General features: G+C 44.9%; 183 protein-coding genes, 6 pseudogenes and 1 other annotated feature (2 of these 190 running past the window's edge). Of the genes and pseudogenes, 52 read left to right on the top strand and 137 right to left on the bottom strand.

What is annotated here, in order from left to right; translation table 11 throughout:
* Positions 1–170, bottom strand: the 5' portion of a protein-coding gene (locus CEF13_RS04095) for a hypothetical protein (RefSeq protein ID WP_102709546.1). The gene continues 145 nt to the left of window position 1, outside the view; only the first 170 of its 315 coding nucleotides appear in the window; the start codon lies at positions 168–170; the stop codon falls past the left edge of the window.
* A gap of 384 nt (positions 171–554) precedes the next feature.
* On the opposite strand from CEF13_RS04095, the gene CEF13_RS04090 reads away from it, so the two are divergent.
* The gene (locus CEF13_RS04090; RefSeq protein ID WP_102709545.1) at positions 555–902 is read left to right on the top strand and encodes a helix-turn-helix domain-containing protein; all 348 of its coding nucleotides are present in this window, start codon (positions 555–557) and stop codon (positions 900–902) included.
* 66 nt (positions 903–968) lie between these two features.
* On the opposite strand, the gene CEF13_RS04085 is transcribed toward CEF13_RS04090, so the two are convergent.
* From CEF13_RS04085 to CEF13_RS04005, 17 genes are all read right to left on the bottom strand, one after another.
* Complete coding sequence (locus CEF13_RS04085; protein WP_102709544.1) at positions 969–4,067, bottom strand: type I restriction endonuclease subunit R; 3,099 nt, start codon at positions 4,065–4,067, stop codon at positions 969–971.
* A 2-nt stretch (positions 4,068–4,069) separates the two neighbouring features.
* Positions 4,070–5,230, bottom strand: a complete 1,161-nt coding sequence (locus tag CEF13_RS04080; RefSeq protein WP_102709543.1) for an ATP-binding protein — start codon at positions 5,228–5,230, stop codon at positions 4,070–4,072.
* Between the two features lies 1 nt (position 5,231).
* Positions 5,232–6,476: a restriction endonuclease subunit S gene (locus tag CEF13_RS04075; protein ID WP_102709542.1), complete on the bottom strand. Its 1,245-nt coding sequence runs from the start codon at positions 6,474–6,476 to the stop codon at positions 5,232–5,234.
* Entirely contained in the window at positions 6,473–8,020 is a 1,548-nt protein-coding gene (locus CEF13_RS04070) for a type I restriction-modification system subunit M (RefSeq protein ID WP_102709541.1), read from the bottom strand. Before CEF13_RS04070 ends, CEF13_RS04075 begins: the two co-directional genes overlap by 4 nt.
* Positions 8,021–8,291: 271 nt before the next feature.
* On the bottom strand, positions 8,292–9,830 hold the full coding sequence (gene guaA / locus CEF13_RS04065; protein ID WP_102709540.1) for a glutamine-hydrolyzing GMP synthase: 1,539 nt from the start codon (positions 9,828–9,830) through the stop codon (positions 8,292–8,294).
* 157 nt (positions 9,831–9,987) lie between these two features.
* Positions 9,988–12,675 (bottom strand): transglutaminase-like domain-containing protein, encoded by a 2,688-nt coding sequence (locus tag CEF13_RS04060; RefSeq protein WP_102709539.1) that lies wholly within the window; start codon positions 12,673–12,675, stop codon positions 9,988–9,990.
* Positions 12,656–14,197: a DUF58 domain-containing protein gene (locus tag CEF13_RS04055; RefSeq protein WP_166742854.1), complete on the bottom strand. Its 1,542-nt coding sequence runs from the start codon at positions 14,195–14,197 to the stop codon at positions 12,656–12,658. The genes CEF13_RS04060 and CEF13_RS04055 overlap by 20 nt, the downstream gene beginning before the upstream one ends.
* Positions 14,194–15,231 carry an AAA family ATPase gene (locus CEF13_RS04050; protein WP_102709537.1) on the bottom strand — a complete coding sequence of 346 codons (1,038 nt, stop codon included), beginning with the start codon at positions 15,229–15,231 and terminating at the stop codon, positions 14,194–14,196. Before CEF13_RS04050 ends, CEF13_RS04055 begins: the two co-directional genes overlap by 4 nt.
* An 87-nt stretch (positions 15,232–15,318) precedes the next feature.
* Positions 15,319–16,551 (bottom strand): polysaccharide deacetylase family protein, encoded by a 1,233-nt coding sequence (locus CEF13_RS04045; protein ID WP_102709536.1) that lies wholly within the window; start codon positions 16,549–16,551, stop codon positions 15,319–15,321.
* A gap of 217 nt (positions 16,552–16,768) precedes the next feature.
* On the bottom strand, positions 16,769–17,623 hold the full coding sequence (locus tag CEF13_RS04040) for a MetQ/NlpA family ABC transporter substrate-binding protein (RefSeq protein ID WP_102709535.1): 855 nt from the start codon (positions 17,621–17,623) through the stop codon (positions 16,769–16,771).
* 58 nt (positions 17,624–17,681) lie between these two features.
* The gene (locus CEF13_RS04035; RefSeq protein WP_208414581.1) at positions 17,682–18,344 is read right to left on the bottom strand and encodes a methionine ABC transporter permease; all 663 of its coding nucleotides are present in this window, start codon (positions 18,342–18,344) and stop codon (positions 17,682–17,684) included.
* Positions 18,341–19,342 carry a methionine ABC transporter ATP-binding protein gene (locus CEF13_RS04030; protein WP_102709534.1) on the bottom strand — a complete coding sequence of 334 codons (1,002 nt, stop codon included), beginning with the start codon at positions 19,340–19,342 and terminating at the stop codon, positions 18,341–18,343. Before CEF13_RS04030 ends, CEF13_RS04035 begins: the two co-directional genes overlap by 4 nt.
* A 263-nt stretch (positions 19,343–19,605) precedes the next feature.
* Complete coding sequence (locus tag CEF13_RS04025; protein ID WP_102709533.1) at positions 19,606–22,644, bottom strand: efflux RND transporter permease subunit; 3,039 nt, start codon at positions 22,642–22,644, stop codon at positions 19,606–19,608.
* Positions 22,645–22,909: 265 nt separating this feature from the next.
* Positions 22,910–23,398, bottom strand: a complete 489-nt coding sequence (gene bcp / locus CEF13_RS04020) for a thioredoxin-dependent thiol peroxidase (RefSeq protein ID WP_102709532.1) — start codon at positions 23,396–23,398, stop codon at positions 22,910–22,912.
* Positions 23,399–23,455: 57 nt separating this feature from the next.
* Positions 23,456–24,247, bottom strand: coding sequence for an ABC transporter permease (locus CEF13_RS04015; RefSeq protein ID WP_102709531.1), 792 nt, complete (start codon positions 24,245–24,247; stop codon positions 23,456–23,458).
* A gap of 5 nt (positions 24,248–24,252) precedes the next feature.
* Positions 24,253–25,047: an ABC transporter permease gene (locus CEF13_RS04010; protein WP_102709530.1), complete on the bottom strand. Its 795-nt coding sequence runs from the start codon at positions 25,045–25,047 to the stop codon at positions 24,253–24,255.
* Positions 25,044–26,069 (bottom strand): ABC transporter ATP-binding protein, encoded by a 1,026-nt coding sequence (locus CEF13_RS04005; RefSeq protein ID WP_102709529.1) that lies wholly within the window; start codon positions 26,067–26,069, stop codon positions 25,044–25,046. Before CEF13_RS04005 ends, CEF13_RS04010 begins: the two co-directional genes overlap by 4 nt.
* A 271-nt stretch (positions 26,070–26,340) precedes the next feature.
* Here CEF13_RS04005 and CEF13_RS04000 point away from each other — a divergent pair, with 271 nt between their 5' ends.
* Both CEF13_RS04000 and CEF13_RS03995 read left to right on the top strand, forming a co-directional pair.
* The gene (locus CEF13_RS04000; protein WP_102709528.1) at positions 26,341–27,372 is read left to right on the top strand and encodes an LCP family protein; all 1,032 of its coding nucleotides are present in this window, start codon (positions 26,341–26,343) and stop codon (positions 27,370–27,372) included.
* Positions 27,373–27,451: 79 nt separating this feature from the next.
* Positions 27,452–28,765, top strand: a complete 1,314-nt coding sequence (locus tag CEF13_RS03995) for a glutamate-1-semialdehyde 2,1-aminomutase (RefSeq protein ID WP_102709527.1) — start codon at positions 27,452–27,454, stop codon at positions 28,763–28,765.
* Positions 28,766–28,825: 60 nt separating this feature from the next.
* On the opposite strand, the gene CEF13_RS03990 is transcribed toward CEF13_RS03995, so the two are convergent.
* From CEF13_RS03990 to CEF13_RS03960, 7 genes are all read right to left on the bottom strand, one after another.
* The gene (locus tag CEF13_RS03990; RefSeq protein WP_243864637.1) at positions 28,826–29,944 is read right to left on the bottom strand and encodes a PQQ-dependent sugar dehydrogenase; all 1,119 of its coding nucleotides are present in this window, start codon (positions 29,942–29,944) and stop codon (positions 28,826–28,828) included.
* Between the two features lie 79 nt (positions 29,945–30,023).
* Entirely contained in the window at positions 30,024–30,878 is an 855-nt protein-coding gene (locus CEF13_RS03985) for an inositol monophosphatase family protein (protein ID WP_102709526.1), read from the bottom strand.
* Between the two features lie 122 nt (positions 30,879–31,000).
* Positions 31,001–31,819: a sulfite exporter TauE/SafE family protein gene (locus CEF13_RS03980; protein WP_102709525.1), complete on the bottom strand. Its 819-nt coding sequence runs from the start codon at positions 31,817–31,819 to the stop codon at positions 31,001–31,003.
* Positions 31,820–31,923: 104 nt separating this feature from the next.
* Positions 31,924–32,943, bottom strand: coding sequence for a UV DNA damage repair endonuclease UvsE (gene uvsE / locus CEF13_RS03975; RefSeq protein ID WP_102709524.1), 1,020 nt, complete (start codon positions 32,941–32,943; stop codon positions 31,924–31,926).
* Positions 32,944–32,946: 3 nt separating this feature from the next.
* The gene (locus tag CEF13_RS03970; protein ID WP_102709523.1) at positions 32,947–33,264 is read right to left on the bottom strand and encodes a hypothetical protein; all 318 of its coding nucleotides are present in this window, start codon (positions 33,262–33,264) and stop codon (positions 32,947–32,949) included.
* A 465-nt stretch (positions 33,265–33,729) separates the two neighbouring features.
* Entirely contained in the window at positions 33,730–34,842 is a 1,113-nt protein-coding gene (locus tag CEF13_RS03965; RefSeq protein WP_102709522.1) for a D-alanine--D-alanine ligase, read from the bottom strand.
* Positions 34,843–34,866: 24 nt separating this feature from the next.
* A complete protein-coding gene (locus tag CEF13_RS03960; RefSeq protein ID WP_102709521.1) occupies positions 34,867–36,222 on the bottom strand; it encodes an amidase domain-containing protein in 1,356 nt (451 codons plus the stop codon).
* A gap of 250 nt (positions 36,223–36,472) precedes the next feature.
* Here CEF13_RS03960 and acnA point away from each other — a divergent pair, with 250 nt between their 5' ends.
* Positions 36,473–39,184, top strand: a complete 2,712-nt coding sequence (acnA, locus tag CEF13_RS03955) for an aconitate hydratase AcnA (RefSeq protein ID WP_102709520.1) — start codon at positions 36,473–36,475, stop codon at positions 39,182–39,184.
* Between the two features lie 86 nt (positions 39,185–39,270).
* Here acnA and CEF13_RS03950 read toward each other — a convergent pair whose 3' ends face one another.
* Positions 39,271–40,014 (bottom strand): IclR family transcriptional regulator, encoded by a 744-nt coding sequence (locus CEF13_RS03950; protein ID WP_102709519.1) that lies wholly within the window; start codon positions 40,012–40,014, stop codon positions 39,271–39,273.
* Positions 40,015–40,264: 250 nt separating this feature from the next.
* Here CEF13_RS03950 and CEF13_RS03945 point away from each other — a divergent pair, with 250 nt between their 5' ends.
* The gene (locus CEF13_RS03945) at positions 40,265–41,332 is read left to right on the top strand and encodes an alpha/beta hydrolase (RefSeq protein ID WP_102709518.1); all 1,068 of its coding nucleotides are present in this window, start codon (positions 40,265–40,267) and stop codon (positions 41,330–41,332) included.
* Positions 41,333–41,414: 82 nt separating this feature from the next.
* Complete coding sequence (locus tag CEF13_RS03940; RefSeq protein WP_102709517.1) at positions 41,415–42,503, top strand: Fe-Mn family superoxide dismutase; 1,089 nt, start codon at positions 41,415–41,417, stop codon at positions 42,501–42,503.
* A 91-nt stretch (positions 42,504–42,594) separates the two neighbouring features.
* On the opposite strand, the gene folE is transcribed toward CEF13_RS03940, so the two are convergent.
* The 8 genes from folE to CEF13_RS03900 form a co-directional block, all read right to left on the bottom strand.
* Positions 42,595–43,188 carry a GTP cyclohydrolase I FolE gene (gene folE, locus CEF13_RS03935; RefSeq protein WP_102709516.1) on the bottom strand — a complete coding sequence of 198 codons (594 nt, stop codon included), beginning with the start codon at positions 43,186–43,188 and terminating at the stop codon, positions 42,595–42,597.
* Between the two features lie 36 nt (positions 43,189–43,224).
* Entirely contained in the window at positions 43,225–43,446 is a 222-nt protein-coding gene (locus CEF13_RS03930) for a YneF family protein (protein WP_102709515.1), read from the bottom strand.
* Positions 43,447–43,573: 127 nt separating this feature from the next.
* Positions 43,574–44,104: a methylated-DNA--[protein]-cysteine S-methyltransferase gene (locus tag CEF13_RS29560; protein WP_341806344.1), complete on the bottom strand. Its 531-nt coding sequence runs from the start codon at positions 44,102–44,104 to the stop codon at positions 43,574–43,576.
* Positions 44,097–45,284: a tRNA epoxyqueuosine(34) reductase QueG gene (queG, locus tag CEF13_RS03920; RefSeq protein WP_102709513.1), complete on the bottom strand. Its 1,188-nt coding sequence runs from the start codon at positions 45,282–45,284 to the stop codon at positions 44,097–44,099. The genes CEF13_RS29560 and queG overlap by 8 nt, the downstream gene beginning before the upstream one ends.
* Positions 45,285–45,287: 3 nt before the next feature.
* The gene (gene rnhA, locus CEF13_RS03915; RefSeq protein ID WP_102709512.1) at positions 45,288–45,722 is read right to left on the bottom strand and encodes a ribonuclease HI; all 435 of its coding nucleotides are present in this window, start codon (positions 45,720–45,722) and stop codon (positions 45,288–45,290) included.
* A gap of 169 nt (positions 45,723–45,891) precedes the next feature.
* Positions 45,892–46,473, bottom strand: coding sequence for a signal peptidase I (gene lepB, locus CEF13_RS03910; RefSeq protein WP_102709511.1), 582 nt, complete (start codon positions 46,471–46,473; stop codon positions 45,892–45,894).
* Positions 46,470–47,027, bottom strand: coding sequence for a DUF402 domain-containing protein (locus CEF13_RS03905; protein ID WP_102709510.1), 558 nt, complete (start codon positions 47,025–47,027; stop codon positions 46,470–46,472). Before CEF13_RS03905 ends, lepB begins: the two co-directional genes overlap by 4 nt.
* 111 nt (positions 47,028–47,138) lie before the next feature.
* The gene (locus tag CEF13_RS03900; RefSeq protein WP_102709509.1) at positions 47,139–47,561 is read right to left on the bottom strand and encodes a GNAT family N-acetyltransferase; all 423 of its coding nucleotides are present in this window, start codon (positions 47,559–47,561) and stop codon (positions 47,139–47,141) included.
* A 356-nt stretch (positions 47,562–47,917) separates the two neighbouring features.
* Between CEF13_RS03900 and CEF13_RS03895 the strand changes: the two genes are divergently transcribed.
* The 3 genes and pseudogenes from CEF13_RS03895 to CEF13_RS29645 form a co-directional block, all read left to right on the top strand.
* Positions 47,918–48,529 (top strand): superoxide dismutase, encoded by a 612-nt coding sequence (locus tag CEF13_RS03895; protein WP_102709508.1) that lies wholly within the window; start codon positions 47,918–47,920, stop codon positions 48,527–48,529.
* Positions 48,530–48,773: 244 nt separating this feature from the next.
* Positions 48,774–49,930, top strand: a pseudogene (locus tag CEF13_RS03885) (IS3 family transposase).
* A gap of 235 nt (positions 49,931–50,165) precedes the next feature.
* Positions 50,166–50,303: pseudogene (locus tag CEF13_RS29645) on the top strand (transposase); the annotation flags it as partial.
* Between the two features lie 1,020 nt (positions 50,304–51,323).
* Here CEF13_RS29645 and CEF13_RS03870 read toward each other — a convergent pair.
* The 8 genes from CEF13_RS03870 to CEF13_RS03835 form a co-directional block, all read right to left on the bottom strand.
* A complete protein-coding gene (locus CEF13_RS03870; protein ID WP_102709505.1) occupies positions 51,324–52,442 on the bottom strand; it encodes a S1C family serine protease in 1,119 nt (372 codons plus the stop codon).
* A 12-nt stretch (positions 52,443–52,454) separates the two neighbouring features.
* A complete protein-coding gene (locus CEF13_RS03865; RefSeq protein ID WP_146022672.1) occupies positions 52,455–53,708 on the bottom strand; it encodes an FxLYD domain-containing protein in 1,254 nt (417 codons plus the stop codon).
* Between the two features lie 156 nt (positions 53,709–53,864).
* The gene (locus CEF13_RS03860; protein WP_102709503.1) at positions 53,865–55,535 is read right to left on the bottom strand and encodes a ribulokinase; all 1,671 of its coding nucleotides are present in this window, start codon (positions 55,533–55,535) and stop codon (positions 53,865–53,867) included.
* Between the two features lie 15 nt (positions 55,536–55,550).
* A complete protein-coding gene (gene araD / locus CEF13_RS03855; RefSeq protein WP_102709502.1) occupies positions 55,551–56,246 on the bottom strand; it encodes an L-ribulose-5-phosphate 4-epimerase in 696 nt (231 codons plus the stop codon).
* A 178-nt stretch (positions 56,247–56,424) separates the two neighbouring features.
* Entirely contained in the window at positions 56,425–57,534 is a 1,110-nt protein-coding gene (locus CEF13_RS03850; RefSeq protein WP_102709501.1) for a GntR family transcriptional regulator, read from the bottom strand.
* Between the two features lie 149 nt (positions 57,535–57,683).
* A complete protein-coding gene (gene galU, locus CEF13_RS03845) occupies positions 57,684–58,562 on the bottom strand; it encodes a UTP--glucose-1-phosphate uridylyltransferase GalU (RefSeq protein WP_102709500.1) in 879 nt (292 codons plus the stop codon).
* A gap of 103 nt (positions 58,563–58,665) precedes the next feature.
* Positions 58,666–60,054, bottom strand: a complete 1,389-nt coding sequence (locus tag CEF13_RS03840) for a sensor histidine kinase (protein ID WP_208414577.1) — start codon at positions 60,052–60,054, stop codon at positions 58,666–58,668.
* On the bottom strand, positions 60,054–60,728 hold the full coding sequence (locus CEF13_RS03835; protein WP_102709498.1) for a response regulator transcription factor: 675 nt from the start codon (positions 60,726–60,728) through the stop codon (positions 60,054–60,056). Before CEF13_RS03835 ends, CEF13_RS03840 begins: the two co-directional genes overlap by 1 nt.
* A gap of 158 nt (positions 60,729–60,886) precedes the next feature.
* On the opposite strand from CEF13_RS03835, the gene trxB reads away from it, so the two are divergent.
* From trxB to CEF13_RS03815, 4 genes are all read left to right on the top strand, one after another.
* A complete protein-coding gene (trxB, locus tag CEF13_RS03830) occupies positions 60,887–61,828 on the top strand; it encodes a thioredoxin-disulfide reductase (RefSeq protein WP_102716198.1) in 942 nt (313 codons plus the stop codon).
* Positions 61,829–62,091: 263 nt separating this feature from the next.
* Complete coding sequence (locus CEF13_RS03825) at positions 62,092–64,020, top strand: glycoside hydrolase family 13 protein (RefSeq protein WP_102709497.1); 1,929 nt, start codon at positions 62,092–62,094, stop codon at positions 64,018–64,020.
* A 650-nt stretch (positions 64,021–64,670) separates the two neighbouring features.
* Positions 64,671–65,594: a LacI family DNA-binding transcriptional regulator gene (locus tag CEF13_RS03820; RefSeq protein ID WP_166742853.1), complete on the top strand. Its 924-nt coding sequence runs from the start codon at positions 64,671–64,673 to the stop codon at positions 65,592–65,594.
* Positions 65,595–65,711: 117 nt separating this feature from the next.
* The gene (locus CEF13_RS03815; RefSeq protein ID WP_244917041.1) at positions 65,712–66,986 is read left to right on the top strand and encodes an MFS transporter; all 1,275 of its coding nucleotides are present in this window, start codon (positions 65,712–65,714) and stop codon (positions 66,984–66,986) included.
* A 74-nt stretch (positions 66,987–67,060) separates the two neighbouring features.
* On the opposite strand, the gene CEF13_RS03810 is transcribed toward CEF13_RS03815, so the two are convergent.
* From CEF13_RS03810 to CEF13_RS03795, 4 genes are all read right to left on the bottom strand, one after another.
* Positions 67,061–68,725 (bottom strand): alpha-amylase family glycosyl hydrolase, encoded by a 1,665-nt coding sequence (locus tag CEF13_RS03810; RefSeq protein ID WP_102709494.1) that lies wholly within the window; start codon positions 68,723–68,725, stop codon positions 67,061–67,063.
* Between the two features lie 4 nt (positions 68,726–68,729).
* On the bottom strand, positions 68,730–69,569 hold the full coding sequence (locus CEF13_RS03805; protein ID WP_102716197.1) for a sugar ABC transporter permease: 840 nt from the start codon (positions 69,567–69,569) through the stop codon (positions 68,730–68,732).
* A gap of 2 nt (positions 69,570–69,571) precedes the next feature.
* Entirely contained in the window at positions 69,572–70,885 is a 1,314-nt protein-coding gene (locus tag CEF13_RS03800) for a carbohydrate ABC transporter permease (protein ID WP_102709493.1), read from the bottom strand.
* A 119-nt stretch (positions 70,886–71,004) separates the two neighbouring features.
* On the bottom strand, positions 71,005–72,321 hold the full coding sequence (locus CEF13_RS03795) for a sugar ABC transporter substrate-binding protein (RefSeq protein WP_102709492.1): 1,317 nt from the start codon (positions 72,319–72,321) through the stop codon (positions 71,005–71,007).
* A 493-nt stretch (positions 72,322–72,814) separates the two neighbouring features.
* Here CEF13_RS03795 and CEF13_RS03790 point away from each other — a divergent pair, with 493 nt between their 5' ends.
* The 3 genes from CEF13_RS03790 (at position 72,815) to CEF13_RS03780 (ending at position 76,576) form a co-directional block, all read left to right on the top strand.
* Positions 72,815–73,843, top strand: coding sequence for a LacI family DNA-binding transcriptional regulator (locus CEF13_RS03790; protein ID WP_102709491.1), 1,029 nt, complete (start codon positions 72,815–72,817; stop codon positions 73,841–73,843).
* A 4-nt stretch (positions 73,844–73,847) separates the two neighbouring features.
* Positions 73,848–75,806, top strand: coding sequence for a glycoside hydrolase family 15 protein (locus CEF13_RS03785; protein WP_102709490.1), 1,959 nt, complete (start codon positions 73,848–73,850; stop codon positions 75,804–75,806).
* A gap of 329 nt (positions 75,807–76,135) precedes the next feature.
* Entirely contained in the window at positions 76,136–76,576 is a 441-nt protein-coding gene (locus CEF13_RS03780) for a Dps family protein (protein ID WP_102709489.1), read from the top strand.
* Between the two features lie 135 nt (positions 76,577–76,711).
* Here the strand turns inward: CEF13_RS03780 and CEF13_RS03775 are convergent, their stop codons facing one another.
* The 11 genes and pseudogenes from CEF13_RS03775 to CEF13_RS03735 all read right to left on the bottom strand — a co-directional run bounded on the left by CEF13_RS03775 (position 76,712) and on the right by CEF13_RS03735 (position 87,879).
* Positions 76,712–79,483, bottom strand: a complete 2,772-nt coding sequence (locus tag CEF13_RS03775; RefSeq protein ID WP_102709488.1) for an ABC transporter permease — start codon at positions 79,481–79,483, stop codon at positions 76,712–76,714.
* Positions 79,480–80,163 (bottom strand): ABC transporter ATP-binding protein, encoded by a 684-nt coding sequence (locus CEF13_RS03770; RefSeq protein WP_102709487.1) that lies wholly within the window; start codon positions 80,161–80,163, stop codon positions 79,480–79,482. Before CEF13_RS03770 ends, CEF13_RS03775 begins: the two co-directional genes overlap by 4 nt.
* A 95-nt stretch (positions 80,164–80,258) precedes the next feature.
* Complete coding sequence (locus tag CEF13_RS03765; protein ID WP_102709486.1) at positions 80,259–81,560, bottom strand: sensor histidine kinase; 1,302 nt, start codon at positions 81,558–81,560, stop codon at positions 80,259–80,261.
* Positions 81,561–81,567: 7 nt separating this feature from the next.
* Complete coding sequence (locus CEF13_RS03760) at positions 81,568–82,269, bottom strand: winged helix-turn-helix domain-containing protein (RefSeq protein ID WP_102709485.1); 702 nt, start codon at positions 82,267–82,269, stop codon at positions 81,568–81,570.
* Positions 82,270–82,367: 98 nt separating this feature from the next.
* Entirely contained in the window at positions 82,368–83,000 is a 633-nt protein-coding gene (locus tag CEF13_RS03755) for a fumarylacetoacetate hydrolase family protein (RefSeq protein WP_102709484.1), read from the bottom strand.
* 59 nt (positions 83,001–83,059) lie between these two features.
* Positions 83,060–83,293 (bottom strand): ABC transporter C-terminal domain-containing protein, encoded by a 234-nt coding sequence (locus CEF13_RS29640; RefSeq protein ID WP_424991973.1) that lies wholly within the window; start codon positions 83,291–83,293, stop codon positions 83,060–83,062.
* A 318-nt stretch (positions 83,294–83,611) separates the two neighbouring features.
* Positions 83,612–83,974 (bottom strand): annotated as a pseudogene (locus CEF13_RS29635) (ATP-binding cassette domain-containing protein); the annotation flags it as partial.
* Between the two features lie 159 nt (positions 83,975–84,133).
* Positions 84,134–85,006, bottom strand: a pseudogene (locus tag CEF13_RS29630) (ABC-F family ATP-binding cassette domain-containing protein); the annotation flags it as partial.
* 126 nt (positions 85,007–85,132) lie between these two features.
* Positions 85,133–86,518 (bottom strand): class II fumarate hydratase, encoded by a 1,386-nt coding sequence (gene fumC / locus CEF13_RS03745; RefSeq protein WP_102709482.1) that lies wholly within the window; start codon positions 86,516–86,518, stop codon positions 85,133–85,135.
* Positions 86,519–86,800: 282 nt separating this feature from the next.
* Positions 86,801–87,469 (bottom strand): bifunctional 2-keto-4-hydroxyglutarate aldolase/2-keto-3-deoxy-6-phosphogluconate aldolase, encoded by a 669-nt coding sequence (locus CEF13_RS03740; RefSeq protein ID WP_102709481.1) that lies wholly within the window; start codon positions 87,467–87,469, stop codon positions 86,801–86,803.
* A 98-nt stretch (positions 87,470–87,567) separates the two neighbouring features.
* A complete protein-coding gene (locus CEF13_RS03735; RefSeq protein WP_102709480.1) occupies positions 87,568–87,879 on the bottom strand; it encodes a Dabb family protein in 312 nt (103 codons plus the stop codon).
* Between the two features lie 314 nt (positions 87,880–88,193).
* Here CEF13_RS03735 and CEF13_RS03730 point away from each other — a divergent pair, with 314 nt between their 5' ends.
* The gene (locus CEF13_RS03730) at positions 88,194–90,257 is read left to right on the top strand and encodes an acyltransferase family protein (RefSeq protein WP_102709479.1); all 2,064 of its coding nucleotides are present in this window, start codon (positions 88,194–88,196) and stop codon (positions 90,255–90,257) included.
* A 302-nt stretch (positions 90,258–90,559) separates the two neighbouring features.
* Here the strand turns inward: CEF13_RS03730 and CEF13_RS03725 are convergent, their stop codons facing one another.
* Both CEF13_RS03725 and CEF13_RS03720 read right to left on the bottom strand, forming a co-directional pair.
* Positions 90,560–91,030: a hypothetical protein gene (locus CEF13_RS03725; protein ID WP_102709478.1), complete on the bottom strand. Its 471-nt coding sequence runs from the start codon at positions 91,028–91,030 to the stop codon at positions 90,560–90,562.
* 48 nt (positions 91,031–91,078) lie between these two features.
* Positions 91,079–91,528 carry an NUDIX hydrolase gene (locus CEF13_RS03720; protein ID WP_102709477.1) on the bottom strand — a complete coding sequence of 150 codons (450 nt, stop codon included), beginning with the start codon at positions 91,526–91,528 and terminating at the stop codon, positions 91,079–91,081.
* Between the two features lie 641 nt (positions 91,529–92,169).
* Between CEF13_RS03720 and CEF13_RS03710 the strand changes: the two genes are divergently transcribed.
* From CEF13_RS03710 to CEF13_RS03685, 6 genes are all read left to right on the top strand, one after another.
* The gene (locus CEF13_RS03710; protein ID WP_102709476.1) at positions 92,170–93,126 is read left to right on the top strand and encodes an ABC transporter permease; all 957 of its coding nucleotides are present in this window, start codon (positions 92,170–92,172) and stop codon (positions 93,124–93,126) included.
* Between the two features lie 12 nt (positions 93,127–93,138).
* The gene (locus tag CEF13_RS03705) at positions 93,139–94,068 is read left to right on the top strand and encodes a carbohydrate ABC transporter permease (RefSeq protein WP_102709475.1); all 930 of its coding nucleotides are present in this window, start codon (positions 93,139–93,141) and stop codon (positions 94,066–94,068) included.
* 86 nt (positions 94,069–94,154) lie between these two features.
* Complete coding sequence (locus CEF13_RS03700; RefSeq protein WP_102709474.1) at positions 94,155–95,651, top strand: ABC transporter substrate-binding protein; 1,497 nt, start codon at positions 94,155–94,157, stop codon at positions 95,649–95,651.
* Positions 95,652–95,792: 141 nt separating this feature from the next.
* The gene (locus CEF13_RS03695; protein WP_102709473.1) at positions 95,793–97,556 is read left to right on the top strand and encodes a sensor histidine kinase; all 1,764 of its coding nucleotides are present in this window, start codon (positions 95,793–95,795) and stop codon (positions 97,554–97,556) included.
* On the top strand, positions 97,531–98,292 hold the full coding sequence (locus CEF13_RS03690; RefSeq protein WP_102709472.1) for a response regulator transcription factor: 762 nt from the start codon (positions 97,531–97,533) through the stop codon (positions 98,290–98,292). Before CEF13_RS03695 ends, CEF13_RS03690 begins: the two co-directional genes overlap by 26 nt.
* A 29-nt stretch (positions 98,293–98,321) precedes the next feature.
* Positions 98,322–99,836 carry an ABC transporter substrate-binding protein gene (locus tag CEF13_RS03685; RefSeq protein ID WP_102709471.1) on the top strand — a complete coding sequence of 505 codons (1,515 nt, stop codon included), beginning with the start codon at positions 98,322–98,324 and terminating at the stop codon, positions 99,834–99,836.
* Between the two features lie 116 nt (positions 99,837–99,952).
* Here CEF13_RS03685 and CEF13_RS03680 read toward each other — a convergent pair whose 3' ends face one another.
* From CEF13_RS03680 to CEF13_RS03635, 11 genes and pseudogenes are all read right to left on the bottom strand, one after another.
* Entirely contained in the window at positions 99,953–100,312 is a 360-nt protein-coding gene (locus CEF13_RS03680; RefSeq protein WP_102709470.1) for an MmcQ/YjbR family DNA-binding protein, read from the bottom strand.
* Positions 100,309–101,100, bottom strand: coding sequence for a MerR family transcriptional regulator (locus CEF13_RS03675; RefSeq protein WP_102709469.1), 792 nt, complete (start codon positions 101,098–101,100; stop codon positions 100,309–100,311). The genes CEF13_RS03680 and CEF13_RS03675 overlap by 4 nt, the downstream gene beginning before the upstream one ends.
* Before the next feature lie 19 nt (positions 101,101–101,119).
* Positions 101,120–101,941 (bottom strand): VOC family protein, encoded by an 822-nt coding sequence (locus tag CEF13_RS03670; protein WP_102709468.1) that lies wholly within the window; start codon positions 101,939–101,941, stop codon positions 101,120–101,122.
* An 86-nt stretch (positions 101,942–102,027) separates the two neighbouring features.
* Positions 102,028–102,831: a class I SAM-dependent methyltransferase gene (locus tag CEF13_RS03665; RefSeq protein WP_102709467.1), complete on the bottom strand. Its 804-nt coding sequence runs from the start codon at positions 102,829–102,831 to the stop codon at positions 102,028–102,030.
* A 49-nt stretch (positions 102,832–102,880) separates the two neighbouring features.
* The gene (locus tag CEF13_RS03660) at positions 102,881–103,594 is read right to left on the bottom strand and encodes an alpha/beta fold hydrolase (protein ID WP_102709466.1); all 714 of its coding nucleotides are present in this window, start codon (positions 103,592–103,594) and stop codon (positions 102,881–102,883) included.
* Between the two features lie 137 nt (positions 103,595–103,731).
* A complete protein-coding gene (locus CEF13_RS03655; protein ID WP_102709465.1) occupies positions 103,732–106,329 on the bottom strand; it encodes an ABC transporter permease in 2,598 nt (865 codons plus the stop codon).
* Positions 106,326–107,009: an ABC transporter ATP-binding protein gene (locus CEF13_RS03650; protein ID WP_102709464.1), complete on the bottom strand. Its 684-nt coding sequence runs from the start codon at positions 107,007–107,009 to the stop codon at positions 106,326–106,328. The genes CEF13_RS03655 and CEF13_RS03650 overlap by 4 nt, the downstream gene beginning before the upstream one ends.
* A gap of 93 nt (positions 107,010–107,102) precedes the next feature.
* Positions 107,103–107,420 (bottom strand): annotated as a pseudogene (locus tag CEF13_RS29625) (ATP-binding protein); the annotation flags it as partial.
* Positions 107,421–107,582: 162 nt separating this feature from the next.
* A pseudogene (locus CEF13_RS29620) lies at positions 107,583–107,813 on the bottom strand (histidine kinase dimerization/phospho-acceptor domain-containing protein); the annotation flags it as partial.
* Positions 107,814–108,105: 292 nt separating this feature from the next.
* Positions 108,106–108,789, bottom strand: coding sequence for a response regulator transcription factor (locus tag CEF13_RS03640; protein ID WP_102709462.1), 684 nt, complete (start codon positions 108,787–108,789; stop codon positions 108,106–108,108).
* A 238-nt stretch (positions 108,790–109,027) separates the two neighbouring features.
* Positions 109,028–110,215: an aminotransferase class I/II-fold pyridoxal phosphate-dependent enzyme gene (locus tag CEF13_RS03635; RefSeq protein WP_279588895.1), complete on the bottom strand. Its 1,188-nt coding sequence runs from the start codon at positions 110,213–110,215 to the stop codon at positions 109,028–109,030.
* Between the two features lie 79 nt (positions 110,216–110,294).
* Positions 110,295–110,532, bottom strand: a binding site (T-box leader).
* 257 nt (positions 110,533–110,789) lie between these two features.
* On the opposite strand from CEF13_RS03635, the gene CEF13_RS03630 reads away from it, so the two are divergent.
* Positions 110,790–111,467: a class I SAM-dependent methyltransferase gene (locus CEF13_RS03630; protein WP_102709461.1), complete on the top strand. Its 678-nt coding sequence runs from the start codon at positions 110,790–110,792 to the stop codon at positions 111,465–111,467.
* A 176-nt stretch (positions 111,468–111,643) separates the two neighbouring features.
* Here the strand turns inward: CEF13_RS03630 and CEF13_RS03625 are convergent, their stop codons facing one another.
* Positions 111,644–112,324: an S-layer homology domain-containing protein gene (locus CEF13_RS03625; RefSeq protein ID WP_102709460.1), complete on the bottom strand. Its 681-nt coding sequence runs from the start codon at positions 112,322–112,324 to the stop codon at positions 111,644–111,646.
* A 205-nt stretch (positions 112,325–112,529) separates the two neighbouring features.
* Here CEF13_RS03625 and CEF13_RS03620 point away from each other — a divergent pair, with 205 nt between their 5' ends.
* A complete protein-coding gene (locus CEF13_RS03620) occupies positions 112,530–113,039 on the top strand; it encodes a DUF1648 domain-containing protein (protein WP_102709459.1) in 510 nt (169 codons plus the stop codon).
* Here CEF13_RS03620 and CEF13_RS03615 read toward each other — a convergent pair.
* The 8 genes from CEF13_RS03615 to CEF13_RS03580 form a co-directional block, all read right to left on the bottom strand.
* A complete protein-coding gene (locus CEF13_RS03615; protein ID WP_102709458.1) occupies positions 113,036–114,796 on the bottom strand; it encodes a sensor histidine kinase in 1,761 nt (586 codons plus the stop codon). The genes CEF13_RS03620 and CEF13_RS03615 overlap by 4 nt on opposite strands.
* Before the next feature lie 22 nt (positions 114,797–114,818).
* Positions 114,819–116,387, bottom strand: coding sequence for a response regulator (locus tag CEF13_RS03610; RefSeq protein ID WP_166742852.1), 1,569 nt, complete (start codon positions 116,385–116,387; stop codon positions 114,819–114,821).
* Between the two features lie 93 nt (positions 116,388–116,480).
* On the bottom strand, positions 116,481–118,124 hold the full coding sequence (locus tag CEF13_RS03605) for an extracellular solute-binding protein (protein ID WP_102709456.1): 1,644 nt from the start codon (positions 118,122–118,124) through the stop codon (positions 116,481–116,483).
* A gap of 77 nt (positions 118,125–118,201) precedes the next feature.
* Entirely contained in the window at positions 118,202–119,104 is a 903-nt protein-coding gene (locus CEF13_RS03600; protein ID WP_102709455.1) for a carbohydrate ABC transporter permease, read from the bottom strand.
* A gap of 37 nt (positions 119,105–119,141) precedes the next feature.
* Positions 119,142–120,005, bottom strand: a complete 864-nt coding sequence (locus tag CEF13_RS03595; RefSeq protein WP_102716195.1) for an ABC transporter permease — start codon at positions 120,003–120,005, stop codon at positions 119,142–119,144.
* A gap of 210 nt (positions 120,006–120,215) precedes the next feature.
* On the bottom strand, positions 120,216–121,100 hold the full coding sequence (locus tag CEF13_RS03590; protein WP_102709454.1) for a carbohydrate ABC transporter permease: 885 nt from the start codon (positions 121,098–121,100) through the stop codon (positions 120,216–120,218).
* 23 nt (positions 121,101–121,123) lie between these two features.
* Positions 121,124–122,008, bottom strand: a complete 885-nt coding sequence (locus CEF13_RS03585; protein ID WP_102709453.1) for a carbohydrate ABC transporter permease — start codon at positions 122,006–122,008, stop codon at positions 121,124–121,126.
* A 73-nt stretch (positions 122,009–122,081) separates the two neighbouring features.
* Positions 122,082–123,440, bottom strand: a complete 1,359-nt coding sequence (locus CEF13_RS03580) for an ABC transporter substrate-binding protein (protein WP_166742851.1) — start codon at positions 123,438–123,440, stop codon at positions 122,082–122,084.
* Between the two features lie 196 nt (positions 123,441–123,636).
* Between CEF13_RS03580 and CEF13_RS03575 the strand changes: the two genes are divergently transcribed.
* The 3 genes from CEF13_RS03575 (at position 123,637) to CEF13_RS03565 (ending at position 127,951) form a co-directional block, all read left to right on the top strand.
* A complete protein-coding gene (locus tag CEF13_RS03575; protein WP_166742850.1) occupies positions 123,637–125,454 on the top strand; it encodes a sensor histidine kinase in 1,818 nt (605 codons plus the stop codon).
* Positions 125,444–127,072 carry a response regulator transcription factor gene (locus tag CEF13_RS03570; RefSeq protein WP_102709450.1) on the top strand — a complete coding sequence of 543 codons (1,629 nt, stop codon included), beginning with the start codon at positions 125,444–125,446 and terminating at the stop codon, positions 127,070–127,072. Before CEF13_RS03575 ends, CEF13_RS03570 begins: the two co-directional genes overlap by 11 nt.
* 102 nt (positions 127,073–127,174) lie before the next feature.
* Positions 127,175–127,951: a 3'-5' exonuclease gene (locus tag CEF13_RS03565; protein WP_102716194.1), complete on the top strand. Its 777-nt coding sequence runs from the start codon at positions 127,175–127,177 to the stop codon at positions 127,949–127,951.
* Positions 127,952–128,371: 420 nt separating this feature from the next.
* Here CEF13_RS03565 and CEF13_RS03560 read toward each other — a convergent pair whose 3' ends face one another.
* Positions 128,372–129,451, bottom strand: coding sequence for a Gmad2 immunoglobulin-like domain-containing protein (locus tag CEF13_RS03560; RefSeq protein WP_102709449.1), 1,080 nt, complete (start codon positions 129,449–129,451; stop codon positions 128,372–128,374).
* Between the two features lie 204 nt (positions 129,452–129,655).
* On the opposite strand from CEF13_RS03560, the gene CEF13_RS03555 reads away from it, so the two are divergent.
* Entirely contained in the window at positions 129,656–130,534 is an 879-nt protein-coding gene (locus CEF13_RS03555) for a DMT family transporter (RefSeq protein WP_102709448.1), read from the top strand.
* A 57-nt stretch (positions 130,535–130,591) separates the two neighbouring features.
* On the opposite strand, the gene CEF13_RS03550 is transcribed toward CEF13_RS03555, so the two are convergent.
* Positions 130,592–135,505 carry a pullulanase gene (locus tag CEF13_RS03550; protein WP_102709447.1) on the bottom strand — a complete coding sequence of 1,638 codons (4,914 nt, stop codon included), beginning with the start codon at positions 135,503–135,505 and terminating at the stop codon, positions 130,592–130,594.
* Between the two features lie 353 nt (positions 135,506–135,858).
* Between CEF13_RS03550 and CEF13_RS03545 the strand changes: the two genes are divergently transcribed.
* Complete coding sequence (locus CEF13_RS03545) at positions 135,859–137,190, top strand: cytochrome ubiquinol oxidase subunit I (protein ID WP_102709446.1); 1,332 nt, start codon at positions 135,859–135,861, stop codon at positions 137,188–137,190.
* Between the two features lie 4 nt (positions 137,191–137,194).
* Positions 137,195–138,244 carry a cytochrome d ubiquinol oxidase subunit II gene (locus CEF13_RS03540; RefSeq protein ID WP_102709445.1) on the top strand — a complete coding sequence of 350 codons (1,050 nt, stop codon included), beginning with the start codon at positions 137,195–137,197 and terminating at the stop codon, positions 138,242–138,244.
* A 23-nt stretch (positions 138,245–138,267) separates the two neighbouring features.
* Here the strand turns inward: CEF13_RS03540 and CEF13_RS03535 are convergent, their stop codons facing one another.
* Positions 138,268–140,766 carry a bifunctional diguanylate cyclase/phosphodiesterase gene (locus CEF13_RS03535; RefSeq protein ID WP_102709444.1) on the bottom strand — a complete coding sequence of 833 codons (2,499 nt, stop codon included), beginning with the start codon at positions 140,764–140,766 and terminating at the stop codon, positions 138,268–138,270.
* A gap of 101 nt (positions 140,767–140,867) precedes the next feature.
* On the bottom strand, positions 140,868–142,229 hold the full coding sequence (locus tag CEF13_RS03530) for a sugar ABC transporter substrate-binding protein (RefSeq protein ID WP_243864634.1): 1,362 nt from the start codon (positions 142,227–142,229) through the stop codon (positions 140,868–140,870).
* A gap of 321 nt (positions 142,230–142,550) precedes the next feature.
* Between CEF13_RS03530 and CEF13_RS03525 the strand changes: the two genes are divergently transcribed.
* Complete coding sequence (locus CEF13_RS03525) at positions 142,551–143,957, top strand: HEAT repeat domain-containing protein (RefSeq protein ID WP_208414571.1); 1,407 nt, start codon at positions 142,551–142,553, stop codon at positions 143,955–143,957.
* Positions 143,958–144,120: 163 nt separating this feature from the next.
* On the opposite strand, the gene CEF13_RS03520 is transcribed toward CEF13_RS03525, so the two are convergent.
* A complete protein-coding gene (locus CEF13_RS03520; RefSeq protein WP_243864633.1) occupies positions 144,121–144,675 on the bottom strand; it encodes a hypothetical protein in 555 nt (184 codons plus the stop codon).
* Between the two features lie 40 nt (positions 144,676–144,715).
* Positions 144,716–145,543 carry an AraC family transcriptional regulator gene (locus tag CEF13_RS03515; protein WP_146022671.1) on the bottom strand — a complete coding sequence of 276 codons (828 nt, stop codon included), beginning with the start codon at positions 145,541–145,543 and terminating at the stop codon, positions 144,716–144,718.
* 106 nt (positions 145,544–145,649) lie between these two features.
* Between CEF13_RS03515 and CEF13_RS03510 the strand changes: the two genes are divergently transcribed.
* Entirely contained in the window at positions 145,650–146,165 is a 516-nt protein-coding gene (locus tag CEF13_RS03510; protein WP_166742849.1) for a DUF2062 domain-containing protein, read from the top strand.
* Between the two features lie 37 nt (positions 146,166–146,202).
* On the opposite strand, the gene CEF13_RS03505 is transcribed toward CEF13_RS03510, so the two are convergent.
* From CEF13_RS03505 to CEF13_RS03475, 8 genes are all read right to left on the bottom strand, one after another.
* Complete coding sequence (locus CEF13_RS03505) at positions 146,203–146,673, bottom strand: heme-degrading domain-containing protein (RefSeq protein WP_102709441.1); 471 nt, start codon at positions 146,671–146,673, stop codon at positions 146,203–146,205.
* 203 nt (positions 146,674–146,876) lie between these two features.
* Complete coding sequence (locus tag CEF13_RS03500) at positions 146,877–147,689, bottom strand: undecaprenyl-diphosphate phosphatase (protein ID WP_102709440.1); 813 nt, start codon at positions 147,687–147,689, stop codon at positions 146,877–146,879.
* 117 nt (positions 147,690–147,806) lie between these two features.
* Positions 147,807–148,808 carry an AI-2E family transporter gene (locus tag CEF13_RS03495; RefSeq protein WP_102709439.1) on the bottom strand — a complete coding sequence of 334 codons (1,002 nt, stop codon included), beginning with the start codon at positions 148,806–148,808 and terminating at the stop codon, positions 147,807–147,809.
* A 102-nt stretch (positions 148,809–148,910) separates the two neighbouring features.
* Complete coding sequence (locus tag CEF13_RS03490; protein WP_342352580.1) at positions 148,911–150,785, bottom strand: LTA synthase family protein; 1,875 nt, start codon at positions 150,783–150,785, stop codon at positions 148,911–148,913.
* A 506-nt stretch (positions 150,786–151,291) separates the two neighbouring features.
* Positions 151,292–153,052, bottom strand: coding sequence for an ABC transporter ATP-binding protein (locus tag CEF13_RS03485; protein ID WP_102709437.1), 1,761 nt, complete (start codon positions 153,050–153,052; stop codon positions 151,292–151,294).
* The gene (locus CEF13_RS03480; protein ID WP_102709436.1) at positions 153,049–154,806 is read right to left on the bottom strand and encodes an ABC transporter ATP-binding protein; all 1,758 of its coding nucleotides are present in this window, start codon (positions 154,804–154,806) and stop codon (positions 153,049–153,051) included. The genes CEF13_RS03485 and CEF13_RS03480 overlap by 4 nt, the downstream gene beginning before the upstream one ends.
* 170 nt (positions 154,807–154,976) lie before the next feature.
* Positions 154,977–155,153: a hypothetical protein gene (locus tag CEF13_RS28675; RefSeq protein ID WP_166742848.1), complete on the bottom strand. Its 177-nt coding sequence runs from the start codon at positions 155,151–155,153 to the stop codon at positions 154,977–154,979.
* 46 nt (positions 155,154–155,199) lie between these two features.
* On the bottom strand, positions 155,200–155,673 hold the full coding sequence (locus CEF13_RS03475) for a RidA family protein (protein ID WP_102709435.1): 474 nt from the start codon (positions 155,671–155,673) through the stop codon (positions 155,200–155,202).
* Between the two features lie 116 nt (positions 155,674–155,789).
* On the opposite strand from CEF13_RS03475, the gene pdxR reads away from it, so the two are divergent.
* Positions 155,790–157,220 (top strand): MocR-like pyridoxine biosynthesis transcription factor PdxR, encoded by a 1,431-nt coding sequence (pdxR, locus tag CEF13_RS03470; RefSeq protein ID WP_102709434.1) that lies wholly within the window; start codon positions 155,790–155,792, stop codon positions 157,218–157,220.
* Positions 157,221–157,290: 70 nt separating this feature from the next.
* Here pdxR and CEF13_RS03465 read toward each other — a convergent pair whose 3' ends face one another.
* Positions 157,291–158,070 carry a DeoR/GlpR family DNA-binding transcription regulator gene (locus tag CEF13_RS03465; RefSeq protein WP_102716190.1) on the bottom strand — a complete coding sequence of 260 codons (780 nt, stop codon included), beginning with the start codon at positions 158,068–158,070 and terminating at the stop codon, positions 157,291–157,293.
* Between the two features lie 214 nt (positions 158,071–158,284).
* Here CEF13_RS03465 and CEF13_RS03460 point away from each other — a divergent pair, with 214 nt between their 5' ends.
* Complete coding sequence (locus tag CEF13_RS03460; RefSeq protein WP_102709433.1) at positions 158,285–159,049, top strand: exodeoxyribonuclease III; 765 nt, start codon at positions 158,285–158,287, stop codon at positions 159,047–159,049.
* A 33-nt stretch (positions 159,050–159,082) separates the two neighbouring features.
* On the opposite strand, the gene CEF13_RS03455 is transcribed toward CEF13_RS03460, so the two are convergent.
* From CEF13_RS03455 to murI, 3 genes are all read right to left on the bottom strand, one after another.
* Positions 159,083–160,024 (bottom strand): DUF4871 domain-containing protein, encoded by a 942-nt coding sequence (locus CEF13_RS03455; RefSeq protein WP_102709432.1) that lies wholly within the window; start codon positions 160,022–160,024, stop codon positions 159,083–159,085.
* A gap of 8 nt (positions 160,025–160,032) precedes the next feature.
* Positions 160,033–160,581: an RNA polymerase sigma factor gene (locus CEF13_RS03450; protein WP_244917040.1), complete on the bottom strand. Its 549-nt coding sequence runs from the start codon at positions 160,579–160,581 to the stop codon at positions 160,033–160,035.
* 430 nt (positions 160,582–161,011) lie between these two features.
* Positions 161,012–161,809: a glutamate racemase gene (gene murI / locus CEF13_RS03445; protein ID WP_102709431.1), complete on the bottom strand. Its 798-nt coding sequence runs from the start codon at positions 161,807–161,809 to the stop codon at positions 161,012–161,014.
* 342 nt (positions 161,810–162,151) lie between these two features.
* Between murI and CEF13_RS03440 the strand changes: the two genes are divergently transcribed.
* The gene (locus CEF13_RS03440) at positions 162,152–162,544 is read left to right on the top strand and encodes an RDD family protein (protein WP_102709430.1); all 393 of its coding nucleotides are present in this window, start codon (positions 162,152–162,154) and stop codon (positions 162,542–162,544) included.
* 198 nt (positions 162,545–162,742) lie between these two features.
* Entirely contained in the window at positions 162,743–163,579 is an 837-nt protein-coding gene (locus CEF13_RS03435) for an HAD-IIB family hydrolase (RefSeq protein WP_102709429.1), read from the top strand.
* A 123-nt stretch (positions 163,580–163,702) separates the two neighbouring features.
* Here the strand turns inward: CEF13_RS03435 and CEF13_RS03430 are convergent, their stop codons facing one another.
* The 7 genes from CEF13_RS03430 to CEF13_RS03400 form a co-directional block, all read right to left on the bottom strand.
* Positions 163,703–164,779 (bottom strand): Gfo/Idh/MocA family protein, encoded by a 1,077-nt coding sequence (locus CEF13_RS03430; RefSeq protein WP_102709428.1) that lies wholly within the window; start codon positions 164,777–164,779, stop codon positions 163,703–163,705.
* A 140-nt stretch (positions 164,780–164,919) separates the two neighbouring features.
* The gene (locus tag CEF13_RS03425; RefSeq protein WP_102709427.1) at positions 164,920–165,993 is read right to left on the bottom strand and encodes a Gfo/Idh/MocA family protein; all 1,074 of its coding nucleotides are present in this window, start codon (positions 165,991–165,993) and stop codon (positions 164,920–164,922) included.
* Between the two features lie 77 nt (positions 165,994–166,070).
* Positions 166,071–167,582 carry a tripartite tricarboxylate transporter permease gene (locus CEF13_RS03420; RefSeq protein WP_102709426.1) on the bottom strand — a complete coding sequence of 504 codons (1,512 nt, stop codon included), beginning with the start codon at positions 167,580–167,582 and terminating at the stop codon, positions 166,071–166,073.
* Between the two features lie 18 nt (positions 167,583–167,600).
* Positions 167,601–168,107, bottom strand: a complete 507-nt coding sequence (locus CEF13_RS03415; RefSeq protein ID WP_102709425.1) for a tripartite tricarboxylate transporter TctB family protein — start codon at positions 168,105–168,107, stop codon at positions 167,601–167,603.
* A 27-nt stretch (positions 168,108–168,134) separates the two neighbouring features.
* The gene (locus CEF13_RS03410; protein WP_102709424.1) at positions 168,135–169,181 is read right to left on the bottom strand and encodes a tripartite tricarboxylate transporter substrate binding protein; all 1,047 of its coding nucleotides are present in this window, start codon (positions 169,179–169,181) and stop codon (positions 168,135–168,137) included.
* Positions 169,182–169,196: 15 nt separating this feature from the next.
* Entirely contained in the window at positions 169,197–170,231 is a 1,035-nt protein-coding gene (locus tag CEF13_RS03405) for a LacI family DNA-binding transcriptional regulator (protein ID WP_102709423.1), read from the bottom strand.
* A gap of 165 nt (positions 170,232–170,396) precedes the next feature.
* Positions 170,397–174,119, bottom strand: a complete 3,723-nt coding sequence (locus tag CEF13_RS03400) for an S-layer homology domain-containing protein (RefSeq protein ID WP_102709422.1) — start codon at positions 174,117–174,119, stop codon at positions 170,397–170,399.
* A 684-nt stretch (positions 174,120–174,803) separates the two neighbouring features.
* Between CEF13_RS03400 and CEF13_RS03395 the strand changes: the two genes are divergently transcribed.
* The 3 genes from CEF13_RS03395 to CEF13_RS03385 all read left to right on the top strand — a co-directional run bounded on the left by CEF13_RS03395 (position 174,804) and on the right by CEF13_RS03385 (position 179,663).
* Positions 174,804–177,152: a GGDEF domain-containing protein gene (locus CEF13_RS03395; RefSeq protein WP_102709421.1), complete on the top strand. Its 2,349-nt coding sequence runs from the start codon at positions 174,804–174,806 to the stop codon at positions 177,150–177,152.
* A 289-nt stretch (positions 177,153–177,441) separates the two neighbouring features.
* Positions 177,442–178,956 carry a sensor histidine kinase gene (locus CEF13_RS03390; protein WP_102709420.1) on the top strand — a complete coding sequence of 505 codons (1,515 nt, stop codon included), beginning with the start codon at positions 177,442–177,444 and terminating at the stop codon, positions 178,954–178,956.
* The gene (locus CEF13_RS03385) at positions 178,953–179,663 is read left to right on the top strand and encodes a response regulator transcription factor (protein WP_102709419.1); all 711 of its coding nucleotides are present in this window, start codon (positions 178,953–178,955) and stop codon (positions 179,661–179,663) included. Before CEF13_RS03390 ends, CEF13_RS03385 begins: the two co-directional genes overlap by 4 nt.
* A 70-nt stretch (positions 179,664–179,733) precedes the next feature.
* On the opposite strand, the gene CEF13_RS03380 is transcribed toward CEF13_RS03385, so the two are convergent.
* From CEF13_RS03380 to CEF13_RS03360, 5 genes are all read right to left on the bottom strand, one after another.
* Positions 179,734–180,798: an aliphatic sulfonate ABC transporter substrate-binding protein gene (locus tag CEF13_RS03380; protein WP_166742847.1), complete on the bottom strand. Its 1,065-nt coding sequence runs from the start codon at positions 180,796–180,798 to the stop codon at positions 179,734–179,736.
* Positions 180,799–180,854: 56 nt separating this feature from the next.
* Positions 180,855–181,688: an ABC transporter ATP-binding protein gene (locus CEF13_RS03375; protein ID WP_243864631.1), complete on the bottom strand. Its 834-nt coding sequence runs from the start codon at positions 181,686–181,688 to the stop codon at positions 180,855–180,857.
* The gene (locus CEF13_RS03370) at positions 181,664–182,425 is read right to left on the bottom strand and encodes an ABC transporter permease (protein WP_102709417.1); all 762 of its coding nucleotides are present in this window, start codon (positions 182,423–182,425) and stop codon (positions 181,664–181,666) included. Before CEF13_RS03370 ends, CEF13_RS03375 begins: the two co-directional genes overlap by 25 nt.
* Before the next feature lie 36 nt (positions 182,426–182,461).
* On the bottom strand, positions 182,462–183,922 hold the full coding sequence (locus CEF13_RS03365) for a sulfatase family protein (RefSeq protein ID WP_102709416.1): 1,461 nt from the start codon (positions 183,920–183,922) through the stop codon (positions 182,462–182,464).
* A 274-nt stretch (positions 183,923–184,196) separates the two neighbouring features.
* Positions 184,197–184,676 (bottom strand): GyrI-like domain-containing protein, encoded by a 480-nt coding sequence (locus CEF13_RS03360; protein WP_166742846.1) that lies wholly within the window; start codon positions 184,674–184,676, stop codon positions 184,197–184,199.
* Positions 184,677–184,917: 241 nt separating this feature from the next.
* Between CEF13_RS03360 and CEF13_RS03355 the strand changes: the two genes are divergently transcribed.
* Both CEF13_RS03355 and CEF13_RS03350 read left to right on the top strand, forming a co-directional pair.
* Positions 184,918–185,625 carry a FadR/GntR family transcriptional regulator gene (locus CEF13_RS03355; protein WP_102709414.1) on the top strand — a complete coding sequence of 236 codons (708 nt, stop codon included), beginning with the start codon at positions 184,918–184,920 and terminating at the stop codon, positions 185,623–185,625.
* A gap of 54 nt (positions 185,626–185,679) precedes the next feature.
* Positions 185,680–186,903 (top strand): MFS transporter, encoded by a 1,224-nt coding sequence (locus CEF13_RS03350; RefSeq protein WP_102709413.1) that lies wholly within the window; start codon positions 185,680–185,682, stop codon positions 186,901–186,903.
* Between the two features lie 140 nt (positions 186,904–187,043).
* Here CEF13_RS03350 and CEF13_RS03345 read toward each other — a convergent pair whose 3' ends face one another.
* Entirely contained in the window at positions 187,044–188,330 is a 1,287-nt protein-coding gene (locus CEF13_RS03345; protein ID WP_102709412.1) for an ABC transporter substrate-binding protein, read from the bottom strand.
* Between the two features lie 114 nt (positions 188,331–188,444).
* Positions 188,445–189,563, bottom strand: a complete 1,119-nt coding sequence (locus CEF13_RS03340) for an extracellular solute-binding protein (RefSeq protein WP_102709411.1) — start codon at positions 189,561–189,563, stop codon at positions 188,445–188,447.
* A 425-nt stretch (positions 189,564–189,988) separates the two neighbouring features.
* On the opposite strand from CEF13_RS03340, the gene CEF13_RS03335 reads away from it, so the two are divergent.
* Positions 189,989–190,198: a hypothetical protein gene (locus CEF13_RS03335; protein ID WP_102709410.1), complete on the top strand. Its 210-nt coding sequence runs from the start codon at positions 189,989–189,991 to the stop codon at positions 190,196–190,198.
* Positions 190,199–190,246: 48 nt separating this feature from the next.
* On the opposite strand, the gene CEF13_RS03330 is transcribed toward CEF13_RS03335, so the two are convergent.
* The 11 genes from CEF13_RS03330 to CEF13_RS03280 form a co-directional block, all read right to left on the bottom strand.
* Positions 190,247–191,506, bottom strand: a complete 1,260-nt coding sequence (locus tag CEF13_RS03330; RefSeq protein ID WP_102709409.1) for an MFS transporter — start codon at positions 191,504–191,506, stop codon at positions 190,247–190,249.
* Between the two features lie 39 nt (positions 191,507–191,545).
* Complete coding sequence (locus tag CEF13_RS03325) at positions 191,546–192,550, bottom strand: phosphotransferase (RefSeq protein WP_166742845.1); 1,005 nt, start codon at positions 192,548–192,550, stop codon at positions 191,546–191,548.
* 183 nt (positions 192,551–192,733) lie between these two features.
* On the bottom strand, positions 192,734–193,594 hold the full coding sequence (locus CEF13_RS03320; RefSeq protein ID WP_102709407.1) for a phosphotransferase: 861 nt from the start codon (positions 193,592–193,594) through the stop codon (positions 192,734–192,736).
* 191 nt (positions 193,595–193,785) lie between these two features.
* Entirely contained in the window at positions 193,786–194,229 is a 444-nt protein-coding gene (locus CEF13_RS03315; RefSeq protein WP_102709406.1) for an OsmC family protein, read from the bottom strand.
* Positions 194,230–194,349: 120 nt separating this feature from the next.
* Positions 194,350–194,781 carry a disulfide oxidoreductase gene (locus CEF13_RS03310; RefSeq protein WP_102709405.1) on the bottom strand — a complete coding sequence of 144 codons (432 nt, stop codon included), beginning with the start codon at positions 194,779–194,781 and terminating at the stop codon, positions 194,350–194,352.
* A 243-nt stretch (positions 194,782–195,024) separates the two neighbouring features.
* Positions 195,025–196,635: an extracellular solute-binding protein gene (locus CEF13_RS03305; RefSeq protein WP_341806336.1), complete on the bottom strand. Its 1,611-nt coding sequence runs from the start codon at positions 196,633–196,635 to the stop codon at positions 195,025–195,027.
* Between the two features lie 81 nt (positions 196,636–196,716).
* A complete protein-coding gene (locus CEF13_RS03300) occupies positions 196,717–197,589 on the bottom strand; it encodes a carbohydrate ABC transporter permease (RefSeq protein ID WP_102709404.1) in 873 nt (290 codons plus the stop codon).
* Between the two features lie 11 nt (positions 197,590–197,600).
* Positions 197,601–198,443, bottom strand: a complete 843-nt coding sequence (locus CEF13_RS03295; protein ID WP_102716186.1) for an ABC transporter permease — start codon at positions 198,441–198,443, stop codon at positions 197,601–197,603.
* Between the two features lie 431 nt (positions 198,444–198,874).
* Positions 198,875–200,818 (bottom strand): glucuronyl esterase domain-containing protein, encoded by a 1,944-nt coding sequence (locus tag CEF13_RS03290; protein ID WP_102709403.1) that lies wholly within the window; start codon positions 200,816–200,818, stop codon positions 198,875–198,877.
* Complete coding sequence (locus CEF13_RS03285) at positions 200,818–201,975, bottom strand: Gfo/Idh/MocA family protein (RefSeq protein ID WP_102709402.1); 1,158 nt, start codon at positions 201,973–201,975, stop codon at positions 200,818–200,820. The genes CEF13_RS03290 and CEF13_RS03285 overlap by 1 nt, the downstream gene beginning before the upstream one ends.
* A 33-nt stretch (positions 201,976–202,008) precedes the next feature.
* Complete coding sequence (locus CEF13_RS03280) at positions 202,009–203,082, bottom strand: Gfo/Idh/MocA family protein (protein WP_102709401.1); 1,074 nt, start codon at positions 203,080–203,082, stop codon at positions 202,009–202,011.
* A 146-nt stretch (positions 203,083–203,228) separates the two neighbouring features.
* Here CEF13_RS03280 and CEF13_RS03275 point away from each other — a divergent pair, with 146 nt between their 5' ends.
* Positions 203,229–204,083, top strand: a complete 855-nt coding sequence (locus CEF13_RS03275; protein WP_102709400.1) for a helix-turn-helix transcriptional regulator — start codon at positions 203,229–203,231, stop codon at positions 204,081–204,083.
* 60 nt (positions 204,084–204,143) lie between these two features.
* On the opposite strand, the gene CEF13_RS03270 is transcribed toward CEF13_RS03275, so the two are convergent.
* Positions 204,144–206,348, bottom strand: a complete 2,205-nt coding sequence (locus tag CEF13_RS03270) for a helix-turn-helix transcriptional regulator (RefSeq protein WP_243864662.1) — start codon at positions 206,346–206,348, stop codon at positions 204,144–204,146.
* 302 nt (positions 206,349–206,650) lie between these two features.
* On the opposite strand from CEF13_RS03270, the gene CEF13_RS03265 reads away from it, so the two are divergent.
* Positions 206,651–208,504: a patatin-like phospholipase family protein gene (locus tag CEF13_RS03265; protein WP_102709398.1), complete on the top strand. Its 1,854-nt coding sequence runs from the start codon at positions 206,651–206,653 to the stop codon at positions 208,502–208,504.
* A gap of 99 nt (positions 208,505–208,603) precedes the next feature.
* Here CEF13_RS03265 and CEF13_RS03260 read toward each other — a convergent pair whose 3' ends face one another.
* Together CEF13_RS03260 and CEF13_RS03255 are read right to left on the bottom strand one after the other, a co-directional pair.
* Entirely contained in the window at positions 208,604–210,298 is a 1,695-nt protein-coding gene (locus CEF13_RS03260) for a methyl-accepting chemotaxis protein (RefSeq protein WP_102709397.1), read from the bottom strand.
* Positions 210,299–210,306: 8 nt separating this feature from the next.
* Positions 210,307–210,897: an HD-GYP domain-containing protein gene (locus CEF13_RS03255; protein WP_244917039.1), complete on the bottom strand. Its 591-nt coding sequence runs from the start codon at positions 210,895–210,897 to the stop codon at positions 210,307–210,309.
* A gap of 244 nt (positions 210,898–211,141) precedes the next feature.
* Here CEF13_RS03255 and CEF13_RS03250 point away from each other — a divergent pair, with 244 nt between their 5' ends.
* Positions 211,142–212,083 carry a tyrosine-type recombinase/integrase gene (locus CEF13_RS03250; RefSeq protein ID WP_102709396.1) on the top strand — a complete coding sequence of 314 codons (942 nt, stop codon included), beginning with the start codon at positions 211,142–211,144 and terminating at the stop codon, positions 212,081–212,083.
* A 455-nt stretch (positions 212,084–212,538) separates the two neighbouring features.
* Here CEF13_RS03250 and fabF read toward each other — a convergent pair whose 3' ends face one another.
* Positions 212,539–213,777: a beta-ketoacyl-ACP synthase II gene (gene fabF / locus CEF13_RS03245; protein WP_102709395.1), complete on the bottom strand. Its 1,239-nt coding sequence runs from the start codon at positions 213,775–213,777 to the stop codon at positions 212,539–212,541.
* A 131-nt stretch (positions 213,778–213,908) separates the two neighbouring features.
* Between fabF and CEF13_RS03240 the strand changes: the two genes are divergently transcribed.
* Positions 213,909–214,754: a helix-turn-helix transcriptional regulator gene (locus tag CEF13_RS03240; RefSeq protein ID WP_102709394.1), complete on the top strand. Its 846-nt coding sequence runs from the start codon at positions 213,909–213,911 to the stop codon at positions 214,752–214,754.
* Positions 214,755–214,830: 76 nt separating this feature from the next.
* Here the strand turns inward: CEF13_RS03240 and CEF13_RS03235 are convergent, their stop codons facing one another.
* Complete coding sequence (locus CEF13_RS03235; RefSeq protein WP_102709393.1) at positions 214,831–215,337, bottom strand: DUF4188 domain-containing protein; 507 nt, start codon at positions 215,335–215,337, stop codon at positions 214,831–214,833.
* A 23-nt stretch (positions 215,338–215,360) separates the two neighbouring features.
* The gene (locus tag CEF13_RS03230; RefSeq protein WP_102709392.1) at positions 215,361–216,116 is read right to left on the bottom strand and encodes a Nif3-like dinuclear metal center hexameric protein; all 756 of its coding nucleotides are present in this window, start codon (positions 216,114–216,116) and stop codon (positions 215,361–215,363) included.
* Positions 216,117–216,350: 234 nt separating this feature from the next.
* On the opposite strand from CEF13_RS03230, the gene CEF13_RS03225 reads away from it, so the two are divergent.
* Entirely contained in the window at positions 216,351–216,923 is a 573-nt protein-coding gene (locus CEF13_RS03225) for a permease (RefSeq protein WP_102709391.1), read from the top strand.
* On the opposite strand, the gene CEF13_RS03220 is transcribed toward CEF13_RS03225, so the two are convergent.
* Entirely contained in the window at positions 216,897–217,778 is an 882-nt protein-coding gene (locus CEF13_RS03220) for an aminoglycoside 6-adenylyltransferase (protein WP_102709390.1), read from the bottom strand. The two genes, CEF13_RS03225 and CEF13_RS03220, sit on opposite strands and share 27 nt — an antisense overlap.
* Before the next feature lie 231 nt (positions 217,779–218,009).
* Here CEF13_RS03220 and CEF13_RS03215 point away from each other — a divergent pair, with 231 nt between their 5' ends.
* Positions 218,010–218,630 (top strand): TetR/AcrR family transcriptional regulator, encoded by a 621-nt coding sequence (locus CEF13_RS03215; protein WP_166742844.1) that lies wholly within the window; start codon positions 218,010–218,012, stop codon positions 218,628–218,630.
* Positions 218,631–218,663: 33 nt separating this feature from the next.
* The gene (locus CEF13_RS03210) at positions 218,664–219,923 is read left to right on the top strand and encodes an MFS transporter (RefSeq protein ID WP_102709388.1); all 1,260 of its coding nucleotides are present in this window, start codon (positions 218,664–218,666) and stop codon (positions 219,921–219,923) included.
* Positions 219,924–219,989: 66 nt separating this feature from the next.
* On the opposite strand, the gene CEF13_RS03205 is transcribed toward CEF13_RS03210, so the two are convergent.
* Positions 219,990–220,430: a hypothetical protein gene (locus CEF13_RS03205; RefSeq protein WP_102709387.1), complete on the bottom strand. Its 441-nt coding sequence runs from the start codon at positions 220,428–220,430 to the stop codon at positions 219,990–219,992.
* Between the two features lie 217 nt (positions 220,431–220,647).
* On the opposite strand from CEF13_RS03205, the gene CEF13_RS03200 reads away from it, so the two are divergent.
* Positions 220,648–221,553, top strand: coding sequence for a phosphotransferase (locus CEF13_RS03200; RefSeq protein ID WP_102709386.1), 906 nt, complete (start codon positions 220,648–220,650; stop codon positions 221,551–221,553).
* 69 nt (positions 221,554–221,622) lie between these two features.
* Here CEF13_RS03200 and CEF13_RS03195 read toward each other — a convergent pair whose 3' ends face one another.
* Genes CEF13_RS03195 through CEF13_RS03185 form a run of 3 tightly spaced genes read right to left on the bottom strand, consistent with a single transcriptional unit; the run spans position 221,623 to position 225,054 of the window.
* A complete protein-coding gene (locus CEF13_RS03195) occupies positions 221,623–223,251 on the bottom strand; it encodes a glycoside hydrolase family 5 protein (protein ID WP_243864627.1) in 1,629 nt (542 codons plus the stop codon).
* A gap of 22 nt (positions 223,252–223,273) precedes the next feature.
* Positions 223,274–223,933, bottom strand: a complete 660-nt coding sequence (locus CEF13_RS03190; RefSeq protein WP_102709385.1) for a response regulator transcription factor — start codon at positions 223,931–223,933, stop codon at positions 223,274–223,276.
* Positions 223,930–225,054, bottom strand: coding sequence for a sensor histidine kinase (locus tag CEF13_RS03185; RefSeq protein ID WP_208414567.1), 1,125 nt, complete (start codon positions 225,052–225,054; stop codon positions 223,930–223,932). The genes CEF13_RS03190 and CEF13_RS03185 overlap by 4 nt, the downstream gene beginning before the upstream one ends.
* Positions 225,055–225,195: 141 nt before the next feature.
* On the opposite strand from CEF13_RS03185, the gene CEF13_RS03180 reads away from it, so the two are divergent.
* A complete protein-coding gene (locus CEF13_RS03180; protein ID WP_102709383.1) occupies positions 225,196–225,867 on the top strand; it encodes a hypothetical protein in 672 nt (223 codons plus the stop codon).
* On the opposite strand, the gene CEF13_RS03175 is transcribed toward CEF13_RS03180, so the two are convergent.
* From CEF13_RS03175 to CEF13_RS03160, 4 genes are all read right to left on the bottom strand, one after another.
* Entirely contained in the window at positions 225,845–226,360 is a 516-nt protein-coding gene (locus CEF13_RS03175; protein WP_102709382.1) for a DinB family protein, read from the bottom strand. The two genes, CEF13_RS03180 and CEF13_RS03175, sit on opposite strands and share 23 nt — an antisense overlap.
* A gap of 377 nt (positions 226,361–226,737) precedes the next feature.
* Positions 226,738–228,861: a glycoside hydrolase family 3 N-terminal domain-containing protein gene (locus tag CEF13_RS03170; RefSeq protein WP_102709381.1), complete on the bottom strand. Its 2,124-nt coding sequence runs from the start codon at positions 228,859–228,861 to the stop codon at positions 226,738–226,740.
* A 3-nt stretch (positions 228,862–228,864) separates the two neighbouring features.
* Positions 228,865–230,250 carry a family 4 glycosyl hydrolase gene (locus tag CEF13_RS03165; RefSeq protein ID WP_102709380.1) on the bottom strand — a complete coding sequence of 462 codons (1,386 nt, stop codon included), beginning with the start codon at positions 230,248–230,250 and terminating at the stop codon, positions 228,865–228,867.
* Between the two features lie 24 nt (positions 230,251–230,274).
* Positions 230,275–230,686, bottom strand: partial view of an ROK family protein gene (locus CEF13_RS03160; RefSeq protein ID WP_102709379.1) — the 3' end only. Its footprint extends 509 nt past the window's final position; only the last 412 of its 921 coding nucleotides appear in the window; its start codon lies off the right edge, out of view — the gene reads right to left on this strand; its stop codon occupies positions 230,275–230,277.

The raw sequence follows: 230,686 nt of genomic DNA, 5'->3' as shown, positions 1-230,686 counted from the left end.
TCTTGAATGAAGAAAAGTTTATAACCTGTTACTTCATCTGTACGTTTACCATCAATCCAGTTATATTGTGTTTCTACTTGAGAGGAAACACTAATGATTGGTTTATCGTCTGAAATATACTGCTTTGCTGTATTCTCGTTGTATGCGTTTTGCGAATTTTTTGTTTTCATAAAGGTCTCCTTTTGCATGTTTAGATTAGCATTTGTACAGTATGACTAGTACATATTGCATAGATATGTTTATCTCTGGACTCGCGATTCCTTTGACTTTTTTATTCTCTGCTGTGTAGGTTACATAAAACCTGCATTCCCTTTACCTGTGTACCGTCATTTACCTTGAAGCCAAGCTCCCTAGCACATAGTAAAAACCTTTTCATTATGTGTTCATCACCTTGTAATTAAATTCAACATGGCCATGTCGTAACTTTATTGTAAAGGAGCCATATTCAGATAACGAGAACCTAAACGGCTAATTGAGGACATCATTTCCCGCGATTGTCACTATACGACTTTGTATAGTAAAATAAAGCTACATCCTACGAAAGGAGCGGAAACATGAACGACAAAAAAAGCTTGAATAAACGAAAAAAAGATATTGTAATTGGACGCGTTAAGGAATTAAGAGAATTAAAGAATCTTACACAACACGAATTTGCAGAAAGTATTGATGTTTCATCCAACACAATAAGCCGCATTGAGCGTGGAGAAATGAGCCTTTCATCTGACCTAGCTTTAAAAATTGCAGATACATACGGAATTAGCCTTGATTGGCTTTTTTATCGTGGCGATGATCAGTTAAGTCCTAAGCTTCGAGCAAATTTTGAAGAAGCCTTTAAATGTATGCAGGAAAGCACTTCAATTCCTATAAGCTTAAAAATCAACAAAAAAACGCCCTCGGATTAAAATCCAAGGGCAATGTGATAATATCAATTTCTAAAATTCAAATTTATAACCGTTATTATAGATTTATTAAATCTCTCCACCTACACCCTTGAACTTATCCACAAAGGCAGAGATTTTCTGAAAAACGCTCTGCTTTTTTGTTAAATACTGAGGATTAAGAGGACTCATTTTAGGTAGAACTTCATTAAGCTCCGTTCCATTTTCACTGGCATATTCTCTTTTTAATGAAGTTAAAATATATCTCTTTGCAGCCTCTTCATTAAGATTTTCAGCACTAATTAATTCTTCTGCTTCACGTTTTTGCTCAGTTTGAGCAAATGAGAAGAAAGCATCAATTATACTAGCTTTGTCATGAATACTATCTAGATCAGCTTGATTGATAAAATCAACCACCAAGCTTTCTTTAGCTCGGTTTCCTATACTAGAACGAATTAAGCGACGAACTTCTTCCACCAAGGATGCTTTATCTTTCGCTTTTTTGTTATGCTCAAATATTAGTTCAAGAATATAATCCAAATTGATCTCTTGGGATTTTAGAAGATCCACTTCAAAAACAACATCATCCCAATCGACAGAGGAATTACCTTTCTCCTTACCAGTCTTCTCACGGCGAATCCAATCACGAATATCATTGTAGGAAGAACGATAATCTTGAACAGTTCTTTCTTCTAACACTTGAATCTGTTGCATAACAGCTATGTCTTCATCCGTTACATAGTGTGTAGACTTAAAATCTTCTACTGCTTCGGGATCAGTCATATCTATTGTTTGTAAAGCTTTTAAACCTGAAAACTCATCATAGTTCTGTAGTATATTTTCAACACGCAAATATTCACCAAACAGCTTCACAAAATCTTTTTTATCCTTTTCAGTTTCAATTAAATCCACATCAGGAAAACGTTTCTTTAATTCTTTGACTACGTCAACGTATCCACGACGGGCTTCACCCGTTATCACATCGGTGAATCCTTCCATATACTCTTTATAACTTTTTTCTAGCACCACATTCTTAGTATTTTTATCTCCGAATAGCGTAATTGCGTCTACCGTTGCTTGTTCTAAATCTCTAAAAGTAACAATATTCCCAAAGGTTTTGGTGGAATCATAAATACGATTTGTTCTTGAGAAAGCTTGCATTAAGCCATGATATTTAAGATTTTTATCAACAAATAACGTATTTAATGTAGGTGCATCAAACCCAGTTAAGAACATGCCTACAACAATCAACAAATCAATCTCTTTATCTTTAACTCGTTTAGCAAGGTCACGATAATAATTTTGAAATTCCTTACTTTCTACGCCGTAGTTGGTCTTAAACATAGCATTATAGTCTTTGATGGCTAAACTCAAAAACTCTTTTGCACTACTATCCATAGCTGTTGGTTCAAACGTTTCATCAAGTATTTCACCTATTGCACTTTGCTCCTCATTCGCAGCGAAGGAGAAGATTGTCGCAATCTTAAGAGGTTTGCTACTCTCATGTTGTATGTTTTTTAATGATTCATAGTAAAGTTTGGCTGCGTCAACACTACTCACAGCAAACATGGCATTAAACCCTTGTCCAGTCGCATTTAAACGATGGGTCTTTATTCGAAAATTATGAACAATATACTGAGAGATTTCTTTAATCCGCTCAGGATGTAGTAATGCTTCTCTATTTTCTGCTGCCGAGAGCTTCTTCTCGTCCTGTTCTTTTTCAATAGATTTGAACTTGGGACGTACATCGTTATAATCGACTTTGAACTTTAATACTTTCTCATCTCTAATGGCATCCGTAATGACATAAGAATGTAACTCTCGGCCGAAGACAGAAGCAGTCGTATCAGAACCTAATGCATTTTGTGGGAATATAGGTGTACCCGTAAATCCGAATTGATAGAACTTCTTAAACTTCTTTTTAATATTTTTTTGCGCTTCACCAAATTGTGAACGGTGGGCTTCATCAAATATAAATACCACTTGCTTATGATAGATAGGTAAGTCCGCTTCGCTTTTCATTAGGTTGTTCAGTTTTTGAATCGTCGTCACAATAATTTTGTTATCATCTTTATCCATGTTACGCTTTAAGCCTGCGGTACTCTCTGAACCATTAACACTGTCAGGAGAAAACCGCTGATACTCTTTCATCGTCTGGAAATCTAGGTCTTTCCGATCTACAACAAAAAATACTTTATCGATAAAATCCAGTTCAGTAGCCAATCTAGCTGCTTTAAAACTCGTAAGCGTTTTCCCCGAACCTGTTGTATGCCATATATATCCGCCGCTCTCAATGGCACTCCACTTGCGGGATTGGTATGTACTCTTAATTTTCCACAATATTCTCTCTGCAGCAGCAATTTGATAAGGCCGCATGATCAACAGATTATCACTCACATCAAACACAGAATATCGCAGTAATACATTCAACAAAGTATCTTTCTGAAAAAATGTAGCTGTAAAGTCTTTTATATCTTTAATTAAGATATTGTCTGCTTTAGCCCAATTCATCGTAAAATCAAAACTATTTTTGTCTCGTTTCGTCGTATTCGCAAAATATCGGCTATCTGTCCCATTAGAAATGACGAATATCTGCACATATTTAAAGAGAGAGTTGTCAGAATTAAAACTCTCTTTGCTATAGCGATGAACCTGATTAAAGGCTTCACGAATCGCAATCCCGCGCTTTTTGAGCTCTACTTGCACTAACGGCAAGCCATTGACCAAGATAGTTACATCATAACGATTAGTATGCGTTCCTTTTTGTTCAAATTGCGAAATGACCTGCACTTTATTGTTTGCAACATTGTTTTTGTCTACTAGATAAATATTTTGAATATGCCCATCGTCAAACACAAAGTCATAAATATAATCGTCATGTATTTTACGAGTTTTATCAATGTGGTTATCGCTAGGCTTATCTAAGTACTGCTCACAAAATCTAATCCATTCCGCATCGGAAAACTGCATATGATTCAGATTTTGCAACTGTACACGAGCATTAGCGAGCAAGGCTTCAGGAGTTATGACACTTGGTAGATGTTCGTACCCTTGATTAACTAGATCTTGAATCAATTCTCGCTCTAAGTTAGCCTCTGTCTGATAGCCAACCCCTTGTTCTGCTATCTTGCTATATTTATCTAGAACTATGTAGTTGTTTGATTCTGCGATAGGGTTGAAATCATACACCTTTATTCCTCCTTCCAATAGCTATAGTTACTTATTAAATGTTCAAATAATAGTCTAACCGTTTGTTTTTCTTGAGGAGAGGGTTCTGCTACAGTTTCATCTGCCAGTGTAGAATGACTTGTAAATTGTATAATACGATTATAATATGTTTCTTTGTTATCAGGTAATAATTGTTTCCACTTTGGAAATCCAAGAAAACTCGCCGTTTTTTCATACAGATTTCTCAAAAGCATAAAATGGTATTTTTGTATCTTATTATCCTCAATAGCTTGCTCAATAGTCTTCTTCAAATGCAAATGATAGGAGAAACTATTGTTGGAATCTCCATCTTTTCCTTCTAATTCAAAAGTACCATCTTCTTGACGGTCAATAATGTAGCAGTTCTTTGAAGCAAGTTCATTATAGAGCACATTGTAAAATACAGGATTGTGTGTCGTAATAATAAACTTTAGCGTTCTAGATTCACTTTTTTTGATCAAATGAGCCAAATCTACAGCTAGCTGAATCAGATGGTTATCGTCTAGTGAAGTTACAGGATCATCTATAAATATATATTCCAGTTGATCAAATTGATCTGTCTCTCTATCCGTTGGTTCAACTATATTTAATACTTCAATAACTTGTTCGAGTAGAGAATAAAAAACAGACCATATAAAGTTACTTTCTTCTCCTTTTGAAATCTTAATATTATTTGAAGGTTCATCATTACCACGTTCATATGAAAAGGTAATTTCTGTAAATGATCCTACAGTTACGTCATTACCATCCTTATCTTTAATAACATATTCTTCATTAAAATGTGGCGTTAATTTTTCGTCAGTATAATGCTGAAAAATAGAAATAATATTTCTATCTTGTCCTTGCACTTCAAAAATCCATTTTGTAAATGAGTTGGGATGAATTTTAAGTTTTGGTTCAGCATCATTTTCTAGGTCATTATCCCAATAAAATAAATCTTCTGTAAAAGCATTGTAGTAAAAAATTTTATTACTAGCTGCTTCTGATTCCTCTAACTCCGTATCCCCATATACTTTCGGTGCCACTAACGATTTGAATTCCCTTGAAAGTCTTGTTTTTCCGTTTCCATTAAAGGCATAAATTAATTGAACTTTTTTATCATTATCTTTTAACTTTTGTGCGATTTCAATTAAACTCTTTCCCATACTATACTTCTACCTCACTTTTCGGAAATGAAAGTAGCATATTACGATAATATTCATATTGCTTTTGACGCAACTCTATTTCGCGTGATAAACCCTCCGTAATAGAAGATGTCAAGGCAGCGAATTTGTCTAAAATAGATACGATGCGCGTTTGTTCTTCGAGAGTTGGGATGGGAATTTTAAAATCCGAGATTTGTTGTAAATTTAAATTTGGCTGCGCTGATGCTTTGTTGTACTTTGCGATATATTCCTTCATTGTGTTTGTTTGCATATAATAGAATACAAACTTCACATTAACACTCTCACCTAATCGTACAATAGCAAGTGCCTGATTTGTATTGGCAGGTAAGATGCTTTTTTCGACTACTGCACATTTCCCAATTGTTGCTCCAGCAATTGCAAACAAAATATCGTTTTCTTCTAAAGTTGACCTTTTAAGTTCCTTGACATGTGTTTCTTTAGTTATAAATACAAATTTTGACGGATCTATTTTACTATTATTGAAACTTTCCAGTTTCACAAAATTAATACCACTAACTGTGAATACCTTTGGGGTAGTTCCTTTGGTTATCAATTTAGTAACATCCCCCAACGTCTTCCACTCAACCTCACCCTCTTCAAAAGTCAACAACTTATCACGATAGTATTCACATTGCTTTTTACGATCTGTAAGCTCTACTGTAAGCTCTGCTGTAAGCTCTGCTGTAAGCTCTGTGAAAGCGTCCAAAATACGAACGATTTCCGCTTGTACTTTAAGGGGTGGGATGGGTATTTCTAAAGATTTAATAATGTCTGAGTTTAGATTACTTACTGAGCCACTGTTAATCTTACTAATCCAATAGCTTTGAACTAAATCTGAAGAAAGGTAATGGTATAAATAATCGGAAATCAATTTATCCCCAAAATCACTAATTGACGCCCATCCATCGTGTATAGCCCCATCAATATTTAGAATGTAAGGTCGTCCAAAGCTCATAGAGTTGGACATTATGAAATCACCTTTTTTTAGTATTCTTGATTTCATAGCACCTTCTGGTGTAACTCTTTGTTCTGTCTTATTCACATATTTTGAATTAGGTGAAGTGTCACCTATTTTAATCCAAGGAACACCATCTTCTTTATCAGTAATAAACTTCGCTATAGGTCGAGGTGAAGCACCTCTTTGGATTTTAGCAACTTCACCAAACGTCTTCCACTCAACCTCAACCCCCTCAAGAAGTTTCTCCATATAATTCGGCTTACTCATGATTCCATCCCCTCAATAATGTCATCAATTTCGGCACGAAGTTGGTCAATCTTTGTCACTGTCGTTTTTATTTCTGTATTCAGCTCATTTATATCTATGACTTCCCTAGTATCTCTTGCTTCCACATATGAGCTAACCGATATGTTGTACTCATTCTGAACGATTGCATCATAATCGACGGATTTTGCAACGTGATCAATATCTTTCTTGCTGTCAAACATGTTCATAATTTGCTCAATATGGTCATCTGTGAGGATGTTATTATTGGTCTCTTTCTTATAGAAGTCCACACCACTTGCGTCAATAAATTGAGTCGTATTACTTGTTTTATGTTTAGATAGAACTAAGATATTAACTGCTATTGAAGTTCCGAAAAACAGGTTCGGTGCTAATGAAATTACTGTTTCTACAAAGTTATTATCGATCAAATATTTTCTGATTTTCTGCTCGGCCCCTCCTCTATAAAATATACCAGGAAAACATACGATAGCTGCCCGACCTTTACTAGAAAGATAACTAAGAGAGTGAAGTACAAAGGCGAAGTCAGCTTTCGATTTGGGAGCTAATACACCTGCTGGAGCAAATCTCTCATCATTAATAAGCGTTGGATCATCACTACCAATCCAATTCACAGAATAAGGTGGATTAGATACAATGGCATCAAAAGGCTTATCGTCACCATAATGAGGATCTAATAGTGTATTCCCTAAAGCAATATTAAACTTATCGTAGTTAATGTTGTGTAGAAACATATTCATACGCGCAAGGTTATACGTTGTATGATTAATCTCCTGCCCGTAGAAACCATCTTCGATGATATGATCATCAAACTGTTTTTTGGCTTGCAGTAGCAATGAACCTGATCCTGCTGCTGGGTCATAAATCTTATTAATGGTCGTTTGCTTGTGTATCGCCAATTGTGCAATAAGTTTGGATACATTCTGCGGTGTAAAAAATTCTCCTCCAGATTTCCCTGCGTTAGCAGCATAATTTGAGATTAAATACTCATAGGCATCACCGAACAAATCAATGTGACTATTCTCAAAATCACCAAAATTAAGACCATCAACGCCCTTGATGACAGCAGCCAAACGACTGTTTTTGTCTTTCACAGTATTTCCTAGTCTATTACTTGTAGTATCGAAATCAGCGAACAATCCTTTAATATCTAACTCAGATGGATAACCGTTCGCTGAGCTTTCAATAGCTGAGAATATAGCAGCTAAATCTGTATTCAAGCTTTCATTTGTATTAGCGGTTTTTGCGATATTAACGAACAACTGACTTGGATAGATGAAATACCCTTTTGTTTTGATCGCATCGTCTTTAATTTCTTTCGTGATAATAGCATCAGGAAGTTCAGCATACTTGATACTTTCGTCTCCAGCTTCAATATACCCAGAGAAGTTTTCACTAATAAAACGATAAAATAGTGTTCCCAGAACATATTGTTTGAAATCCCATCCATCGACCGAGCCACGGACATCATTGGCTATCTTCCATATTTGAGATTGTAATTCGGCACGTTGTGTTGCACTTGACATTCGTGTTCCTCCAATTTTCCTATTATCTGTTTTATTATGCTTTCACAAGATACCCTAATGACATGATTGATTGTACCACCACATTATACACCATACTCCGATTCTCCACATGTGTCGTAGCAAATAAAAACTCTCACCGACAATCATTCGGCGAGAGTTTTTGGCGACAATCTTGGAGACAATTCAAAAGAATTTTGGTCTCAGAAAGTCATATGAGTTTTACCTAAATGGCATAAAATCAACGTATTTCAGTGTATAGAGTGTCGCTTGATTATTCCCACTCAATTGTTGCTGGTGGCTTAGAAGTTACGTCATAGACGATACGGTTTACGTTGTCTACTTCGTTAACGATACGTACAGAGATTTTCTCTAAGATATCCCAAGGGATACGAGCCCAGTCAGCTGTCATACCGTCGATGGAAGTAACTGCGCGGATGCCGACTGTGTACGAGTACGTACGGGCATCGCCCATAACACCTACGCTCTTCATGTTCGGAAGTGCAGTGAAGTACTGCCAAATTTCACGGTCAAGACCCGCTTTCGCAATCTCATCGCGAAGAATCGCATCCGATTCACGAACGATATGAAGCTTCTCCTCGGTCACTTCGCCAAGAACACGAATAGCAAGACCCGGACCTGGGAATGGCTGACGCCATACGATCGCTTCTGGAAGGCCGCACTCCTCGCCCACTTTACGAACCTCATCCTTGAACAACGCTTTAAGAGGCTCGATAAGCTTGAACTTAATATCCTCCGGCAAGCCGCCGACATTATGATGGGATTTGATCGTTTGCGCTGTAGCTGTGCCGCTCTCTACAATATCTGTGTAAAGCGTGCCTTGCGCCAAGAACTCATAATCAGCCAGTTTGTCTGATTCCTCTTGGAATACATAAATAAACTCGTTGCCGATAATTTTACGTTTTTGCTCTGGATCGTCTACGCCCTTCAGCTTGCCAAGGAAACGCTCCTGTGCATCGATCTTAATAACCTGCATATCGAATTTACCAACAAAGGTTTCCATAACGCCTTCTGCTTCACCTTTGCGCAGCAAGCCATGGTCGATAAACATACAAGTAAGCTGAGATCCGATCGCTTTATGAAGCAAAATAGCTACAACGGAAGAATCTACGCCGCCGGAAAGCGCACATAGCACCTTTTTGTCGCCAACTTCATTGCGAATATCTTGGATAGCATCCTCGATGAATGATTCCATCGTCCAATTGCCATCGCAATCACAAACATTGTAAAGGAAGTTACGAATCATTTCATTTCCGAATTCAGAGTGACGAACCTCTGGGTGGAATTGAACACCGTAAAACTTCCGGTCTCTGTCGCTCATTGCTGCGATTGGAGCATGGTCCGTGCTTGCATCAACTTGGAAGCCTGTTGGCAAAGTCACTACGTGGTCGCCGTGGCTCATCCAAACCGTTTGAACCTTGTCCAGTCCGAAGGAGATTTGATTTCCTTCCACAAATTCAACCTCTGCTTTGCCGTACTCGCGTTTGCCTGCGCGCTCTACTTTACCATTGAGCTGATGCGACATAAGCTGCATACCGTAGCAAATACCGAAAATTGGAATGTTCAAATCATAAATCGCCGGATCTACAAGTGGTGAATTTTCTTCATAAACACTAGCCGGTCCTCCCGAGAATACGATACCTTTAGGCTGCAATTCACGGATCCGTTCTGCCGGTGTGTTATAAGGCAAAAGCTCGCTGTATACGCCCAAATCACGAATACGGCGTGCAATTAGTTGGTTGTATTGTCCTCCAAAATCAAGAACAACGATGATTTCATTCTGTTTAGTCATTACCGAGCCTCCCTCAATAGATGTAGTAATTATATATAAGGCGCTTTGAACGAGTCAAGGCGTATCCACTTTAATCGGCTGGATAAATCAAGAAACGACAAAATTCAGATGCATTTACGCACCTGAATTCGTCAAAAAATGGTTAATCAAAAGCAGGCTACTTTGATGTTTTGAGCACATTATCGTTGTTTTCCCGCTCCTGCTTTTGTATAACGTTCGATTTATTTGCTTTGTAGAGCGGCCGTTTGTCCAGCACTCGGATGACACTGCGCAGCGCCGAAGGCTTCGGGGCGCCCGCCCAATGCCCGGGCGCGGCGAACTGAGCCTCCAAGGTCCAGCTCATGAGCTGGCGCAGCGCATCCTGCTGCTCCGCTGCAAGTGCCGGCTCTGCTGCGCTCGCGTATTCGAGCGCAGTTTGCTGCGACGCGTGCTTGCCGAGCCGCCGATACAGCAGCGGCGCATGCGCCTCCGCGACAGCTATAAAGCCGGAGCGCAGCGCAGAGGCATCGCCGCGGCCGCGCGCCCTGGCTTGGCGCGGCGCCAGCTCGGCCTCGGCGGTGCCGACAAGCTTCGCGGCCGCGCCTTCATAGGCCGCGCCATAGCGGCGCAGTGCCAGCGCGAGGCGAAGCCGCTGGCGATGCGCTGCAGCAATGGCCGCGGCCGCAAGCGCCAGCGCGGCCGCGCCTGCAGCGGCAGCAGCGGCTGGCGATGCCGCCGCTGCGCCCTTGGCGGCGCTCTGCGCCGCATGCGCGAGGGCGTCTGCCCCGCGCCTAATGGCAGAGGCGGCTTGCTCAGCCGCCGCCTCAGCCCAGCCTGCGAGGCGCGCAAAGCTTGCTGCCTCGCCAGAGCCAGCAGCATCCGCTCCATCGCTCGCGGATGCGCCAGAGGCGCCGCCAGCAGAATCGGCGGCTGCTACAAGGTCGACGCCGCCGAATCCCGGCGTCGGATCAAAGGGCACCCAGCCTGCGCCCGGGAAATACACTTCTACCCATGCATGGGCATCCGAGCCGCGCACTTCATAGCTGACCTGCTGCACGCTTGCCGCCAAATCCGTTTCGCCGCTCTTGCTGGTCCCGACTTCCGTACCCGATGTGAATCCTTTCACCCATCTGGCCGGAATGCCTTGTGAACGAAGCAGTACGACCATCGCGCTTGAGAAATGCACGCAATAGCCTTCACGCTGCTCGAATAGGAAATCATCGACGAAGTCGCTGCCTTCCGGCGGTACTCTCGTATTATCGAGCGTATAGGCATAGGTTGCTTTCAAAAAGTTTTCAACCGCTTTAACCTGATCATAACGATTGGTTACACCGCCACCAGCCACCTCCGCCGCTAACGCATACACCCTGCTGGGCAGAGACGATGGCAGCTGCAAATAAGGCTCAAGCTCCTTCTGGAGTACTGCTCCGGCAGCATCTTCAGCTCCATCCGCATCCTCCGTCTGCGCATTCGACTCTACATTCAAAGCGCGTAATTGCGCTTCAGCGGTTATGGGCATTACGCTTGCGACTGTGTATTGCTCCACCTTGACGGATTCCGACTGTACGTACAGGGAGCTTGCTTCTTTATTGGAAACATAGCTAGCCAGCTTGCGACGAGGTTCAGCAGCAACCAGCTCGGTTACTTGACCATACATTCCTGAAGCAAATAAAGGCATGCCCGCTGCGGGATCTGACCAAACGACAGTCTGACGAATAACAGGTCCATGCTGCTCCATTCCAGCAGCCGCCGCCGCTTCCTCTGACTCTTCTATAGCAGAGTTATGAATGGGCAGCAGCACTGGGCTACCTCCTTCCTCACTCCAGCCTCGTCCATCATATAGCCGTTTCGATTCACCGCGCCAATACGCTTTAACCGTTGAGCTCCCCGTAAAAAGAACGCGGTTATCTTTGCGAACCGCTGCACCCAGCACGCTGTCATCGAACCCATAGCCTGTAAATGCCCCTCCAAGCTTGAAGGAAACCGGCTGTCCCATCACGTTGACTGTGCTTTTATCTTTCTCAGCCATTGAAATAAAAGCTTTTTCTAAACGTTCCGTTATAGAGGCTGTCCAGTTGGCGGGAGGCATATTGGTTTCTCTCCCGTTTGCCAGAAGCAATCCACATCCCAGTATCGTCAAAATGACAAAAACCGATACCGTCAACCAACGCAAATCCAATCCCTTCAGCTTGCCGAGCCCGCTCTCACAAATTCGCTGTACCCGCGGGACGCTGACGATAGCACCCAGCAGCAGCCCTTCCGCAACGGTTCTCATTACGCCGCTCATCACATCAAATCCGAGCCAAACATGGAGCGTAATTAAATACACGATCGTTAGGCATGCTATGCCAAGCGCAGTCTGGCGCATCCACAAAAACGCCTGCAAAGCTGGGGCTAGCGTCGCCCAGCCGATAAATAACAGCAGCGTTCGAAGCTCGCCGGACATTGCCCAGAGACCATTTTCCATTAGAAACAATACATCGTCCTTGAGCAGGATCGGCAGTCCGAGCAGCCACTGCAGGTTGCTCTGATCCGAGCCATTGTACAGCCACATCAAACTTAATACGCATAAAACAATATTAAATAATAAAGAAATCGCCATCGGCAGCTGGAATAAACCTGCCATCATAATACAAGCGATGATGAGCAGCAAAGCTCCCGGATGGTAAATGTCAGTCCACTCTCCCGCGGTTGTCCACGGCAGAAGCCACTCGGCAAGCAGCCCGAACAGCAGCGCGCTCGTCAAGAAGCGATAAGAAAAAGATTCATCCCACGTCTCGCTTGGTTGTTCGATAGTCATATTCGCGATTGCCCCAGATCGTTTCTCTGAAACGTCCTTTGTACCTTTATCGCTGTTCAAGCTCATCTGCGCCGCCTCCTTCCTCAGCGTAAGGAAGCGCGCTCATGCTAGCAGGCACATGCAGCCAGGTCACCTTTACGTCGCCTCTTTCAAGCCATTTCTGCTGCTCGCGCATAGCAAAGGACGGCACGCTGCTGCGTGTAACGATAAACAGCTCCATTCGGCAGCCCTGTTCCCCGGCAAAGCCAGCTAGCTCCCCCCAGCTCCGCCCGCCTCTCCAATCAGCAGTAAATACAAGTATCGTCCCGCCGCGCGTCAGGGAGCAGCTGCCTTTAAGCAGACTGCCCGCGAGAGATCCCTTCCCGTCAGCTCGCAGCAGCGCCATGGACCGAAGAAGTCTGGTGATGCCGATTTTTTGCTCACTCTCTTGTCGCACAGGCTCGCTGCTGTTCTCTTCTTGCAATTCCACCTCTTGCCTTTGCCCTGTCAACAGCGTCACCATACTGCCCAAAGCAGCTGCTTGCTGCACCGCAAGCGAAGCCCACCCTACACACGCATCAAACAACCGGTCATCCCATTCATAGGCTGAAGCAGCCGTGTCAACGGCGATCACCGTTTGAGCCGGCTGTTCTAAGGCATACACCTTTGTTTGCAGACCGCGTCCTTTGGCCGCGCTGCGCCAGTCCAGATGCCTCAGTGAATCGCCCTCCCTGTAAGGACGGCTATCCGGTCCCAGCCCAGCAGCTCTCACCGCAGCTGTAATCTCTTCGCGTCCAGCCTCGCCTCGATAATCAAGAGCAGCTCCCGCCAGCGGCATGCCTTGAATAGAAACGGAAGCACCGCTTCTTCGTTCACCCGGCGGCTCCAATAGATCAATTGCAGGCAGTCCCGGCAGCACCACAAACTCCGATTTGCACTCCAGCTGCTTGCGAATCGCCGTTAATCCGAGCCAATCGCCTACCGTTACGGAAACGGGGCCGAAAGGATGCCTTCCGCGTCTCAGCTTATGCATGGTATAGCGGATGGACGCCTCCTTGCGAAGCGATGGAACCAATACTTCACGGAAAAGAATGCCAATGCCCGAAAGCGAGCTCTCATTAGTCGCTTCATCCCGCACCGCCAGCCAAACAAGCGGAACGTAATAAGAGCGTTTCAACGTCAGCTGCACTTGAAGCTGGCCGCCCTCCCTCGTCTCTTGACGCGATAATACTCGAACAGCGCTTAAGCCTTTGGCAGCTAGTATAGGCGCTATTCCGCTAACAACAACTATCGCGCTTAACACTGCTGCCAGAAACCATTCCACCGAGCCTCCGCGCAGCAGGATGGCTGCCAGGCTGCAGGCCCAGCCAACGGCAATAACAGACCATGCAACCCATCTCGTTCGATAATTGCTGGCAGACTGCTTCTGCTCTCTATCTAGCGCTTCTCCTCGCTGTACGGTGTTCGAATGATGGCTGGCATATCCATCTCCATCTCCATATTTGCGCTGCATCTCTAATTCATCACCGGCATATGCTTCATTCGCCTCTTCGCCTGCGGCTGCCAGCTCTACATGCTGAAGCTTCTCATCCTGTCTAAATACATTCATTGGCGCTTCCTGCTTCCGCTTCCAAAGCCGCTTCCTGCGGCAGCTGGCAATGGACATCCGCGAATTGTTTTCCGAATGACCGCCGCTGCATCGTCGCCGCCTGCTGCAGCACCATATCGAAGCGATAGCCGATGAGGCAGAACCGCTTCCGAGGTAGTCAGCAAATCATCAGGTATGGCATAGCTGCGTCCTTCCATGTAAGCATTGGCCTGTGAGGCTCTGAGCCAATCGCGCAATGCCCGCGGGCTTAAACCGAGCAGCACCTCAGGAGCGCGTCGCGAAGCATCGGCTACCTGAACCATATATTCGAGCAAGGCTGGATGCATATGCGTTTGTCTTGCCTCGGCCTGCATTTGAAGCCATTCCTCCGTTGCAATAACAGGGCGCAGCCGCTCCGGCTCAATCCGATTGCCGCCCGCATATTGCTCCAGCATCCGCTTCTCTTCCGCCACACCTGGATAGCCGATCGTCAGCCTCATCATGAATCGGTCCAGCTGTGCTTCCGGCAAAGTGTTCGTCCCTTCGAAGCTGAGAGGATTCTGCGTTGCAATAAGCATGAAAGGAACCGGCAATCGGCGTGTCTTGCCCTCCACTGTGACGCGTCTCTCCTCCATTGCCTCGAGCAGCGCAGACTGCGTGCGGGGAGAGGTTCGATTAATTTCATCCGCTAGCACGACATTTCCCATGATCGGTCCAGGACGATAAACAAGCTCGCTTGTGCGAGCATCAAGCACAACCCCACCGACAATATCAGCAGGCAGCATATCGGACGTGAATTGAATTCGTTTGAAATCACCGCCGACTGCTCTGGCGAATGCTTGCGCCAATAATGTTTTGCCGACGCCAGGCACATCCTCCAGCAGGACATGTCCTCCAGCCAACAATGCGGTTAGCGTATTTCTAATGACCTGCTGCTTGCCTAGCAATACACTCTCTACCTTAACTAGCAATCGGTGCAGCAGCACCTGCGGTGCTTCCGGCCAATGACTATAACGTTCATCTTTAGTTTCCTCAGAAAATTGGGGAGAAATCATCCTATCTTTCGCCTCCTGAAAAATAAATCTATCTATTTTTCAGTTTCCCCAGCTTTCTCTCATTTTAGACCTGCTAGAGGCTTACTATTAATCCGATATCCAAACCTCACGCTGTTGATCGTTATATACATAATTCGTAATTGTAATACCGAGCTTTTGCAATGATATTCGCAATGGCAGCATGTCTTTCTCTGCTTTCAGCTCTGCACCGCCACCGATCCATTCCGTCAGCTTCCGTTTCGATATTTCAATAACCCCTTTAATTAATCGATATTCATCGGGCTTAAGCACCAATTCATGATTACCCCGATGCAAAATAAGAGAGGGCGCCTGCTTCTCAGCCTGTGCCCGCTTGACGCTATTGCTAAATTCCTCTGAAAATTTCGCGAGATTCGTCGCTTGTTTCTCTGTCACCTTTGGCCGAGTCCATTTCAGCTGTTTGGCAACGCCGAATTGAATCGGCTCGATTTGATCCGTTAACAAGGCAAACGTATATCCTTTGCTTTTGTAATATTTTATAATCGCAGGCAATGCCTTGACGGATTCACTATGGCCGCTCCCATCATGCAGCAGCACATTCAGCTTATTTACAAGGGTGGAGCCTTTAATGGTTTTGATTATTTCTGCCGCTGGGACACCAATCCTTCTGGAATCACCGCTATCTACATTCCAATCATGCACATGATAGCCTGCCGCCGCCATAGCATCGAAATAGCCTTGATCAAAATTCCGATACGTTCCGCCTGGCGCTCTAAATAATGTCGTTCTAACGCCGGTCGTGCGGTAAATAGCCTCGTCTGTTTTCATAACCTGATCTGCGAATTCCGCGAAATCACCATACAAGCTTTCGTATTTATGATTAAACGTATGATTGCCAATGGAATGGCCCTCCTCGATTATTCGCTTTGTCATTTCAGGCTGCTTCAGCACCTGCTCTCCGAGCACAAAAAACGTCGCTTTGACCTCCTCCTGCTTCAATATTTGAAGCACCTGCTCCGTATTTTTACTGGGGCCGTCATCGAATGTTAAGTAAATAATTTTCTCGCTCTTTGTAGGCAGCTTCGACTCAACTCTATTATTTGGCAGATCCGTCTCTATGACTGTCGGTTTATTAGTTTCCATTTGCACAGACTCATAGGTTGCAGGTTCGGCAAGCAGCAGCTTAGCTTTATAATAAGAAACAACTGTGGTTTCCGGCCCTGCTTGTTCACTATAAATCTCTCGCAGTGCTTCTCCTTTGTACAGGGCAAAGCCTCCCAGCTCAAATAAGCCAAATGATAAAACCAATACATAAATCGCTGCCTGCATCATACGCCGCATTCATTATGCCACCCTTCTCCACATCGCGAATATGAACCTACATGTGCGTTCATTCTGATAGATTATATGAGCGGCTTCTCTACTAAATGCATGGGATAAAATAAAGATGGGCTATTCACGAGGTACACAAAAAAACGCCCCTGCCGGATTGGCGGGACGTCTCTTCTTGTTTTCTGCTTATTTGGTTTGCTGGTTGGCGGTTGGCCGCGACAGTCGCTTAAAATGCAGGTACAGTCGCGCCTTTATAGTTATCTTCAATGAATTTTTTCATTTCTGGCGAACGAAGCGCTGCTGCTAGCTTCTGCATAGCTTCGGAATCCTTGTTATCCGGACGTGCCACCAAAATATTCACATATGGTGAATCGCTGCCTTCGATAAACAAAGCATCCTTTGTTGGTACAAGACCTGCCTCAAGCGCATAGTTCGTGTTGATAAGCGCAAGGTCAACTTCCCCTAATACACGTGGAAGAGTAGCAGCTTCTACTTCTTGGATTTTCAGCTTTTTCGGATTTTCTGTAATGTCCGCTACTGTACCGCTTACGCCAACGCCTTCTTTAAGCGTGAGCAAGCCGTTTGCCGCCATAAGGGCAAGCGCGCGTCCACCGTTCGATGGATCGTTCGGAATAACAACCTTAGCGCCATCTTTCAGATCTTCGATTTTTGTCACTTTTTTCGAATAAGCGCCGAAAGGCTCGATGTGAACGCCTGCGACACTTACTAGATCATAGCCTTTATCCTTGTTGAACTGCTCCAGGTACGGCATATGCTGAAAGAAGTTAGCATCAATTTGTTTTTCAAACAGCTGTGTGTTCGGTTGAACATAATCATTAAACTCAAGAATCTCCAAGTTTACGCCCTGCTCTTTCAGCATTGGCTGTATAAATTTAAGCATTTCCGCATGAGGCTTTGGCGATGCGCCAATTTTCAAGGTTACTTCCGACGGAGCTTCTGCACCCGCGCCTTGATTAACCTCAGCGCCATTCTTATTATTTCCCGCATTCTTGTCTTGACCGCATGCCGCTAGAGCGAGCATAAGCATCATCGCTACAACGATATAGCTTGTCTTCTTCATGTTTATTCCCCCATTACATTCTGTTATTTCCTTCTAAGCTGAAGGCAATGATTAAAAACTATTTTCTGCTGAAACGTCTTACCAGCACATCGCCGATCGTTTGCAGCAGTTGAACCAGCACAATAAGCAGGGCAACGGTAACTATCATAACATCTGTTTGGAATCGTTGGTAGCCATAACGAAGAGCCAAATCTCCTAATCCCCCGCCGCCAATGACGCCAGACATCGCCGTATAAGAGACAAGGGTCACTGCAGTTATGGTTATTGCAGCAACTAAGCCTGGTCTGGATTCACGCAAAAGCACACGCCTTACGATATCCCATTTGGACGCTCCCATCGCTTGTGCCGCTTCAATAACGCCGCGATCAACCTCGCGCAGCGATGTTTCCACCAGCCGGGCGAAGAAAGGAGTTGCCGCCACAATAAGCGGTGGAATCGAGCCCTCAACGCCAAGCGTTGTTCCGGTTATGAACTTCGTTACCGGCATAATCAGAATCATAAGAATGACAAACGGCACCGAACGCAATATATTGACGATTACAGATAGCACACCGTAAACGAGCGGCTGCTGAAGCAGCTGCCTGCGCGAGGTTAGAAACAGGATGACGCCGAGAATTAAGCCGAACAGGATCGTAAATATCAATGATGCGGTCATCATGTATAACGTATCCTTTGTAGCCTCCCATATCTCCGGCCAACGGACATGCTCGAAGCTCATCATACCGCTGTCACCTCCAGTCCTTCCTGACGCAGAACGGAAATAACGCGTTCAATCTCCATATCGTCTCCGATCAGTTCTACAATAAGCTGACCATACGGCGTCTGCTTCATACGCGATACCGTTCCTTGCAAAATCGCGAACTGCACCGCCGTCGGCTTCACGGCATTGTATAGAATAGGCTCATACGTCAAATTCCCGATATAGGTCATGCGCAGCAGCCGGCCTTTCCGCTCACGCAGCATTTGGCCATTCACTCCTTGATCTGAAACTTGATCGACAAAATCACGAGTGACCGGATGCTCCGGATTCAAAAAGACGTGCAGCACATCGCCCATCTCCACAATATCGCCTTGATCAATAACCGCTACGCGGTCACAGATTGATCGAATCACGTTCATCTCATGTGTAATAAGCAAAATCGTAATGCCAAGCTTCGCATTAATATCAAGCAGCAAAGCTAAGATCGCATTTGTCGTTTGCGGATCCAGCGCCGAAGTTGCCTCGTCGCAAAGCAGCACGTCCGGATTGTTCGCAAGCGCCCTTGCAATGCCTACCCTTTGCTTCTGGCCCCCTGATAGCTGCGCTGGATATTTATCAGCATGCTGTTCCAGCTGTACAAGCTGCAGCAGCTCATCCACTCTCTTGTTTATCTCTGCCTTGGAGAGCTTAGCTAGCAGAAGCGGGAAGGCAATATTTTCACGAACCGTTGACATGGACAGCAGATTGAAATGCTGGAATATCATCCCGATACGCCGGCGCTGCTGCTGCAATTGGCCTTCAGACAGACCGGTCAGCTCGACGTCGCCCACGAATACCGAGCCTGAAGTCGGCTTCTCAAGTAAATTGACACAGCGGAGCAAGGTGCTTTTTCCCGCACCAGAATGTCCGATAATGCCAAATATTTCACCTTTCCGAACTTCCAAACTAACGTCACGAATAGCTTCAACCGAAGCGGCACCCACTCGGTATGATTTTTTGATGTTTATAAGACTAATCAGTTAAATAACCCCCTATCGGACGAACAAAAACATATTGTATAAATGTGTTAGCTTTCTGTCAACGGTAATTCGTTTCCAACACCTTGAGCTAGACAATGCATTATACCATTTTGGGTGTAATTATACGAAGAAGACGGATAAGGTAAACATTCCATTTAGTCGAAAAAGGAACGTACTCGGCAGTAAAAGCCGAATACGTTCCTCTTCTTGAGCGGAAATAATGTCATATTTCCATTTAAGCGTAATACCTATACATTCTTTAATTAAGCTGCCGTATGAAGCGTCTCGGCTTTGTTCATACGCTGCTTGCGCGAGCGTTTGAAGTAGAGCAGTTCATACATGACCGGCACGACTACTAGCGTGAGCAGCGTCGAGCTCGTCAAGCCGCCGATGACGACGATCGCAAGGCCGCTTGATATAATGCTTCCGCCGCCTAGGCCGATTGCCAGCGGCATTAGCGCACAGATTGTAGCAATTGCAGTCATAAGAATGGGACGAAGACGAGTTCCACCCGCTTCAATAAGTGCATCCCGTATGCTGAGTCCATGCTCGATCTGCTGCTGTACCCGTTCGATTAAGACGATTGCATTCGTCACGACGATGCCGATCAGCATAAGAAACCCGATCATGCTGGAGACTGATAGCGGCTCTCCGACTGCCAGCGTTCCGACTAAACCACCGATTAACGCAAACGGCAAGGAGAACAATACGGCAAGCGGAGCTCTGCCTTCACGGAACGCGATAACCATTACGATATAGACCATTCCGACGGCGACAAGCATAGCCATCATCATATCCTGCATCATTTGTTGAACGTCCTCGTCGCTGCCTCCAAGAGAATAGTTAACGCCTTTGGGCAGTTCAAGCGTCTCCAACGCTTTATTCAAAGCTTGATTTACTTTACTTGCATTCTTATCTGTAATTTGTGCAGATACGGTCGCATATTCTGCACCGTTCTTGTAGAGCAGCGTGCTAGGAAGCTGTACTACTTTGACATCGGCAATATCCTTCACTTGAATGAATGTGCCGAATGGCGACAGCAGCTTCAAATTCTCAATATCGCTCGTTGATGCAATAGATGAACCGCTCAGTGCCAAATACAAATCACTGGCTGTAGAGCCGTCACCGATCCGCCCGGCATTTGTTTCTGTCAAGAAAGGCCGAAGCATGAACGAAGCCTGTGCCGCAGATAATCCATATTTATTAGCATCCTTCTGTCTGACCTCTATAGCAACGCCTCTGGTTCCATTCTGAAGATTGTTGCTTACGTTATCCGTTCCTTGCAGTTCTCGAACAGCTGTCGTAATTTTCTCCGTTGCAGTCCGAATATCATTCATGGAAGAACCAGTCACAGTAACGGCAATGCTTCCGCCGCCGCCCATATCATCCTTGATCAGGCTGAATTCACTGCCCTCAGGAATGGCAACCTTTGCTCTCATTTCTTCAATAAACACATCTAGATCCGCTTTCGAATCCAAGCCGATGAACCAATCCGCAAGATTAGGTGCCGCTCCCATGCCGCCTCCGAAGCTGCCGCCCACGGTAACGTTCGTATTAACGACATCCTTATACTCCCGAATGACAGCATCCATGCGCGCTGCTTCTTTCTCTACAGCTGCAAGCTCAGTACCTTTAGGCATTTCAAGAGTAGCAAATATATATTTATACTCCGTTTCCGGCAGCAGAATAACGCCTACCTTGCCAGCAAATATCGGCACAAGACTGCCTAGGAATAACAGGAAAGCCACAATGAGCACGATCGCTTTATGACCTAATGACCATCGCAGCACTCGCTTGTATCCACGGCTCATCGCCGATTCTTTCGGTTCTGCCAGCTTTCCATTTCTCATCAAGGCCCAAGCCATAAGCGGCACGACGGTAAGCGCCACTAGTAGAGAAGAAAGAAGCGCGAATCCAACAGTCCATGCGAATGGACGGAAGTATCCTCCGATCATCCCCTGCAGCAAGCCAAGCGGTGCGAATACAGCAACCGTTGTAATGGTGGAAGAAGTAATTGCCCTGCCCACCTCAGCAGTAGCCGATGAAATCAATTCTTTCGTAACCTTCTCGCCCCGCATCCGGCGGACGATGTTCTCGATGACCACGATACTGTCATCCACAACGCGTCCTGTTGCCACGGCAAGCCCGCCAAGGGTCATAATATTTAATGTCACATCGGTAAAATATTTCAAACAAATCATAGCGATCAGCATAGATAGCGGAATCGACACGATCGCAATGAGCGTAGCTCTAAAATTCCGAAGGAAGAACAAAATTAAGATGGATGCGAACAATGCGCCAAGTGCCCCTTCACGAGCTAACGTATTAACCGATTCCTTCACATCTGTTGCACGGTTATACATGATGAGCGACTTGATTCCGCCATCTTTCTCGGCGTCCTTGTACACCTTCAGAACTTTCTCCGAAACATCCACCGTGTTGGCTTCGCCCGTTTTCACAATGTTCAGGTTGACGCTTGCTACCCCGTTCGTCCTGTTGATTATACTTAAATCTTTGCCTTGCGTAATTTCGGCGATATCCGTTAATTTGACTTCACCGTTAGGGGACAGGCTCCATGCTTTCAACTGCTCAATGGAACGAAGATCTCCTTGAACAAATACCGGCAGCTTCGTTTGATCGATCGCAGCCTCACCAAGCGGAATGCTCAGATTATTAGCTTGCAGTCCTCCCAGTATTTGATCGTATGTAATGCCCTTCGCGGCCATTTTTGCGGCGTCAAGGCGGATATATACGCCATCGTCCCTTAACCCGACGATCTGTACGTCACTAACTCCCTCGATTGCCTGCAGATCAGGAAGCAGCGAGTTTTTGACGATATCCGTTAATTGCTCTTCCGTTACTCCTCCTTGCGCAGCAACACTGGTGTACATAATCGGTTGATTCGTCGTCGAGAAATATTTTGCCTCCGGCTTTTGCACACCATCTGGAAGCTGTACCTCTCCCAACGCTTGAGCAACTTCGGCCTGCTTTTTCTTCATATCGTCGTTATAACCAAATTCAAGCTGCAGCATAGACATACTATTCGCGGATTGAGAGGTCACACTTTTGACGCCCTCCATATTCCGCAGCAGCTTCTCCAGCGGCATCGTAACTTGATTCATAACTTCATTCGGCGCTGCTCCTGGGTATATCGCTGATACGATAATTCCTGGAAAAGCAATTTCTGGCTGCTGTTCCTGCTTGAATCCTAACGCGGAATAAACACCGCCTACTGCAATTAGAATAACCAAAAGCACAACAGCAACTGGATTACGCAATGAAAAATTTGTGAAAAATTTCATACCATTCTCTCCTCTTCTCATCTCAAACGATTGATTACATTATTTTTCCAATTCAAACCCTGCGAGATTTATTGTAATTCGTTTGAGAGCATTGCATAATGGTCTCCAGAATGTGTTGTTGACTGGACTTTGGTCGCGTTCTCTCTAAGACCTTGTGCTTGGAGACATCAAAAAAGAGGGTGTCTCCGCAGCAAACTCGCTGTAGAGGTACCCTCTTTGTCAATGTATAGTTTCATTCGTTCGTTGCACGAATTACGCAGTTATTTCATGATACCGTTGAAGCGGCTTGCAAGTTTTTCACTGCCTCAAGCACCTGCTCCGCATGGCCTTTAACCCTCACCTTGCGCCATTCCTGGACAAGCTTGCCTTCTGTGTCAATTAGAAATGTGGATCGAACAAGTCCCATATATTCTCTTCCATAAAGCTTCTTTAATTGCCATACGCCATATCGATCACATACCTTATGTTCCGTATCCGCCAGCAACAGAAATGGCAGCTCCTTCTTCTCAATAAAACGCAAATGCGATTTCACCGTGTCGGTGCTGATTCCGAGAATAACCGTATTGTTTCTCAACATTTCAGCGTTTGCGTCTCGAAAATCACAGGATTGCTGCGCACATGCCGTCGTCATATCCTTAGGATAAAAATAAATGACGACATTGCGGCCGCGATAATCGCTTAGTGAAACGTCATCTCCGCTCGAAGCGGGTAATTTGAAATCTGGTGCTGGTTCGCCTGCTTGGAATAATGTCATCAGAACTGCCTCCTCTTATATGCGGATCTATGTTGATAACGAAGGCGGCATGCTGAGCTATGAGCCAGCCCCGCGATACCTTTTCACACCATGATTCCATAGCAGTAATCCAAGTGTGAACACAACGACCCCCATCACAGGCGTAATAAGCGCCAGCTGAGACAAATCATCCGTTTTTTTCGCAAGGAAATAAGATGCTGGAATAACACCTACGAAAGCGAATGGCAGCAGCCATGTGAGCATGAAACGAATCATTTTGTTATAAATATTAACTGGGTAGCGACCGTAGTTTTGAATGTTGTACATCAGCGGTACAATGCCCGTTGGAGCATCGGAATAAAACGAAATAGCGCTCAGCGCTGTATATAAACCGGCATAAATGAGCACTGCGCTAATGACAAGCAGCAGCACCATGGCTATATCTAATAAATGGAAAGGTAAACCAAGCTGCGCCCAGCTAATCGCCATAATAATGGCTCCGACAAGCGAGCCGATGAGCGATGGCGGATCTACATTTTCGAGCAGCACTTGATACAAGCTATGAGCCGGCCTTGTAAGCACGCGATCCATCTCACCCTTCACAATATAGCGCTCACTGAAATTCCAAATACTGAAGAAGGTGCTGAAAACGCCGTACGGAATCATGAAGAAGCCGTATACGAACACAACCTCAGCCTCGGACCATCCGCCAAGTGAAGGCGTATGCTGGAATACGATCAATATAAATATAAGGTTCATCCCTTGATACAGCAGGTCAGAAAGAACCTCGATCCAGAAATCAGATCGATAAGTCAGCCTTGTCTTCGCATAGTTTTTAATGTATTCCCAGAATAACGATGCATATCTCATTCCGATTAACCCCCTTGCACGAACAGGCGCTTGCGAGCAGCACGCCATGTCAGCCATATCGGCACTAACAAACCCAAGAACCATAGGATTTGGATAACAAACACATGCAGCGCCTCGCTGGTAGGCGTCCGCCCCGTAAACACAGAGCTTGGCAAGTATGTGATCGCTTGAAACGGCAGCCACTGCATAATGGCTGATAACCAGCCTGGGAAGAAGGCAATCGGTATGACTACCCCTGAGAACAAGTCAACCATCACTCGCTTCATACGCATCATGCCTTCGTTATTTTCGACAAAAAATGCAAATAAACCCGTCAAAATATTAATTTGTGAATTAATCAGGAAGCTGAAGAACAGCATGATTAAATATATAGCCCAAGTTTTCGGATCAGTCGGCAGCGTGACTGGGAAAATGAGACAAACAATGATCATCCCCGGCACCATGAACAGCAGCATGCGGAACAAGCCTTCCCCAAAGCCCTGCATCATCTTCACAAGCAAATAAGAGTATGGCCTAATAAGCTGAACGGCTACACTGCCGTCACGAATCTCATTTGCAATTTCTCGGTCCAAATTATTGAAATAAAAGGCGCGTGCCATCCATGAAACCGCTACATAAGTAGTCATTTGGGTTACCGTAAATCCGGCCAGCGTTTCTTTATCGCCGTAGATGGCTTGCCATAGAAAGTAGTAAGCGCCAATATTTATCGCATAAATAATAATACCGCTATAATAATTAACCCGATAAGCTAGCATCATAATAAAGCGAATACGAATAAAATCGATATAAGCGCTCATCATGATACGACCGTCTCCTTCGATGTAGAAGCAGAGCCGGAGGAATAAATGCTGCGGACGATATCATCTGTATTCGTCTCGAATATTTTGATATCGCGAATCTCCGTTCCGCCTACAACGCATGCAAGCGCATCTGAGACATTTACAGCATGAGGCAGCCACATTCTAGCTGTTACATCACTTTCGGCCGTCCACGAAACATCCAGCGTGGCAGTAAGCTGCCGCAGCCTATCCAGCGTTGTATGTGAAGCGAACTGGAACTGAATTTCGCGGCCCTTGCTCCAACGGTTTTTCAGTTCATCGAGCCCGCCGTCGTATATGATTCGTCCGTCATCAAGCATAATGACACGTGAACAAAGTGCCTCGATGTCTTGCAGGTCATGAGTTGTCAACAGAATTGTTGTTCCTTGCTCCTTGTTCATTTGCATGAGGAAATCCCTTATTTCCGTCTTTACTACAATATCAAGCCCGATTGTCGGTTCATCGAGAAATAGGATGGACGGGTTATGAAGCAGAGATGCTACAAGCTCACAGCGCATTCTTTGGCCAAGACTCAGCTTGCGTACCGGACGATTGAGCAAATCGCCAAGATGCAGCCGCTCTACCAGCTCATTCAGCCGTTTGCGGAAATCGGGCTCCGATACACGGTAAACCTTGCGCAGCAGCTGGAAGGATTCAATTACGCCAATATCCCACCAGAGCTGAGAGCGCTGTCCGAACACGACGCCAATTCCGTTTACGAATTTCTCCCTGTCCTTGTACGGAATATACCCGTTAACTCTAATATCACCGGAAGTCGGGACTAAAATGCCTGTGAGCATTTTGATCGTCGTTGACTTTCCAGCGCCGTTTTCCCCAATATAGCCGCATATTTCGCCTTGCGGAATTTGAAATGAAATATCTTTGACCGCTGTCAATTCCCTGTACTCGCGTTTAAACAAATCTTTGAGTGCCCCAGATAAACCTTCACGGTTTTTTTGTACTTTAAATTGCTTGCGTAAATCTTTCACATCAATTGCTAACATCGGGTTAATAGTGCTCCTCTCGCTTCGACATTTCCTAGGAAATACCGCTCTCTTTTTACTTAAAACGATAAAACTTGCTTCTGCATGTCGTTCAGCTTTATAATTTTATGATATGTAATCATACAGCACTTCACGCAAAGCGTAAACGGTTCAGCTTCCCTTCGAAAGTGTGAATAATCATGGTGCCTTATTGATTCGTGCTTACAAGTGCTTCAAACCCTATATTGACCTAGAAGATCCAACAGAACTTGAAAGGGGCGCTTTTACCGAAATGCGCAATAAAAAGAAACTCTCAAAAAAATGGAAATGGTTCTTCATCAGTCTCTCCGTCATCGTAGGTGCGGCACTTGTGTTCGCTATCTATTGGAGTATTGGTGTATATAACGCACTTGATAAATTTAGCGATCCTAAAGAAACTAATCAACCCGGAGAAGGAGTAGATGCAACTCCGGTGCCTATACCCGAATGGGAAGGCAAGGAACGTGTAAATATTTTGCTGCTTGGCGGTGACGCTCGCGGTGTAGATGAAGGAGAGAAGCCGCGATCCGATTCCATATTGGTCGCTTCGTTCGATCCCGTAACTAAGAAGGCGCATCTGTTCTCTGTTCTGCGTGATACTTACGTCAATATTGATGGCTATGGACGCGGACGGATTAATACGGCAATTACACTTGGCGATTATCCGCTTGCTATGAAGACAGTCGGCGACCTGCTCGGCCTCAAAATTCAATATTATGTTTATACGGACTTCGAAGGCTTCAAGCATCTTATTGATACGATTGGCGGCGTCTATTTCGATGTTGAGAAGGATATGAAATACACGGATAATGCCGATGGCAACCGCTATGATATTGATCTGAAGAAAGGCTATCAGTTGCTTGACGGTGACAAAGCGCTTCAATATGTTCGTTTCCGTCATGACGCCTTGAGTGATTATACGCGTACAGAGCGTCAGCGCAACTTACTGCAGGCTGTAGCCAAGGAACTTCAATCGACATGGAACATTATTAAGATGAAAAAAATACTGGAAAGCGTTCAGCCTTATGTAAGCATGAATATTAGCGTTACTGACATGCTGAAGCTTGGCCAGCTTGGAGTCAAAAGCCATGTAGCAGGTACATCTCAAATTCCGCCTATGGAGCTTATCACGGAAGAGCGCGTTGGCGGTGCATCCGTCATCGGAGTAAGCAGTGAGAGCAAGCTTCGTTCTTATGTACAGGAGACGCTGGAGCAGGATGATACCCTTCCGACTCCTACTGACAATGCAAACGGAGAAGCCGCTCCGAGCAATAACCAAAAGTAGTATATAAATACACGCAACGGCTTATGCTTGTTGCGTGTATTTTTGCTCATAGATTACATGAAAGTTGAGGTTGATTGAAATGACTATACAAAGACCTAATTCCGAGAAGCTTTATGAAGAAGCGCTCCAGCATATTGTCGGCGGCGTTAACAGCCCTTCCCGCTCATTCAAGGCGGTTGGCGGCGGTGCTCCCGTATTCATGGAACGCGGGGAAGGAGCCTACTTCTGGGATGTCGACGGCAACCGCTACATCGACTATTTAGCCGCATACGGTCCGATTATTACAGGACATGCTCATCCTCATATTACTGAAGCCATTATTCGCGCTGCACAGAATGGTATCCTATATGGCACGCCTACTGAGCTGGAGATAAAGCTTGCTCGCATGCTCAAGGATGCTATACCGTCTCTTGATAAAGTGCGCTTCGTCAACTCCGGCACAGAAGCCGTCATGTCGACGATCCGTGTCGCGCGCGCCTATACGAAACGAACTAAAATCATTAAATTCGCAGGCTGCTACCACGGTCATTCCGATTTAGTGCTTGTAGCAGCAGGCTCAGGACCGTCCACGCTGGGTATTCCGGACAGTGCCGGCGTTCCCAGCAGCATTGCAAGCGAGGTTATAACAGTACCCTTTAACGATCTTCCGGCACTGGAAGCTGCTTTGGAGCGCTGGGGCAGCGATACAGCGGCCGTCATGGTCGAACCTATCGTAGGGAATTTCGGCATGGTTATGCCGCATGAAGGCTTCCTGGAGGGCCTCTGCAAGCTTACCCGCGAGGCTGGCGCGCTTGTTATCTATGATGAAGTAATTAGCGCTTTCCGCTTTCACTATGGCTCAGCGCAAACCTATGCTGCTTTCCCTGATCATCAAGCTATCCAGCCCGATCTAACCGCACTTGGCAAAATAATCGGCGGCGGCCTTCCTATTGGTGCATACGGCGGACGGCGAGAAATTATGGAGCAGGTTGCTCCGCTCGGTCCTGCTTATCAAGCAGGTACGATGGCCGGCAACCCAGCCTCGATCTCAGCGGGCATTGCCTGCTTGGAGCTGCTGCAGGAGCCAGGCATTTATGACAGAATGAATGCTTTAGCGACGAAGCTTGCGGCTGGCCTGTTCGCAGCATCGAAGGAATACGGCATTCCGCTAACTATTAATCAAATCCGTGGTAGCTTCTCCGCCCACTTCTGCGATCATAAGGTAACGAATTATGAGGAAGCGCAGGATACGGACGGCGAGCTGTTCGGAAGATTTTTTAAGCTGATGCTTGACCAAGGAATTAATCTCGCCCCTTCCAAATATGAGGCGTGGTTCTTCACCACAGCACATACTGAAGCCGATATTGATGCAACGATTATTGCTGCTAATTATGCATTTTCTAAGCTGAAATAAAGAGATGTGAAGCAATAGGAACCAAAAAAAGGAGCAACCCTGTGAAGGCTTGCTCCTTTCTTAATTCAGCATAAGCAGACGGTCGTCCATCTTCGAAGGTATACCGCGCCCGTCGGTGTTGTTTGTAATAATAAAAATTTTGCCTTCCTTTATTTTTACATCCCGTAAACGCCCCTCGCCTTCAAATATAGACTCCATCGTTTTAGCAGCTGGATCATATCGGTACAACGCCCCGCCTGCCAGAGTAGCAATAAGCAGACGATTGTTCGAATCAATCGTCATCCCCGAAGGTGCGATAGCTGGATCTCCAGTATGATAAATTGGCGTTATCATTCCATCGTGCTGCCCATCTCCATAAATATCCGGCCAGCCATAATTCTCGCCAGCTTCAATGATATTAATCTCATCATGCCCGCCTGGATTGCCGGAAGGACCGTGCTCGGTATTAAACATGACCCCCTCTTCATTCCATGCCAGCCCTTGTGGATTACGATGCCCATAGGAGTAGATATAGGAATTCGGAAACGGATTATCCTCTGGTACTTTGCCATTCAGCGTTATACGCAGTATTTTTCCCGCTAAACTATTTAGATCCTGTGCCAATTCTCCCTGCTGGGCATCGCCTGTTGTGACGTACAGCAGCTTATCCGGACCAAAAGCCAAGCGTCCGCCATCATGATTAGCAGCACCCGGTATTCCTTCGAGCAAAGCATTTACCTCATTCCACTGACCGCCATTCTGTTCCAATAGAACGACACGATTCCTTATCTCGCCAGCTTCTTCGTAGGAGTGGTAGGCATACGCCCTTCTTGATTGCTGAAAGTCAGGGGCTAGAAGAAAACCAAGAAAACCGCCTTCCCCTTTGGCTTGGACATTCTTATGCAGGTTAACAGGCTGCCGCGTCATGACAACTCCTGACACCTTTACAATACTGCCTTCACGCTCGCTAATATAAATATCATCCCTGTCAAAAGCAATCACCCAAGGCACACGCAGCTCCTTAGCTAAAACCGTATAAGGGAGATTCGAGTTCGTTGCGGCATGCTCAGGTGCGATTGTCGAAGAAACATTTGTTGATATGACTTTTCTGGAAGGCTCATTTCGCTCACAGGCTCCAATCACGCTTAAACCTACGGAAATCATCGTAACAATAGCAATTCGCTTCGTATTTATTTTCATTGCTTGATGCATCCTCCATTCTTGTAAAAACAGAGAAGGACAGCGCCCTCGCCGCATAGCGAAACGCTGTCCTTTATCGTTATTTATTAGCTTCTGCTTCCGTGAGCGCCGCAATAAGCTCTTCTTGAATCTTGCCGTTGGAGGCGACAATATTGCGCACGCCCAAATCGTAAGGGTTGCCAAGCGTATCCTCTACAACCCCTCCGGATTCCTGTATGAGAAGAGAGCCAGCTGCCAAATCCCAGCTGTTTAGGCCGATCTCCCAGAAGCCGCTCAACCGTCCAGAAGCCACATAGGCCATATGCAGCGCTGCGGAGCCTGCAATACGAAGATTGCGCACCTGCGGAGCAATAGCTCCAATGCCCTTCAAATTTAAAGGCAGCGCGTATATATGGTCGGCTGGAAATCCAGTAGCAACAAGACTGCCTTGCAGCGTTTCTTCCTTGGATACTTGCATTCTTTTGCCATGAACATAAGCGCCTTTGCCTTTCTCCGCGACAAAAAGCTCATCCTTCATAGGGTCATAGACAACGCCTACAATGACCTCGCCATTATGCGCCAGTGCAATCGACACGCAGAAGAAAGGAAAGCCGTGAACGAAGTTGGTCGTTCCGTCAATCGGATCAACGATCCATAAATACTCTGCATCGCGAATATTTTCAAGAGCGCGAGTCGAAGCTTCCGGACCTGGCTCCACTCCTTCTTCACCCAAGAAGGAATGCTTCGGAAAATGAGTTAATATCAAATTTTTTATTAAGCGCTCCGATCCTTTGTCTACCTCGGTTACAAGGTCATGCGATGAATATTTTATATCAAGGCTCGCGTAATTCCCAAGCTTTGTCTTTATCCATTCTCCTGCTTTCGACGCGCAATTGATGGCGACAGCAGTAAAGCTTTTCCCGCCGACGACGGAAGTGTTGTTCTGATCACTCACGATCCCTCACTCTTCCCTCTTTGTAAATTTTCAGTTCCTAAATAGTCCGCTACAGTTATTATCCATTGTTACGTAAAATCTCTAATCGGGTTTCATATATGATGATGATTAATACAACCTTATCAAAACGTCTTCAAACCTTCAATGATTAATTGCACTGCAAGCAGCAATAACGTTATTCTTAGCAGCCATAACAAGCCTTTGCCGCTCATTCTCACAGCAATCGCTGCGCCCAGCTTGCCGCCAATCCACGCGCCTGGAGCAAGTGCCAGTACGAGCAGCCAATCCGTTTCTCCGAGATAAATATGCATGCCGCTGCCGAGTATGGAGGAAAGGAAAATAACGAACATCGAGGTTGCTGTTGCAAGATGCGGTGGAAATTTGAACAATAGCACCATAAGCGGGACGAATAGCGAGCCTCCGCCGATTCCGAATAATCCGGATAGCAGTCCAACTCCAAAGCCGATGGCCAGAACCGGCACAAGCCCATAGCTGTACGTATGAACCTGTCCTTTCGCATCTGTCATCGTCCGTACAATTGGCCATGTTTTCGTAAACGGTTTCATATAATCACGAGCTACCAATATGGCTGCCATCAACAGCATAAAAACTCCAAATATAAGCTGGAAAGCACCTGCAGGCAGCAGTCCGGTTAATGCCGATCCAAGCATCGCTGCAGGTCCGCTTGTTATAAAAAGCAGCCAACCGCTGCGGAAATCAACGATTTTTCGTTTAGTATACGTCAGGGTCGAGGAAAGGGCAGTTACGACTAGCACCGTTAAGGAAATGCCTACGGCCGTTGCATGTCCAATTTCTCCGCCTGTTAATACGGGTCCAAGCAGCATAAGCATCGGAACAATAATAATGCCTCCGCCTAGTCCAACAATACTGCCAAACATCGCTGCCGCAACACCGAGCAGCACAAGTAAAAGCCAAGCCATGCGAACATCACCTTCTCCTGTTCAACCGTGTAAGCCGTCGTGGTTACATGCAATAAACCGCCAAGGATATATATACCGAGGCGGTACTGCTTGTTCATTCAGGCTTATATCTTTATTTCGATACTTCCGCCGTCTAATACTTTGACGCCTTCGCCGTTCTCTTCCATTTGTTTGAAATCTGTAATGAGTTTCATCAGGGCGACATCCTTGCTTTTAGCTTCGAGCATACAATCCAAGTAGTCGGTTGTTTGTGCTGCCTGCTGCAAAAATCGAAAAAGCGGCTCGACTTCCACAAATTCCGCATGTGCGCGTATTTCAGATACACTCTTCGGACTCGAAACATGGATTTTTGGAGGAAGCTGCTCGGCTTTCGAGAAGCCTAACCGTTCTCTCTCCTTCTGCCAGGTCCGATTGATTCGCGGCCATAAGCCTTTGTACAGCTCGTCCTCATTCGTGCCGCCAGGATTAACAGCATGATGATGTATATCAAGCACCATCGGCAAATGAAGCTGCTCTGCTACCTCCAGCGTCTCGCGAACGGTAAACGTTTTGTCATCATTTTCAAGGGTGACACGATTTTTGAATCGCGGCTCCAGCGCTCCGAACTGTTTTATAAATCGTTCGCACGCTGCTGGCTTGTCGCCATATGCTCCGCCGATATGTATATTGCATTTAGATGCTTCATCCAGCCCCATTGCTTCGAGCATTAGAACGTGATGAATCAAGTCCCGCTCAGACTTCACCAGCACCTCCGGCCTCGGTGTACTGAATACACAGAAGTGATCGGGGTGGAAGGAAACCCGAAACTTATTTTTTCGCACGTATTCTCCTATTTCCTTGAAGCCTGGTTCAAGCACGGGATACGGATTCCAGTCGTTCAGCCCCTCATGTGTTGCAAGAGGGATAAGCTTGGACGTAAATCGGTACATTTGAATATCACATGATTTGCTAAGCTTCAATATGCGCATGGTGCTGTGCAAATTATCCGCTGCAATTTGCTCCAGCTTCCTTATGCCCGCCTCACGATCATCCAGCTTGGATAAGCTAGCGAAAGTCATCGTTCTTGAAGGTGTAACATTCTCCAATTGCAAGGTCATTGCTACAAATCCAAATCTAACAATCATCAGTTAAGCATTCTCCCCAAAAAACATCTCGTAGGCCAGCGCCGTCTGTACACGCGCTTCCTCCTCCGTCAGTTTCCTCACAAGTTCCAGCTCCACTCCCGTTACTTCTTCACCTTGAAAATTAATTTCAGCGGTGGAAGCAGAGATCCGGACAATCGCAATCGCCTCATTGTTAAGCGTATAAGCAATTACTTTCTGACCGACGGGATATACGCGAAAGCCGCTCTTTACCATCTTGCCCCGTCCATACTCCAGCAATTCATAAAGCTCTTGTTCGGACTTAAACTTACACACAGAATTAAATTCAGTTGCAAAACCCATATATTTTCCCTTCTTTCAGTGAAATTTCAGTTTCTACCAAACCTTCAAAGGCTTAAAGATTTCGAACCCACCCAAACCCTCCCTTCCAAGGGAGGGCCCCGAGGGTTGCACCCTCTGGACACCCGCAATTGGAATAACGCTGGAGCTGAACCGTCGATCAAACGTTACGTCTACCTAGGAGCGCTTCATCCCTTCGGGACACGCTGGAAGTCGATAAACATCAGATAAAGTAGGATAGAGTGCTTATATGTGTTAAAACATTGATACTTCAGTTGTTGCATTAGATATATGTGTGCGTTGTTCCGTTGGTGGTGCTTGAATTGTGTTTAAGTAATTTTAGGGCGTGCTTAGTTTCAGTTTTTAATACTATTAGGTTGGTTTTTATGGATAATTGCTGTTTAACTTCAATTTTTGAAACTAATGAGCTAATTTGATCTGGAATTGCCGTTTACACACAAATCCGAATTAATTTACCGAGCCCGTGAAGTCTATCCGTTGTTTCTCGGCGTGGCGGGCCAGCGCTAGGTTGATTAAGGTATCCAGCAGCTCTTTGTATGGAATGCCGGTTTCTCTCCATAGCAGCGGGTACATGCTGAATGGGGTGAAGCCTGGCAAAGTGTTAACCTCGTTAATGAAAATTTGGTTGTCGCTCTTGCGCAAGAAAAAGTCTACGCGGGATAGTCCTGACCCGTCGATGGATTGGAATGCCCGAACGGCCATCTCACGGACGGATTCCGTTATTTCAGGCGATAAGATCGCTGGAATTTGCATGGTTGAGGTACCATCGATATATTTGGCTTTGTAATCATAGAACTCATTGGATGGAGCAATCTCCCCAGGTATGGAAGCTTTTGCATCATCATTGCCAAGTACGCTTACTTCTATTTCCCTTGCATCGACGAATTCTTCAACGATTACTTTACGGTCGAAGCGGAATGCGAAATTAATAGCAGCAACAAGCTCTTCTCTGTTTCTCGCTTTGGAAACACCGACGCTTGAGCCGAGGTTAGCCGGTTTAATGAAGCATGGATAGCCGAGCGCTACTTCACACTCCATAATGAAGAAAGAAGAGTCCTTCTCCCATTGCGTGCGGTTAAAGTAACGGAATATGCACTGAGGCAAGCCTTCTTGCGCGAATACCTTTTTCATCATAATCTTGTCCATCCCGACGGCAGAAGCGAGAACGCCTGCTCCTACGTAAGGAATGTTAGCCATCTCGAAGAGGCCCTGAATCGTGCCGTCTTCTCCAAACGTGCCATGCAGAAGCGGAAATATGACGTCGATGCCCGATTCACTGCTTGCAGCCGATCCGCCATTCATGCCTTCAAACAACGGAGCGAGCGCAAAGCCTGTCGGCTCTGCCCCGCTCGCTTCATAACGGAGCTCTTCTACAGAAGCTGGACGAGCATGAAGGATGCCACCCGATTTCCATTCACCTAGCTTTGTTATATAGAAAGGTTTAATTTCATATTTGCTGTAATCAAATTCGCCCATTACGGCAAATGCTGTTTGCAGAGAGACCTCATGCTCTCCCGATTTCCCCCCGTAAACTAAACCTACTCTAACCTTGCTTCCCATGGCATATCCTCCGGTATAAATAATTTATAAAAGATCAGTAATATGAAAAAAACGATAATTCGTTTGTTCCGTCCATGCATAAGAATCACGATAATCCCAGTAGCGATGCCTGCTGGCTACTGTATTGGCATTAACTAGCGGCATGCCAAAAGAGTCGAAGGCGGTTACGATTGTGCTGTGCTGAAAGCGATGATCGCCATTCCAATCGTAGGTGATTACATCGCCGAGCTGAAGCTCCTCTGCCGATTGCACCACCTCGGCACGCAAGCCCGAGGAGCGAGAAGCTGTTAAGTAGTTGGTCAACGCATTCGATACGGCCCAGCTATAGCTCCACCATTCACTTCCCTTATTACGTCCCTTATACCACCAGCCTGTTTCTCTCTTACCAGTATAGTTCATCGGAGCATTGCCTGCAAAGATGCACTGCGACACGTAGTTCGTACAATTCACTTCAAAAAGCTCATAAGATGGGTTCCCCTCGTTCCACCATTTATCCGCATATGCGGCAACCAAATCTCTCCTGTACCGAATACCTGCTGGACGGTGTTTGAATTGAGGTAATAGGTCATAATTTAAGTATGGTGTTGAGGGCTGCGACAAGTCACCGTATAGCTCTGAATAGTCATCGACCGTCATCCAGTTGTCAGAGGACGTGCCAAAACGCGGTCTGCGCTCAGCAATAATCGGCTCAACCCGGAGAACGTCCCAGCCTGTGTCCATCAAGCCCAGCCAAATTCGTTCTAATTCGGATCGTTCTTCCATGTAGTAACGGCCTGATTGTTCCATTCTTCTTTTAATGTGAAGCTTAATTAATACAGACACCTCGCTAGGTGATTCATTAATCCGGATCAGCTCAGCCTTTGTCACGCTTCCCGCTGGAATGGCACCTCTAAGCAAGTCGCGCTCACGAAGCCGCTCTAGACGGGTGCGCAGCCGCGCACAGTGATCCGTATCCGTTACAAAGTCGATCAGCACGGCAGCATGCTGCTCCGTTTCTGCTTGATTGTATAAGCTCACATAGCGATGAACAGCAGACTTCCAGCCCTGTGGCTTTTCTTGGTGGCGATGATTGTTGTCATAATCGGACGATCGCAGCAATGAATTAAGCTTTGACTGGTTGCGTGTGGATGATTGAGGCTGAATCGTCTTCGCGGTCGGGCTCACATCCAGACTGGCGTACACATTTTTGCTAGGCGATCCTTCTTCTGGAGAGAAAGCGCGATGCGTAATTTTTCCTGGGACGGACGTTGCCTTTTGTTTCTTCACGGCACTCGTCACCAACTTCTGCGGTTGCTGGCGCTCTACTATTTCCTTTTTTGAAGATGTTTGATTACGTTTTGGTATTGGATTGCCCGGTCCACGGTTTCCCGTACGCGGCATCGCTATCCCTCCCTAACCAAGTGGTGATGCAAACGCAACGGCTGGCGTTTATTAACTGCTTCATTATATGAAGGCATTGTTCTTTTCATGTAATATTCGTCAGCTTGGTTTTCCGTACAAGTTAATGGATGAAAGGTCATAATTGGACTTTACGTAACGGCTATTTTAAAGATATACTGTATATATAGCTTTTTTTGAAAACGGGTTTCACAGAATGAAACACGAATATTATTCAAAAAGGAGAATGACGATGTCTAAACAAAATCATTATTCTGTTCGCTCAACGCTGGACGTAGGTGACAAATCGTTTGCTTACTACAGCCTAACTGGACTAGAAAAACAAGGCTTGGGTAACATTTCGAAGCTGCCTTTTTCCATCAAAGTATTACTTGAGGCTGCTATTCGCCAATATGACGGCCGCGCTATTACGGATGAGCATGTAAAGCAGCTTGCTACTTGGGCTGACGGTCGTGTAGATAAAGAAATTCCTTTCATTCCTGCACGTATCGTTTTGCAAGATTTCACCGGCGTACCCGTTGTTGTTGACTTAGCAGCAATGCGTGACACTGTGAAAAAAGCAGGCGGCGACCCTAAGAAAATCAATCCGCTTGTACCTGTTGACCTTGTAATTGACCACTCTATTATGGTTGATGCTTTCGGTACGCCAGAAGCGCTTGAATACAATACAAAAATTGAATTTGAACGCAATGAGGAGCGCTACCGTTTCCTTCGTTGGGCTCAAACGGCATTTGATAATTTCCGCGCAGTTCCACCAGGCACAGGTATCGTTCACCAAGTTAACCTTGAGTACTTGGCATCTGTTGCTGCAACAAAAACAATCGATGGCGAAACAGTCGTTTATCCTGATTCCCTAGTCGGTACAGATTCCCATACAACGATGATCAACGGTCTTGGCGTTGTAGGTTGGGGCGTAGGCGGTATTGAGGCAGAAGCAGGTATGCTTGGACAGCCGCTTTACTTCGTTATGCCTGAAGTTATTGGTATTAAATTAACAGGCAAGTTGGCAGAAGGCTCCACAGCGACTGACCTTGCGCTAACGGTTACGCAAATTTTGCGTAAAAAAGGCGTAGTTGGTAAATTCGTTGAGTTCTTCGGCCCAGGCCTGTCCAACATCAGTCTTGCTGACCGTGCAACGGTTGCCAATATGGCTCCTGAATACGGCGCAACAGTTGGTTTCTTCCCGGTTGATAACGAAACATTGAGCTTCCTTCGCCAAACTGGCCGTTCGGAAGATCTAATCGATCTTGTTGATGCTTATTACCATGCACAAGGCATGTTCCGTACAGATGATACGCCGGATCCTGCATTTACAGATATCGTTGAGCTTGACCTTTCATCAATCGTTCCTTCACTAGCAGGACCGAAGCGTCCTCAAGACCGTGTTGAGCTGACTGCAATGAAAGAATCCTTCAATGATATTATCCGCACGCCTATCGAAAAAGGCGGCTACGGTCTAAGCGACGATAAGATTGAGCAAGTCGTAACTGTTAAGCATAATGATGGCCAAGTGAGCAAAATGGGCACAGGCGCTGTTGTTATCGCGGCAATTACAAGCTGTACAAACACTTCCAACCCAAGCGTTATGGTCGGTGCCGGCCTTGTTGCTAAGAAAGCAGTAGCACTTGGACTTAAGAAGCCAGCCTATGTCAAAACATCCTTGACTCCGGGCTCGCTCGTCGTAACGGATTATTTGATTAATGCTAACCTAATGGAGCCGCTTGAAGCACTAGGCTTCAACGTTGCCGGCTATGGCTGTGCAACATGTATCGGTAACTCCGGTCCGCTTCCAGATGAAGTAAGCAAAGCAATCACAGACAATGATATGACCGTTTCTGCTGTGCTTTCCGGTAACCGTAACTTTGAAGGCCGCGTTCACGCGCAAGTCAAAGCGAACTACCTGGCATCGCCACCGCTAGTAGTTGCTTATGCGATTGCGGGAACAACAAACATTGATTTGACTAATGATCCAATTGGCTACACAGAAGACAACAAACCTGTGTACCTCAAAGATATTTGGCCAACATCGAAAGAAATCAACGATGCGATGTCAGCAGCACTTAATCCGCAAATGTTCCGCGACAAATACGAGAACGTATTTACGCAAAACGAACGTTGGAATGCTATCTCTGTTCCAAAAGGCGAAAGCTACGAGTGGGATACGAAATCGACTTATATCCAGAATCCTCCATTCTTCGAGAACCTGGGTCCTGATCTAACTGATATCACTGATATTCATTCGGCCAATGTACTTGCTTTGCTCGGCGATTCCGTTACAACGGATCATATTTCTCCTGCTGGTAACATTACAGTTAACAGCCCAGGCGGCAAATACTTGATCGAGAACGGCGTTGAACGCCAAGACTTCAACTCCTACGGCTCCCGCCGTGGTAACCATGAAGTCATGATGCGCGGTACATTCGCGAATATTCGTATTCGTAACCAAGTAGCTCCAGGCACAGAAGGCGGCGTAACGACTTACCTTCCAACCGAAGAAGTAATGTCGATTTACGATGCTTCCATGAAATATCAAAAATCCGGCAAAAACCTAGTTGTTCTAGCTGGTAAAGAATACGGTACAGGCAGCTCCCGTGACTGGGCAGCAAAAGGTACATTCCTGCTTGGCGTCAAAGCTGTAATTGCTGAAAGCTTCGAGCGGATTCACCGCTCCAATCTGGTTGGTATGGGCGTATTGCCGCTTCAATTCCCAGAAGGCCAAGGCTGGAAAACACTCGGCATTACAGGTCGCGAAACCTTCGACATTAACGGCTTGTCCAATGATGTTAAACCTGGTGACCAAGTTACCGTTACAGCTACTCGCGAAGACGGCACTACTTTTGACTTCCCAGCAATCGTACGTCTAGACTCAACGGTTGATGTGGACTACTATCGTAATGGCGGTATCCTTCAAACAGTGCTTCGTCAAATGATCGCTAACATGTAATAAGCAGCATTGCGCTGAGCAACACAAGAAAGCAGGCCTCGGGGATTTCCCCGAGGCCTGCTTTCTTTATATTCCTATTCCAACTGCTACACAATCATAATGCCCATTCGCTTAGCCGATTCCAGCAGTACAGGAGCATATTCGTTCATCGTCTTCATCGTCATCCTGCTGGCGGGCCCAGATACGGATAATGCAGCGGCGATTTTCCCAGTTCGATCAAAAATAGGTGCGGATAATGCAGCGGCTCCCGGCTCTCGCTCCTCAAAGCTTGTTGCATAGCCCTTCGCGCAAATATCCTCCAGCTGCCCTTTATATTGATCGAGATCGATGGAATAAAGCCATTCCGGATCGCCAAATATATTCTCCTGCACCATAAGATCGGAATAGGCAATGAGCACCTTGCTGGATGCTCCCGCGTAGAGCGGCAGCCTTACACCTACGGGTGCTACACGCCTAACCGGCTGATTGCTTTGAACGGCCTGAATCCGAATCCGCTCGGAGCCATCCCTTACATATATGCTAACCGTCTCCCCGAGTTGGTCACGCAGACGCTCCATCTCAGGCAGCCATATCGTTGCTTGATCATCCGTTCGCGATAAGTTGGCTGATAGCTCCCACACCTTAAGCCCCAAGTGGTAACGGTCTGTCGAGCGATCCCGCTCAATAAAGCCCTTATCCTCCAGTGTTGCCAGCATGCGGTGTACGGTGCTCTTATGCAGGCCGACATGTTCAGCTATTTCTGTCATCGCCAAGTCTGTTTTGGAAGTAAAGCAAAGCAATATATCAAGTGCTCGATCCACTGCTCGTACCGTCGATTTCCCATCCTCCATGCAGCCGCGCCTCCTTATCTAACGGTTTCATCCAATGAAACCTATTCTCATCTAGTATAACTCATTTAAGAGGCCACCGTAAAGAAAAGTTCCTTACATTACAAATATATTACAAGACGATAACAGTATCTCGACATCAATTGACAGGCTTATAGGACCGATCTAAGATAAAAGTACTATATGAGAACATTTATAATTTTCAGAATAATAGATTCATGTATACCGTTGCATGCAGAGGGAGGATAACGACATGAGTACAACAGCAATGACACCCTTGAATCTAGAGAGCGGAATACCGCAAAGCTTAAATCCCTTCCCTTTGGGAGATGCGAAGAGTCTCCTTCAAGCACGCAAAACCAAAAGCAGAAGTAAGCATTTGCTGGTAGCGTCTATCGCCTCCCTTACTGCTATGTGCTTATTGCTTGTCATTATTTTTCACGCATATGTTGCTTGGATGCTGGCCTACCCTTATGTTGCGCCTCTATCGTCCAATCCGAAAGCTGCTATAGGCCTTGATTATGAAGATGTTATTTTTCCTAGCAAAAGCGGAAATACGACGGTTAGCGGATGGTTCATACCCGCAAACACCGATTCGGATACAGGTACTGCTGCGTCTGCTGCATCGGTTCGCACTGTCGTTTTCAGCCATGGTTATGGAGCTAACCGGGAAGAGACCTGGGTGCCGATGTATGAGCTTTCCAAAATGCTGCACGGCTTGAATTATAATATACTGCTTTTTGACTACGGCTACGCCTCGAAGGAGTACAAAGCACCAGCCACTGGCGGCCTTGAGGAGTCGCAACAGCTGCTGGCAGCAGTTGATTATGCGAAATTCCGCGGCGCAGAGGATATCGTCGTCTGGGGCTTCTCCATGGGTGCCGGCACGGCACTGCAAGCGGCCCTTCAAACCGATGAGATAGATGCGATGATATTAGATAGTCTATTCATCCCAAGCCCTGAAGCACTTTTTGATAATTTGAATCAGTTTGTGTCTTTGCCGCGCTTCTCTCTGCCGTTAATTGAAACTTTAATTCCTCTATGGACAGGATCAAGCTTTGGCTCTATTCCTGCTAGTGAGGTTATAGCTAACACGTATAAGATACCGATGTACATTATTCATGGTACGAATGATGTGAAGGCGCCATTCCAGACAGCTGAAGCTATTGCGGCAGATCAAGGCAATATGTTGTCTCGCTCATGGATTGTGGAAGGCGGCCAGCATGAAATGCTGTTCCAGGTTCATCCTAGGGAATACATCCAACGAGCGGCTTTATTTCTAAGCCAGGTCGATCAACAGCTGCAAGCAGATCGAATATAAGTTAAAAGCACGACATATCCCCCTGATACAACGAATACATCTAGCATAGATGCAATTGTTGTCAATAAAGGAGGCGATAGTCGTGCTTTTTGTTTACGGATCGCTCATGCCCGTGAGAGTCATGGAATTAATTCGTCATTGGAAAATGCAAGAGAAGGAGCATACTGCGGTTATTTTGCAGTCAGCTCCTGAGCTTGATCGCCAATATGTCCAGCTGCTGCAATCATGGGAGCCCGTCTTTTCCCATACTGCGCATTATGCTACGCAGTGGCTGGATGAATGGCTTCCCTACCCTTCTCGTCTGCCCGCACATGTAGAGCAAACCGTTGAAGGACTCGTTGATGCTGCGCTGGAGCAGTCGCGAACGTATGTAGATCAGCTTTCTCAAATCATTGAACGAACAGCCTCCAATGAGGATGCTTCCAACGTTCGAATGGTCATCACCCACTCCATCCGTGAGTCGAACTATTATGTCGGTTTAATGAGTGCTTATCGCCAAGCGGCGAACAGTCCAGGCAATCATGAATATCGTTCTCAGCTTCAACAGGTACCAATAGGTGGTCATACATTGCCTCCGCTCCCTTATCCCTATAATGCTCTTGAGCCATATATAGATGAGCAGACGATGCGGATTCACCATGATATCCACCACCAATCCTATGTAGACGGCTTAAATAAAGCCGAGACGCAGCTTCAGATCGCTCGAAATACCGGCAACTTCGACTTAGTCAAACATTGGGAGCGAGAACTCGCATTTAACGGTGCCGGACATTATTTGCATACGATATTTTGGAGCAATATGTCGCCCTATGGCGGCGGCGAACCTACTGGAAACATAGCTGTACAAATCATCAATGACTTTGGAAGCTATGATGCTTTCAAAAAGCAATTCAGCGAAGCAGCAGCAAAAGTCGAGGGCGGCGGCTGGGCCATTCTCGTATGGAGTCCGCGCAGCAGAAGACTTGAAATTCTAACCGCAGAAAAACATCAAAATTTATCACAATGGGATGTCGTTCCTTTACTCACGCTTGATGTATGGGAGCATGCCTATTATTTAAAGCATCAAAACAAGCGCCCCGAGTACATCAAAGACTGGTGGAATGTCGTTAACTGGCCCTATGTGGAAGATCGTTTCGAGGAAGCGCGCCGACTGGTTTGGGCTCCTTATTGATCATAGTCGTGCCGCAGAAATAACAAGTGATACTTTTAAAAAACAAAAAACCGCCGAGATGACATCCCGGCGGATTTATTTACGAATATACCTATTGCTTCAAAAGGGTTAGAAACTCGGAGCGAAGTGCTGGATTGCTGCGGAATTCACCGCGTACAGCCGATGTAACCGTCTTGCTGCCCGATTTCTTCACGCCGCGCGCGCACATGCACAGATGCTCGCCTTCTACGACGACCATTACGCCATGCGGCTGCAGTTCCTCATCCATAATATCGGCGATTTGCGATGTAATACGCTCTTGCACTTGCAAGCGGCGGGTAATTGCCTCCACAAGACGCGCAAACTTGCTTAGACCAGCAATTTTGCCGCTTGGAAGATAACCGATATGCACTTTCCCGAAGAAGGGTGCCGTATGATGCTCGCATTGGCTGTAGTAGACGATATCTTTGACAATGACGAGCTCTTCATGCTTCTCATCGAACGTTACCCCAAGCACATCACGGGGGTTAACCTCATAGCCAGCATAAATTTCCTCATACATGCGAGTAACGCGAGCAGGCGTTTCCAGCAGCCCCTCACGCTCTACGTCCTCACCAATCAGCTTGAGTATTTCTTTAACATGATATTCGATTTGTTCCCTATTCTTCGTTACATTCGAATTGACATAATCTTTCAATCCTGCCATTTCAGAACCCTCCTTCCAACTTCCCTTATCCTTGCCTTATCTGCGAGGCATTTTTTGATTCTTCATCATGTGCTGAGCTTTTTGCATTTGATTTTTGTTTAAGTTATAGCCCATTTGCTTAGCCATCTTCTGAATCATTTCAGGATCATTCTGCATCTTCTCAAGCTGCTTGCGCAGATAGAATACACCGATAAAGAAGCCACCGACAGCTCCTGCTAGCAATGTTATAATAGGCACTACAATGTTGACCCAGTTCATAAATCCACCTTACCCTTTCCTATCTCCTGCTAATATAATGTTCCCATGATAGCATGTTCGACCCGTGTTCGCAATGAACAGGATTCGGCTTTTTTTGCATCCATTTTGAAAATGCGATACGACGTTCTTACTTGGTTTTCTCAAGGTCAAGAAGGGCTGTCTTAATCGGCAGTCCGCCTCCGTAACCAACCAACTGACCATTTGCTCCAATGACTCGGTGGCAAGGCACAATGATCGATATCGGATTGCGATTATTAGCTCCCCCAACTGCACGCATAGCGCCAGGCTGACCGAGTACAACCGCAATATCCTTGTAGCTCCATGTCTCCCCATAAGGAATTTGCTGCAAGGCACCCCAAACCTTCTGTTGAAAAGGAGTGCCGAACAGCTGGGTAGCAAGCTCGAATTTCTGCAATTTTCCTTCAAAGTAAAGCTTCAGCTGCCTTGATGCTTCCTTCAGCTCGGGATGGGAGGAGGCAGCAACAAGTTTTATATCCGGATTGTACAAACCCATATAGCGCTTAGCCCATACCTTCAGCTTTGCTTCTATATTCGAATAGAGATCGAAATCCAGATGGCAAATGGCTTGATCCGTCACCGTCAATGTAATGGTTCCGATTGGTGAATCGATCTCTGCCGCATATAACTGTTCAGTCACTGATTTTCCCCGCTTCCATCTTTTCCTGCAATTCCGCCTTGCTGCTGTTGATTTGCTCAATCGCATTGGCAATGGCCGTCAGCGCTTCCTCATCTGTTTCCTTACACGAAGCAGTGAGCAAGGCTGCTTCTGCTTCCTCTCCGCCGATTCGTGCAAGTGACCATGCTGCAGTGCCGCGCAGTACTGGCCGCGTATCCTGTTCAAGCACACGAATCAGATCAGGAACCGCGCTTGCTTCTTTGAAGTTGCCAAGCGCGATAACCGCATTTCGTTGTATCGGCTTCTTGCCGCGCCACGCTGAAGAGGTTCGCCCATATCTAACTTGAAATTCCTTGTTGCCTATTGTCAGCAGAGGAATAAGCAATGGCTTGACCAGCTCTGTATCAGGCTGCAGCTCTGGCTGATGCGTCCAGTTCTTGCCTCGGTTAACCGGACAAACCGTCTGGCACGTATCACAGCCATACAATCGATTTCCGATTTTGCGCATGAACTCATCCGTCAACATTCCCTTCGTCTGCGTGACAAACGAAATGCAGCGGCTTGAATTAAGCTGGCCAGGGCCGACAAGCGCATCGGTTGGACATGCATCGATACATTTATTGCAGGTTCCGCAGCCATCCGTAATAGGCTCGTCCGGTGCAAAAGGCAAATTCGTGATCATTTCGCCCAGGTAAATCCAAGAACCAAGCTCCGGTGAAATGATAGAGCAGTTTTTGGCGCTCCAGCCAATGCCCGCTCTTTCTGCTACTGCACGATCTGACAGAGCCCCTGTATCCACCATGCTCTCGGAACGAAGCTCCGGTACACGCTCTCTCAGCCACGCTTCCAGCCTTGCGAGCCGATCACGCAATACACGGTGATAGTCTTCTCCCCAAGCTGACCGCGACATAATGCCTCTTCTTGCACCCGGCTCCGACTTAGGAGGGTCCTTAAGCTTGGATGGGTACGCAATGGCAATCGCAATGATGGACTGCGGATTATCGAACAGCAGTGATGGATTCGTCCGCTTCTCGATATCTGGCTCCTCAAAGCCCGATTCCCTTCCGAGTTCACGGTGCCTCAGCAAAATTTGCTTTAGCGATACGAACGGGTCAGCGGAGGCTACACCAATTTTGTCGATGCCTAGGCTGGGCGCAGCCGCCTGCATCTCTTCCTTCAATTTCGCCCAACGGTCCAGCATGGGCTATAACCGTTTAATCGCTTCACGAGCTAGCTCGTCACAACGATTGTTCCATTCATTATCGCTATGGCCCTTTACCTTCACATATTCAACCTTATGCTTATTCATAAGCTCCAAGAGCTCTTTCCATAGATCCTGATTCTCGACAGGGTCCTTCTTGCTGTTCTTCCAGCCGTTGCGCAGCCAGCCATTGATCCAGCCCTTCTGAAAGCAGTTCACAACATACGCCGAGTCGCTGTATACTTTCACATTGCATGGCTCTTTCAGCAGCTTCAAGCCTTCTATAACCGCTTTGATCTCCATCCGGTTATTCGTCGTATGCTTCTCGCCGCCGGAGATTTCCTTCTTATGCTGGCCAAAAAAAAGCACCGACCCCCAGCCGCCAGGACCCGGGTTGCCGGAGCATGCACCGTCCGTATATATCATTACGTCCTTCATCGTTCACCCTCCCAAAGGTTTCGTGTATGCGCTGCAAATCTTATCGTCATAAGCGTGTGCTTAAAGTTATTCATGTAATGAGCTAGATGGATACATCCAGTATAGCAGATTCAAAAGTGTGTTTCCGAGCGGCTGAATTGGAAATATCCGTTATCACCATTACTGCGTGCTAAAGTGCTCTTATTTCCTTAAATGGCCATAAAATAAAATCAGCTCTGCCGCGAATAAGCTCGTCCGAAACGGCATGAAATGACCTGCTGTCGAGACTTGCCCTCGCATGGCGATTGTCTCCCATGACGAAGTAATGCCCAGGCATGATCACTTCTGGTCCATAGCTCATATCTTCAATTAATGTATCTGTATAGCTTTCTTCTACCAGCTCACCGTTTCGATACAAACGTTGATCATAAACTTCAATTCGATCACCAGGCATGCCGACTATCCTTTTGACGAGAAATTTCTTATGTTTGGCAAGCGTGCCCGGCTCTCTTAGAATGACGACATCCCCAACCTTTGGCTTGCTTACTAAATACACGATTTTATTAACAAAAAGCCATTCATTCTCCGTTAACGTCGGTTCCATGGAATGGCCTTGAACTTTAGATAAATTGAATACATAGAAATGCAGCACAAGCACGACAGCCAAAGCAATTACCATCGTTTTTATCCAATCACCCAGCTCTTTGCGCCAGCTGCTCTCCGTTGATTCAATGCCAGGCTCGACATCCTTACCCCTATCGATCAAGCTCATTCGTCCACCTCGTCGAAGTGTTTCAGCCATTCCTCATAATAGTGGAGCACAGCATGGTCCTGAAAAGGAGCTTTGCCCTCATCAATCCTTCCAAGCAGCGCATCAAGTCCGTCCTGAACCTTGTCATCCACCATTTGGGAATAATGATAGGCTGCTTTATGAAGCTCGTATTCCTCTTGGTCTATGACGGACCATGCACCATCTACCGTGCGTATAACGTCCAAATCATAGTCTATATAGGTTAGCACGTCTCCTTGCAAATAAGGCGGCGATGCAAGATTGCAATAATAACGCACGCCCCCCTCTTCCATTAAGGCGACGACATTAAACCATTGGCCAGGTATAAAAAAGGAAACGGCCGGAACTCGGCTGATCCAAATTTTCCCGTCTGATTCCTGAATGGGAGTTTGGCTATTGATGAGCACTGTCATGGATTCCTCTTTATGCTCTGGAGCGAGCAGTTCGTTCGGAATGAGCCAATTTTGCTGCCAGGTGCGATGAATATGACCGTTATGCTTAAAGCTTTTGATGACACAATGCCGATATCTATCCATCCCGTTCACCTCAATAAAGCATATATTAATAAGAAAAGCATATCTCAACGCCAAAAGCAATGGCGATGCAGATATGCCCTGCGTACAACCTAACATGCAGTAAAGTTCGCGTTAACCGGCAACAATGGCTAGCTTCTGAAAAGATTTGAAGAAGTCGCTTGCAACGTACCCTAGCGATTCATACAGCGGCAGAACCGGCTCATTGTGCTCGTCCGCGGTAATTAGTATCTTTGTAACATGACGTTGCTCGAAGCGCAGGCGCAAGGCCTGAACAAGCGCTTTGCCAATCCCTTTCCGTTGATGGGAAGAAGATACAGCAATGCGATAATAATAACCTTTGTTATTATCAATCGTACCGATAATCATGCCAACAATCTCTGAATGTTCGACAGCGACTAATACTAAATCACTATCCCATGACAATTGGCGAGCAAAAGCTTCCATCGTTTTCTCGTAGCACTCTTCTGTAAGAACATCTTCAAGGAGTGCTGTAATAGGGCGGTAATCGGACAACTGGAAGGAACGAACATTCATTAAAATTACACCTTCTATACCATGTCATAGTCCTGCATTATGAATATATTACGACAAATTTTAACGAAATCCTGCTTGAATCTTTAATATTCCTTAAAAAAGTTGAATAAAACATCGATTATCTCTTGAAAGCGCTTAATATTAAGCGCTTTCAGTGTTTTAATCGCTTTTTGTGTAAAATCTATGCTTACTATTTAGTATTTTTGTATAATTTCTGGAACTCTGAGTTAACCTATTCTAGACTGTCGCAAATCGCTCGCTCCCCCGACTTTTGAAACAATAATGTTGATTTATTCGATTGGATAAGGGATAATAGAGTGGAATAAATACATATTAAACTTAGGAGGCTGTAAAAAATGGCACATCAACTACCTGCATTGCCGTACGCGCACAACGCACTTGAGCCGCATATCGATGCGACTACAATGGAAATTCACCACGGCCGTCACCATAATGCTTATGTGACTAACCTTAACGCTGCTCTGGAGTCTGCTCCAGAATTGCAAAACAAATCAATCGAGGATCTAATCTCCGACCTAGCTAGCGTTCCTGAGGCTATTCGCACTGCTGTTCGCAACAATGGCGGCGGACACGCTAACCACAGCTTGTTCTGGGAAACAATCGGACCAAACGCTGGCGGCGCACCAACCGGCGCTCTTGCAGCAGCAATTGACAGCGAGCTTGGCGGCTTTGAAGCTTTCAAAGCGGACTTCGCTAAAGCAGCAACAACTCGTTTCGGCAGCGGCTGGGCATTCCTAGCAGTTGCAAACGGAAAATTGAAAGTATACAGCTTGCCTAACCAAGACAGCCCAATCATGGAAGGCGAAACGCCAATCCTTGGTCTGGACGTTTGGGAGCATGCTTACTACCTGAACTACCAAAACAAACGCCCTGATTATATCGCAGCGTTCTGGAACGTAGTTAACTGGGATGAAGTTGGCAAACGTTACGAAGCAGCAATCAAATAATATTATTTACGTGCACAAAGAGGGTGTCCCAAAAGCCATAGGCTTTTGGGACACCCTCTTCTATTTATTTGGTCTACAAAAGTTAACGGACACAGGAGCCCTTATTGGCTGCAAAAACCACTTTTCGAGCTGCTTACGGACCTCAGAGCCCTTATTGGCTCAAAAATGGAGTTAGACTATTTAGTGGACACACCTTAAGGAACACCCTTTATAATAGACATATTAAAAAGGACGAGGTGTACTAATGGCACAAATGCGGGATAGCTATGACAAAGAGTTTAAACGCAACACGATCCAACATATGGAGTCAACAGGAAAGAGACTTATTGATGTTGCAAGAGAATTAGATATTCCTAAAAGTACCCTATCTCGCTGGATTAAGCAGTACGGGAGTGGGGCCGCCAAGGAACAGTCTCAGGTATTTGTTGACTACGAACGTCTGAAAAAACTTGAACAAGCAAACAAGGATCTTCAGGAAGAAAACGAAATCCTAAAAAAAGCGATGCACTTCTTCACAAAGGACCGGGACTGATTTATCCGTTTATTTATAAACACCGCTTGCGGTATCGAATCCAGAAGATGTGCAAGATTTTAGAAGTCTCAACAAGCGGATATTATAAATGGCTTAAGCATACGCCGAGTAAAAGCGAGCTGCTTCGGAAGAAGATTAAAAGGCGTATAAGACACTACTTCTTCTATTTTAAGCAGCGTGCAGGAAGTCGCCCGATTACAGCCGCTTTGAATGAGGATGGCATTAAAGTGTCCTCCAGAACGGTTGAACGCTATATGAAAGCTATGGGTTTAAAGTCGATTACATCCAAGAAATATAAGGCAACGACTAACTCGAAACACACAATGCCTGTACACGACAATGTACTCGACCGACAGTTTAAAGTACTTGCGCCAAACAAAGTCTGGGTAACCGATATAACGTATATTGCGACGAGTGAGGGCTGGTTATATTTGGCCAGCGTCATGGACCTGTTCTCTCGTCAAATCGTGGGATGGAGCATGGGTTCACGAATGACAAGGGAGCTGGTTCTAGACGCTCTTGATCATGCCTATAAACGTCGTAAGCCAGAGCCAGGTCTCATTCATCACTCCGATCGTGGGTCTCAATATGCCAGTGAAGATTACCAGGAACGATTACTGCAATACAAGATGATCGGCAGCATGAGTCGTAAAGGCAACTGTTACGATAATGCTTGCATTGAGTCATTTCATAGCACTTTAAAGAAAGAGCTTGTTTACCAAACGAAAGTTAGAACACGTAAACAAGCAATAATAGAACTAAATAACTACATTGAATTTGACTATAATCGTCTTCGTTTACATTCAACTTTGGGTTACAAAACAACCCATCGCTTTGAACAGATGTACTTTGCGAAAAAGTCGGCATAAATTCGAGGTAGTTCCTAAAATTTGTGTCCACTAGCTTGACGGCACATCAAAAATCCCAATTATGACCCGATCCAAGGAAAATAACGGCTCTCATGTCCGTAAACTTTGCTTTTACAGCTAATTCACTCATATAACGTACCTCATGTCCGTAACTGACCGTTCAATGATCCTATATGAGCCTATAGCCATCTCATAAATCGTCTATGAAAAAAGGATGGCGTAGAATTTTCCGCTTGCGCTGTCGGTGAGACGAATGATTGAACCCGAAAGTGTATTCGGGCAGATAAAGAATAACCGGGGGTTTCGGCGTTCCCTGCTTCGCAGCTTGCCTAAGGTAAGTCTGGAGGTCGGGTGGCTTTCGCTTGCCAATTCTGATGAAGCAAGCAACCATAGACCAAAAGAGAAAAATAGCCGTACAGGAATAGACACCCTGTACGGCTATTTTTTCATGTTTTCCAACATTTCGGTTCGAAGTGATCTATCTTTCCAGCGTACTTCATGCTTTTGGGACACCTCTTTTTTCGTAAATTCCCGCACACCGGATAGGCAATTGCCGCATACGATACAGCAGGATAAATGCCTAATTCGTTTCGTGAAGGGGACTGAATGCTTGTATGGACAATACTTACACTAACGAGCAGCAAATTCTCATAAATCCGAATCAAGCCGCACCAGTCCGGAAAGATTGCGGCTGCGGCGGATCTAGGATGTTAATGCCATCTCCTATGCCAGGGGGACCCGGACCGGGCGGGTCGGGCGGCTTCGGACCAGGCGGGCCGGGTGGCTTCGGACCAGGCGGGCCGGGCGGCTTCGGACCAGGCGGGCCGGGCGGCTTCGGACCAGGCGGGCCGGGCGGCTTCGGACCAGGCGGGCCGGGCGCCTTCGGACCAGGCGGGCCGGGCGCCTTCGGACCGGGCGGGCCGGGCGGCTTCGGACCGGGCGGGCCGGGCGCCTTCGGACCAGGCGGGCCGGGCGGCTTCGGACCAGGCGGGCCGGGCGCCTTCGGACCGGGCGGGCCGGGCGGCTTCGGACCAGGCGGGCCGGGCGGCTTCGGACCAGGCGGGCCGGGCGGCTTCGGACCGGGCGGGCCGGGCGGCTTCGGACCGGGCGGGCCGGGCGGGTCAGGTTTTTCCCCATCGTCGCGTCCACTATCTTTTCCGTCGCCTATACCCTTTCCTCCACAGCCGGGTCCTCTATCGTAGGTTAGGTATCGGTTTTCATTAATGGAGGAAATGCTTTCCATCAATACTGCTCGACTTCCCATTTTAACGGAATGATTCTATTGCTCTTCAGCTCATTTTCACACCGTAAAAGCATAAGCACGCACAATAAAGAGCGAGAAGAAAGCGTCTCCCCCGGACGTCTTTCTCTCGCTCTTTTCATTTGCCTAAACTTATTTAATAGCCTTCCCTTTGCCGCTTAGCAGCTTCAGCTGATCATTCTCATAACCAACCTGATAGGTTACTTGGTATTTGCTCAGCATGTATTCGCCGTCCTCACGCTCATCTACCGAAATTACCGCTATGACAACCGCTTTATCATCGCTGCTTGCTTTCACATGCATATTATCGATTACAACATTTCGTGTCCCTAGATAGCCTTCGCGAAAGCTTTCATAGCTTGTGCCTTCCTTCCAGTTGCCGCCAAGCAAAGAATAGGCGTAGACGTAATCGGCATTATTCAAGCTGTCATAGAAATGCCTAACCAAGTATCCGGCGAACTCTTCTATGGAGGCCTCATCTTCTAAGGCAACCGATTCATCGGTCGTTTCCAGCACGGGCAGCTCCTTCATTGGCTCCTTCGACCATGCCTCGACAATATCAATGACGTTAGCAATCGGAATGCTGAAACCAATCGAGCCTTTTTCATAGCCTGCGGAATTAATGCCAAGCACTTCGCCTGTTTTCTGATCAACTAGCGGTCCGCCGCTATTTCCCGATGTAATCGGTGCAGATATTTGATATAAATCCGAATAAAAATAAGGCTCAATTTCAAAGCTGCGGCCTAGTCCGCTAATAATGCCAGTTGTAACCGTATTTTGAAAGCCAAGCGGGCTGCCTACAGCCAATATTTCATCGCCGACCTCCGACTTTTCTTTACGTACCACCTGCAGGGGAGTCGTACCTGCCAAATCCGGCACACGAACGACCGCTACATCCGTCTCCGTACTAATGCCAATAACCTCGCCGTCAAGCTCACGCGCGTCCGCCGTTTTAATTTTCACCTTGCGGGAACCCGCTACGACATGGCCATTCGTAATTAAATCGCCTTCTAAGTTATAGAGAAAGCCGGAGCCTTGCGTGCCGTTCTCAGTCTCGATCATCACGACAAGCTTCTGCGTCTCAAAAATAATATCCTTAAGCGTCTTCGCCTTCTTCACCTCGGAAACTGCGAGAAGCGGCTTATCTGTAAGCCGGCTCGGAATTTTAGAGTGGACCACATATGCTCCGCCCAAGCCTCCGCATATTATTAGAGATGAGGCGATGATGCTGATCCATAACCGTCTGCTCATCTTATCGCTCCCTTAATCCAAATACCATGTTATATGATCAACGATAACGGTCGTGTCCTCCATATGAACATCTTTCACCGCTTCTTTAAAGCTCATATTCTCACCCGGCTCCACATAATCAGGCAGAACAGCAGCCTTTCCTTTAGCTACTTCCTTACCTCCCTTATCGAGAACCGTATATTGGATCTTAACCGAATAAATAGGCCGAGTAGCCACATTCTTCAGCTCAGCTTCTATATAAACATCGCCATTCTCATCAAGCGTTGTTTTTATATGGATAACGTCGACAGCTGCTGTCTGATTTTTCAAATCCTCAGCGGCTTCCTTCTGCATAGCTTGCTCAAGCCGCTGCTGCTCTGACTTCTCATATTGCGCTTGTGCATTATTAATACGATTCTCAAGCGATACTAACCGATCATCTTCCTTGGCAAAAGTAAGTGCTTTGACAGTGACCGCCAAAGCTTCAGTATAGTTTTTCTTCTTAAGCAGCGCTTCCGCTTCCACTAAGCTAATGTTTACAATTTTCTCAACAAGCTGCTCTCGAATTGAAACCGCATCTTCGCTGTCCAAATGGCTCGCAATGCTAAGCTTTGCCGCCAGCTCATCGACTGTAACTAGATCAGCCAGTTCATCTGTCAGCTTCATAATGCCGAGCTTGTCGTTCAAGGCAGTCAGCTTCTCCCTAACCCGCGCATAGATAGGCTCTGTATGGCCTTTAAGCTCGTCCTTCAGCTTTATAAGTGCCAGCTCTGCCTCACTAAGATTATTCTCTTCCAGCTGCTTGCTGGCAGCTTCAGCCGCCCGCTCCTGCTCCGCTGCGTGGGCGATGATTAATGCATCCTTCCGCAATGCAGTAAACTTAGGCCGATCGTTAGCAGCTTCCTTGAGGAGCGCTAGCGCCTCCGCATATTTACCTGCGAGCGCCTCGGTTTTCGCCTCATTTTGCAGCCGAATTACTTTATCATTTATGGATAATTGATATTTATAGTAAGTAAATACGGACGCCGCCATAACAAGCGCCAGCGAAATAGGTATTAACCACGACCATAATGATCCGCCCTTGCTTCGCTTACCATTGCTTCTAAACGATGGGCTGTTTACTGCTTCTGTCTCACTAGAAGCCGCAATCTCCGATACACCAGCAATCATCGGAGCGTCTGCCGCCACTAAAGCTTCCTCATCGGCAGCGAGTCGTCTACCGCATTGACTGCAATAGATCGCATCATCCATCCGCTTCTTCCCGCAGTGATGGCAATACACTTCCATTCATCCCCTAACTCTTCAAACTCTCTCTATATATGCATCTATCTATTCTATATTAAAAAGGAGCTGTCCTCCATCTTTTATTAGTGGGAAATTTTAAATCCAATCAAAAGAGGCACAGCCGCATCGGCTGCACCCCTCATCTTAAATTCACCTTTGTTAGGCCTGTTCTTCCTTGATCGCCTTAAGCCGCTTCATAACATCATTAGCTCCGCGGCCATAGTAGTCATGCAGCAGATTATATTCCGCATAAAGCTTCTCATAAACCGCTACATTTTCTGGAATCGGCTTGAACGTCTCTTCGCGAACACGTGCCATCTTCTGTGCTGCGTCAACGATGCTGTCGAAGCCGCCCTTCGCGGCGCCAGCGGCAACCGCACCAAACATCGCTGCGCCAAGGGCGGGCGTTTGTTTGGAAGCTGCTACTTTTATTTCACGATTGGTTACATCCGCATAAATTTGCATCAGCAGCGCATTTTTCTGCGGCAAGCCGCCGCAAGCATACAGCTCATTAACCTCAACGCCATTGTTATGGAATGCATCTACGATTTTGCGTGTACCGAAGGCGGTAGATTCCAGCAAAGCCCTATAAATCTCCCAAGGCTTCGTCAATAGCGTTAATCCTACTAGCGTACCTGTCAGATCCGTATCAACAAGCACAGATCGATTGCCATTCCACCAATCAAGCGCCAGTAATCCGGATTGGCCGACTTTAAGCTCCTCCGCCCGGCGTGTTAAGTAGACATGTACATTCTCGCCAGCTTGCTCGGCCTCTTGCAGAACGTAAGCTGGAACCGCTTCCTCAACATACCACTCAAAAATATCGCCAACCGCCGACTGGCCCGCCTCATAGCCGTAGTAGCCTGGGATGATGCCATCCTCAACGACGCCGCACATGCCTTCGACTTCCTTCTCTTCTGTTCCAAGCAGCATATGGCAAATTGATGTACCCATCGCCATAACAAGCTTCCCTGGCGTTACAACGCCGACACCCGGCACTGCCGCATGGGCATCCACATTGCCGACAGCAATCGCTGTGCCCGGCGCGAGACCAATACGCGCAGCCATGTCTGCTGTCAAATCGCCAGCCTTGGAACCGAGTGGAACGACCTCACCGCGCAGCTTCGTTTCCGTTAAATTCTCAAGCCGCGGATCAAGCGCTTTAAAAAATTCCTTGCTCGGGTATCCATCCTGCTTGTGCCACATCCCTTTGTAGCCCGCCGTACAGCTATTGCGCACGATGTTGCCGGTAAGCTGGCCGATAACCCAATCGGTTGCTTCTACAAATTTATCCGCCGTATCATAAATTTCAGGCGCTTCGTTTAGTATTTGAAACGCTTTCGCCATCATCCACTCGGAAGAAATTTTGCCGCCGTAGCGCGGAACCCATTTCTCGCCGCGCTCTGCAGCCAGCTCATTAATAAGGTTTGCCTCATCCTGCGCCGCATGATGCTTCCACAGCTTTACCCAGCTATGCGGGTTATCCTTATAAGCATCCTGTACGCAAAGCGGTTGTCCCGCCGCATCGATAGGCAGCATCGTACATGCCGTGAAATCGATGCCCAGACCGATAACATCAGCAGCATCAATTCCAGACTCCTTCATTACAGCAGGAACGGACAATTCCAAAACTTCTATATAATCCAGCGGATGCTGCAGCGCCCAATCATGCTCCAGCTTTATGCCGGATACGGGCAGCTTCTCGTCAATAACGTGGTGCATATAAGGCGTTACATGCTCCGCTACCTCAGCGCCATTCGAGAGATCAACAAGAACCGCGCGTCCGGATTGCGTACCGTAGTCTACGCCAATTGCATACTTTTTGCTCATTTATCCCAGTCCTCCTTATTTTTGGCCGTAGTAGGCGTTTGCTCCATGCTTGCGCAAATAATGCCGATCAAGCAAGTTCTGATCCATCGGCTGCACATTAGGATTTAACTGGAACGTATGCAGCGCCATCTTGGCACACTCCTCTAGAACAACGGCGTTATGAACGGCCGTATGTGGATCCTTGCCCCAGCAGAATGGCGCATGGCTGTTTACTAGCACAGAGGGCACTTGATTCGGATTAATGTTTTTCGTTCTAAATGTCTCAACAATTACGTTCCCCGTCTCCAGCTCGTATGCGCCTTTGATTTCCGCTTCCGTCATGGGGCGCGTACAAGGCACCTCACCGTAGAAGTAATCGCCATGCGTCGTGCCAAGCGCCGGTATTGCCCGTCCCGCTTGTGCCCAGCTTGTCGCCCATGGCGAATGCGTATGCACGATGCCGCCGATCTCCGGAAAAGCTTTATACAATAAAACATGGGTTGCCGTATCTGATGACGGACGAAGATGGCCTTCAACAACATTGCCTTCCAAATCTACAACGACCATTTGGTCCGCACGCAGCTCTTCGTAAGGCACACCGCTCGGCTTAATAACCGCATAACCAGACTCCCTGTCCATTCCGCTGACATTACCCCAAGTAAATGTGACTAGTCCATATTTGGGAAGATCCATATTTGCTTCCCAAACCGCTTGCTTCAACGTTTCCAACATAAGAATAGCTCGCTCCCTTCAAGTCGTTTCTATTCCAATGCCCGTCCACACTTATACGGACATCACCAAGATATACACTCCTATTTATTATAAGTTGTACGTACAAGTGTGTCACGTGTTTTTTGTAAAACATCTATCCTGCATGCACAGGCACGAACAAGTGACGACTAGCTGAAAGCTACATCCTAGGTGCCTGAGTAGAATCGCGTATGACGAGCAGTGGATCATAGACCTTATCCGAAACCAAGCGGCGCTGCTGTTTCTCTACCATGCCGAGCAGCATTTCAACCGCATCGGCTCCCATCTCCGTTTTCGGGTGGGCAACAGTCGTCAGCTTCACCTCGGTAGCAGTTGCCAAGTTGGCATCATCGAAGCCGATGATGGACAAGTCTTCAGGCACTGTGAGGCCAAGCTGGCGCACAATATCAAGCATCCGCACAGCGAGCTCGTCATTGTAGCAAATAATAGCTGTTGGCCGGCGCTCCTGCTCTCGCTGCAGCATAACGGATAGAGCTTCCGCTGGCTTCGATTGCTTCTCCTCCGAGGAGTAGCGAATCAAATGCTCGGGCGGCACAGTCAGTCCATGCTCGCGGTGGGCTCTAAGAAAGCCGCGCATCCGATGCACGCCTTGAAAATCGTCAGTCTTGAAAAAGCCTGCAATTTCTGTATGGCCGAGCTTGACCAGATGCTCCGCCGCGCGGTAGCCGCCAAGCTCATCGTCAACGCGCAAACAAGGCGCATCCACATCACTGTATCGCTCATTCAGCATAATATAAGGAATTTTGAGCGCTTCCAGCGCCAAAAAATAATTGAAATTCGGGTTTCCCTCGGCGCTCTTTGTCGGCTCGATAATCAGTCCGGTAAGCGGCTCGCGCAGCATGGACTCCAAGCTGTCCTTTTCCTTGTCCTTCTCATTATCCGTGCTGGCTAGCAGAAGCCGTGCCCCTACGGCCCGCAAGCTGGACTCAACCCCTCTGACAATCGTAGGGAAAATATAATCCGAAATGTGGGTCGTAATCATTCCGATCGTCATTCCTTGCGGCGAGCTGCGGCGCTCGGTAATCGATTGATCCGATACGAATGTGCCTTTTCCTTGTGCCCGATAGAGCCAACCCTCCTGCTCCAAATCTCCAAGCGCCTGGCGTACGGTTTGCCTGCTCATTTCAAATTGCTTGCCAATCTCATTCTCCGACGGCAGCTTATCATGCGGTTTAAATTGTGCCGTGACAATCCAAGACAATATTTGTTGCTTCAACTGCATATATTTGGGCGTTTGCTGTTCCTTCACTTCACACCTCAACTCCGTTAATTGTATGCCTAGTAGTATAACATAAGCAAAACTTGTACGTACATGATCTTATATCCTCTTACATTAGGCCAGCAGCTTTGTCCGCAAAAAAAAGAGCCGCACGGAGGCGGCCTTGCAAGCTATTAGATTTAAGAGTGCGTTTCCTTAAGTCTCTTCATTAAATATTTTCTTACATCATCCCCAAGGTCTGCTCGTTCCAGCGCAAAATCGATGGTCGCCTGCACAAAGCCCAGCTTATCCCCCACATCATGCCTAATTCCGTCAAAACGATAAGCAGACAAGGCGGATATCCGATTCAACTGCTGCAAGCTGTCGGTTAATTGAATCTCTCCACCCTTGCCCGGCACTGCGTGCTCAAGCAAATCGAATATAGCAGGATTCAGTACATAACGGCCGACAACCGCATAATTGGAAGGGGCTAGCCCAGGAGCCGGCTTCTCCACAATGTCCCGCACTCGCGCAATCTGCTTGCCTGCTTCTATATCGACGATTCCATATTTATGCGTCTGATCCCAAGGCACTTCCATGACAGCTACAACCGAAGATTGCTGCTGCTCGTACACATCTATCATTTGACGCAAGCACGGTGGATCAGATTTCAATATATCATCGCCAAGCAGCACTGCGAACGGCTCATTTGCAATAAAACGTCTTCCGCATAGAACTGCATGCCCGAGCCCAAGCGGCTCCCGTTGACGAACATAATAAATGTCGGCTAGCTGCGATATTTTGCGTACGACTTCCAGCATTTCCTCGTTATGACGCGCTTCCAGCTCCATCTCAAGCTCAGCAGACTTGTCGAAGTGATCCTCAATCGCTCGCTTATTCCTCCCGCTTACGATAACAATGCTTTCAATGCCAGATTGCACTGCTTCTTCTACTATATATTGAATGGCTGGCTTATCAATTATCGGAAGCATTTCTTTCGGCTGCGCTTTCGTCGCCGGCAAAAAACGCGTTCCCAATCCTCCTGCAGGAATAATTGCTTTTCTTATTCGCTTCTCCATCCGAGCTTCTCCTCCATTGGTTGCATTAGACAAATAGACTGCCTACATCATAACCTTTAGCCCCTCAATTATCCATTATATTAGGAAGGAATTGCTGCTGTGATCAGTCACAAGGCTGCTGAAGCGGCAGCTTGACCACAAAGCTTGCTCCCGTCAACTGACCAGCGCTTGAATCAAGCGCAATCGTCCCACCGTGAATATCGACGATTTTTTGAGCTATGGAAAGCCCCAGTCCGCTGCCGCCTTGACTTCTATCCCGTGAAGCATCGCCTTTATAGAACCGTTCAAACACCCGCTCCTGATCCTCCACGCTGATGCCGATGCCTGTATCGGATATTCGAACGACCGCATAATCGTCCTGCTCTGCTAAAGAGAAAGATATTTTCCCTTCTTCGGGCGTAAACTTCATACTATTTGCAAGCAAATTGAACCATACCTGGCTAAGCTGATCTTGATCAGCCAAAATAACCGTCTCCTCCATAAGAAGCTCAACCGTCAGCCTTTTGGCAAGCCAATGCGGTTCGCAAGCAAGCACGACATCTCGCAGCTGACGGTCCAATCGATAAGGCTTCGGATGAAAAGGATGCTGCTGCGAATCGAGAGAGGCCAGATTAAGTAAATTCTCGCTTAAACGCGATAGCCTTGTGCTCTCCTGCTTAATGATGCTGATATAGCGGTCACGCTCCGCTTCTGTGACCTCTTCACTCCGCAGCGCCTCTGCAAATCCACCAATGGAGGTAAGCGGCGATTGAATTTCATGAGAAACATTGGAAACGAAATCCTGGCGCATCATTTCAAGCTGAGACAAGCTCAGCGCCATCTGGTTCATACTCGCTGCAAGCTCATCCAATTCACCGCCGCGCTTTACCGGCAGACGAACGCTGAAATCCCCCTGCGCTATTCGGCTTGCGGCATTTGTCATTCTTTTGAGCGGCCTGACCAAATAGCGGGCCGCAATTAGAATGAGAATGCTTCCGACAACGAGCAGCGTAACAAGCAGCGTCACGGCCGTCCAAATAAAGTTGCTATTCTGTGGAAAACCATTCGGCTTCACGAATAATGCCCAGCTCTCATCACCGAAGCGTACGAGCCTGCCAATGGCTGGAGGCGAAGGCGGACCTTCCGACTCAAGACCGAATCGATCGAGCCTTACTACTTCGCCGTTAAACACTTTTGACAATATTGGATAATTCAGCTGCTTAACCATGGCTTCGCTTTGCTCTCCGGCAGCAACAAGGCGCTTCGAGCTGCTAACCGCTACAATAGATTGTCCTTGCAGCTTCGACATTTCCTCTAGAAAGTGCTTCATAGAGGATGGCTCGGATACAGCGTACATTTGCTCGATCCGGTCGATTGCTTTCCCCATTTGATCCATTAGCTGGCCTCTTGTATCTCGTTTAAACAGTTGATTGGTAATTAGAAAGGCTATGCCAATGCTAATAATAACGATAATAAGAAAGGTAACCGTTACTCGAACATACAAGCTGCGCATCACGCCCACTCCTCCAGCCGATAACCAAGTCCGCGAATCGTCACGATTCGAAAGCGGTAATGCTCCTCGGGGAAGCGGTCGCGCAGCCTTTTGATATGTACATCCACTGTCCGTTCATCTCCCTCATAGTCAACGCCCCATAGCTGCTCAATTAATTGATCCCGTGAGAAGGTTTTTCCCGGATAGCTTCCCAGCTTGAACAGCAGCTCGAATTCCTTAGGCGGTAGCGTTATCACTTCTCCTCCAGCAGACAAATGAAAATCAATTTGATTCATCAGCATGCGACCGAATTCAACCGTTTGCGACGCAGCGATACGGTATCTTTTGAGCAGCGCCTTCACCCTGACGATCAGCTCGGGCGGATCAAACGGTTTAACCACATAATCATCCGCACCCAGCTCGAAGCCCTTCACCTTCTGCGAGGTTTCTCCTTTCGCCGTCAGCATAAGGAGCGGTATATCGTAGCTGGCCCGCAAGGCTGAGCAAAGCGCCCATCCATCCATTCGAGGCATCATCACATCGATGACCGCAAGGTCGGGACGAACCGTTTCCAGCTTCTCTAACGCATCTATGCCATCTATCGCTCCAATAACCTGATAACCCTCTCTTTTCAAAAAAAGGCTGACCAGTTCGCGAATATTCGAATCATCATCTGCCACTAATATTTTCAGCATCCATTATCTCCTCCCGTCGGCTAAAAAAGCTGCAGCCTAATCATACAGCACCAACATGAACGTTACATGAACGATATTGACATTGGAGCTAGTTTATAATAATTTTAAAGTAGTATTCATTATATTAGTTGATTAATGGAATGGAGGATATATAGATGATCTATAAAACAATTATTATCGGTACAGGTCCTGCTGGCTTGACATCGGCTATTTATTTGGCTCGCGCGAACATGGAGCCGCTCGTTATTGAAGGGTGGCAGCCAGGCGGCCAGCTCACGACTACGACTGAGGTCGAGAATTTCCCAGGTTTCCCGGACGGCATATTAGGCAGCGAATTGATGTCGAATATGCGCAAGCAAGCGCAGCGCTTCGGAGCAACGTTCAAGACCGGCTCCGTGAAGAGCGTTGACTTCAGTAAGCGCCCTTATACGCTCGATGTTGAAGGCATTGGCGAGCTGCAGGCTGAATCCATCATTATTTCCACTGGCGCATCGGCGAAATATTTGGGCATTCCGGGTGAACAAGAAAACATCGGACGCGGCGTAAGCACCTGTGCAACCTGCGACGGCTTCTTCTTCCGCGGCAAAAAAATTATCGTAGTCGGCGGCGGCGACTCTGCTATGGAGGAAGCGGTGTTCCTTACTCGCTTCGCATCCGAGGTTCGTCTTGTTCATCGCCGTGATGATTTGCGTGCTTCAAAAATTATGCAGGACCGCGCTCGCGCCAACGAAAAAATCGTTTGGAGCCTTAACCGTACACCGCTTGAAGTCGCTGCAACGGGCATGGGCCTGCAAGGGTTGAAGGTGCGCAATAATGAAACAGGCGAAGAAGAGCTTCTGGAAGCAGACGGTGTGTTCGTCACGATTGGCCACACGCCAAACACTGGATTCCTTGGCGGCCAAATTGATACCGATGAGCAAGGCTATATTATCGTTAAGCCAGGTACGTCCGAGACTAACATCCCAGGCGTATATGCGTGCGGCGACGTTCAGGACCGCAACTACCGCCAAGCGATTACTGCAGCTGGCAGCGGCTGTATGGCAGCTCTTGATTGCGAGCGTTACCTAGAATCACAAGTGCATGAAGCGGTTAACGCCTAAAAAAAATTCGAAAACATACTAGTACAATACGTGCAAATTGGATATAATTATTTTGTTGAGAGTGTTAATATAAAGGCAATGCTACCGAAACCATTTGTTCATCATAGGCCTCTCCTAGTGGCCTGAACATTGTTGGGATAAAGGTACAACCTCGTGCTTTAATTAGCAGAGGTTGTACCTTTTTTCGCGTTCTTGGCGAATTCCCCCATTTGCTGCTGGAAAGCAACCATACTTTCACCACACCTTCAAAGGAGCGATGAAGCATGTTATTAGAAGCTGTATATCACAGACCGAAGCAAAACTGGGCCTATGCCTACGATGGCAAGACCATACACCTTCGCTTACGTACCAAAAAAGACGATATTTCTAAGGTAGAAGCGATCATTGGAGACAAATATGCATGGCAACAAACCGTAACAACCGTTGAGATGCGGATTTTGTCTTCCGATGCGATGTTCGATTACTGGGAAACGGCTGTTATCCCTCCATTCCGTCGTCTCCGCTATGCATTTCGTCTAACGAACGGAGCAGAGTCGATTTGGGTAACGGAAAAAGGCTTCGAGCTCGAGCAGCCCAGCAATCCCAATACAATGTTTGATTTTCCTTATATTAATCCAATCGATGTATTCGAGCCGCCAGCATGGGTGAAGGATGCGGTCTTCTATCAAATATTCCCGGAACGATTCGCCAATGGAGATTCTTCCCTTGATCCTGAGAACGTTGAGCCTTGGGGCGGCGTTCCGACACCTAAAAATTTCTTTGGCGGCGACCTCCAGGGTGTTATCGATCATTTGGATCATATCGCCGAGCTCGGCATCAATGCTGTATATTTCACGCCGTTATTCGAGGCTACAACGAATCATAAATATGACACGCAGGATTATATGAAGGTTGATCCTCATTTCGGTACGAATGAAAAGCTGAAGGAATTGGTTGATGCCTGCCATGCCCGCGGTATTCGTGTACTGCTGGATGCGGTATTTAATCATTCCGGCAAAACCTTCCCTCCATTCGTGGACGCCCAGAAAAATGGACAAAGCTCGAAGTATGCAGATTGGTTTCATGTGCGTGAATGGCCGCTCCAAGTTGTGGACGGTGTCCCTACTTATGAGACATTTGCTTTCGAGCCGCTCATGCCGAAGCTGAACACGGAGCATCCGGAAGTAAAACAATATTTATTCGATGTAGCTCGCTACTGGATCGAGGAGATCGGTATCGACGGATGGAGACTCGATGTTGCCAACGAGGTAGACCATCAGTTTTGGCGTGAGTTTCGCCAAACCGTGAAGTCCGTGAATGCAGAAGCTTATATTTTGGGAGAGATTTGGCATGACTCCATCATGTGGCTGCAGGGAGACCAGTTCGATGCCGTAATGAACTATCCGTTCACGAATGCGGTACTCGACTTCTTCGCCTATCAGTCCATTGATGCATCAACTTTCGCCAACGCAATCGGAGCTCAGCTTGCTGCTTACCCTCAGCAGGTTACGGAGAGTGCATTTAATTTGCTCGATAGCCACGACACGCCACGACTTCTTACGATTTGTGAGGACAATACCGAGGCGATGAAGCTATCCTCCCTATTCCAGCTAACCTACCCGGGAACGCCTTGTATTTATTACGGCGATGAAGTAGGCATTAACGGCGAAGGCGACCCAGGCTGCCGCAAATGTATGGTATGGGAGCCAGCAGAGCAGAACCAAGAGCTCTTGCAATTCTATACGGCGGCAATTGGCCTCCGCCATCGCTACAGCGCGCTTCGCAGTACGGATATTCGCTTCGTTCACGTCGGTGAAGCAGACGGCACCTTGATCTATGAGCGCCGCAGCGGCGATCAGCGATTGCTTATCGCGATGAATGCGCGCGGCGAAGCGGCTAATCTAAGCTTCGAGATTGAGGCTGTTCCCGCTCAGCATAATACGGCTCCGCATGCCATTGCATTTACTGGCTTTGCGAGCCAAGCGATTGCAGCATCCGATACTGTAAGTGAAACAGCTGCTCCTTCACTGACTGCCGTGGCTGCAGCAGAGCATGTTGTTGACGGCGGCAGCAACGAGTCTACTTGGTCCGTATTGCTATCCAGCACGAGCAAGCTTGCTGTAAGCTCTACCGTTTCAAGCAGCAGCAATGGCGAGCTTCGGCTTGTATTACCAGCGTACGGCTTTGTCATCTTGGAGCAGATCGCTCAGTAATGTACGGTAACGACTAAATTGCTTATGAGCGATTTAGCGCTAATCTGAACATTGGCCGATATGGGTTAATACGACGATGATTGAACAGAATAGAGCTAGTTTCTAGCTCTATTCCACTAAATTTGATTACTTTAGACGAATTAGAGCTAGAATCTAGCTCTATTAGCTGGGAATCTGGCTGATATGGGTTCATACGACGGTGGTTGAACGGAATAGAGCTAGTTTCTAGCTCTATTCCACTAAATTTGGTTACTTTAGACGAATTAGAGCTAGTTTCTAGCTCTATTAGCTGGGTAATTGGCTGATATGAATTCATACGACGGTGGTTGAACGGCTGGGTAATTGGCGGATATGAGTTCATACAGCGGTGGTTGAACGGAATGAGCTGACTTTGCTCCCGTGAACCTCGCACACTTGGGTTTGGTTGGATGGAAAGTGCACTGAAGTATGATTGCGGCTCCGTATGAGCGGATCTATTAAGTAATTTGTCTCTAGACAACTGATTGTGAACCATGCATAATAAACTTAAACGATTAAGTGGCGATTATTCCACAAGCTTATCCATTCATAACAAGTAAACCATGTACCAATAACGGTCCTCTTTTATCATCAACTTTACCGCGAAGAAGAATGGAAGGAGCTGCATCCCTGTGAAAAAAGCAACACTTAAAGATATCGCAAAGGCTGCAGAAGTTTCCGTCGCTACGGTGAGCTATGTACTTAACAACGTGGCTAATCAAACGATACCGGATGATACGAAATGCCGTATCCTTGAAGCCGCCAAGCAATTAAATTACGTTCCAAATCTGGCCGCCAGATCTCTGGTCATGCAAAAGTCAGGCTTGATCGGAATTCTCATCAACAGAGCGGAACTCGAAGAGTTGTGGAGGCAGCTCCGTTACTCTCAGCTAATTAATCGGCTGGAGCGGCTCCTATCGGACCGCGGCTACCACGTCGTATTATTTAGTCTGGATGCCTCTGATCCTAAGCTGGATATCATATCGGAACGCAAGCTGGACGGCGTATTTGTTGTCGATGTTAAAGAGGAAAATTTCCATCTCATTTCAAGCCATTTTTCCGCAGGGGTCCCGCTCATCGTAATTGACAGCATTATTGATGATTCGTTGTTTTATAAGGTTAATTATGATTATAAGGATGCATTCGCCAAAGCATTCACTGCTTCCCAGCATCAGCCAAACTTTATTATTATCGACAGCTTCAACAATGCCGGGCTCGTTAACCATATTTGCAGCAGCTCTGGCTTAGATCGCAGTCTCATTCATGTGATGCAGGACGAACAAACATTGAAAGCCTTTCTGGAACAGAACAAGAACAATACAGGCATTATACTCAACGAGTTTGTCGCGATCTCTGCATATAAATATGTTGATCCATCACGATTAACCGTTATGTGCACGACTGGCTGTTCGGAAATAATCCCTGCTGCCGCTACTCGAATCTCTTTCGATGATCGCAAGCCGGAAGAAGCTTTCCATTTGATGATGCGACTGCTAGAAAATCCGACAGCAAGACCCGAAAGCAAATACATTCAAGTCAAAGCAATTAATAATTAAGATGACCACGAAAAGATTTAGCAGAGTATTCTCTGCATTTTTTTACAATAACTTAAACGTTTAAGTCAAATGGCTTGAGTAAGTCAATCACATTTAATCAATTATTCAGGAGGTACAATGATGCTTGAATTAGCTAAAGAACCTAATGCGAATGCGCCTAAGCCGCTACAGAATCAAACGGAATCTATATGGCGCAACCGTACGTTTATTGCCGTATTCTCCAGCTACAGCATGTCGCTGCTTGGCAATACATTTCATAGCATTGCTATAAATTTATGGGTGCTTCAGACGACCGGGAGCGCGAAGCTCATGTCCATCGTTCTCATTACTCATCTCGTCATCAGCATGCTGTTCGGCTCCTTCGCAGGCACGCTCGCAGATCGCACCGACAGACGCACGCTAATGTGGATAACAGATGTGATCCGCTTTGTATTGGTTGCCGCCATCGCCGTCCTCATCTATTTGCCCAATATACCTTTTATATACATCGTATTGTTAACGGCCATGGTTGCTTTCGCAGGGGTATTTCGAACGCCAGCGTTACAAGCATCACTCATCGAAATTGTCGGTAAAGAGCAGCTTACTCAGGCCGTTGGGGCAATTAATATTTCCGATAACATAATAAGGATATCCGGATTTGCACTTGGGGGTATAGCTGTTGCTGCATTTGGCGGGGCATTTGCGATTGCAATCGATGCTGCGACATTTCTATTGTCGGCTGTTTTGCTCCTATTCGCGGGTAAATTCCCATTTTCAGCCGTTCGAGATTCAGGAAAGCCGCAAACCTCCTTTAAAGAAGACCTTGCCGCAGGCTTCCGTTACGTATGGCAGGATTCTTTTGCTAGAGCTGCTGTTATTTTGCTTCCGCTCGTCATGTTCTTCTTTTTATCTACATTCATGCTCATACAAGTCATGGCCGTTCAAGTATGGCAGGCAAAACCTTTTGTATTCGGACTTATGGAGGCATGTATTCCACTTGGCTACGTAGCAGGCTCCATTCTTATTATGAGGCTTGATAAACGGTTAAAAGGCAGAGGGAAGTGGATCATAGGAACTATGATCCTCATGGGCCCATTATTCATAGCTATTTCGCTTATGCCATCGGCATTCATGGCGCTTCCGCTTATCCTTCTCGTCGGCTTCCTCTTCTCATTCAGCACCACGATCATCTTTATTGTACTGCGAGTTGCCATTGAACCTTCCATGCAAGGCAGGGTGTTTGGGCTCATAGGCGCTCTAACAAGCGTTGCTCCGCCTATCGGGTTAGCTGTATTCTCTACCCTTTCCGATCTATACGGACCAGCCATCATTATTAGCATAAGCGGTTCAGCTTTGCTTATTATTGGCTGCTTCGCCTACATTAATATGAAGGCGATGCGCAGCTTCAATTAACGGTTCGTTCTTGTACTTGCAATAAAACAAGGGCTGTCCCCCAAGGAATTAACCTTCAGGAACAGCCCCATGTACTATTTAATAATAACCGTGCTGTAAGCTGGCAGCGTGAGCTTTCCATTCTCCAGCTTTGCATCTGAATTGTTCGCGTGAACAAGCTCTTTGAACGTACCAAAGGTCTCGGAAGGCTGCAGATCAGTTGTTTGCAGCTCTCCAGATAGATTGTGCAAGACGAGTACCCGCTCGCTTGCAATCACTCGAACATATACACTTAGCTTCTGATTCGCAGGCTCCAGCTTGAATTCTGCTATTCCCCCGTCACGCAAAGCAGGCTCTTCGTTTCGCCACTTCATTAATTCGCGATAATGATTTAGCAACGACTGCTCATCCGCTGTCTGCTCCTCCACAGATGTCGCCCCCGCCAACTCATTGAATCGCGATTTCTCCCAAGTTGTTTGTCCTTCTCCTCCACTCGAAGCGCTGTACCACGGCATAGGCTCACGAATATACTCATCCGGCTTAGCACCCTTCATGCCAAGCTCCTCACCATAATAAAGGTATGGAGTGCCCGGCAGCGTAAGCAGCATAGCGGCAGCCATCTTCGCATGATTGATATTGCCATTTAGGACAGTCATTACACGGTTTTGATCATGATTGCTAAGGAATGGCGCATCAACAAATGTACCTCCGGAAGACTTCGCATATACACCGTATGCCCGGCCTAGCGAGTAGGCAAGATCAGCATCTCGCTCCGAATCAGCGGCACTTAGCAAGCGGCCCGCTAGATCAAAGTGAAATGCGGAGTCTAGCGCATGGTCAAAGTAAGGTGCAATAACCGTCAATGAATCCCAGACTTCACCGATTAAATAAGCGTCTGGCTTCACTTTGTTCATACCTGCGCGAAACTCCTGCCACCATGCTTTGTTCTTCGCTTGGATTTCAGGCGTACTGGCCGTCGATGCGAAATCTCCGTAAATGTGCTTAGCCGCATCCAGGCGGAAGCCGTCCAGCCCCTGCTCAAGCCAGTATTGGCCAATTTTAATCATTTCCTCGCGAACCTTCGGCTCATCGAAATTTAAATCCGGCATGCCTTCCCAGAAAACACCTAAATATTTAAGGCTCCCATAGCTATGCCACGGGTCTCCGCCAACAGCACCGTCCGCCCTAACCTTCTCATCCGGTTTGGCGAATGTATACCAGCTGCGGTAAGGACTATTCTCATCCTTTAATGCTTCCTTAAACCAAGGATGCTCCTTGCTCGTATGATTAACGACGAGATCCATAATTACTTTAATATCCCGCTTGTGTGCTTCTTGCAGTAGGTTTTTCAAATCCTCCAGCGTACCGTACTCGGGATTAATTGCATAATAATCGGTTGTGTCATAGCCATGATAGCTGGGTGAGGCATTAATAGGCATAAGCCAGATACCGCTAATGCCCAGCTCTTTCAAGTAATCCAGCTTAGACGTTACCCCGTTCAGATCGCCGATTCCATCTCCATTCGTATCATAGAAGGAACGGACGAATATTTCATAATAAACGGCGCCAGGCTGTTCATCTACTGTATAGGAAGCAGCGACAGCCGCCCCGCCCCCATCTGGCTCGACTACGTCTGTCGAAGGAGCAGCAGTCGGTGTCTCCGCTTTAGTTCCACCCGCTGAAGAGCAAGCTGCAAGCAAGGCTAGAATAAGGGAGCAAAGCAGCAACGCTCCCGCATAACCTAGACGTTTGTAGTTCATTCCATTATCCTTTCGAAGCGCCGGACATCAGCCCTTGCACAAGGAAACGCTGCAGGAAGACGAATAGCAGGGTAATCGGAATAGCAATCAACACCGCACCCGCGGCGAACAGTGTGAAGTTGCTGTTCTGATAATTGCTGACGAGGTCCCACATGCCGACAGCCAGCGTCCAGTTGTCTTTGCTTCGAAGCACCAATCTCGCAAAAATAAAATCTACCCAAGAGCCAGCAAAGGTAGTCAGCGCCACATAGGTTAGCATTGGGCGTGACAGCGGAAGCATAATCTTCACAAACACCTGCAGATGAGAAGCGCCATCGATCCGGGCCGCTTCATCCAAGCTCCGCGGAATCGTATCGTAAAAGCCTTTGACAACAAAGCCGCCAAGCACGGATCCAGCAGAATATACAATAATAAGTGCTGCATGCGTATCAAGCAGATTAAGCTGCAGTAAGAAGATGAAAATAGCGATCATGCTCATGAAGCCAGGGAACATGCCGAGTACGAGCATAATCGTCAATGTCATCTTGCGCCCGCGGAAGCGGAAGCGCGATAACGCGTACATGCTGAGTGTAACCAAAATAGTAGAAAAAATCATCGTCAACGTCGCAATTTTCAACGTATTTAAGTACCACACACCATATCGAAAGCTTGGGTTCGTAAACAATTCCTTATAATGCACAATCGTGAACGTTTTCGGAATAAGACTATCGCTGAACAGGGACGTACCCGGACGGAGCGAGGATAACAGTACCCAAAGAGCAGGATAGACAGCGCACACAGCTATCGCAATTAGAACGATATAGCTGAGCGTCAGGCGCACAATATTGGCAGTTTTTTGGCCCATTTTCATTGAATCATATCCTCCTCTTTAAAGGACCGTGAACGGCGATAATTGTAAATAGAGAACGATGCTACGATCAAGAAAATGATGATACCGATCGCGGATGCCATGTTGAATTGACTATTGTTCAGCGTCAGCTTATACAGCCACGTAACAAGCAAATCCGTGCTGCCGGCGTATTGGTAATCGCCTTTAACCGGGTCGCCGTTCGTAAGCAAGAAAATAACGTTAAAGTTATTCATGTTGCCGGCGAACTGTGCAATCAATATCGGAGCAGTAGAGAATAAAATAAACGGCATCGTAATGATACGAAATTTCTGAATGCCTGTCGCTCCGTCTACATCAGCTGCTTCGTACAAATCTTTCGGGATTGCCGTCAATACGCCTAGAATAAGCACCATTGAAACCGGAATACCAATCCACATATTAACAACTATAACCGTAACCTTTGCCCAGAACGGGTCTGTCAGCCAAGGCAGCTTACCCATACCAAAGTATTTAAGATATTGATTGATCGGACCAAATTGCCCATTAAACAAGTTTCTCATCACGAGTAGTGAAATGAGTTGGGGAATCGCATAAGGGATGATGAACAGTGTCCGCCATAGCTTCTTGAAGCGAATGCCCTTCTGTTCAATGAGCAGCGCAACAAGTATGCCGCCGAAATAAGTCGTTACCGTTGCAATAACAGCCCATACAATCGTCCAAGTAAATACGCCTACAAATGTGTGGCTCCACGTTTTCAACGTCAACAGGTTGGCAAACGTTTGGAACCCTACCCAGTCAACCAGCTTAGCCGGCGGAATATGATCAGGCGATGCGTAATTGGTGAAAGCAAGCATGATCATGAAGATAATCGGCATAATCGTTAGAAACAATACGCCGAGCGCTGGCAGCGTCAGCATCAAGTGCGGAAAATTACGATCCGTCACATAGGCTAATGTTTGCCTGAAGCTCGCAGGCATTACCCCTGCATCTCTCTGCTTGCCGTTCCGATGTGCATCGCGGATATTCATAATATAGATAATGATAAAAATTGCGAATAAAATTAACGTAATTAATCCGCTAATTAAAAGAAAGATCGAATGGTCGCCTTCTACACGAACACTGACTTTACCAATTTTCTCAAGTCCTTGCGTTTTCTCTCCGAGAGTTACAACTCCCCAAATCGCTCTACCTAAATTCGGAATAAAATACATAAGCGCCGCTGCTTCGACAGCGAGCATAATTAAGCCTTTAATAAATTGGCGGTTATACAATTGGCCAAGACCCATTACGAGTAACGACAATATAGCCGCGGTGCTGCGATGACGCTTCATCCCGCCTGGCTCCCTTCCTTTCATATAAAAAACATCATGCTCAAGCTAACGGTAAGTAATGAATAAAACATCGGTTCACCCGCCGATTCAAGTCGGCGGGTGAATCCGGTTATATGATATTATTTCGCTGTTGCGCCGTTGTTGGCGTCTTTGATTTGTTGAACTGCATTATCAAGCGCTTCTTTCGCATCCTTGCCAGAGTTCCACACATCGGAGAATGCTGCTCCGATTGGGCTCCAAACGTTGCCCATTTCAGGAATAGAAGGCATAGGAGTTGATTGGTTGAATTGCTCTAGGAAGCCTTTAACAATGTCATTTCCTTGCACGGTAGGATCTGCCGCTGCTTCAATGTTCGAAGGAAGAGCGCCAGTAAGCTCATAGTCTTTCAGTTGTGCTTCTTTAGTTGATGCATAGTGCGAGAATAGACGAGCTGCATTCGGATATTTCGAGAATGAGTTTACATACCAAGCTTTGATGCCTGAGAAGGAAGAAGCCGGTTGACCGTTAATGCTAGGCAATGGTGCTACACCGAAATCAATTCCTGCGTTTCTGTAATCTGCGATTGTCCAAGGACCGTTAATATCCATTGCAAGTGTGCCACCAGTGAACAAACCTTTTTTAATATCGTAGTTGATATCACCGGAATTCAATGGCAAGATGCTTTTCAGTGAGCCGTAGTATTTCAAACCAGCGATTGCGCCTTCTGTGTTCAAGCCGATATCATCTTTGTTTTGACCGTTATCGCCGTACACATAACCGCCTGTTGAGATGAACGGATAGCTGAAGTAGAAGTTAGCTACATCCCACATTAAACCGTACTTATTGTTTTTTGTATCGTTGAATGTTTTGGAGAATTCAACTACTTCGTCGAACGTTTTTGGAGCTTCAGCAATTAATGCTTTGTTATAGAATAGTGCGTAAGTTTCAACGGAACGCGGGTATCCGTAAAGGACGCCGTCATAGGATACTGCATTTACTGCAATTTCCGAGTTTTCGGTTTTGGATTGCTCTTCGTAGTAATCATTCGGCAGAACCAATCCAGCCGTAACCGCTTTACCAAGGTTATCATGCGGGAATAGTACAACGTCTGCGCCTAGACCAGCAGGGCCGTCTGTAACCAGCTTATTGACTTGGTCACCTGCACCAATTTCCTCAAATTTGATTTCAATGCCGTATTTTGCAGTAAATTCTTTCGCAATCGCTTCCACGAATGGACGCTCTTCTTTACTTTCCCAAACGAGTAGTTTTGCGCCCGCTTCCGGAACGATATCTTCTTCTGCTGCAGCGTCATCTTTCGTTGTGTTCGACGCTGTATTGTTCGCTGGAGCATTTGTTGCGTTTCCAGCTCCCTCTTTGTTAACTCCTTTGTTCGCTCCGCCACATGCGGAAACAATAAATAAGGCAACGATTAATGACATTACAAACCACTTTTTCATGCTAGGTAATCCCCCTCCATAATGTGTTCCTGCCTTTTTTGAATTCGCGGCGTTTCAGCAATTCCGCAAGCACCTTCTTAGAAAGCTGCATTTGTACAAATGCCATAACCACTGCTCTGAGCTGTTTATCGCTATCGCGAATCTATAGGCTCGGCCACATGCAAACGTTTGTACAACCAGCACAAGATGATGCTTGGCGAATGGATAAATCACCATTTCGCACCTAATAATTTTAATGGAATTGCTTTGAAAGCGTTCTATTCGTGAATTCATCATACAACAAGGCATATAGTTTGTTAAAACGTTTGCACAGTTCAATATTCCGAATAAATAATACGTTATCTTCTGTTTTCGTCGATTTCCTCTTTCTCAATCAGTTTTTCATTATTTGTGAAACGCTTACTTTAGATATATATTTACTTTTAGGCAACAATTGCATTAGGATGAAGCATATAAAGCAAGCACGTTTGCGCGGGTGGGGGTTCAACATAATATGGTAACCATTAAAGATATTGCAAAAGCTGCAGGGGTCTCTCCTTCCACTGTATCTAGGGTCGTTTCCAATCACCCTAGAATTAGCAAGGCTACTTCACAGAAGGTCAAACGGTATATGGAAGAAATGGGGTACCATCCCAATGTAATGGCTAAGAGCCTGGTCTCAAAAACAACTCAGACATTAGCAATTATGCTTCCACGTCCTGCTGAAGAACTGTTTCAAGATTTCTTCTTCGGGGAATTGCTTCGCGGTATACTGACACAATCGACAAGAGCAGGGTATGATATGCTGCTTACAGCAGCTACCTCACCAAGTGATGAAACAGAAACAGTATCACGCCTTGTATTCGGTGGAAGAGTTGATGGAGTAATCTTGTTATCTTCTAGAATAAATGACCCTTTAATCGACCTCTTAAACAAACATAACTTCCCTACAGTATTAATAGGTCGAACGGAAGACCGGCCGAATATATTATCCGTTGATAATGATAATGAGCTTGCAGCCTATGATGCTACTCAGCATTTAATCATCCAAGGCCATGAGAGAATCGGCTTCGTTAGTGGACCGCCGTCGCTTGTGGTTGCCCGTGACCGGATGGAAGGCTACCGTAGAGCTATGAAAGAAGCAGGCTTGACTGTAAGATCGGAATGGATTGTTGAAGGCGAGTTTCTTCAGCAAAGCGGGTATCGCGCGATGTCATTCATGATGAGTCTGCCCGAGAGGCCTAGCGGCCTTGTTGTTATTGACGATGTTGTCGGATTCGGCGTATTACGCGGCCTGACAGAGCTTGGTTATAAGGTGCCCGATGATCTTAGCATCGTGAGCTTCAATAACATCGCATTGTCCGAGCTTGCCACACCACCAATCAGCTCCATTGATATTGGAACGTATCAGCTTGGTTATACCGCTTCTCAAATGTTGATACGCCTTATTCAAGAAGAGAGCGTTCATCAGAACCGTATGATTATTCCACACAGACTAATTGTTCGGGAATCATCTATTCAAACCGTATCCAAAAGGAGCTAACAGCATGTCAAATAAAAAACCATTTCTAGTGGATGCTATTATCGGCAACTCCAAATTTCTAGCATCACTTGGCCGCACAGGCAAAATGTATCGTCTATGGTGGCCAAATATTGATTTGCCGCAGCACGTAGACGCTATACGCACGGGTATTCAATGGGAACAATCCCCCGTTTCATGGTTTGACGAAGAAGCTGACGGCTTCGTTCATGAAACGGCTTACGTTGCTAAAACAAATATATTGCAAGTGAATGTTCAGAGTGAGCAGCAGCCTGTAAAGGTAGATAGCTTGCATTTCGCTATTCCTGGCCATGATATTATCGTTCGGGAATATACATTTACGAACGTCAGCGAGCAAGCTGCCTCCTTCTCGTTTATCGTACATTCATCGTTCCTAGTCAGTGAGAATCAGCTGTATAATACAACTATGTTTAACGCCGCTGAAGACTCCTTGGTTCATTTCCGCCATAAGTACTATTTTGCGCTTTCGAGTGCAAACGTGTGCGCAGGCTATCAATCAGGACTTGCTTGGGAGTTAGCCCAACAAGGCGAAATGAATGGAAATAATATCGACATGAGACCAGATGGTGCTTTGAAATGGCGCATCGATGAGCTTGCTGCAGGTGCTTCCGTGACGATTCCCGTCTATTTAACTGCCGGCCATGACGAAGAAAGCGTACTGCAGCAAATGCGTACTGCAAAAAGCAAAACAAGCGCCGAGTGGGTCACAGAAACAACAGCTTACTGGCAAAATTATCTGGCGGCGGCAGCACCTTGTCCTATAGATGACTCGGAAATCTCTGATCTATACGACCGCTCCTTGCTCATGTTCAAACTCATGTCTGATGAGCAAACCGGAAGCATCATAGCAGCTCCCGAATTCGATGAAAATTTCTCGCGCTGCGGAGGCTATTCATTCTGTTGGGGCCGAGATGCTGCATTCATTACAACAGCGCTGGATAAAGCTGGTCTGCATTCGCTGTCCGATAGCTTCTATGCATGGACACTTACAGCGCAATCACCTGACGGCTCATGGCAGCAGCGACATTATCATGATGGCAGTCTAGCTCCATCATGGGGTCTCCAGATTGATGAAGGCTCATCTATTCTTTGGGGAATGTGGCAGCATTATTTGGAGAAGAAGGATAATGCCTTTGCCAAGCTGGTATGGCCTGCTGTTGAGAAAGGCGCTGCTTATTTGATCCGTTTCTTGGATGCAGAGACCGGTTTGCCTAAACCGAGCATCGACCTTTGGGAAGAACGCGAAGCATCGCATACGTACTCTTCCGCAGCTGTATACGGTGGCTTGACAGCTGCTGCCAGCTTTGCAGAGCTTGCTGGCAGACCTGAGCTGGCTGCCGAATGGACCGCTGCGGCCGAGCGGATCTCAGCGGCGATAAAGGAGCTGTGCTTTAATGAGGAAAACGGAACATTCTACCGCGGCATAAACCTTGCCGTAGGCTCTGCCAAATACGAGCAAGCGACAGCTTCCGGTGCAACTGGCTATATAACTGAAACCAATAAAGGCTATAAAAAATATATACTCGACCATGATCCAGTAATTGATGTCAGCTTACTCGGCATCGCCGTACCTTTTGGCGCTGTTTCCGCTGATCACGACTACATGCTTCGTACTGCCGATGCGGTTGAAGCCGCATTGACTGTCCCAGGTGTAGGCGGTATTAAGCGCTATGAGGATGACATCTATATCGGGGGAAATCCTTGGATTCTCACAACTTTATGGCTCGCACATTATCGCATTCAAACGGGAAGCCTGGATGAGGCGAAGCAATTGTTGAAATGGGCGATGGATCACCGTACCGAAACCGGCCTGCTTCCTGAGCAAGTCGACAAAAATACCGGTGAAACCGCCTGGGTTGTTCCGCTTACCTGGTCGCATGCAATGTTCATATTAACAATCTCAATGCTCGCAGAAGCAGAGGCCAAAGCTGCGAAAGCGTTATAGGGATCCAGCTTAATATCTTTATCCAAAACAAAAAAACCAGCAGTTTAGGTGAATTCACTTAGACTGTTGGTTTTTTCCAATTATGCAGCTGTTTGATTCTGCCGTGGATAGGGTAATAGCTAGATAAGAGCGTATTACATATCGTTTAGCTTTCTGCGAAGCGTACTCAGGATGAAGCAATGGGATTCGGCTTGACAACGCTCCTCTTATTTGTAATAATTATAAATAAGTAATAATTATAATCAACTGATCTGAAATATTTTTTGCTTTCATCTCGTATTCTCAGACTGCTTAAAGCACAAACTATCAGCAGAAAGGATGATTTGAACATGACTACTGTACCCGAGCACTTAAACAAACAAATTGCAAACTGGAGCGTACTATACATCAAGCTTCATAATTATCATTGGTATGTGAAAGGTTCTCAGTTCTTTACCTTGCACGTGAAGTTTCAAGAATTTTATGAGGAAGCAGCACTTCATGTAGATGAGCTTGCGGAGCGCCTGCTTGCCCTGAAAGGCAAGCCCGTTGCAACGATGAAGGAATTTTTAACAACCTCAAGCATCAAAGAGGCAAGCGGCAAGGAAGATGCGGAGAAAATGGTTGATCAGCTGATTGCCGATTTCACCACCCTCATCGGCGAACTTAAGGAAGGCATGGAGGACGCGGAGAAAGCTGGCGATGAGACGACAGCCGACATGCTGCTCGCTATTCATACGCTGCTGGAGAAGCATGTATGGATGCTGAGCGCATTTAATAACGTGAAATAAGATTCCGCTCCTAAAGGAGCTTCAAGTTTGATTAAATGGTGACCCGTAAGATATTCACTTTGTAACAAGTGAACTTCTTACGGGTCACCTTTCTGTCTTTTGACAAAAACTTATGCAAATTGATGATTGTGAACCTCAATCATTACTCATACGCAGCGCATCTGCTGCCTTAAGCTTCAATGCTGCCCGGGAAGGAGCAATGTTAATCAGCAAGGAAGCGATTAGAAGCCCACCGATAAGCGGAACTAATATCTCAAATGGATAATTGAAAATGACAGAATCCTCATATACTCTCGTATCCTTCTTGATCCCTTCCACAAATATGCTCGCTCCACTCGAACCAACTCCCCAACCAACTAACAAACCTATTGCGCTGATCACGAAGCCCTCGATGAAAAACATCCAATAAATATGCCTGCCAGGCAAACCGATACAGCGCATCATAGCCACTTGCTTGCTTCGCTCGCGCACTGCTCTAAACTGGATGATTGCAAGCCCCATTAAACAGATACAAGCTGAAATGACAGTAAACCCGATGAATCCATTTCCGATTTGCTTGTTCATTAGTTGTGACGCCGTATTTTTGAGATAAGGCACATTGAAGTCCAGTACGCCAAGAATGGCGAATCTCTCCTCTAGAGCCTGCGCCAGCTTAATATCTCTATAATCAAAACGGAATAGAGCAAATCCAAGTGATGTTTGATTAGGCCATTTGAAACCATAAGGACGGAGCTCCTCCACAACGCTCTTGTTCATAAACATGCCGCCATAAAAGTCGATCAATACCTTTTGATTAGGGACAAATCCCGCGATTATAAATGTTTGTTCAGAAACAGGAAGAGCTGGAGTTGTACCCTCCCCCATATAGACCAAAGTCCCCCCTTTGTATATTGGCAACGTGATGTGATCTCCAGCCTTCATAAGCTCAATAGCATCAGGAAACAGCGGGTCCTCCATCATATAGAAATGCGGCAAAATTATATAGGTTGGATCGTCCAATACGGCCTGCCAAGTTTCTTGGTCACTGCTGAATTCAGGCGATCTGGCAAGTAATTCCAAGCCTCCATGCTTCACTATTTCCTCGGTAACCGGTAATGCGGCTTGGGCTATCCTCCCGTTCTCCCTTACTTGCAGCATAAACGGCTCCACGGTCATTACGCCTTTAATATTGTGTTTGATATAAGTATCCGCCGTTGCTGCCGTTATCAATTTCTCCTTCTCTTGTACGGATTGATAAGCAGCGTAGCCACCGAAGCCGATAACGGTCTGATCCGTCCTCTCCACGCTGCCAGCTGCAAGCAATAACTGCATGATGCATGTCATAAAGGTAATGACCATCATTACAAGCGCGAACAAGAGAGCAGCTGTATACGTTCTCCCTATGTGTCTGCGCGAATATTTGACGGCAAGCATAACGGATATCGCTGGCAGTCTGATAAACCGAAGCAGCTTCTGCAATGGCAGATCGATACGCCCTAGCAAATTCAAAGCAAAAAAAAGCACAGTAAAACAGGTGATGAGCCAAGTTGACGCAATAAGCAGCATATTGTCGCCGTTTAATTCGGGAGGCTCAATGAACACAAATACGAAATGAATACAGGCTGCCGCTAAACCAGCAGTCAGGAGCAGTCGAATGGTCCAAGGCTTTTTCTTGCCGCCTTGGCCCGCCCCACCGTCATCGGAGGAACCCCTCAAAGCTTCAACAATTTGAAATCTGCTCGTTTGGCGCGCGACAAATAAGGAAATAACAGCAAGAAATAGCAGAACAATTACAAATAAAAAGATGATGCTAAATGCAGATACATAAGGTTGGATGGTTACAGGGTTGCCTGCCATTCGCGACAGCTCTTCGGTATAGGAATTATACAGTAATTCAACGAACCCATAACCACCGGCTACTCCCACTACTGTTCCTAATAAAGCACTTAGCAGAGAGAGCAGAAACGCTTCTACGAGAAACATTGCAGAAATATGACCTCGGGAAAAACCGATCGCGCGAAGAATGCCGTACATTTCCTGCCTGGATTCGCCGATCATCACAAGCACCTGCCGCATAAACAGCATACTGGAAGCAATCGCTACCAGACTGATCATTCCGATAATAAGGGCATAGTTCATTTGGCGAACCTTGTTCATCGCATCTTGCTTCAGATATACGACTTGAAATGGAAGCTCCTGCAGTCTAAACATCCCATACAATTCCGTCGATGGGTCCTTTGAACCCACCAGAATGGCTTCGTAGCTGTCTCCTTCTTGATGAGACAATTCTCGAACGGTACGCTCGCTTCCAATAACGGTGCCCGTGAAGGCGCCGGAATCGATGTAGCCGGTTAAACCGCGCTGCTCCGCCACATCTCGGATTCGGAGCAGCTTCTGCCCATCGGCTGTTTTAATCGTCACCGTGTCGCCAATCTGGACCTGCAGCAAGCCTGCGGTTTCACGGTTAATAATAAGCTCGTCGTCAGCTAAGCCGCGGTTCCACAGCTCCGCTCCCTTTGGATCAAACTTTGCCGCAGTTTCTAAGGAAAAGCCGAGCAGCAGCATATTGGTCAATGCCGCTTGATTGCGGTCCCCTGCTGTATTCGAAATCAAATTAGCCTCAGTCTTTACATAAGGCAGAAGCGTATAATCATTATTCATAGAGCTGGGATAATCCATTAAGAGAGCAGTCTCCTCGGCTGAGAAGCCTCCTGAATTAAGATTCTCCGGCGTGAGCTTCCAGTTAATCGGCCCAAGCCGCTTCTCGATCCACGCTGCCCCGCTGTGCTTCACGGATTCGTAATTGACGACACTGATAGAGATCAGCATCGCTCCTATTGCTCCAGCTATAACCGTGAGCAGCGTCTGCTTCCATTGCTTCTTTAAATGGCCGAATGCCATGCGCCATATTAAGCCAGACTTGATCATAGCGGGCCGCCTCCGCCTTGAATGACCCGTCCGTTCTGCATACGAATCGTTCTCGATGTGCGATCAGCTATTCTTGGATCATGAGTGACAATGACGACCGTTGTGCCATGATGGCGGTTCAGCATCTCCAGCATGCCGATGATTTGCTCTGCGGTATCCGTATCCAGCGCTCCCGTCGGCTCATCCGCCCAAATGATATCCGGCTTGCCGGCAATGGCCCGGGCAATCGCAACCCGCTGATTCTGGCCGCCGGACAGCTTCGAAGGATAACTGTTGGCTTTCTCCTCCAGCCCTACTTCCCTCAACGCTTCAAGTGCTCTTGTTCTCGCTTTGTTTGCAGATATACCTGCAGCAATAAGCGGCAGAGCTGTATTCTCCCATGCGTTCAGCACAGGCACCAGATGATAGGATTGAAATACAAACCCCATCTTAGCCAGCCTCAGCTTCGCGATTTGCTTATCGTCCCACTTATGAATCGGAGCATTCCCGATCCAAATTTCGCCGCTGTCACTCGACTCAATCCCCGCTAAAATATGCAGCAATGTCGTCTTGCCGCAGCCTGATGGTCCCGTAATCGAGACCATTTCTCCCTTCGAAATCATCAGCTCAACATCGCGAAGCGCTCTTGCAGCAGCCTCACCCTTCCCGTACGTCTTCGATAGCCCTTTTACTTTAATCATCTTCTATCTTCACCTCTTGTTCCATTGAATGCTCTAACTCTAGCAATTTCATATGCATTCTTAATGGAGCAAATATGCAGAACTTGTGCAGATTTCTATTCCGTTATAATAGGCAGGCTTAGCGTAAAGGCAGCCCCTTCCCCAAACTTGCTGCTTACGGTGAGCGCTCCCCCATGAGCGATCGCAAACTGCTTCGCAATGGCAAGGCCTAAACCTAATCCTGCAGCTCGTTTTCCTGCTTGGGAATAAGTCTTGCCGCGGTAGAACCGATCGAATACAAAGTCGAGCTCCTCCTCTTCAATTCCCCAGCCGTCATCAATAATCGTTACCTCAGCTTGTCCATTCGCTAGGCAAACCGCTATGCACAATTCATTACGGGTATGCCCAATTGCATTGCCAATCAGGTTAATAATAATTTGTCTAATACGGGTTTCGTCCGCGTAAATCCGAACGTCCCGATCCAAATCTAATTTTGTATTGATCAGATGATCCTCTGTGCTCACGACAAGCGTCTCCGCAATGGCTGCAACCATCTCCGTCAACGAGAACCATGTTTTTTCCAGCGCCAGATGATTCGACTCGGCGAGCGAAAGCTCCTGTAAATCACGAACCAGCTTCGTCAAGCGGAGCGTCTCATCATGCAGCGATACAGTCTTGGCAAGTGGAAGCGGCAGTCCGTCCTGAATCGCATTATCAAGCTGTGTTCGCATAATCGCAATCGGCGTACGCAGCTCATGCGCGATATCGGCAACCATCGTTCTTCGAACCGTCTCAAGTCTCTCCACCTTCAGAGCAAGGTCATCAACAGCCTTAAGCGCAGCACTGAAACTGCCGCTTACAGAATCTGAGGCAGCGGCTTCAGTGCCGCGTGCAGCTGCTCGCTTCCAAATCGCCGCCGCAGCAAGCTGCTCCGTTTGCTTCTTTACTCGGAGCGTTCGACTAAGATGCCATAGCCCGGCTGCATAAATGAATATGGCTATCATTAGCGGTATGCCAATGAAGCTCAATAAGGATTGACTGGAGATGGCCGTTTCGGTGTAACCGACAATGTTTCCATTCGAAAGCACTGCCATTTTTCTTTCCTGCCGCGTGCTTGAATTACCTGACGCCAGCTCCGCCACCTTAACTGAGCCTTCACTGTTGTAAACCTTTATCCAAAGCGACTTGTCCTCTGCGGACATATAACGGTCAGCATAGAGGCGCTCTTCCAGCCCATCCCAGCTCCCCGTCAGCTCATAATATAATTTGGCATAGCCGTTCCAGAACAGCTGTGCCGAAGCTTTCTCCGTCTGAGATGAGTTATGTAAGAGTACCAGCGTGGTGGCAAGTGCAATACCAAAAGCGACGCTGCTTATAAAGACCAGTTTCCAATGCGGCTTAGCCCCAATCCCTCTCATGCTTCTACTACACTCCCTCTGCAAATCGATAACCTACACCGTATACGGTTTGAATCAGAGCTACCCCCTCTTCATAAACCTCCAGCTTGCGGCGTAAATTGCGAATATGAGAATCTAGCGTTCTCTCATAGCCAAGGAAGCCGTCACCAAGCGCCTCATCCATTAAATGCGTACGCGTAAACACTCTTCCGGGGTTGGATGCAAGCTTCCAGAGCAGCAAGAACTCCGTTCGAGTCAGCTCAAGCTTCTGCCCATCCAGCATAGCCATGAAGCGAAGCTGATCCAGCTCGAGTCGGCCTCTGCGGATAACCGAATCATGAGAAGCTTGCTGCATGTTTCCATCCAGCTTGCCAGCTCTGCGCATAACCGCTTTAATGCGCGCGCTTAGTTCGCGCAAGCCGAACGGCTTCGTCAAATAATCATCCGCACCAAGCTCAAGCGCAAGAACTTTATCAAATTCATCGCCTTTGGCCGTCACCATGATGAAGGGCAGCTTCCAACGTTTCTCATTCCATTTGCAAATATCGATTCCACTGATTCCGCCCGGCAGCATCCAATCGACGAGCAGCAGGTCGGGAAGCACCGATGCTATAAGATTGTCCGCTTCATCCCATGTTGAGGCGCCATACACCTCGATCGATTCCTTACGCAAAAAATCTGAGCATTCCCGGAGCAGCCCCTCTTCATCCTCGATCCATACGATTTTCAAATTTCACTCACACTCCCATGAGCAAATTGTGACACAAAAAAACAGTTCTTCCAAGTGGTTGGAAGAACTGTTTTTTGAAATTTTCACTAGAGCTATACTCAAGCAAGCTTAACGCTGCAGCTGCCAACTGGCGATCCAGCCCACAGCGCTTGCAGCTGATCACCGTCATGCAGAGCCGCTACGCCAGCTGGCGTTCCTGTATAAATAATGTCGCCAACGCCAAGCCCATAATGGTCACCGACATACTTTATGAGCTCGGATACGTTGAATATCATATCAGCGGCCTTGCCCCGCTGTGCCTCTTCTCCGTTGCGGAGCAGGACAAACTCAGTCTCCGCGAGCGCCGCTGCTCCCGGATACGGAAGCCAATTGCTGATCGGCGCAGAGTTTCTGAAGCCTTTGGCTGCAAGCCAAGGCTGGCCTTTGGCCTTAAGCTTCGATTGTACATCCCGCAGCGTCAAGTCTAGCCCGAGAGCCATCGCGTCTATACATAGTTCGGCATCCATTCCTTGCTCGTAAGCCTGTCCGACTCGCAGTACGATTTCCAGCTCGAAATGAACCTCGCCAACATTCCCTGGAAGCTCGACAGTATTTCCGTCCATCGAAATAACCGCATGCGACGGCTTCGTAAATACAAGCGGCTCCTCAGGAACCTCGTTGCCAAGCTCCAGGGCATGAAGCTTATAGTTGCGGCCAATACAATAAATATTGCGTATATCATTTGTGCCCATTCATTACACTTCTCCCTTCAAATGTAGTGAAACATCCTTCGTCATGGCTTGATATAACACTATCCCTGCTTCTGGGCAGCAATTTTCTCGGCCAGCTCGTTAAGCTCCGCCCAGCGGTCCATCAGTTCTTCAAGCTGAGCCTCTAGCTGCCCTTGTTCAAGCGTCAGCTCCTGCAGTCGCGCAGAATCACTGCTTGCTGCTTCCATGCTTGCCGCAACTCCATTGATCTTGGCTTCCATAGCAGCGATCTTGCCATCAATCTCCTCGTAATCCTTCTGCTCCTTATAGGACATTTTGAGCACAGGCTCCTTGACCGCAGGTTTCGCATTCGCAGCAGCTACAGAAGCGCTGCTCGAAGACGATGACGAGGACTTCGATGCTGACGTGATTGACGAAGCTATTTTCCCTTGCTTTTCTACATAAGCTTGATAATCCGAATAGTTGCCCGTATGGTGAGTAATCCGGCCTTCACCCTCGAAGGCGACAATTTTATCGACCGTCCGATCAAGGAAATAGCGATCATGAGAAACGACGAATACTACGCCTGGGAAATCATCTAAATAATCTTCAAGCACCGTAAGCGTTGCAATATCCAGATCATTCGTCGGCTCATCGAGAAGCAGCACGTTAGGTGCATTCATTAATACACGCAGAAGCTGCAAACGCCGTTTCTCTCCACCGGATAGCTTAGCAATCGGAGTCCACTGCATTGTAGGCGAAAATAAGAAGCGCTCCAGCATTTGCCCAGCCGATATGAGCGAACCGTCTGCCGTCTTCACCTGTTCTGCATCCTCGCGAATGTATTCGATGACACGCATCGTTTGATCCATCTCTTCATGCTCCTGGGAGAACCAGCCTAGCTTTACCGTAGTACCCAGTTCAACGGTTCCCTCATCCGGCAGCAATTTTCCAGCAATAAGCTTCATTAATGTAGACTTTCCGCTGCCGTTGCGGCCAACGATGCCCACGCGATCCTCAGGTACGCCAATATAATTAAAATCTTGAATAAGCGTACGATTACCATATCGTTTCGTTACGCCTTCCATCTCTACAATTTTTTTGCCAAGACGGGTAGAAGCAACCGATACTTCCAATTTACCGCCCGCTTGCTTTGGCACATCTGCTTTCAGCGCTTCAAAGCGGTCAATCCGCGCTTTCTGCTTCGTCGTTCTTGCCTTCGCGCCTTTTCGTATCCAAGCGAGCTCATTGCGAAGCAAACTCTTGCGCTTTGACTCTGTAGATGATTCTCGCTCCTCACGCTCCAACTTCAGCTCAAGGAAGCGGCTGTAATTGGCTTGATAGAAATGAGCTTGCCCTTTATCAAGCTCTATTACACGATTGCTTACACGATCGAGGAAATAACGATCATGCGTAATCATGAGCAGCGCCCCTCTGCGCTTCTGCAGCATGCCTTCCAGCCAAGCAACGGAATCATTATCGATATGGTTCGTTGGCTCATCCAGAATGAGGACATCCGACGGCAGCAGCAGCGCTGCCGCCATCGCAACCCGCTTGCGCTGGCCGCCAGATAGCGTTTCTACCTTTGCCTCATAGTCGTATATGCCAAGCTTCGTCAATGCCATCTTGGCATCGCTCTCCAGCTGCCAAGCGTCCAGCTCGGACATGAGCTCATTCGCTTTCATCAGTTGGTCTTGAACCGCAAGGTCGCTCGGATTTAATTCAATAGCTTCCATTGCATTCGTATAGGCCCTTACCGCCCGAAGCTGCGGAGAGTCTCCGCCAAGCACATGCTCCAGCGTCGTTTCATTAGGAGCAAACACCGGATCCTGAGCAAGCATCCGAACCGTAACGCGGTTGCCGATTGATACTTTGCCTGAGTCCGCCGGCTCAAGACCAGCAATTACTTTCAAGAACGTAGATTTGCCCGTTCCGTTCACGCCAATAATACCGACCTTGTCGCCATCTTCTACGCCAAAGGTAACATTCTCGAATAATACTTTCTCGCCATAGCTTTTCGTTATATTTTCAACTGATAATAAATGCATATGTCAAACCTACTTTTTCGAATGATATAGTCGTAATCGTACCACTCGTATCATACCACAAATAAAGGGGCCAGCGCTTCGTCTTCCTTGACGGGCGCCAGCCCCTTCTTGCTTGCAATTGATCAATTACCGTTTGCCGATCATGTTTTCTGGACGAACAAACTCATCGAACTGCTCCGAAGTTAGCAAGCCGCTCGCAATAGCCGACTCTTTCAATGTTAGTCCTTTTTTGTGTGCATTCTTCGCAATAGCAGCTGCATTCTCATAACCGATATGAGGGTTAAGCGCCGTAACGAGCATGAGTGATTGATCAAGATTGCGCTTAATTACCGCTTCGTTCGGCTCGATGCCGATTGCGCAATTATCATTGAAAGATACCATTCCGTCAGCCATCAAAGCGACCGACTGCAGGAAGTTATAAATAATAACAGGCTTGAATACGTTAAGCTCGAAGTTGCCTTGGCTTGCCGCCATTGAAATGGCTGTATCGTTCCCGATTACCTGGCATACGGCCATTGTCAGAGCTTCACTTTGCGTCGGATTTACTTTACCTGGCATGATCGAGCTGCCCGGCTCGTTTTCTGGGATAGAGATTTCGCCGATTCCGCAGCGAGGACCGCTTGCCAGCCATCTTACATCATTGGCGATTTTCATCAAATCAGCTGCAAGCGCTTTGACCGCACCGTGCGTGTATACGATTTGATCGTGGCTTGTCAGCGAGTGGAATTTATTCTCCGCTGTTACAAATGTTTTGCCGGTAAGAGCCGATACTTCCGCCGCAACAGCAACCGCAAAGTCAGGATGCGCGTTAAGGCCTGTTCCTACAGCCGTACCGCCGAGAGCCAGATCACGCATCGTATCGACGGATTGAACGAGCATCGCGCGCGTTCTGTCAAGCATCGAATACCAGCCGCTAATTTCTTGTCCAAGCGTAATTGGCGTTGCGTCTTGCAGATGCGTGCGTCCAATTTTCACAATATCGTTAAACTTCTCCGCTTTCGCGCGAAGCGTAGCGTTGAGCAGGTCAAGTGATGGAAGCAGCGTATCCTCAAGCGCAATAACGCCCGCAATATGCATAGCTGCCGGGAATGTATCATTAGAGCTTTGCGAACGGTTTACGTCGTCATTCGGATGAATGCGCACATCGCTGCCACGCTCTGCTAGCAGGCTGTTAGAACGGTTGGCGATAACTTCATTCACGTTCATATTCGTTTGCGTACCGCTACCTGTCTGCCATACAACAAGCGGGAAATGCTCGTCCCACTTGCCTGCAACGATCTCATCAACCACTTCACCAATAATTGCTGATTTAGCTGCATCCAGAACGCCTAGCTTCTCGTTGGCTTGTGCAGCTGCTTTCTTGATATACGCCATTGCGTAGACGACTTCAATCGGCATACGCTCACCGCTAATTTTAAAGTTTTGCAGGCTTCGTTGTGTTTGCGCTCCCCACAGCTTATCCGCAGGAACCTGAATTTCACCCATTGTGTCCTTCTCAATCCGATAATCCATTACATGAACGACTCCTTTAACCATTTGATTGATCACTTTATGAACCTGTTTCTGTTATAACGCTATTCCCGCTCAGAATCAAGCCAATCACTAGTAAAACGATGTTCAATTCCGATGAAATGTGAATATTTACGCCATATTCAATCGCTGAAGCGTACCGTCTTTTTCTTCTATTTCAATAAACACAGCCCGCACGTCAGGCTGTTTATTCGGCGTATGCATCGTCAGCATTAGTTATAAAAATACCCCGACAGAGCGTTTACTCTCTATCAGGGTAATCGATTAGAGCGCTTTCGCTTCGCGATACGCCGCCATATAAGCTGCAGCCTTCTTCTCAATAAGCGAGAAGTCGCCAGTCTTCACAGCATCCTTCGTTAGATCGGAGCCAATGCCGACCGCCACTGCACCTGCTTTGATCCAATCCTTCAGATTGTCGAGAGATACACCGCCGGTTGGCATAATGTTCGCCTGCGGCAGAGGTCCTTTAATAGAAGATATAACGCTAGGTGAATAAAGGTTGCCTGGGAATAACTTCACTACATCAACGCCCAGCTCCAGTGCGCTTTGAATTTCGTGTATCGTCATCGTTCCCGGCATAATCGGAACCGCATATCGATTGCATAGCTTAATCGTATCGGGATTAAGAGCTGGCGCTACTACATACTCGGCACCAGCCAATATAGCAGCACGCGCCGTTTCCGGATCAAGAACTGTGCCCACACCAATAATCGCATAATTATCAGCATCAAGCTCTGCTGAGCTGGAGTATTCCTTCGCCAGCTGTTCAATTGCACGCAGCGCGAACGGTACGGTCATCGTAATTTCAATCGCTTTAATACCGCCCTTAATCGCATGGCGAGCCATGTCTGCTACTTCTTCTGCTGAGTCAGCGCGCAATACAGCCACTACGCCTGCTTCTGTTAGCTGCTGCAATATTTTAAGTTTTTTCATTCGCTAGTCACTCTTCCTTTTTTGTTCATATTTGTTCGAAAATGTTCCATCTATACCGTACATTATATGACGATTCTAGCAAATCTTCAATCTTTCTCCTACTTCACGTAGTCGATTTCTAGAAACTTCTCGACTTCCTTCTCCCAACGCTCACTAACAAACTGAACATGAAGGGGATGTGCATTGTATGCTTCGTAATCCGCTTGATTGGCAAACTCCATAGCGAAGCCGTGATTATAATCATTTTTCGAACTTACTTGCTTGTATACATGAAAGTTTGTTACAGTTGGGATAGATGTAAGAATACGCTGCCCATCCTCTAGAAATCGGCGCTCCGCCTCCGAGTTCCGCTCATGCTTCAAGCTAAAAATAACGGAATGCAAAATCCACTCTTTCGATTGTTCTGCCATGATTATCGCTCCCTCTTCTATTAAACTATTATTTGATGACATTGAAGATAATAAAAATGGGTATTCGTCCCTTTAAAATAACATAAACACGCCCTCATTGTAACCAGTTTGATACCGAATTGTAACTGTTCTGTTACGACTTATTTAGTGCCCACGATCTATAATTAGGTATACAACGATTTATCTTCAAGAGGGGCTGAACATCATTTTTACCATCTGTATTAAAAGCAACAAACATCACTTGTCCCACCGTCTGCGTCTTACCCGCTTTACTGCAAGTCTCCCCATCTCGTTATGTGCAGGAGGATATAGCCGTGCCTAAGCCAATCAAAAACAGCGGTCGCTATATGCCTGGGTTAGATGGCTTGCGCGCCATTGCCGTACTCGCGGTTATCGCCTACCATTTGAATCTTGATTGGGTGCCTGGCGGTTTGCTTGGCGTAACCATGTTCTTCGTCCTCTCCGGATATCTCATAACGGACATTCTGCTCAAGCAGCTCGGTCATACGAAATCAATCGATTTAAAAACATTTTTCATACGCCGCGCCAGACGTCTGCTTCCCGCAATGTTCTCCATGATGGCACTTGTTTCCATATGGCTGTTGATTAGCGATTCCAGTCGGCTCTTATCTCTAAAAGGAGATATCGGATCGGCATTACTTTACATAAGCAACTGGTGGCTCATTTTCCACGAGGTTTCCTATTTCGAGAGCTTCGGTCCTCCCTCCCCATTCGGACATTTATGGTCTCTTGCAGTCGAGGAACAGTTTTATCTGGTATGGCCCTTACTTCTGCTGTTTGTCATTAAGTTCGTTCCAAAGCGCGGCAAGCTCGCTTTATGGACACTAGCATTAGCTGCCCTATCCGCAGGTGCGATGTCGCTGCTTTATGAGCCGGGTGTGGATCCAAGCCGCATTTACTACGGCACGGATACAAGAGCCTTTGCCCTTCTGATTGGTGCAGCGCTGGCTGTCGTCTGGCCAAGTTGGAAGCTATCCGAGTCCCTTCCTTCCCGAAGCCGCATCACATTAGATGCAATTGGAACAATCGGTTTAATCGTCATTGTTCTAATGATAAGCAGCACAGGCGAATACGACTCCTTCCTGTATCGCGGCGGAATGGTGCTGCTCGCTATCGCTACCGCTGCTGTTGTAGGTGCACTCGCGCATCCCGCCAGCAAGCTCGCACAATTAATTGGCAACAAAGTTCTCACATGGATTGGTGTACGTTCCTATGGCATCTACTTGTATCATTATCCCATTATTGTGTTAACCACGCCCACTGCCGAAATGGGAGAGTTGCATGCTGTAAGAGCACTCATTCAAGTTGTTCTAACTTTTATTCTAGCTGAGCTGTCATGGCGGTTTGTAGAGGAGCCCATTCGGCATGGTGCGCTGGAGAGGCTGTTCACCTTGCTTAGACGGCAAATGAATAGAGGTATTCGTATGCCTAAGCTGCAAAAATCAGCCATTTACTTCACTCTGTTCGTTCTCGTTGTGTTCTGTATGTCCTTCGCGGACAGCGAGGTTCTGCAATCTGCTGATAAAAGCAAAAGCGATAAAGCAACCGTCCAAACGGGTACTTCTAACGAAACCATCTCCCAGCCCCAAGCTGATGATCAGAAAAATATCGGAGAAGCAGACCATGTAAGCAATAAAGCACCCATACTTCAACCGACTACTGAACCAACTACTGAACCAACGCAGCAGAAAGGAAATTCCGCCGAATCATCCGGGCATACGATCGAAAAACCGGATCATACGTTGAATAATGATACCTCCTCGATGCCAGATGATGGCGCTGCAGGCGAGAAGCCGGCGGTTGAACAATCTGATGCTGATAAGCCCTCGGATAATGGAGCTGAAAGCAGCAAACCTGAGCCTGAACAACAGCCTTCTGATCCCTTAGCTTATGATGGTATAACGGCGATAGGAGACTCCATCATATTGGATGCTGTTCCTTATTTGGAGAAATTGCTGCCGGGAATCGTAGTTGATGGCAAAGTCGGCCGACAGCTATCACAGGCCGCAACCATCATTGAGGAGTTGAAGAAAGACAATAAGCTTGGAAATACGGTCATTATTGAGCTTGGAACAAACGGAGCGTTTACAACCAAACAGCTTGATGCGCTGCTGACTGCAATCGGCTCGGAACGCCAAATCATTATGGTGAACACACGCGTGCCTCGTAAATGGCAGGATACCGTTAATGAAATGCTGGCTGAGACAGCAGATAAAACAGCAAATGTGACATTGGTGGATTGGTATACAGAAAGCAAGGGGAAGGAAGATTTCTTCTCTAACGATGGCGTTCACTTAAAGAAGCACGGTGCAGAGTTCTTCGCTGATCTGCTGGCAGAAGCCGTTCCCTTAAGCTGAGAGATCGAGAATCAAAATGGAATCTAATGAAAATCGCGAAGAAGCACATACGAGTGTCGTATGTGCTTCTGTTTATTTGCAGTTGGCTAAATTTAACAGACACAGGAGCCCTTATTTGCTGCAAATACCACTTTTTCGAGTTCTTACGGACCTCAGAGCCCTTATTTGCTCGAAAAGTTCCAATTATGACCCGATTCAAGGGAAATAACGGCGCTCATGTCCGTAAACTTTGCTTTTACAGCGAATTCACTCATATAACGCATCTCATGTCCGTAACTGCTCGTTCAATGATCTATTTGAGCTTATAGCCATCTCATAAATCGTCTATGAACAAAAGGGATATGATTATGTTCCGCCCACCTCTTGCATTCTTTTATCCCCATATCTTCATTGTCGAGAAATTGAAAGCTCATACGAAGCGGCACTATTTTTTTGTTTTTCAGCTTAATGCCTACAATTGGCTTTACATATCCCATTACCATCAATCTATCCACATTTACTGCTAGTATGGTTTGATCGGAAATAGATATAGATTCCGAATGCAACGACAGAAAAAATGCCTTCATAAATGTCCTATAAATGACGAAAGCCAATAGAAATAAACATAATAGAGTGTATCCGCAAAAAGCTATATATAAGATCAGATAGCCATCAACGTCTAAATAGTTTCGACTAATCCAAAAAGAACCACACATAAAATGGAAAAGCAAAATAAAAATCATCAAAGTTCCCGAAGGATTTTTAATGTTGAAGGTGGTATTATCGTAATTCATTACTCGCTCCCCCCCTTTGAACCATCATCCTTAGCCCGAATACATTCGTCAGCTCAACGAATTGTATGATCGTATTGTTTGTTTGCCTTGAAAATCATAAGGAATGACATCAGATTCAATTAGTTTCTTTAAACCACACTTATAATATGGCATTTTATGATCTGCCTCGTTAATATCCACCCATTTCACTTCAGCTATTTCATGAGGTCGTGTTATCTTAATATGTGCATTTACTGTCTTCACTTTAAATGTTGCAAACACGACGTGTTCACCCTTTTCCTCGAAAAAGCATTCATTTACTGCACAAATACCTAATAATTCAACCTCAAGGCCTGTTTCTTCTTTAGTTTCTCTAACTGCCGCTGAAGACCACGATTCTTCCATCTCTACAGCTCCGCCAGGTAACGACCAGCTCGAAGTGAGTATATTTCTAACTATTAACACTTTATCTTTCTCTTCATTTGTTATCAATGCATAAGCAACATCAACCCTAAACACAGCAAGCACCCTTTCGCGGCTATTGTAAATAGTTAAACGCTATAGTCGAAAATATCTTTATAAAAAGGTATTTTTCTTGAATGGACCCATTCAACAGCAAGCAATACAAGTGGCGATGAGTTCTCTGTATTCAACTCCATTATTGGCATCCAAAGAGCTCCTTCAGAGTCCTGCCCTTCAAATGATTTAATAGAGCTAATTAATGCGTTAGACTTAACTTTCGTTTCATAAAAAATAGCAATACCCAGGTAAGTCATACTTTCCAGAGTAAGGGCCAAGTATTTTACGAATAACTAGAATCTGTTCGTTAACAACACAGATCCCATAAACGCCCATATGCCGATAAAATTTGCTGCTCTTATCTTCCACGTAACCCCTCCTTCATTATCAACCATTATTGTATAAATGTACCACACTTTATTCATAAGGTTTATCACGTTATTGAACTGTCAGTAAGCGGTATTCCCCAAAAATAGGCCTTGAGCGCCGCATGTGGTAGGGACATGTAACTGAATTTTTCGAATCTAACGTTTGTTGACTATAGTATCAAGTTTGTTATCTAGAAGCATCGAATCCTCCTGTAATACAATGAACGTAGCAAGCGCAATACAAGCGAGAAAACACCGGAAGGAGTGACAGACATGAGCTCTAAAGCCGAACAAAAGAATAAAAGAAAGCGCTTACGGATTCGTTGGCACAAGCAGGATACGGAACTAACACTCTTGGCATTGCCGACGACGATTTGGTACATACTGTTCTGTTTCTTGCCTATGTTCGGGATCATTATTGCCTTCAAAAACTTCAGAATTAGCGGCGGATTTTTGAGCAATGTGTTCAACAGTCCGTGGGTAGGTTTCAAAAACTTTGAGTTCTTATTCAAGTCGAATGACGCTTGGATCATTATTCGAAATACGATTGGCTACAATATTATCTTTATCGTTCTAGGCATTGTACTGCCCGTTCTATTCGCTATTATGATCGGGCTACTCCACAGCCGCAAAGCAAGTAAAGTCTATCAAACGATGATGTTCCTCCCCTATTTCCTATCTTGGGTTGTCGTATCTGCTGTAGGCTGGGCGTTCCTAAGCTTTGATAAAGGGATTGTCAATCAAACGCTCGTCAATATGGGCAGCGATCCCGTTAACTGGTATATGGAGCCGGCATACTGGCCCTACTTTCTGATTCTCTTAAATATCTGGAAAGGCTTAGGCTACGGTATGGTCATCTATCTGGCAACCATCACAAGCCTTGACAGCACCTATTATGAAGCAGCTGTTATTGATGGCGCTTCCATTTGGCAGCAGACGAGATTTATTACATTGCCCATGCTCAAGCTAGTTATCGTCATGCTGTTCATCTTGGCAGTTGGACGTATATTTTACACCGATTTTGGTCTGTTCTATCAGGTCACGCGAGATTCCAACTCTCTATTCAATGTATCTACCACCATCGATGTCATGGTGTTTAAACAACTGAAATCCGCTACCTTGGGGATGGCAGCTTCAGCCGCATTCGTACAGTCTGTTCTGGGTTGTGCAACTATTCTAACCGCTAATTGGATTGTTCGCAAAATTGATCCTGATAGCGCGATGATGTAAGGAGGTAAGAAAATGTCAACGAGAACGGCTTACGAAACGGGCCTTGAGAAATTTAACCGTACAAGCAAAACCGTAAACCTCTTTTTCAACCTGATATTTATCGTCTTGGCGCTGATCTGCGTCATACCTGTAATCGTTGTTCTATCCATTTCATTATCCAGTGAGAACTCCATACGTGAGACAGGGTATCATCTGCTGCCGGTTGCAATGTCAGGAGAGGCTTACGCCTATGTAGTCAAGCAAGGAACGATGATTCTGCGGGCGCTCGGCGTATCCGCTCTTGTTACTGTGGTTGGTACTGTGCTCGGCGTTTTGCTTACCGCCTCCATGGGATATGTCCTTTCTCGACCAACCTACAAGCTGAGGGGCTTTCTGACCTGGGTCGTCTTCATCCCCATGATATTCAATGGCGGCTTGGTATCCAGCTACTTCATCAATACAAATTTATTAGGATTAAAGGATAGCGTCTGGGCACTTATTCTACCGCTTTGTGTCTCATCGTTCAATGTTATCATCTGTAAAACCTTCTTCAAAAGTACGATTCCCGATGGGCTGATTGAATCTGCTGAAATCGATGGCGCGAGCCAGCTGCGAATCTTTTTTTCCATCATCCTTCCGATCTCCTTGCCGGTCATTGCAACAATTGGACTGTTCCTATGCTTCTCTTACTGGAATGACTGGTTCCAATCGATGCTATATATCGACAACCAGAACCTCTATTCATTGCAGGCTCTGCTAAATAGCTTGATGAGCAATGTGGATGCACTTGCCAAGAATGCTGCAAGTATGGGCGTTAGCTATGCCGTGCTTGTCGCAACGATGCCGAAGGAATCTGCTCGCATGGCTGTAGCCATTATCATCGTTTTGCCTGTAGCCTTCGCTTATCCGTTCTTCCAGAAATATTTCATTTCCGGATTAACGATTGGCGCTGTCAAAGGATAACCAACGAAGTAAGCCAGCTAGCTTGGTTTATGATAGATCGCTGTACAACGCTTACGGTGATACAACTTCAATAAGGGGGAAATGAAATGAAGAAATCTTGGAAGCTCATCTCTACGCTTTGTATTCTCACACTACTGGTGACTGCCTTAGCAGCCTGCTCCAGCTCAAACTCTCCATCTGCAACAAATAGTCCTACGGTAACGACAGACACACCAAAGGACACCGCAGCACCAAATAAGGATATTCCGACTTTGGTCTGGTGGCTCATCGGCGGCCAAGTACCTAATAATTTCAGTAAAGCTATTGATGCCATGAATGCATACACGGCTGAGAAGATTGGTGTGAAAATTGACATCAAGGTTGCCAGCTGGGGTGATTGGGACACCAAAATAAACACGATTGTAAATACTGGCGAACCATTCGACATTATGTTCACGAACAGCGGTAAATACAGCAAGCAAGTGGCTATGGGAGCTTTTGCCGATATCACTGATCTGGTTCAAAGTGAAACACCTGACTTATACAAAGTGATTCCTGAAAAGGTATGGGAAGGTACAAAAATTGGCGGCAAGTATTATTCCGTTCCTACCTATAAGGATTCAGCACTAACGCAGTATTGGGTATACGATGATAAATATGTACAAAAGTACAATATCGATATTAACAACATCAAAACACTGCAGGACCTTGATAAACCTCTGCACAGTATAAAGTCTGGCGAAGGCAAGAGCTTCTACCCCTTGCCAATGACGCAAGGTGAGGGCTTGAACGGTTTCTTTAACAATTATGATGATTTAACATTAGGCTTCGCTCCAATTGGCGTAAAAGCTGACGATGGATCACGCACGGTTGTCTCTGTTCTCGAGCAGCCTGATATTATGGCCGATCTGAAGCTCCTGCATCAATGGTATCAGGATGGCATCATCAACCCAGATGCTCCGACTAAAACAGAGAATGACAAAGGCAGACCATTCTTCGCAGCTCAGGCATTTCCGGGTGCAGAAGTAAGCTGGCAAATCAATGATGCTGTTCAAAAATATGATATGGTTCAGCACTTTGGACCTATTTATACAACGAGTACGATCCAAGGCTCTCTGAACGCGATTTCTGCGAATTCGAAATATAAGAAGGAAGCATTGAAGTACCTCGAATTAGTCAACACAGATCCAAAACTGCGCAATATGCTGGCATTCGGTGAGTTAGACGTCGATTACAAAAATGTCGATGGCGAGAAAGTCATCGAGCGTACTTCCGATACTTGGCCGCTGGCTGCTTACTCTCAAGGCACCTTCTTTAATCTAGCGGTTACCAAAGGCGCTCCTGTGGATCAATGGGACCAAGTTAAAAAGCTGAACGACGCAGCGACATCCTCCACCGTACTAGGCTTTGCTCTGGACATCAGCAATCTTCAGACCGAAATAGCGAATTGCCAATCGGTATGGGATAAATACAAATTTGAACTCATTACAGGCGCATCCGATCCGGAGAAAATGATTCCGAAAATAACAGCTGAATTAAAGTCCGCGGGTATGGACACGATTATGAAAGCTGCTCAAGAGCAAATTAACAATTACTTTAAGTAAGATTGCATTCATACGCATCCCTTATTGAGACACTCTGTAAGGGATGCTTTTTTCTTGCTATCTATGAAGCTTTACTTAATCATGTTAAAGTGGAATGGTAAATGGTTACTTTAAGGCGACCTACTGCAATTGAGGTGTCGTATGAGCTCTTTTTTACAAATCAAAATTTATCGTTACAAGTTTATTGCCTATGTCATCTTCGTCGTCACTATTGGACTCGCGCTTGGCATTCTGACCTGTGCAATGCTGCTGAATCAGTGGGTTGGTGATGCCCGTATAGAGGCTGCTAATGCTTTCGCTGGTGTAGAGAATGAGCTGCAGTATGATGCCGACCGCATTGAGGCTTACATGCAGCGTATATACTCCAATCATAGTCTGATGGATGATGCTCGCAGCTTTTCAAGCAGCAGTGCTGAAGGCTACTTAACCAGCAGACTGCAAAACAGCCATTTCTCACAGCCGCTGGTATCCTTCCCTGAGGATATTAAGACCTACCTGTACAGCTGGGCGCAGGGTGAAATTACGCAAATTAGTCTGCATACCAACAAGTATGGCAATGTCGTACAATTTAACGATAACGGAATTGCAAGTTTCATGTTCGGTCTGCCAAACACAGATGAAGCTTTCCACGATACCATTCTAAAGGGATTTGTATATCGCAAGAAACTATCGGAGCCAACATTGGGCTCACAGGAATTCGGGGAGCTGCGTTTCTTGGTCAGCAGTGACCAAATCTTTAAATCGATACAAAATTATCGATTTGGCAAGGCTGCTGCAGTCAGTGCTTCCGGCGACATATACCTTATTGGTAATGGGCAGGACCAAGAATTGAAGGAACTAACCCGTCTGGCGGCGGCGAATGAACGCAGTCATGGTTTTGTTTCGAAGGGTCTTTTTAAGCATATATTTTTTGTCACCTTTCCCTCCACCAAGTTCAATTTCAAATTTGTTAGCATCATTGATTTAGCTTCGTTGATTCGTCAGCATGCCCAGATGCTAATCACCATTTTTCTAATCGTATTAATGACCATGATTAGCGTACTACTGCTCATTGTGTATAATATGCGGGATGATGCCCGCTTCCTGCACCGCATTATTCAATCGATTGGTCGCGTGAAAACAGCCAATTTCACACCTAATCGCCCTGCCCGTTATCGTCGAAATGAATACGGCATGATCGCAAGGGAATTAGATGATATGATTCAGCAATTAGAAAAGCATATACGTAACGAATATTTACTTAAGCTAAAGCAGCAAGAAACCGAGATGAAAGCGCTTCAGCATCAAATTAATCCTCATTTTCTTTACAATACGTTAGAGGTTATCCGCTCCACTGCTCTTGTGAACCGGGACAGGGACACGGCTGATGCAATAGCTACTTTGGGGGCGCTCTATCGTGAAATTGTTAAGAAGGAGAATATCATTTCTATTGCAAGCGAGCTGGAATTGCTGCAGAAGTACTTAGAAATTATGGAATTCAAGTATCCAGAGCGTTTTTATTATCAAGTCAATGTAGAGCCGGCGTTACTCTCGATTCCTACCGTGAAATTCTGGATGCAGCCTTTGGCTGAGAATTTTTTCATCCATGGTTTTATTGCTAGTAATGAGTTTAACCTGTATGTAGTTAATGGCTGGGAAGCTGAAGACCATTATGTATTAGAATTCGTGGATAATGGGCGTGGTATTAATGCGGAGCGTTTAAATACCATTCGAAGCACAATGTCGAACCATGATGATACCTCTTCCAATAGTATCGGTTTACGCAACGTATACACACGGCTTAACTTCTTCTATGGGAACAGCTTTTCTATAGAGATTGTGAATAATGATGAAGCTGGAGTCAAGATTTCTGTACGGATTTCAAAAGAGGTGATTGAACATGTACAAGCTGATGATTGTGGATGACGAACCTCAGATTTTGGAGGGGATGAAGCGAATCCTGGACTGGAAACAATACGGATTCGGTCGAATCGAAACTTGTGAATCTACGGAGGAGGCTATATCCAAGGTTGTAGACCTGATGCCGGATGTCGCCATTTTTGATGTCTGCATTGGCAAAAATCTTGGATATGAAGCGATCTGCAAACTCAATGAACTTCAAATCCCGACGAAATATATTATTATGAGCGGCTATAGTGAATTCAAGTATGCCCAAGAAGCCATTCGCTGTGGTGTTAAAGACTATCTGCTCAAGCCTGTAGAACGTACTAAGCTACAGCAAGTTATTGAGAAGATTATTGTTGAAGATCTGGGTGGTACGATAGGCAATATTAGCAGCGAGCATCTGAACAAGGATCCTGTGCTTGGTGTAAGCTATGACAGCTTATCCAAGCTGGTCAATCGCATTCTGCTAATGATCAAGACGGAGTATGCTCAGAATATTACCTTGAAATCGGTGGCAGAGCGCTTCAAGATGAATAGTACCTACCTTGGACAATTATTTCTTAAAGAAACCGAAATGAAATTTTCAGAATACTTAATGGCTTTTCGAATGCTCCTCGCACAAGAACGAATTCAATCGACAGATGAGAAGATTTCTTATATCGCGCTATCCGTTGGCTACAACAATCTCAATTATTTCTATACACACTTTCAAAGCTTTTTCGGGAAATCCCCCTCTGATCTGCGGGGAAAGGGTTAACATCGGACTCAGCAGAAAGGAGGCTCTAGATGCTAAAGCGCTCTAGATACAGAAGTATCTTTATAGCCATCAGTATTATACTGCTGCTCACAGCGTATACGACCGGTTGCTCCCGCCAGCCTAGCAACGACAACAATGATATATACCATGGAAACACTGTAAATCTGATTTATTACACGATTGGAGAGCCTGATAAGGATCTGCAGCTCGTAAATGATAAAATCAATGAAATTATGGCTCGCAAAATTGGCGTTACTATCACCTATATCAAAGTAGGGTGGCAAGAGTACGAAGATCGGCTGAACACGCTTATATCCGCAGATAGCCCTTTCGACATTGCTTTTGCACCCAATTATGCAACCACCGCTATGCGCGGGGCATGGCTGAGACTTGATGATTACCTTACGAGTCTGGGTAAGGAATTGTACGACAGCATTGACCCGACCTTCTGGCAAGGGGTACGAATGAACGATGGAGGCATTTACGGTGTACCGACCAATAAAGAGCTGGCCGTGCGTGACCATTGGATGTATCCTGCATCAATAGTGAAAAAGTACAATATTGATATTACCAATTACAATACGCTGGAATCGCTTGAACCGTTGCTCCGGATGATTCAACAGGAAGAGCCTTCATACATACCTATGGAATTGGATCAAGATTCACACAATTTCTTCGCTCTCTCTGGCTACGAATATATTGTGAACAATAAAGTTCCTTTGATGGTGAAATCACTGGATCCAAATGCCGAGGCCGTGAATATCTTCGAAACAAAGGAAGCACGGCAAATATTAGACACTTTACGTCGTTATTATAAGGAAGGCCTCATTAATAAGGACGCAGCGCTGCGAGAGCCTGGCGGACTTAAGCGTGGAGCTAAAGTGTTCTGGAAGTCGTCAGGCGGCGGTCCACTCTCGGAGACTACTTGGAGTAAGGATCGTGGCTATAAGGTTGTATCCAATCCCGTAACCCCTAGCATCGTCACCACGGAATCGGTCCGTGGAGGAATCATGTCTGTTAATGCCAACACGAAGCATCCCATTGAATGTATTAAGTTTCTGAATCTGCTCAATACCGACCCTGAAATACGAAACTTATTTAATTATGGTATTGAAGGAGTGCATTACACGCTGGATGAGCATGGGCAAGCAGCCCCAATTCCCGGCAAAGACAGCCACGGCGACCCGATCCCGGATGGACCAGCAAGCTATGCAGGAGTTCAATACACACAAGGAAACTGGTTTATCCTGAAAACAATGGGCGGTGATTACCCGGAACCCCTCAATAAATGGGACCAGTTCCGCAAATACAACGCAGAAGTAATCAAGTCCACCGTTCTCGGCTTTACTCCTGATCTATCCAAGCTGACCACCCAAACAGATAACATCGAGATGATTTGGAAGAAATACTATCCAAGCCTCATGACTGGCACCGTCGATGTTGACACGATCCTCCCGAGGTTCAACGAGGAGCTAAAGCAAGCAGGCATCGAAGAGGTACAGAAAGAAATACAGAAGCAGCTGGATGCGTGGCGGGGCGTATAGAGGTAAGTGCTAGTGCAGAAAGAGAAATCAAAATCAGTAGGCAGTTAAAGCAGAAGGCTGCTGCCTATTATAGTAAACGCCAAGCCATAAATCATTGCGGCTTGGCGTTTATTTGGTTAGTTCATTTCCGGTATCGATTCTCGAATGCTCTTAGGAAGATTTTTGACAACCATATCGTAAGAGTGGTCAATCCAAACAAACACATCCGATTCTGGCAAGGAACCATCCATAATAATCGTATTCCAGTGTTTTTTGTTCATATGGTACCCTGGTCGAACATTCTCATGTTGTTCTCTCAAATTTTCTGCTATAACCGGATCACATTTTAGGTTTAAATAAGAATACTCCCCTTTGTTCTCAGAAATGAGCGCGAACATTTTACCCGCAATTTTGATCACCATTGGATCGGGTCCAAAGGGATAATTCTTAGTCGCTCCTTTCTTCTTTAAACAGTATTCAATGATATTATTCATCAATTCAAATCAATACCCTTCTGTACAACCGGAATATATACTAAAAAATGGTCCTCGTTCTCCGTGTCGTAACGATCCCACCGAGGTCCGATTGGATCGAATCCATGTTTATTCAGTATCCGTGAGTACTGCATGCACATAAATTTATCCCTTTTCCTCGCTTCTATTGTAACGAACATTGTTGGATTCAACAATTCGAGACGAGCATTCCAATCAGAGGGCAATTGCAGCTGATCAAATCTCACAGCTTTAGCTGTAAGGTGGTAACCGATCTCTACTTCCAGTGTATTCCCATAAGCGCTTAATAAACGAATATAACTGCCAGGTACTATGTCCATATTGGCTGCTGCCAATCTCTTCATATTCAAAGCAATAGGCTGCTCGAAGGGAAGCTGGGAATATGGGAGAACATGAGAAAACCAGACCATTATGGTCTGATCCTCCCACTTCACCATTTGAACGGTTTTCTGCCCCGGCTTCATTCCAGTCAAATATTGTTTTGCGACTTGTAATGATTTTAGATTTTCTTCAACCTCCTGCCTCCATCGTTCAAGCAGTTTTTCCTGATCCTCCAGAGAGGATCCAAGGAATTGGCGAATATCATTGATCGGTACTGCGGAATGTCGAAAAGATTGAATCAGGCGCGCAATGGGAATTTGATCATCAGAGTAATAGCGATATCCGTTGCCACCACGCATATCTGGTACTAACAGCTTCTTATTCTCATAGTAGCGCAGTGTGGTTGCTGGCAATCCAGTTTGCAAAGCAAATGCCTGAATCGTCATCATCATGCCGCTTTCCTCCTACATATCAATAAATCTCATACGACCATACATTAATTCGATTGCCATCAGGATCATAGAAATGATAGTCATTCAAGTCCTTATCTGGAATATCGATTCCATGAGAGGCCAACCATGAAATTGAAGCTTCAAATTCATGAGGAAAGATATGAAAATACACACGAGACATCGGATTTCCCTTTAGAGATCCAGTAATTGAAAGGTCTTCAATTAACCACACATGCATCGGATAGCTAGGATCAGGCTCTTTCTGTCCATGATCGGAAATAGGCATACGAAGAAGTACAGCTCCTTCATGCTGAACATCGGCCAGCTTCTCGAATCCCAATACCTCTTCGTACCAGTTAATGGATCTGTCTAGATCCGATACTGTAATGATCAGTGCAATAGCCCCAAAGCTAATGAGACGAGAGTCCGGAAAACAAGCTTCTATTGATGGATGCTCAAGAGCTGTAATCCGAGCACCTTCATAAGCTGTAATATCTACATATTTTTTGCCATCAGGTAGAAGAGCAGGCTCTGAAACCTTAATTCCCTTCTTTGCGCAATACTCCGTCAAAGCCTCTAAATCCTCCGAACTGAAGCATAGGCGCAAATGGCCTTCGTTTAAGTCCCCTGCCTTATAATGTATAAAGTCATCATGAAACGATTTCAAATTTGCCTGTCCAAAGCGCGGAAGTGGGAAGAAAGCCATCTTTCCAGCTGGTACCATTTCCTGCCCTGCACAACGCCAACCCATATGCTCGCTATACCACTCTACTGCTTCCTCGAAGCCATCCCAGGATGCCATAATAAAGCCGCCATCAAATCCAAAATTCGGTCTTTTCATGGATACATTCTCCTTTTATTTCCTTATTACTCTCATCTTAAAGGTTCTAGCTGGTAGAATGTCAATCATCTTTTTCGAGTAAAATGTCATTTCATTGCATGTATCGATAGCCACTGAGGAAGAGCAGCTAAGGGGTTGATTTTCCAATTACACAAACGTTCAAGCTCTTGTTTGGATAATTGCTCACTTTCTTCTTTGGATTCATCTATCCAAAATGAACCATCCTCCGCGTACATCTCTTCCATATGCGAAACGCTTAAACCTGATGAAATCATAGCATTCATTATATCCTGAATCCGCCATTTGAAAGTGGGTACTTCTCCGAATGGTCCTGTTGAGTCATAAGGTTGTACGACGTTTATTTGTTCTGAAGCTTCAATGCCGAACGGCCGCAAAAAAGGGTGAATATCAAACATGATATAAGAGCCATTGTCTTTCAGGATTCTACTCATATTCGTATACATAGCATTCAAATCATTGATCCATACATGAACGCCATTGGAGGTATACACAAAATCGTATTCACCGCTCTTTATTTGGCTTAATTTCATCGTATCATCGCATATGAATTCAATATCCCAACCCTGTTTAGAAGCTATAACGGCACTGTTTTCCAACTGTTTCTCCGAAAAATCACATGATGTTACTTTAGCCCCCATCAAATGAAAGGCGAACACAGCATGATTGTCTCCACTTGAAGGAACACAAACTCTTTTGCCTTGTAGATTAGGCATGGCTTTCGTAATCATGGAATAGGTCATAGGATGAAATGCTGATTGTGGGGCTGCAATTATTTTTGAAATAGCTTCTTCCGTTCTATACTTTGGATACCATGTATCGGACCATTGATTCCAACTGTTTTTGATTACATTCGTATTATTATCCACCATTAACAAGTTCCCTCCTTTATTCATCTTCTAAAGTTCAAACACTCCTCTACTAAACACGATCCAAGAAATGTACAATATCATTGTAAAAAGATAGCTTATCTACACCTTTTAAACCATGACCTGAATGTGGATATTCCTTTATTGATAATTTCACACACATGTTTTGATAACGGTTAAGATCGCTGTCTGAGACTAACGAATCTTCAAGTTTGCCTCTAGCCAATAAAACATCCATTGGTAACAAGCTCTCAAGATTAATTTGGGTAGATTCTCTTTGAATGCCCATAACTGCTGCAGGTCGAATGAGATGAGCTCGGTTATCCGGAATTAAATAGTTATTTATGTAGTCGTCAGGCCAATCCTTAGGCATGGCTCGATGTTCTGGGGGATAATCACCTAATATTAATGATTTTATCTTTTCCTTGTATTTCAGTGCATAACCTAATGCGTATGCGACTCCACGTGAATAACCAAATAAATGAAAGGACTCAATTCCAGAATCCCTCACAACCGACTCAATATCTGATACATGTTCCTCCAGGTTATACCCACTTTCGGGGGTATCACTACCGCCTCGGCCTCGGAATGATAAAAGGATGCATCTTCTTGGGAAAACGGCTTCCAGCAAGTCCAAATATTCTTCTGCTGTTTCGGATAGTCCCGGACAGACTATTAATGGAGTCAGCTTTTCATCTGATTTCTCAAGTGAATCGTAATAGTGAATCCGTACATCTTTATTATTAACGTATTTGGATGCATACATCTGACCTCAGTCCTCCATCTGGTTATTACTTTTTTCATATATTTCCTTTATACCACATATTGTTATATCTTGAGTTCGATCGTATAAAAAAAAGGCCGCCGATACACATCAGCAGCCTCGCCATTTATTTAATTAACCTAGATATTCTCCTGTTTTAATGCATCTATAATGTTTTCCTTTTTTACTTTTGCGCTGGAGTATAGCATAGCTGAGCCGACAATGATAAATACGGCAGCCATGACATATAGAATGTTTACCCAAGGAAACTCGAACGAATATCTAAAGCTGTTCATCAAGGATTTATGAATGAAATACATCGCGATCATGCTGACTGGAAGTCCGTAAAGCAAAGACTTTATTCCGTAAAATATACTTTCATAGTTAATCATTTTATTAAAACCATTAGGCGTCATTCCGACAGATTTCAGCATTGCAAATTCACGTTTCCGCAGAGAGATACTCGTTGAGATCGTATTGAATATGTTTGCTACCGAGATCGCCGTAATTAACAAAATAAAACCATAAGTAAAGACGGACATCAGCATGATCATCTGTTCTTCTTGCTTTCTATTTTTATAAACATTATGAACATAAATACTGCGTTCTTTCATTTCCTCAATTTGCTGTTGTGTTGCTAATGGATCCTTGCTTTTCAAAAAAAGATTTGTGCGAATTTCACCATAAGCCTTTTTTTCAAGCAGTTTGTCCATCACTTGTTCGGATACTACAATATCTAAGACACCTAATCCGTTTGGACGAACACCCATAGGAATTTTGTCTGTTAATGCCGCAACTTCTATTGTACTTAGAGGTATTTCTTTTTCTGTATCTCTATCCACAGCGTAAAAATCGAAGCTTTGGCCAATCTTCGCATGAATAACTTTTGTTTCCACATATTTTTTTATTTGCTTATCCTGATACGAAATCGTATCGATTACAATAGCAGCCAAATGATCAGGGTCCATCAGCTTTTTGTAGTCCATCCCAACCTCTTTCGCATAGGCTTGCAGGCTTTCCTCGTTTAATGAATGTATCAAAATAAAGTATGAAAATTTTCCGTCCTTAAGCATATTGTTATTCAGCTTTGCACTATCTCTTAATTCGTCAGCAATAAATGCCTCGTCAATCCAGGAGTACGCAGACGCTTCCTTCATCATACTGAATTCCGTTACGTCCTTCAGAGCAGTAATCGATTGGATCAGTTGTTCATCTATTCCACTAATCCTATTCTGACTGCTAAATGAAACCTGCATATCATAATTGACACCCTCCTGTGAAATCATTAATGATCTCTTCAAGCTGTCAGTGAAATAGGATACGGTTAGAAACAGAACGATGCTAATGACGAGCGAGAATACCGTTGCTTGGTATCTGCGTTTGTTTCTTTTTAAATTTTTTAAACCGATTTCTGCTTCAATTCCGAATAGCTTGCGAACGAGCTTCGATGTTTTCACTGCTTTTCCGGTAAGCTTAATATCTGTCGTCTGCCTAATCGCATCGATAGCCGAAATTTTAGATGCTTTTCGTGCTGGAAGATAGGTTGAGATGAAGATCGTCAGCATCGAAACAACGCAGGCAATCAGAATCGATAATGGTGTGACCGATACCGTCAGCTTTTCCGTTACACCTAGTGCCCCTTGAATCGCTGAGTTAATGAACCAGAAAGTAATGCCAATTCCGATCAGACCGCAAATGATGCCAAGAGGAATACTGATCAAACCAATAATCATTCCCTCAAAAAATACCGAGTTTTTCTTCTGGCGGTTCGTAGCCCCTACGCTTGAGAGCATCCCTAGGTGGCGTGAGCGTTCCGAGACTGAAATGGCGAAAGCGTTATAAATTAGGGATACAGATCCAACTATAATAATCGCCATAATAATCGCTGATAAGGAATACAGCGTGCTGCGTAAGCCGTCGTTGCTCGTCACACCGTAATAACGCAATAAACTATTATTATATTTAATGGATTCGATGCTATTTTCCTCTGCCAGATTTTTCGCATGGGCGTATAAAGAGCTTTTCACTTTTTTTAATATAACGGACGCATTGAGCGTATCGTCTGCTCCGATTAAGCTTTCATCGATATAGGAGATAATCGTATACCCGGGCGCCCATGTTGGTTCCCATTCTGGGCGTTTTATAATGCCTACAATTTTGTAGGTTGCAGTTGTTTCTATTTGAAGGGTTTCAGCTTCCTCGTTACCCGTAAAATATGGGTCCTGCTGTAGCAGAATATGCTCCTCTTCTTTCGAAATACGCTTCCCGACATTAAGGGTCAGACTATCGCCGATTGCATATTCCACTTTGGCATTGGAGGCAATTTCCTCCGAAATAACGATTTCATCCGCTGCTTGCGGCAGTCGACCCTTGCTTAATTTAATGGGAAACTGCTCGAAACCTTCGGCATTATACTCTTCGATAAACAAATACGGTTTATTATCATTTTGACTGCCTTTCAAAGGCGCATAGCCAAGATCCTTTGAAATGACAACGGTCTTTGTCGCTTCATCCTTCTTAACCGCTGCAAGCTGATCTTTATTCACATTCTCATAAAGAACATGCCATTCTCCCTCATCCGCGATCGTTTGTCTTTGCATTAATTCCATGAAAGAGATCGCGATAGTCGCAACGGCCGTTATCATCGCTACTGAAATAACGACTCCGATGATCGTAACCAGCGTTCGTCTTTTGTTTTGCTTTAATTGTCTTAACGTAAGCTTGTTGACAATATTCATGGACGAACCACCTCGTCCTTAGCTATCCTTCCATCTTCAATCGCAATAATTCGGTCTGCTTGCAGCGCAATCCGTTCGTCATGAGTAATAACGATCAAGGTCTGTTTATAAGCTTTATTAAACATTTTCAGCAGATCGATAATTTCACCGCTGTTCTTGCTGTCGAGATTTCCAGTAGGCTCATCCGCCAGCATTATAGCCGGATTGCTAATCAGCGCTCTACCGATAGAAACTCGCTGCTGTTGTCCGCCTGACAGCTGATTGGGCAGATGGTTTAAACGGGTTTGCAGATTTAACGTTTTCACGATTTCATCCATTTGCTTCTGGTTCACCTTGTGCTCATCCAGCAGCATGGGCAGCGTAATATTCTCTTCAACCGTTAATACCGGAATCAGATTGTAGAACTGATAGATCAAGCCAATTTGTCTGCGTCTAAAGATCGCCAGCTGTGTTTCATTTAATTGATAAATATCCGTGTTATCAACGATAACTTTGCCGCTTGTCGGTCGGTCCACACCGCCTAGCATATGCAGCAGCGTAGATTTACCAGAGCCAGACGGACCGATAATGGCAACAAACTCACCCTTTTTTACCGAAAAAGAAATATCATCCAGCGCTTTTACGGCCATTTCACCTTTTCCATACATTTTAGACAGATGCTCTATCTTCAAAATTTCCATATTCATAACCTCCATTAGTTGCTCTGATAGGGCTAGTATATCTGTCTAAAATGACTTTCAAGTGACTTTAAAGTGACATTCTAGTCACTTTGCTTAAATGGTCCCCTTGTAAAATTTGATTCGAAACTGTGTGCCCTTTTCTCGCTCGCTCCTAACCTCGATATGTCCGTTTTGGCTTGTAATAATGCTGTGTGCCATAGCAAGGCCAATGCCAATGCTGCCTTCACTTGCATTTTTCCCCTTATAGAACCGTTTAAATATATACGGAATATCTTCCTTCGCAATTCCTTTACCATTATCAGCAATGACAATTTCCGTAAACAATGCGTTTTCTTCAAAAGTAACGGTAATTTCTCCGCCTTCTCTCGTGTGCTCTACACTATTTTTCAAAATATTAATCAATGCTTCCGTTGTCCAATTTAAATCGCCAATAAAAGAGACCGTATCTTCTCCCTCTATTGAAATGGATTGCTCTTTAATGTCCATTGGAATGAGAACAGGCTCCAACGCTTTTTGAATGAGCCTTTTCACTTCTATACGGTCTTTTTTGAAAGGGACCGTTCCTGCATCAATCTTCGAAAGCTTGAGTAATGAAGATACAAGCCATTCAATCCGTTCAAGTTGGATACGAATATTATGTGTGAATTCAATTCTTTTCGCTGCTGGCAGCTCAGCGTCACTTAGCAAATCTGACATCACCATCATGGAGGTAAGCGGGGTTTTCAGCTGATGAGAAATATCGGATATCGCATCTGTAAGCTGAATTTTATCTTGCTGCAGAAGAGAACTGTGCTCGGACAGCATAAGCGTGACCTTGTAAATATCGTTCTTCAGAATACTAAGCTCGCCTTCCTGATTGTCACGGACATCAAGAGAATAATTACCGCTATTAATTTGACGCAAATAGCCGGAAAGCTTCGCGATTTCGCGATATCTCCAGCTCGTGAATAATAAGCTGCAAGCAATCAGCAGCACTGCTGTAATGATAACGAAGACCAAGGTTATGCTCGAGAAGAAAGAAGCCGCAATGGCTGCCACAACACTGATCGTACACATCACTACTAATAGAATCTGAATCTCTCTATTGCGCAGCATGCTAATCACCAACCTTATAGCCGAGCCCTCGTACCGTTTTGATAATGGTTGGGGTTTGCGGATGATCTTCTAACTTTTCGCGCAGCCTTTTTATGTAAACGGTTAATGTATTATCATTCACGAAATCGCCAGCTACATCCCAAATCCGCTCTAACAGCTGACTTCTTGAAAGTACTTGTCCAATGTGATTGGCGAAAATGAGCAATAAGCGATACTCTAAAGCTGTCAACGTAATTTCATCGCCAAGCTTATAAACCTTACCCTCCAGCGTGTTAATCCGGACATTCTCAATATCGATTATCGTTTTGGTCTGAGACTGACTCTGATATCTACGCAAAACTGATTTAATTCGCGACAAAAGCTCACGAATACGAAAGGGCTTCGTAATATAATCGTCTGCTCCCATGTCCAGCCCCATCACAACGTTAACCTCATCATCAATCGCCGTGAGGAATATGACGGGAACATCACTTTGTCCTTTAACGATTTGGCATAATTCATAGCCGCTCCCATCCGGCAGCGATAAATCGAACAAGCATAAAGCAATTTGGTTCAACTCTTCTGCCAATACCTTCTTCGCAGAAGCAGCATCATGGCAAAGGACGGTTGTATAATGATCCTGCTGCAGTGAATATTCAAGTCCAGATGCTATCGTTTTATCATCTTCCACAAGCAATATTTTCATATGTTCATCATCCTAACTTCGTTTTACTTTCGATGAAACGGTCTAGGTATTTTTAAAAAACAAGTCAACTTATTACATCATATATCCAGTAGTGTTGCAAAAAACACAACCAATCCTCATCCATATCGGAAGGCTTGTTTCTGCTGCTTGAATCAAAATAGTCCCCGCCTTATCAGACAGGGACTGGCGTTATACGAAATTATTGCATTCATAGTTTCGATTGTTACGGCACTCTTACTTATCTCCCATCCCAACCGTTAGCCTTCAAGCACCGATCCATACGATCAAGCGCTTCTGTCAGCTTGGATACAGAGGTAGCGTATGAGCAGCGAATAAAGCCTTCCCCTCCCAAACCGAACACATGCCCCGGAACCGTTGCGACGTTCGCATCAGCTAACAGCTTCTGTGCGAAGGCATCCGAGCTTAATCCTGTATGTGCAATCGACGGGAAAGCGTAGAAGGCACCCTTCGGCTCATGACAAGGCAATCCGATTTCTTGCAATCCGCGTACGAACATCCGTCTGCGTTGACCATAGGATTCGATCATCATATGCATGTCTTCCATGCCATTTCTAAGTGACTCAATCGCCGCGATCTGTCCCATGATCGGTGCGCACATCACTGTATACTGATGAATTTTCAGCATCGCCGCAATAAGCTCAGGGTGACCGCATGCGTAGCCAATCCTCCAGCCTGTCATAGCAAAAGCTTTGGAAAACCCGCTAATCAGCAATGTCCGATCCTTCATGCCCGGTAATGCAGCGAAGCTTACATGCTTCTGGTCATAGGTTAGCTCCGCATATATTTCATCCGAAATGACAATCAGATTATGCTCCTCTACAATCCGTGTAATCGGCAGCCAATCCTCTTCATTCATAATTCCACCTGTCGGGTTGGTTGGATAATTGATGATGAGCACCTTTGAGCGAGGCGTAATTTGAGCGCTCAAAGCCTCGGCTGTTAATTTGAACTGATCCTTTGCATACGTTTCAACCTCTATCACTTTTCCGCCACTCAACTGCGCGATCGGTGAATAGGCAATATAGCTAGGCACAGGCACTATGATTTCATCGCCTTCTGAAATAATAGCCCGCAGAGCCAGATCGATGGCTTCGCTTCCCCCAACTGTAACGATAACCTCATTGGAAGGCTCGTATCTCACTTGAAATCCGTTATATAAATAGCTTGCGATTTCTTCTCTAAGCTCAAGTAGACCAGCGTTTGGCGTATAGGTTGTTTTGCCAAGCTCCAGCGCACGCACGCATGCGGCCCTAACACGCTCCGGCGTTACGAAATCCGGCTCTCCTACACCGAGTGAAATAATTTCTTTGTTTCCTTCTGCCAGACTAAAATACTTCCGAATGCCCGAAGGCGGTATTTGCTGCACAATCGGCGATATTAGCTCATTCATTGACCATGTTTTCATGTGATGGCCTCCTACATTTATTTGTGGGACAAAATGCTTCGCAAACAATCTGAAAACAAAAAAAAGAGACCCATCCCTGTAAAGGGACGAGTCTCCACCCGTGTTACCACCCTAGTTCCACGCTTAAAGCGTGACACTCCGCTCATGTATCCATCAACACATGTTCCTGTTAACGCTGGAAATGCGGCAGAGCTTACTCATGTTCAGCCTGCTTCTCGGAGATGGCTTTCCATTAACGCCTGAACGTTGGTTTTCAGCTGCCCCAACTCTCTGTTTGATCAGTCGTTTAACGTACTCTTTCTCGTCATCGAATGTAAAGCTATTTAAGTTTGATTCGTTCAATATCGGATGAATCAGCATCATTTTTATAATTTCACCCATGATAACACCAAAAACAGGGAAGCACAATACCCATTTTTTTGCTCATTAGAATTCAGACGTTGATAGGATGAAACTATAAACAATATTTGTTTTATATATTTCCTTTATTAGGAGTGAAACTGTATTATACAAATAAAGTAAGCTTTTCATTGGAACCGTCCATTACTATTATCGGTGTCGAGGAGGAATAACGATGAGTGAAATAATGAAAAAACAATTCGATGCGGTTGCCAGGGATTATGACCGTCAACGCCGCCAACTGATCCCATGCTTCGATGATTTTTATGGCCTAGCAGCCGATTGGGTGAACTGTGCGAATGATACGCCGAGAATTTTGGACTTAGGGGCAGGTACCGGACTTTTCTCTTCGTTTATCCGCAGCAAGTATCCCAAGGCTTCGCTTACTTTAATCGATTTAAGCGAAGAAATGCTGAAGGAAGCACGCAGCCGTTTTTCAGATGACTCAGCAGTGAGCTATATCACCGCAGACTATACACGCTATCCTTACACCGAGAAATATGATGCGATTATCTCATCCTTATCGATTCACCACTTAACTCATCATGCCAAAAAAGCATTATTCCGCTTAATTCATGAGCTGCTTGTCGATGGAGGCATATTCGTAAACGCTGATCAAGCAGCAGGCTCAACAGCCTTTTTAGATTCTTATTACATGGAGCAATGGGAGAATGCCATTCGGGAAACCAGCCTATCAACGGAAGCTATAGAAGCTTCAATTGAACGAAGAAAGCTCGATATAAATGCTACCGTACAGGAGCAGCTGGACTGGCTCCAGGAAGCTGGCTTTACTCATACCGACTGCGTATATAAACACTACAGCTTTGCGGTTTTTGCCTCAATTAAGAACTGATCGAAAATAATAATGGTATGCTTGAACATATTCCGGAAGGGTAATGCAAGTATTGGATTACGATTGATTAGGTTAAAATCGAATAATTCCGTTTTTATTTGTGTGAATATATGCAAAAAAGCAGCTGGTCAGAATAGCCAAATTCCGGTTCAGCTGCTTTTTCCTGTTACGCTAACTTAGCCGTTGCTTTCTGGCTCCGTGACCACAGCGTCCTTATGTGCATCTATGAAGCTGCGAGCATCGTATAATATAGCAGCTGCTTCCTCACGGGTAAGAACATGCGAGGGATCAAAGCTGCCTTCCTCATCCAAAGTGACGAATTTGTACAGAAGTGCACGCTGAATGGTTCCTTGATATGCTGTATCGATATCCTTCTCGTCCGTAATATTAATGAACATTTTGATTAAAGGGTATTGACCGGTAGACTCCACTGCTTGAACAAGGTAATGAACAAACTGTTCTTTGGTTAACGGCGCACGCGGGTCGATATCGGCAGGTATATCTACACCATTGAAATGTGCAATTACGAAATCCTCTGCGTACCAAGCATCATTTTTCACCTTCGTAAAATAGCCATCCGCCGTAGGCGCTTTATTAAAATCAATAGCTGCGAGGCTGATTTGCGTCGTTCTCACGATTAAGGAAATGCCTTGTGCAGCAGTTAGCTGCTCTTCTGGACTAAATTCCGTATCGCTCACCCCTTTAATAATTCCTTGCTGCTGCAAGGCTTCAATTTTCGCCTTATTGCTCACATTTCCAATATCCGTAAAAGGAGCAGCCGCGAAGGCTTGGGTCGCAAAAGATGTGGATAGCATTACAGCGACCGCTGCAATAGCTGTTGTACAACGTTTTCTCATGATCGTTCGCCCTTTCCTAATCGATTTGGTTGTTACTTATTCCGAACGAGTAAGAACTAGAAAAGGTTGCAGCGGCTGAACAGAGAACCCGTAGTCGATACTCCTCTTACCTACTAATTAATTACACTAATTATTACCAAAACTAATTATTTTGAGATATAATAAATGGAAAAATGAATATGAATTGAATGGCGGTGCTGCTCTTATGGAAACAAGGCCAGTCTTAGTTATTCCCAAATCTAGTACCGAAAAATGGCTTGACTATCTATCGCTTGTTATTTTGCTCTATTCCATCATTTATTTAATATTGAAATGGTCCAATCTACCGCAAACAATCCCTATTCATTTCAATGTGAGCGGTGAAGCCGACGGCTGGGGAAGCAAAACAACATTAATTATTTTACCTTTATTCACGCTTGCCACTTATACAGGTTTAAACTTATTACGAAAAATAAAGCCTGATAACTTTAATTACCCGGTTACCATAACGAAACAAAATGCACCCTTCATTTATAAAACGACTTTTATTATGCTCAGCTGGGTGAAGCTTGAGCTTGTTGCGATGCTAGGCTATGTACATTGGAGCTTTATTCAAAACGCTGCGGGCCTCTCATCTGGACTTGGCATCTGGCTGCTGCCTGTCACCTTAATTATTTTCTTTAGCACAATAGTGCATTTTATATTAAAAATAAAGAAATACGCACGAAGCGTCTAATAGCTAGGTTTACTCTCCTTGTATAAAGGAATTCTAATCATAACAGTCGTTCCCGCTCCATAGCAGCTGCCGATGGTCACGCCATACTTTGCGCTGAAATGGAGCTTAATCCGTTCATCCACATTCCGTATACCGTAGCCGATCCCCGTGCCGCCAGGCGCCCAGATTTGTTTAATCGTTTCCGATTTCATCCCGATTCCATCATCAATGATTTTGAAGACAATAGACTCGCCATCCACATATGCCCTCAATGTAATCACGATATGGGCCTGGAAAAAAGCATGTCCTAGTATATTTTCGATAAAGGGCTGCAGGATGAGCTTTACAGTATCATAGCCATATACATCTGTTTCTATATCATAGAGAACATCGATTCGACTGCCATACTTTATTTTCTGAATAGCGATATAGGCCTTAACCTGCTCAATCTCCAGCTGCACCGGAATAATAACCTTGCCGCGATTTAACGTTAATCGATAAAACTTCGCCAGCCCCGCTACCATTTCATCCAGCTTATCGATCTCCCCCAGCTTGCCCAGCTTGCTAATTGACGATAGTGTGTTGTACAAAAAATGCGGGTTAATTTGCGCTTGCAGAGCATCGAGCTCCGCTTCCTTCTTCTCGACATTGACGAGATACACTTTATGAATAAGCGTATTAATATGATTGCCCATCTCGTTGAATGCTTCTGCAATTTGATAGAATTCATCATTCCCGCTATATTGGATTCGTTTATCGAATCGGCCATCCCGATATGCGTTTAACGAATGAATAATCTTAGTAATTCGAATAGAAAAAAACCTTGAAACAAACCAACTGATAAAGGCTAGAACGAAGAAGCTCCCAATGCACACCAGTATCGTTAAGTTTTTCACTTTACCAGCTTCCTTCTGAAGCTGCTTGTCTGGCACCATAGCCACTATAGTCCAATTCACGCTTGGCAGAGGCAGCTTGACGATCAAATGCTTTTCAGTCCATTTGTCAGACCATGACTCAAGCTTCGCAAATGTTCTGCTTCCAGAAGAAGCATATACGATGCGTTCATTCTCATCCAGAACAACAACACTGCTGCTCTCTCCAAGCTTCTCGTAATCCACGCTTCTGAGCATATCCTTAATTCTAGAAACAACTCTCATGAATCCAATATGCTGCAGCTTATTATAGTCATAAAAGTGTCTAAGCAACGAAATATTCCCAAACTTCTCATCTTCTTCGATTTGACGCCAATACACACTACTGTCAATTCCATTGCTGCCTGCCTTGGGAAGATTCGTATACCACGGTTCAGACAAAATCCGTTTCATATGAAACAGCTCATACGTCTCCATTCGAACTAGTGGATCCGTGCCTGCTTTATGCAAAGCATACATCTCTGGAAATTGCTCGTTCTGCACATAGAAGCGAAGCAGCGCCCGATTTGGCGTTAAGTTAACTGCGTTCTGCAGCTTCGGCTCGATTGATTTAATCGTCGTTTCATAAACAACCCAGCCATTCTCTCGCAATCTCAAACTCTCCTGCATCGAATAATCCCAATAGAGCTGATCCGTCATGCGAATGAGCTGGTTCACTTGATACATAATATTTTCCCTTGTCTGCTGAAGCGTTCCCTCGATGGAGGAGCTTGCTTGCACTCTTATTGATTGCACAGAAGTCGTGTATGCATAGTAACCGATAATAATAACTGGAATAAGCACGATAAGAAGATAGGAAATCATCAATTTATAGCCAAAAGGAAGCATTCTTTTCCTCTTCATCATTACCCTGCCCCACTTCCTTCGCTTAGCTTCTCTTTCTATAATCCCCCGGCGTCATGCCCGTGTTATCCTTAAACAGCTTGCTGAAATGGGCCAAGCTTCCGCAGCCTATGCGATCTGCGACCTCATATACCTTTAAGCTGGTATCCTTAAGCAAATTTTTAGCTATATCCATACGCTTGCGAGTAATATAGTCGCTGAAATTCTCATCTGTCTCTTCCTTGAAAAGATAGCCGAGATAATTGGGCGAGAACGAGAAGGCGTTCGCTACTTCTTTTAACGTAATATTTTTGTGCAGTCTCTCTACGATATAACTTTCAATCTCACGAATCAGCTTGATGTTTTTACGCAGTTTCTTGTTATGGAAAAGCTCCGAAATTTCAAAAATGATTTTACGAAGCCAAGAATGAATATCGTCTATCGTTTCAAACTTAAACAGCATTTCGATCACATGACGATCCCGCCGCAATATGCTGAACAAATTTTCGTTCAACGCTGTCAAATATACATCCAGCTTGGAGATGATATACAAAGAGTAGTTGTGAATAGCCGCCTGGCTGTCTATATTTTTCACATGCAGGAACAGTTCCTCCATGCAATCCACAATTTGTACCAGCTCATAGTTGGACATGGCAGCAAATAAGGTATCAACTGTGCTGTCAATATTGAATGCATTCTCATGCACCGATTCCCGTGCGGGCGAGAAGCAGATGATCTTGCCCTTCCCTTGGAACATCTTCGCAGACAACGCCTTGCAGGCTTGATTATAGGAGAGTTGGAGCTGATCAAGTTTGCCGACATATCCACCTAGCCCAATGGTTAAGGTAAGAGGATAACTCTCACCGATACATGTGATCATATCTTCAAGCAGCTTCAATTCGTCTTGATCATCCAATACGATAGCTAGCCGCTGTGGATATAGCTTGCAATATTTATTGATTCCAGCTTCATGGCATTTTTGGAACAAGGTATTAAAGATTTTCTCAGACAAGCACTTGCGCTCTTCCTCAGAATAAGAAGCTATTCGCCAGTTCATATCATCTACCTCTGCAACCGCGACGCATAAACTGCCAGTGTAGCGGCCCAGCCCAAACTGCTCGATTAAGGCGAGGACAGTCCCCTGATCGCCTGCGCCTTCCAGACAGCGGCCCAGCAATTCGTTCTTTAAATAAACCATCGACTGCTGAAGCGATTGCTCTAGTTGAAATTGTCCCTGCTCCTGCTTTAATGAATCCCGAACGCCAGATAAGGCAGCTGTCAGCTCATTATCGTGATCAGGCTTCAGCACATAGCCGCTGGCATTCATCGAAATCGCTTGTTTGGCATATTGAAAATCCTCATAGCCGCTAACAAAAACAATTTTTAAGTCAGGGCTAAAGCGCAGCGCCTTGCTCGCCAGCTCTAATCCTGACATAATAGGCATCTTTATATCGGAGACAAGCACATCCACTTTATGGTTCTGTAAATAATCAAGCGCCGTAAAGGCGTCATTGCAGGCCGATGCGACCTCCATATCAAGCTCGCCCCAAGGTATAAGCTTCTGTATTCCAATCAATTCCAGCTCTTCGTCATCAACAAGTAATACCTTATACAAGAACATCAGCCTCCCATCATTAGTAAAGCCGAAAGAAGAGGACATACGCTAGGCGTACATCCTCTTTCCATTTTCGATTAATGTTATGAAGCATTATTTCCCATTAATTAGAGCCAGGTTTTCTTGCCATTTCGTTGTTTTGTATGCCAACAGCTTCTCGAAGCCGAGTTTATTTGTTTCTGACTTTGCTTTTTCAATTAGGCTAAGCACCTCGTCATCGCTTTTTGCAAACAACATTTTCCCGAAATATTCAGCATGAATATCACCCACCTGTTGGCTGATGATGCCTTCTTCGGAATCCGGTGCCGGATCAATGTTGTTGAATTGTGTATTGTTATAAGACGTTCTCCAAGCTACCGCAACTTGAGCTGCAGCTCCCCAGTTACGTTGGTCTTCAGGCAGCGCTTGTTCAATTTTCGTTTTGCTCGTATCTACGAAAGTCGCATTGCCAGCCCATACATAGGCCTCAAGCTTGTCTTTATCCTTCTGCTCTTGTGATGTCGAGAACCATTTGTCGTTTGGAATAGGAGCTCCATCCGAATCATAATCATCCCAATACAAGCCCTTCGGACCAAAGAACATAATTCGTGTTCCTTCTTCGCCCGTCAACCAATCCAGATAAGCGAATATAGCTTCTGGGTTTTTGGCATTCGTTGTAATTACGTTGACATTCCATCCAAGTGAGTTATAGCCATTCGGATATACCTTGTCTTTGTCTACGCCTGGCTTAACGATCGGCCAGATCATCTCATATCCCGCAGTTGGATCACTAGCCTTCCACGTATTGAGGCCTTCTCTGCCTAGGTTCGTCGCATTGCCACCGACAAATACAGCAATTCTGCCCGTTGCCAGCTTCTCTTTAACCTGATCTTCTTTCTGTGTCATAGCATCCTGTGTAATGAGTCCTTCTCTGAACATCTTGCTTGCAAACAGCATATTTTCTTTCCAAGCTTCATTATCATATATAGTAACGAATTTATTATCTTTTGGATACGCTTTCATGTAGCTGTATACACTTGGAGAATCCTCGGCAAAGCCAGGGAACATAACTTCCACGCCTTGCGCCCCGCGGCCAACCTCTAATGGAATGATGTCAGAATGAGCCGCTTTCACTTGTTTCAAGTAAGCATAGAGGTCATCTGTTGTTTCCAGCTTAGGCGATCCCAATTCCTTATAAATTTTCGTGTTGATAAACCAGCCGTCATTGCCTGTTGGCGCGGCCGTATACCAGTTAGGAAATTGATAGATCTTGCCATCGCTTGAACGAAGCATGTTCAGTGTTTCTTCACCGGCCCACTTTCTCAGGTTCGGATATTTTTCAATATAATCATCGAGCGGAACGAGAGCGCCAGCTTGTCTCAGACGTTCAACATCAGGACCGCGATCCATCATAATCGCATCAGGAAGCTCATTGGAAGCGATCATCGTGCTAAGCTTTTGGGCTGCGGCTCCACCGGATTGAATCGGCTCCACAGTAATTTTGAGATTATCTTGTACCCATTTGCTGTTTGGACTTGCGCCCCATGGCTCCGTTGTCCACCAATCATAGTTCACATAATAAGAAAAGGTAGTAGGTTTTTCACCTAGCACAAAACCGCCGCTTTCTGCCTTTTTGTTATCAGCGCCAGTGCCTTGGCTTGCTGCTGGTTTATTATTTTTATCTGCACAACCAGCGAGCACCATGCTGCTAACAAGAGCGACCGATAACAGCCCCGTAAATAGCTTCTTTCCTTTCATTTCAAAGCGCCTCCCATATTTGTATGATCTAATCTATACTCATCCTTCGCGCATAGCGTCTAGGTTGAATAACGCAGCTACTCTTTCAAAGAGCCCACTAGCACACCTTTTACGAAAAACCGTTGAACGAAAGGATAGACAGCAATAATGGGAAGGGTTGCAACCATCATCGTAGCCATTGTTAACGACTTGGTCGTTACGCTTTGCATGCGGCTCATCGCATCCGCAGCAGCTCCATTGCCTTTGAGAGCTATCGTTAGCTGCTCGCTCATAATGTTGGAATTCAGTATTTGCTGCAGCATCGTTTGAATAGGGAACAATTCCGTTTTGTTAATGAAGATCGTTGCTGTGAACCAATCATTCCAATGATATACCGCTGTGAACAAAGAAAGAGTTGCCAGAACAGGTCCAGACAACGGAAGTACGATTCGGAAGAAAATGCCGAATGTACTGCAGCCGTCAATCTTGGCTGATTCTTCTAAGCCAACCGGCAAGCCCATGAAGAATGTCCGGAAAATAATCATATTCCACACGCTAACGGCTGTCGGTATGACCATAACCCAGAACGAGTTCATTAATCCCAGTTCACGGTTGACCAAGTAGAATGGAATGAGGCCGCCGCTGAAATACATCGTAATGATGGCAAAAATCATATAATATTTTTTGCCGATTACGCCTTTGACAGACAAGCCATAAGCGAATATCGCCGTAAGGAATATCGATATCGCTGTACCTGCAAGCGTACGCATAACAGATATATAGAAGGCATGAAGGATGCGATTGTCTTGAAACACGATTTTATAATTATCAAGTGTGAACTGCCTGGGCCAGATCGTCACGCCACCACGGGATGTATCCATTCCGACATTAAATGAAATAACGGCTGAGTTCCAGAAGGGATACAAGGTTACCATTCCTAGAATGATGAGCAAAATGTAAATGATGATGTGCAAGGTTTTGTCGCTGCTGCTTAGCTTCATGAAGGTTCACCACATTTCTGAATAATAAGGTTGGAGGCTACCATAAGCTCGAACCCGCTCTTCTTGCCAGATAGTTGGCCATCGTCAGCAAGCCTACGCTTATAATTGCTTTGAATAATCCAACGGCTGCGGCATAGGAGAAGCGATTATTGATGATGCCCACTCGGTAAGCGTACGTATCGATGACATCCGCTACGTCGCGAAGCATCGGACTTGAGCCTAGTAGGAGCAAATCATCGAAGCCCGCATTCAATAGTCCGCCAATATTCAGAATCAAAAAAATGAGGATGACCGGTGTAATGGAAGGCAGTGTAATGAGAAATATTTGTTTGAATTTGTTCGCACCGTCAATGGAGGCTGCTTCGTACATGCTTTGATCCACCCCTGCAATTGCAGCTAAATACACAATGGTGGCAAAGCCTATTTCCTTCCACAGGTTCGTCGTAACAATAATTCCCCAGAAATACTCGGGCGTGGACAGGAAATTAATCGGCTTATCGGTCAACCCCAGCGATTGCAGCAAAATGTTCAAGCTTCCGTTATCGACGGACAGAAGAGAGATGGTGAAGCCAGATACAATAACCCAAGACAAGAAGTGCGGCAAATAACTGATGGTTTGAATCACTCGCTTAAATACCATGTTTCGAACTTCATTCAGCATAAGCGCCAGAAGGATCGGCGCCGGAAAACCGATGAACAGCTTCAAGAGACTGATGACAATGGTGTTTCGTATAACCCGGAAAAAGTCGGGTGAATGGAAGAAGGCTTCAAAATGTTTTAGGCCCGTCCACTGGCTCCCAAAAAAACCTTTAAACAAGCTATAATCCTGGAACGCCATAAGGACGCCATACATTGGAAGGTAACTAAATACGAATATAAATATCAATGCAGGCCATATCATGGCTTGAACCTGCCACTGGGACAAGAAACGCTTCCAAAGTGGTTTTGCCCGAGGGGAGATTGTAATCGTTGATGATGCCGAAATAGGTGTGCGCAAGCTTCCATGCCTCCCATATCCATTCATTTGATTTGATTCTAATCTCCCAGCGGGCTTGATTCTACTTGCGAATTCAACGAAAAGTATCGTAAATCAACGGAGTATTTGACAAGGCTATCCCTTCACCGCGCCTGCTGTTATACCACGTGACATTTGTTCTGTGAAAAGCAAATACGTAATAACGGTCGGCAGAGCAATCAACGTCATTACGGCGAATTGCGCCCCGTAATTCGATGAATACTGGCCCGTAAATTTCATAATGGAGAACGGCAGCGTCTTGAATGTTTCCGAAGTGAGAAACGTATTCGCCATAATAAATTCATTCCACCAGCTAATAAAGTTCATTATGCAAACCGTCGCGATTGCTGGCTTCGTAATGGGAAGAATGATACGGAAAATGATACCGAAGACGGAGCAGCCATCCATAACAGCCGATTCTTCAATACTCCTTGGAATCGTCTCCATGAAGCCTGAAATAATGAGCATGCTTATAGGCAGCGAGAAAGCGATATACGGAAGAATAAGCGACAGCGGGTTATCGATGAGATGAAGCCAATCAAATAATATAAAATTAGGCAGCAAGGTGGCGTGTATAGGAACGATCATCCCCAGCAAAATTAACGCCATTGTCGCCTTGCGCAGCTTCCACTGCATTCTTACGAACGCATAGCTCAGCATAACCGACAGTATGGCGGCAACCAGGATTGTAACCATCGTAATAAAAAAGCTGTTCAACATAAATTTAGGTACGCTTCCGTAGGTGAATGCATTCACATAGTTGGTCCACTCCAGCTTCTCAGGCCATTTCAATATGCTTTTGCCAAAAAACTCCCCGCTTTTCAAAAAGGAATAATTAATTAACCAAACAAGCGGGAAAATTTGCAGCAGCGCGATCCCCCATAAAACCGTATGCAATAATACTTTCAATACCGGTGACGGCGCGTTTTGTTTATTTCCCTTCGACGGCTTGCCTAGCCGCGCAGATGCGGTTGTTTTCATAATTGGCGCCTCCTTTCCTCAATCTAAAACTCACCGACGTCTTTTTTGAACGCTTTGTTCATGACGACTGTTATGATTAGGCATATAATAACGAACACGACCGAAATAGCATTTCCATAGCCGTAAAGCGACGAGGAAAATGCGGTTTTGTATAAATAATTACCAACGAATTGCGTCGTATTGACTGGTCCGCCATTCGTCATAAGAAATACCGTCTCCATCTGCTTCAAGCAGGCCGTTACCGCAATAACGACAGCTACCCGCACCATGGGGGTCAGCAGTGGAATAACAACCTTTGTATACAGGCTGATACGGCCTGCACCGTCAAGCTCAGCTGCTTCGTAGAGATCCTTCGGAATGCCCTGAAGACCTGCATAATAAAGAAGCAGCGCATACCCAAAGCCCTGCCACATCACGACAACGATTATGCTCCAAATGGCGAGCTGCGGATCTCCTAGCCAATCCTGCTTCCAAGCGCTAAGCCCGATGCCATCCAATATTTTATTTAACATCCCGTAATTCGGATGGAATACGCTTACCCACATTTTCGAGGTAACAACGATTGAAATAACAGCCGGTATAAAAAATATGGCGCGAAACAGCTTCTCGAATCTCCCGGAGTGCATGACTAGAATCGAGAAGAACAGTGCGATCGGATGCTGAATGAGCAAGGTTGCCGCAAGCAGCAGCAGCGCATGCCATAAAGAACGCCAAAATACGGCATCATGAAACAATATATTCGTATAATTGGTTAACCCGACGAATTCATAGGAGCCGATGCCCTTCCAATTCGTCGTTCCGTAATAACCGCTCATGGCTATAGGAAAACACACCATAAAAAGAAAAAGAAATAAACCTGGTGCGACCAACCAAAAGACAGTGATTCGATTGCTTAGCAGTTTGTGCATGGCCTTCCTCACCTCTATCTATGTTGTATAAAAGCGGGAGCAGCCGAATGAAATTCGCCTGCTCCCTTATTTTTTATTTTCTCAATACACTTACAGCTGCATCTAATTCCTTCAAAAAGTCCTCTGCCGAAATTTGCTTGCCGAACAGCTTCTGGTGGGATTCCATTACTTTCGTTTTGAACTCATCCGTGCCATTATCATGGAATGGCGTACCGCTGGAGGAGGTCATCGAACCAAACATATCGACCAGCTGCTTTTGCAATGCAGACTCATTGCCAGTCAAGAAATCGTTAAATACTTGTGCCGGAGTACCTGAACCCGTCTGCCATAATTGCTTTGCCCAATTGTCCGGTGCGAAGAAATATTTCAGGAATGCTACTGCTGCTTCTTGGTTTTTGGAGTTTTTGGAGATGGAATAACCGCCGCCGAACCAAGCTGCTACATCAGTCGCTTTGCCTTTAGCTGTCGTTGGATAAGAGATAGCCCCTACATTGTTGCGGAATTCCTCAGAGAAGTTCTCATCTGTTGCCAAGCCTGCTTCCCAGTTGCCCATTACATACATGGCTACTTGGCCTTGACCGAAGAGGTTGCGGGCCGTTCCATAGTCTGCCGTTAAGAAGCCATCTGCCAGAGCTTTATTTTCTGCTAGCGCTAGCAGGTCCTGTGCCGCTGCCAGGAAATCCGCATCGCTTGCGAATGTGCTTTTGCCCGCCAGCACATCATCGATTTTATTGAAATCGCCTGTCTGACGCTGTGCCGCATATTCAAACCAAATTGGCAATGACCAGCCTTCCATCGCATTCGTAGCAATTGGATTAATGCCTTTTGCTCTTAACTGTTTGGATACTTCCAGCAGTTCTGCAGTCGTAGTCGGCACTTGCAGATTGTTATCGTCGAAAATCTTCTTGTTATAATAGAGAACGAGGAAATCTGCGCCTCTCGGCAGACCATACAGCTTTCCATCTTGGGAGAAGCCGTCCATTGCGCCGGAAACGAATTTGTTTGATGTGAATTCATCGGCATTAAGCTCCATTAGCATGTCGCTGTCAATAAGCGGTTTAATGAATGAGCTTTGGCCCCACGATTGAATAATGTCCGGCACCGTGTTAGTTGAAGCATATACTTTAATTTTGGACTTGTACGGCTCATCCTGAAGCGCCTCAACCTCAATTTTCACATTCGGGTTATCTGCCATATACGCATCAATGATGGCTTGCTCGATCTTACCCGCTCCGTTCGTTCGATCTGCCAGCGCAGTAAACAGCTTCAGCGTAATTTGTTCAGCAGGCTTATCTTTATTAGGCTCTTTCGTTGCTGCCGGTTCCTTCGTACTCTTATCCGTATTATTTTTATTGACGTTGTTACTAGTGCCGCAGGCCGCCAACACAAATACTAGAATGATGACTGTACATAATGACAATAATTTTTTCATCGTTACCCCACCTTTTTTTTGTTGAACAGGTGTCCTTCCCCTGCCTGCACTCATTATAGCGTGGAATTATTAACCAAAATATGACTCATATTTTAGAATAGATGCCTCATTTTTTGGATTATCAGTAAAATAGCAGATTGCCTCCGTCGTTTCTTGTATAATGAACGTACAAATCCAGCTATTAAAGGTGAAGCGAATGAGAGCTCTATTTCCTCCATTTCGAAACATTACTCTACAGCGTAAATTGCTGACGTTAATCATTCCGCTTCTTATTGTAACAGTCGGCATCACGGGCCTTTTCTCCTACATAATCGCGTCTAGAGAGGTCGTAGAAAAAATTCGGCAAGCTCAGATGAATATGGCTGTGAAAACAAAGGATCAGCTTGACTATTTCGCCCAAAGCACCATCAGCTTCTCCAATTATTTATTTCTGAATCCGACCGTCCAAGCGATGGTCATGAACGGCGATACACCTCAGCGGCGTGATCAAGTATTTAAAAATTTGCTCCCTCTTATGGTTACCGGAGAGTCTATTCAAACGATGGTTCTGTACCCGGCTCAGACTAATATGGAGTCAAGTCAGCCGTTCGTTATTACACAGACGGGTATTGCAAGCGCTATCAGTTACGATCGCTTTAAAGCAACCAAATATTATGAACGGCTAAATGCATCGCCCAACCAATTAATCTGGGAGCTGATCAAGCCGTCGGATAGCATATTGCCCGGTGATTATCATCATAAGCTGATGCTGATCAAGCCGTACAAAAACTTTTACAACTATGAAAATAACGGACTTCTTGTTCTAGGCATGGATGCGGATAAACTGAGTCAAAGCCTATTTCATGACAATGAGGGTGCTATTCAGTTTATTATGGACAACAACGGCGACATTCTGGCAGCGACTGACTTAAGGTGGATTGGAAAGCCCATTACGAAACTGCCGATATTCGAGCAAGCAGGCTCCACACAGGAAGAACCCGCTTCTGGGCTTGCCAAGCTGAAAAATAACGCGGAATTTATCGTGTCGGATTCAGCATCGGACATAACCGGCTGGCATGTTGTCGTTATACAGGATCGCAGCAAGCTGGTCGTAGAGCTCAAGCATATCGGCTCCGTAACCATTACCATTATGGCAGCCATGGGATTTATCACTATTCTTCTGTCATGGATCATTACGAGAATTATTACGAATCCGATGAAAAAACTAATGCTGTCGATGAAAGCACTGCAAATCGGGGACTTTTCCCAGCGGGTGTACTTAAACGGCAACGATGAGATCGGGCGTCTTGGCCATTTGTACAACACGATGGTCGAGCGAGTGAAAACATTAATTGATGATGTATATGCGTCTAGCCTAAAGCAGCGGGAAGCGGAGCTTAAAGCGCTGCAATCGCAAATTAATCCGCATTTTCTCTACAATACATTAAATATGATTAATTGGAGCGCCATGCAGAAAGGCGATCAAGAAATATCCGAGATGGTCGTGTCACTGTCGCAGGTGTTTCGTTTAAGTTTGAATAGCGGAAATGATTTCGTGGAATTAGAGCAGGAGCTGGAGCTGGTAAGGCACTACTTATTTCTGCAAAAGAAACGTTATCCCGCTCGGCTTCACTTCGAGATCGAAACGGATGCTGCGCTTAAGCACTTCCGCATGCCGAAACTTCTCATTCAGCCGCTAGTAGAAAATGCGATTATTCATGCCATCGAGCCATCTGAAGGAACTTGCAACATTCATGTAAGCGCCTATAAAGAAGAGGGCTGGATTATTCTTGAGGTGACAGATAACGGACCAGGCATACCAGAGGAGCAATTGCTTCTGTTACAGAAAAACGCTGCAGCGGATAAGGCTAATCGCAATATGGTACAGTCGCCCTCATCTATGGCGCTGTCCAATATTAAGGAGAGGCTGAATTTATATTACGAGCAGGCAGAGCTAAGCATTCAGAGCAAAGAGGGCATAGGCACAAGAGTGCAAGTACGAATTAAGCAGGGGGACAACGAATATGTCGCTTAAAATGATCGTCGCAGAGGATGAGCAATCATTCCGTGAAGGACTCCTTACGCTTATTGATTGGAAGATGTACGATATCGAAATTTCTGGAGAAGCGGAGAACGGCCGGCAAGCTTTAGAACTGATGAAGGAAAATCCGCCAGACGTGCTCCTGACTGATATCCGGATGCCCTACTTGAACGGACTTGAGCTCATTCGCGAAGCAAAAGCAGCCGGTTTGCAGTTCCATACGGTGCTCCTAACCGGTTACAACGAATTTGAATACGCTAGAGAAGCTATAAAGCTGGGCGTTTCCGATTATATATTAAAGCCATGTATGCCGAATGATATTATACGCGTCCTCTTGGATGTGAAACAAAAGATCAAAGCTTCCGAATATGAGGATCATCATATGACGGAGATGAGCCGCACTTGGAACCGCAACATTCATTTGTTGAAAAATCAAATTTTGTCACAGTGGCTTCAACAGCCGTTAATGCCCCTAGAGGATCGGTCAGTTGCGATGAGAGAGGTCAATCTTTCCCTGCAAGTCGGTCCTATAGAAGTGGGTTTAATTCGAATTGACAATGACGATAGCAACAACAGCTTCTCATCTAAACGAGATTTAGAGCTCATTCGGTATGCTCTGCTCAATATTGCCGAAGAAACGTTAGGTGCCCACTATGACGGCAAGCTTGAGGTCATCCGGCACGGCGAGGAAATGCTCTGGATTGGCAATTGCACAACGATTAATTCGAATGACGGCCAAGAAGCCATTATGCGAGTATTGCAGCAAAATCTAGAATCTTATTTGAAGCTATCCATCAGTCTATCGCTCAGCTCAGCGCAAGCATCGGTGAACGATGCCCACCTGGGCTATCAAGAAGCGCTCGAAGCGATGGAACGACGCTTCTATCAAGGCAGGGGCGGCATCTTCCTGTTCTCCGAAATCAATCGCCAGCCGTCCCCTGCTAGCTCTATCCTTGATGATATATACTTGCAGCGCATGGAGATGAAGCTGCTCGGGTATCTTCAGAATGAACAATACGGGCAGGCGGTAGACTCCATCGATACCGGCTTCGCTTACATAAGAGATCAAACAGACTATTCACGCGCTGAAATTATTTTGCGGGTAACTAGCCTCATCTTGGAGCTGCAAAAATTCGCCAAAGAGCGATATTCCGGCTCTATAGAGTGGCAGGACGGCGTTATTAATTGGATAGAAAAAATACCGGATATGGAGACGCTCGACAATTGCTCCGCCATTGTGCAAAAAATTATTCAGAACATCGTCGAAGCCGCTTCTAATCGAAAAACACTGCATCGGACGGTTCATGCTACGATCGAGCTGATCAAAAATAAATACCATACAAATCTGACGCTGGAGCAAGCAGCGAAGGAAACATTTGTAAGCAACTCCTATTTGAGCTCTCTGTTCAAGCAAGAGCTTGGTGTTAACTTTCTCGATTATTTACACCAGTATCGCGTCGAGCGAGCGAAGGAACTGCTGCGTGAGAGTTACAAAATTTACGCCATCGCCAAGCAGGTAGGCTACCAGGAAGAGCGGCATTTCAGCTCCACCTTCAAGAAATGGACCGGACTAACGCCTAGACAGTACCAGAAAAGTTATGCAGCAGAATGAGCTTGCGGTGTACTTTCCGGCTCTTGCCATATTGTAGTTTCCATCTGGAGGCTCTTTTCTGATAGAATGGATAACACAGGCTATCTATCGGAGGTAACAATTTTGGATTATATTATATTAGATATTGAATTTAACGGCCGCAAATTCGCCAGCGATTTACCTATGGAGGTCATCGAGATTGGCGCAGTTCGGCTAAATAGCGCTTTAGAGCAAGTTGATGAATTTTCTGCATTGATCAAACCTATTTATTTCTCGAAGCTTAACAGCTTTATTAAGAAAAAAACCGGTATTCCGCAGGAAGATATCGACGCGGCGAGCCGCTTTCCTAAAGTGATTGCTGATTTCACCCGATGGCTGAAAAAAAGCGAAGCCTTCCTCCTCTTTACGTGGGGCGGCGAGGATTTGAAGCGAATTGTTTATGATACACGGATGCATAAGCTTGATGACAGCTTCTGGATGGCTGCTGACTATTTCGACCTGTTAAAAGGATATATTCGTTATAAGAATGTAACGAACGACGTCAGCGTCGAAGCGGCTTTAATTGATCTCGAAATAACGGCTGAAGGCTCCGCACATCGTGCTCTTGATGATGCACGGATGACTGCTGAAGTATTCCGCAAAATATTCACCGAGCTGGATTTCGAACTCAAGCAGCAATTCAAAGATATGTACACCAACGCTAAGGAACGCAGAATGGTCAAAAATGCGATTCGTTCCATGCACGCTCAGAAGATCGTTCCGCAGTGGGAAGTGTTCGCCGAGAAGTATTTAGCGGGTAAAGCCTCATTCGAGGATGTAAGAAAAGTCGCAGAGCTGCAGCAATATTTCGATGCGGAGCTGGAGAAGGCGGCGAAGCCTACGGCTGGACAAGCTGGATAGCACACCCTCTTCGTATGATCCTATGTGCTCGTTTTCTTCGAAATAGAGCTAATTTCTAGCTCTATTTGTCCTAAAGGAAGCTAATTTTGTGTAATAGAGCTAATTTCTAGCTCTATTTCTTCTCATCTAACATCATATGAGCTCGCAGCTGCTCATTTTCTTCGAAATAGAGCTAATTTCTAGCTCTATTTCTTCTCATCTAACATCATATGAGCTCGCAGCTGCTCATTTTCTTCGAAATAGAGCTAATTTCTAGCTCTATTTGCCCTAAAGGAAGCTGATTTTGTGAAATAGAGCTAGTTTCTAGCTCTATTTTCCGAAAGGACGCTTAGTTTCTGGGATGAGGCTGGTCCACTAGATTTAAATTGATGGAAGTGTCGTGCTACATAAGGGAGTGGTTTTGCTCAGGCTGCCCTTCAGCTATCTGGAAGCTGTCAGAGGGATCGTGACGGAATGAACAGCAGAAATGCCATTCTCAAATTCTGCTGATCCGTTAGGCTCAAAGAGCAGCAAAGCATAGGCGGTAATTGGTTTTTCTTTAATGTGAATGATTATGCTGAACGTACCCCAAGCCGGGCCTCCGGCACTTGCCTTCGTATATGACTGCAGGATTGGCTTCTGTTTCTCAAGCACCTCATAGCCGACGATCCCCTCAAGCACTTTCGCTTCACCTGATACGCTATAATGTCCAGCTGCAATTCTTCTCACTCTAATATTGCGAAATACTCCAATAGGTATAAACGTGGCTTCTGTTTGCAGCTTTTGCCTCAGCTTCATAAGCTCTTCTTTGGATGGATATGGATTAGGCAGCGAGAGCGCGTAATCGATAGATTGGATAGCCAAGCGCAGCAGCCCCGCTTTCCTTTGCGCATCTGCGAGATAATACCAATAGATCGAGGATTGAGGCAATTTCTCAATCAATTCCTCGTAATAACCGATCACCTTGCGGAAATAATACGGATAAACATCCTCGGCCATTACGAGTCCTTGCAAGCCAAGACGGTAAACTGCGATTTTATAAGCCTCTCCTGAATCATGCACCCATATCGCAAGCTCATCCCTACCATCCTTCCCCGAAACGGATGGCATGTCTTCAACCTCCAGCCTGCTGAACAAAATCCCCCTTGCAACGGTGTCCTTCAATGTCCCTTCCCGCCACTGCAGCAAGCTCAGCTCTGACCACATGCTGCCGATATGCCAGCCCAATATAATGGTTTGTGCATTCTCGCTCGCAAGGGGAGCAGCAAGCAAATGGGTGAGGTCAGCACCATTTCCTTTCTCAGTGGCTCGTCTCCTCCAAACACCTTCCATTTGTTTAAATACGCTAATAAATAAGTCACCCTGCTCTATATAAACAACAATAATTTCATTGAAGCCGTCACCGTCGATGTCAGTCAATATACAGGCTGGACTCCCGTCAGGAAGCTTGGCAAACCTCGCACTAAGCGGAAGCAGGCCTGCAATGACATCCAAATTATTCTTAAGCGGAATAAAGCTCATCAGCTTTCCTCCTTCTTTCACTAGCTTCTTCTGAGATGTATGCTCAATACGCGTAAAAAAGCACTTTCTCTCCCTTCTATGGAAACATAAAATGATATAAAGCCTTTTGACAAATATAACAATTGCAAGCTGCTCACCGGTTATAGTACGATAACGTACGGGAAGCTGAGGCTTACTACATACAGCATTGGAGATCACGCAACTATGAACCGAAACATTAAACCTCTTGCAGCCTTTGAAATACTTTATATCATCGGTATTATCGCCATATCCTTCTCCTCTATATTCGTTCGTTGGTCTAATGCAGATGTGTCCGTTATCGCCATGTATCGATTATATTTAACGAATCTGATTATGCTGCCGCTCGTTTGGAAGTATCGTACTGAAATCTTTCATTTAACCGCGCGGCAATGGTATTTACTGACGGCTTCCGGCATTATGCTGGGACTGCATTTTCTGCTATGGATGGGATCGCTGCGATTAACGACCGTAGCCAGCTCGACTGTTATATTAACGCTTGAGCCAGTACTGGTCATGCTAGGATCTTATTGGCTGTTCAAGGCGAAGGCTAGCCGCATTATGCTGGCAGGTATGGGTATTGCGATGGTCGGCTCAATCGTCATAGGCTCAGGTGACTTCAGCCTCTCAAGAGAAGCATTGCTAGGCGATATTTTATCCTTTCTAGGTACGGTTGCCGTAGCCGTTCACATGCTGATCGGCAAGCAGCTCCGCAAGGATATGAGTGCATTTGCTTATAATTTTTGGGTGTTTTTTATGGCAGCGACAGCTCTTGCCTTCTATAACGCTGCACGCGGATATTCGTTTACCGGTTACAGCACGAAGGAATGGGGCATATTCCTGCTGCTAGCCATTGTTCCAACGCTGTTCGGCCATTATCTGTTCAACTGGCTGCTGAAGCATATGAGTGCCACGGCCGTATCCATGTCGGTGCTTGGTGAGCCTGTAATAGCATCCCTGCTTGCTTGGGTGCTTCTGAAGGAAGCGCTGACGGCCTACCAGCTGGCGGCAGGCGCATTGATTCTTTTTGGCGTCTGGCTATTCATCCGTCACGGAAAAGAATAAATCAACAAGAAGAGCGTCCTTTGGCCAGTGCTGGCTGAAGGACGCTCTTTCTGTTACCTATTTCCCTAATAAATTGTAAATGGCCTTAGCGCTTTCCGCGCGAGTCATTTGGCTCTTCGGCATATAACGTCCGTTCGAGCTGCCTTGAACAAGTCCTAGCTCCTCAGCCGCGGCGACCGATTCAGCAGCCCAGCTGCTAATCTCATTGCCATCAGCAAATGAAGCTTGCTTTGCCGTCGCCTCTGACGCTTTACCTATTTTTACTTCATACGCACGAACGATCATGACCGCCATTTCCTCGCGGCTAATCGTTGCATTCGGAGCGAATGCTTTGTCGCTGCGTCCTTTCACAATACCGAGCTCCACAGCTGTCGCCACGTAAGCGGAATACCATTTGTCCGCGCTGACATCTGCGAAGCCTCCGTTTCCTGCCCTTCCTTCCGTCTTAACACCAAGTGCTCGAATGAGCATCGCTGCGAATTCCGCACGGGTTACGTTAGCTTGAGGGGCAAACTGCGTATCGCTAATACCCGTCACAATTCCTTTGGCAGCTAATGCCTTGATTGCAGAAGAAGCCCAGTGACTGGCCGACACATCTGAGAATGACTTATTTCTTTCAAGCACGGTATATTTGCTGAAATGGAATAATTGAGACGTCATGATGTTTCCGTTCAAGACTCCTCCGACATATTCCGGCTTACCGTTATCGCTAATATAATAAATACCGATAAGCTCTGTATTTACACTCTCACTGACCATAAACGCAACGATAATCGGTTTCTCAAATTTCGTTACTTCTATAGCCGTTCCTTCACTCGTAATCACACTCAGCTTGAACTCATAAACCTGTGAGCCTGCTTTGAACTCGCCTTGAACAACATTCATGCTGTTCATTATCGAGCTGACAGCTGCCTCGGTGAGCGGCTTCGCCTGGAACAAAATACGCGAGCCATCTGTGTCGCCAGCTTTCACCAAGCTTGGCATGCCCGCTAGCACTGCATTTGGCAGCGTAACAGTCAAGCCATTCATTCTCAGCTCAAGATCATTCTTGCCTAAAATAGCAGCAGCCTTAAGCGGCAGAAGCACGGCCGCTTTGCCTGTATCGATAGTTAAGGAAACTTTGCCATCCCGACCATTTTGCAAGCTGCTTTCTTGAATCACCTGAGCATCAGCATTATGAGTTGATGGAACAGACGTATTCGGGGTTGTCGGTGCGGCAGACTCCATCCTAATAATGACTGCTGTCAAAGGATCAAGCTTTATGGAGCTAGCTGTCAACTCAAAGCCTGATGGAGCAGATACAGCCTTAATTCCCGCTTCATCATTATCTGCAATGACCGTTCCTGATGTTAAGTCCTGGGACAGCGTGATCGTTCTTTCCTTGTTATCCGCATTCATAAACACATAATATTCACCTGTGCCGTCAGTTGCCTTGTTTTTGTAGCCGATAACTAGATCATCTGCTTTCACTTCCGGCGCTTCAATGAGCGTAACGTTGGCATTGACCAAATTCTTATCGCCCAGTCTGAATGCATCTGTATACTTCCTTAGTTGAATCAATCCTGCTGTATAATCCCTTGTTTCATTATTGATTGGGAATAGCTCCGCATTGGTCGCTTTCTGCCAATCAAATTTATTGATCGCATCCGAAGAATCGTAGGAGTCGTGAACGAAATAACCAAAGCCTACGCCTGCATCATCGAATAACTCATGGTATTTCTGCTCCGGCTTGCCGGGAGCCAGCCATTGCTTCGTTCTTCCATATTCTTGCCCTGCATGGAGAAATGCCGTTCCCTGTGAGGTTAGAATCAACATATTTCCGAGCCGGATTCGTTTGTGAATTTCTAAATCATTGGCCGGTACTGCCGGGTCCTTCTTAATGGACTGAGCGATAACATCGTATAAGGGCAGATTGTCATGCGCTTCTATATATTGCACCATGTCGCCAGGAGCATCAGCAGGCGTATTGCTTGGCTGCGCTTTGATATTATTAAAAATAGTATTTATGCTTCTTGCTCCGCCGGTTATAAATCGAGGCTCACCTTCAGATCCGAAGCCTGATTTCAGTTCATTGCGAATTTCATCGGAGAACACGCCGACATTGTCCGTTTTGTCCATCCAATCCTGATCCGCGCCTTTGCCTGCCAGCGATGGATCAGATGCAGCTCCGCCGAATGTCCTCCAGCCTTCTCCGATAAATAAGGCTTTAGGATTGATGCTTGCAGCCGCATCATAAGCATGCTGAACGGAATCATATGTGGCATCGCCCATCATATCCCAGCGCATTCCGTCGATTTTGTACTCGTCAAACCAATACTTAACGGAATCCACCATCAGCTTCTCCGCCATCTTATGATTGGTAGCCAGGTTGTTTCCAAAGCCGCCAATATTATTGCCGTTTGCATCTTGAAATGCGTAATAATTCGGAACAATATCATTCAAGAAATCAGCTTTGGCCATATGGGTATAAACAACATCCAGAATGACCCCCATTCCTGCATCATGAATGGCATCAATCAATCCCTTCAGCTCTTTCACACGAAGCTCAGGGTTTTTCGCGTTCTCCGAATATGCGCCATCCGGAGAGAAATAGTTGTGGGGGTCATAGCCCCAATTGTACTCATTATCTTGGGCAGAGTATTCAAGCTCTCGCTCTGTCATATTCGCTTCATCCCCGTAATACCAAGCCATGACTGGAAGCAGTTGAACATGTGTTACACCAAGTGATTTGATATAGTCGAGCTTATCAATAAAAGCGCTGTAAGTCCCCCAACGGTCATGCAGGCCTTCCGAAATGGATGGATCAGAAGTGAAATCTCTAATATGAGCCTCCCAAATGATTGCATCCTCTCTCTTTTCATAACCATCAATATTAGCAAAATCAAATTGCGCATTAGGATTCGTTTCACTTAAATCTATAATCGCGGCTTTTCCAACAGCGTCTCCATCCGGTCCAACTTGACCTTTTGTATTGACTCTGAACTCTGCCATCGATTTGGCATACGGATCAAGTACCTTCTTCGTAACGCCATCATTAGTCACTTCATATTGATAGAAGTAGCCTTTCCAATCGGCAATCTCCGAAATCCGGGAATCGCTTGGTGTTATGCTTACTGACCAAACTCCCTTGTCTCCTTTGGTTAAGTCGATGCTTCCGACCAACTTTGTCGAGTCACTTTTATCAAAAAAGTTGGCACGGACTGCGCTTGCTTTTGGAGCCCACAGCTTTAAGTCAACGCCGCCAGCTTTGTAGGCCGCTCCGAGATCATTGCCTTCATAGTTGTACATCTCATCCATCATTCTCCATCCCGCCGCAGCGGAAACGGTTTTACCCGAATAAGTAACACTTAAGGGTGCTTTATCTAATGGAATAGATGCTAAGACCTCGATGCTTGTATCGCCTTTTATGACCACTTGATCAATAACGATGTCATCGCCGTTTTTGTCTTTAATCGTAATCGCATTCTTCAATTCTTCCACATCTAGCCCGTCTGTCATCGAAAAGCCAAGCAGAAGCTTATGATCAGAAAGGATTTCAGCGGAAACCAGCCCAACTGGCACCTCTCCATGCGGAGATACATAAACGTTGTCGTCTCCTTCTTTGAGCCACAGCTGATTGTATTTGGAAAGAAAATTGAAAGCTTTGTCACCGCCGTCCTTGTCTCCTGAGGTGCGATTGACGACAATCAAATTTATTTTTTCAGCATTTTTTTGTAATGGAATATCGATGTATGCTCCATAGCGATCTACATGCTCTTCTGAGAAAGCAGCAGCACCCGCTGGCCAGCCAGTGGATACCTCAGCTACCTGCCCCCACAGCCAAAGACCGTATGCGCCCTGGTTACCATCGCTTCTGGCATAATGAACACGAACCGTTTGTTCAGGAAGCACGACGGGTATAAAGGAGTAGACTTTATCAGAGCCCTCTTGAATCCATACCTCGTTAAGTTCGGGGGAGCTTAGATCAAAGGCTTTATTCCCTCCGTCTTTGACCCCGCTTTTTCGATTAACGACTAGGAATCCAACCTTTGATGCTCCATCAGCTAACGGAATGTCTACGTAAGCCCCGAAGCTATCGATCTTCCCAGCCGGAAAAGGCGTTGCGCCATCCGACCAGTTGGTGGACGGTGATTTGACGTGATCCCAAAGCCATAAGCCTTGATTCTCATAGTTCCCGTCAACCCGATTGTAATGTACCCGAAGGTGATTGGCAGGAACAGGATCTGCGCTAGAATCTACAGGCACCGTAAAATCTGCAGTAACCGCATGATTCTGCATATTGTATTTGAACGTTACGGGAAGCTTCTGAGGAAGGATCAAAACTTTACTTTTTTCTGGGTACGTCTGATCCTCCTCTGTGGATCCTAGTACAATCTTATATTCATACGTTCCTTTAGGTACTGTTTTCGTTATGGAATAGATTCCATCCAAGTCAGCATCATCCATAATGGACTTCGCAGCCTCAGGTTTCCATTTTTCTGTATCTCCGATTACGGTTTGCAGATCGCCAACAATTCTAGGCAGTTTATCTGCAGCAATAGGTAAGTAGTAAGTAGAATCAGCTATGCAATGAGTATAATGGTTATAGTAAAAGGTTATTGCCGTATTGTCTTCCGTTATGGTGAGCTGAATATTTCCATCATTTTGAGCGCCGTTAGTATCGGTATAATTGCTAAAGCCGTAGCTCTCGTCCCAATTTCCTCCTACCGCCACTTTATATTGATAGGTGCCTGCAGGAAGATTTCCCGTAAAGCTATAATTTCCATTGCCCAAGCTAATCATCTCGGTTGCTGCAGCATCCGCGTCCCAGTCACTGCTATGGCCTAGCTTGGACTGCAAATCCCCAACCAAAACAACCTTTGTAAGCTTGGCTGTGTCAGCATGTGCCGGTGCAATACCCGCAGTTGTCCAAATCATAGCAATAATCATCCAAATTGAAAGCATTCTTCTTCGCTTTAAAACATAATCCATTCGTATGAACCTCCCTAATCCATGTTTTTACGTCGTGCAATCGTTTGCATAAAAGGGTAAATAAATGACTTTAAAACATTAATACCTCCTTCTAACCGATTATATTAAAAATTAGAGTATTGAAAGCGTTTACCTGAATACATATTAATACCAAAAATAATGAAATGTCAATAACATTCCACCAAGATGATCCATTTCTCCAATTTTTCTTCCGATTCTATGTAAAAATGACAACGTTTGCGCAATGATGTGAAACTAGCTTTAGCCTTCATAAGCCAACTCTGTACATAATTTCCATTCCGTCTATGCATACTAAAAATCCTTAGACAATCCTATAAAGAAGGTGCTGTAAAATGGATAGCGTGGTATTAGCTAGAGCTTTATTTGGAACCTCGATGGCTTTTCATATTATTTTTGCAACGCTGGGTGTCGGAGTGCCTCTCATGATCGTATTCGCTGAAATCATGTCCGGCATAACCAAAAATCCGGACTATTCCGTTATGGCTAAAAGATGGACCAAAGCGCAGGCCATTCTGCTTGGCGTCGCTATCCCTTCTGGAACCATTGTCGGTGTCATGCTTTCATTGCTCTGGCCGGGGTTCATGGAAATCGTCGGGCAGGTTATTTCTGTACCCTTCCAAATTGAAATTTGGGCGTTCTTCCTAGAAGCCTTGTTCATGTCTATCTACATATACGCGGCTGACCGGTTGTCGCGGAAGCTCAGAATTTTCAGCGTTATTATGGTATCTCTGGGTTCAGCAGCATCGGCTGTGCTTATTACTAATGTGCATGCTTGGATGAATACACCGACCGGCTTCAAATACGTGGATGGCGTCGTATCGGACGTTAATGCGCTAAAGGCTGTATTTAATCCCAGCTTTGGCGTTACCGCTTTTCATGTGGTCGCTTCCGCTTTCATGACGGGCGCATTCTGCATAGGCTCCATTGCTGCCTACAAGCTGCTGAAGCGAGGACAGCCGGAACGGGAGCGGATCTATCACCGCAAATGCCTGCAGCTGGCGCTTTTCGTCGGATTCACTTGTTCCCTTGCTACGGCTCTAAATGGACATCTCACGGCTCAAATGCTGCACAACTATTTACCGCTAAAGCTGGCAGCAGCGGAAGGGCTATTTGAAACAACGGATCATGCTCCGCTTGAAATATTCGGAAGTACAAATGTAGAGGAGCAGCGGGTAGTGGGGGGCATACAAATTCCTTGGGTGCTGAGCTTCTTAGCAGCTGATCGCTTCGATACGGTGGTGAAGGGATTAAATGATTTCCCGCGCGAGCTTTGGCCGCCGCTTTATGTTCATACACTATTCAATCTAATGGTGGTGATCGGCACCGGCTTATTAGCGCTCTCCTTCTTCGCGCTGTTCATAACTTTCATTAGGAAGCGTCCTTTGCCTAAATGGATGCTTGCCTTGTTAATGGTGGGCGGACCGCTGTCGCTAATCGGAATTGAAACGGGCTGGATATTCAGCTGTACCGGCAGGCAGCCTTGGGTGATCAGCGGTGTGCAGCTGACAGCCGATGCAGCCACACGTTCACAAGATATCGGCATTTTATTTGCGCTTTTCATCGGGCTCTACGTGATGCTAATGGCTATAACCATCTTGGTCATGCGTTTCTATTTCCGCAGAAGGCCGATTGGCCCTGAACTCACTCCACTAGAAGGAAGGTAGCATTATGAATCAAGCAACAATTGCAGTCTCCATTTTATGGGCATTCATATTTGCATATGCCATTCTCGGTTCTGTCGATTTCGGTGCAGGGTTCTGGGCTTTGGTCTATGACCGCAACAAAAATACGCGTGCTGCGCAAATCGCAAACCGCTATCTCTCTCCTTCATGGGAAGTTACGAATGTGTTCCTCGTACTTATTGCCGTAGCCCTTGTCGGCTTCTTTCCCAAGGCTGCCTATTGGTTCGGCACGGTGCTGATCGTACCGGTCAGTCTCGTGCTTATTCTATTGACAGTTCGAAGCAGCTTTATGGTTTACAGCTATTCCACCAGTAGATTCAGCCGTATTCTTCGCTGGATTTCCGGCCTGACAGGTGTTCTCATCCCCGGTCTCCTGCTTAGTGTTCTGCCAATCTCATTAGGCGGCTTCGTTGAAGTAACAGAAAACGCGCAGCCTCACCTTTTGTTTGGCAAGCTGCTTCGGTCGCCTACCGAGTATTCGCACTTAGCATTCGGCATTACGTCAGAGCTGTTTCTTGCCACGCTGTTTTTATCTGATTATGCACATGAGGCGGATGATTTATCGACCTATCGTGTCTACAGAAAGGCTGCCAAATGGTTAGGTCCCCTAACCCTTGCAACAGCCGTGCTCGCTACCTATACGATGGCACCGGAGGCTGAGTGGATCGTCAGCCGAATTGGAGAGCAGTGGCCTTGGTTCCTTGCCTCAGTCGTATCATTCGGAATCGGCTACAGCGCTTTATGGTGGAAGCGGAAAGCCGGCATACCGGGCTGGCCGAGGTTTGCGGTCACTTTCGTCATTGGGCAATACTTTCTCGCAAGCATGGGCTACGGTATCGCGCATCTTCCTTATTTGCTGCATCCTTATGTAACAATTGATGAAGCGATTACGAATCCGTCCACATTTCGTGCTTTATTAGTTTCGTATAGCATCGGAATTGCTGTTCTCGCTCCCGGATTCTACATGTTTTGGCGACTATTCCTCAAGGATAAGAAATATATCGGCAAAGGACCGGATGCGGAACCGAAGGCTTGAGCGTGCGGCTTGCACGCTCTCCCCTAACGCTTAGCCCCCTCGCCGGAAGCCGTTCGGTTTTCCCGCAATATCGTCTGTTCAAACTTGTCTGCTGGAAGCGGCATGCTCATATAGAAACCCTGTATCTCATCAGAGCCGCGCTCCAGCAAAAAGCGATATTCCTCCTCCTTCTCTACTCCTTCTGAAACAACGGTCATGCCTAAGTTATGAGCAAGCCTAATGACCGCAGTAGCTATCGTTTGGTTATCCGGATTGGTGTGAATGTCCTGGATAAATGACTTATCAATCTTCAACGTATCCACTTCGAATTTCATGAGGAATGATAAGCTGGAATAGCCCGTTCCGAAATCATCGACGGAGAGATGAATGCCTCTTGCCTTCAACGCACGAAGCGTCTGATTAATGGTCGCGACCTGTTCCATCAGTACGCTTTCCGTTATTTCCACCTCCAGCCACCGCTCGTCAAGACCGGTATCGTTAAGAATCTGGTCGATGCTCTCCATCAAACTGCCTTCGAATTGTTTTCCAGACACGTTGACAGCCACTCGCATCGGCGGATATCCCGCTTCCTGCCAAGCTTTGTTCTGCGCGCATGCCTCTCTAATTACCCAATCGCCAATGGGAATGATTAGTCCCGTTTCCTCGGCGATGGGGATGAATTTTTCTGGCGGAATTTGGCCCATTGTCACATGATTCCAACGAATGAGCGCTTCGCTTCCCACAACGATACCGCTTTGAGCATCTACGCGAGGCTGATAATGAAGCTGAAACTCTTTGTTCACCAAGGCGCGATGAAGGTCGTTTTCGATTCTCATTCTTTCATTCGTACGAGCCGTCATATCAGAATGATAAATTTTTACCGTATTTTTGCCTTTGGCCTTCGCTTCGTACATGGCCATGTCTGCAAACTTGATTAACGTTTCTACATCGGTTTCGTCATTAGGATAATAAGAGATGCCTATGCTTACGGTAACATGAAGCTCCTGCTCAAATACAATAAAAGGATTTCTAATATCTTCAAGTATCTGCTGCGCAACGGCAATGGAATGCTCCTTATTAGAATCCAGCAGCAGTACAATAAACTCATCTCCAGCTATTCTTGCAACCGTATCCTGCTCACGAATACAAGCTTGCAGCCTTTGTCCGACAAGCTGAATCAACAGATCGCCTGCATGGTGGCCTAGAGAATCATTTACGATTTTGAATCGATCCATATCTACAAACAAGACAGCAAATTGCTGTCCGCCAAGCTCGGCAAGGCTCAGTGCCTCCTGCATCCGGTCCACTAACAATCTGCGATTAGGAAGATTCGTTAAGGTATCATAATAGGCCAATGTGATTTGATCCATCATTCGATTAAATGCTTTTCCTAAATCACCAATTTCATTATCAGCATGGAAATCCGTTCGAACCTGTACATTCCCTCTTTCCCCTTCTTGCATGAGTGAGCGCAGCTTGCCCAGCGGTTTCCCTACTCCTCGCTGCACGAGAAAGCCCACAACAAAAACAGCTGCGATGCAGCATAATAGAGAAAGCCATACCGAATCAATAAGCATCCGGCGCATCGGCGCAAGGAGCTCCTTCTTTGAGTAATAGCCTATGATAGTCCATCCCGATACACTTGATTGCTGAAAAGAATAATTTTGCAGCACGCCATTCTCATCTTGGGCGTAGAAATTGCCCGAATTGCTGCCGCCATCAATTAGTTCAGGCATTACCCCTTTAAAGGGTGCCTCTATCCTCTTCTCATCTGCCGTGTATATAATGGTTCCTTGATTGTTAATAATCTCATATCCGCCGTTTTCGCCTAATTTAAAGCCCTCTAAAGCTTTTCTCAAATTTTTACTTGGTATCTCAAGCAGCAGCGCTCCGATAATTTTCTCATAATTATAAGGGCTTCTTATCGTTTTCACGATTGCAAACATAGGCTCAGATGCGCCCATGCTGACAAATGCCGCTTTTCGCGTATCCAAATAAACGGTGTCACGGTCAGAGGATAGAAGCTTTTGAAACCAATCCAGCTCTCTGATACCCTTTGCATTACCATTCCTTATTGTGGGAATCGTTCCTTCTCGGCGAAGAGAGGTTAATACTCTAGCTTGATCAGGTGAGAAAATGGTTATCGATGCGATTGTTTGATATGAATTCAGATAGGTATGAAAGAAATTGGAAATAAAGCTGTTAGCTTGGCTGAAATCCGCTTCATTATCACTACTATTGAACACCAATAGTTTGTTGAGGAATTCTTGGTCATGCATCAGCATCGTTGCAAGATCCTCGTATTGCTGCAGTAAATTATCAATATGCCCGTTGGTTTGTATGATCGTTTGCAGGGAGCCCTGTGCAGACTCCTCTTCAAGAATATGTACAGACTGCCGATAAGAGAAAACGGATAATACAAGAACAATAATAATAACGCTGATGAGTAATGAAAATGTAAGCTGAAAGGATGTATATTTAATAAGGCTTCTTAGAGATAGAACTTTTTTATGTATTTCAGCCATCTGGTTTATCGCTAACATCCTCCTTGCAAACGAGATTATGTCTGACCTGCTGCTGTAATAGATTGTTGTAGATGCCGCTCACCATTTGTGATCCTAGCGATCCCAGCGAAATCAACCAGCTATTGGGCCAAAATAATATCAATTTCCCGTACTGCTGCATCTAGCTGTTCTTGAACTGCCTCTTCGCTGTAACGTCCTGTTTGATCTGCAGCTATGCTCCAAATTTCTCCGAAATGCTTGACAAGAGCTGTCTCAATCGAGCCCCACTGCGGAATGGAAGGATACGTCTGGCCATATTTCGTAGCCTCTGCGAAAGCAGCATAGCCCAGCTCTTCAATAGGCGCTTTCGAATCTAACAAGCTTCTCTTGGCAGGCAGCATGCCCAGTCTCTTGGAATACGCCAGCTGCGCTTCATCGCTGGACAAATAACGGATAAGCTCCCATGCGGCGTCTTTATGCTTGGATGTTTGAAATACAGCAAGATTGCTTCCCCCGATAAAGGTAGATCTTTTCTCAGGGCCCATCGGCAGCGGAGCAAGGCCTATATTTGCTTTATCAATAACCCCACCAAGTCCGCCATTATCCCTTGAGATTTCAAAGTCTTTCAACAGCCATGGACCAGACACCAAAGCAGCGGTCTTGCCATCTGCGAAATCATTCTCGATTTGAGAAGAGTTTTTGCCAAGCGAAGCAAGATCGACTAAGCCATCCTGGGCTAATCCGGTGTAATACATAATGCCCTCAAGCGCTTGCTTGTCGTTGAATACTGCTGATTTATTATCCGGTGTCAGCACCTCTGCTCCCGCACTCCACATCCATGGAAGTATATTATGGGCGACATTCCAGTCATTTTTGCCGGGAACTCCGAGAGCAGTCATCTTCTGTCCATTTATTTCAATACCGTTTACTTTCTGTAATGCTTCCTTGAACGAACTCCAATCCTGAAACGCTGTATTCGGATCGACGCCTGCAGCTTGAAAGGCATCCTTCCGATAAAATAACACGCGCGCGTCCACAAACCACGGAACGGCATATACATTCGGTTTGCCTTCAATCATTGTCGTCTTCCAGCTGGCAGGGAGATAAGCCTCTCCACCGCCTACTTCACCTACTCTATTGGTGAGATCATCAAGACCATTCATAGATGCAATAGCCGGTACCCAGGTTGTTCCCAGCTGGACAATATCAGGCCCTTCTCCGCTTGTAATCGCAGATGTAATATCCGACCAAGCCGTATCCCAGCTGAGCACCTTTATATCAATTGTAATATTGTTATGCTGCTCCATATAAGGCTCTAGGGTCTGCACGAAAAAAGGCTCAGCTAACGCCGTATTCGCGATAATCCATGCCTTCAACGAAATACCCCCCTGCTGCTGCGTCTCCGTGGAAGAGACAGACTCGGAGTTTTTCTCGATCTGACAGCCAACGGCAAGTATGCCGATGAGGATGAACAATAGGGATAATTTTTTTAGTTTTTTCAAATGATTATCCCTCCTTTGCTTTCAATCTGATTCATACCCATCCTCTTATGTATGCGCTTTATATTAGATAGTCTAATATGTTTTTAGTAGGACCAAAGACTCTGTTTTCTATATTATGGTTTATCAAACGTGTAATTTAATGTAATTATATGTTTGATTGGAATATTGTACAAGAGTGAGTTAGTTTTATACAAATTTCGCTTAGTATCGTGTATGTTGATTGGTTTCAGCATCTCCTATAATCAATTTATAAATGACTGCAGCGTAAGCACATACCGCAATTGCTTCATGCTGCATACCTTCAGGAGGTTAAACATACAAATGAGCCAATCACCTATCTTATTGACTGACGAGCAGATTCGAGCATTTATTACAGAAGGATTTCTCATTCTGAAAACCGATTTCTCCAATACTTTCCATCAAAGCATGACCGATGAACTGAAAAGGGTGTATGAGGAAGAAGGAAACCCAGGCAATAACCTGCTGCCGCGAATTCGTGAAATTCAGCAGGTATTCGACCATCCTGTCATTACCGGCGCATTGACAAGCGTACTTGGCCCAGACTACATGCTGCACGCACACAGACATGGCCATTACAATGCACAGCCTGTTGCCGGAGGATGGCATAAAGATAGCTATTGGGGCTATTCACGGATGCGCAATCATCATCCATGGTGGGCCATGATTATGTATTTTCCGCAAGCCACCCCGCTCGAGCTTGGACCAACTGGCGTAATGCCAGGCACACAAAACTACGAGGAACGAAACTTCATCTCTGATGATGCTCCTGGAGAAGCGTATGCAAGCGGCGAAGCAGGTACGTTTGCACTTATCCATTATGATATCTGGCATCGGTCAACACCGAATGTGCTTGGCAATCCCCGCTATATGCTGAAATTTGAATTTATGCGGACGACTGCTCCGAGCAAGCCTTCATGGGATAACCAAGCTCCAGCATGGATAGAGCCGACTACTACTCTATCACTGCCGATAGCCCGTCATGAAACGCTCTGGGAAGAAAGCTGGAACTGGCTTTCCGGCAGCGTTGGCAGTATTGCGAATACAGCAGAATCGAATGAAGAAAAACTAAAAGAGCTTTCAATCGCTTTAGAGGCTGATTTCGAGCCGCATGCGTTAAACGCAGCGTATGAGCTTGCGAGATATGGCATGCCGGGTGTAGAGGTGCTGCTTGCAGCACTCCATCATCATCGAACGGACGTATCGCGTTTGTCCGCTTATGGGCTTTCTGTTGCAGGTTCTGATGCTGTCGCTGGATTAATAGAGGCGTTAACAGATGAGCGTGAGGAAACGGTTAAGCATGCTGTATTTGCACTTGGAGAGCTTCGCGGCTTGGCCGATAGCGCGCTTCCAGCGCTTATCAGGCTTCTATCTGACTCCTCAGCTGCAGTAAGAAGAGAGATTTGCGAGGCGCTGGGCATCATGGCTTCCACAAGACAAGAAGCCGTGGACGGGTTAATTCGATGCTTGCAGGATGAGGATACGCAGGTTCGCTTCACTGCCGGCCTCTCGCTGTCTCGAGTCGGACCCTCCGCTGTGGCTGCCGTTCCAGCTCTTGCAGCTGCTCTAGATGACGAGAACCGCTACGTCAGGGCACATGCGCTGGAAGCGCTCCGCTATATCGGAACCGAAGAAGCCAAAGATATTCTCATTAAAGCATTATTTAATGCACGGTGGTGCACAACGACAACACCGTCTAATACTTTCTAGGGCAACGCACTATTTAGAAATGAAGCTTTTATCAGGAAAACAGCCGATCAGAGCTTTATATCTGTTCGGCTGTTTTGCTTTCTTGGTCTATTGCTGCCTGATCTCGTTTGACTCATTACGTGGACTATAACATCAAATGTTGAAACTAATGTTACGTTTAAGACTACGACTTCCATTTTTGCAGCGGCTTATCATCCCATATTTGCACTTCAATATAGCGTTCAGGCCCCTTGTTTCCTTCAGGGTTCCAATTTTGCGGTAAACCGAATTGTCTAATGACATGCCTAATTTCATCCAATAGATAAATTTGTTTTCGATATGGCTTGTCGTCAAGGTACCTCATAGTAGGAAACAGGTCTCCATACGTGAAGCTGATTGTGCTCGGATCAAACTCCGAAATGGAGAGGGAGAGCGCTTTTCCCTCAGGATACCATCCCATGAGCCAAGGGCATTCTCCTAATGTCATATAGTGAGGATGGCTGCGAATCGGGCTGCCGCCTTTGTGTATAAATAATTGTCTGGCCTTTAACTCAAGACTACGTCTAATTTCGAGATAGTCCTTTGAGCGTTTGCTGGCGAACCCTCTATTCGAATTCCGAATAGCCGTTAGCACATTCTCCGCGTCTTCTGGCAGCAGATCAGACAAATTGCGAAATGGCCCCGTTGATTTATCATAATAGTGATATAACCATTCCATCGTCTCATACCACCCATTCATTATTATCCTTCTACGGACCATTTTTATACGAATCTTAAAACTATTTCAAAGAGATTTCCCTATATTCACTGGGCGTTAAGGCTGTAGACTCCTTGAACAGACGCGAGAAATACGCTGCATCCATACCGAGCGTTTCTGCAATTTCAGATATACTGTGAGCAGTGAATGAAAGTAGCTGCCTAGCTTTATCCATCCGCTTGCGGTTCACATACTGAATAGGAGATAAGCCGGTCGTATTTTTGAACATACGTATAAAATAATTAGGGTGGAAATGAACCAGCTGTGCTAAACTATCTACCGTTATATTTTCCGAGAGATGCTCCTCTATGTAAGTAAGTACAGCATTCATTTTCTCGAACGAGCCCGCTGCTGGCGTATTTATGTTAACCTGCTCGGCTTGTTCCAGAAATAAGGCCAGTATTTCCAGCAAAGCAGCCTGCACATGCAGACTGGCTGTCCATTCCTCGCTTTTGTGATGATGAATCAGTCGTTCGAATTTCTCCTCTAATCGAAGACGTTCTGCCACAGGTACAAGGATAGGCGCTTCAAGCAATTGAAATAAGTTGAAATTGTTCAGCTTTGCCGTAAAGTGGCACCAATACTTGCCAAATGTATTTGCACTAGTCGTGCCATAGGATTGAACCTTATCCGCAGGCATTAAGCATAAATCCCCAGGCTTTGGGTAAAACTGACGATTGCCAACTTTAATATATCCCTCGCCCTCCTGGATGAAATAAAGCTTATTCACATCTGTGGTGTAGTTATCTTCATTCCAAGTCACAGGTACCTTCGTGTACTCCGCTACAATTACATGCAGCTGAAGTCCTGTCAGATACGTCTTCCAAAATGCATTTCTGCCAGCCTCCACTGTAGCTCCGCCTCTCTCTGCCAAAAACAGTTGATAACTATTGCTCTATTAGGAGTGAAATCTGCTATTATTAAGAGATATGAACATACAGAGGGAAAATACAACAATGATAAGAAAATGGTTAAGAAAAATAAAGTATTATTTCTTAAAGCTGCTCCGCATTCGCAAGTCCGATCATGTAGTTGCTATAGGCTTTGTAGCAGGATTCTTCCACTGCTGGTTCCCTACCTTCGGAGTAGGCATGCTGATGTCTATCGCTTTGGCCAAGCTGCTGCGAGGCAATCTTGCCGCTGCGATCATTTCTGGATCCATAGGCTCATTCTTATGGCCGGGTCTCTTTTTCCTCAACTACAGAGTGGGCTTCATTATAGAAAGCTTATTTCGTGCTCCCGTCTCACAGCTCGACGATGCCATCGGTGAGCCAGTGCCTGATGTTCACTATTCAAAGGCAGCCGACCACTTCAGCAGCTTTGGCGACATCGGGCTTAATTTCCTAGCTGGATCGATTGTAAACAGCATCCTATTCTCCATTATAGGTTATGTTGTACTCCGTATCATTCTTAAGCATTATCGACTTCCTCTGCTGAGGAAGCTTAGAAGAAAAAGCCGCGAATCCAACTAAGGGTTCCCGGCTTTTCTCCTTGTAGGGCACCAACTGCTCAGCGCAATATAAAACGGCGAAGCGCTGAAATAAGAAGATCATGATCCTCTTGATCAGGCAAACCAGATACAGTTACCGTTCCTATCTGCCCTTCCCCTGTTACGATAAGCGGGAAAGCGCCTCCTGCCCCTACATAATCTGCAAGCGGAAGCCCATATTTCTCCTCCATCGTCGTGCCTTCGCTGCGAAGCCTACAAGCTATATACCATGAGCTGCAGCCAAAATGATTGGCTGTGTTGTTTTTACGACGGATCCAATCCTCGTTCTCCGCTGATGTTCCTTCCATTGCATGCAGAAACAAGCGATGGCCGGCCCTTGTAATATCCACCGTAATGCATTTGCCGGTTTGCCGCGCTTCTTCTACAAGCAACAGCCCAAGCTCCAAAGCCGTATCGTTCGTAAATGAAGTAAAGCGGAGCTCCTGCTCTTCCTGCTCCATCTGCTTTAATTGCTGATTACTCGTATCCATCAATTGGACTCCACTCCGATCAGAAGCTCAAAATAAAACGATTGCTGAACAAAATTATAGCAGTCTAGATCTGAGATGAATAGGGCAATTATACCAAAGGACAAATCAAACCGATCCGTAATTGTAGAAATCAATTAAAATAGCAAAACAGCCGACCAGATATTGCGACCCTGATCAGCTGTTTTTTGAAATTTTATAATTTGCTACAGAAAAATGAGCAGCAGTGTACCCGCTGCGAAGCAGTAATAGGCAAAGTAGATTAAATTGCCTTTAGCCATAATGTTCATAAACCACTTCATAGCAAAATAGGTAACGATAAGGGTAGCCAAGAAAGCAATAATATAAGGAATCGCAAGCGTAGAGCGATCAGGGTCGGAAGCAATATCGGATATGCCGAGAACCAAGCCGCCCAAGCTTACAGGTATGTATAGCATAAAAGAAAAACGCAGCGCTGTTTCTTGCTTCATACCTACTGCAATGGACGTAATGACCGTTGAACCGGAACGGCTAATGCCTGGAATGAGCGCAACAGCTTGCGCCAGCCCCACGATTAAAGCATCCTTGAGTGTTAAATCGCCATCCCGCTTGCGGCCGCGAAGATTACGAATCAACCATAGCGCTACCCCTGTGATTAATAACGATACTGCCACCGTCCGAACCGATGAGAAATAACTCTCAATTTGATCCTTGAATAATAGTCCAATAATAACGGCGGGTATCGTGCCAACCACGACGTACAGCGCGAAGTTGAAATCGGATTTATACGTATGATTTCTAGTTTGGATGAAACGAATAGTGTTCACGATAAGACGTACGATATCCTTGCGGAAAATATATCCGATCGCGATCAATGAAGCCGTGTTCGTCAAAATTTCAAATGTAAGGCCCTTTTGTTCAATACCGAGCAGCCTCTGAGCAATAATGAGGTGTCCGCTTGATGATACCGGTATCGGCTCCGTTGCCCCTTGTACAATTCCAAGCACTAAATACTTCAGCAAAAGCAATAAATCTTCCATAAATGCTCCTCTCCCAAATCTATTACTATGATTATCATAGCGTATAACGAGTGCGGGGCAAAGAGCAGTTCCTCCTAATCTTTAGGAGGAACTGTTGTATTGCTCTAGTTCAATTGGTTAGTCCGACTCTCTGACCTCCAGCACATCAAGCAGGAACATAAATATCGGGATTCCGATAATTAATCCCCATATTCCCATGAAATGCTGTGAGAAAATCAAAATGAAAAAGGTGTAGAACATAGGAAGCTTCGTCTTATGGGCATACAATCTAGGGTTAAGGAAATAGGTCTCAAGTGAATGAATGACTAGAATCATTACGATAGCCCATAGTACCAAGGAGAACCCACCGACTTGGTAGCCGATAATGCCGATGGGGATGAAGGAGATGATAACGCCTGCCACTGGAATAAGGCTGAGTAGAAATACCATCGTCGTAATCGCCACCAAATACGGGAAGCCCATAATCCAAAGCCCGATCATAGTCAAAACGGTGTTGAATACAGCGATCAACAGCTGCACTTCTACTACCTTACCGAAGGATGAAGCGAATTTCCCGCCGAAATAATGAAATTCCTTATAGGCCCATCCGATTTTACTCTCACGGAATTGCTCCGTGAATTTAACAATTTTGGTCCGCTGCAATAAATAAAAGAAGCTGAGCAGGATAACAAAAAGAATGATCTCCAGCCATTTCCCAAGCTTCATAATATATTCAACGGCATTGCCTAAATACTTCTGATAGTCGACCTTCTCCAAAGCATCGACCAGTTTCCCGACTACCTCATCGTTCTGGGAAGAGGTTAGGAACCGATTAATGTTATTAATCATGTCGACAATTTGACTCACGATCTTAGGCAAATAGTTTGCCATGCCAAAAACGAGCGTACTCACTAGCAGCACGTACAGACAGACGGTAACCAGTACTGGAGAGATCGGGAAAAAACGATTAATCTTCTTGACGACGAAGCCTTGCAAGCGTCCCATAACGAAGGTGACCAAGAACAAGAGAAGCAGTAAATTAAGCATATCGCGGAGACTGTAAAGCAGCAGGACAACGAGCAATAGAAATAATATTCTTCTTACAACCGCATGGGCAAAAAACGTTCGTAATCCTTCCATGAACTTCCCTCATTTTTTTTTGATATAATCCACTTTAATACGGTAAAAGACCTAAATCGTTTCATTATGTAACGGGAAAATGAAGCTTTTCCCTGAGAAAATTTATGGTGCCCGCTTCGGAAGAAGCCTTACATAGTTATCCGATAGCTTCATTAATTCCAAAATATAGTTGTAGTCATCTTGATACGGACTTATGTCGGTTATTTTTTCCATTGTTCGAAGATCGAGGGCGGTACCATCATCAAAGCCTTTTCCTGGCACGAACAATATATCATTGTTAAAGAAGGAGCCCGTAGGAAGATAGTAGCGCATGCCCACTACATTATGATCAATATTAAGCAAATCATGACCAAACGCAGTGAAGCCTTCATCCCCAAGTGAAATACCGAGAAGGTTGGATACGGTTGGCATAATATCAACCTGTCCGCCGACCCCTTCAACCACCTTAGCGCCCTCTCCCGGTACATGAATAATCAACGGAATATTGAATCGGCTAATTCGCTCATCATAATGAATGCCGAGCTGCTCACTGACCCAAGTATCGTCATTATCCTTCGTTTGCAAACCAAAGTGGTCGCCATAAACGACCAGCATCGTGTTATCCCACAAGCCGCTTGCCTTAAGGCCGTCTATGAATTTCCCAAGCGCATAATCGGTATAATTAACAGCTGTAAGATAGTCGCCTAATTGTGTATCCTTCAATGCATCAGGCAATGTGATTTGCTGCTTATTCACCGGCACCTTAAACGGATGATGGCTGGAGGCCGTAATGAATTGTGCATAAAACGGCTTGCTCTGCTCTTGTAGTGCTTGAAGCTTCTCGAGTCCCACTCGGTACAGCTCTTCATCCGAAGCGCCAAATGCATTGAAATGATCATTCTTAAAGCTAGGCTTGTCATAATACTTGTCAAATCCAAGGGCGGGGTATAGAAGATTGCGGTCCCAGAACGTGACATCATTAATGTGGAACGTATTAGACTTATAATCTTCTTGCTTCAGCAGCCTCGGCAAGCTCGGAACCACACGATCCCCATATCCAGTAGACATTGCGATTACACCTGCGGGATAAATGGAGGAGTTGGACATAAACTCCGCATCGGATGTATTTCCTTGCCCAATTTGTTGGAAGAAGTGAGGGAAATAAAAGCTGTCTCCCACAAGCTGGTTGAGCACTGGAGTTATTTCCTTGCCTCCTAGCGATAGATGAATCGGGAAGTTCTGAAAAGCCTCAAGCTGCACAACGATGACATTCTTCCCCTTCGCTGCTCCAAAGTAATTCAGCGCAGCATTCGTATCTCGATAGGAATAAGTGGCTTGCAGACTTGCTGCCGCTGCTGCAGTTTCTGCGAGATCTCCATTTTTGATGGCTTGATTTTCCTTATTCGCTTTCACCGCTGCTGCAACTTGATAGTTCAGAAATCCTAAGCTTTCCGCTTCCACCATTTCATTTGCAATAGCGCTGCCCGCCTTCATATAGAAGCCAGATACGATTAAGCCAATAACAGCAGCAATCCATACATAGGATAATTTCGCCGCATGCTTGCGCCCTCTGTTATGATCGCCTCTTACTAGCTTAACTATATATACGAATACTAATACTAAAATATCAATAAAAAAAAGATAATTCGCCGGCTGTATGGATGCGCCTACGCTGCTTCTTATTTGCAGAACCTGATTAAGGCCATGAAGCGCTGTATAAGTAGGTACTGTTCCATAATAACTAAAATATACAGTAGATGCGAACAGCATCAGCGATAATAATCCGTTCAACCAACCAAATACCGTTCCCTTCCACTTCGCAGAGGTAAGAAGCTCTGCTATACAAAGAAGAACTAATACAGCAGCCGCATCCCCAATAAGCTTATCGATCTGAATGCCGTGAAAAACGAATTGGCGGAAAAGAGCCATCTTTAACATGATTAATATAAATATAAGTACAAAGGGCGACCTCCGGTACCCATCTGATAAAAGCCTCACGCTTACTCACTCCTTCTGCTGTGACGCAGTGTTCATTGAATAGCAAGGGGCTGTCCCAAAAGGTGATAAACCTAGAGCTACCGCTCAAGGTTTTGACTTTTTGGACAGCCCTTTCTATACATCTTTCTTCGTACGAACTCATATCTGCTTGTTTTCTTGGAAATAGAGCTAATTATTAGCTCTATTTCTCCAAAAGTAAGGTAAGTTGGTGGAATAGAGCTAGTTTCTAGCTCTATTTCGCTCATCTATTATCATATGAGCTCATATCTGCTAGTTTTCTTGGAAATAGAGCTAATTATTAGCTCTATTTCTCCAAAAGTAAGCTAAGTTGATGGAATAGAGCTAGTTTCTAGCTCTATTCCACTAATTAAGTTTTACAAAGGGGTATCTCGGCAGCCCCATCTTATCATGAATTCATTAATATAAGATTAATATTAATGCATATGAAGCCATTAATGAATAGGGAATAATAAACAAGCCCGGATTGAGCGTGCCTTGAGCCGCTTTCAGCCTTCATCGCCATGCCACAGCTTATGGAACGAAGGGCTTCCGGCGAGCAGGCTTTCGACGGTCCCTTCCGCTTCGATCTCTCCGTCTTTCATAACAATAATATGATCGGCCTGCGCCAAAGCCGCCTTCCGGTGCGATACAACCAAACAGGTGGCATTACCGCGTTCACGGAACAAGCGTGTCCATAGCTTCTGCTCCGTTTCCACGTCAAGCGCGCTGGATACGTCATCGAATACGTAAAGCTCGCTGTCGCGAACCAGCATTCGCGCTGCCGCTGTCCGCTGAGCCTGTCCTCCGGATAGCTTCACGCCGCGCGGTCCAATTACGGTATCAAGGCCTTTCTGCAAATACAGGATGTCATCCTCCATTACCGCCGTATGCAGTGCCTTTGCAAGCCCGCCCTCTTCATCGGGATGACCAAGCAAAATATTTTCCCGCAATGTATCGCTGTAAAGTCTAGGCACCTGAGCCGTATATGCGCTCCGCGGTGGAACAAAAAACGAACCTGAATCTTCTACTGCACGGCCGTTCCACCAAACAGTCCCGCCATCTCGCGGCAGCAGGCCAAGCAAGGTACGCACCAGCGTCGTCTTTCCAGAGCCAATAGGCCCCGTAATAACCGTAAATGATCCTCTGCGCAGCTTAAGATCAACATCCGCTATCCCTCTTCCCGTCTCGGGATACTTATAGGTCAAGCCCCTCGCTTCTAGCTGCTTCAGCCGCTCATCTGCCTCCAATGATGAAATGCCAGTTTCCTTACCATTATCATGTAAATGCAAGGAATTAGGCTCCGTCAATACAGCAGCCGGTGCTCCTTGCAGGATGCCGGTCAAGCGCAGCAAAGCTACCGTCATCTGCTTGAAATGGGTAAGAAACTTGCCGAAGTTGGAAATAAACTGTGTTACGAACGTTAAATAGTATACAAATAACGAGAAATCGCCGATCGTAAACTCGCCGCCGCGCATCTTCTGTCCGGCAAGCAGCAGGATTAATCCTGTACCTAAGTTAACAGAATTGGAAAAGATCGAATCGAGCACCTCAGTCATTAATTTATCCTTCAGCATCGTCTTGCGGCGATTGTCGTTCAGCGCCCTAAATCTGGACATCACACGTTTCTCTGCGCCTGCCACTTGAATCGCCTGAACGCTTCCGAACATTTCGCTGATGGCTCCCGTTACCTTGGCTGTAGATTCACGGCTTGCCGAACGGTATTTCTGCAGACGCGTCGTAGCCAGCTGCGCGGCGATGACGACGATCACGAGCGGCAAAAACACGAGCAGCGTCATTTGGGCATCAATACGAATAAGAATAAAACAAGAAACTAAGGCAAAGCAGGTCATGCCGAACACATCGACCGACCAGCTTACCGCCTCCTCGGACTGTTCCACATCGTCGCGAAAGTGGCTGATCGCCTCACCCGGCGAGCACGGAATGGCTCTTGCTCCAGGCTCCTTCAGAATATGCTCCAATAAATTGCGCCGCAGCACCATGCTCGCTCGAAACCGAAAGTTGACATCGGTTATAAACCCGATGAACACGCTAACGCTTCGAGCAAGAGCTGCTCCTAGCAGCAAGGCGATCAATCCCCATGTTCCGTAGCCGAGAGTCGAATCAATCGTCAAGGAATCGAAGAAGGCTTTTGTAATAAGTCCGGGAAAGATAGGCATTAAATAAATGATTGTCCACATTAGTGCGTTAATCATATACAAGCCTGGCCGATAGCTAATTAAACGCCACATATACGAAAACGTACTCATACCAGCACCTCCTCAAGCCCTGCCGCAAGCATGCGGCTGAAGCGAGAATTCGGATCGGCTGCCAGCTGCGTCCTTCTGCCAGCCTCTACAATACGGCCCTTTTCCAAAATAACAATTTGATCTGCGCGCTGCACCGTAGCCAAGCGATGCGCAATAATGATGCAGGAGCGTTCATTCAACAGTTTATCGACTGCCTGCTCCAATCTATATTCCGTTAACGGGTCAAGTCGAGAGGATGCCTCATCCAGAATGACAAGGCCAGGATCTGTTAGAAATACTCTTGCGAAAGCAAGCAGCTGGGCTTCGCCTGCGGATAAGCTTCCGCCTCCTGATGCTAGCGGCGCATCCAATCCGCCCGGAAGCGATTCATACCAGCCTCGCAAGCCGAGCTCATACAATACCTCGATAATATGCTCATCCGAGATACTCTCATCATAGAAGGTGAGGTTATCTCGTACGCTCCCTTGTAAAATTTCAATATTTTGCGTGACGAGTGCGACTCTAGCCCGAAGTTCCATTAGCTTGCACTGCCTTATATCGGTATCACTCAGTTTAATGCTGCCAACCTGTGGATCATAGAAACGAAGCAGCAATCGGGCAATCGTTGTCTTCCCGCTTCCTGTTCGCCCAAGCAGCCCGAGAGTTTCTCCCGGCTTTAGCCGCAAATTAATTTCTTCCAGAATAGGCTGCTCATCATAGCCGAATGTCACATTGCCAAGCTCCAGTGACAATGGCCCTGGCGGAAGCTCTGCTCCAGGCCCGTCCTCAATTCGCGGACGTGTATCGAACAGCTCGCGAATGCGCATCAAGCTCGCGTCCGCCTTCTGAAGATCCTCGATTTGCGTGCGGATCTTCTCAATCGGCTTGGCCAGCAATTCGGTATAATAAAAAATCAAATAAACAGTACCCATTGAAATAAGGCTTGCCTTCCATAGATAGGCGCTGATTGCGAAGGCCATCGCATTCCCTAAAGCAAATATAATAATGGTCGTAATCCACATCGAAGAATAACCCATGAACGCTTTCCTGCGAAGCGGCAGCATCCGCCGCAGCAGCGAATAATAGCGGTTCATAACGAAGCCCGTCGCTCCATTCGCGCGCGTATCCTCGGTACCTTCCAGATGCTCGCCGATAAAACCATAAAATTCAGCATTAATTTGCCGCCATTTGGCCCATATGGGTACTGAGAACTTACGAATCCATTGAATGATATATATAGCAAAACCAACAAACAGAAGCATGCCTGCGCCGATCAGCACATTTTCGCGAAATAATAAAATAATAATACCGATCATCAGCAGCAGGTTTCCAGCTAGATTAATAATGAAACTGGAGAAAAAGTTGGCTAATGCGTTCACATCACCGTCAACACGCTCGATAATAGACCCCGATGTATTGGATTTATGGAAGGACATATCCAGCTTCAAGCAATGCTCGGCTAGATCGCCTCGCAGCAGATTCGTCGTCCGCCATGCCAGATTCTCGCTAACATAGGTGGCAATAACCGATACGAGCTGCTGGATCAGTGAGAAGCCGATAAACAAAGCGGCAGCATAATAAAGCGGCTCAAGCGCTTTATCTGAACCAGCGGTATCAATAAAATATCGAATAATTTGCGGATTAATGAGCTGCAATCCAATTGATGTGAAGAGGAGAAGTGCCAATCCGATAAGCGATCTGCGCTGCGGAAGCAAGTAACGGTTTAACATCATATAGTAATGACCGAAAGTGTTCTTTTTCTTCGTCTTGCTCATGCAAAGCCCCTTTCCCCAAAATAACGGTAAAAAAGATAGGCGATAACCGGCCTCGTAAGGGGTTATCGCCGTTTAAACGTTACTCTATCGGAATCCATTAGAGCCGTCAATCCATTTTTTCAATTATTAGGAAGTACATTAACGCTAAATACCAATCACTTTTCATACATTTAGGAGGCTCTTTTTTTCTCAAACGACCGAATTCCCACTGAAATCACAATAAAACAGACCACAAGCATGCCAAGATAGAAGTAGTAATCAGGAAGTGTATGGTTAAAAAGACGACCTGCTCCAAGTATGATTGCCATAGAAGTACCAACAGAGAGAAATAATTTAGATAGTTTCATATAAGCCCCTCCTTATCTAGTATATACGGAGCCAAATCCTCTAATGTTACAAAATATTTCCATTTTCTCCAAAGACAAATATACAATCAACAATAATCGGGAGATTGTCGCGCAGTGAGCAGGCTCCCATGACCGACCTGGCATGCACGCCATTCTCTTCGAATACCTCATGCATAAAATCCGAGAAGCCATTAAGCACTTTATGGTGCTCCTCGAACGCCGAATCGGCATTTACAAAGCCTTGTACTTTTACAACCCGCTTCACATGATCTAAGCTGCCTAACGTCTGCTTGACGACTGCAAGCACTTCTATTGCTGTCAGCCTCGCGAAATGATAGCCTTCTTCTACTGTATAGTCGGTCCCAAGCTTACCTTTGGGCTGTCCGCTCGGACCTTTCCCAGAAACAAATAACAATCCATTAACTGCAACATAGTTCGCATAATGAGCTGCAGGCTCGCTGCCTAAAGGCAGCTCGACACCTAATCTTTCTAAACGAGCATCAATGGAACCTTTCACCATATAGAACACCACCCCTATCCATTTGATGGAAATCTACAATCCAGTTTATAATGAAATTGACCTTATTGGGAGGATCAGTTATGTCCTATTATTAGAGGTCAGATTGGAGATAGGCATTGTTTGATATTGTCCTTTCCGGAACTGAATCCGGCCCCTTATACATGCAGCTTTATTATCATATTCGCAAGCTCATAGAGAATAATGACATCCAAGACGGAACGAAGCTGCCTTCCATCCGATCCTTGATTCAGCAAACCGCATTCAGCAAGACAACCATCGAGACAGCCTATCATATGCTGCTGGAAGAAGGGTATGTGCTTAGTAAGCCGCGTTCCGGTCTTTACGTCATTAATCCTCAGCCGCCGCAAGCTGCAAACCACAGAATAGAGGAGCTTGTTAAGCAAGAGGCTGTGCAGCAATTTAACGGATCGCATACTCCTGCTCCGTCCATTCAGAAAGAGCTTATCGACTTTAGCCTGCTTGCTGTGGATGATCGCTCATTTCCCGTTCAAGCATGGCGAACCGCCTTGAATGAAACGCTTCTGCGTAAAGGCAGCCTCTTGCACCAGTACGGCGATCCTAGAGGTGAATATGATTTGCGTCTGAGCCTTGCACACTATTTAAAAACGTCCCGAGGGGTAGCCTGCTTGCCCGAACAAATCATCATCGGAACAGGCATATCCTACAGTATTCATATTTTGAAGATGCTATTGGAAAGACCCTCAAAAATAGCTTATGAAGAGAGCGGAATCGCACAGGTTGGAGAAAAGTTCGCGCAGCATGGCTTTGATCTTATTCCGTTTCCACTTCAGGATAATCATTTCCCTGCTTCCTATTTAATAGAAGCAAATCTGCATACTCTGTATGTAACGCCATCCCATCGTTCAAGTGGACATCCGCTATCCTATACCATTAGACAGCAAATGCTCCACTGGGCCTATCATCATGACGGCTATATAATAGAAGATGACTATGACGGTGAGTTTCGTTATTCCGGCAAAACCATCCCTGCGCTGCATGGGTTGGATAAACAAGGAGTAGTGATCTATATCGGGACCTTCTCCAAAGCATTCTCACCTGCTCTGCGAATGAGCTATACCGTTCTCCCTCTTCATCTAGCGGAGAAACTGCGTAATATGGAGCATATGCTCTCTTGTCCGTCACGAATTGATCAATTAGCGATGAGTTTATTTATACAGCGAGGTCACTGGTATCGGCACATCGGAAGGATGAGAAATATATATAGAAAGAAAAACATCACCTTGACTAGGCTCATTAACGATCATTTCGGTGATCATGTACAAATAGAAGGCGATAGCGCGGGGCTGCATGTGGAACTGATGGTTAAAACCACGCAAAGTGCAGAGAAGCTAATTGAGCTGGCATATGCTTCAGGGGTTCGTGTGTATGGCTCTTACAATAAGGAGCAAAAGCGCAAGAACATCGGAAATCCTAAAATCTATTTAGGCTTTGGTGGCGTGAACGCCAAAGAGATGCAGCGGGGTGTTGAACTGCTGAGAGAGGCGTGGTCTCCTGTATGGTTATAGCAGCCCAGATCTTGCAGTTAAAAAGCTCTGGGCTGTTTTTTATTTTGTTTTATGTCGGCTTGAATTCAATTCACACTAACTCATCTTCTGTATGGGCTACAATGACACTAACACCAAGAGCACGAATCCGTTCGATTGCCTCAGGATCAGCTTCCTCGTCCGTAATTAATAGATCCAGCTCTTCAATCGGCAAAGCCTTTGCAAAAGCATCGTTTCCAAGCGTATGATGTGTTGCCAGCCCAATTAACTGGCGAGATACAGCTGAGACTGCCCGGCTAAATGCGGCAACCTCCGGGGTAGCCATACTTATTCCATTCTCCGAAATACCGCCTCCGGTAGCGAAGCTGATATCGATTTTGAACTGACGAATAAATTCATTCGCGAGCGCATCGGTAATATTGCCAGATGGTTTGACTCTGCCGCCAATGAAATACGTATCAATCCAGTCCCGTTCACGCAATACATCTGCCGCACGCATGCAGTTGGTAAGGACGGTTAACGGCATACCCTCAGGAAGATGCTTCAACAGCAGATAGGAAAGCGAGCCGCTTCCAATAAATACAGTCTGATTCTCTCGAATATAGGAGACAGCAAGCTTGGCAATCGCATGGCCTTGCGGTGTGCCATTTCCGTACCGCAATTCAGGCGGCGCAGGGGACTGGCGCACATGTGAAGCAGGTATAGCCCCACCATGCGTTTTTTTAAGCAGCCCCTGTTCCTCCATAATGGACAAGTCTCGCCGAATGGAATCGATAGAAATTTGAAATTTCACTGCCAGATCCTTCGCTAATACTCTTTTCTCCTGATTTAATAAAGAAAGAATTTTCACCCGACGTTCTTCTGCAAACATGCCCGTTCCTTCCTGAGTCATTCCGATAACCTCCCGTTTGTTCGTTTTTATTCATGATATATTACGTATTATATTCAGCATTGTGCATGTTTGCAATGTTTTTTTCCATTTTCCTTGATTGGAGATAAAAAAGATGCCTAGACTGATCACAGCCTATATTAATAAATATGTTAAACTAGTAAAAACGATAGTGTACTTTAAGGAGATTAATATAATGAAGCTGGTATCTTGGAACGTGAACGGCTTGAGAGCATGTGTGACAAAGGGGTTTTACAATTACCTTAATGAAACCGATGCAGATATATTTTGTATACAAGAAACAAAGCTTCAAGAAGGTCAAATTATGATGGAGCTTGGGGAGCACTATTCGCAGTACTGGAATTATGCGCTTAAGAAGGGATACTCCGGTACAGCTGTATTCAGCAAAATTAAGCCCCTTTCCGTTCGATATGGTTTAGAGGAGGACTCCGAGTCGGAGGGACGAATCATAACGCTGGAATTTGATTCTTTCTACTTAATTAATGTGTACACTCCCAATGCTAGACGAGACTTATCGAGGCTTGGGCTGAGGCTGGAGTGGGAAGATCGGTTCCGTGACTACGTTCAGCAATTGGACAGCCAGAAGCCTGTTATTATTTGCGGCGATTTAAACGTTGCCCATCAAGAAATCGACCTCAAAAATCCGAAGCCCAATCAAGGAAACTCCGGTTTCACCCTAGAAGAACGCGGCAAAATGACCGAGCTGTTGGGCGGCGGATTTATTGATACCTTCCGGCATTTTTATCCCGATCGGGGAGATGTCTATTCATGGTGGTCTTATATGGCTAAAGTAAGAGAGCGAAATATTGGATGGCGGATTGATTATTTTCTAGCTTCTGCAAGATTAGCTCCTTCTTTAATTGATGCCCATATTGATACTCACATTTTAGGCAGTGATCATTGTCCGATCCTTCTTCAGCTGGATGACACGAAATGGTAAAGTGAATTCTAAGTGATAGTCGACTAACCGCCCTTACACAGGGCGGTTTTCTTTCACTTCCACTACAATGCTTTCTAGCATTCTTCCGTCTATGAAAGGAATCAGTCTCCATAACCCTGATTCCGGTAAAGACATCGAGCTAGGGATATGACGATCTGCGCCGTTATTTGCGCCTCCAAGACTTTTAGCTTTAAAAACTTCAAGAAGCTTGTCATCGCCTTGTTTGACTGCCATTATTTTCAGCTCTCCTTGAAGCTCCTCTGTCTCGCCCCAGAAGTGCCACATATACTTATTGCCCTGTCCGGCAATAAAGCCTGGATCAATGAAACCAACCTTTCCCTCTATTCCTCTAAGCATATAGCTTCCCGATTTAAAGGTGGTGGTTATTTTCCATGAAGGCTTTCCTACATTTAAAACAACATCGCCATAGCGCATATCATCCAATCTAATCTCATATCTCCATTTTCCTTCGAGCGGCAGCGCAAATGCCGTAGTGAAGCGTTCCAAGCCTAAATAGCCACTGCTAGGCTCTGTTATTAGGACCGGTGGCAACGCTGTCACTTCTAGTCCTGTATTCAAATGAACAGCATGTATGGAAAGCATTTTCCCTTGAAGCTCTTGGATAGGTGCTGTGAAGCGAAATATATAGCCATATGCACGACCAGCTTCTAGAGCAGGGTCAGGGAACACCTCAAAGAGCAGTTTCTCATTATGATAAAAGGCGTGCCTCTCCTCCATATCTTCATAGAGCGGTGATTCGCTGCTCATAAAGCTAAAAATAATCGAGCAGCAAGCTAGTACGACTAATAGAGATGCGGCCGCAATGACAAACTTGGCTTGTTTTCTATTCGTATTGTTTCGTGCTCCACTTCTTGTTTTTAGCCGAATTTGCCGCTTTATTTCTTCTCTCATATGCTGCTCGCGGAATGGTGTCTCCTTTAATTGCTCCGTCCAATACGGTTCCTGTAGGTCCATAGGTAGAATCACTCTCCTTCACGCTGGGAGTCCAGCATTGCAGATATTTTTTTCTTAGCGCGAAACAAACGTGATTTCACCGTTCCCTCCGAAACTTGAAGAGATGCGGCGATCTCTTCCATGGTAAGCTGATAATGATAAGCAAGAATAATCACTTCCCTAAATTTCAGAGGAAGCTCCATCACCTTAAGCCAAATTTCTTTAGTCGCCATACGATCAAAAGCTACCTTCTCTGCTGAATGAGCGCTCTCCGTTCGATGCAGGAGCCGATCCGCTAATGTTACTTTTCGGATGAAAGAGCTTTTTAAATAATTAATTGATTTATTGCGAGCAATGCTTAGTATCCAGCTCTTTAGGCTGCATTCTCCACGAAACGTGTACAACCGATCATAAACGCTCAGAAATACATCCTGGGTAATATCATCCGCAGCATCGGAGCGACGAACGAGGAAGTAAGCAAAATTCCAGACATCCTCGCCATAGGTTATCATGAGCTCCTCCAGCACTTGGTTTCTGTCATAACCAGGAGCAAGATACTGCATATAATGTTCCTTCACATCCGTTCACCTCTATAAATAAGACAACTGGAAGCAGAAAAAGTTCCCAGCTAACTGCTTTTTATTATGAAGTCTCTGGATTGTTGAGAATTCAGAGTATTTGGTTTGTGTATAACTGTAAAACATCCCTTTATTTTCGCAATTTCAGCCTTTGTAGCGGATCTAACAGGATTTCCTACATCTAATTCAGCATATTTGTTTGTTTAGAGCCTTTTCTCGTAAGATTAACAGCAGGTATTACATCTAATCCCCTTCAGACTGATCATATTGTCAGATTAACTGCAGCTTTTCCCGTTCGTATGATGTTGGGGATACGAACGATTTGAGTTATGTAGGCGATAAAAATGCTGCGTATGATACCGTTATTTATGTAATTCGACTATGATGGCGATTTATAACCTGCTGCGAAAAAAAGCCGCTCTCCTTGTTATCAAGTTGAGCGGCTTTCCGATATGGTTTCTGTTCCACGCAGCATAGCAAGCGCAGTTTGCATTTTATCAATATAAGCTGGATCGTTGCCGGAGCACATAAACCTGACGCTTCCGCCGCCTCCGCTCTCTGGGATTCCGTAACGGTTCAGCAAAGCGGCTAATCTTCTCACAGTGCCCGCATTGCCGTCTACAATCTCAATATGCGGGGGAAGCAGTTCTCGAAGTATGTCCTTATAGAAAGGATAATGAGTGCAGCCAAGCACAATAATTCCATAATCATCAAGATTATAAGAGGATAGCTTTGTTAGAAAATATTCGTTCATGACTTGTTTATCGAATTGCAATGCTTCACAATACTGAACAAGCTCCGGCAGAGGCAAAGAATCCACAATGCCCATTTTGTCCACACTGGATACAAGCGCATAATATTTAGGCAGCGACAGGGTTAAAGGCGTAGCGAATACCAGCACTCTTTTGCCCGTTGCAAGATTCATTTCTACTGCAGGTTTGACAGCCGGTTCCATACCGACAATGGGTAGCGAATAACGTTCCCTTAGCTCAGCTATCGCTATACTAGTTGCAGTATTACACGCCACTACCAAAGCATCAATACCTTCGTTCATCATCTTATCCACGATCTCAAAAACAAACGCTCTCACATCTTCCTTTGATTTCGTTCCATAAGGAACATGAAGCGTATCCGCCATATAAAGAAAGTCCTTGTCAGGGAGCCTGCGAAGCGCTTCAGCAAGCACAGTAAGCCCACCGATCCCCGAATCAAATAAACCAATCTGCATATTCACCGATTCCTTACATTATTGGAGTACCATTATTGCCGTCTCTTCTATTTTAACTGTTTTCGTTCCCAGTATCACGCTTGTTCTTGAATTTTATTAAACTTTTTACTTCATATCCTGTCAATTATTAGATTCAGAAATGATAGATGAGAAAAGTGTACATCCCTCCTCTAACGATTCGAACTCTACTTGAAGTATACAACAGTATATTTCGAAATCAATCCTTACCCAAATACCTATTCCAAGGTCTTTACAGGGCTGCAAGCCCATAAACTAAACCGTATTTAGCTAGGTAAATTTGATTTCTTTATGACAAAATACTGAAACTTAGGAGGAATTAGAATGCAGGCTGGATTTTGGATACGGCTCGGTGCTACATTGTTGGACGGTATTATTGTTGGCATTCCATTAGGCATCATCGCTTTCATTATTACTGGCGGCGGAGACGGGAAAGAATATTTCACTAATATCATATCCTTCTTATATTCATTGTTATTGCCCGTTATATGGAATGGCCATACGATTGGAAAACGAATATGCGGTATTCGAATAAGCAAAACAGACGGGACTTCACCCGGTCTTGGAACGATGATTATGCGTAATGTAGTAGCTTCCATCGTATACGGTCTGACTTTAGGTATCGGAGTCATTGTAAGCGGCATTATGGTGGCGGTTAGAGAAGATAAACGTTCTCTTCACGACTTTATTGCCGGAACTGAAGTCGTCTTCGATTGAGCACAACAAAGGGATGCAGATCACGCCAAGTGACTGCGTCCCTTTTATTATGAAATGCCAACTGCTGTCATGTAGGCATCCGATCGAATTGTCTATCTATCTTTTACAGCTAATCGATATATGCTATATTTTGTGTGTATTTCATTATTGCGGATGAGTATAAGTCGAGAAAACGTGAAGTATTTGGAGGCGAACGCTATGACAAATAAACATTTTCTTACTGATCTCGATGGAACGCTGCTTAGATCAGATGCTACCCTATCGGATTATACGATTTCTATTATTACTGATGCTCTAAGCAAAGGCATCATGATCAGCTATGCAACAGCCAGAAGCTATATAAGCTCCAATAATATCGTTTCAGTTATTCCATGGAAATACCCTATTATTTTGTATAATGGCGCTGTTATATTAGATCCCATTACTCAGAAAGTGATTGATGGCTGCTGGTTGGATAGCGATACATCGAATGAAATTATCCACCTAGGGAGAGAGCATAAATTGCTCCCCTTTCTGTTTGCACTTGATGAGGAGGATAAGGAGCGTGTGCTGCACGAAGAACTGGTCCGTGAGGGAGATTTGCAATTTTACCGAAGCCGTCCTAATGATCCCCGGTTCGGGCAATTACAGCAGTTGGAATGCATTGACACGTTCAGAACGCTAATCATTGCATACATCGGATTATTCGAAGAGCTTGAGCCGTTAATGACTGAGGTTCAGCACAAATTCGGAAATGAAATTCATACTCATTTCATGAAGGACTCCTATATTAAAAATCATTATTTTTTAGAATTCAGCCATAAGGAAGCAAATAAAAGAGAAGGTCTTCGCAAATGGTCTAAGCTTATGCAGTGCAAGCCTCATGAACTAACTGTGTTTGGTGATCATTTAAACGATGTAGGTTTGTTTGAAGAAGCAGGAACGAGAATCGCAGTATCCAACGCCCATCCAACCATAATAGAAATGTCAACGCTGGTGGTAGAGAGCAACGATAATAATGGAGTAGCAGCTTATTTGGAGCAATTCATTAATTAGGCCCTAATCAACAAGTGGATCCGGCCTTACAATGATCGGGGAAGCCCCCAATTGTTGCTGGTGGACTTCCTCCTAGCCATATGTGTTTGTAGAATTCCATGTTTCATTTAGGCCATGTGATACTTACTCAATACGTACAGCCTGCTTCTGTGCCAGCAAGCAAAGTTCAGCAGCTTTGAAAGCATGCTGCTGAGTCATCGCCATTTCTGTACGATTCAAGCAATCCAGTATAAGCTCACCGAAGAATGGAAACCCAACCTTACCGCCCAGTTCCATATGGCGCTCGCCCTCATCGTTCACCAAATAGAGTTGATCACCCTTTTTATCACGGGCAATATCAATATACTTTCGCAGCTCTATATATCCTTTTGTTCCGAGAATTAGCAGGCGACCATCGCCCCATGAACCAAGTCCAGCAGGAGTTAACCAGTCGACCCGGAAATAATTTGTTGCGCCATTGTCACCAACAAGAGTTGCATCGCCAAAGTCCTCCAGTTCAGCAAACTGTTTAGAATTATAATTGGCAACGCGGCTGCTTTGTACAACGGCATCATTACAACCGGCAAAATACAAATACTGTTCAATTTGGTGACTGCCTATATCACATAAGATTCCACCATACTTATTCTTCTCAAAAAACCAACTCGGTCTTGCAGCCGCATTAAGTCTATGTGGTCCAAGACCCTGCACTTGTACTACTCGTCCTATTGCCCCGTCCTGAATAAGCTGTCCAGCAAATACAGCACTTTCAACATGCAGCCGCTCGCTAAAGTAAACCATATATTTTTTTCTTGTTGCCTCAGCAACCTGCTTTGCCGCTTGAAGCTGCTCAAGTGTAGTAAACGGTGTCTTATCCGTAAAATAGTCCTTGCCATGCTGCATCACTTTCACGCCTAATGGCCCTCTTTCCGACGGCACAGCTGCGGCAGCAATGAGATGAACCTCAGGGTCTTGTAAAATTTCTTGTTCCGAGCTAGCAACGCGAACTTCTGGGTAAGCTTCGCAAAACTGCTTTACTTTCAAAGGGTCGGGATCGTACACCCACTTCAATGACCCACCAGCCTCCAGTAAACCATTGCATTGACCATAAATATGGCCATGATCAAGCGCTATTGCCGCAAAAACAAATTCGCCTTGCTTGACAACAGGCCGCGGTTTCCCTTGCGGAGCGTAATTCATTCCATCATTTTTTTGAACCATTTCTAATCCTCCCAAGATAAACCTTTTCTCGTTTGCATTCAAAAGAATGCGCAGTTTCTTCAAAATAATAAGAGTCTTATAAGTAGGAACTTATACTTAAAAGACTCTTATTATTAGAATACATCTAAATAGGGAAACGTTTACCTACTGGTCGAAAAACAAGATTTATTACCTAAAGTGATCGTCTTACCCGTACGTGCTGATTCATAAATAGCAAGAATAATTTCCAAAGGCTTATAACCTTCTTCACCGTTAATAATCGGTTCTCTATTATGTTCGATTGCTTCAATCATATCATTCATTTGTTTAATATGACCTTCCGCCTCAATCGCTGTCGGATCTGCAGCAGTAGACACCGTCGGATGCTTGATTGCTATAGCAGTAGATTGCTCATTCTCTTCTTCTGCTTTAATCTTTCTATAAACCAAGGTATCACTTTCAATGACTGCACTTCCGTCCTGCCCAAAAATTTCAACTCTCGTTGACAGTCCTGGATATGCGCAGGTAGTAGCGACGATGGTCCCGATAGCACCATTTTTAAAGCGCAGGGTTGCCACGGCAGCATCCTCTACCTCTATGCGATCATGGCCTAAAGTCTCGCAATGGGCATGAACACTTTCCACAGGCCCCATCAAATATTGCAGCACATCTACTGTATGTACTCCCTGATTCATTAAAGCTCCGCCACCATCAAATGCCCAAGTGCCTCTCCAAGATCCGCTATCGTAATAATCCTGAGAGCGGTACCAATTAATAGCACCGGTTCCAATAATCAATTTACCCAGCTTGCCGCTCTCTATGTCTTTTTTCACCTGTTGTGTTGAATCCTGCAGGCGATGCTGAGAAATAACTCCCAGCTTTACTCCAGCCTCACGACATGCGTTAATCATAGCCAGCGCATTTTCAGCTGAAATATCAATTGGTTTTTCTGTGATGACATGCTTGCCTGCTTTTGCAGCTGCGATAGCATATTGGGCATGCATCCCGCTTGGCAAACAGATATTAACAATATCTACATCCTCCCGGGCTAATACAGCGTCATAATCAGTTGACCAATCGCTCTCATATTTCTCTGCGATACTTTTAGCCTTCGCTTCAGTCCTATCACAAATGACGGCTAGCTTCCCTTTTTCAACACTGAGCAAGCGATCAGCATGCGTCTGGCCAATAACTCCTCCTCCAATAATCGCAAAGCCATATTTTTTATTGCTCAATATCTCTCCACTCCCTGATGTATGCTCTACAATACGGTCAACCCAAGTTAGTCTTTCTATCTTATCTTTAGGTACGTCTAAGACTCATTAGCCTTCTTCTTGAAAAGAACTGCCTGCAGCTTACTGAATACTTTGAATTGCGCCAAAATCATAATCGCAATTATAATCACAAACACTAAACAAATGGGTCTAGTGAACAACGGTGCAAGACTTCCATCAGAAAGAACTAAGGAGCGTCTTAGATTGGAATCCGCCATTGGTCCAAGCACGACACCAAGCAAGAACGGTGCAGCTGGAAATTTGGTTTTAGATAATAAAAGTCCAATGATTCCAAAAATAAACATAATGTACACACTGAAAAACTTATTATCAATTACAAAAGAACCTACCGCACAAATAACAAATATGATCGGCATTAAAATTCGTTTATCAATTTGGAGCAGCTTTACCGTATATCTTGAAATAATTAAACCTAGAATAAGCATCACAAATGCACTTACAACAAGATAAATACTAATGGTGTAAATAAAACCTGGTGTTTCAGTCATCAGAAGCGGTCCTGGTCTATAGCCATGGAGCCAAAGCGCCGCTAGCAAAACAGCAGAGGATGTACTCCCTGGAACAGCAAGCGTAAGAACCGGAATAATATTTCCTCCGATTGTAGCATTTACACCCGTTTCAGCAGCGATAACACCTTCATAAGCACCTTTTCCAAACTCTTCCTTGTTTTTGCTGCTCACTCTTGCTGCCCAGTAAGATAGCCAGCCAGCTACATCTTCACCGACACCTGGAATAACTCCTACGCCAACGCCCATAAAGCCTGAACGAATAACTGTAGCAAATTTGGAAATTAGAATGGAAATCCCTTTCCGTACACGGTAGGTCATCTCTTCCTTAATCGCTTTGACTTTTTCATTTTTAAATGAATTTACAATCTCAGGAAAACCGAACAAACCGATCATGATAGGAATTAACGGCAAACCAGCCATTAAATCAACATTTCCATATGAGAATCTTGGATAGGAATTCAAAGCATCCAGACCGATTTGAGCGACAAACAATCCCAAAATTCCTGAAATCCAGCCCTTTAGCGTATCACCCCCGGAAGCTAAGCTGCCGCACATAATTACACCAAATAGAGCAAGCAAGAAAAATTCCCATGATCCAAATTTCAATGATAATACAGATAGTAATGGTGTAAGCAGTAATACAGCGATTGCTCCGAATATAGTTCCTAGAAAAGCTGAAGCATTTCCTAGAAATATGCCTAGACCGGCTTCTCCTCGTTGGCCAATTTTATAACCGTCAAGTGCTGTAGCAGCTGCAGCTGGAGTACCTGGAATATTCAACAAAATAGCGGTCTGGACGCCTCCCGATATTGCACCTACATATACCCCGATCAATGATAAGATTGCCGTTTCTGGAGCAATTCCATAAGTTAAACCGGTCAGGAGAGCTACAGCCATCGTTGAAGTTAGCCCTGGCAGGACGCCAACCAATAATCCAAAAAACACGGACAATACCAATGTTAGCAGATTAATCGGCGACAACAGCTGAGTAAAGGTATCAAGAATGTATTGTATGGCCATTGTTTTCCTCTTCTTTCCTTAAGGTAAAGGTACTTTAAAAATAATTTGGAACAAAGTATATACGGTAGCGCTTACACAGGCGGAAATAATAATAACTTTCAAATATGAGCCTGCATCAAGCACCTTCATTAAAAACACCATAAAGATAAAGGATGAAATGAGAAACGGAAAGGTCGGCATCAGGACGAAGGTAAAAATACCAAGAATAACGATTCCGATCAGCATATTCATTACATCTTTGGACTTGCTTACTTCAGCAAACCATGCTTTTAATGTGCTTATATTGCCAGATATCCCCGTCTTCTTAAGACTTCTTGCAAACAAGAGCACTGAGCATAACAAGAGCATACAGCCAAGAAAGAGTGGCAAAAGGCCTGGTGAAGAATAGAACGGGCCTCCAACTTCCTTCGAAATCTTTATGCTTCCAAATACAATGTACAATGCTATTAGAGAAAGACATATCGATGAGATAAAATCAAAGTGCTTTGGCTGATCTTCCGTCGTCGTCGCTATTTGTTTTTCCATCTGCTTTTCACCTTATTTCTTAAATAATTATTTCCCAGGTCTTTCGATATTGAATTTTTCTGGAGAAATTTTTGCAACGCCGCCGTCAAACAACGCCCAGTCCACAACAGATGCTAGCTTTTCTACATATTCTTGCGCTTGAGCGCCGCTATAGCCTAGCAATTGTACGCCTTTTTCAGTAGCAAGCTTTTTCACACTGTCGCTTTCCATTGCTTTTTTGAATGCCTCATCAATTTTTTGAACAACATTTTCCGGTGTATCATTAGGCACTGCAAAACCGAATGCTTCACCTAGCGGTACGATATTTTTAAGCTCAGGGAATGCTTCTGTAATCGATGGAATTGGGTCTGCGCCTTCAATTTCAAGCGTTTTGTCTGTCAATGCTGCTAGACCTTTCAGTTTGCCGCTGCGAAGCATATCAACCATTTCCATAGAAAGCTGAGGAACTACGTTAACTTCACCAGACAGTGCTGCCACGATTGCAGGGTTGCCGCCTTGGTATGGAACGTGTTTGTAATCAATACCCAAAGATGATTTCAATACTTCACTTGCAATATGTCCACCAGTACCGATGCCAGCTGTACCAAAGGTTACTGAGCCTGGATTGCTCTTAAGGCCTTTAATTAGTTCATTAATATCTTTAAATGCTGAATCTGGTTGTGTTGCAATAACGTTCGGAGCAAATGTAGCGATCCAAATATGCCAGTCGCGGTGAGTCGTTTCTGTATAGCCCATTACAGGGTAGCTTACGAAGGACATGAAACCGTTTGCCAAAATGTTATAGCCGTCATGAGGAGAGTTTGCAACACTAATGGTTCCTACCGAACCGCTCGCGCCCGGTGTATTAACAACTGAAATGTTTTTGCCTAGTGATTTGGACATTTCATCCGCTACTGCTCTAGAAGTCAAATCCGTACCGCCGCCAGGATTAAAAGGAACAACAACGGTAATATCTTTTTTCGGCCAGCTAGTATCTTTGGATTCAAACATTCCCGAAATGCTAGGCCATGCAATTGCTAATATTACAACTAGAACTATGGCTATACCGCCTACAACTGCCTTCTGATTTTTCATTTAAAAAGCCTCCTGTTAATTCATTTTTTTTACTGACTCGCCAATGATAAGTTCACAAGCCAGCTTCTCATGATGCCACGATAAATCTTCTTCCGTGTTCAAAATGTTTTTCATTAATATTTCCGCAGCCATGGTACCAATCTTGTGCTCCAATTGATGGACGCAAGTGAATGTAGGAACGCTTAATCGAGTCCAATTTGGTGTACCAATAATAACTGTCGAAATATCATTTGGAATACTTATGTTCTCTTCACGCAGCAGTTGGATACCGCCTTCGGCCAAGATATGACTACCCAGCACGATTGCGCTTACATCCGTTTTCAGCATGTGCTGCATCATTTGATAGCCTGATACTGTGTCTAGACTGCCTAGCTCAATCCAATCTTTTTTTACTTGAAGTCCGCACTCTTCCATTGCAGCATAGTAACCATTTTCCCGTTCACCAACGTTAGTCAAAGTGTTCCAACCTATAAAGCCTATTTTTTTGTGACCATTCTCGATTAAATGCTTGGTCGCTGTGTAGCCGCAACCCCAGTTGTCGCAGCCTACGAAATCATACTGAGCGATACCAGATAGCGGTCTTTCAGTAATGACATAGGGAATACCCAATCGACGCAAATGGTCCGTATTTTCTGTCCCTTGAATCGTCGGGCTTATAATAAACCCATCAACCCTTTGACCAATCATTTTATCGATGATTTCTTTTTCCTTGCCGATATCATCTACCGTTGTGCTGATTGAAATAAAATAGCCATAGCGATGAACCACTTCTTCTATTGCCACGATGATTTTAGTAAAAAACGGGTTATCAAACTGCGGTACAAGTACGGCAAGTATCCCCCTGTCCTTGCCCTTTAAACTGCTAGCCACTGCACTTTTCATATAGTTCAGTTCTTTAACCGCCTCTAGTACTCGCTCTCTTAGCTCTGCAGTTACATAACGTTTAGTTGAGCCGTTAAGGATGTACGAAACCGTAGCAATAGAGGTGTCAGCTAGCTTTGCAACATCATTTAGCGTTGCATACTTATTACGTTTTGTTTTCTTTTCCAAATCAACTCCCTCCTTATAGGGAAACGTTTACTCACGCTAATTTTAGCAGGGAAACGTTTACTTATTCTGTAAATAAAAATATGTAAACGTTTCCCTGAGCAATATCATATTCCCGTATCTTTTTGCTGTCAAGAGGTTTCTCGAAAAATATTTCCTTTGTTCCGGTTATTCCTTGACCATATTCAACAAAATGGTTACTGCCTCTGCTCTCGTAGCAGAAGCTTTAGGAGCAAACGTGTTGCTGCCATTTCCTTGAATAATCCCTTGCTGCTTAAGTGACGCTACCGCTCCCATTGCCCATAATGGCACATCCAAATCATCTGCAAAGCCGGCTGGCTCTACAGTCTCCGTAGATAGCTTAAGAGCTCTAGCAATCATAACTGCCATCTCTGAGCGCTTGATTTGTTCATTCGGGCGGAAACTTCCATCCTCAAAGCCTTGAATAATGCCTGCATGATTAGCGGTTGCTATTGCTTGCTTAGCCCACTCGCCAATCTTTGCGCTGTCATTAAATTTCAGCTCCGCACCCTCATTCTTCATCTGAAGCGCATTCGTCAGCATCACAGCAAATTCTGCGCGTGTAACCGTACGATTCGGTCTAAAGGTGTGATCCGGATAGCCGCTTACTATACCAAGCTTCACCGCTTCACTAATGCTCGCCGCAGCCCAGTGGCCTGCAATGTCGCTAAATGACTCGACAGCAGCTGCCTTATCTACTGCAAGTACCGCAAACTTCGTAAAGTGATCTACCTCACCCGCAATTTGGTTGCCGGTTACCTTGCTTCCCATAACTTCAACCCACTGCTTTTTAGCCTCGTCGTAATAGAAAATGCCGGCACGTTCACTGTTCTTAAGTAGTGTTGAATCAAATGCAAATTCTATTTTTACTAACTTTTTGAAATTCTGCGGGATATTTTTAAGCATCTCATAGACAGGACTTAACAGTGCTACTTGGTCAGAAAGAAGCCCGCTTGTATCCTTAACTTGCTCGATTGTAATTTTCAACTCATCAGCCGCCGCACCTGCAGGGAAAGTAATTCTAAGGCCGTCACCAAGGCTGGCAATACCTATTTTCCCTATTGGAATGTTCAGCTGGCCATTTGTTGAAGTTACTGTATCTCCTACTGGACTCCCGCCGTCCCCGCCTGAGGAACCACTTGAAGCTGAATCTCTTGTGACTGCAATTGTATAAGTTTTGCTTGATTGGTCTGCTCCTGCAACAACAATTGTTATGGTATTCACGCCCGTATTCAACGTGATAGCCTCGCTCGCTTGACCGCTGACCACCTCGTTGCCATTTACCGTGATTATCGCCTCAGACTCCGCTGCTGCTGGAGTTACCTGTACACTGGACACATTATTTGCTACTTGTTGTGTGTAATGAAGGGTATTGGCTGTAAAGTCTTCCTTCAGGGCGCCGGTAGATAATCGAATATCTTTTAGATCCGAATAAATATCCTTGCGGACGGTATCTTTCATCGCTTTTTTCATAGCCCCTAGAAACGCAAGCGTTTCCTCATACGGAGGTGTATTTAATTTCCCTGGATAGCCTTCATCCTCCGGATTCCATAATAACTCTACAGGAATATATCCGCGGTAAGAGCTGCTGCGGATAGTCTCAAATACTTTATTCAAATCCATCAGCTTTTGCGTTTCTGCACCGCCTGGCTTTTTCTTCACTTGGAAGTTATTTGAATAAGGAAGAATAAGTCCAATATCGGTATACCAATCATATTGTGTAGCATCTGTATTCATAAATTCTCTATAATAGCCAGTATCATTAACTACACCTACATTAGGACGGTCTATCCATTGCAGCAGTTGTAGCACTTGATTGGCAGTAGCCAGCATATCGCCATGATTTTGCACGCCGATTTCTACATTTGGATAGTTCTTCGCTGCAAAATCTGCAACCTCTTGTATAGCTGGAGCAATTCGGTCGCGAGCAATTTCGTCCCATCCGAGACGTCTAATATCTACCGGTGGCGGACCGCTGAAAATACGAATGACTGGCGCGCCCATTTCATTAGCAACCTTAGTCCAAAATTTAATACGCTCAATATCCAATTCTCTTCTTGCTTGATTTGGCTCTGCAAAATTGTTTTGAATGCCTGTACCGCTAATTTCAATACCTAAATCATCAGCATACTTTTTGATCTGTCTAGCAAACTCAAATATTTCTTCATGCTTTTCTACTGGCGGCATTGCTGTGTTGCTGTACCCTGGAATGTAATAGCATGTAATGTCTACAGCATCAAAGCCATTGTCGTGCGCCCACTTAATCGCCTCAAAAGTCGTCATAGGAACTGGCGAAGTACGACCTTGAATCCATGAATTCACATTCATATTAAACGTATACATATTAAGGCTCAGTTTGTAGTCCCCATTGTAATATGGCACTGTATGATCCAAACGCAGATGGTCATAGTTCGAATCTACATATTCTTCTGCAGGAGGCACTGTCGGCAGCTGGTCCCCATTGTCTGCAACAAACGACATGGCGCTCCAATCCATTTGATCACTATGCTCGACCTTAATATATTCGTTATATACTTCCAAGCTTGGTACATGGATCGTCATGTTTGTTACAAAGTTAAACCATAGCCCTTGTTTTCCCTCAGGCACTGTAAGCGTTGGCGGGTTTTCTCCCAAATATAGATCTGTTAGATTAACACAGAAATAAAAGGCTCTTGATTCGATCGTTTTTACGTTTGGAAATCTCGCGACTTTTAGCTTGCTTGCGCTAGAACCCTTCGTTTGAGCAAAAGCTTGCGAGCTAATCAATTCAACATCTGGAAAATCAACCTCAGTCAAATTTTCGAATAAATTAAAAGCTTTTACACCAATCGTTTTTACATTTTCTGCTTTTACCTTTTTCAAATACCTATTTCCTTCAAAAGCATTTTTAGGAATGGTGCTATTGGTAAAATTGGCTGTTCCGATAATATAAAGCTCCTCCAGCTTTTTCAAGCTAGTTGCTATAAATGTACAATCCGCGGGATCAAGCACACCCCCCTTAATTGTCAGCGTTTTAATATCGCTGTAATCCTTGCCTTCAAAGTTGGATGCATCGATAGCATCCTTCAATTTTTTAGTTGTAAAGGATTGGATTTCGACTTCTTGTGTAGCAGTCGGACCATTATCCACATCCTTTGGTGAGTTATCTCCGTTGGATGCGATCGTGAACCCGAAGCTGCTCCAATCATCATCCGATTGAAACACAGCTACTGCGTCCGTTGGTACGTAAACGGTTAAATTATCCATGTCAGCGCCAGCAAACCAATCTCCCGCGCCAGTATCTGCATCAGGATCTAATCCGATAGGCAGATATGTTTTATTAAACGTAAGGGACGTTAGAGATGAATTATTTTTAAACGCATATGGCCCCAATGTTCTTGTCATACCAAATACAGCTGTTTCCAAAGATACGCAACCGTCAAAAGCACCCGCACCAATGTAGGAAGTGTCGATACCGATATCAACCTTCTTCAGTTTTGCAAGCCCTTTAAATGCATTGTTTGGCAGCTTATTGCCGTTCCAAGCAAGTTGTCCGGATGCCGCCGGCTGAACAATTCTAAAGGATTCTAAATTAACATACTTGCTTAGCGATCTATTATCCTTAATAAAATCAGCATTGGCTAATGTTTTCGAAAGCGTACCTGCATGAATCACAATTGATTTAAGCTGTTCTGCTTCCTCAGGTTTAGCTGCATCGTATCCCTGTTTAGCCAATAATTCCAGCAACGTCTCCTTTGTATTGAAAATAATAACAGCTTCTCCATCTGCAGACGCAGCCTCTGCCCTTGCTCCCCATGTAAGCTGAACGGATGACAAAACGATAAGCGCTGCAAGCATAAGACTAAACCCTTTACGCCCTTTTTTAAACATATTCTCACTCCTTGTGAACTTTTTGGTTAATTGTTACTTCTTACAACCCCTAATTAAACAACCACAACCAATTTCAACTTAATCACCTCCTTGTAAAATAAACTTTAGTCCCTATGTAAGTTACGTAAGAAAATATACCAAACTTGTGCCAGTAAGCGATTACATATATAGCATGAATTTCAACTTATAAAGTTAAAAAATTAATTCACGATAGGTAAACGTTTACTTGAAAATATTTACTAATTTTTATTATTTGAAAAACTTGTTGATTTGCAAAATAAGTAAACGTTTACATACTTCTTGCAATAGAACCAATCTTTTAATTTATAAGTGCTATGTAGAATTAAAAATTAGTCTATCATACTATCTTTATCTCTTTCTTTATTTATAGTCAAAATCAAGTCTAATCCCAATTTTTGTAACCGTTTACAAGAAGTCGTTTTTGAAATCTTGTTCAATACCATCATTCCTTAAACTTTGTTTCAATGTTGTTATTTACTATAACGAATTCTAATTCTGATGTCTACTACTTAAGAAAAAAGCATGCGAAATCTTATATTGCCTATTTTTCTTCCTCGATTTAAATGTGATGCAGGAGAACGGTACTAGTTCAAAGAATATGTTACGACAAAACCGTTCACAGCTTAACTTCGGATAAGAAGACAAACTTAGAGGTGCTGCGCTATGCCCACAAATAATGAAATCGCGAAAAGATCGAAACGATATACGATAGGCCTTTTGTCAGAGGTGGCGCATTATGAATCTGAATCACTTCTATTTCAGGGGATGATAAATGCTGCGGAGATCCATGACGCCAACGTTATTTATTTCACACCGGTTATTGATGACGGAGAAGAATTGCGCCACGCCAGCCTGGATGAGGAAACGAATCAGCATATTCGCCGCAAGCATGACAAATTGAAAGCACATACCGCTTCCTATGATCTGGATGCACTCGTTATTATCGGTTGGTCCAACGATTTCATTGGAGAGAATGGACGGTATTTGCAAGATATCCTCTACCCTGTCCGTCTAATAAGCATTGGCAAAAGCTCAGAGCATTTTCCCAGTGTTATTATGAACGGCGGCCAGTACGTCAAGGATATGGTACGACACTTAGTCACAGATCACGGGTATCGCAGCATTGCATTCGTCCCCACTTGGAGTGATGATGACCGAGCGGGAGCATACGCGAATGAACTGCATGAACATGGACTCTTCGATAAAAGTCTATTAATCAACGTGCACGAGCTTGCAGATTATACCCAGATCGATCAACGGATGAACAAGGCGCTTTCCCTTCTACTCGATGAGCGCGGTTTGCAAGTGGACGCCATCATGCTTACGAATGCCTTCGAAGGGAAATATATGCTTGATGAGTTGACTAGCCGGGGACTTCGCGTACCAGAGGACATTGCGCTTGTTTGCTTCGAGAACCACTCCGTTATTGAGTTTTCCAAGCCATCACTCACAACCATTTATTTTCCATTCAAAGAGATTGGCTATTCTGCATGTGAGAATCTTATTAAGCTGCTTGACGGAGAGGACATTCCGCATATTATGGAGGTACCTGGCAAGATTATTAACCGTGACTCCTGTGGGTGTACCGTTAACAAAATCAAGCCGATGCTTCTTGATTCACCCCTTGCTTCTATAGAGAAGACTGCAGTTGCAATAAATGATGCATGCTCATTCATTGCTCAGCAGATGTCTCAAAGCTTTGCAATGAAGCCGTTCGACTATGCCAAATTAGCCAGCCTATTCGTGCAAAGCGCTGAAACGGCTGATAGTCAATTTCTATCTGCACTTGTTTATGAGATGGAGCAGGTGCGAGCTTACGATGTTAATCAGCTTCAAGCGATGATTGATCTCTTTCGCAAGCTGCTTCTACCTTACGTGAGCCATGATCGTATCGTATATGAAAGAGCTGAAATGCTTTGGTTTTCGGCACGTTATATAATGAAGGACTATGATTACTTTTCCGTATTAACCCGATTTCTTGGGAGCCATGAAGACAGTCGAATATTAAGCTCGATTAGCCAAAGTATATTATCCGCGCGCAGCATTCCACAGGTAACGGATGCACTAATAAACAACTTAGGCTGGATTCAGATACCTACTACATATATATTTTTGAATGATTCATCACACTCGAAGGCCGAGCAAAGCCGGCTTGTTTTTGCTTTTGATGAATATCAAACTCTAATTGATGACTACTCACCGGAGAGCGGCATCGTTGAAGCATTTCAACTATTTAAACAAAAGAAAAATAACCGATTCAATCTTATTGTCCACCCCCTTCGAGTGAACGACAAAGAGCTTGGTATCGCTTGGGCCGATCCCGGCAAGCATAATGCCCATTTAATTGTAACGCTTGGTGATCAAATTAGCATCGCGCTTGAGAGCAACCGCGTGCTGGAGGAGTCGCATGAATTAGTTACGCAATTATCGAGGGAAATTATATTGAGACAAGAGAAGGAAGCCCAGCTCACCTATTTCGCTGACATTGATTCGCTTACTCATCTATTCAATAGACGTTTCTTCTATAACAGCTTATCCTCCATTGCCAGACACGATAACTCTTTTACCTTATTCTATATCGATATTGATGGCTTCAAGCAGGTAAATGACACACTCGGACATGATGCAGGCGATACATTGCTCAACCAGATTGCTGACCGGCTTCGAAATGTATTATCGGATCAATCATTCTTGCTTTCTCATACGATGCCGGGCGTTGGCATGACGAAGTCAAATGCTATATTTAGGCTTGGCGGAGATGAGTTTACCGTACTCCTTCAAACAGCCGACTCCGATGTGGCCGCTGCATACGCAAGCAAGGCAGTTGAGGCCATTCGCCAGCCGTATGTTCTGACAGGCGGTACGGCCATCGTCTCAAGCAGCATCGGCATTGCGATGTATCCTGCTGACACGGATGACTCAGACCTGCTAATCAAGTATGCTGATTTAGCACTGTACAAAGCTAAGGAAGTGAAGGATACTTTTGTATTTTATCGTCAATTGGTTGAATAATAGCTGGGGCCTCTAAATTATATAACAGCCGATCAGAGTTACTGCACCTGATCGGCTGTTCACGATTGACCCCCTACGCGGACTGTAACATCAAATGTTGAAACTAACTGAAAACCTCACTTCGTTTTATAACCACGCAGCACTCAATTAACAGTAACAAATCAAGTATGTAGCGGCCCTCAAAGAGGTTCGCAGCTAGTCCCAAATTCATCTGGCAACGACTAGTGATCGCAGGCGAAATGCCCTATAATAAAGGGATAACGTTATATCGATCAAACGAGGAGACCCCATGACAATATTGCTCATTATACTCATCATAGCGGCGGTCACGTTATTTATTATGAAAGCACGAAATCCTTCTGCCTATTGGATGGGTTTTGTTCTTGTTGGCTGGTTTTTAAGTATGTTCGGCCTTATCCTATTTATTGCGAAATACGGCGGATTTTATTACAGAGTAAATATTGTTTTATTTTTTAATGATGCGATTCGCAATATGCTATTGAATTTACCGATTAAAATTGAAGGCATTAGCCGTATTATTACGATTGGCCGATCTTTGTTTATTTTCAGCTTAGTTGGACTCTCTGTGTCCTTGATGTCCTATCGCCCCTTCTGGCGAAACTGGAAAATTCACATGCTTAGCTTTATTCCAGCACTTGCCAATCTCATTTTCTACGATCCTGTTATTTATAAGAGAGCGCTTACTATAATGGATCGCGACCATACCTTCATTATTGGCTGGATCACTCGCGGCTGGCTCGTCCTTTCGGCTTTGATTGCTGTATCTTTAATGATATGGAAATATCGAACCGTGACCATTCCTTGGGCGAAACGACAAAGCGGATTTATTATACTTGGCGTACTTTCACTTGCTTTATTTTATTTCTATCTTGGGTTCATGGGACCGCTTCAAGTGTTTGATATTCGAACCTTCTATGTGCTCTACTCCGACTTTTCTAACTTCAATCCGCCGCTAACGCTATCTGGTTGGTATTTAAGCATAGGGCTTACAGGTGTGTTGTCGATCGTCAGCATTTATGCCGTGTGGCGTTATACGGAAATTGAATTAAAGATGGGTAAGGACGATCTCCTGCTTAAACGAAAGCTGGATACCGCCAACATGGGCGCACAGGTGTTTACCCACGCCGTTAAGAATCAGCTCATTATGCTTCAACTTCTAGTGAGACAAGCAACAGAAGCTCTAGAGGCATCCGGCAGCACTGAAACCCAATCTATTGGAGCACCGCTTGCAAAAGCAGACGAAATTGTTCATTCCACGCTTGGGAGACTCGACCAGCTGTATAAATCATTCAAGACTAATCAGATACAGCTTAAGCCGCAATTGATTCATAACATAATCGATCATTCGTTAGACCGCATTAAACCTTTACAGAAGCATGTTGAAATCAAAACAGCATTACCTGATCCGTCAACCATGATATTAGCTGACTTCATCCCTATGTCGGAAGCGATCTATAATTTGCTTATTAATGCCATAGAAGCGATCGATTCCGAATATGGCGGATTAATTCACGTATTAGTTTATACAGAGGATCACTGGGTCATTATTAAAATTATGGATAACGGGCCCGGCATCCCTGCGCATATGCTCGATGAAGTATTCGATCCTTTCGTTACGAATAAGAATACGACCAAAAACTGGGGCGTCGGCTTATCGTATGTGAAACACATCATTTTAGCCCATTACGGGCGAATTCATGTAGAAAGCAAACCGGAGGTTGGCAGTTCGTTTCAGCTTATTATTCCATTATATGAATTAAATACAGATATCAAGAAAAGGTGAGGGACATCACGGAGCTCATTCGCATCATTGTAGCAGAGGATATGGACGTATTAAGAGATCATTTCTGCAAATTGATCAGCCAGGAGAAGGATATGTCCATTATTGGACGAGCGGCAAGCGGCAAGGAGGTTCTTGCACTAGTTGCCGAGCTCGGAGCTCCGGACATCATCCTTATGGATATTGAAATGGATGTTAAGCATGATGGCATTATGACCGCGCAGAAGGTGCTGGAGAAGCATCCCGATACACGAATTGTATTCCTGACCGTGCATGAGGATGAGGAAACGATATTCAGTGCATTCGATACGGGTGCGGTTGATTATGTGTTGAAAACAAGCTCAAGCGAAGCCATCGTTCAAAGCATTCGTTCCGCGCATTCGGGAGTGGTTTCGGTTCGGCCTGAAGTTGCCTATAAAATTAAAAACGAATTTTCACGGATAAGACGCAATCAAGAAGCACTTATGGCCGCAACACTGCTGCTGTCTCAAATGACTCCATCAGAGCTGGCCATCCTTAATTTATTGCTTAAGGATATGAAAATTCCTCAAATTGCGAAGGAGCGCCAAGTGGAGCTCTCTACCATAAAGACACAAATCAATATGATTCTGAAAAAATTCGACAAGAAGCGGACAAAAGAGGTTACTGCTCTGCTGCGAGAGCTCAATGTAACCTCTTTTATTCAAAACCGGCTTGGCGGGGGATCTTAATAACACAAACAAAAAGAAGCTGTCTGAGTGCATAACACCCTCTGGACAACTTCTTTTTCTATGGGATCTTTTATTCTTTTGCCGCTTTCATAGCTGGTTCTGTACTCAAGAATTGTTCGGAAGGAACCGCTTTATCCAGCTTTTCGTTCGCTACGAACAGCTTCTGTAAATTATCAAACCATTTAACTGCCGTTCCATCGCTAAATACTTCAGCCATCTTCGCATTATCAATCCAATCAATGGAATCCAGCTCTTGCTTCAAGCTATCTTCTGGAACTTGTGTGTATGCTGCAGTCAATTTAACAGTTTCATCAATGTTATTGATCTTATAATCTGTCACTTTGGCCATAGCCTTCATAAATCTTTCAACCAATTCCGGTTTTTCCTTCAGAAATTTCGGGCTAACAACCCAGCTGGCTGGGAAGCTGTATTCGGGATAGAAGCTGCTGTTGTCACCAAGCTTTATCATATTCTCTTTACCGACTTGTTTCTCAATTTCTGTCGTGTATGGAGACCAGATTGCAACCGCATCCACTTTATTGGCTACATAAGCTGTAACTGCTCCAGCAACATCCATGTTGATAATATTTACATCGCTAGGCTTCAGGCCAGCACTTTCAATACCGAGGTTAAGCACCATTTCACCAGATGTTCCCTTAGGAACACCAACCGTTTTTCCTTTTAGATCCTTCCACTCTTTTATGCCGGATTTCTTCGTTGCAAATACCATGTCGCTTTTGCCAAGGCTGACTAGCCCAATAATATTGCCTTGTCCTTGGGCAGACAGGAAGGTTGCTCCTGGTCCGATATAGGCAATATCGATATCGCCTGATGCCATAGCTTGGAACTCAGGAGGTCCGCTCAGAAATTTTACCGCATTCAGCTTAATTCCCGCTTCTTCAAAAAAGCCTTTTTCTTCTCCGATCGCGATCGGTGCGGCTCCGCCCATATTGGGCATATAAGCGAAGTTAATTTTCTCGGCTTTCACTTCTGTTTTATTTTCCTCAGGGTTCTTGACTACAGAGCCATCCCCATTCTTGTTACCTCCCGCCCCACAAGCGCTGAGTAGAAGAGTCATGCTGAGTAAAACGGCTGCCATCGAACGTTTTGGCATTAATCTGAAGCTGTTAATCATAGATAAAGACCTCCCTATCATATATGTGGCCCAAGCTTCCGCTAGGTTAAACCCGATTATTTGGATACTTCAAGATACTCGCGATAAACTTTAGACCAAATTTCGTTTTTTATCTCAATGAATCGCTCATCAAGCTTCGTTGACTGATCTCTCGGGTACGGGATATCTACCTCAATAATTTCCTTAATTCGGCCAGGGCGAGCGCTCATTATGATAACACGCTGGGCTAATATAACCGCCTCTTCCACATCATGAGTAATAAAGAAGCACGTTTTCTTTTCTTTCTGCCATGTCTTAAGGAGCTCTTCTTGAAGCTGCGCTCGCGTCTGAGCATCCAATGCGCCAAATGGCTCATCCATTAGCAATACTTCAGGCTCTACCGCATAAGCTCTAGCGATCGCTACACGCTGCTTCATTCCTCCTGAAAGCTCTTTTGGGTATGCATGAGCAAAGTCCTTAAGGCCAACCAGGTCCAAGTAATGCTCGGCCTTGGCTTGGCGTTCTTGTTTGCTTAAGCCGCGCAGCTTCAGTCCGAATTCCACGTTTTTGAGTACGGTTTTCCAAGGGAAGAGCGCATATTGCTGGAAGACGACGCCGCGTTCCTTGCCTGGGCCCTTCACTTCAACTCCTTCGACCTTTATTGAGCCAGAGGTTGATTCCTCTAGCCCGCCAATAATGTTCAGCAGCGTTGTTTTTCCGCAGCCGCTTGGCCCTACGACACAAACAAACTCGTTATTTTTGATCGTTAAATCTGTATTTTGAAGCGCAATGGTCTCACCAGTGCGAGTTTTGTACACCTTGTTCAGACCTTTAATCTCGATCTTAATTTGTTCTTTCGAATGCTGCGGATTGATGACGTTGTTCATTAGCTTTGACGTATTTCCTGCCATCCTGTTAGTCTCCTCTCCAGAAACAATACAAATTTATCCATTGCAAGGCCAATAATACCAATAACTACGATACCAAGAATAACGACATCCATTCGGAAGTATAAGCTTGCTTCCATAATCATATTGCCGAGACCTTTGTTGGCGCCAGTAAGCTCAGCCGCAACGAGGGTTGTCCACGCTGCCGCAAGACCAAGCCGAATGCCGACAAGAATATAGGGGAAGGATGCGGGCACGATAACCTCTAAGAAAATATCTTTATCCTTAGCGCCAAGTACTCTTGCTGCACGGATTAACGTAGGGTCTACGTTGCGTACCCCTTGGAAGATCGAGATAACCATAACAAGAAAAGTGGCTACAAAAATAACGGAAATTTTAGCTGATTCACCGACGCCCTGCGATACGATTACGAGCGGAATTAAAGCAATCGGCGGAATCGTCCGGAAAAACTGAATCCAAGGATCAAAGATTGCGCGGACGAGCGAGTACCATGCCATTGCGAAGGCAACGGGTATCGCAAACAGTAAGCCTAGAGAGAAGCCGCCAAGCACTCGAAGCAAGCTAGTGGAAACATTAGACCACATCCGGCCGCTAGAAACTTCTTTGAAGAAGCTGCTTAATACTTTTCCAGGCGTCGTGAGAATGGCTCCAATGGAAGGAATCGATGATAACAGATACCATACGCCTAAGCCTACAATGATGGAAATGACGGTCAGTAGCCAGTTTGGGATTTTTTTCATAATATGAATCTCCTTCTGAGTTGCTGTTTTCTTAGATTAACCGTCGTAAGCCGGCTGCAGCGCTTCCGATTTATATTTATTGCGTATTACGTTCGCTTCTTCCTTCGCGCCATTACGCTCAAGCTTACGAATCCAATCATCTGCACTTAAATATTTCCAAGGCCCTGTCTCAATAACTTTCTGCATCGGATCCACTTTATAACCCGGCTTGCTCGATTGCTCCTGCATCCATTCCAATAAACGATGATCCATTTCCTTCACAATATCCGGATATTCGCCAGCTACATTGCGAAGCTGATTCGGATCATTCTCCATATCATACAAAGTGACTGGTTCGAAATTCAAATACAAGCCCTGGTGATAGGTGCGGATGAAATACCACTTCTCATCACGCACAGCACGCTGGCATACATAGAGCGCATGATCCATGACCAAATAATCTCGCCCTTGCCAATGCTCCCCCTTGAGTGCGGGCAGGAATGATTTGCCGTCCCAGCCTGATGGAACCTCCAAACCCAGCATGTCAGTAATCGTTGCAATTACGTCAACGTTGTATACGAAGCCATCTACTTTTGTTCCCGGCTCCGTAATGCCTGGTACCTTCACGATCAGTGGGATGTGATGTACGGCTTCCGTAGCGCTTGCATGCTCAATATAAATACCTTGCTCACCCATCGATTCCGCATGATCCGCACTAATAACGAAGCATACTTCATCTTCTATTCCAAGCTCGCGAAGTGTTTCGAGCAGCTCGCCCACATATTTATCCATGTAGTTAACACCGCCGTCATAGCCGTCGATAACATGCTTATAATCCGCACGGTTTGCAATTTGGCCCGGCATAGTTGCTGGGTACTTATCTCCCCAGTGCAGGAATTTAGCTGACCGCGGGAAACTGTCCGTCTGCTGTGCCGCAATCGTCGCTTCATCCGGGAACGCTTTAACTGGCGAGTCCTTCCATCGCTCCATATATTCAATAGGATACGTATAGAAGGAATGCGGATCCCAATATTGGATATGCAGGAAATAGTCCTCCTCTTTGCCATGCTGCTTCAGCCATGGAATAACCGATGCGTTGACTTCATCTGCATTTTCATTGCCTTCCTTAAGTGAATGCGTATGCACTTCGCTCCAGCCTGCGAAATACCACCATGCATGATGGCGATCTCCAAACGAGGAGAACGTGACCGTTTTGTAGCCAGCTTTGCGAATATGTCTTGTAAAGAAAGGAACTTCCTCACTATGACCATCACCCTCCGGGTAATAGAACTCGCCTCCAGGGCCCCAATGAGTAAGTGCTCCGTGATTGATACCGAAGCGGCCGGACATGAAGCTCGCTCTCGAAGGAACGCATGGAGAAGATGCTGTATAGCAGCTGTTGAAAACCATACCCTCTGATGCAATTTTATCAATATTAGGTGTAGTTGGACGATTATACCCATAGCAGCTCATATGGTCTGGACGAAGCGAGTCGATATCTAAGTAGATGATTCTCATGTGATGTTTCCTCCCGTCTAGGTTTCGAATTTCGTGAATATATTCCTATTGTAGGAGAAAACCCTCCATAAAATAAGGTTGAACATTTTTCAACCTTTTTTGGTTCCGCTATCATTGGGTAATTTTGTATATAACTAAAATTGGAAGCGTATTTATGAAAATGGATATTGTGAGCTTTCATTACACATATACGGACGCACACAAAAAAGAATCGCTCTCATTGCGAGCGATCCTTTTGGCAAAATATATTTTAGATAAGGCACAAGCTCATTACTCACTGAATCGGCGCATATACATCAATTACTATTTTGCCTTCCCTATCATCGTTCTCAAATAAATACTTTTCCAAAATCATAGCAGGCTCATTTTTCTTCAAGCCATGCTCGTCTGAGTAGCGGTGGATTACCTCATACGGGTCCGGTTCAAATGGACGAACCCCATCATAGGATACTAATACATATTGATGTGCGGGAATAGTTAAACCAATCATGCCTTCTGGAATAAACTCCAAGCTGCTCACTTGCAAACAGTACAGGTAGGTGAACATGACTTCACTGCTATACCACGGAGCGTAATATTCAACAGGATTAACCGCGTTCGGAATTTCCGATAACCGCCGTTTAAACTCTTCTTTCGTCTGCTCAATCTTGCTGAAATCACCATTCTTAAATGATACGTTGACGGGCAACCCAATCATGAGAAGCTCCCCTAGTTCTGTGATTTCAATCTTATGATTCTGCTCTACAATTGTCACTTGCATGCCTCCTCTTTCTTTCGTTATTCGCAATCATCACACCAATAAATTCCACATATTATAATGTTTTTCCTCTTCTCTTTCGCTGCACACAACAAAAAAGACAAAAGGAGCAACAGCCCAAACAATTAGGTGAGAAGGCTGCTTCTTAAACTTATCAATTAGTACATCAAAACTTATTAAAAATGGATTGATTGTTAGATGGAAGATATGCTATTATTTCTCAACAGGAGATGATCAGATGAATTCAAAAATATCCTTTCAAACGATAAATCGTTCCAAGCTCGTAGATGATGTGGTCATTCAACTGCAAAAGAAAATATCTAGCGGTGAAATGCAGCATGGTGAGAAAATTCCTACTGAGCCCGAGCTAATGGAACAATTCGGCGTTGGTCGTTCAACCATTCGCGAGGCTGTAAGAGTACTTGTTCATGCAGGCCTATTGGAAAAGAAACAAGGCTTTGGCACTTTTTTGACATCCAATTCCGTTATTCAAGAGCCTCTCGATCATAGGCTGCGTAGAGCTGAGATTCTGGAGGTGTATGAAGCTAGAAAAATGCTGGAGCTGGAAATTGCCAAATTGGCAGCGGAACGTCGTGATCAGGACGATTTAGATCAGATGCATAATCATTTAGCGACCCGTTCTCTTGCACTGGAGAAAGGAGATACGCAGGGGTACCTGAATGCTGACATCGCTTTCCATCTATCGATCGCGGTCGCAAGCAAAAATGCGGTTATCATTGATTTATACCGAACGTTTTCTTCGGTACTGCTCGATGCATCCCAAAAGTTGACCATTGTTCATAGCGATCATGATCCGAATACATTGTTTCACGAAAGCTTATACGAGGCAATTAAAGCGGGTGATGGTTCTGCAGCCGCGCATTGGACTATGCAAAACTTGGATAGTACCGTTGCTGAGCTCAAGCAATTTCTTAATAAGGAATAATCGCTATTTCTTATTGAAATTAAACATCTGATGATATGATGAAAGGGTGTATGTATGAATACTTCAGCAGCTATTACACGTTCACAACAAACAACGGTTTTCTCCATTTTATTTTCCATCAGCCTCGTCCATCTATTAAACGATTCCATCCAGTCTGTTATACCGGCTATTTTTCCCATTCTTCATGAGTCGTTGAAGCTGAGTTTCTCACAAATCGGTTGGATCGCGTTTACGTTAAATGTAACTGCTTCGTTGTTTCAACCGCTTATTGGTCTATATACCGATTCGAAGCCCAAGCCATTTCTGCTTCCTGTAGGGGTTGTTTTCTCTTTAATTGGCATGTTTATATTAGCTGGAGCAAATAGCTTTGGACTCGTCATCTTATCGGTCGTTTTCATTGGACTTGGCTCCTCCGTTCTCCATCCGGAAGCGTCACGTGTCGCCTATTTAGCAGCAGGACCACGCAGAGGGCTGGCACAATCGATTTTTCAAACGGGGGGGAATATAGGCCAGGCATTAGCTCCTGTGTTTACGGCACTTATATTTGTACCGTTCGGTCAATCCGGCATTATATGGTTTACTTTTGCAGCGATGGCAGCTATCGTCGTACAAGTTTTTGTAGCCAAATGGTATCGCAATTATATTAGCCGTCAATCGACTCAACGAAGATCGGTTATAACAAAAAGCAATTTGCCAAAAAAGATAATTGCTTATGCTATGGTTATTTTAATCCTGCTACTGTTCTCAAAATTTGTTTATGTGGCAAGCATGACCGGCTTCTATGCGTTTTATTTAATCGAGCATTTTCAACTATCGACTGGATATGCACAAGTATTTATTTTCTCCTTGCTGGCTGCAGGTGCTGTGGGAACCTTCTTAGGCGGTCCAATGGCGGATCGTTTTGGAAGAAGAAATATGATTTGGTTCTCGATCCTTGGAACAGCTCCGTTCTCACTGCTTCTTCCTTATGCCAATTTGTTCTGGTCGGGGGTGCTCTGCGTTCTCATTGGATTCATCCTCTTATCCGGATTTTCAGTTATTATTGTCTACGCTCAGGAGCTGCTGCCAGGGAAGGTAGGGACAGTATCGGGGTTATTCTTCGGTCTTGCCTTTGGTCTTGGCGGAATTGGCTCTGTCGTATTAGGAAATATAGCGGATGCAACTAGCATTTCATTTGTCATTCAGCTCTGTGCCTATTTGCCTTTGATCGGATTGCTGGCGGCGTTCCTTCCTACAGACCATAAATTGAAACTAGGTTCCAGTCCGATTGCACAATAGGACAAATGAAGCCCAGACTCTTCCGTAACGGATAAGTCTGGGCTTTCGAATTAAGTATAAGCATTACCGCAATAAGAATACGAGGTGAATTTTTCACAATGAATCTCCTATCCTATTATTAAACAAAGCATTCCTTCCAGCTACCATTTGCCTTTGAGTGTAGGAAAAAGTGAATCAATGAATGCGGCCAACTGTTCCAATGTCTGCTTTTCCTTTCCCTCAATGAATACATTGGGGTAAGCTTCCGCAAATTGCTGCGAATGAAGATTTAAAACACCGTAGTGGTTGCGAGTATCCGAATTCATCTGAAAGGTGGATGGTATCGCTACTGCTGTTTCAAGCCCCATATACCACAGCAGCTCCTCGAACTGTGCAGGAGCCTTCGTATAATAGCGAGGATCATTAATAACTAATGCATTATAATTAGCAAACCGTACGGCATCCTCCTCATTCCCTCCCACAATCGCTTTCAGCAATTCTGTCGCCGCTTCTTTGTTCTTCGAGGCACTCGATAACGCCAGTCCTGTCGTTAGCATCGTATTATACTTCTGACCATCCGGAAACACAGGCATCGGTGCGAGCTTAATCACATCCCCTTGCTTAAATAATGGATATAGATCTGAAGCTCTGCTCATGCCGAGTGCTGTCTGTGCGCTTTTCGCTTTCTTATTCACATATTGGGTACGTATTGAAGCAACATATTGTTCAAAAGCTTTTATAGTTGCTTCGCTGTCCAGATATCCATGAAATTGCTTCCCATCCTTTGAAACATAGCTTCCGCCTAGCCCTCCAATAATGTGCTCAACAGCATCAAACTGATCCGGAATATCCGTACTATAACCACTATTAGCCAGACTCATAGACACGGATAAAAAGTCATTCCATGTCCATCCATCGCTTGGGGCGACTAGGTTAAGCTGTTGGAATACGGAGCTATCATAATAAACAATCATTGGGTCGCTTCTGACTGGAAGTGCCCATGTGCTTCCATCAACCTGCGTCTTCTCGACTAACTTCGTATACGCCTCAGTCCAGTTCGATACTTGCGCCAGACCATCTAAATTTTCTAATTCTCCTTGAGCGATCCAGCGAATTTGATTTGGTGCCAGCTCAATAATATCTGGGAAAGGATCTTGCGGTATCGTGGATGGCTGATTCGTTACGAAATCAATGCCGATGATCTCCACATTCACATTAGGATGATCTTTCACAAATGCCCTGATTTTATCATAAATAGGTCCATTATCAGATTCACCTAAAGTGTGGGCAGGCCAGCCGCCCCCCTTCGTCCCGCTGCTAAGAGCAATTCGTATCGTGCCGGATAACTTTTTATCTTCGATCCCGATGGACTGTTTCTGACATGCTGACAATAGGATCAACATTATCAGGATCACTATTAAAAAAGTGTTCCGTTTTCTATTTCTCATTCACAACCCCTCCTCTGCGAAAAGTGAACAGGCCGTTATTGTTCCAACAGGCAAGTGCTCCAGAACATAGCATTCGAGAGCAGTTGTCGGTATTACGGATAAAGTTGATGGTTTCTACTTTTTGTAAATGACTGAAATCCCTGCATCAATATCTCTCGCCCATTCTTCTAGCAGTTGCTTTGCTCCGCCTTCGCGAATGCTTTCCAATTGCTCTGGTGAACGAATAGGAAATTGTCCATTTCCATAGGAGCCTGACAGACCTACGACCATATCATAAGCAGCTGGTACGGCATTCGTCGCTTCTCGTTTCACAAGCTCCACCAGCTCCTGCCACTTCGATTGCTCGATTGCTGGAGATGCCTCCTGCATCCGCAGCGTATTATCCGCGATGAAGGACATAGCGGTATCGTTGGAATCACCTGCAATGAACTGAAGCAGCTTCCATGCGAGCTCTTTGTTTTCTGAGTCTTTCGAGATAGCGAGACCCGTAAGCAAGCTGTTATTGTGCTTTGTCCCATCTTCGGAAACAGGCATCGGAGCAAGGCGGTAATCCGACTGTTGGTCGCCTAGCAAGCCAACCAAATAGGAAGCTCGGGCAAAACCGAGTCCTGGCTGCTGCTTTGGCTGAATCAGCATGCCCGTAAGCTTAGGCATCAGTTTCAGATATCGACTGAATGCGACTGTAGTCGCATCACTGTCTAAGTAGCCGACTGCCTTGCCATTATCAGGAGAGGACATGACTCCTCCGAAGCTTTGTACGACCGGCTCGATTGAATTGGGATCAAACGGTATGCCAACTGGGATATTCGCCTTGTTAAGCATATCCGCCATTTGTGCATAGCTTTCCCAGGTCCACCCCTCTTGCGGAGCTTGAATAGCCTGACTATCTAGCAATGCTTGGTTATAGTAGACCACGAGGGGATCACTTCTAACCGGCAGCAGATACGCTTCACCATTCAATCTAGCTTTATCTATTACTTGTGCAAATGCACCATCCCAATTCTGCTTTATGAATTCTTTCATTTTCTCTTGTATTTGGTAGTATCCCCTGCTGCCTACTTCATAAGACTTGTTTCTCCACGTATTGCCGCTGTATAATCCGATCCTTAGTGTTCCCTGAAGATTCTCCTTCTCATTGATTCCTACGGGAATGATGTTATTTTGACAAGAAGTAGTCAGCAATAGAATCAGTAGGAGAGGTAATGATAACACCCTAAAGCTTTTCTGCATCATATGTATTACGCAGCTCCTTTTACAATAATCAGCTAATCTTGCTCTTATGAGATAACTTGTTATTCGTTATGCTCATACTATCATGCATATATTGTAAATTAAAACATATTTTTGTTATTTTTGTTCCCATCTCTTTCGCATCACATCTTCTAATTGAAATTCCTTTATCAATTAACTCGACTATGTTAAATGTACATCCAATCTTGAAATATATATAATCATTACATTTTTATACTAATTTAAAAGATAACGAAACTACCACTCGTATTTCCCGATGTATCTTTTGCGGACCGCAAAATCATTGGATTTGTTATGTAATGTTATTAATTTCTCCAGTTGCACTCCCCTTGTCATTCCATCACATGTTAGAAAGCTGCCTATTTGGGTAATAGTTTATATATCTATAGCCAAAGGAGAGGATTACGATGACATTCAACGAGAACAAGCCTGATGAGATTCCGAGCCGCATTCCTGCGCGTGAACCTGAAATTGTTCCGCCTGATGCACCCGAGATTATACCAAATCCTACTGTTCCTGAGGTTATCCCTACACCTGCTCCGGAGATTCAGCCGGATATTCCGCCGGAAATTCAACCCTCTCCACCGACTGAGATGCCTCCCAATCCCCAAAAGTGAGCACAGCAAATAGGGAGCCTCCTTGCCAAGGAGGCTCCCTATTATGATCTACGCGTGCATATTGCGATTCCGCACAACAGCAGCATATTTATGTACAACAATATACCCTATGCCGCTTACCAAGCTTAACGCAATATTGATTGCAATAAGTGCTTGATAGTTATGGAATAGATCATAATTCAAACCGCCTGTTATAGCAGCAGCCACCCCGCCTAATTGATGGAAAAACAATAATATACCGGTTTGAAGGCCGATTGATTTTGTTTTGATACTTTCGCCGGCAAGAAGAATGCCTCCTGGAATAGCTCCAAGATAAGTAGCGCCAAAAATCAATGTAAATAATACAGGAGATAAATAAAGAGAAGCAAACAATATAGAAAAAGCGACCGTTCTAATTAAATACAAACAGCCCAGCGCAATCGCACGCGGCATTTTGTCGAGAAGCACTGCAAATACAAATCCGCCTACAAGCTCCAAAATCCCTAAAATACTTAGCGATGCAATAAACATCGTATGAGAAACATGTGCTGTTTGCTGAATCGCCATAAGATGCATTTCAACTGTCCCCATACTAAAGCCGCAGGTGAATAAGGCAAATATAACTACCACTAAAACAGGATTGCGAAGATAGCTCGGAAAAGCTTTTATAGCATTTATTAATTTTAGGCCTTGTCTAGGCTTGGTTTGATTTAAATTCTCTTCCTTAAGAAGGCTATCTTCAACCGTCTTTTTGCTCGGAGTTCCGCCGTTTTTAACAATGAAAGAAGTAAGCATAATAAAACATATTCCTACAGCGATAGAAATCTTGTAAGCTGTCATCCATGTAAGCCAAGATTCGTTCCGAACAAATACAGGGGTGAGCGCAGCCAAACCTATGGAGCCTGCACTGCTGATGATCATCAACGCCTTAGCTCTGTGATGCTGAAACCATTCGGTCACGATCACATAACTTGTACTTGCCCCTATGCCTGCCAAACCGCCTAGAATACCAAATCCGATAAAATACCCCGCAGGATGCTGAAAAACCAAAATGACAGCTGCTGAAATAACCCCCAAAACACTTCCCATTATCATGGTCATTTTGTAGCCATACTTATCCGTTAACCAACCGCCAAATGGAGCACAGAAGGAGCCGATCAATATACTGGCAGACCACGCATAACCCAAAAACCCTCTCGAAATATCAAGTTCTTGTGTTATAGGGCCTTGGTAATATTGAACAATTATTCTCCCAATTGAACCAAGAAACCCAAATAACCATAAAAAACTTACAATAAACCAAGCATACTTCGGCTCCTTAAACCACATCCTGCTTCCCCCTTGCTCAAAAAAAAACCATCTGTATAACTAAAGAATGTATGATTCAAGCAGCTGCTGCATAGTTGATTGATTCTGATTCAGCCATTCATTTCTATCGAAGAATTGATTGAGAATATAATTGAAGTTTTGCTCGACTTCTTGCCCTCCTGCATAATGTTGACCAATATAAATATGCAGAATGGCCAGGTGATAAACCTGCGTTAAAAGCTGAAGCTGTTTTATTTCTTGTGATGAGCCCTTGCGATAGGCTCCATACCCTTTTATGAATGCTTCCGTCATCACTAGATTGCCATCAGCCATTTGCAGAACATGATTAAGGCTAATAGCGAGCTCCATGAAGCTAACGTCTATCGAAGTGAAATCAAAGTCCAGCACGGCTCCAATTTGGTTATCCTTGGCTAATAAGTTGAAGATCAATAAATCATGATGAACCAGTTGAAAAGGCAGTTCCTTTAGCTGATTAATAGATTGGTTCACTAACAATATCATTTCTCGATAAAACTTCAGATTTGCTTCCGGAATATGAAAAGGCGGCTGTTCCATAAAAGACTTTACATTCTCCACACTAGCAAGGGGGTGAAGTGCATAAATATCCAAAAAAGATATTCCACGGTACTCAAGCCGATCCGTATTATATTGGTCCAAAGCAGCAGAAATTTCTCCCACAACTCTGCCAAAGTCAGCAGCATGCTGCAACGTTGTCAATTCAGGAACACTACCCTCAAGAAAAGCAATCAAAGCCCCAAACGTCCCATCAGCGAATTCGATGTACTCTTCACCAGTTAACGTTTGCAAAAATACAGGTACTTTGAATGAAAGATTCATCTGACTTAAAAACGAAGTTATGTTTGATTCCAGCCTAATGCTCTGCTCACTTTTGGTATGCGGATTATAAATACGTGCTATATATTTTTCCTCATTGATTCTAATCAATTTGGTAAGATTGGTGAGGCCGAATGGAACGGGTTCCATTTCATAGCTGGGATGATCTTTAAAATAATGACGAATGAGCTCATCGATTTTTTCCTCCATAGTCTCCTCCTTTGTTCTCATAGATTTATATAAAATTCTGCCACTTCATTGAATACAGCTAAATTAGATGTAGGAATTTTATATAAGTCAGGTGCGCGAGTAGAATTAAGCGAATTAGAGGGAGGTTTTACAGTTAACAATAAAGCCGATTTTTGCCCTCAGACATCTTATTTCCAGATGAACTCAATCTTTTTGTTCCTGAAGCCTTCTTCTAATTTCATGAATAAGTAAGATTTTTTCTTCTTCTGATATGCCATCAGCGCTTAATTTACGAGCAGCAATTGGGGCAATCCAAGCATCTATTTCATTCGAAGTGATTCCTGCTAAACGGGTATATTCTTCGACAAACGCATTAATAATAGCCTCTCTATTGGAATCCAAATGACTCGTTATTTCCTTTGGGTAATAATCTGGCAAGATAGCATATCTAAACATGATAATATATTCCGCTAGATCGGCTTCTGGATTGCCTATGGAAGCATTCATCCAATCAATGACAACAGCTTTGCCATTTCGTAGAAGCATATTTCTCGGATTGGGATCTCCATGACAGAGTTGATTTTTTACAGGCAAATCTTCCAATAGGGAGATAACAGCTGCTTTTTCATCCTTGCTCAAATAATCAACACTGTTAATGGAATTTTTTATAGCCTCTCTTTGTGAAGGCATACGAAGGCCCGGCTTATTATGGATTTCACTTAATACCTGCGCCGTTAATCGTATATCGTTGTATTCACCGTGCTCAGTAGAAGCTTCTTCTTCATCTCCTCGTTCCATTGCTTTCTTAACAAAGCGTTCCATCATCGTCTCTCCATAAATACGTTCAAAAACGATTCCCGGCCGGCCCTCCATGTCTACAAGCGCAATGGGTTGAGGGACAGATAGACCATTCTCCCATGCCATTCGGCTGTTATCATACTCTTGTTTCATCGCGTGATAGTCTGTATTATCTCTTGCTAATTTGATAATTTGATTAGCATTTTCCCATTCAAAAATTTCGGAGCAGCCGCCCTCACCTATTTTATTACCCATTTTTGTTATCAATTTATTAGCCTCCTTGTGATGAACTCTTCTGCATACAGGTCGAAGCACCCAAAAAAAACTCCCCATTCCTGACCATCTCATCCTCTTCTCTCGAAGAAAACGCCGTCTGTTGTAGGGAGCTTTCAATTGCTGATCATATGTAATTTTCGTCAAGAATATGGCTGTATGCTTAAGATTAGTTCAGTAATCATTTAATTCTCAATAATGATACTGTTTAATGTAAGATTTACCGGATTTGCAATGGAGTCGCCTACTGGGCATTTGCTCTCCAAAAATCGAACAAACTTCTCAACCTTCTCTTTAGGCGAATCTGTTGTGATTCGGAATGTATATCTAATATCCGAATATCCTGGACGGACATCTGACTTGTCAAAAAAGCCATCAAGATCAATGTCCCCTTCTACATCGACACTGAAATCATCAAGCTTCACATCAAACTTTTGAGCATAAACTCTAGCAACAATAGACTGGCAGGCGCCTAATGAGGCAAGCAGCGCCTCGACCGGGTTCATCCCCGTATCTGTGCCGCCCAAGCTCTTCGGCTCATCGATTGTCAACTCAAAATTTCTAGATTTTGTTTTGACTTGAACACCATCTTGCAAATGTGCAGTCGCTTTGAAAGTTTGAATAGCCATCGTATAGTCCCCTTTGAATAGAATCTCGCTAAAACCAACCTATTTACTCGGTATTATACAATCACTTTTAACTTATGTCAATTATTACTATTTCATGAGTTTTTTTAATAATATACCGCATTAAGAGCATCGATCCAGTTTTCTGAGGCGAAGAAGCGCTGCAGCAATAATGATAAAAGCCACAAGGGCCAGCATCGGAATCGTAATAAAGCCAAACCAGTTCAAATAATCGCCTTGACAGGAGACAGGACCGCAGGCAGCAAGCTTAGAGTCATGCGGAAGCTTCTGCAGCACGGTATGATAAAGCGAGATTAGTCCTCCAATCACAACTAGTGGCAGTGCATAGGAGACGATACCTGTATCCTCCTTCGAGTAAGCTATTCCGAGTATAATGGCAAGCGGGTACATAAATATGCGCTGGAACCAACATAGACTGCAGGGTGCAAACTTCATTACCTCGCTCATATATAAGCTGCCTGCTGTAGCAAGAACAGCCGCCGCCCAAGCAATGAATAAATAAAACGATATTTTCTTATCTACTTCTTGTTTCATATCTCATTCCTCACTTTTCTTAAACCTCTCATTTACTTATTATTTTCCCCCAAATGCAAGGGGAAATGCATGACTCGAAAGAGCTACTGCATATGGATATTCCGTGAATTTTCGAAGCTCCTAAGCTGGTGTAAGCTTACTTCCTTAGGCTAGCAGTAATGGAACAAAAAATAGGAAGGTGCAGGTCTATGACCTTGCCCCTTCCTATTTATGATGAGTCTAATTTCTTATACTCGCAGTATTTTATTTGTACTGAGCTTGGTACTTTGCTTTCTTCTCATCCATTACTTCTTGGCCGCCAATTTTCATATAATCTTTGACTTCCGCCTCATAGACTGCATCAAATTTCTCTGGTTTGGCTGTAATTATTTTTACGAACATATCTTCTTCCGATTTCTTCTTCAACGTTGTTGCAAGCTTTATTTCCGATTCTATCGGAGCCAGAACGCGCGGTTTAACAACTCCGTCCTTGCTTCCCGTATCGATACTTGCAATGGTGAAGTCCTTGTAGATCGGATCTGAGGCATTAGCTGCGATATTCAACAGATTATCATCGTTGCTGACATATTTGCCGTTTAGAATAATGCAATAGTCAAAGTAGTTGAACAGCAGGTTTTTGGCAGCGTCATTATCAAGCGTCTTCGGAATGCCATCTACGTATTCGAAAGTTTCACCTTCCGTACCGTTCTGCATTCTGACGATATTCTCAGGCTTTGACATCCAATCTAAATATTTCACAACTTCTTCCGCACGTTGGCTCGTTTTCGGAACGATTATATAAATACCATTCGGCGTATAGGAAGGCTTTGGTGTTTTGCCGCGTGAATCCTTGAATGGGTCGATCAACGTTATCTTAGCATTGGCATCATTCGTCATTAATTCTGCTAAATAGCCCATGTAGACAGGCTCGTTCGTATTCGTCGATCCAGCACCAATTAGACTGTTCACCATGTTTTTCTGGAACTGGTTCGTATCTTTCCCTATGCCCAGCGGGAAATCCTTATCGATTAAACCTTCATTGTACAGCTTGTTGAGAAATTGGAATGCATTCTTGTTGCCGGGCATTACCCAATCAGGGTTTGCAAATAAGTCTTCATCGGATATTTTGTCCCATTCCCAGAAGGAATATCTTAGCGCACTCATATGGAAGAAGTCTGTTTGTCCGCCGTATGCGATTGCTTTGGGTTTAGCCTTTTTGAAGGCAACTAATGTATCATAGAATTCATCCGTTGTAGTTGGAACAGGCAAACTTAATTCATCGAGCCAATCCTGACGAATAAATGTCGATACTTGCGCACTGATGACGCGTTTAGCTACAATGGAATATTGCTTGTCTTGGAAAACGCCATAGCTGAGCACGTCTTCGTTCAATACTTTTTTCAGATTTTCTCCGAATTGATCAATATAAGGTCCCAGCTCAGTCAGTCCACCGTCTCTAACATAACGTTCTACCGTTGATGTGTCATATGTAAAGACCAAATCCGGCGCTTGGTTCGCTGCCATAAGCACATTCAGCTTGTCTACCTCCTCAGAACGAGGTACAGTAACCCATTCAATCTTAATGTTGTTCGGATCACCGAAATTTTCTTGAACGTATTTCGTGAAGAAGTTGTTTGTAATCGGGTCGCCGCCAGCAGGTGTGTTATTACGATCGAAAAGCTCAATTTTCAATGTAACAGGGTCTTTCTTGGGCTCATCCTTCGGCTTGTCAGCCGGCTTCTCATTGGAACCCGTATTGCTTGTGGACGGACTGTTCACTGGATCATTCGCTTTACCGCTGCAGCCCGCTATGATGGATACAACAAGTATGATAGCTGCTGTCATCACTAACCATTTCTGCGACTTCTTTCTCAACTTCGTTCAACTCCCTTTTTCGCTTTGTTTTATAGTACCCTCTCAGACAGCCCCTGCGGGTTTGCCCGGCGAGGAGATCTATCAGCCTTTAACCGCACCAATCATGACTCCCGATATGAAATACCGCTGAATGAATGGATATACAAGCAATATAGGTACAGTTCCGAACATAATGGAAGCGGCTTTTAGACTTTGTGGAACCGGAGCTCCGGCATTCTGTGCCTCCATGATTGACATGTCATTCGCTTGGCCGCTAATGACGAGAGCATACAGCTTAAGCTGAATAGGATACAGGTTCGGACTCGTAATATAAATCAACGCATCTTGAAATCCATTCCAGCGTCCTACTGCATAAAATAAGCTTAGCGTAGCTATAGACGGCAGAGATAGCGGTAAGATAATGCTCCACAATATGCGAAAGTGGCCTGCTCCATCCATACGTGACGATTCCTCTAATTCAAGCGGAATCGAGGAGAAAAATGATTTCAGAATAATTAAGTAAAATGCGCTGATTGATCCCGGCAGCACAAGCACCCAAATGGAATCAAGCAGATGCAATTCTCTCATTAATAGGTAGTCCGGAATCAGCCCTCCGCTGAAAAACATCGTGAGTACGATAACAATAAGAAAGAAGTTTCTTCCTTTTAGACTCGGCTTTGTGAGCGGGTAGGCTGCTATGACCGTCATAAACATAGCAATCGCCGTAAAAAGGGCTACTAGAAAAATAGTGAAAATCAAGGAGCGGATCATGGCTGAGTGCAAGAATACGGCTTTAAAAGCAGTCAAATTGAATCCAATAGGAAATAAGGTTATTTTTCCCGCCATAATGGCTCCATTCGAGCTAAACGATAAGGCTAGCAGATGTATCATCGGCACTAAGCAAAGTAAACTCGTAATGCCAATGATTATCATAATGATGACGTCAACTATTTTAGTGTTTGCAGCGCTATTCATTTTCGCCCTCCTTACCATATGCCTTGATCATTGACTTTTCTGGAAATAAAGTCAGCCGAAAGCAAGAAAATCAGTCCGATTATCGCTTGGAATAATCCGATCGCAGTGGCAATCGTATAACGAGCTGATTGAATGCCGACCGTGTATACATACGTGCTAATAACCTCGGATACATCCCTGACTCCCGGGTTGCCTAATAGAAAGGGTCTGTCAAAGCCAATTGCGGCCATATGACCGACATTGAGAATTAGCAGTATGACAATGGTTGGCTTTATTCCTGGCAGTGTTATATGCCACATCTTTCGGAGTCTTGTCGCGCCATCTACATCCGCCGCCTCGTAAAGCTCTTTATTAATTCCAGTTAAAGCGGCTAAATAAAGAATCGTGCCCCAGCCTGCTTCTCTCCAGAATCCTGCTGCAAGGTAAGTCATGACCCAATGCGTCTTATCGCTTAAGAAGGGGATCGATTCAAATCCAAGTGAATTCAAGAAAATATTCACACTTCCAGAGTTTGTCGCAAGAAGCTGAGTGGCCATGCCCCCAATAAAGACCCATGAGATGAAATGCGGCAAATAAAGGAGCGTTTGTGCGCTTCGTTTGAACCACTTTACTCGAACCTCATTTAATAGGAGCGCCAAAATAATGGGAATTGGAAAGCCGACAACGAGATCCAGCAGATTTAATACAAATGTGTTTCTGATTGCTTTAATGAATGCATCCATCCTGAAAATTTCACGAAACGCATCAAATCCGATCCATTGGCTGTCAAATATCCCTTTAAATACGTTATAGTCCTTGAATGCTACGACAACCCCTAGCATAGGAACGTATTTAAACGTAATGAAGTAGATCATGGGCAATAGAATCAAAATATACAATTGCCAGTTGTTGAAAAACGTTTTAACAGGGCTGCTCGATATCGTTTTAGTTAGTGGCTTCGTGTTCGGTGTGAGCTGCAATGAATTTACCCTCCTCCAGTCAACTAGGTTTTGTCCTGCTAGTGTTCTGACACGTTTAATTTATCATCATCGTGATTGCTCTGAAAATTACCATTAATCCTGTGCTTAACATGTACTAAAACCACGGTTTTCGATGTCAGTTAACACATTTCCTAGACCTAACCTTAATCTTGAGGGCCGGTAAAACAAGTGATTTCCTCTTTAAAAATGGCAAGGCCGCAATATTATTCATTGCGGCCTTGTAGATGTGAATTATTCAGTTTTGTACTCCACTTAAAACCTATAATATAAATTTAATGTATATGTTAATTAAGAAAGATGCTGCTTCAAGCTTCATAAACAACATACAGGCTGTTTTTAAAATCTTTTTCTTGTTGTATTCCCCTTAGCTGAAGATCAGAGAAGTCCAATAGATTGTTAATATCCTCATCCGTTCTCGAATGGGATCCGGCACGGAAAGCGAATCCGATCTCTCCGCTTGCCTTCAGGAAATCATATACTTTGCTTGCTCCAACGTAAGATACAAACATGCCTTCAGGGTTCGTTCCCCAATCGGAGTATCCGCCGGTAAAGAGTAATCCCCGGGGTGCAACCAGCGCTGCAAGCTCATGCTGATCGAATGGCAGTGCAGATACATCAGTGATTCCACCAAAAACCGAGCTGAACCAATGTCCTTCCGTACTGCCTTGAAGATTCCCGATTCCTTCATGAGATTCAGCAGTTCCCCAATCATACTGCTTCCCTGCAAAGCTAAAACGGAAAGACGCGGCGCCGCCTGCGCCTGAAGCATGTGGATTGGTAATAGCGAAACGATCATCCAGCGCTCCAGTTACTAAGGCAGCCTTACCCCAACGCGAGAAGCCCGTTATGATGGCCTGATCGGGATTAATCGCATCATAGGCATTCATGTACAGAACATCAAGAACCTTCCCTGCTCCCCATGCCCATGCGACTAGTGCACCAACATCATTTTTTGCTTGGGAATACGGATAGAGATCAAAAAAAGCTCCCGTTCTTGCATAGCTATCGGAGGCAATGGACGCCGTTTGCAGCGTTACAACCGCATAGCCGCGCTGATTAGCCTCGTTTACTTGAGCCCCCGAAAGTGAACCGAATGAAACGATTACCGGATAAGGCCCTTTTATCTCATTGTTAGCTGGGGGTATGCTTATACTTACCGGAAAGGTCGCTTGTTTGCCATTTACCGCAACTTTAATATTTATTCCCGCTTCGTTTTTTTCATAGGCTACGACTTCCTTAGATGCATCCGGCATATATCCGTACATATAGAACTGATACATATCTTTCAATTCTTCGGCACGCCTCTCCCAGTCAGCCTTTGTAGCAACTCTTGAACCATTCATAAAGGTGAACGGATCAGGCAAACCCATATTTTTCGGCAGCGTACCTGGTTCAGCGAACTTTTCGCTTCTTCTTAATGCTTGGACTGCGGACTTAAGCCCATTATGTGCTTCATCCAGCTCAACTTGCGAGACGTCAGCTTTAACATCCACTACTTTAGCTGCAGCGATTGGAGCATTCAGAACGTCACCATTCAAATAAACGTTCTGATCGATCGATTCCACATATTCCAAATAATTAGTTAAATCGTAGTGATTAATGCCGGTTGCAGCCCCGTCCCCCTTGCTGGTAAAAATAATTTCTCCCATCAGAGACGGATTCGCATATGCATTTCCTGTTTTATCGAATACATTCAAGGTAGAAACTCGTGTACCGGATGCATCCGCTTCATTAACCTGCAATTCAAAGCCCATAATTTTACCATTTTCCGATTTTTCATTTAGAGCTATTCTTATCTCAGCGATATATCCGGTATCGGTAATCCTCGTGTTCGTATAAAAGCGATTAATATCACCGTTGTCTGATGAACGAAAATTGTTGTAATTGACACGATAATGCAGGTCATCACTTTGGTACGACAGCGCTTTATCATTCCGCTCATCCAATAACACTTCTACGGAATCCTGTTGATAGGTTGCAGAATTGGAACTGTTCAATACCTCATCTGTTACCTCCGCCAGAATATACAAAGCATTGTCATCCCATAATGTCTTGAAAGCTGCTTGAGTTGTTGTTGCCTTAGAGACTATGGTTGGAACAACAGCTTGTACATCATTCCATATGCTATCTATATCTGTGCCGCCAATAGTAGGCGAGCCAAATGTCGCAGCCATTCTTCTGGCATTATCCGTTACGGTTGTTTCTGCGTTGACTGTATCCCCATAACCAAAAAAACGTGGCAATGCCATCACCCTTTCAAGCTGCTTCCCGTTGTAATCGCCATGTCCTGAAAATTTTCGACGGATGTTCCTTTCTCATAGAAATGAATAGCATTTGCCTGAATGCCTTCACGTGTATAGAATGGATCGTCCACTGCAAGCGGAAACGTCACCTTTTCCCCTGTGCTTGCTGATTTATAAATGCCCATGATAAGTTCAAGCGTACTGCGGCCGCTTATCCCGTCGATCAATACAGGTGAACCCGTTTCAATCGCATGAAGAATATTGTCAATCTGTCCAGCGTGACCTTCATGCTCTACATCCGGCAAGCTTTCATACAGCTGCTGAATCTGCTTCTCCAATTGCTCATTATCTTCAGGAAAGCCATTTGCTTTCGCACTCGACGTCTTGAGCTTCCAAGGTGCGGATACTCTTGCCTGCTTTCCTTGGAAAATAAGCTGCTGTTCCTCACCATGATGAACGACAGAGCTTGTAATTTGCCCAAGTCCCCCCTGCTGGAAACGAAGCATCGCAATGGATAGATCTTCGACCTCAGCATTATCATGCGATGTGTTGGCCATGAAGGCTTGAAGCTCGGTCGGCGGACCCATCATCCATAGGAGCGCGTCGATATGATGCACCGCATGATTAAGCGTGCATCCACCGCCTTCCTTCTCCCATGTTCCGCGCCACCATAGATCGTAATAGCAATGTCCCCGCCACCAGAACGAATCTACTTGAGCATGAACAATCGGCCCCATAAGACCACTATCCAACACAGATTTGAGCTTCATCATCGGTGTTCTGTAGCGGTTCTGGGCGACAATCGACAAGATTTTACCGCTTTGACGTGCCGCCTCATTCATCTCGTCGCACTCCTGCAAGGAGGAAGCCATCGGCTTCTCAACCAGCACATGCTTCCCGGCTTTTAGGAAATCCACAGCGATTGGCGCATGCGTATAGGGCGGCGTGCAGACGGATACCAAATCGATATCGAGCGACAGCAGTTCTTTATAATCTTGGACGACTGTCGCATTGGACAGCTTATATTGATCGATGCGGCTCTGAGCCTTATCTGCATAAATATCAGAGACCGCAACAATTTCACATCGTTCAGGGAAGCGCAGATAAGATTCAATATGTGCTGTACAGATGGCCCCCGCGCCAATAATCGCAACCTTTAACATAATAACCTTCCTCCTCTAGAGACCTTTTTTTGTCTATTCAATTCTTACTGCGGAGCTTTCCGCCTTCAAGCACAGCTCTGCGGCTTTGAATGCATGCTCCTGTGTCATTGCGTTCTCTGTGCGGTGAATACAATCAAGAATCAATTGGCCGAAGAACGGATACCCGACCAAGTCATCGACTTTAATATGCTGCTCTCCGTCCGCGTTAACCAAATAGAGATGCCCGCCTTTCTGATCACGAGCGATATCTACATATTTCCGCAGCTCAATATATCCCTCCGTACCTAGAATCAAGGTGCGGCCATCTCCCCAAGTGCTGAGTCCATCCGGTGTCAGCCAGTCTACCCGGAAGTAGAACGTCGCTCCATTATCTCCCACGAGCATCGCGTCCCCGAAGTCCTCCAGCTCTGGATAATCCTTATTGTGATAATTCGCTATCTGCGAGCGGACAATTGTCGCATCCTTTGCACCCGAGTACGTAAGAAACTGTTCAATCTGATGGCTTCCAATGTCGCATAGAATGCCGCCATATTTATCTTTCTCGAAAAACCATGCCGGTCGGTTCGCTGCGTTCAGACGATGAGGGCCCAGCCCCATTACTTGAACAACTCGCCCAATTGCTCCCTGATTCACTAATTCCCCGGCATATATTGCACATTCCACATGCAATCTTTCACTGTAATAGACCATATATTTTTTACCGGTTTTTTTCACTTGCTCACGAGCCTGCTCCAACTGCTCCAGCGTGGTGAACGGCGCTTTATCCGTGAAATAATCTTTGCCTGCCTCCATTACACGAAGTCCGAGCGCACACCTCTCTGAGGTGATTGCAGCTGAGGCAACTAGTTGAATTTTTGGATTTGATAATATCTCCATCTCTGAAGAGACAGGTACTGCCTGAGGGTATCGTTGTACGAATACTTGAAGCTTGGCCGGATCAGGCTCATAGACAGCGACTAGCTCCCCGCCCGCATCAATCAGTCCTTGACACATCCCGTAAATATGCCCATGATCAAGCGCAATTGCGGCAAATTGGAATTCACCGGGCTTTACAACCGGTTTCGGTTTCCCTTGTGGCGCGTAGTTCATTCCGTCCCTTTTTGACAAGTCCATACATCTCCTTTAGGTTCCATATTCTTCTTCATGTTAAACGAAGTAGGACTTCTTTTATCGCGCTATGTTGTGATAAAATACGATTATCTTGCGGTAATTGAAGCGGTTACATTTTCTCTGTGAAGAAAAGGAGAAATAAGATGTATAAGATATCCCATCCTCTTGAATTCGTTTATCGAAGAACGTCGGATCGCCATTTCTTCGAAGTTTTTCATGCGCATTCCCAGATGGAATTCACTTACGTACATGAAGGAATTGGGAATCTGATTATCGAAGGGAAAAGCTATGCAATCGAGCCGAATACATTAATGATTTTCCAACCGTTCCAGCTTCATCGCGTTCAAATCGATGTCGCCCCAGAACAGCCTTTTGTTCGGACGGTCATTATGTTTGAACCCGTATTATTGAAAGCCTATTGGTCAAGCTTCCCCATGCTGGAGGATCTGTTTCACCATATCTTGAATCGGAGCGACGGCAAGCCGCTGTACGGCATTCAAGAGTCTGAACTGCTTGTCGCGCTTCTAAAGCAATTTGATGAATCCCTGACCAACATGTCCGAGCATGAAAGGAATGAAGAAGCACACTTTTTCCTGCTCAGCTTTTTGCGCCAATTAAAGCCGCTGTGGCAAAAGCCCGATGATTCCTCCACCTCCATTGAAAGAAGACATAGTCATCGGGCTGAGGAAATTATGCAATGGATTGAACTGCACTACCATGAATCTTTTAGGCTGGAACAAATGGGCAACGATTTGCATCTGTCTCCTTATCATCTCGCCCATCTGTTTAAACAAGCTACCGGATCAACCATATTTGATTATACGAAGGCGACAAGAATAAGGCATGCATCCGTTTTTCTAATCCAAACAACGTTAACCATTCCAGAAATCGGTGCGCGGGTAGGCATTCCTGACCCTTCTTACTTCTGCAAAGTTTTTCGCGAGAAAATGGGCAGCACACCGCATCAATACCGGCTGCATATTCAGAAACGGAAATAATAAACAGCCGCTAATCCTAATTGCAGGATTAGCGGCTGTTGTTATTTAGAAGATAAAGCATTAAGTCCGATAGAGATAGCGATACTCGCCTGGCGGAAGATCGAAATTTTTTTTGAAGGCACGGTGAAATGAAATGACGTGGGTATAGCCTACTTGCTCAGCGATTAGTTGAATAGGCTCATTCGTTTCCAGAAGCATTCGCTTGGCATGAGCAAACCGCACCTTGAGAAGATAATCAATGAATTTCTCACCCAGCTCCTCCTTAAACAAGAAGCTGACGTTTTTGGGACTCACACCGAATAAATCACTAACTTGATTAAGGGATAGGTTCGGATCAGCATAATGTTGATCCATATATTGTTTAATTCGAACTGCAATACTATGATTGGATCTGTTCAACCGGTCTCGCTCAATCTCTTTGGCCAAATCACCCATGATCAATAATAGCTGACTGTGAAGATCCTCAACGGTTTCTACGTCGTTTGCCAGATTGCGAAATGGGTCCATAAATTGCTCACGCCATAATACTTGTATTTCTGAAGGAAGAGCATAAATCTCCTTTTGTAATTGGTGCACCAGATTGTTGGTGAAATTGCTCATGATCTCACGCGTCAACAGCATTTGAGTCATATCGGCCAGTATATCGTTTATTCGATCTACCCACTGTTGATCATTCACTCGATATAAGTGTGCCATCTCCAGCAGCGGCTGATACCAGTTTAACTTCTCCGTACCTGCTTTGGTACTTGCTAATGCATGATCAATAATTGAATTCGTCCCGAATACTGCTTTATAGGATACATTCAGGCTGGCACTGCGATAGGATTCTTCAATACAGCTTATAGAGCCGATCTCCTTGCCTATCCCTGAGGATAACGTCAATTCCAGATTGGTATTCACCCAGCCTCGATATTCTTCGCAAATATGCTGCAATACCTGATGGCCGCTGTTGTGCTGCAAATGAATAACGACAGCGATCTGATGCGGATGGACCCAAGCATGCCAAATATACAACTCTTTTTGTTCTGCAAGCTCTCTGAATGAATTCTCTACAATATATTTCAATAAATATTGGTCACTTGGGTTGTACCGTTCTGTAAACCCAGCATATCGATCAATCTCGAACACAATGACCCCAAGCTTCTCATAGGAGTAGGGCAATCCAAAGGCTTTCATCTGCTTCTCCCATTCCGCTTCGCTTATCGTCCGATAGCCCATGAGAAGGTCATAGTATAAGCTTCGCTGCCAAAGCAGTTTGCGCTCATTATGCAAATGATCATAATCTACCGTTTTTTCGAGCAGATGATCAATTGCACCTTCTATCAGCTTCAATTCATTGCTTGCCGATTTGATGCCTAGACCTTCACTTCTTCGAGTCGTATACGGATCAATCTTCCCCATAATCGTTTGAATTGGCTTGTAATTGATGTGCGTAACAATAGTAAACCAAATAATAGCAGGCAGAATGATCGCTAAACCAAATAAAATCCAAATGTTTGATAATAATGAAAGGATCGTGTACCCATTAGCATCTACGCTATCTGAATAAAATTGCCAGCCGGTATAATGCGAGACTGCGAACAGCGGCTTACTGCTAAAAGCTGCATGGTCCGTCTGAAACGGCTGATCATTCTCACCCATTAGGACGATGGAGCCTTGCGTATTATTATTCAGGTGGGTCAACGCTTCCAGTATGGAATTGACATTAACATTAACGACTATGGCTCCTTGTTTATCTGACGGATAAGGATAATATTTGAGAATAGAGACGACCTGAACATTACGATCCCTATTCGTTTGACGAATGTCTCGGGGATTAGTCCACCCCTCTAAGCCTGACTCCTCGTAAGCTGGAAGAAAGAACGGCAAGTCGCTGAAAGTATCCCGTGTATATATTTGAGAAGTCGTCAGAAATTCCTGTGTTTCTTCGTTATACAAATAAATCGAATTATCGAAAGGAAATGTGGATGAGAAATCAATCAATCTTTTCTGAATAATATAGTAGTCGTAGACGGTCTTTGGTGTATCGGAGAAGAAGGATTGCAGCAACTCGTCTTTATAAATTTGGCTAACGACATTTCGCTCGATTAACTGTAAGCTGGAATCCGTATACTGAACCATTTGTTGAAGAATGGCTTCGTTCGTTTCGATGTACTTATTTTTGGAGGAGCTATTCAGAGTCGTGAAGAAAACGAAAATAATGGAAGAAATGATGACAAAGAAAATGGGAGCATACGAGAGCAGCGTTCTATAATACCAATTCATCTTCAACTCAGATCAACCTTTCTGCATCAAGTCTCACCCACTATTAAAGCGCTTTCATAATTATAGCATGGCATCCTTATTTTTTGTACTGCTTGCAAATCCCAAATTGATTATTAACCAACACCTATATTTGTTGAAATTGGCTGGAAAATAGAGGTTTATATTAGATCATGTCGAACGAAATAAATAGCCAAATGTTTACAAAAATGAGATTGCACTTCAAGAGACATATGGTTCTGAAAAAAGTGAAAAAGAAGCTTAAAAGAGTATCGTATAACAGACCGACATGAGGAGGTACGAAATTGCTGCAACCCTATCAAGCCTATCCCATCATTAATCAGCTATCTGCCGGAGAATGGCAGCAGCTAGAGCTGGAGATAAAAGAACAACAGTATGTTTCTGATCAGCTTATTATGATGCAAGGCGAGGTTAGCGAGTGCGTCCATATTATTTTGTCCGGACAAGCGCGTGTTTTTATAGAGAACGAAACGAAGGTTGAATTAGCGTTGCTGCAAAGAGGCCATTTCTTCGGTGAGATGTCTTGCTTGACGGGCGATCCTGTCAGTGCTTTTGTAGAAGCGGTTGATTATCTTACTACGATAACCGTATCTAAGACAGGCATGCTGCTGTTAATGGATAAAAACGCTGATTTCCGCAACCAGATTATTGATGCTATGATTAAACGAATTCAGAACTCCAATGAGCGTGTATTAGAGGAGCATACGAAGAGCCAGTTGATTATGAAGCAGTATGAAACAGAGGATCGGGAACGCTCGGGCAATCTTATCGGCACAAATCCGGCCATGAAGCAGTTAATGGGCCATATTGAACGGTTGTCTGCAAAGCAAGATCACGTTATCCTCATTGGTGAAGCCGGCACAGGAAAGCGAAGTATCGCCAGGAAGCTGCATTATGCTGCTACACAAGGACAATATCCGATGCTGACCATTAACGGAAATGACTTTGACTTGCTTGCTTGGGATACAAAAATACGTGCGGCAAAGGGTGGTACCCTTGTCGTGGAGCATGCTGAACAGCTACCCGCCGACCTTTTGAAACAAATCGTGGAAACCGCTATTCAAACTCGTATCGTGCTCACAGCGGCACAACCCCTACATATAAACAACATTGCTTCACTTTACATCCCGCCTCTTCGCGAGCGGGTAGAGGATATCCCCCTGCTAGCTCAATATTTTGTAGAAAACGCGGGGGCAGATGATGCGGAATCGGCGATCTCTTCAGATGCACTTCGTCTGCTAAGTCTATTTCCCTATTTGACTAAGAATGTTGGGGAATTACAAGGCATTGTAACGGAAGCCTATATTGTTAGTGAAGGACGTACAATCTCCAGCAATCATTTGCGCTTTGGCCGAGCTCGCAAAGCAGGAGACCGCCCCACTATTGGGTTAGCACTCGGCAGCGGCTCTGTTAGAGGCATGGCTCATCTTGGCATATTGCGAGTGCTTGAAGAAGAAGGAATTCCTATCGACATGATAGCGGGTACCAGCGTCGGCTCGTTAGTAGGCGGTGCCTACGCGGCCGGAATGCCGGTGGAGGACTGTGTACGTGTACTTTCAACGATTCGCTGGCGTCAATTGGTTCGACCTACTATCCCCAAGCACTCGTTCGTCCATAACACGCCAATGATTGGGTTTATTGAACAGCATGTAGGCAAAAGAAATATTGAAGATCTGCCAATCCCCTTTGCTGCTGTCGCTTCGGATGCCTCAACAGGAGAGGCTCACATTATGCGGAATGGATTGCTCGCTCATGCGATCAGCGCAAGTACAGCAATTCCTGCTATTATGCGCCCCGTCCAATACCAGGGCAAAACGCTAGTCGATGGCGCAGTCGTTCATCCTGTCCCAGCGGCACTAGTGAAAAGCATGGGCGCCGATATCGTCATTGCTGCTAACGTATGTACGGAGTCCTTCTCCAAGGGGACAGCAAAACATTTTGTGGATTCTCTTCTGAATACCATCGATATCATGAGTGCAAAGATGGTGAAGGAGGAGCTGCAGCTTGCGGATATTGTTCTGCGTCCCGACCTCGGTCACAATCAAATCAGCTTCAAGGATTCACAAATCTGCATTGCTGCCGGTGAAGCCGTAACGAGAGATGCGATTATGCGTATTAAAAAGAAGCTTTCCTCTTAATAAATAGGGGCTGCGGAAGACCAACAAAACGGCCTGCCGCAACCCCCAAATAACGAACGCTATATTCAGCTTTACATACGCTTGCTTTCTTAAATTAGACTATATTTTGAATTTTCCAACTAAACTCTGCAGCTCCTCCGCCATATTAGACAAGAAAGAAGCAGACGAGGCGATTTCCTCCATCGAAGCCAATTGTTCTTCCGTTGACGCTGCTACATTCTGTGATTGCTCCGCTACGGATTTAGATCCTTCCGATATCTCTTCAATGGCATGCACCACTTGCTCCGAGCTGGCTGATATTTGCTGTGACGATGCGGATACATCCTGAACTAAATTGGACACCTCGTCAATATTCCGGTTAATTTCCTCAAATAACTGTCCGGCAATATGAACGACCCGAATTCCTTCATCGACCTCTTTAGCTCCAACTTCCATTGACTCAACCACATGATGGGTATGGGTATTAATCGTCGTGACCAGCTGTGAGATTTGTCCAGCAGAATTAGACGATTGTTCCGCTAATTTACGAATCTCATCGGCAACTACCGCAAACCCGCGCCCTTGCTCGCCTGCTCTAGCCGCTTCTATTGCTGCATTTAATGCTAGTAGATTCGTTTGTGCGGCTATCTCCGATATCACAGCTACTATGCTTTCAATTTCCTTGGAGTTGCCCTCCATCTCCGTTACAGCATTCGCTAAATGATCCATCTTATTATGAATAGAGTCCATCTGTTTAACCGTTGATTGTATAATTTGATTTCCTTCTAGTGCAATTTCGGAAGTTTGGATAGAAAGAGCAGAAGTCATTTGAGCGCTGGAAGCAATTTGTTGCAGCCCTGATGACATTTCATTCGTTGAACGAACACTCTCATCCACGTTTCTTGATTGCATATCCGCATTAGCCGTAACTTCTTGAAGCGTTAATGCGATATTTTCCGATACTTGATTGGATTGTTCCGCACTTGCCGTTAGTTCCTCCGAGGAAGCCGCTATATGTTCAGAGCTTATGCTGATTTGTTGAACTAAGCTGCGGAGATTTCCCGCCATCTGGTTAAAGGATTTAGCCAAAACCCCCACTTCATCCTTATTCTTCACCCGTATATCTTCTATCGTTAAATCGCCAAGTGCAATGCGTTCGGCGACATTCGCTATTGCGACAATCGGCTTTGAAATCATTCGCGAGCTGAAATAGCCAATCAATACCGCTAGAACAACAGCTAAAATACTAATGATAGAAACATTCATAGTAGCCGCTCTTGCTGTTTCTGTGTTTTTTGCGCTTGCCTCATCCATCGATTTCGTTTGGAAATCAGCCAGTTCTTCTGCAATCGGGTCAAGCTGCCTAGATAAACGAATAACATCGTTAACATAATAGTTGGTTATCTCATTAGAAGGCTCATTATTGTCAATCATTTGAATCAATAGATCATATTTCTGTTTGAACTCTTGATTTACAGCATCCAGCTTTTCTAAACCCTCTTTAAATTCCTTAATTTGAACCATGCCATTCGTTTCTTCTATTAGACTTATTACCCTATCGTAAGAAGCATTTAAATTATCCAAAGATTCCTGATCCTTAGTAATCATATATGCACGCAATCTGCTGGTTTCTTTAGCAACATGTACTTGTATTTTCTGTACATTTGATAAGATGACTACACGGCGATCAATGATATCCGAATATCCATCGTCTATTTTATTTAAGTAATACGAAGAGATACTGCTGGTAATGCCCAAAAGTAGAGCAATTACTAAAAATGATCCGATCAGTTTTTTTCCAATTGTTAATTTCATGCTGCACCTCATATAAGTATTTTGTAGTTATGATATATCACTTGAATAGAAGGAAATAAGCTTATGAATAGATCAACAAACTGCTTATCAAATTGCGTGCCGCTGTGGCACACCAGTTCTTCCTTTGCTTCCATAAACGTCAATCCTTTACGATAGGGACGATCAGAAACCATGCTGTCAAATGAATCAATAATCCCACATATTCGCGCGAAACGAGGAATATGTTTCCCACTTAATCCATACGGGTATCCTCTGCCATTCCACCGTTCGTGATGATATCGAATGATATCCAATATTTCATTGTCTACATCCCCATACGCAGACATCATTTCTGCACCGAATGAAGCATGCCGCTGCATGATTGTCCATTCTTCTTTCGTAAGTGCCGAGCGCTTTTGCAAAATGTTTGGATCAATAAACATTTTCCCAATATCGTGAAGGAGACCACCATGAAACAAGTGCTTGGTCTGCTCGTCATCCATGCTTAAGCGCCCAGCCATTAATTTACATAATTCACCCACCCTAAGACTATGTTCATATGTATCCCTATCTTTGGCCTTTAATAGCATCACTCTCTTCAAGCACAATTCATCTTCCACGTTATCCCACCCTTAACCCCCTTGAGAACTTAAACGCTAAGTAATATAATCAACAAATTAAAAGAAGAAGCTACGGCAAACGGAGGCTTAATAACTTTTCAGCCCCATCCTTCAATAAATACTCCGTTAACCGTATAATTAATGGAGTAAATATTTTAATTATATAATTATGTATTCATTTCGTTTGAACCGTTGTTCGCACAATTATCGTTGTTCGAATAATACAGGGAGGAAAAAAGCGTCCATGCTATCTCAGACCAATCAGTCTAAACTTCCAATCCGCGTAGAACACAAACAAAGCTATACAGATGATCAAATCGTCAATATGTTCTTCGCCACTTGTCAGCGTTCCAAGTTCACCATTAGAAATTACTTAAGCGCAATAAACAAGTTCCGCAGCTTCATTGGACAAAAAAGATTAAATGATGTCACATGGAAAGAAATCGAAGTATACAAAATTGGATTAGTTAATGGACTTTTCTCGAAGGACAACATGCCGAAAGCGCCTGCAACCGTTGCCATATATATCGCACCCTTGCGTTCTCTCTACAAATGGGGAAGTGATACCAATATCGGAATTTTTGATAAAAACCCATTAACCAGCATACGCACTCCTAAAATTACGATTACTAGCAAAAACAATTACTTAACAAAGCGCGAGGTGATTGTTTTGATTGAACAATTAAAAAAACAAGGGTCCCGGGATTATTTAATCGGCTTGACCCTTGTTCTATTAGGCTTGAGAGTATCTGAATTAGTCTCTATTGAAAGTAATCATTTCCATCCGGACCCGGAGGAAAACTCAATTTGGTTAACGATACATGGCAAAGGCGGCAAGTATCGCGAGGTGAAGGTGCCTCAAATGCTATGGTCCTTATATAACAAGCATCTATCCCATCTCTTTCACTCTGCAAATCAAGTTGTTTTCCCTGTATCTGTGCGACAAGTTGAGAAAATAATTAAAAAGGCACGTGAACAATGCGGCTTGGGCAAAAAGGTTACTCCGCATTGGCTCAGGCATACGAATGCTACCTTAGCTTTGCTTAGTGGTGCAACACTTCAGCAGGTTCAAGAATCACTTGGGCATACGCATATTAATACGACCCAGCGATATCTTCATACGGTTCAGCAAATAGAAAAAGCAGCGCCAGACTTTGTTGAAGCCTATTTAAAGGCCAGTTTATAGTCATATACGCCTAATGCGGTTGTAATATTGATCCAATTTTACTATAATGTAATAATGTAGTATTTTGTAGAAAAAACAAATATAAAGAAGAATTTTATCGAAAAAGAACGAACAACGATAATTGTGCGAACAACAATTTTTGTATCATATGGAATTCATTATTATAGTGAACGTACGCTGATGCTTGCACTTTTTGAGTGTGGGATTTTCTTGTTTTTCGAGAAATGATCCCCCTTATTGTCCCTATGAAGAATCAGTATATCAATGAAGTACAGAACATACCACTAAATACGAACGACCATTTTCTACCATTTAATGAGGATGAGTTTCAAACAAATTTCGATAATATTCGACTTTATTTATTATTTCATGGTTATTACATAATTAAACAAAGGATACATGATTAAAGCATGTGAAAAGGGATGAAACCACTGATAAGTGATTTCATCCCTATTTTATTCGCTATATTTCTTGAGAACGATAACCGCGTTATGACCGCCGAAACCGAAGGAGTTAGACATTCCGATAGTCAGATCGGCTTTGCGAGCCACATTAGGCACATAGTCTAAATCACATGCCTCATCCTTCTCGTGTTGGTTAATGGTCGGAGGTATGATTCCATTCTGCAAGCTTTTCACTAAGGCAATAGCCTCTACGCCTCCCGCCGCTCCAAACATATGTCCCGTCATCGATTTATTAGCTGTAACCGGAATACGATAAGCATCTTGACCGAATAATTTCTTTATTGCCGCCGTTTCCGATTTGTCCCCAAGCTCTGTGCTCGTGGCGTGTGCACTAATGACATCCACCTGACTAGGTTGTATCTTGGCCTCATTCAGTGCTAATTTCATCGCGCGGTAAGCGCCTTGGCCCTCCGGATGGGTTGCTACCATATGATAAGCATCCGAGCTGGCGCCATAGCCGATGACCTCCGCGTATATTTTAGCCTTCCTGCGCAGTGCATGGGATAGTGATTCCAGAACCAGAATTCCAGCTCCTTCCGCCATTACAAACCCGTCCCTTCCAGCATCAAAAGGCCGGCTAGCCTGCTCGGGATCATTGTTTCTCGTCGATAATGCGGTTGCGTTCGAGAAGCTTGCCAGCGATATCTCCGTAATCGCTGCATCAGATCCTCCGGTAAATAAGATGTCAGCCCTTCCGGCTTGGATCTGATAGAACGCTTCTCCAATAGCTGTATTCCCTATCGAACAAGCCGTTACGGGAGATAATGTTGAACCTAATGCACCAAGCTTAATGCTAATTAAAGCCGCCGCCATATTGGAGATCATCATCGGAACTAAGGTAGGGCTTACCCTCTCCGGCCCTCTTGCGTTCAGCAGGTCATGCTGATCCATTAATGTTCCGATTCCCCCAATTCCGGAGCCAACATAGACGCCCATTCGTTCTTTGTTCACTTGTTCCAGATCGATGCCGGAGTCAATTAAAGCCTGATCGGCTGCCGCCAAAGCAAATTGACTGAACCTATCCATGCGCCGTGCTTCCTTCAGGCCGAACAGCTCCTTAGCCTCAAAGCCTCGTACCACACCTGCTATATGAACCTTGAATCGAGAAGTATCGAAAGCATCAATAGATGAAATGCCTGAATCTCCCCGTACTAACCGATTCCAGAATGTCTCGACATCGTTTCCGAGCGGCGTGATCGCACCCATACCCGTTATGACGACTCTTTCCATATCCAATTCCTCCTTGATCCGCTTCGAATAAAACCATATCATCATCATGTCACGCTCATTATCCTATTACAAGTTGTTGTTTATCCTAGTATAATGAATAATATGATAATTAAACGAAAGGACGTGCAGCCATGAATCCTCAAGTTAGGCTTCAAGCATTATCTCAATTTCTAAAAACCCAAAGAGCTAAGCTTACGCCTCAATCCGTCGGTTTACCCGAAGGAATTCGCAGAAGAACTCCTGGACTTAGGAGGGAAGAGGTCGCACAATTAGCTGGCGTTAGTCACACCTGGTACACCTGGCTCGAACAAGGACGAGACATCAAAGTATCGTCTTCTGTCCTCGACAACGTAGCCATGGCTTTGCAATTAACCGTCGATGAGCGGAAATACTTATTTTCATTAGCATTAGAAACTACATCTGGCATAAGCCCGCTTAAGGAAGAGCTTCCTGAGATCAGCCCGGCCTTAACCATTATTCTCCAAGAGCTTACCTATTGCCCAACTATCATCTCCGACCGCAAATGTCACATTGTCGGATGGAATGCTGCTGCTGCACATGTCTTCTTAGATTTTGAGCAAATTCCGCCTGAGCAGAGAAACATGATACGCCTGTTGTTTACAAGAAAAGAATTTCAGCGGCTTGCCGTTAATTGGGAGCAGTTCGCTAGCAGCTATCTAGCTATATTCCGGGCTTATTATGGACAATACGTTGATGATGAATGGTACGAGGAGTTTCTGAAAGAAATGAAAGAAACACATCCTGATTTCAATCGCTTGTGGGAGCAAAGCAAGGTGAGCTCCGCACCAGAGGTATTACTGGAGTTTAGGCATGCCAAGGCAAGAAAAATGCTTTTCCAGCTTACATCGCTGCAGGTCCATGGCGGTACGGATTTAAGATGCAGCATTTATACACCCGCTCCGGATTCCTCTACAAGATCGAAGCTTAAAAATTTGATGCAGCATGATCCCTCATAGCAGAGTTACAAAGAGCAACAACCTTTTTACTATATGCAGTCAATTGTTGCTGAAAAACACCTGAACGTTCAGCAACTTAAGGATTAGGAGGTGTTGGAACAGCTGGTTCTCCATCTCCGCCCAGTCTTCCGCTTGCCGTTTCTTTTTTACCCGTCGCAGAGACGTGGCTTCCTGCTTTGGCAAGGCCGAAGACAGGCATATTGTTATAGAGACATTCATACTGTCCTTCCGGAACAAGATAGGTTTCATGATATATGCCGACTACACCGCTCGTACCAACCTTCTGATTGAAATTGCGCCATGCCTCAAGATGGACCGCTCCTTTCCGAGCATACCGTTCCAGCTGCTCGAACGACTTCCAATACTGAATAAGCGTGACCCCTCTCCAAGATACATGAAAACTAGCATCTAGAAACCCCAAATCAGGATTGCGGTACAACTCCTGAATCATTGGATTCATTGCCTTAAATACCGGCAGCCACTTATGTATAGCCCATAACTTATTGACTCTCATGCCAATAATAAAAACAACGAAAGACCCCTCCATTTGTGCCGTAAATCGGCCAGGTATAACTTTACTCACGCTCGATTCGCTCCTTTAGCTAATTATTCAAAATGTTCTTCCTTTAATTCTATTAGCTCCAAATCATTAAACTTCTCCCTAAGCTTTTCAGCCAATGCTCTAACGCCAAATATTTCAGTAAACGTGTGGCTTCCTACAATCAGATTCATACCGATGTATTGTGCGAACTGCACCGTATATAAGGTTTTTTCGCCTGTTAAATACGCATCGCATCCTAATTGAAACGCATCACGAATATTGTCTGTCGAATTACCAGCCCCTGTTATAATCCCCACTCGCTTTATATGTTTATCTGAATTTTTCCAAGCTTTCACTTCTTCATTCAGTACATTTTCCACCCGATCAACTAACTCTTCAAAAGTCAGGTAATCCATAAATTCTCCTATTCCCGGGAAGCTTCTACCTTCACCATGATAGGATGCTTGAAGAAGATCATTGATTCCAAGGGCTTTAAACAACGAGCTGCAAGTACCAAACTCCGCGTAATCCAAAGGTAAATGGACGAAATAATGGCTGATTCCATGCTCTTTAAGAAGTGAATGACATTCTTCCTTCATACCATATACAAAATCCCATGCATCATGATGTGTAACAATTAAGCCCACTCTATTCTCGGCTGCTTGTCTAACAATCGCGGGAGTAATATTAGTGGAATAGCCTATCCTCTTCATTTCTTTCGGACCAAACTGGTAAAACGCATATTCTTCTCCCTCTGCAAATTGCTTTAGCAGCTGACCAAAAATCAGGTCCATTGTTTCACTAAATTGTTCTACTAGCATATGATCTCTCCTTTCAATCCATAATGAGCTGCCATCTTCATTATGCACGCTCCACTTGCATTAGTAACTCATAAAATTCTCATTGACAAAAACTAATGTAGTTAGTTATATTATAACTAATGATATTAGTTTTAGGGGGAGATTGCTTTGACCTTTATTCTGTTTCTTGCTTTATTCATCGGATTATGCGGTTGGCTGGATACTTCCCTTCATTCAAGAAAGGATGTGGGCTAAATGTTTGCAGGGCATTTCGGAATTGCGGCTGCTGTAAGGGCAAAGAGCCCTGAGGTTCCTCTATGGGCTTTAATGGTTGCCACTCAGTTAATCGATATCGCTTTTGTACCTTTGTTGTTAACGGGAGTCGAAACGATTGATTCTTCAGCCGGTATCGGTTACGGCGAGGGAGTCATTCACGCAGATTATACTCACTCCTTGGTTGGCATGCTCTTCATTGCATCGCTCGCTGCTCTGGCAGCTGCCAGAGCATGGGGCAAACGAGCAGGCATCATTATTGGGGCCGTTGTTGCCAGTCACTGGGTGCTCGATTTGATTGTGCACCGTGCTGACCTTCCGATTCTTCCAGGAAACCTAGGAAATTTATCGCTGCTTGGCTTCGAGCTATGGAAATTCCCTTTATGGAGCGCTGCAGCTGAACTGCTAATCGTTGCCGTTGGTTTTGTGATGTATGCTCAATCTCTTCGGCGGAGAAACGTGCTTAAGCAGAACAAAATACGAGTATGGACGACCGCGAGCATTATGGGCATTTTGCTCACCCTGTCGTTAATCAGCGACTTTTTCGGCTTTTAATTCAAATGAAGCTTGCTGCTCTTCCAACCAAGCTTGAATATTCGAAATCAAGCTTACTGGATACGTATAGGAATAAATATGAGCAACTTCAGAAGACAAGCGGCTAAATAATTCAAAAGATGCCATTAATGCTTTCCAACTATTTGTTGGATCATAATCACCGAATGATAGCTTCAAATGATCTATTATTTCTTTATCTGCCCATTCATTAATAAATTTCCCTGCGTGCCATGTATCATATGAAGCTCCATGTAGCGCTTTGGCATGCCATTCAATCATCTGCAGCAGCAGCTGCTTGCAATCTTTATCCCTTTGATTGACTATGTACATCTCACCGCGCAGCACTTGTTTAGCCACATATAAACAAGCGAATCCAAACATATTTACAACCTGTATAAATGCATCTTGATTGATTGGAGGATTATTAGGCGCCATCGTCGTTGCAGGTAAAAGCTGTTGTCCTTTCCCGGTCTTATCAACAAGCAGCTTTGCTCCTCGTTGGAAGCCTAGAGGAATTTTGTTAGATTGGATCAAGGATTCGAAATCAGAGACGTGACGAAACAAAAAGTCAACCTGCAACCCTTGATCAAAGAGAACGAGCTTCTCTGGATCACCTCCGGCAGTTTGAAATAAAAAACTTGTCCAGACCTCACCAATATCTCGCAGCCATTCGTCGTTTTGAAAATAAAATGGTGGATTTGTTGAAAAGACCACGGCATCTATATCGGAAAACTCGTCAAATGACTTATCTGCCCTCGCTCTTGAGCCTACCATGTAGATTGCAGTTATTTCATCATTGCTTTGGCCCCATGCAGAAATACGCTCTTCAAGCATGTTGTATTTATCAATCGTCATCAGCCTTCCTCCGTTTACACTAAATTCCAATTACGAACACATTTATCGTATTATAAAATATGGAGTGCTGCCTCCTTCTGAGGATGTATTTAGTGTTGGGTTCGAGCAGTAACAACCGTGTATTTTCACCACATTAAACGATAAATGGAAAAAATATGTTGTAAAATGAACCGTGTGTCATTATTATAAATGACAGATGGTTCATTTTTATTAGGAAGGCAGGATATTACGATGTCGCCGAAAATTACTGACGAACAAAGAGAACAGCGAAGACAGCAGCTTCTCAACGCTGCAAAGCTTGTATTCATCCGAAAGGGCTATGAGCCGGCAACCATGAAGGATTTCGTGGAGGAGGCGGGAATGAGCCGAGGTTGGATTTATCTTTACTTTCAGACAAAAGAAGATATATTCGAAGCGCTAATGGAGCAACAAGATCTTGAATATGAATGGTTTATCAGTGAAGCGTTAAAGAAAACCGCATCCGTCTGGGAAATTATTGATGGCAGCTTTACACAACTAAAAAACGAGCTCATGTTTATGACAGACAGCATTTTACCAACCTTTTATGAATATTACCTTACAGGATGGCGTGATGAGCAGCGAAGGATGCGCCTAGTAAGCCGCTACAAGAGCGGCATCGCACGCTTCGTCAAATTACTGCAGATCGGCGTCGACCGAGGTGAGTTCATTCCTTCCATGCCGCTGGACCTCATTGGGCAAATCACCTCATCCTATCAGGAAGGAATTATGACCCATACGCTCGCGGTAGGAGCAGAAAAGGCAAATACTGAACAGCAGCTTAGCGCTCTTTCCACTTATTTGCGGCAGCTGCTTGGAATTCCGAGAGAATAGGCTAACCATAAAAGTCTAGAGGAGATGAATCAAATGCTCGCTTTGTTTCGCAATCCTACATTCGTTAAATTGTTTTTTGCCGCCTTTGCCTCCCAGCTCGGTACGGTAATCGGTAATATGGCTTTTGCTTTCTACCTGCTGGACCATTATAGCTCTCGACCCGATTTGGCATCTTTGGCAGAGCTGATGTATGCATTGCCGACTCTCGTTGTATTTTGGCTGGTGGGGGTGCTTGCGGATCGGCTAGACCGTAGGTTTATTGCCGCTAATAGCGACTGGATTCGTGCCGGACTATCGGGGCTGCTCCTTCTGGTCGTACATCAAGATTGGTTAATTGCCGCCTTTGCAATATTATTTCTGCGCAGTGCTATAGCCAAGTTTTTTGGCCCTGCTGAGATGGGGCTAATGCAAGGAAGTATGAAGGCTGAGCAGTATGTGCATGCGGCAGGGTTAAATCAAATGCTTATGGGTGTGTTCATGCTCTTTGGCGTGAGTTTGGGGGCAACGGCTTATCATTTTGTTGGCATTGAAGGGGCTATCATCATTGACGCGATGAGCTTCATTCTATCGGGTATTTTAATCTTATTATGCCGATTTCCTCAAGAAGTACGTTTACCAAACGGAAAAGCACGTATGCAAGATCTTCGTTTGCGCATGATCCTTTCCGACTTTCTTCAAGGACTTCGATATATCCTCAAGCGAAAATTACTCCTAAACCTCATATCAGGCTTCCTTGTCTTTGGAGTTGTAAACGGAGTTTTTGCGGTGCTTCCTATCTTCACAATGAAATACAAGCTCAGCCCCGACAATTATGTGCTTCATTCCTCTTTCATAACCATTTTTCTCGGCATCGGTTTTTTAATCGGGAGTGTTATTAGCCCCATGTTTATCAAAAAATTTACGAAAACGAATGTCTTGATTACCGGCCTCTTCCTGGCCAGCATCCTCATTATCATTTTGGGCTCCGTTGGCCACATCTGGATGTACTTTCCGGTTGTTCTGATTACTGGCATCATTCTAGCGCCTGTTAATATCGTGCTTGGCGGCTGGATGCCCGAGCTTGTTGAGCCTCAAAGCATGGGGCGCGTCAATGCTTGGATTGAACCGATCATGATGCTCGGCTACTCAGCTGCACTCGGCATGATATCGATTGCTTTCCCAGCATGGATTTCAATCACCTGGCTTTATTACCTGCTTGGTTTTTGCATGATAGGCGTCAGTATATACTATTGGTTGACTCTGCCTGCTTTAACAACAAAATCCCAGCATATTCAAGATCAGGCGGTTGGCTAAAAAAAAGCAGAGCAACGGAGGATATACCTCGCTTGCTCTGCATTCTATTTTGTAATTAATAGCTATTCAGTTATGCTTTATGTCAACATTTTGTTTATCACCGTTATAATACACTTCTATATCGTTAGGTTTTCTATTTATTTCAAATTTGGCTGTAATCGTATTTTTAACTTCATTATCATTATTAGCTTGGACGTCAGTGATGAATATTTTCAATGTTTCTTTAGCTTTTTCAACTCTTATTTTGAATGTATTATAAAGGTTTTTACCATCATTTTTATTAAAAAACAACCAATACTCGTACCTCGATTCATCGTGCTGTTCATAGAATACATGTACGCCTTTATTCTGATTTAGAGCTGCCATCCATCTAGTAATTTTCTGATTTATCTCATTCTCGTTTTCGATAACAGTAACCTTTATTTCACTTCTATTTAAATTGAAAATTATAATGACTGCAATAATAGATATCATTACTAAGCAGCCGACTGCAATGCTATTTCTCAATTTAAAGCTCCTTTTATTATGCATGATTTCCCTATCAACGAAAGGTCATTAAAACAAGGAAATTGCATTGATCTACAAATAAAAAAAGAGTCCCGAATTTTTCCAAGACCTTATTCAACATCATAACAGAAGGGAAATTATAAGTCTATACTTTAATGCCTATTTATGTAAATATAATTCCCGTAACCATCCATTTAATACGGGAGGAAATAATAATATGATTCCAGAATGTTTCTCTGCTTATCGCTCGTTCATACCCATGCTAGAAGAAGTAGCCGAATGGTCGCTTTTGAGGAAATGGTCACTTTCTGAAGTTTATAGGGTAACATTGAAGTCAGGCGATACGCGAATTATGAAATGGGGCGGGAAAGAAATGGCTGTTGAATCCGCCATTTACCAGCAGCTAGTCTATCCATTAGAAATTAAATCTCCCTACATTTATGACTTTTTTGAAGGAGATAATAGCGCAGTAATGATTATGGAGGATGCTGGAATAGAAAATTTAGAGCAGAGGCCAGAGCCTGAGTATTTTCTAGAGGCCGCAAGGGAATTAGCAAGGCTGCGCGAGAAAGCATCCGAAAAGCTGGAAATAACGATTCCGAGCAGTATTATTCGTTCATACACCGTGTCGGATGAACATTTCCTAGCCCTTCTGGACGATCTTATTCGTTCGCACCATTTCTCAGAAAATCGCACTCTTTCAAGCCTAAGAGAGACGTTTCCATCCGAGCTAAAAAAATTGTATCAAGCCATCCCTCTTACGCTGGTCCATCATGATTATCATGCTAAAAACCTTTTGATCCAAGGGGAACACATTTTGCCGATTGATTGGTCCATCGCTTATTTAAGTCCCCATCTTGGTGATTTATATTGTTTAATTACGGAAGCACATGCTTGGTGCAACCTATCGAAGGATCATATTTTATCCGCATATATTAATGAAAGCCGTACTGATTTATCCCTTGAGCAGCTTAACTGGCAGCTAAGAATCGGCGGTTTATGCTGGCTCATTAAAACACTGAGGTGGCTCGTTTACGGAGGTACAGATACTATTCCAGGCTCAGAGGCTTGGATACCTGATTTAATGAATGATTTAGAAAGCCTGGCGGAAGAAAGCATTTAAATCGTTTATCGCATAAAAAAATGTGATGCCGGCAGTATGCTGCTGCCGTTCATCACATTTGTAGTTCTCTTATTCATTAGCCAAAGAAAATTCAAGCCAATCCACGTCTACTTGCCCGCTAAGAACACGAAGGATAACGCGAACCGCTCCTTCAGAAACATTAATGTTCCCCAGAAGCAAGCTCTCCTGCCATTGCTCACCGCTAATCTCAACCTCTACTGATTCATGACCTTCTATTTCAACGGACAATACCGCCCGGCCTTCAGCCGCGAGCATCCGTGCATGGAGATCGAATCGCCTTGCCTCGACGCATAAAGCATCATATGCGAGCCAATCGCCCGGATACAGCTCCACACATACCGTATTATCCTCGGCCCATTCTTTTCCACCCTCTGAATGATAGCTAGGCAGCTCGGTCTTGCCCGTAATCATCCTCATAGGAACACCATCACTCGCACGCAGCCCTATCTTATTCTCTCTCTTCTGCACAATACCGAAGCCAACACCTTCACCTTGTCCATAAAATTCAGCAGGGATTTGGAGCGGAAGTTGACGCAGCAGCGACCGCGATATGTTAGGAAAAGCATCGCACTCTTCAAGTCTCAAATTATCGAGGTATTGATTCAATATGGCCTCTGCTGTGGCAGCATCCGGCTTAGCGCCCCCGTCCAAATAGTCCGTCAGCAGATTCCAGCCTTCAGGCATGCGAATAGAGTAAGGAGAATTGGATGTGCTCATCTTCTTCCACGTCCAGAAATTCCAAGATATTTGATGGTCCTCGAACATCTGGAATGCTCCACTGTACCACTGCGCGTTATTTTCTCCGCCTTCGCCCATATAGATCGGCACATTCCATTCCTCGCGCTTATCCAGATACTTCTGGATGCTTTCCGTATCCGGATTGTTCCAATATTTATGGAATTGCAGCATTACATTATCATCAAATTTCTCATTGAAAATACTCCAGTCCGTCGACCAATGAACCCCTTCAATAATAATCATATGACGCTTGTCTACTTCACGTATAGCAGCTGTAATTTCCTTGTACAGCGGCATCACTTGATCGTTGTACTGACTGAACCAGTCTGGAAGCGGTTCATTGAAGAGGTCGTATCCGGCCACAATCCAATCATCCTTATAGCGTTCAGCGAACATACGCCAGATTGCGATCGTCAGCTCCTTATTTCGCCGGTCCATAAATAGCTCTGGCAGATCATTCTCCGAATCATCGATGTTCGCTCCCGTTTGTCCGCCCGGCGCTCCATGCAGATCCAATATGACATAGAGCTTGTATGTTCGGCACCATTCGATGACTTGATGAATCCGTGCTAGCCGCTTCTCATTAAAGACAACACCATCGCCTTCCTCTAATATCCCGCGGGCATTGATCGGAAGCCGTACGGAATTATACCCCTGCCGGGCGACCTCGCGAACATCAATTTCGTCCACATAGCGTTCCACATACATATCCCAGAACAGAGATGCTTTCTCTTCGCCGATTAAATCCTTCACCATCGCCTCGATCTTGCGCGGACGGTCTCCTCCCGCCGGGAGCTTCCACATATAACCTTCCGGCAGCAGCCAGCTTCCGAATCCTACACCTCTCCATACAATCTCTTTGCCGTCACCATTAATTATTCTTTTTCCGTCCGCTTTAACGAAACCGCTTACATCATTGTTAACCATATTTATTCTCATAGCCGAATTGCCTCCTTGTTTATTAATATAGCCCTCGATCGAGAGCCACTTTAATCGCTTCCGCACGATGCCGTGCCCCTAATTTCGCATATAAAGTAGAAACGTAGTTTTTCACGGTGCCTTCGCTTAGAAGAAGATCTGCTGCAATCTCCTTATTCGTAGCCCCTGAGCATATTTTCCGTAACACAGCCAAATCCCTAAAGGTTAGCACCTCTTGGGCTTCGCCTGAATGCGAGCCGGCCAGCCGCGTACGGAATTGAATTTCCGGGGCATATTTTCTCCACTCAACCGTCCACAGCGAAGGGTCCCAATTGTTCCCGGTAATTGTCCTAATCGCCGTTATAAGAAGATTAGGCGGTACTTCCTTTATTAAGCAGGCCGCAGCGCCAGCATTCAAAGCGTCCAAGAGCCATTCTTCTTGATGAAAGGTCGTTAACACGATAATCTGAGGCTGGGGTATCATCTCCAACGCCCTTATTCGGCGTATGGCGGTTACGCCATCCATATCCGGCATTCTTAAGTCCATTAAGATGAGATCTGTTGGGATATCTACCATCGATGAGACAGCCTCTGTCCCTGTGGCGGCAGTCCAGGAAATAGCCATATCCGGCTCCAGCCCCAATATGATGGCGAGACTTTCCCTTATTAATGCTTGATCCTCGGCAATACCTATTCGAATCATTCGGCAAGCCCTCCTATTTCCCGGCTGTAAGGAAGCGTTACAGAAATAGTGGTTCCTCTTCCGCCCGCACTCGATAATTCCAACAGTCCCCCATTTGCATGCACGAGCTCCTTCATCGTTTCGATTCCGATTCCGTAAGCAGACTGGGATGCAGAGAGAGAGTCGAAGCCTTTCCCGTTATCTGCTATGGTAAGACGAATTTCCTCTTCCCCAGACTCGACGGCCACATGGATCTCTTCTGCCTCACCATGACGAATAGCGTTTGTTATGGACTCGATGACCGTCCGGGCGATTGTCTCAGCAGTGGTAGCAGGGTTGTCTAGCCGCTCCCAATTTAACGCAGGAGACATGCTAAACAAGATCGGTTTGTTCATAACCGCGCTAAAGCGATAGATGGATTGCTCCATAAATCTTATCCAGTCCGCTGGCATTTGCCTCCCGCTGCTCCACTGAGTCACAGCATTTCTCATTTCCTGCAAGCCTTCCAATGAAGCTTCCCTGGCTTTCGTTATAAACGCTATCCTTTGGTCTCCATCCATCCTGAGCGCGACATCCAGCGCCCGGGCTATGGCAGTCCAATATTGACCTGTCCGATCGTGAAGCTGCCTAGCGATGCGCATCCGTTCTTCGTCTTTTGCCCTCAATTCTCTTTCCAAGGAAGCTATAGCAATCAGTCGCTTGGCTTGTTCTCGCTCTCTCAAGAGAGCACCTAGAACCAGTGCATATAAGCCTACAATAATGAGCAGGCTCAGTTGAAGATACGGGCTGGATTGATACAAGTAATGAATTCCTACAATCGAGGCTATATCCAGCAGCGCCATCCATACGTAATCCTGCCATTTCAGATGAATGCAGGAACGGACGAGAGGAGAGATCAATACGAATAGAACGACTCCGTCCTGAAGTATGAACGCCCAAGCCCAAATGAGAGCCGTCTCTATTAGGATGCCTAACCTTAACGTGGACGCAGCGGAATCCGGACGTTTCCATTGATCGCCAATACACCAGAGGAGAATAATTGCGCTACTGATCCATTCCACCCACGACCATTGTTTGGCTTGTAAAAAAGCGCCTATCCAAACAAGCAAATAACCTGCCAATCGCAATAAAATAAATGTCATCCTCAATACGATTCCTCCCCCTATGGCGAAGAGATGACTCTGCTCAGTATCCATGTGACTAATATGTACATTAAGATTAACCTATCACACGGAAACACCAATTCTTATGCAAGATTTTAAAACTAGAGGAGGGGCTCATGAGTGTTAGCAGGACATTATTCCGTCAGCTATCTGCTAAAAAAAGCAGACTCTAAAATTAAGCTTTGGCAGTTGTTTCTGGCCGTTCAATGGTTGGATGTCGTATGGAGCCTATTCATCCTGCTTGGAATCGAGAAAGCCGATACGCAGCATCCTCTTCCGGCCAGCCCCATTCACTTAACGTATATGCCTTATACGCACGGGTTTCTCACTTCCTTGTTGTGGTCAGGTATAGCGTACGCTGTGTATAAAGCGGTCTACTCGGGAAAAGGAAACCGGAAATCGGCACTCATCATCGCCGCGGCCGTTTTCTCGCACTGGCTGCTGGATTTGATCGTACATGATCATGATTTGCCTATGCTGGGCAACCAATATAAAGTTGGTTTCGGTGTTTACCATAGTATTTTTTGGAGCTTATTTATCGAATTCGGCTTGCTGTTAACCGGAATGCTAATCTATATGAGGTCTATGAAAAATCAGGAGACCTCTCCGAGTAAATATGGAATGGGCCTTGTTTTTGCCGCTTTATTTCTCTTCAACATGATTTCCATATGGGGGCCACACCCACCCAACGAGAAAGTCGTCGCCATATTTAATTTATGTTATTATATCGGCTTCACTTGGATCATTTATATATTGGAACGCCACAAAGCTAAGCCAAATATCTTTCCTTAATGATGTTTAAATGATGAAGCTCATGTCCTGCAATAATATACGCCAAAGCAGCTGCGGACACCTCGTGTCCGTTAGCGACGCCCCTCCTTGCCCATGCTTCGTTGGATAATCCCCGAAGCAAGCAAAGCGTTGATTGCCGTACGGAAGTGAAATCCTCAATTCGTTCCGAGAATAGCGATGAATCAAAGGTGGCCCCTTTTATGAAATCATTCTCGTCAAATCCGGCAAGAGGCGTATGATCCCCTCTCGCAATTCGGAGCAAACGATAGCCCATAATTCGTTCAGTATCTGTAATATGGCCCAACACTTCTTTCAAGCTCCACTTACCTGCCGCGTACCGGTACATGGCTTTTTCCTCGGATAGACCTGACAGAAAATCGACTGTAGATTTGAGAGATTGAGACAAAGAAGCTTGAATATCTCCATCTGGAACTAAGCTGACATAAGTATTATAGTAAGAAGGATAATCCTCCTTGGAGGGTCTATGGAACATTCGATGATCTTCCTTTCCTTATTTTCACATATAATAACATTTTATTCGGAATTACTGAACGATTTCTTTCACCAGGCATAAGAGTTACAGACAAATAGCAAACAGCTGATGCTGGGTGAGATGCGCTTAGTATCAGTATTTGAAACTTATTTCAAGCGTATTTTCTCGCTTACAGATCATGATCTGAAACTAATCGATCCTTTCGGCCCGGTTTAGCAAGTACATTCAGTGTATAGTTTCAAATTTTGTTATTAATTCGCTCGCCTGCAATCGTTCCTCACAATTAGTTTCATTTATTGAAACTATCCTTTCACGCACAAACGACCGCTCCCGATAGAAATACCGGGAGCGGTCGTTGACTAATGATGCCTATGTGCTCAATACTCGATCGTAAACAATGAATGATCAAGGTTATTCACGTATATCCTGAAGTCCCCCGGCTCGACCGTGCGCTGCAAATCAGCATTGAGATACTTAAGATCTTCCAAGGTGATAGTCAGTTCAACGTCAACCTTTCCATAGGAAGGTACTTGAACGACCTGATATGATTTCATTTCACGTGTTGGACGAACTGTTTTGGATATCAAATCCTCGATATATAGAATTGCGATTTCCGAATAGTCGTAGCGGCTTGGATTACGAACTGTGAAACTTACCTTAAGTTCCTGATCCTCCGTGATTTTACGGCCTGATATCGCGAAATTAGAGTATTCAGCTCCGGTATAGGTTAGACCGTGTCCGAATGGGAACAGCGGCCCGATCTCGCAATCCTGATATCTGCTGCTGTAGCTGGATCCATTGGCCGGACGGCCTGTACTAAATTCGTTATAATAGACTGGAGCTTGAGCCGAATAACGTGGAAACGACATCGTTAATTTGCCCGATGGCGTTGCCTGCCCAGTGAGGAGCGCTGCAACTGCCGCCCCTGCACGAGTTCCCGGATACCAGCACCAAAGCAAGGATGGAATATCATCGATGATATCTTGAAGTGCTAACGGACGGCCGGAGAAGCAGACGCACGAGTACGGCAAATTGGTGTTCTTCACAGCCCGGATTAGATGCTGTTGCCGATCCTCCAGTTCAAGCTTAACGCTGCTGTGGCCCTCTCCGCTAAGTCCCCAATGCTCCCCGATCGCTGCGATAATATAATCGCACTTGTCCAACTCGTTCTTCGGACAATCCTCCAGCGTTTCATATGCAGCTACTGTGAGCGAATCATCCGCCTGCATTAAGCCTTCTGCAAGAGAAACGACATCATCGAAGCTTCCTTTACATGCCCAATTGCCGAGCAGCTCTTTCGTGCCAGCGAACGGTCCCACGAGAATAACGTTTTTGTACTCCTTGCGCAGTGGCAGCATGCTGTTCTCATTTTTCAACAATACACAGCTTCTGCGGGCCGCTTCTTCGGCAGCCTCCAGAGACATGGCATTCATGATAACTTCTTGTTCCAAGCTTTCGTCTGCATATGGGTTATCAAAAAGGCCCAATTCATTTTTGAGCTGCAGCACTTTCAGGACAGCCGCATCCACATCCTTAAGCAGCTGCGGGTGCTGTTCGATAATCGCTTCATAATGCTCCAGGTACAATGTCGAGACCATCTCGATATCTACGCCCGCACTTAACGCCAATTCCGCCGCTTCCCTGCCGTCCTGAGCCACTCGGTGGTTTTGCAGCTCTGCAACCGCACCCCAGTCGGAAATGACCAAATCGTCAAATTGATATCGTTCGCGCAGGATGTCTTTTAACATCGTTTGGCTGGCAGTCACAGGAACACCGTTAAATGTGTTAAACGAGCTCATCACGAATCTCGGCTCTTCCTCCAAAGCGATCTCGTAAGGCTTGCCGAAGTTCTCAAAAAATTCTCTAAGGGACATGTCAACGGTATTATAGTCTTTACCGCCGATCCCCGCACCATAAGCCGCAAAGTGCTTCAAGCATGCCGCAACTCCGGTTGGGGTGATTTGCCCTTCCCGAATCTTCTGATAGCCCTTGATCATGGCCTTTCCTAGATCGCCAGACAGAAGAGGATCCTCTCCGAACGATTCCATCACCCTGCCCCATCTAGAGTCCCGAACCAGGTCCACCATCGGTGAAAAATTCACATGGATGCCGGAAGCCCGCAGTTCGGACGCCGTCTCCTCCGCCGCCTTCTGAAGGACACTTGCATCCCAAGTGCAGGACAGTCCCAATGGTATTGGGAAAATCGTCTTGTAGCCATGAATCGCATCATGCATGAAAAGCAGAGGGATCTTCAACCTGGACTTCTTTAAATACTCCGATTGAATCAAATTAATTATCTTGGCGCTCGATGCTCCAATCACGCTGCCGATTGTATATAACGTGTCGTTCTCAAGCATATGACGCGAGAACTCAGGCCCTGTTTCCACCAATTCCCGATCATCAACGTCTGCATAGAGTTCACCGGTAATTTGAGTAAGCTGTCCAAATTTCTCCTTCAACGTCATTGATTGCAGTAACTCTTGCAATTGTAGGTTATCCATAAGCTATTTCCATTCCAATGTGGGCAGAATGTCCTTCTGCAGTTCGCACATCTCATCGATCATGGCGCAGGACTGATAATAGGTCGGTGCTTGAGGGTCCAGTAGAATCGCTTGAAGCAGCTTCGTTTTCGACTTTTCTTCAAAAGCCTCCAACAACAGCTGATGAATTGTCCCTTGAATGTGGATTGTTCCGATAATTGCCGTTGGCAGTTCAACAGTCATCGGCTTCAAGGTAATTCCCTGCCCATTCACGATGGCTTGGGTTTCGACGACCATATCGTCGGGCAGCCCTTTAATGGCCCCTTCATTCGGTAAGTTGACGGCATTGAGTAGAATCTCGTCATCAAAGAAAATCGCTTCAATAATCGGAATAGCATATTCCTGACTTGATCGAACGTTCTCCTTATTGAACGTATAAGCCTGTTCCACCCACGACTCCTGCGTCTGAACTTTCTCGAACAGTCCCTTATCCAAGGTGCTTCCGTTTGCACAATAGACAAATTCCGGCGTTCTCGAGCCTTGCTTCCACGGCTGCTCCCGCATCGGATCATATCGGAATTGCAGTGACAAGCCTGCGTAGAAATCCTCCGCATACGAAATATATTCTCCGACGTGATTCGTTCCAGGGTACGGGTAATAGCCGTAAATTTGATACATCGTCCTGGATAGCGCGTAATGCTCGAAATGCGACAATCGGTTGGCCTTTTGCTCCTTTTCGTGGAACAGCGGGTACAAATCCTTGCCTGTCACTTTATCCCAAATCTTGGTGAAGAAGCCGAAGTGGTTTAAGCCGCCGCCTTCGATGCCGATTTCCTCCGGTTTCATCTCCAAAAAATCGCACAGCTGATGAATGCCCATGTCGAGACCATGACACAGCCCTACGACCTTAATAGAGGTCAATTTGGAGATAGCTTCAACTAATTTCGCTTCCGGGTTCGTATAGTTGATGAACCAGGCATTCGGGCATACTTTCTCCATCGTCCGAGCGATTTCGAGCATAGGTCCCAGGTTGCGGAGCGTATGAAACATCGACCCCGGTCCGCCGTTTTCCCCATAGATTTGCTTGCTGCCGTAGCGGCGCGGAATGTGGAAATCCTGAGACCAATAGAAGTAGCGGTTCACTTCGATGGCGACGATTGCAAAATCGGCATCCTGGAGCGCTTGCTCCAAATGAGTAGTCTGCCAAATGTTTGCCGGATGGGAGAAGGAAGTGAACATTTCCGTCGCATATTGGTAGGTCCGGTTCACATGGGACGATTCGATATCCATGAGCGCGATTTCGAGATCCACCTCTGTTTTCAAACGCGGGGACAGCACGATATCCTGCAGAGCCCCTAACGCAAATGAAACGCTTCCTGCACCGATTAATGCAATTTTCATTCTTTTCATAGTTGTCCAACTCCTTTGATCTGTTTATCGTTGCAAGGCCTGTCGAGATCGTTTCAGCGCTATGTAACCGGCACCAATCAAGCCACTATCCGAACCGAATACTGGACGCACAATGCGGATGCGGTCTCTTAGATGATGTAGAACTCTTCCTCTAACGATCTCCCTCATTTGATCGATCAGCCACGGGTTATTGTCCAGGACGGCTCCACCTATCACAACAATATCGGGATCCATCGTCTGGATGAGCGAGGCTACTGCGCTGGAGAATCGGTCCACCCACAACTCGATGACTGCTGTCGCTCTGACATCTTGACAATGATATTGCTCGAACAGGGTTTTCGTCGTGGCGTCGGGACCGAACAGTTCTCTGCTCACTTCCAGCAAAGCTTTGCCGCTGCATAGCGTTTCGAGTGTACCGTCGCTTGAGGCTCTGTTG

It is taken from the genome of Paenibacillus castaneae (genome assembly GCF_002884445.1).
Taxonomy (GTDB): Bacteria; Bacillota; Bacilli; order Paenibacillales; family Paenibacillaceae; genus Pristimantibacillus; species Pristimantibacillus castaneae.
The sequence above is the reverse complement of the archived record's forward strand: the minus strand, read 5'-3'. Positions and strand labels throughout refer to the sequence as shown.

Excerpts from the sequence above, each read along its gene's own strand:
- CEF13_RS04090 (WP_102709545.1), top strand. The coding sequence starts at position 555 with ATGAACGACAAAAAAAGCTTGAATAAACGAAAAAAAGATATTGTAATT.
- CEF13_RS04080 (WP_102709543.1), bottom strand. The coding sequence starts at position 5,230 with ATGGGAAAGAGTTTAATTGAAATCGCACAAAAGTTAAAAGATAATGAT.
- CEF13_RS04075 (WP_102709542.1), bottom strand. The coding sequence starts at position 6,476 with ATGAGTAAGCCGAATTATATGGAGAAACTTCTTGAGGGGGTTGAGGTT.
- CEF13_RS04070 (WP_102709541.1), bottom strand. The coding sequence starts at position 8,020 with ATGTCAAGTGCAACACAACGTGCCGAATTACAATCTCAAATATGGAAG.
- guaA (WP_102709540.1), bottom strand. The coding sequence starts at position 9,830 with ATGACTAAACAGAATGAAATCATCGTTGTTCTTGATTTTGGAGGACAA.
- CEF13_RS04060 (WP_102709539.1), bottom strand. The coding sequence starts at position 12,675 with ATGAGCTTGAACAGCGATAAAGGTACAAAGGACGTTTCAGAGAAACGA.
- CEF13_RS04055 (WP_166742854.1), bottom strand. The coding sequence starts at position 14,197 with ATGAATGTATTTAGACAGGATGAGAAGCTTCAGCATGTAGAGCTGGCA.
- CEF13_RS04050 (WP_102709537.1), bottom strand. The coding sequence starts at position 15,231 with ATGATTTCTCCCCAATTTTCTGAGGAAACTAAAGATGAACGTTATAGT.
- CEF13_RS04045 (WP_102709536.1), bottom strand. The coding sequence starts at position 16,551 with ATGCGGCGTATGATGCAGGCAGCGATTTATGTATTGGTTTTATCATTT.
- CEF13_RS04040 (WP_102709535.1), bottom strand. The coding sequence starts at position 17,623 with ATGAAGAAGACAAGCTATATCGTTGTAGCGATGATGCTTATGCTCGCT.
- CEF13_RS04035 (WP_208414581.1), bottom strand. The coding sequence starts at position 18,344 with ATGATGAGCTTCGAGCATGTCCGTTGGCCGGAGATATGGGAGGCTACA.
- CEF13_RS04025 (WP_102709533.1), bottom strand. The coding sequence starts at position 22,644 with ATGAAATTTTTCACAAATTTTTCATTGCGTAATCCAGTTGCTGTTGTG.
- bcp (WP_102709532.1), bottom strand. The coding sequence starts at position 23,398 with ATGACATTATTCCAAGCAGGCGAACCAGCACCAGATTTCAAATTACCC.
- CEF13_RS04015 (WP_102709531.1), bottom strand. The coding sequence starts at position 24,247 with ATGAGATATGCATCGTTATTCTGGGAATACATTAAAAACTATGCGAAG.
- CEF13_RS04010 (WP_102709530.1), bottom strand. The coding sequence starts at position 25,047 with ATGATGAGCGCTTATATCGATTTTATTCGTATTCGCTTTATTATGATG.
- CEF13_RS04005 (WP_102709529.1), bottom strand. The coding sequence starts at position 26,069 with ATGTTAGCAATTGATGTGAAAGATTTACGCAAGCAATTTAAAGTACAA.
- CEF13_RS04000 (WP_102709528.1), top strand. The coding sequence starts at position 26,341 with ATGCGCAATAAAAAGAAACTCTCAAAAAAATGGAAATGGTTCTTCATC.
- CEF13_RS03995 (WP_102709527.1), top strand. The coding sequence starts at position 27,452 with ATGACTATACAAAGACCTAATTCCGAGAAGCTTTATGAAGAAGCGCTC.
- CEF13_RS03990 (WP_243864637.1), bottom strand. The coding sequence starts at position 29,944 with ATGAAAATAAATACGAAGCGAATTGCTATTGTTACGATGATTTCCGTA.
- CEF13_RS03980 (WP_102709525.1), bottom strand. The coding sequence starts at position 31,819 with ATGGCTTGGCTTTTACTTGTGCTGCTCGGTGTTGCGGCAGCGATGTTT.
- uvsE (WP_102709524.1), bottom strand. The coding sequence starts at position 32,943 with ATGATTGTTAGATTTGGATTTGTAGCAATGACCTTGCAATTGGAGAAT.
- CEF13_RS03970 (WP_102709523.1), bottom strand. The coding sequence starts at position 33,264 with ATGGGTTTTGCAACTGAATTTAATTCTGTGTGTAAGTTTAAGTCCGAA.
- CEF13_RS03965 (WP_102709522.1), bottom strand. The coding sequence starts at position 34,842 with ATGGGAAGCAAGGTTAGAGTAGGTTTAGTTTACGGGGGGAAATCGGGA.
- CEF13_RS03960 (WP_102709521.1), bottom strand. The coding sequence starts at position 36,222 with ATGCCGCGTACGGGAAACCGTGGACCGGGCAATCCAATACCAAAACGT.
- acnA (WP_102709520.1), top strand. The coding sequence starts at position 36,473 with ATGTCTAAACAAAATCATTATTCTGTTCGCTCAACGCTGGACGTAGGT.
- CEF13_RS03950 (WP_102709519.1), bottom strand. The coding sequence starts at position 40,014 with ATGGAGGATGGGAAATCGACGGTACGAGCAGTGGATCGAGCACTTGAT.
- CEF13_RS03945 (WP_102709518.1), top strand. The coding sequence starts at position 40,265 with ATGAGTACAACAGCAATGACACCCTTGAATCTAGAGAGCGGAATACCG.
- folE (WP_102709516.1), bottom strand. The coding sequence starts at position 43,188 with ATGGCAGGATTGAAAGATTATGTCAATTCGAATGTAACGAAGAATAGG.
- CEF13_RS03930 (WP_102709515.1), bottom strand. The coding sequence starts at position 43,446 with ATGAACTGGGTCAACATTGTAGTGCCTATTATAACATTGCTAGCAGGA.
- queG (WP_102709513.1), bottom strand. The coding sequence starts at position 45,284 with ATGCTGGACCGTTGGGCGAAATTGAAGGAAGAGATGCAGGCGGCTGCG.
- rnhA (WP_102709512.1), bottom strand. The coding sequence starts at position 45,722 with ATGAAGGACGTAATGATATATACGGACGGTGCATGCTCCGGCAACCCG.
- lepB (WP_102709511.1), bottom strand. The coding sequence starts at position 46,473 with ATGAGCTTGATCGATAGGGGTAAGGATGTCGAGCCTGGCATTGAATCA.
- CEF13_RS03905 (WP_102709510.1), bottom strand. The coding sequence starts at position 47,027 with ATGGATAGATATCGGCATTGTGTCATCAAAAGCTTTAAGCATAACGGT.
- CEF13_RS03900 (WP_102709509.1), bottom strand. The coding sequence starts at position 47,561 with ATGAATGTTCGTTCCTTCCAGTTGTCCGATTACCGCCCTATTACAGCA.
- CEF13_RS03895 (WP_102709508.1), top strand. The coding sequence starts at position 47,918 with ATGGCACATCAACTACCTGCATTGCCGTACGCGCACAACGCACTTGAG.
- CEF13_RS03870 (WP_102709505.1), bottom strand. The coding sequence starts at position 52,442 with ATGAGCAGACGGTTATGGATCAGCATCATCGCCTCATCTCTAATAATA.
- CEF13_RS03865 (WP_146022672.1), bottom strand. The coding sequence starts at position 53,708 with ATGGAAGTGTATTGCCATCACTGCGGGAAGAAGCGGATGGATGATGCG.
- CEF13_RS03860 (WP_102709503.1), bottom strand. The coding sequence starts at position 55,535 with ATGAGCAAAAAGTATGCAATTGGCGTAGACTACGGTACGCAATCCGGA.
- araD (WP_102709502.1), bottom strand. The coding sequence starts at position 56,246 with ATGTTGGAAACGTTGAAGCAAGCGGTTTGGGAAGCAAATATGGATCTT.
- galU (WP_102709500.1), bottom strand. The coding sequence starts at position 58,562 with ATGGAGAAGCGAATAAGAAAAGCAATTATTCCTGCAGGAGGATTGGGA.
- CEF13_RS03840 (WP_208414577.1), bottom strand. The coding sequence starts at position 60,054 with ATGCGCAGCTTGTATGTTCGAGTAACGGTTACCTTTCTTATTATCGTT.
- CEF13_RS03835 (WP_102709498.1), bottom strand. The coding sequence starts at position 60,728 with ATGCTGAAAATATTAGTGGCAGATGATGATTCGAATATTCGCGAACTG.
- CEF13_RS03825 (WP_102709497.1), top strand. The coding sequence starts at position 62,092 with ATGTTATTAGAAGCTGTATATCACAGACCGAAGCAAAACTGGGCCTAT.
- CEF13_RS03815 (WP_244917041.1), top strand. The coding sequence starts at position 65,712 with ATGATGCTTGAATTAGCTAAAGAACCTAATGCGAATGCGCCTAAGCCG.
- CEF13_RS03810 (WP_102709494.1), bottom strand. The coding sequence starts at position 68,725 with ATGAACTACAAACGTCTAGGTTATGCGGGAGCGTTGCTGCTTTGCTCC.
- CEF13_RS03805 (WP_102716197.1), bottom strand. The coding sequence starts at position 69,569 with ATGGGCCAAAAAACTGCCAATATTGTGCGCCTGACGCTCAGCTATATC.
- CEF13_RS03800 (WP_102709493.1), bottom strand. The coding sequence starts at position 70,885 with ATGAAGCGTCATCGCAGCACCGCGGCTATATTGTCGTTACTCGTAATG.
- CEF13_RS03795 (WP_102709492.1), bottom strand. The coding sequence starts at position 72,321 with ATGAAAAAGTGGTTTGTAATGTCATTAATCGTTGCCTTATTTATTGTT.
- CEF13_RS03790 (WP_102709491.1), top strand. The coding sequence starts at position 72,815 with ATGGTAACCATTAAAGATATTGCAAAAGCTGCAGGGGTCTCTCCTTCC.
- CEF13_RS03785 (WP_102709490.1), top strand. The coding sequence starts at position 73,848 with ATGTCAAATAAAAAACCATTTCTAGTGGATGCTATTATCGGCAACTCC.
- CEF13_RS03780 (WP_102709489.1), top strand. The coding sequence starts at position 76,136 with ATGACTACTGTACCCGAGCACTTAAACAAACAAATTGCAAACTGGAGC.
- CEF13_RS03775 (WP_102709488.1), bottom strand. The coding sequence starts at position 79,483 with ATGATCAAGTCTGGCTTAATATGGCGCATGGCATTCGGCCATTTAAAG.
- CEF13_RS03770 (WP_102709487.1), bottom strand. The coding sequence starts at position 80,163 with ATGATTAAAGTAAAAGGGCTATCGAAGACGTACGGGAAGGGTGAGGCT.
- CEF13_RS03765 (WP_102709486.1), bottom strand. The coding sequence starts at position 81,560 with ATGAGAGGGATTGGGGCTAAGCCGCATTGGAAACTGGTCTTTATAAGC.
- CEF13_RS03755 (WP_102709484.1), bottom strand. The coding sequence starts at position 83,000 with ATGGGCACAAATGATATACGCAATATTTATTGTATTGGCCGCAACTAT.
- CEF13_RS29640 (WP_424991973.1), bottom strand. The coding sequence starts at position 83,293 with ATGTCCTATAAGGAGCAGAAGGATTACGAGGAGATTGATGGCAAGATC.
- fumC (WP_102709482.1), bottom strand. The coding sequence starts at position 86,518 with ATGGATTATCGGATTGAGAAGGACACAATGGGTGAAATTCAGGTTCCT.
- CEF13_RS03740 (WP_102709481.1), bottom strand. The coding sequence starts at position 87,469 with ATGAAAAAACTTAAAATATTGCAGCAGCTAACAGAAGCAGGCGTAGTG.
- CEF13_RS03735 (WP_102709480.1), bottom strand. The coding sequence starts at position 87,879 with ATGGCAGAACAATCGAAAGAGTGGATTTTGCATTCCGTTATTTTTAGC.
- CEF13_RS03725 (WP_102709478.1), bottom strand. The coding sequence starts at position 91,030 with ATGAATTACGATAATACCACCTTCAACATTAAAAATCCTTCGGGAACT.
- CEF13_RS03710 (WP_102709476.1), top strand. The coding sequence starts at position 92,170 with ATGAGCTCTAAAGCCGAACAAAAGAATAAAAGAAAGCGCTTACGGATT.
- CEF13_RS03705 (WP_102709475.1), top strand. The coding sequence starts at position 93,139 with ATGTCAACGAGAACGGCTTACGAAACGGGCCTTGAGAAATTTAACCGT.
- CEF13_RS03700 (WP_102709474.1), top strand. The coding sequence starts at position 94,155 with ATGAAGAAATCTTGGAAGCTCATCTCTACGCTTTGTATTCTCACACTA.
- CEF13_RS03695 (WP_102709473.1), top strand. The coding sequence starts at position 95,793 with ATGAGCTCTTTTTTACAAATCAAAATTTATCGTTACAAGTTTATTGCC.
- CEF13_RS03690 (WP_102709472.1), top strand. The coding sequence starts at position 97,531 with ATGTACAAGCTGATGATTGTGGATGACGAACCTCAGATTTTGGAGGGG.
- CEF13_RS03685 (WP_102709471.1), top strand. The coding sequence starts at position 98,322 with ATGCTAAAGCGCTCTAGATACAGAAGTATCTTTATAGCCATCAGTATT.
- CEF13_RS03675 (WP_102709469.1), bottom strand. The coding sequence starts at position 101,100 with ATGATGATGACGATTCAGGCATTTGCTTTGCAAACTGGATTGCCAGCA.
- CEF13_RS03670 (WP_102709468.1), bottom strand. The coding sequence starts at position 101,941 with ATGAAAAGACCGAATTTTGGATTTGATGGCGGCTTTATTATGGCATCC.
- CEF13_RS03665 (WP_102709467.1), bottom strand. The coding sequence starts at position 102,831 with ATGGTGGATAATAATACGAATGTAATCAAAAACAGTTGGAATCAATGG.
- CEF13_RS03660 (WP_102709466.1), bottom strand. The coding sequence starts at position 103,594 with ATGTATGCATCCAAATACGTTAATAATAAAGATGTACGGATTCACTAT.
- CEF13_RS03655 (WP_102709465.1), bottom strand. The coding sequence starts at position 106,329 with ATGAATATTGTCAACAAGCTTACGTTAAGACAATTAAAGCAAAACAAA.
- CEF13_RS03650 (WP_102709464.1), bottom strand. The coding sequence starts at position 107,009 with ATGGAAATTTTGAAGATAGAGCATCTGTCTAAAATGTATGGAAAAGGT.
- CEF13_RS03640 (WP_102709462.1), bottom strand. The coding sequence starts at position 108,789 with ATGAAAATATTGCTTGTGGAAGATGATAAAACGATAGCATCTGGACTT.
- CEF13_RS03635 (WP_279588895.1), bottom strand. The coding sequence starts at position 110,215 with ATGAAAACATGGTCAATGAATGAGCTAATATCGCCGATTGTGCAGCAA.
- CEF13_RS03630 (WP_102709461.1), top strand. The coding sequence starts at position 110,790 with ATGAGTGAAATAATGAAAAAACAATTCGATGCGGTTGCCAGGGATTAT.
- CEF13_RS03625 (WP_102709460.1), bottom strand. The coding sequence starts at position 112,324 with ATGAGAAAACGTTGTACAACAGCTATTGCAGCGGTCGCTGTAATGCTA.
- CEF13_RS03620 (WP_102709459.1), top strand. The coding sequence starts at position 112,530 with ATGGAAACAAGGCCAGTCTTAGTTATTCCCAAATCTAGTACCGAAAAA.
- CEF13_RS03615 (WP_102709458.1), bottom strand. The coding sequence starts at position 114,796 with ATGATGAAGAGGAAAAGAATGCTTCCTTTTGGCTATAAATTGATGATT.
- CEF13_RS03605 (WP_102709456.1), bottom strand. The coding sequence starts at position 118,124 with ATGAAAGGAAAGAAGCTATTTACGGGGCTGTTATCGGTCGCTCTTGTT.
- CEF13_RS03600 (WP_102709455.1), bottom strand. The coding sequence starts at position 119,104 with ATGAAGCTAAGCAGCAGCGACAAAACCTTGCACATCATCATTTACATT.
- CEF13_RS03595 (WP_102716195.1), bottom strand. The coding sequence starts at position 120,005 with ATGATATGGCCTGCATTGATATTTATATTCGTATTTAGTTACCTTCCA.
- CEF13_RS03590 (WP_102709454.1), bottom strand. The coding sequence starts at position 121,100 with ATGAAAACAACCGCATCTGCGCGGCTAGGCAAGCCGTCGAAGGGAAAT.
- CEF13_RS03585 (WP_102709453.1), bottom strand. The coding sequence starts at position 122,008 with ATGCACAAACTGCTAAGCAATCGAATCACTGTCTTTTGGTTGGTCGCA.
- CEF13_RS03580 (WP_166742851.1), bottom strand. The coding sequence starts at position 123,440 with ATGAAAAAATTATTGTCATTATGTACAGTCATCATTCTAGTATTTGTG.
- CEF13_RS03575 (WP_166742850.1), top strand. The coding sequence starts at position 123,637 with ATGAGAGCTCTATTTCCTCCATTTCGAAACATTACTCTACAGCGTAAA.
- CEF13_RS03570 (WP_102709450.1), top strand. The coding sequence starts at position 125,444 with ATGTCGCTTAAAATGATCGTCGCAGAGGATGAGCAATCATTCCGTGAA.
- CEF13_RS03560 (WP_102709449.1), bottom strand. The coding sequence starts at position 129,451 with ATGAGCTTTATTCCGCTTAAGAATAATTTGGATGTCATTGCAGGCCTG.
- CEF13_RS03555 (WP_102709448.1), top strand. The coding sequence starts at position 129,656 with ATGAACCGAAACATTAAACCTCTTGCAGCCTTTGAAATACTTTATATC.
- CEF13_RS03550 (WP_102709447.1), bottom strand. The coding sequence starts at position 135,505 with ATGGATTATGTTTTAAAGCGAAGAAGAATGCTTTCAATTTGGATGATT.
- CEF13_RS03545 (WP_102709446.1), top strand. The coding sequence starts at position 135,859 with ATGGATAGCGTGGTATTAGCTAGAGCTTTATTTGGAACCTCGATGGCT.
- CEF13_RS03540 (WP_102709445.1), top strand. The coding sequence starts at position 137,195 with ATGAATCAAGCAACAATTGCAGTCTCCATTTTATGGGCATTCATATTT.
- CEF13_RS03535 (WP_102709444.1), bottom strand. The coding sequence starts at position 140,766 with ATGTTAGCGATAAACCAGATGGCTGAAATACATAAAAAAGTTCTATCT.
- CEF13_RS03525 (WP_208414571.1), top strand. The coding sequence starts at position 142,551 with ATGAGCCAATCACCTATCTTATTGACTGACGAGCAGATTCGAGCATTT.
- CEF13_RS03520 (WP_243864633.1), bottom strand. The coding sequence starts at position 144,675 with ATGAATGGGTGGTATGAGACGATGGAATGGTTATATCACTATTATGAT.
- CEF13_RS03510 (WP_166742849.1), top strand. The coding sequence starts at position 145,650 with ATGATAAGAAAATGGTTAAGAAAAATAAAGTATTATTTCTTAAAGCTG.
- CEF13_RS03505 (WP_102709441.1), bottom strand. The coding sequence starts at position 146,673 with ATGGATACGAGTAATCAGCAATTAAAGCAGATGGAGCAGGAAGAGCAG.
- CEF13_RS03500 (WP_102709440.1), bottom strand. The coding sequence starts at position 147,689 with ATGGAAGATTTATTGCTTTTGCTGAAGTATTTAGTGCTTGGAATTGTA.
- CEF13_RS03495 (WP_102709439.1), bottom strand. The coding sequence starts at position 148,808 with ATGGAAGGATTACGAACGTTTTTTGCCCATGCGGTTGTAAGAAGAATA.
- CEF13_RS03485 (WP_102709437.1), bottom strand. The coding sequence starts at position 153,052 with ATGAGTACGTTTTCGTATATGTGGCGTTTAATTAGCTATCGGCCAGGC.
- CEF13_RS03480 (WP_102709436.1), bottom strand. The coding sequence starts at position 154,806 with ATGAGCAAGACGAAGAAAAAGAACACTTTCGGTCATTACTATATGATG.
- CEF13_RS28675 (WP_166742848.1), bottom strand. The coding sequence starts at position 155,153 with ATGAAACTATCTAAATTATTTCTCTCTGTTGGTACTTCTATGGCAATC.
- CEF13_RS03475 (WP_102709435.1), bottom strand. The coding sequence starts at position 155,673 with ATGGTGAAAGGTTCCATTGATGCTCGTTTAGAAAGATTAGGTGTCGAG.
- CEF13_RS03465 (WP_102716190.1), bottom strand. The coding sequence starts at position 158,070 with ATGTTTGCAGAAGAACGTCGGGTGAAAATTCTTTCTTTATTAAATCAG.
- CEF13_RS03460 (WP_102709433.1), top strand. The coding sequence starts at position 158,285 with ATGAAGCTGGTATCTTGGAACGTGAACGGCTTGAGAGCATGTGTGACA.
- CEF13_RS03455 (WP_102709432.1), bottom strand. The coding sequence starts at position 160,024 with ATGGACCTACAGGAACCGTATTGGACGGAGCAATTAAAGGAGACACCA.
- murI (WP_102709431.1), bottom strand. The coding sequence starts at position 161,809 with ATGCAGATTGGTTTATTTGATTCGGGGATCGGTGGGCTTACTGTGCTT.
- CEF13_RS03440 (WP_102709430.1), top strand. The coding sequence starts at position 162,152 with ATGCAGGCTGGATTTTGGATACGGCTCGGTGCTACATTGTTGGACGGT.
- CEF13_RS03435 (WP_102709429.1), top strand. The coding sequence starts at position 162,743 with ATGACAAATAAACATTTTCTTACTGATCTCGATGGAACGCTGCTTAGA.
- CEF13_RS03430 (WP_102709428.1), bottom strand. The coding sequence starts at position 164,779 with ATGGTTCAAAAAAATGATGGAATGAATTACGCTCCGCAAGGGAAACCG.
- CEF13_RS03420 (WP_102709426.1), bottom strand. The coding sequence starts at position 167,582 with ATGGCCATACAATACATTCTTGATACCTTTACTCAGCTGTTGTCGCCG.
- CEF13_RS03415 (WP_102709425.1), bottom strand. The coding sequence starts at position 168,107 with ATGGAAAAACAAATAGCGACGACGACGGAAGATCAGCCAAAGCACTTT.
- CEF13_RS03410 (WP_102709424.1), bottom strand. The coding sequence starts at position 169,181 with ATGAAAAATCAGAAGGCAGTTGTAGGCGGTATAGCCATAGTTCTAGTT.
- CEF13_RS03400 (WP_102709422.1), bottom strand. The coding sequence starts at position 174,119 with ATGTTTAAAAAAGGGCGTAAAGGGTTTAGTCTTATGCTTGCAGCGCTT.
- CEF13_RS03395 (WP_102709421.1), top strand. The coding sequence starts at position 174,804 with ATGCCCACAAATAATGAAATCGCGAAAAGATCGAAACGATATACGATA.
- CEF13_RS03390 (WP_102709420.1), top strand. The coding sequence starts at position 177,442 with ATGACAATATTGCTCATTATACTCATCATAGCGGCGGTCACGTTATTT.
- CEF13_RS03380 (WP_166742847.1), bottom strand. The coding sequence starts at position 180,798 with ATGATTAACAGCTTCAGATTAATGCCAAAACGTTCGATGGCAGCCGTT.
- CEF13_RS03375 (WP_243864631.1), bottom strand. The coding sequence starts at position 181,688 with ATGGCAGGAAATACGTCAAAGCTAATGAACAACGTCATCAATCCGCAG.
- CEF13_RS03370 (WP_102709417.1), bottom strand. The coding sequence starts at position 182,425 with ATGAAAAAAATCCCAAACTGGCTACTGACCGTCATTTCCATCATTGTA.
- CEF13_RS03365 (WP_102709416.1), bottom strand. The coding sequence starts at position 183,922 with ATGAGAATCATCTACTTAGATATCGACTCGCTTCGTCCAGACCATATG.
- CEF13_RS03355 (WP_102709414.1), top strand. The coding sequence starts at position 184,918 with ATGAATTCAAAAATATCCTTTCAAACGATAAATCGTTCCAAGCTCGTA.
- CEF13_RS03350 (WP_102709413.1), top strand. The coding sequence starts at position 185,680 with ATGAATACTTCAGCAGCTATTACACGTTCACAACAAACAACGGTTTTC.
- CEF13_RS03345 (WP_102709412.1), bottom strand. The coding sequence starts at position 188,330 with ATGAGAAATAGAAAACGGAACACTTTTTTAATAGTGATCCTGATAATG.
- CEF13_RS03340 (WP_102709411.1), bottom strand. The coding sequence starts at position 189,563 with ATGATGCAGAAAAGCTTTAGGGTGTTATCATTACCTCTCCTACTGATT.
- CEF13_RS03335 (WP_102709410.1), top strand. The coding sequence starts at position 189,989 with ATGACATTCAACGAGAACAAGCCTGATGAGATTCCGAGCCGCATTCCT.
- CEF13_RS03330 (WP_102709409.1), bottom strand. The coding sequence starts at position 191,506 with ATGTGGTTTAAGGAGCCGAAGTATGCTTGGTTTATTGTAAGTTTTTTA.
- CEF13_RS03325 (WP_166742845.1), bottom strand. The coding sequence starts at position 192,550 with ATGGAGGAAAAAATCGATGAGCTCATTCGTCATTATTTTAAAGATCAT.
- CEF13_RS03315 (WP_102709406.1), bottom strand. The coding sequence starts at position 194,229 with ATGGCTATTCAAACTTTCAAAGCGACTGCACATTTGCAAGATGGTGTT.
- CEF13_RS03310 (WP_102709405.1), bottom strand. The coding sequence starts at position 194,781 with ATGAAACAAGAAGTAGATAAGAAAATATCGTTTTATTTATTCATTGCT.
- CEF13_RS03300 (WP_102709404.1), bottom strand. The coding sequence starts at position 197,589 with ATGAATAGCGCTGCAAACACTAAAATAGTTGACGTCATCATTATGATA.
- CEF13_RS03295 (WP_102716186.1), bottom strand. The coding sequence starts at position 198,443 with ATGATCTACTTCATTACGTTTAAATACGTTCCTATGCTAGGGGTTGTC.
- CEF13_RS03290 (WP_102709403.1), bottom strand. The coding sequence starts at position 200,818 with ATGGCATTGCCACGTTTTTTTGGTTATGGGGATACAGTCAACGCAGAA.
- CEF13_RS03285 (WP_102709402.1), bottom strand. The coding sequence starts at position 201,975 with ATGTTAAAGGTTGCGATTATTGGCGCGGGGGCCATCTGTACAGCACAT.
- CEF13_RS03275 (WP_102709400.1), top strand. The coding sequence starts at position 203,229 with ATGTATAAGATATCCCATCCTCTTGAATTCGTTTATCGAAGAACGTCG.
- CEF13_RS03270 (WP_243864662.1), bottom strand. The coding sequence starts at position 206,348 with ATGAATTGGTATTATAGAACGCTGCTCTCGTATGCTCCCATTTTCTTT.
- CEF13_RS03260 (WP_102709397.1), bottom strand. The coding sequence starts at position 210,298 with ATGAAATTAACAATTGGAAAAAAACTGATCGGATCATTTTTAGTAATT.
- CEF13_RS03250 (WP_102709396.1), top strand. The coding sequence starts at position 211,142 with ATGCTATCTCAGACCAATCAGTCTAAACTTCCAATCCGCGTAGAACAC.
- fabF (WP_102709395.1), bottom strand. The coding sequence starts at position 213,777 with ATGGAAAGAGTCGTCATAACGGGTATGGGTGCGATCACGCCGCTCGGA.
- CEF13_RS03240 (WP_102709394.1), top strand. The coding sequence starts at position 213,909 with ATGAATCCTCAAGTTAGGCTTCAAGCATTATCTCAATTTCTAAAAACC.
- CEF13_RS03230 (WP_102709392.1), bottom strand. The coding sequence starts at position 216,116 with ATGCTAGTAGAACAATTTAGTGAAACAATGGACCTGATTTTTGGTCAG.
- CEF13_RS03225 (WP_102709391.1), top strand. The coding sequence starts at position 216,351 with ATGTTTGCAGGGCATTTCGGAATTGCGGCTGCTGTAAGGGCAAAGAGC.
- CEF13_RS03220 (WP_102709390.1), bottom strand. The coding sequence starts at position 217,778 with ATGACGATTGATAAATACAACATGCTTGAAGAGCGTATTTCTGCATGG.
- CEF13_RS03215 (WP_166742844.1), top strand. The coding sequence starts at position 218,010 with ATGTCGCCGAAAATTACTGACGAACAAAGAGAACAGCGAAGACAGCAG.
- CEF13_RS03210 (WP_102709388.1), top strand. The coding sequence starts at position 218,664 with ATGCTCGCTTTGTTTCGCAATCCTACATTCGTTAAATTGTTTTTTGCC.
- CEF13_RS03200 (WP_102709386.1), top strand. The coding sequence starts at position 220,648 with ATGATTCCAGAATGTTTCTCTGCTTATCGCTCGTTCATACCCATGCTA.
- CEF13_RS03195 (WP_243864627.1), bottom strand. The coding sequence starts at position 223,251 with ATGAGAATAAATATGGTTAACAATGATGTAAGCGGTTTCGTTAAAGCG.
- CEF13_RS03190 (WP_102709385.1), bottom strand. The coding sequence starts at position 223,933 with ATGATTCGAATAGGTATTGCCGAGGATCAAGCATTAATAAGGGAAAGT.
- CEF13_RS03185 (WP_208414567.1), bottom strand. The coding sequence starts at position 225,054 with ATGACATTTATTTTATTGCGATTGGCAGGTTATTTGCTTGTTTGGATA.
- CEF13_RS03175 (WP_102709382.1), bottom strand. The coding sequence starts at position 226,360 with ATGTTCCATAGACCCTCCAAGGAGGATTATCCTTCTTACTATAATACT.
- CEF13_RS03170 (WP_102709381.1), bottom strand. The coding sequence starts at position 228,861 with ATGGATAACCTACAATTGCAAGAGTTACTGCAATCAATGACGTTGAAG.
- CEF13_RS03165 (WP_102709380.1), bottom strand. The coding sequence starts at position 230,250 with ATGAAAAGAATGAAAATTGCATTAATCGGTGCAGGAAGCGTTTCATTT.